This window comes from Pigmentiphaga sp. CHJ604, from assembly GCF_036972535.1.
GTDB classification, from domain to species: domain Bacteria; phylum Pseudomonadota; class Gammaproteobacteria; order Burkholderiales; family Burkholderiaceae_B; genus Pigmentiphaga; species Pigmentiphaga daeguensis.
Genome location: NZ_CP136998.1, coordinates 111,499 through 333,914 on the forward strand (window position 1 = coordinate 111,499; position 222,416 = coordinate 333,914).

Annotated in this window: 219 protein-coding genes, 1 tRNA gene and 7 pseudogenes (1 of these 227 running past the window's edge); 105 read left to right on the top strand and 122 right to left on the bottom strand. The window is 67.5% G+C overall.

Annotation, left to right across the window (positions count from 1 at the left end):
• Positions 1-2 precede the first annotated feature (2 nt).
• Positions 3-1,271 (top strand): amidase, encoded by a 1,269-nt coding sequence (locus R4823_RS00565; protein ID WP_279818791.1) that lies wholly within the window; start codon positions 3-5, stop codon positions 1,269-1,271.
• Between the two features lie 77 nt (positions 1,272-1,348).
• The gene (locus tag R4823_RS00570; RefSeq protein WP_132979681.1) at positions 1,349-2,338 is read left to right on the top strand and encodes an alpha/beta fold hydrolase; all 990 of its coding nucleotides are present in this window, start codon (positions 1,349-1,351) and stop codon (positions 2,336-2,338) included.
• Here R4823_RS00570 and R4823_RS00575 read toward each other — a convergent pair.
• Both R4823_RS00575 and R4823_RS00580 read right to left on the bottom strand, forming a co-directional pair.
• Complete coding sequence (locus R4823_RS00575) at positions 2,296-3,042, bottom strand: SDR family oxidoreductase (protein ID WP_338617041.1); 747 nt, start codon at positions 3,040-3,042, stop codon at positions 2,296-2,298. The genes R4823_RS00570 and R4823_RS00575 overlap by 43 nt on opposite strands.
• Positions 3,039-4,253, bottom strand: coding sequence for an MFS transporter (locus tag R4823_RS00580; RefSeq protein ID WP_338617042.1), 1,215 nt, complete (start codon positions 4,251-4,253; stop codon positions 3,039-3,041). Before R4823_RS00580 ends, R4823_RS00575 begins: the two co-directional genes overlap by 4 nt.
• 97 nt (positions 4,254-4,350) lie before the next feature.
• On the opposite strand from R4823_RS00580, the gene R4823_RS00585 reads away from it, so the two are divergent.
• From R4823_RS00585 to R4823_RS00605, 5 genes are read left to right on the top strand one after another with little or no spacing between them, the layout of a single operon-like run.
• The gene (locus R4823_RS00585; RefSeq protein ID WP_279818780.1) at positions 4,351-5,259 is read left to right on the top strand and encodes a LysR family transcriptional regulator; all 909 of its coding nucleotides are present in this window, start codon (positions 4,351-4,353) and stop codon (positions 5,257-5,259) included.
• A gap of 40 nt (positions 5,260-5,299) precedes the next feature.
• Positions 5,300-6,250 carry a LysR family transcriptional regulator gene (locus tag R4823_RS00590; protein ID WP_132979685.1) on the top strand — a complete coding sequence of 317 codons (951 nt, stop codon included), beginning with the start codon at positions 5,300-5,302 and terminating at the stop codon, positions 6,248-6,250.
• A 56-nt stretch (positions 6,251-6,306) separates the two neighbouring features.
• Positions 6,307-7,038: an alpha/beta hydrolase gene (locus R4823_RS00595; RefSeq protein WP_132979686.1), complete on the top strand. Its 732-nt coding sequence runs from the start codon at positions 6,307-6,309 to the stop codon at positions 7,036-7,038.
• Positions 7,039-7,078: 40 nt separating this feature from the next.
• On the top strand, positions 7,079-8,182 hold the full coding sequence (locus R4823_RS00600; RefSeq protein ID WP_338617043.1) for a cupin domain-containing protein: 1,104 nt from the start codon (positions 7,079-7,081) through the stop codon (positions 8,180-8,182).
• Positions 8,183-8,235: 53 nt separating this feature from the next.
• Complete coding sequence (locus R4823_RS00605; protein ID WP_338617044.1) at positions 8,236-9,225, top strand: tripartite tricarboxylate transporter substrate binding protein; 990 nt, start codon at positions 8,236-8,238, stop codon at positions 9,223-9,225.
• A gap of 7 nt (positions 9,226-9,232) precedes the next feature.
• Here the strand turns inward: R4823_RS00605 and R4823_RS00610 are convergent, their stop codons facing one another.
• The 4 genes from R4823_RS00610 to R4823_RS00625 are packed head-to-tail and all read right to left on the bottom strand — an operon-like array spanning position 9,233 to position 12,430.
• Complete coding sequence (locus R4823_RS00610; RefSeq protein WP_338617045.1) at positions 9,233-9,625, bottom strand: RidA family protein; 393 nt, start codon at positions 9,623-9,625, stop codon at positions 9,233-9,235.
• Positions 9,625-10,758: a DSD1 family PLP-dependent enzyme gene (locus R4823_RS00615; RefSeq protein WP_132979689.1), complete on the bottom strand. Its 1,134-nt coding sequence runs from the start codon at positions 10,756-10,758 to the stop codon at positions 9,625-9,627. Before R4823_RS00615 ends, R4823_RS00610 begins: the two co-directional genes overlap by 1 nt.
• Before the next feature lie 13 nt (positions 10,759-10,771).
• Positions 10,772-11,749 carry a tripartite tricarboxylate transporter substrate-binding protein gene (locus R4823_RS00620; RefSeq protein WP_338617046.1) on the bottom strand — a complete coding sequence of 326 codons (978 nt, stop codon included), beginning with the start codon at positions 11,747-11,749 and terminating at the stop codon, positions 10,772-10,774.
• A gap of 42 nt (positions 11,750-11,791) precedes the next feature.
• Entirely contained in the window at positions 11,792-12,430 is a 639-nt protein-coding gene (locus tag R4823_RS00625) for an HAD-IA family hydrolase (protein ID WP_087838927.1), read from the bottom strand.
• A 96-nt stretch (positions 12,431-12,526) separates the two neighbouring features.
• On the opposite strand from R4823_RS00625, the gene R4823_RS00630 reads away from it, so the two are divergent.
• From R4823_RS00630 to R4823_RS00645, 4 genes are all read left to right on the top strand, one after another.
• On the top strand, positions 12,527-13,471 hold the full coding sequence (locus tag R4823_RS00630; protein ID WP_243724502.1) for a LysR family transcriptional regulator: 945 nt from the start codon (positions 12,527-12,529) through the stop codon (positions 13,469-13,471).
• Between the two features lie 151 nt (positions 13,472-13,622).
• Entirely contained in the window at positions 13,623-13,967 is a 345-nt protein-coding gene (locus tag R4823_RS00635; protein WP_087838926.1) for a MarR family winged helix-turn-helix transcriptional regulator, read from the top strand.
• Positions 13,968-14,062: 95 nt separating this feature from the next.
• Positions 14,063-14,833, top strand: coding sequence for a hypothetical protein (locus R4823_RS00640; RefSeq protein WP_338617047.1), 771 nt, complete (start codon positions 14,063-14,065; stop codon positions 14,831-14,833).
• 80 nt (positions 14,834-14,913) lie between these two features.
• Positions 14,914-15,804 carry a tripartite tricarboxylate transporter substrate-binding protein gene (locus tag R4823_RS00645; RefSeq protein WP_338617048.1) on the top strand — a complete coding sequence of 297 codons (891 nt, stop codon included), beginning with the start codon at positions 14,914-14,916 and terminating at the stop codon, positions 15,802-15,804.
• Positions 15,805-15,822: 18 nt separating this feature from the next.
• On the opposite strand, the gene speE is transcribed toward R4823_RS00645, so the two are convergent.
• Positions 15,823-17,061 (bottom strand): polyamine aminopropyltransferase, encoded by a 1,239-nt coding sequence (speE, locus tag R4823_RS00650; RefSeq protein ID WP_132979693.1) that lies wholly within the window; start codon positions 17,059-17,061, stop codon positions 15,823-15,825.
• 184 nt (positions 17,062-17,245) lie between these two features.
• On the bottom strand, positions 17,246-18,337 hold the full coding sequence (locus tag R4823_RS00655; protein ID WP_338617049.1) for a citrate synthase/methylcitrate synthase: 1,092 nt from the start codon (positions 18,335-18,337) through the stop codon (positions 17,246-17,248).
• Between the two features lie 83 nt (positions 18,338-18,420).
• Here R4823_RS00655 and R4823_RS00660 point away from each other — a divergent pair, with 83 nt between their 5' ends.
• Entirely contained in the window at positions 18,421-19,686 is a 1,266-nt protein-coding gene (locus R4823_RS00660; RefSeq protein ID WP_338617050.1) for a citrate synthase family protein, read from the top strand.
• On the opposite strand, the gene R4823_RS00665 is transcribed toward R4823_RS00660, so the two are convergent.
• The 5 genes from R4823_RS00665 to R4823_RS00685 form a co-directional block, all read right to left on the bottom strand.
• Entirely contained in the window at positions 19,673-20,677 is a 1,005-nt protein-coding gene (locus R4823_RS00665) for a tripartite tricarboxylate transporter substrate binding protein (protein WP_087838920.1), read from the bottom strand. The genes R4823_RS00660 and R4823_RS00665 overlap by 14 nt on opposite strands.
• A 360-nt stretch (positions 20,678-21,037) precedes the next feature.
• Entirely contained in the window at positions 21,038-21,844 is an 807-nt protein-coding gene (locus R4823_RS00670; protein WP_087838919.1) for an aspartate dehydrogenase, read from the bottom strand.
• A gap of 28 nt (positions 21,845-21,872) precedes the next feature.
• Complete coding sequence (locus R4823_RS00675) at positions 21,873-22,673, bottom strand: IclR family transcriptional regulator (protein WP_087838918.1); 801 nt, start codon at positions 22,671-22,673, stop codon at positions 21,873-21,875.
• A 2-nt stretch (positions 22,674-22,675) separates the two neighbouring features.
• Positions 22,676-23,569, bottom strand: a complete 894-nt coding sequence (locus tag R4823_RS00680; RefSeq protein ID WP_338617051.1) for an alpha/beta hydrolase — start codon at positions 23,567-23,569, stop codon at positions 22,676-22,678.
• A 340-nt stretch (positions 23,570-23,909) separates the two neighbouring features.
• Positions 23,910-24,446, bottom strand: a complete 537-nt coding sequence (locus R4823_RS00685; protein ID WP_087838916.1) for a cupin domain-containing protein — start codon at positions 24,444-24,446, stop codon at positions 23,910-23,912.
• Positions 24,447-24,871: 425 nt separating this feature from the next.
• On the opposite strand from R4823_RS00685, the gene R4823_RS00690 reads away from it, so the two are divergent.
• Together R4823_RS00690 and R4823_RS00695 are read left to right on the top strand one after the other, a co-directional pair.
• Complete coding sequence (locus tag R4823_RS00690) at positions 24,872-26,305, top strand: DEAD/DEAH box helicase (RefSeq protein ID WP_165963156.1); 1,434 nt, start codon at positions 24,872-24,874, stop codon at positions 26,303-26,305.
• 213 nt (positions 26,306-26,518) lie between these two features.
• Positions 26,519-27,784: an FAD-dependent monooxygenase gene (locus R4823_RS00695; protein ID WP_165963136.1), complete on the top strand. Its 1,266-nt coding sequence runs from the start codon at positions 26,519-26,521 to the stop codon at positions 27,782-27,784.
• On the opposite strand, the gene R4823_RS00700 is transcribed toward R4823_RS00695, so the two are convergent.
• From R4823_RS00700 to R4823_RS00730, 7 genes are all read right to left on the bottom strand, one after another.
• Positions 27,747-28,274 (bottom strand): AAA family ATPase, encoded by a 528-nt coding sequence (locus R4823_RS00700; RefSeq protein ID WP_087839105.1) that lies wholly within the window; start codon positions 28,272-28,274, stop codon positions 27,747-27,749. The two genes, R4823_RS00695 and R4823_RS00700, sit on opposite strands and share 38 nt — an antisense overlap.
• Positions 28,275-28,344: 70 nt before the next feature.
• The gene (locus R4823_RS00705) at positions 28,345-29,742 is read right to left on the bottom strand and encodes an amidase (RefSeq protein WP_338617053.1); all 1,398 of its coding nucleotides are present in this window, start codon (positions 29,740-29,742) and stop codon (positions 28,345-28,347) included.
• Between the two features lie 33 nt (positions 29,743-29,775).
• A complete protein-coding gene (locus tag R4823_RS00710; protein WP_338617054.1) occupies positions 29,776-30,828 on the bottom strand; it encodes a 2,5-dihydroxypyridine 5,6-dioxygenase in 1,053 nt (350 codons plus the stop codon).
• Positions 30,819-31,454 carry an isochorismatase family protein gene (locus tag R4823_RS00715; protein WP_132979695.1) on the bottom strand — a complete coding sequence of 212 codons (636 nt, stop codon included), beginning with the start codon at positions 31,452-31,454 and terminating at the stop codon, positions 30,819-30,821. The genes R4823_RS00710 and R4823_RS00715 overlap by 10 nt, the downstream gene beginning before the upstream one ends.
• Positions 31,455-31,464: 10 nt before the next feature.
• On the bottom strand, positions 31,465-32,220 hold the full coding sequence (locus tag R4823_RS00720; protein WP_087839104.1) for an Asp/Glu racemase: 756 nt from the start codon (positions 32,218-32,220) through the stop codon (positions 31,465-31,467).
• 35 nt (positions 32,221-32,255) lie between these two features.
• Positions 32,256-32,393: a hypothetical protein gene (locus tag R4823_RS00725; RefSeq protein ID WP_279818744.1), complete on the bottom strand. Its 138-nt coding sequence runs from the start codon at positions 32,391-32,393 to the stop codon at positions 32,256-32,258.
• Between the two features lie 144 nt (positions 32,394-32,537).
• A complete protein-coding gene (locus R4823_RS00730; protein WP_279818741.1) occupies positions 32,538-33,512 on the bottom strand; it encodes a tripartite tricarboxylate transporter substrate binding protein in 975 nt (324 codons plus the stop codon).
• A 184-nt stretch (positions 33,513-33,696) separates the two neighbouring features.
• On the opposite strand from R4823_RS00730, the gene R4823_RS00735 reads away from it, so the two are divergent.
• The 6 genes from R4823_RS00735 (at position 33,697) to R4823_RS00760 (ending at position 39,784) form a co-directional block, all read left to right on the top strand.
• On the top strand, positions 33,697-34,530 hold the full coding sequence (locus tag R4823_RS00735; RefSeq protein WP_087838910.1) for an IclR family transcriptional regulator: 834 nt from the start codon (positions 33,697-33,699) through the stop codon (positions 34,528-34,530).
• A 173-nt stretch (positions 34,531-34,703) separates the two neighbouring features.
• A complete protein-coding gene (locus tag R4823_RS00740; protein WP_279818737.1) occupies positions 34,704-35,807 on the top strand; it encodes an amidohydrolase family protein in 1,104 nt (367 codons plus the stop codon).
• Positions 35,808-35,865: 58 nt separating this feature from the next.
• Positions 35,866-36,501 carry a nuclear transport factor 2 family protein gene (locus R4823_RS00745; protein WP_279818733.1) on the top strand — a complete coding sequence of 212 codons (636 nt, stop codon included), beginning with the start codon at positions 35,866-35,868 and terminating at the stop codon, positions 36,499-36,501.
• 8 nt (positions 36,502-36,509) lie between these two features.
• Positions 36,510-37,001, top strand: a complete 492-nt coding sequence (locus tag R4823_RS00750) for a RidA family protein (RefSeq protein WP_279818729.1) — start codon at positions 36,510-36,512, stop codon at positions 36,999-37,001.
• A gap of 143 nt (positions 37,002-37,144) precedes the next feature.
• A complete protein-coding gene (locus R4823_RS00755) occupies positions 37,145-38,785 on the top strand; it encodes an FAD-dependent oxidoreductase (RefSeq protein WP_279818726.1) in 1,641 nt (546 codons plus the stop codon).
• Between the two features lie 18 nt (positions 38,786-38,803).
• Positions 38,804-39,784 (top strand): tripartite tricarboxylate transporter substrate binding protein, encoded by a 981-nt coding sequence (locus tag R4823_RS00760; protein WP_279818722.1) that lies wholly within the window; start codon positions 38,804-38,806, stop codon positions 39,782-39,784.
• 74 nt (positions 39,785-39,858) lie between these two features.
• On the opposite strand, the gene R4823_RS00765 is transcribed toward R4823_RS00760, so the two are convergent.
• The 11 genes from R4823_RS00765 to R4823_RS00815 all read right to left on the bottom strand — a co-directional run bounded on the left by R4823_RS00765 (position 39,859) and on the right by R4823_RS00815 (position 49,525).
• Positions 39,859-40,368: a cupin domain-containing protein gene (locus R4823_RS00765; RefSeq protein WP_087838908.1), complete on the bottom strand. Its 510-nt coding sequence runs from the start codon at positions 40,366-40,368 to the stop codon at positions 39,859-39,861.
• A gap of 9 nt (positions 40,369-40,377) precedes the next feature.
• A complete protein-coding gene (locus R4823_RS00770; protein ID WP_132979697.1) occupies positions 40,378-40,782 on the bottom strand; it encodes a RidA family protein in 405 nt (134 codons plus the stop codon).
• Positions 40,775-42,190 (bottom strand): amidase family protein, encoded by a 1,416-nt coding sequence (locus R4823_RS00775; protein WP_279818714.1) that lies wholly within the window; start codon positions 42,188-42,190, stop codon positions 40,775-40,777. Before R4823_RS00775 ends, R4823_RS00770 begins: the two co-directional genes overlap by 8 nt.
• Before the next feature lie 11 nt (positions 42,191-42,201).
• Positions 42,202-43,362, bottom strand: coding sequence for an ABC transporter substrate-binding protein (locus R4823_RS00780; protein WP_087838905.1), 1,161 nt, complete (start codon positions 43,360-43,362; stop codon positions 42,202-42,204).
• A gap of 54 nt (positions 43,363-43,416) precedes the next feature.
• On the bottom strand, positions 43,417-44,136 hold the full coding sequence (locus tag R4823_RS00785) for an ABC transporter ATP-binding protein (RefSeq protein ID WP_087838904.1): 720 nt from the start codon (positions 44,134-44,136) through the stop codon (positions 43,417-43,419).
• Complete coding sequence (locus R4823_RS00790) at positions 44,129-44,896, bottom strand: ABC transporter ATP-binding protein (protein WP_087838903.1); 768 nt, start codon at positions 44,894-44,896, stop codon at positions 44,129-44,131. Before R4823_RS00790 ends, R4823_RS00785 begins: the two co-directional genes overlap by 8 nt.
• On the bottom strand, positions 44,893-45,858 hold the full coding sequence (locus R4823_RS00795; RefSeq protein ID WP_087838902.1) for a branched-chain amino acid ABC transporter permease: 966 nt from the start codon (positions 45,856-45,858) through the stop codon (positions 44,893-44,895). The genes R4823_RS00790 and R4823_RS00795 overlap by 4 nt, the downstream gene beginning before the upstream one ends.
• Positions 45,855-46,715 carry a branched-chain amino acid ABC transporter permease gene (locus R4823_RS00800; protein WP_087838901.1) on the bottom strand — a complete coding sequence of 287 codons (861 nt, stop codon included), beginning with the start codon at positions 46,713-46,715 and terminating at the stop codon, positions 45,855-45,857. The genes R4823_RS00795 and R4823_RS00800 overlap by 4 nt, the downstream gene beginning before the upstream one ends.
• A 269-nt stretch (positions 46,716-46,984) precedes the next feature.
• Positions 46,985-48,151, bottom strand: coding sequence for an ABC transporter substrate-binding protein (locus tag R4823_RS00805; protein ID WP_087838900.1), 1,167 nt, complete (start codon positions 48,149-48,151; stop codon positions 46,985-46,987).
• Between the two features lie 286 nt (positions 48,152-48,437).
• Positions 48,438-49,124: an RES family NAD+ phosphorylase gene (locus tag R4823_RS00810; protein ID WP_338617057.1), complete on the bottom strand. Its 687-nt coding sequence runs from the start codon at positions 49,122-49,124 to the stop codon at positions 48,438-48,440.
• Positions 49,121-49,525: an antitoxin Xre-like helix-turn-helix domain-containing protein gene (locus R4823_RS00815; RefSeq protein WP_087838898.1), complete on the bottom strand. Its 405-nt coding sequence runs from the start codon at positions 49,523-49,525 to the stop codon at positions 49,121-49,123. The genes R4823_RS00810 and R4823_RS00815 overlap by 4 nt, the downstream gene beginning before the upstream one ends.
• 183 nt (positions 49,526-49,708) lie before the next feature.
• Between R4823_RS00815 and R4823_RS00820 the strand changes: the two genes are divergently transcribed.
• Entirely contained in the window at positions 49,709-51,334 is a 1,626-nt protein-coding gene (locus tag R4823_RS00820; RefSeq protein ID WP_087838897.1) for a peptide chain release factor 3, read from the top strand.
• A 59-nt stretch (positions 51,335-51,393) separates the two neighbouring features.
• On the top strand, positions 51,394-52,017 hold the full coding sequence (locus tag R4823_RS00825) for a hypothetical protein (RefSeq protein WP_140416862.1): 624 nt from the start codon (positions 51,394-51,396) through the stop codon (positions 52,015-52,017).
• An 8-nt stretch (positions 52,018-52,025) separates the two neighbouring features.
• On the opposite strand, the gene R4823_RS00830 is transcribed toward R4823_RS00825, so the two are convergent.
• The 6 genes from R4823_RS00830 to R4823_RS00855 all read right to left on the bottom strand — a co-directional run bounded on the left by R4823_RS00830 (position 52,026) and on the right by R4823_RS00855 (position 56,149).
• Positions 52,026-52,229, bottom strand: coding sequence for a hypothetical protein (locus R4823_RS00830; RefSeq protein ID WP_087838895.1), 204 nt, complete (start codon positions 52,227-52,229; stop codon positions 52,026-52,028).
• 117 nt (positions 52,230-52,346) lie between these two features.
• Positions 52,347-52,823 carry a bacterioferritin gene (bfr, locus tag R4823_RS00835; RefSeq protein ID WP_087838894.1) on the bottom strand — a complete coding sequence of 159 codons (477 nt, stop codon included), beginning with the start codon at positions 52,821-52,823 and terminating at the stop codon, positions 52,347-52,349.
• Positions 52,824-53,218: 395 nt separating this feature from the next.
• A complete protein-coding gene (locus tag R4823_RS00840) occupies positions 53,219-53,524 on the bottom strand; it encodes a (2Fe-2S)-binding protein (RefSeq protein ID WP_338617061.1) in 306 nt (101 codons plus the stop codon).
• A gap of 127 nt (positions 53,525-53,651) precedes the next feature.
• Positions 53,652-54,626, bottom strand: coding sequence for a tripartite tricarboxylate transporter substrate binding protein (locus tag R4823_RS00845; RefSeq protein WP_087838892.1), 975 nt, complete (start codon positions 54,624-54,626; stop codon positions 53,652-53,654).
• 51 nt (positions 54,627-54,677) lie between these two features.
• Complete coding sequence (locus R4823_RS00850; RefSeq protein ID WP_087838891.1) at positions 54,678-55,463, bottom strand: cyclase family protein; 786 nt, start codon at positions 55,461-55,463, stop codon at positions 54,678-54,680.
• 20 nt (positions 55,464-55,483) lie between these two features.
• A complete protein-coding gene (locus R4823_RS00855; RefSeq protein ID WP_165963138.1) occupies positions 55,484-56,149 on the bottom strand; it encodes a TetR/AcrR family transcriptional regulator in 666 nt (221 codons plus the stop codon).
• A gap of 196 nt (positions 56,150-56,345) precedes the next feature.
• Here R4823_RS00855 and R4823_RS00860 point away from each other — a divergent pair, with 196 nt between their 5' ends.
• A complete protein-coding gene (locus R4823_RS00860) occupies positions 56,346-57,305 on the top strand; it encodes an amidohydrolase family protein (protein WP_087838889.1) in 960 nt (319 codons plus the stop codon).
• Positions 57,306-57,392: 87 nt separating this feature from the next.
• The gene (locus R4823_RS00865; protein WP_087838888.1) at positions 57,393-58,160 is read left to right on the top strand and encodes a DNA-binding transcriptional regulator; all 768 of its coding nucleotides are present in this window, start codon (positions 57,393-57,395) and stop codon (positions 58,158-58,160) included.
• On the opposite strand, the gene R4823_RS00870 is transcribed toward R4823_RS00865, so the two are convergent.
• From R4823_RS00870 to R4823_RS00900, 7 genes are all read right to left on the bottom strand, one after another.
• Positions 58,157-59,020 (bottom strand): hypothetical protein, encoded by an 864-nt coding sequence (locus tag R4823_RS00870; RefSeq protein ID WP_087838887.1) that lies wholly within the window; start codon positions 59,018-59,020, stop codon positions 58,157-58,159. The genes R4823_RS00865 and R4823_RS00870 overlap by 4 nt on opposite strands.
• A gap of 31 nt (positions 59,021-59,051) precedes the next feature.
• A complete protein-coding gene (locus tag R4823_RS00875; RefSeq protein ID WP_087838886.1) occupies positions 59,052-59,807 on the bottom strand; it encodes an aldolase/citrate lyase family protein in 756 nt (251 codons plus the stop codon).
• A gap of 131 nt (positions 59,808-59,938) precedes the next feature.
• Positions 59,939-60,559, bottom strand: a complete 621-nt coding sequence (locus tag R4823_RS00880; protein ID WP_087838885.1) for a flavin reductase family protein — start codon at positions 60,557-60,559, stop codon at positions 59,939-59,941.
• A gap of 146 nt (positions 60,560-60,705) precedes the next feature.
• Positions 60,706-61,686, bottom strand: coding sequence for a tripartite tricarboxylate transporter substrate binding protein (locus tag R4823_RS00885; protein WP_087838884.1), 981 nt, complete (start codon positions 61,684-61,686; stop codon positions 60,706-60,708).
• 39 nt (positions 61,687-61,725) lie between these two features.
• The gene (locus R4823_RS00890; protein WP_242621344.1) at positions 61,726-62,355 is read right to left on the bottom strand and encodes a fumarate hydratase C-terminal domain-containing protein; all 630 of its coding nucleotides are present in this window, start codon (positions 62,353-62,355) and stop codon (positions 61,726-61,728) included.
• A gap of 20 nt (positions 62,356-62,375) precedes the next feature.
• Positions 62,376-63,245 (bottom strand): fumarate hydratase, encoded by an 870-nt coding sequence (locus R4823_RS00895; RefSeq protein WP_338617065.1) that lies wholly within the window; start codon positions 63,243-63,245, stop codon positions 62,376-62,378.
• A gap of 126 nt (positions 63,246-63,371) precedes the next feature.
• Entirely contained in the window at positions 63,372-64,364 is a 993-nt protein-coding gene (locus R4823_RS00900; RefSeq protein WP_087838882.1) for a 2-dehydropantoate 2-reductase, read from the bottom strand.
• Positions 64,365-64,512: 148 nt separating this feature from the next.
• Here R4823_RS00900 and R4823_RS00905 point away from each other — a divergent pair, with 148 nt between their 5' ends.
• Entirely contained in the window at positions 64,513-65,361 is an 849-nt protein-coding gene (locus R4823_RS00905; RefSeq protein ID WP_087838881.1) for a DUF4743 domain-containing protein, read from the top strand.
• Here the strand turns inward: R4823_RS00905 and R4823_RS00910 are convergent.
• Complete coding sequence (locus R4823_RS00910) at positions 65,351-65,587, bottom strand: DUF3717 domain-containing protein (RefSeq protein ID WP_087839102.1); 237 nt, start codon at positions 65,585-65,587, stop codon at positions 65,351-65,353. The genes R4823_RS00905 and R4823_RS00910 overlap by 11 nt on opposite strands.
• A 148-nt stretch (positions 65,588-65,735) precedes the next feature.
• Here R4823_RS00910 and R4823_RS00915 point away from each other — a divergent pair, with 148 nt between their 5' ends.
• On the top strand, positions 65,736-66,479 hold the full coding sequence (locus R4823_RS00915; RefSeq protein ID WP_243724503.1) for a glycine zipper 2TM domain-containing protein: 744 nt from the start codon (positions 65,736-65,738) through the stop codon (positions 66,477-66,479).
• A 39-nt stretch (positions 66,480-66,518) separates the two neighbouring features.
• On the opposite strand, the gene R4823_RS00920 is transcribed toward R4823_RS00915, so the two are convergent.
• The 4 genes from R4823_RS00920 to dprA all read right to left on the bottom strand — a co-directional run bounded on the left by R4823_RS00920 (position 66,519) and on the right by dprA (position 71,639).
• Entirely contained in the window at positions 66,519-67,079 is a 561-nt protein-coding gene (locus R4823_RS00920; RefSeq protein WP_132979704.1) for an SET domain-containing protein-lysine N-methyltransferase, read from the bottom strand.
• A 13-nt stretch (positions 67,080-67,092) separates the two neighbouring features.
• A complete protein-coding gene (locus R4823_RS00925; RefSeq protein WP_338617067.1) occupies positions 67,093-69,744 on the bottom strand; it encodes a DNA topoisomerase III in 2,652 nt (883 codons plus the stop codon).
• 222 nt (positions 69,745-69,966) lie between these two features.
• Positions 69,967-70,425 (bottom strand): DUF494 domain-containing protein, encoded by a 459-nt coding sequence (locus R4823_RS00930; RefSeq protein ID WP_087838878.1) that lies wholly within the window; start codon positions 70,423-70,425, stop codon positions 69,967-69,969.
• A 104-nt stretch (positions 70,426-70,529) separates the two neighbouring features.
• The gene (gene dprA / locus R4823_RS00935; protein ID WP_087838877.1) at positions 70,530-71,639 is read right to left on the bottom strand and encodes a DNA-processing protein DprA; all 1,110 of its coding nucleotides are present in this window, start codon (positions 71,637-71,639) and stop codon (positions 70,530-70,532) included.
• A 273-nt stretch (positions 71,640-71,912) separates the two neighbouring features.
• Here dprA and def point away from each other — a divergent pair, with 273 nt between their 5' ends.
• The 11 genes from def to R4823_RS00990 all read left to right on the top strand — a co-directional run bounded on the left by def (position 71,913) and on the right by R4823_RS00990 (position 85,987).
• Positions 71,913-72,413 (top strand): peptide deformylase, encoded by a 501-nt coding sequence (gene def, locus R4823_RS00940; protein WP_087838876.1) that lies wholly within the window; start codon positions 71,913-71,915, stop codon positions 72,411-72,413.
• 483 nt (positions 72,414-72,896) lie between these two features.
• Entirely contained in the window at positions 72,897-73,844 is a 948-nt protein-coding gene (gene fmt / locus R4823_RS00945) for a methionyl-tRNA formyltransferase (protein ID WP_087838875.1), read from the top strand.
• Complete coding sequence (gene rsmB / locus R4823_RS00950; protein WP_087838874.1) at positions 73,844-75,163, top strand: 16S rRNA (cytosine(967)-C(5))-methyltransferase RsmB; 1,320 nt, start codon at positions 73,844-73,846, stop codon at positions 75,161-75,163. Before fmt ends, rsmB begins: the two co-directional genes overlap by 1 nt.
• The gene (locus R4823_RS00955; RefSeq protein ID WP_303395832.1) at positions 75,160-76,026 is read left to right on the top strand and encodes a DUF4390 domain-containing protein; all 867 of its coding nucleotides are present in this window, start codon (positions 75,160-75,162) and stop codon (positions 76,024-76,026) included. Before rsmB ends, R4823_RS00955 begins: the two co-directional genes overlap by 4 nt.
• 23 nt (positions 76,027-76,049) lie before the next feature.
• Positions 76,050-78,506, top strand: a complete 2,457-nt coding sequence (locus R4823_RS00960; RefSeq protein ID WP_338619240.1) for an ATP-binding protein — start codon at positions 76,050-76,052, stop codon at positions 78,504-78,506.
• Positions 78,507-78,523: 17 nt separating this feature from the next.
• Positions 78,524-79,258, top strand: coding sequence for a response regulator (locus R4823_RS00965; protein WP_087838873.1), 735 nt, complete (start codon positions 78,524-78,526; stop codon positions 79,256-79,258).
• The gene (trkA, locus tag R4823_RS00970) at positions 79,255-80,631 is read left to right on the top strand and encodes a Trk system potassium transporter TrkA (protein ID WP_087838872.1); all 1,377 of its coding nucleotides are present in this window, start codon (positions 79,255-79,257) and stop codon (positions 80,629-80,631) included. The genes R4823_RS00965 and trkA overlap by 4 nt, the downstream gene beginning before the upstream one ends.
• A gap of 18 nt (positions 80,632-80,649) precedes the next feature.
• Entirely contained in the window at positions 80,650-82,119 is a 1,470-nt protein-coding gene (locus R4823_RS00975; RefSeq protein WP_087838871.1) for a potassium transporter TrkG, read from the top strand.
• Between the two features lie 480 nt (positions 82,120-82,599).
• Entirely contained in the window at positions 82,600-82,848 is a 249-nt protein-coding gene (locus tag R4823_RS00980; protein WP_087838870.1) for a DUF3567 domain-containing protein, read from the top strand.
• 416 nt (positions 82,849-83,264) lie between these two features.
• Complete coding sequence (locus tag R4823_RS00985) at positions 83,265-84,509, top strand: YbdK family carboxylate-amine ligase (protein WP_087838869.1); 1,245 nt, start codon at positions 83,265-83,267, stop codon at positions 84,507-84,509.
• Between the two features lie 80 nt (positions 84,510-84,589).
• Positions 84,590-85,987: an MmgE/PrpD family protein gene (locus R4823_RS00990; RefSeq protein ID WP_338617069.1), complete on the top strand. Its 1,398-nt coding sequence runs from the start codon at positions 84,590-84,592 to the stop codon at positions 85,985-85,987.
• Positions 85,988-86,020: 33 nt separating this feature from the next.
• On the opposite strand, the gene R4823_RS00995 is transcribed toward R4823_RS00990, so the two are convergent.
• The gene (locus R4823_RS00995; protein ID WP_087838867.1) at positions 86,021-86,746 is read right to left on the bottom strand and encodes an IclR family transcriptional regulator; all 726 of its coding nucleotides are present in this window, start codon (positions 86,744-86,746) and stop codon (positions 86,021-86,023) included.
• A 139-nt stretch (positions 86,747-86,885) separates the two neighbouring features.
• On the opposite strand from R4823_RS00995, the gene R4823_RS01000 reads away from it, so the two are divergent.
• The 6 genes from R4823_RS01000 to metH all read left to right on the top strand — a co-directional run bounded on the left by R4823_RS01000 (position 86,886) and on the right by metH (position 97,928).
• Positions 86,886-88,328 (top strand): FAD-binding oxidoreductase, encoded by a 1,443-nt coding sequence (locus R4823_RS01000; RefSeq protein WP_087838866.1) that lies wholly within the window; start codon positions 86,886-86,888, stop codon positions 88,326-88,328.
• A gap of 16 nt (positions 88,329-88,344) precedes the next feature.
• Positions 88,345-89,709 (top strand): adenylosuccinate lyase, encoded by a 1,365-nt coding sequence (gene purB / locus R4823_RS01005; RefSeq protein ID WP_338617070.1) that lies wholly within the window; start codon positions 88,345-88,347, stop codon positions 89,707-89,709.
• Positions 89,710-89,811: 102 nt separating this feature from the next.
• The gene (locus R4823_RS01010; protein WP_087778255.1) at positions 89,812-90,810 is read left to right on the top strand and encodes a tripartite tricarboxylate transporter substrate binding protein; all 999 of its coding nucleotides are present in this window, start codon (positions 89,812-89,814) and stop codon (positions 90,808-90,810) included.
• 25 nt (positions 90,811-90,835) lie between these two features.
• Positions 90,836-91,699 carry a sulfurtransferase gene (locus R4823_RS01015; protein WP_087838864.1) on the top strand — a complete coding sequence of 288 codons (864 nt, stop codon included), beginning with the start codon at positions 90,836-90,838 and terminating at the stop codon, positions 91,697-91,699.
• An 8-nt stretch (positions 91,700-91,707) separates the two neighbouring features.
• Positions 91,708-94,032, top strand: a complete 2,325-nt coding sequence (locus R4823_RS01020) for a molybdopterin-dependent oxidoreductase (protein ID WP_338617074.1) — start codon at positions 91,708-91,710, stop codon at positions 94,030-94,032.
• A gap of 125 nt (positions 94,033-94,157) precedes the next feature.
• Positions 94,158-97,928 (top strand): methionine synthase, encoded by a 3,771-nt coding sequence (gene metH, locus R4823_RS01025; protein WP_338617075.1) that lies wholly within the window; start codon positions 94,158-94,160, stop codon positions 97,926-97,928.
• Positions 97,929-97,932: 4 nt separating this feature from the next.
• Here metH and R4823_RS01030 read toward each other — a convergent pair whose 3' ends face one another.
• Positions 97,933-98,250 (bottom strand): YnfA family protein, encoded by a 318-nt coding sequence (locus R4823_RS01030; protein ID WP_087838861.1) that lies wholly within the window; start codon positions 98,248-98,250, stop codon positions 97,933-97,935.
• A gap of 17 nt (positions 98,251-98,267) precedes the next feature.
• Positions 98,268-99,188: a LysR substrate-binding domain-containing protein gene (locus tag R4823_RS01035; protein WP_279817182.1), complete on the bottom strand. Its 921-nt coding sequence runs from the start codon at positions 99,186-99,188 to the stop codon at positions 98,268-98,270.
• Between the two features lie 134 nt (positions 99,189-99,322).
• Between R4823_RS01035 and R4823_RS01040 the strand changes: the two genes are divergently transcribed.
• Positions 99,323-99,958, top strand: coding sequence for a flavodoxin family protein (locus tag R4823_RS01040; protein WP_087839099.1), 636 nt, complete (start codon positions 99,323-99,325; stop codon positions 99,956-99,958).
• 36 nt (positions 99,959-99,994) lie between these two features.
• Here R4823_RS01040 and R4823_RS01045 read toward each other — a convergent pair whose 3' ends face one another.
• The gene (locus R4823_RS01045; RefSeq protein WP_087838859.1) at positions 99,995-100,465 is read right to left on the bottom strand and encodes an Hsp20 family protein; all 471 of its coding nucleotides are present in this window, start codon (positions 100,463-100,465) and stop codon (positions 99,995-99,997) included.
• A 103-nt stretch (positions 100,466-100,568) separates the two neighbouring features.
• Complete coding sequence (locus R4823_RS01050) at positions 100,569-101,759, bottom strand: MFS transporter (RefSeq protein WP_338617076.1); 1,191 nt, start codon at positions 101,757-101,759, stop codon at positions 100,569-100,571.
• A 94-nt stretch (positions 101,760-101,853) separates the two neighbouring features.
• On the opposite strand from R4823_RS01050, the gene R4823_RS01055 reads away from it, so the two are divergent.
• Positions 101,854-102,756, top strand: coding sequence for a LysR family transcriptional regulator (locus R4823_RS01055; protein WP_087838857.1), 903 nt, complete (start codon positions 101,854-101,856; stop codon positions 102,754-102,756).
• Here the strand turns inward: R4823_RS01055 and prpE are convergent.
• Positions 102,753-104,699: a propionate--CoA ligase gene (gene prpE, locus R4823_RS01060; RefSeq protein WP_338619241.1), complete on the bottom strand. Its 1,947-nt coding sequence runs from the start codon at positions 104,697-104,699 to the stop codon at positions 102,753-102,755. The two genes, R4823_RS01055 and prpE, sit on opposite strands and share 4 nt — an antisense overlap.
• Before the next feature lie 95 nt (positions 104,700-104,794).
• Here prpE and R4823_RS01065 point away from each other — a divergent pair, with 95 nt between their 5' ends.
• The 4 genes from R4823_RS01065 (at position 104,795) to leuA (ending at position 107,436) form a co-directional block, all read left to right on the top strand.
• A complete protein-coding gene (locus tag R4823_RS01065) occupies positions 104,795-105,013 on the top strand; it encodes an AbrB/MazE/SpoVT family DNA-binding domain-containing protein (protein WP_087838855.1) in 219 nt (72 codons plus the stop codon).
• Positions 105,010-105,429, top strand: coding sequence for a putative toxin-antitoxin system toxin component, PIN family (locus R4823_RS01070; RefSeq protein ID WP_338617078.1), 420 nt, complete (start codon positions 105,010-105,012; stop codon positions 105,427-105,429). The genes R4823_RS01065 and R4823_RS01070 overlap by 4 nt, the downstream gene beginning before the upstream one ends.
• A complete protein-coding gene (locus R4823_RS01075) occupies positions 105,422-105,649 on the top strand; it encodes a hypothetical protein (protein ID WP_132979709.1) in 228 nt (75 codons plus the stop codon). The genes R4823_RS01070 and R4823_RS01075 overlap by 8 nt, the downstream gene beginning before the upstream one ends.
• Positions 105,650-105,735: 86 nt before the next feature.
• Positions 105,736-107,436 carry a 2-isopropylmalate synthase gene (gene leuA / locus R4823_RS01080; protein WP_338619242.1) on the top strand — a complete coding sequence of 567 codons (1,701 nt, stop codon included), beginning with the start codon at positions 105,736-105,738 and terminating at the stop codon, positions 107,434-107,436.
• Between the two features lie 76 nt (positions 107,437-107,512).
• Here the strand turns inward: leuA and R4823_RS01085 are convergent, their stop codons facing one another.
• Together R4823_RS01085 and R4823_RS01090 are read right to left on the bottom strand one after the other, a co-directional pair.
• Positions 107,513-108,097 carry a DUF924 family protein gene (locus R4823_RS01085; RefSeq protein WP_087838850.1) on the bottom strand — a complete coding sequence of 195 codons (585 nt, stop codon included), beginning with the start codon at positions 108,095-108,097 and terminating at the stop codon, positions 107,513-107,515.
• Between the two features lie 11 nt (positions 108,098-108,108).
• Positions 108,109-108,432, bottom strand: a complete 324-nt coding sequence (locus tag R4823_RS01090) for a DUF1840 domain-containing protein (protein ID WP_087838849.1) — start codon at positions 108,430-108,432, stop codon at positions 108,109-108,111.
• 243 nt (positions 108,433-108,675) lie between these two features.
• On the opposite strand from R4823_RS01090, the gene argS reads away from it, so the two are divergent.
• The 3 genes from argS to R4823_RS01105 all read left to right on the top strand — a co-directional run bounded on the left by argS (position 108,676) and on the right by R4823_RS01105 (position 111,808).
• On the top strand, positions 108,676-110,361 hold the full coding sequence (argS, locus tag R4823_RS01095; protein ID WP_087838848.1) for an arginine--tRNA ligase: 1,686 nt from the start codon (positions 108,676-108,678) through the stop codon (positions 110,359-110,361).
• A 102-nt stretch (positions 110,362-110,463) separates the two neighbouring features.
• Positions 110,464-111,069 carry an SPOR domain-containing protein gene (locus R4823_RS01100; protein ID WP_243724519.1) on the top strand — a complete coding sequence of 202 codons (606 nt, stop codon included), beginning with the start codon at positions 110,464-110,466 and terminating at the stop codon, positions 111,067-111,069.
• A gap of 91 nt (positions 111,070-111,160) precedes the next feature.
• Entirely contained in the window at positions 111,161-111,808 is a 648-nt protein-coding gene (locus tag R4823_RS01105) for a thiol:disulfide interchange protein DsbA/DsbL (RefSeq protein ID WP_338617079.1), read from the top strand.
• Between the two features lie 180 nt (positions 111,809-111,988).
• Here R4823_RS01105 and R4823_RS01110 read toward each other — a convergent pair whose 3' ends face one another.
• Positions 111,989-113,428, bottom strand: coding sequence for an FAD-binding oxidoreductase (locus R4823_RS01110; RefSeq protein ID WP_338617080.1), 1,440 nt, complete (start codon positions 113,426-113,428; stop codon positions 111,989-111,991).
• A 172-nt stretch (positions 113,429-113,600) separates the two neighbouring features.
• Between R4823_RS01110 and R4823_RS01115 the strand changes: the two genes are divergently transcribed.
• Both R4823_RS01115 and R4823_RS01120 read left to right on the top strand, forming a co-directional pair.
• Positions 113,601-114,353 (top strand): SDR family oxidoreductase, encoded by a 753-nt coding sequence (locus R4823_RS01115; RefSeq protein ID WP_087838845.1) that lies wholly within the window; start codon positions 113,601-113,603, stop codon positions 114,351-114,353.
• Positions 114,354-114,381: 28 nt separating this feature from the next.
• Complete coding sequence (locus R4823_RS01120) at positions 114,382-116,070, top strand: SulP family inorganic anion transporter (RefSeq protein WP_132979711.1); 1,689 nt, start codon at positions 114,382-114,384, stop codon at positions 116,068-116,070.
• Here the strand turns inward: R4823_RS01120 and R4823_RS01125 are convergent.
• Positions 116,060-116,920, bottom strand: a complete 861-nt coding sequence (locus tag R4823_RS01125) for a LysR family transcriptional regulator (protein WP_087838843.1) — start codon at positions 116,918-116,920, stop codon at positions 116,060-116,062. The two genes, R4823_RS01120 and R4823_RS01125, sit on opposite strands and share 11 nt — an antisense overlap.
• 99 nt (positions 116,921-117,019) lie before the next feature.
• Here R4823_RS01125 and R4823_RS01130 point away from each other — a divergent pair, with 99 nt between their 5' ends.
• Complete coding sequence (locus R4823_RS01130) at positions 117,020-117,460, top strand: multidrug/biocide efflux PACE transporter (protein ID WP_087838842.1); 441 nt, start codon at positions 117,020-117,022, stop codon at positions 117,458-117,460.
• A gap of 75 nt (positions 117,461-117,535) precedes the next feature.
• The gene (locus tag R4823_RS01135; protein WP_338617081.1) at positions 117,536-118,264 is read left to right on the top strand and encodes a DUF2076 domain-containing protein; all 729 of its coding nucleotides are present in this window, start codon (positions 117,536-117,538) and stop codon (positions 118,262-118,264) included.
• Positions 118,265-118,283: 19 nt separating this feature from the next.
• On the opposite strand, the gene R4823_RS01140 is transcribed toward R4823_RS01135, so the two are convergent.
• From R4823_RS01140 to R4823_RS01155, 4 genes are read right to left on the bottom strand one after another with little or no spacing between them, the layout of a single operon-like run.
• Complete coding sequence (locus R4823_RS01140; RefSeq protein WP_243724507.1) at positions 118,284-119,543, bottom strand: muropeptide transporter; 1,260 nt, start codon at positions 119,541-119,543, stop codon at positions 118,284-118,286.
• Positions 119,540-119,869, bottom strand: a complete 330-nt coding sequence (locus R4823_RS01145; RefSeq protein WP_087838841.1) for a hypothetical protein — start codon at positions 119,867-119,869, stop codon at positions 119,540-119,542. Before R4823_RS01145 ends, R4823_RS01140 begins: the two co-directional genes overlap by 4 nt.
• A gap of 22 nt (positions 119,870-119,891) precedes the next feature.
• Entirely contained in the window at positions 119,892-120,566 is a 675-nt protein-coding gene (locus tag R4823_RS01150) for an orotate phosphoribosyltransferase (protein WP_087838840.1), read from the bottom strand.
• Positions 120,567-120,604: 38 nt separating this feature from the next.
• Complete coding sequence (locus R4823_RS01155) at positions 120,605-121,486, bottom strand: helix-turn-helix transcriptional regulator (protein WP_087838839.1); 882 nt, start codon at positions 121,484-121,486, stop codon at positions 120,605-120,607.
• 357 nt (positions 121,487-121,843) lie between these two features.
• On the opposite strand from R4823_RS01155, the gene R4823_RS01160 reads away from it, so the two are divergent.
• The 4 genes from R4823_RS01160 (at position 121,844) to R4823_RS01175 (ending at position 126,282) form a co-directional block, all read left to right on the top strand.
• On the top strand, positions 121,844-123,094 hold the full coding sequence (locus R4823_RS01160) for an MFS transporter (RefSeq protein ID WP_087838838.1): 1,251 nt from the start codon (positions 121,844-121,846) through the stop codon (positions 123,092-123,094).
• A gap of 197 nt (positions 123,095-123,291) precedes the next feature.
• Positions 123,292-124,059 carry a dihydroorotate dehydrogenase electron transfer subunit gene (locus R4823_RS01165; protein WP_207958626.1) on the top strand — a complete coding sequence of 256 codons (768 nt, stop codon included), beginning with the start codon at positions 123,292-123,294 and terminating at the stop codon, positions 124,057-124,059.
• Positions 124,059-124,994 (top strand): dihydroorotate dehydrogenase, encoded by a 936-nt coding sequence (locus R4823_RS01170; RefSeq protein ID WP_132979713.1) that lies wholly within the window; start codon positions 124,059-124,061, stop codon positions 124,992-124,994. The genes R4823_RS01165 and R4823_RS01170 overlap by 1 nt, the downstream gene beginning before the upstream one ends.
• 25 nt (positions 124,995-125,019) lie before the next feature.
• Positions 125,020-126,282 (top strand): hydantoinase/carbamoylase family amidase, encoded by a 1,263-nt coding sequence (locus R4823_RS01175; RefSeq protein ID WP_338619244.1) that lies wholly within the window; start codon positions 125,020-125,022, stop codon positions 126,280-126,282.
• Between the two features lie 5 nt (positions 126,283-126,287).
• Here the strand turns inward: R4823_RS01175 and R4823_RS01180 are convergent, their stop codons facing one another.
• Positions 126,288-127,193, bottom strand: a complete 906-nt coding sequence (locus R4823_RS01180; RefSeq protein WP_338617082.1) for a LysR family transcriptional regulator — start codon at positions 127,191-127,193, stop codon at positions 126,288-126,290.
• A 93-nt stretch (positions 127,194-127,286) separates the two neighbouring features.
• Here R4823_RS01180 and R4823_RS01185 point away from each other — a divergent pair, with 93 nt between their 5' ends.
• Together R4823_RS01185 and R4823_RS01190 are read left to right on the top strand one after the other, a co-directional pair.
• Positions 127,287-129,308, top strand: a complete 2,022-nt coding sequence (locus R4823_RS01185) for a metallophosphoesterase (RefSeq protein ID WP_338617083.1) — start codon at positions 127,287-127,289, stop codon at positions 129,306-129,308.
• Positions 129,309-129,352: 44 nt separating this feature from the next.
• On the top strand, positions 129,353-130,321 hold the full coding sequence (locus R4823_RS01190) for a tripartite tricarboxylate transporter substrate-binding protein (protein ID WP_165963141.1): 969 nt from the start codon (positions 129,353-129,355) through the stop codon (positions 130,319-130,321).
• A 3-nt stretch (positions 130,322-130,324) separates the two neighbouring features.
• On the opposite strand, the gene R4823_RS01195 is transcribed toward R4823_RS01190, so the two are convergent.
• Complete coding sequence (locus R4823_RS01195; protein WP_087838831.1) at positions 130,325-131,122, bottom strand: exodeoxyribonuclease III; 798 nt, start codon at positions 131,120-131,122, stop codon at positions 130,325-130,327.
• A 66-nt stretch (positions 131,123-131,188) separates the two neighbouring features.
• A complete protein-coding gene (locus R4823_RS01200; protein ID WP_087838830.1) occupies positions 131,189-131,725 on the bottom strand; it encodes a MarR family winged helix-turn-helix transcriptional regulator in 537 nt (178 codons plus the stop codon).
• 250 nt (positions 131,726-131,975) lie between these two features.
• On the opposite strand from R4823_RS01200, the gene R4823_RS01205 reads away from it, so the two are divergent.
• The 6 genes from R4823_RS01205 (at position 131,976) to pyrE (ending at position 138,286) form a co-directional block, all read left to right on the top strand.
• Positions 131,976-132,962 (top strand): tripartite tricarboxylate transporter substrate binding protein, encoded by a 987-nt coding sequence (locus R4823_RS01205; protein ID WP_087838829.1) that lies wholly within the window; start codon positions 131,976-131,978, stop codon positions 132,960-132,962.
• A gap of 36 nt (positions 132,963-132,998) precedes the next feature.
• Positions 132,999-135,311 (top strand): xanthine dehydrogenase family protein molybdopterin-binding subunit, encoded by a 2,313-nt coding sequence (locus R4823_RS01210; RefSeq protein WP_087838828.1) that lies wholly within the window; start codon positions 132,999-133,001, stop codon positions 135,309-135,311.
• Positions 135,304-136,170 carry a xanthine dehydrogenase family protein subunit M gene (locus tag R4823_RS01215; protein ID WP_338617087.1) on the top strand — a complete coding sequence of 289 codons (867 nt, stop codon included), beginning with the start codon at positions 135,304-135,306 and terminating at the stop codon, positions 136,168-136,170. Before R4823_RS01210 ends, R4823_RS01215 begins: the two co-directional genes overlap by 8 nt.
• Positions 136,171-136,179: 9 nt before the next feature.
• Positions 136,180-136,656 carry a (2Fe-2S)-binding protein gene (locus R4823_RS01220; RefSeq protein ID WP_087838826.1) on the top strand — a complete coding sequence of 159 codons (477 nt, stop codon included), beginning with the start codon at positions 136,180-136,182 and terminating at the stop codon, positions 136,654-136,656.
• Positions 136,646-137,464, top strand: coding sequence for an SRPBCC family protein (locus R4823_RS01225; RefSeq protein ID WP_087838825.1), 819 nt, complete (start codon positions 136,646-136,648; stop codon positions 137,462-137,464). Before R4823_RS01220 ends, R4823_RS01225 begins: the two co-directional genes overlap by 11 nt.
• Before the next feature lie 150 nt (positions 137,465-137,614).
• Entirely contained in the window at positions 137,615-138,286 is a 672-nt protein-coding gene (pyrE, locus tag R4823_RS01230; protein WP_087839095.1) for an orotate phosphoribosyltransferase, read from the top strand.
• On the opposite strand, the gene R4823_RS01235 is transcribed toward pyrE, so the two are convergent.
• The 4 genes from R4823_RS01235 to R4823_RS01250 are packed head-to-tail and all read right to left on the bottom strand — an operon-like array spanning position 138,271 to position 141,865.
• Complete coding sequence (locus R4823_RS01235) at positions 138,271-138,903, bottom strand: isochorismatase family protein (protein WP_087838824.1); 633 nt, start codon at positions 138,901-138,903, stop codon at positions 138,271-138,273. The two genes, pyrE and R4823_RS01235, sit on opposite strands and share 16 nt — an antisense overlap.
• 6 nt (positions 138,904-138,909) lie before the next feature.
• On the bottom strand, positions 138,910-139,890 hold the full coding sequence (locus tag R4823_RS01240; RefSeq protein ID WP_087838823.1) for a tripartite tricarboxylate transporter substrate binding protein: 981 nt from the start codon (positions 139,888-139,890) through the stop codon (positions 138,910-138,912).
• A gap of 23 nt (positions 139,891-139,913) precedes the next feature.
• The gene (locus R4823_RS01245) at positions 139,914-140,654 is read right to left on the bottom strand and encodes an arylmalonate decarboxylase (protein WP_087838822.1); all 741 of its coding nucleotides are present in this window, start codon (positions 140,652-140,654) and stop codon (positions 139,914-139,916) included.
• A gap of 17 nt (positions 140,655-140,671) precedes the next feature.
• Positions 140,672-141,865: an NAD(P)/FAD-dependent oxidoreductase gene (locus R4823_RS01250; protein ID WP_087838821.1), complete on the bottom strand. Its 1,194-nt coding sequence runs from the start codon at positions 141,863-141,865 to the stop codon at positions 140,672-140,674.
• 106 nt (positions 141,866-141,971) lie between these two features.
• Here R4823_RS01250 and R4823_RS01255 point away from each other — a divergent pair, with 106 nt between their 5' ends.
• Positions 141,972-142,898 carry a LysR family transcriptional regulator gene (locus tag R4823_RS01255; RefSeq protein ID WP_165404462.1) on the top strand — a complete coding sequence of 309 codons (927 nt, stop codon included), beginning with the start codon at positions 141,972-141,974 and terminating at the stop codon, positions 142,896-142,898.
• Between the two features lie 12 nt (positions 142,899-142,910).
• Here the strand turns inward: R4823_RS01255 and R4823_RS01260 are convergent, their stop codons facing one another.
• The 10 genes from R4823_RS01260 to R4823_RS01305 form a co-directional block, all read right to left on the bottom strand.
• Positions 142,911-143,585 (bottom strand): amino acid ABC transporter permease, encoded by a 675-nt coding sequence (locus R4823_RS01260; protein ID WP_130356502.1) that lies wholly within the window; start codon positions 143,583-143,585, stop codon positions 142,911-142,913.
• Entirely contained in the window at positions 143,586-144,305 is a 720-nt protein-coding gene (locus R4823_RS01265; RefSeq protein WP_132979719.1) for an amino acid ABC transporter ATP-binding protein, read from the bottom strand. It abuts the gene before it with no gap.
• 9 nt (positions 144,306-144,314) lie between these two features.
• Positions 144,315-144,968: an amino acid ABC transporter permease gene (locus tag R4823_RS01270; RefSeq protein WP_132979720.1), complete on the bottom strand. Its 654-nt coding sequence runs from the start codon at positions 144,966-144,968 to the stop codon at positions 144,315-144,317.
• A 144-nt stretch (positions 144,969-145,112) separates the two neighbouring features.
• Positions 145,113-145,853 carry a transporter substrate-binding domain-containing protein gene (locus tag R4823_RS01275; protein WP_087838816.1) on the bottom strand — a complete coding sequence of 247 codons (741 nt, stop codon included), beginning with the start codon at positions 145,851-145,853 and terminating at the stop codon, positions 145,113-145,115.
• A gap of 96 nt (positions 145,854-145,949) precedes the next feature.
• Positions 145,950-146,351, bottom strand: coding sequence for a type II toxin-antitoxin system MqsA family antitoxin (locus tag R4823_RS01280; RefSeq protein WP_087838815.1), 402 nt, complete (start codon positions 146,349-146,351; stop codon positions 145,950-145,952).
• 2 nt (positions 146,352-146,353) lie between these two features.
• A complete protein-coding gene (locus R4823_RS01285) occupies positions 146,354-146,650 on the bottom strand; it encodes a type II toxin-antitoxin system MqsR family toxin (protein WP_087838814.1) in 297 nt (98 codons plus the stop codon).
• Positions 146,651-146,898: 248 nt separating this feature from the next.
• Positions 146,899-148,221 (bottom strand): HmuY family protein, encoded by a 1,323-nt coding sequence (locus R4823_RS01290; RefSeq protein ID WP_338617093.1) that lies wholly within the window; start codon positions 148,219-148,221, stop codon positions 146,899-146,901.
• Positions 148,222-148,244: 23 nt separating this feature from the next.
• The gene (locus tag R4823_RS01295; protein WP_243724508.1) at positions 148,245-150,296 is read right to left on the bottom strand and encodes a TonB-dependent receptor; all 2,052 of its coding nucleotides are present in this window, start codon (positions 150,294-150,296) and stop codon (positions 148,245-148,247) included.
• 174 nt (positions 150,297-150,470) lie between these two features.
• Positions 150,471-151,439 (bottom strand): tripartite tricarboxylate transporter substrate binding protein, encoded by a 969-nt coding sequence (locus R4823_RS01300; protein ID WP_132979722.1) that lies wholly within the window; start codon positions 151,437-151,439, stop codon positions 150,471-150,473.
• A gap of 44 nt (positions 151,440-151,483) precedes the next feature.
• Positions 151,484-152,116 carry an RraA family protein gene (locus tag R4823_RS01305; protein ID WP_132979723.1) on the bottom strand — a complete coding sequence of 211 codons (633 nt, stop codon included), beginning with the start codon at positions 152,114-152,116 and terminating at the stop codon, positions 151,484-151,486.
• A 126-nt stretch (positions 152,117-152,242) separates the two neighbouring features.
• Between R4823_RS01305 and R4823_RS01310 the strand changes: the two genes are divergently transcribed.
• Both R4823_RS01310 and R4823_RS01315 read left to right on the top strand, forming a co-directional pair.
• Positions 152,243-152,953 carry a helix-turn-helix domain-containing protein gene (locus tag R4823_RS01310; RefSeq protein ID WP_132979724.1) on the top strand — a complete coding sequence of 237 codons (711 nt, stop codon included), beginning with the start codon at positions 152,243-152,245 and terminating at the stop codon, positions 152,951-152,953.
• A gap of 41 nt (positions 152,954-152,994) precedes the next feature.
• Positions 152,995-154,026, top strand: a complete 1,032-nt coding sequence (locus R4823_RS01315; protein WP_165963143.1) for a LysR family transcriptional regulator — start codon at positions 152,995-152,997, stop codon at positions 154,024-154,026.
• Here the strand turns inward: R4823_RS01315 and R4823_RS01320 are convergent.
• The 8 genes from R4823_RS01320 to R4823_RS01355 form a co-directional block, all read right to left on the bottom strand.
• Positions 153,965-154,876, bottom strand: a complete 912-nt coding sequence (locus R4823_RS01320; RefSeq protein WP_087838808.1) for a fumarylacetoacetate hydrolase family protein — start codon at positions 154,874-154,876, stop codon at positions 153,965-153,967. The two genes, R4823_RS01315 and R4823_RS01320, sit on opposite strands and share 62 nt — an antisense overlap.
• A 142-nt stretch (positions 154,877-155,018) precedes the next feature.
• Positions 155,019-155,981: a Bug family tripartite tricarboxylate transporter substrate binding protein gene (locus R4823_RS01325; protein WP_132979726.1), complete on the bottom strand. Its 963-nt coding sequence runs from the start codon at positions 155,979-155,981 to the stop codon at positions 155,019-155,021.
• A 32-nt stretch (positions 155,982-156,013) separates the two neighbouring features.
• Positions 156,014-156,367: a RidA family protein gene (locus R4823_RS01330; protein ID WP_087838806.1), complete on the bottom strand. Its 354-nt coding sequence runs from the start codon at positions 156,365-156,367 to the stop codon at positions 156,014-156,016.
• A gap of 104 nt (positions 156,368-156,471) precedes the next feature.
• Positions 156,472-157,380 carry a LysR family transcriptional regulator gene (locus R4823_RS01335; RefSeq protein ID WP_087838805.1) on the bottom strand — a complete coding sequence of 303 codons (909 nt, stop codon included), beginning with the start codon at positions 157,378-157,380 and terminating at the stop codon, positions 156,472-156,474.
• Positions 157,381-157,405: 25 nt separating this feature from the next.
• Positions 157,406-158,179 (bottom strand): SDR family oxidoreductase, encoded by a 774-nt coding sequence (locus R4823_RS01340; protein WP_087838804.1) that lies wholly within the window; start codon positions 158,177-158,179, stop codon positions 157,406-157,408.
• Between the two features lie 137 nt (positions 158,180-158,316).
• On the bottom strand, positions 158,317-158,706 hold the full coding sequence (locus tag R4823_RS01345) for a PIN domain-containing protein (protein WP_132979727.1): 390 nt from the start codon (positions 158,704-158,706) through the stop codon (positions 158,317-158,319).
• Positions 158,707-158,744: 38 nt separating this feature from the next.
• Positions 158,745-159,347: a histidine phosphatase family protein gene (locus R4823_RS01350; RefSeq protein WP_087838802.1), complete on the bottom strand. Its 603-nt coding sequence runs from the start codon at positions 159,345-159,347 to the stop codon at positions 158,745-158,747.
• The gene (locus R4823_RS01355) at positions 159,344-160,264 is read right to left on the bottom strand and encodes a LysR family transcriptional regulator (RefSeq protein ID WP_132979728.1); all 921 of its coding nucleotides are present in this window, start codon (positions 160,262-160,264) and stop codon (positions 159,344-159,346) included. Before R4823_RS01355 ends, R4823_RS01350 begins: the two co-directional genes overlap by 4 nt.
• Before the next feature lie 103 nt (positions 160,265-160,367).
• Here R4823_RS01355 and R4823_RS01360 point away from each other — a divergent pair, with 103 nt between their 5' ends.
• A complete protein-coding gene (locus R4823_RS01360) occupies positions 160,368-160,763 on the top strand; it encodes a 4-oxalocrotonate tautomerase family protein (protein ID WP_087838800.1) in 396 nt (131 codons plus the stop codon).
• Between the two features lie 32 nt (positions 160,764-160,795).
• Here R4823_RS01360 and R4823_RS01365 read toward each other — a convergent pair.
• From R4823_RS01365 to gatC, 4 genes are all read right to left on the bottom strand, one after another.
• Positions 160,796-161,562 (bottom strand): IS5 family transposase gene (locus R4823_RS01365; RefSeq protein ID WP_132979729.1). Its coding sequence is split into 2 segments (ribosomal slippage): positions 160,796-161,247 and positions 161,247-161,562, totalling 768 coding nucleotides; the frame shifts between segments, so codons are not numbered across the junction.
• A gap of 52 nt (positions 161,563-161,614) precedes the next feature.
• Positions 161,615-163,069 carry an Asp-tRNA(Asn)/Glu-tRNA(Gln) amidotransferase subunit GatB gene (gatB, locus tag R4823_RS01370; protein WP_087838799.1) on the bottom strand — a complete coding sequence of 485 codons (1,455 nt, stop codon included), beginning with the start codon at positions 163,067-163,069 and terminating at the stop codon, positions 161,615-161,617.
• A gap of 21 nt (positions 163,070-163,090) precedes the next feature.
• Positions 163,091-164,620: an Asp-tRNA(Asn)/Glu-tRNA(Gln) amidotransferase subunit GatA gene (gatA, locus tag R4823_RS01375; RefSeq protein ID WP_132979730.1), complete on the bottom strand. Its 1,530-nt coding sequence runs from the start codon at positions 164,618-164,620 to the stop codon at positions 163,091-163,093.
• Between the two features lie 4 nt (positions 164,621-164,624).
• Positions 164,625-164,933, bottom strand: a complete 309-nt coding sequence (gatC, locus tag R4823_RS01380; protein ID WP_132979731.1) for an Asp-tRNA(Asn)/Glu-tRNA(Gln) amidotransferase subunit GatC — start codon at positions 164,931-164,933, stop codon at positions 164,625-164,627.
• Between the two features lie 213 nt (positions 164,934-165,146).
• Here gatC and R4823_RS01385 point away from each other — a divergent pair, with 213 nt between their 5' ends.
• The 5 genes from R4823_RS01385 (at position 165,147) to rodA (ending at position 170,969) form a co-directional block, all read left to right on the top strand.
• Positions 165,147-166,190, top strand: coding sequence for a rod shape-determining protein (locus tag R4823_RS01385; RefSeq protein WP_087778192.1), 1,044 nt, complete (start codon positions 165,147-165,149; stop codon positions 166,188-166,190).
• 111 nt (positions 166,191-166,301) lie between these two features.
• Positions 166,302-167,237 carry a rod shape-determining protein MreC gene (gene mreC / locus R4823_RS01390; protein WP_087838796.1) on the top strand — a complete coding sequence of 312 codons (936 nt, stop codon included), beginning with the start codon at positions 166,302-166,304 and terminating at the stop codon, positions 167,235-167,237.
• Positions 167,238-167,304: 67 nt separating this feature from the next.
• A complete protein-coding gene (gene mreD, locus R4823_RS01395) occupies positions 167,305-167,847 on the top strand; it encodes a rod shape-determining protein MreD (RefSeq protein ID WP_338617095.1) in 543 nt (180 codons plus the stop codon).
• A gap of 61 nt (positions 167,848-167,908) precedes the next feature.
• Positions 167,909-169,810, top strand: a complete 1,902-nt coding sequence (gene mrdA, locus R4823_RS01400; protein WP_132979732.1) for a penicillin-binding protein 2 — start codon at positions 167,909-167,911, stop codon at positions 169,808-169,810.
• Positions 169,811-169,883: 73 nt separating this feature from the next.
• Complete coding sequence (gene rodA, locus R4823_RS01405; protein ID WP_132979816.1) at positions 169,884-170,969, top strand: rod shape-determining protein RodA; 1,086 nt, start codon at positions 169,884-169,886, stop codon at positions 170,967-170,969.
• Between the two features lie 10 nt (positions 170,970-170,979).
• Here rodA and R4823_RS01410 read toward each other — a convergent pair whose 3' ends face one another.
• The 3 genes from R4823_RS01410 to R4823_RS01420 all read right to left on the bottom strand — a co-directional run bounded on the left by R4823_RS01410 (position 170,980) and on the right by R4823_RS01420 (position 173,231).
• Complete coding sequence (locus tag R4823_RS01410) at positions 170,980-171,309, bottom strand: NIPSNAP family protein (RefSeq protein WP_132979733.1); 330 nt, start codon at positions 171,307-171,309, stop codon at positions 170,980-170,982.
• A 22-nt stretch (positions 171,310-171,331) separates the two neighbouring features.
• Entirely contained in the window at positions 171,332-172,279 is a 948-nt protein-coding gene (locus tag R4823_RS01415) for a tripartite tricarboxylate transporter substrate binding protein (protein ID WP_165963144.1), read from the bottom strand.
• 73 nt (positions 172,280-172,352) lie between these two features.
• Positions 172,353-173,231: an SMP-30/gluconolactonase/LRE family protein gene (locus tag R4823_RS01420; RefSeq protein ID WP_132979734.1), complete on the bottom strand. Its 879-nt coding sequence runs from the start codon at positions 173,229-173,231 to the stop codon at positions 172,353-172,355.
• Positions 173,232-173,389: 158 nt separating this feature from the next.
• Between R4823_RS01420 and R4823_RS01425 the strand changes: the two genes are divergently transcribed.
• Entirely contained in the window at positions 173,390-174,190 is an 801-nt protein-coding gene (locus R4823_RS01425) for an IclR family transcriptional regulator C-terminal domain-containing protein (protein WP_140416861.1), read from the top strand.
• 17 nt (positions 174,191-174,207) lie between these two features.
• On the opposite strand, the gene R4823_RS01430 is transcribed toward R4823_RS01425, so the two are convergent.
• From R4823_RS01430 to leuC, 3 genes are read right to left on the bottom strand one after another with little or no spacing between them, the layout of a single operon-like run.
• Entirely contained in the window at positions 174,208-175,200 is a 993-nt protein-coding gene (locus tag R4823_RS01430; RefSeq protein ID WP_338617098.1) for a tripartite tricarboxylate transporter substrate binding protein, read from the bottom strand.
• Entirely contained in the window at positions 175,197-175,838 is a 642-nt protein-coding gene (gene leuD, locus R4823_RS01435; protein ID WP_087838787.1) for a 3-isopropylmalate dehydratase small subunit, read from the bottom strand. The genes R4823_RS01430 and leuD overlap by 4 nt, the downstream gene beginning before the upstream one ends.
• Positions 175,835-177,265, bottom strand: coding sequence for a 3-isopropylmalate dehydratase large subunit (gene leuC, locus R4823_RS01440; protein ID WP_338617099.1), 1,431 nt, complete (start codon positions 177,263-177,265; stop codon positions 175,835-175,837). Before leuC ends, leuD begins: the two co-directional genes overlap by 4 nt.
• Before the next feature lie 94 nt (positions 177,266-177,359).
• On the opposite strand from leuC, the gene R4823_RS01445 reads away from it, so the two are divergent.
• Complete coding sequence (locus R4823_RS01445; protein ID WP_165963147.1) at positions 177,360-178,115, top strand: GntR family transcriptional regulator; 756 nt, start codon at positions 177,360-177,362, stop codon at positions 178,113-178,115.
• A 16-nt stretch (positions 178,116-178,131) separates the two neighbouring features.
• Here the strand turns inward: R4823_RS01445 and mutY are convergent, their stop codons facing one another.
• Together mutY and mutM are read right to left on the bottom strand one after the other, a co-directional pair.
• Positions 178,132-179,202 (bottom strand): A/G-specific adenine glycosylase, encoded by a 1,071-nt coding sequence (gene mutY / locus R4823_RS01450; protein WP_338617101.1) that lies wholly within the window; start codon positions 179,200-179,202, stop codon positions 178,132-178,134.
• A 25-nt stretch (positions 179,203-179,227) separates the two neighbouring features.
• Positions 179,228-180,049 carry a bifunctional DNA-formamidopyrimidine glycosylase/DNA-(apurinic or apyrimidinic site) lyase gene (mutM, locus tag R4823_RS01455; protein ID WP_087838784.1) on the bottom strand — a complete coding sequence of 274 codons (822 nt, stop codon included), beginning with the start codon at positions 180,047-180,049 and terminating at the stop codon, positions 179,228-179,230.
• A 168-nt stretch (positions 180,050-180,217) separates the two neighbouring features.
• Between mutM and R4823_RS01460 the strand changes: the two genes are divergently transcribed.
• From R4823_RS01460 to R4823_RS01545, 18 genes and pseudogenes are all read left to right on the top strand, one after another.
• Entirely contained in the window at positions 180,218-182,008 is a 1,791-nt protein-coding gene (locus tag R4823_RS01460) for a tetratricopeptide repeat protein (protein ID WP_165963148.1), read from the top strand.
• A 5-nt stretch (positions 182,009-182,013) separates the two neighbouring features.
• Positions 182,014-182,592 carry an outer membrane lipoprotein LolB gene (locus tag R4823_RS01465; protein ID WP_132979739.1) on the top strand — a complete coding sequence of 193 codons (579 nt, stop codon included), beginning with the start codon at positions 182,014-182,016 and terminating at the stop codon, positions 182,590-182,592.
• Positions 182,593-182,634: 42 nt separating this feature from the next.
• Complete coding sequence (gene ispE / locus R4823_RS01470; RefSeq protein ID WP_087838782.1) at positions 182,635-183,540, top strand: 4-(cytidine 5'-diphospho)-2-C-methyl-D-erythritol kinase; 906 nt, start codon at positions 182,635-182,637, stop codon at positions 183,538-183,540.
• A gap of 89 nt (positions 183,541-183,629) precedes the next feature.
• Positions 183,630-183,706, top strand: a tRNA-Gln gene (locus R4823_RS01475).
• Positions 183,707-183,824: 118 nt separating this feature from the next.
• On the top strand, positions 183,825-184,775 hold the full coding sequence (locus R4823_RS01480) for a ribose-phosphate pyrophosphokinase (RefSeq protein ID WP_165404471.1): 951 nt from the start codon (positions 183,825-183,827) through the stop codon (positions 184,773-184,775).
• Positions 184,776-184,916: 141 nt separating this feature from the next.
• Positions 184,917-185,504 (top strand): 50S ribosomal protein L25/general stress protein Ctc, encoded by a 588-nt coding sequence (locus R4823_RS01485; RefSeq protein WP_338617104.1) that lies wholly within the window; start codon positions 184,917-184,919, stop codon positions 185,502-185,504.
• A 217-nt stretch (positions 185,505-185,721) separates the two neighbouring features.
• Complete coding sequence (locus R4823_RS01490; protein ID WP_338617106.1) at positions 185,722-186,813, top strand: TauD/TfdA family dioxygenase; 1,092 nt, start codon at positions 185,722-185,724, stop codon at positions 186,811-186,813.
• Positions 186,814-186,842: 29 nt separating this feature from the next.
• A complete protein-coding gene (locus tag R4823_RS01495) occupies positions 186,843-187,850 on the top strand; it encodes a tripartite tricarboxylate transporter substrate binding protein (protein WP_132979740.1) in 1,008 nt (335 codons plus the stop codon).
• Positions 187,851-187,879: 29 nt separating this feature from the next.
• Positions 187,880-188,836: a LysR family transcriptional regulator gene (locus R4823_RS01500; RefSeq protein WP_132979741.1), complete on the top strand. Its 957-nt coding sequence runs from the start codon at positions 187,880-187,882 to the stop codon at positions 188,834-188,836.
• Positions 188,837-188,918: 82 nt separating this feature from the next.
• Positions 188,919-189,512 carry an aminoacyl-tRNA hydrolase gene (pth, locus tag R4823_RS01505; RefSeq protein WP_087839086.1) on the top strand — a complete coding sequence of 198 codons (594 nt, stop codon included), beginning with the start codon at positions 188,919-188,921 and terminating at the stop codon, positions 189,510-189,512.
• Positions 189,505-190,305 carry a CPBP family glutamic-type intramembrane protease gene (locus R4823_RS01510; RefSeq protein WP_132979742.1) on the top strand — a complete coding sequence of 267 codons (801 nt, stop codon included), beginning with the start codon at positions 189,505-189,507 and terminating at the stop codon, positions 190,303-190,305. Before pth ends, R4823_RS01510 begins: the two co-directional genes overlap by 8 nt.
• A gap of 43 nt (positions 190,306-190,348) precedes the next feature.
• On the top strand, positions 190,349-191,146 hold the full coding sequence (locus tag R4823_RS01515; RefSeq protein ID WP_132979743.1) for an SDR family oxidoreductase: 798 nt from the start codon (positions 190,349-190,351) through the stop codon (positions 191,144-191,146).
• Positions 191,147-191,269: 123 nt separating this feature from the next.
• Positions 191,270-192,163, top strand: a complete 894-nt coding sequence (locus R4823_RS01520) for an alpha/beta hydrolase (RefSeq protein WP_132979744.1) — start codon at positions 191,270-191,272, stop codon at positions 192,161-192,163.
• Positions 192,160-193,149 (top strand): tripartite tricarboxylate transporter substrate binding protein, encoded by a 990-nt coding sequence (locus R4823_RS01525; protein WP_338617110.1) that lies wholly within the window; start codon positions 192,160-192,162, stop codon positions 193,147-193,149. Before R4823_RS01520 ends, R4823_RS01525 begins: the two co-directional genes overlap by 4 nt.
• Positions 193,150-193,242: 93 nt before the next feature.
• Positions 193,243-194,334 carry a redox-regulated ATPase YchF gene (gene ychF, locus R4823_RS01530; protein ID WP_279817226.1) on the top strand — a complete coding sequence of 364 codons (1,092 nt, stop codon included), beginning with the start codon at positions 193,243-193,245 and terminating at the stop codon, positions 194,332-194,334.
• A 194-nt stretch (positions 194,335-194,528) separates the two neighbouring features.
• The gene (locus R4823_RS01535; RefSeq protein WP_338617112.1) at positions 194,529-195,740 is read left to right on the top strand and encodes an integrase arm-type DNA-binding domain-containing protein; all 1,212 of its coding nucleotides are present in this window, start codon (positions 194,529-194,531) and stop codon (positions 195,738-195,740) included.
• A gap of 345 nt (positions 195,741-196,085) precedes the next feature.
• Complete coding sequence (locus R4823_RS01540; RefSeq protein ID WP_338617114.1) at positions 196,086-197,132, top strand: Fic family protein; 1,047 nt, start codon at positions 196,086-196,088, stop codon at positions 197,130-197,132.
• Positions 197,133-197,267: 135 nt separating this feature from the next.
• Positions 197,268-198,002: pseudogene (locus tag R4823_RS01545) on the top strand (IS256 family transposase); the annotation flags it as partial.
• 48 nt (positions 198,003-198,050) lie between these two features.
• Here R4823_RS01545 and R4823_RS01550 read toward each other — a convergent pair.
• From R4823_RS01550 to R4823_RS01575, 6 genes and pseudogenes are all read right to left on the bottom strand, one after another.
• Positions 198,051-198,419 (bottom strand): annotated as a pseudogene (locus R4823_RS01550) (transposase); the annotation flags it as partial.
• A gap of 38 nt (positions 198,420-198,457) precedes the next feature.
• Positions 198,458-199,611, bottom strand: a protein-coding gene (locus tag R4823_RS01555) for an IS3 family transposase (RefSeq protein WP_243724652.1) whose coding sequence is annotated in 2 segments (ribosomal slippage) — positions 198,458-199,344 and positions 199,344-199,611 — 1,155 coding nt in all. Because the reading frame shifts where the segments join, the coding sequence is not laid out codon by codon here.
• Positions 199,538-200,368, bottom strand: a complete 831-nt coding sequence (gene istB, locus R4823_RS01560) for an IS21-like element helper ATPase IstB (RefSeq protein ID WP_338617115.1) — start codon at positions 200,366-200,368, stop codon at positions 199,538-199,540. The genes R4823_RS01555 and istB overlap by 74 nt, the downstream gene beginning before the upstream one ends.
• A complete protein-coding gene (gene istA, locus R4823_RS01565; RefSeq protein WP_338617117.1) occupies positions 200,365-201,387 on the bottom strand; it encodes an IS21 family transposase in 1,023 nt (340 codons plus the stop codon). Before istA ends, istB begins: the two co-directional genes overlap by 4 nt.
• 102 nt (positions 201,388-201,489) lie before the next feature.
• Positions 201,490-201,822: an IS66 family insertion sequence element accessory protein TnpB gene (gene tnpB, locus R4823_RS01570; RefSeq protein WP_338617118.1), complete on the bottom strand. Its 333-nt coding sequence runs from the start codon at positions 201,820-201,822 to the stop codon at positions 201,490-201,492.
• Positions 201,819-202,184: a transposase gene (locus tag R4823_RS01575; protein WP_338617120.1), complete on the bottom strand. Its 366-nt coding sequence runs from the start codon at positions 202,182-202,184 to the stop codon at positions 201,819-201,821. Before R4823_RS01575 ends, tnpB begins: the two co-directional genes overlap by 4 nt.
• Here R4823_RS01575 and R4823_RS01580 point away from each other — a divergent pair.
• Complete coding sequence (locus R4823_RS01580) at positions 202,162-202,566, top strand: LysR substrate-binding domain-containing protein (RefSeq protein ID WP_338617122.1); 405 nt, start codon at positions 202,162-202,164, stop codon at positions 202,564-202,566. The two genes, R4823_RS01575 and R4823_RS01580, sit on opposite strands and share 23 nt — an antisense overlap.
• A 164-nt stretch (positions 202,567-202,730) precedes the next feature.
• Here the strand turns inward: R4823_RS01580 and R4823_RS01585 are convergent, their stop codons facing one another.
• The 6 genes from R4823_RS01585 to R4823_RS01610 all read right to left on the bottom strand — a co-directional run bounded on the left by R4823_RS01585 (position 202,731) and on the right by R4823_RS01610 (position 208,652).
• Positions 202,731-203,705 (bottom strand): tripartite tricarboxylate transporter substrate-binding protein, encoded by a 975-nt coding sequence (locus tag R4823_RS01585; RefSeq protein WP_338617123.1) that lies wholly within the window; start codon positions 203,703-203,705, stop codon positions 202,731-202,733.
• A 25-nt stretch (positions 203,706-203,730) separates the two neighbouring features.
• Positions 203,731-204,708: a tripartite tricarboxylate transporter substrate binding protein gene (locus R4823_RS01590; protein WP_338617124.1), complete on the bottom strand. Its 978-nt coding sequence runs from the start codon at positions 204,706-204,708 to the stop codon at positions 203,731-203,733.
• A 26-nt stretch (positions 204,709-204,734) separates the two neighbouring features.
• Positions 204,735-205,628: a fumarylacetoacetate hydrolase family protein gene (locus R4823_RS01595; protein WP_338617125.1), complete on the bottom strand. Its 894-nt coding sequence runs from the start codon at positions 205,626-205,628 to the stop codon at positions 204,735-204,737.
• 69 nt (positions 205,629-205,697) lie between these two features.
• Positions 205,698-206,464 (bottom strand): IS5 family transposase gene (locus tag R4823_RS01600; RefSeq protein ID WP_132979729.1). Its coding sequence is split into 2 segments (ribosomal slippage): positions 205,698-206,149 and positions 206,149-206,464, totalling 768 coding nucleotides; the frame shifts between segments, so codons are not numbered across the junction.
• A gap of 52 nt (positions 206,465-206,516) precedes the next feature.
• A complete protein-coding gene (locus R4823_RS01605) occupies positions 206,517-207,527 on the bottom strand; it encodes a cupin domain-containing protein (RefSeq protein WP_338617126.1) in 1,011 nt (336 codons plus the stop codon).
• Between the two features lie 231 nt (positions 207,528-207,758).
• Entirely contained in the window at positions 207,759-208,652 is an 894-nt protein-coding gene (locus tag R4823_RS01610) for a LysR family transcriptional regulator (RefSeq protein WP_338617127.1), read from the bottom strand.
• 152 nt (positions 208,653-208,804) lie between these two features.
• Here R4823_RS01610 and R4823_RS01615 point away from each other — a divergent pair, with 152 nt between their 5' ends.
• The 4 genes from R4823_RS01615 to R4823_RS01630 all read left to right on the top strand — a co-directional run bounded on the left by R4823_RS01615 (position 208,805) and on the right by R4823_RS01630 (position 213,335).
• A complete protein-coding gene (locus tag R4823_RS01615; protein ID WP_338617128.1) occupies positions 208,805-209,722 on the top strand; it encodes an SDR family oxidoreductase in 918 nt (305 codons plus the stop codon).
• Positions 209,723-209,750: 28 nt separating this feature from the next.
• Positions 209,751-210,944, top strand: a complete 1,194-nt coding sequence (locus R4823_RS01620) for a Rieske 2Fe-2S domain-containing protein (RefSeq protein WP_338617129.1) — start codon at positions 209,751-209,753, stop codon at positions 210,942-210,944.
• A gap of 63 nt (positions 210,945-211,007) precedes the next feature.
• Complete coding sequence (locus tag R4823_RS01625; RefSeq protein WP_338617131.1) at positions 211,008-212,180, top strand: acyl-CoA dehydrogenase family protein; 1,173 nt, start codon at positions 211,008-211,010, stop codon at positions 212,178-212,180.
• A 15-nt stretch (positions 212,181-212,195) separates the two neighbouring features.
• Entirely contained in the window at positions 212,196-213,335 is a 1,140-nt protein-coding gene (locus R4823_RS01630) for a CoA transferase (RefSeq protein WP_338617133.1), read from the top strand.
• A gap of 21 nt (positions 213,336-213,356) precedes the next feature.
• On the opposite strand, the gene R4823_RS01635 is transcribed toward R4823_RS01630, so the two are convergent.
• On the bottom strand, positions 213,357-213,806 hold the full coding sequence (locus R4823_RS01635; protein WP_338617134.1) for a hypothetical protein: 450 nt from the start codon (positions 213,804-213,806) through the stop codon (positions 213,357-213,359).
• Between the two features lie 6 nt (positions 213,807-213,812).
• The gene (locus R4823_RS01640; RefSeq protein ID WP_338617135.1) at positions 213,813-214,241 is read right to left on the bottom strand and encodes a DNA polymerase III subunit chi; all 429 of its coding nucleotides are present in this window, start codon (positions 214,239-214,241) and stop codon (positions 213,813-213,815) included.
• 105 nt (positions 214,242-214,346) lie between these two features.
• Between R4823_RS01640 and R4823_RS01645 the strand changes: the two are divergent.
• Positions 214,347-214,640 (top strand): annotated as a pseudogene (locus R4823_RS01645) (ferritin-like domain-containing protein); the annotation flags it as partial.
• Between the two features lie 43 nt (positions 214,641-214,683).
• Here R4823_RS01645 and R4823_RS01650 read toward each other — a convergent pair.
• The 7 genes and pseudogenes from R4823_RS01650 to R4823_RS01680 form a co-directional block, all read right to left on the bottom strand.
• Positions 214,684-215,955, bottom strand: coding sequence for an IS256 family transposase (locus tag R4823_RS01650; protein WP_338619245.1), 1,272 nt, complete (start codon positions 215,953-215,955; stop codon positions 214,684-214,686).
• A gap of 55 nt (positions 215,956-216,010) precedes the next feature.
• A pseudogene (locus R4823_RS01655) lies at positions 216,011-216,684 on the bottom strand (transposase); the annotation flags it as partial.
• A gap of 61 nt (positions 216,685-216,745) precedes the next feature.
• A pseudogene (locus R4823_RS01660) lies at positions 216,746-216,955 on the bottom strand (phage integrase N-terminal domain-containing protein); the annotation flags it as partial.
• A 600-nt stretch (positions 216,956-217,555) separates the two neighbouring features.
• Complete coding sequence (locus R4823_RS01665; RefSeq protein ID WP_338617136.1) at positions 217,556-218,698, bottom strand: STY4528 family pathogenicity island replication protein; 1,143 nt, start codon at positions 218,696-218,698, stop codon at positions 217,556-217,558.
• A 436-nt stretch (positions 218,699-219,134) separates the two neighbouring features.
• Positions 219,135-219,368 (bottom strand): annotated as a pseudogene (locus R4823_RS01670) (SRPBCC domain-containing protein); the annotation flags it as partial.
• A gap of 5 nt (positions 219,369-219,373) precedes the next feature.
• Positions 219,374-220,536, bottom strand: a pseudogene (locus R4823_RS01675) (MFS transporter).
• 9 nt (positions 220,537-220,545) lie between these two features.
• Complete coding sequence (locus R4823_RS01680) at positions 220,546-221,286, bottom strand: 3-oxoacyl-ACP reductase family protein (RefSeq protein WP_338617137.1); 741 nt, start codon at positions 221,284-221,286, stop codon at positions 220,546-220,548.
• A 99-nt stretch (positions 221,287-221,385) separates the two neighbouring features.
• Here R4823_RS01680 and R4823_RS01685 point away from each other — a divergent pair, with 99 nt between their 5' ends.
• A complete protein-coding gene (locus tag R4823_RS01685; protein WP_087838473.1) occupies positions 221,386-221,979 on the top strand; it encodes a TetR/AcrR family transcriptional regulator in 594 nt (197 codons plus the stop codon).
• Between the two features lie 35 nt (positions 221,980-222,014).
• Here the strand turns inward: R4823_RS01685 and R4823_RS01690 are convergent, their stop codons facing one another.
• Entirely contained in the window at positions 222,015-222,197 is a 183-nt protein-coding gene (locus tag R4823_RS01690) for a hypothetical protein (protein ID WP_165963131.1), read from the bottom strand.
• A 55-nt stretch (positions 222,198-222,252) separates the two neighbouring features.
• Between R4823_RS01690 and R4823_RS01695 the strand changes: the two genes are divergently transcribed.
• Positions 222,253-222,416, top strand: partial view of a hypothetical protein gene (locus R4823_RS01695; RefSeq protein WP_243724512.1) — the 5' portion only. 10 nt of this gene lie beyond the right edge of the window; the window shows 164 of its 174 coding nt (coding positions 1-164); its start codon is at positions 222,253-222,255; its stop codon lies beyond the right edge, outside the window.

The following is a 222,416-nucleotide window of genomic DNA, read 5'->3' on the forward strand; positions in this document are numbered from 1 at the left end:
GCATGAAGACCCCAGCCCCCAATTTTCTTAGCGCGCTGTCCGCCCTGCGGGCAATCGAGGAAGGCAGTCTCACCAGCGAGGCCCTGGTGCGGGCCTGCCTGGACCGCATCGACGAGCGGGAGGCCACGGTGCGCGCGTTCGCGCACATCGACCGGGAGCGGGCGATCGCCCACGCCCGGCAGGCCGATCGTGGCGCCGCGGCCGGGCCCCTGCGCGGCTTGCCGTTCGCCGCCAAAGATATCCTGGATTCCGCCGATCTACCAACCGCCTACGGTTCGCCCATCTATGCCGGCCATCGTCCGGCGGCCGATGCCGCCTGCATCGCGGCGGCCCGCCAGGCGGGCGGCATCCTGCTCGGCAAGACCGAGACCTGCGAGTTCGCCACGCTGACACCGTGCGCCACGCGCCATCCGCTGGATCCGTCGCGCACCCCGGGCGGCTCGTCCAGCGGTTCGGCCGCCGCCGTGGCAGACGGCATGGTGCCGCTGGCATTCGGGACCCAGACCAGCGCGTCGATCATCCGCCCCGCGGCCTACTGCGGCGTCGTCGGCTACAAGCCGTCCTACGGCTTGATCAACACGTCCGGCCTCAAGCACGCGAGCCCCAGCCTGGACACGATAGGCGTGTTGGCGAGGACGGTGGCCGATGCGCGACATGCCGTATTCGGCCCCGCGCCTGCGCGCGAGCCCGGGCTGCCCCGGGTCGCAATATGCGCATCGAGCCTGTGGGCGGCCGCCCGGCCCGAAACCGTCGAGGCGCTGCTGGCTTTCGCCCGTCGGCTCGAGCGTGGGGGCGCCCGGCTGCGGACCGTGCATCTGCCGCCGGGACTGGAAGCCGCCGTCGCGCTCCAGGCACGGTTGTCGGCGTTCGAGTTGCGGCATTCGCTGGCGCACGAACGCCGGTGGCACCACGATCGGCTCAGCCCGCGCCTGCAACAGCGGGTCGAGGCCGAGGCGGACCTGTCCATGGCCGGGTATGCCGGACTGCGGGAGTCGATGCGCGCCGCGCAGCAGGAGGCCGCCAGCCTGTTCGACGACGCCGACGTCCTGCTGTATCCGGCGGCCGACGGCGAAGCCGAGGTCGGCACGGAGACCGGCTCGCCGCGCTACGGCGGGCTGTGGACCTTCCTTCACCTGCCCGCCTTGTCCCTACCGATGGGGCGTGGGCCGGCGGGTCTGCCGCTGGGGGCGCAACTGATAGGCGCGCCTGGCCGCGATCTCGAGCTGCTGGCCGCGGCGGCGTTCGCCGAAGGATGCGCCGCCGCGGATTGAGCGGACCGCACGCCTTGCGGGCTGGTGCGGTCCGGGCGAGCGGGGTATCGTAGGGCGTTGTTCGATTCAAAGCCACCATGAGCGCCCTGCCCAAGCCCCCGCCCGCCGGCTTCGACCGGCCCGCCGCCGCGCTGCCCGTCGTCATTCATGCCGCCGACGGCTATCCGTTGGGCGGCTTTGTCTGGCGCGGGATCGACGTGGGCGCGGTGACGAGGCCGGTGGTGATCATCAACGCGGCCACCTCGGTCAAGTGCCGCTATTACTTCCGCTTCGCCCAGTACCTGCATGACAACGGCATGGACGTCGTCGCCTATGACTACCGCGGCATAGGCGAGTCGCGTCCGGACCGCCTGCGCGGTTTCCAGGCAAGCTGGACCGACTGGGGCGCGAAGGACTGCGAGGCCGTGCTGGGCTATGCCGCGGCCATGTGGCCGGGCCGCGATATCCATCTCGTGGGGCACAGCTTCGGCGGCTGGGCCCCCGCGCTGGCCGCGTCCTGTTCGCGGATCGGCAGGATGGTTACCGTGGGCGCCCAGTTCGCGTACTGGCGGGACTATGATGCCTCGGTACGCTGGCGCATGGTGGCCAAGTGGCATCTGGCCATGCCGCTGCTGGCCCGGGCATGTGGCTATTTCCCCGGCCGCAGGCTGGGCTGGCTGGAAGATACGCCCACAGGTGTCGCGCTGGACTGGAGCACGCCTACGCCACGCTACGAAGACCGGCCCAGCGCCCGCCGGGCCTTCGGCGGCGCCGCGCTGCCTGCCGCCTCCGCGCGGGCCGGCATCCTGGCGATCAGCCTGACCGACGATCCCTTCGGCACGGTGGCGGCCATCGAGCGCACCCTGGATTATTTCACGCGCAGCGAACGCACGCACCTGCGCATCGCGCCCGAGGACGTGGGCAGCAAGGCGATCGGGCATTTCGCGTTCTTCCACAGCGACTACCAGGACCTGTTGTGGCCGCTGGCCCTGGAGTGGCTGCGCGCCGGCGGCGATCACGCAGCACGGCCTGTGCCCGTCGGTGTCTACAGGCCGCCGGCCACCTTGAGGATCTCGCCGGAGACGTAGCCGGCCTTTTCAGACAGCAGCCAGACGACCGCCTCGGCGATTTCCTCCGGCCGCGCCACCCTTCCCATGGGCACCCGGGCGGCGATGCGCGAAGGCCGGTCCGGTTCGCCCGCGGCCGCATGGATGTCCGTCAGCGTGGTACCCGGGGACACGGCGTTGACCCGTATGCCCAGGCCTGCCGTCTCGCGCGCGAGCCCGGCCGTGAAGCCCTCCACCGCCGCCTTCGACGCGGCATAGTGGACGTATTCGTGAGGCGCGCCCAGCGTGGCCGCGACGGAGGAAATGTTGACGATGCTTCCGCCCATGCTCCTGCCCGCCCAGTACCGCACGGCCTGTCGGCTGAACAGCATGGTGCCAAGGACGTTGACGTCGAGTACGCGCCGCAACACCGACGTCTCGACGGCGGAAAACGCTCCGATGGGGCCGGTCGTGCCGGCGTTGTTCACGAGAGCGGTCACCGGATGGGGCAGCGCGGCCGCCGCGTCGAAGGCCAGTCCGGGCGCCGCCTCGTCCCCGACATCGGCCTGGACGCAGCACGCCTGCCGCCCCATGGCCCGGATGTCCTGGACCAGAGCGCGGGCCGCGTCGGCCTGTTCGCGGTAGGTCAAGCAGACGTCGTAGCCCGAGGCCGCGGCGAGCCGCACGACGGCCGCGCCGATGCCTCGGCTGCCGCCGGTGACGATGAGGGTGCCGGGATGAGTCATGATGGGGAATCCTGGTGGCGGTGACGAAGGAGGAGGGCTGCCGCGAGCTGCGCCGCGGCCATGGACAGCGCCGCGGCCAGCAGCCCGGCGTGGCCGACATGCCCGATGACGAGGGCGAAGCATACCGGCGCGGCGGCGCTCAGCATGAACGCGGGGCGCAGCACGCCCCCCACGATACGTCCATAATTGCGCGCGTCGAACAGGGCGAGCGGAATGGCGCCGCGCATGATGGTGGCCATGCCGTTGCCGGCGCCATACAGCAGCGTGAAGGCCAGTGCGCCCGGCAGCGTCGCGCCCGCCGCCAGGGCGGCGGCGAAGCACAGGCACAACAACAGGCATGGCAGCAGGTTGACCGTCAGCGTCCGGGCGCGGCGTCCCATCGCGGCGATGCCCACCCGGCCCGCGACCTGGCCGATGCCGAACAGCGCGGACAGCGAGACCGCCATGCCGGGCGTCCAGCCCAGCCCGCGCAGGATGCCGGGCAGGTGCGCCGACATGCCGGTCTGGATGAACAGGGCCAGGGTGGCGATGCAGCCGTACAACAGCACGTCCGCGCGGACCGCCGGCCGATCCGGTGCGTCCCGGCCCGGTGCGGTGCCGGCGGTATCCGGCCCGTGGCCGCGCGGCAGGGCCAGGTACAACAGCGACGAGGCCAGCAGCAGCAAGGCGTAGACGGCCAGCGCGCTGCGCCAGCCCCATTCCTGTCCCAGCCACTGGCCCAATGGCCAGAAGATGGTGGAAGACAGTCCGCCGAACAGCGTGACCTGGGACATGGCCTGGCGCGACGCCGGGCCGCCCAGGTGGGCGAGCGCGGCAAAGGCGGCGTCGTACAGGGCGAGCCGCATGCCGAGCCCCAGCAGCACCCAGCCCATGTAGTAGACGGCGCCATGGTGGGCGGCGGCCAGCGTGACGCAGCCGGCGGCGCCTAGCGCGCAGCCGGCCATCATCGGGGCGCGGCCGCCATGTCTGTCGATCCTGCGGCCTACCCAGACCGAGGACAGGCCCATGACGGCCAGCGCGCACGAGAAGCCGCCGTGGACGAAACCGGCGCTCCAGCCCAGTTCCGCCTGTATCGCCGGCCCGAACACGGACACCAGGTAATGCATGGTTCCCCAGGAAACGATCTGTGCGCATCCCAGGCACACGACCAGGGTGGCCGTGATGCCGCCGGTGGCGGACGGGCGAAGGGGCCTGGCGGCGGGATCGGACATCGTGGCGGAGGAAATGAGGCAGGTCGTTGCCGAACTCTAGCGTCAGGCGTTACATAAATGAATCGACATCCCTTTATGCAATGCATAAACGACTTTTATGAAATCGCTGAATCCCGCCTATCTGCTGACTTTCAGCAGCGCGATGGAACTGGGCAGCTTCACCGCCGCCGCCGAACGGGCGGGCATGACCCAACCCGCCGTCAGCCACCAGATCCGCGAACTGGAACGACGCCTGCAATTGCGACTGGTCGAGCGGGTGGGACGCCGGGTGGCGCCGACGCAGGCCGGCGCACTGCTGCTGGAGCATGCGGCGCGCATCAAGCTGGCGCTGGACGATGCCGAGGCGGCCATGCAGCGCCATGCCAGCACGCCGGGCGGGCTGGTGCGCGTGGGTACCGGCGCCACGGCGTGCATCCATCTGCTTCCGCCAGTGCTGCGCCAGCTCAAGCGCAGGATGCCGGCCATCGATATCGTGGTCAGTACCGGGAACACGCCCGAGATCCTGAGGCGGGTGGAGGACAATGCGCTGGATGCCGCGCTGGTGACCTTGCCCGCCACCGGACGCAGCCTGGACATCACGCCGGTCGTCCAGGACGCCTTCGTTGCCATCGCCCCGAAGGGCGAGGCGCCGGTACGGCGAATCTCGCCCCAGGCGCTGGCGCGTCGGCCGCTGGTGCTGTTCGAGACGGGCGCCAACACCCGGCGGCTGATCGATGAGTGGTTCGCGCGCGCGGGCTGCCGCGTGAAGCCGGTCATGGAACTGGGCAGCGTCGAGGCGATCAAGGAAATGGTCGCCGCCGGCCTGGGATGGTCCATCCTGCCCGGGCTTGCGGTGGCGCCGCCCGGCCGACGCGGCGGACTGGACGTGATCCGCCTCGCGCCCGGCCTGGAACGCACGCTGGCCTGGGTGATGCGGCGCGACAAGCCGCTCAACCGCGCCCTGGGCTTGGTCAGCGAAGCGGTCCTGGGATTGCGCGGCCGCAAGGAGGCCCGATGGCTACAATGACAGGCATCGCCGGTTCCCGGATCCGGAACACCCCAGCCGCATGTCCGACCACAAGCGAATCAACCTCCAGCTGCTGACCTATCTCGACGCCCTGATGCGCGAGCGGCACGTGACGCGCGCGGCCGAGCGGGTGGGCATCGGCCAGTCGGCCATGTCGAGCGCGCTGGCCCGGCTGCGCGAGATCTTCCACGACCCGCTGCTGGTCAAGACCTCGTCGGGCATGGAGCCCACCGCGCGAGGCATGGAGCTCGCGCGCAAGGTGCACGAGGCGCTGGAGCTGATCGATGCGGCCACGCGCGGCACCGACGAGTTCGTGCCCGCGGTGGCCGAGGGGCATTTCCGCATCCTGGCGTCCGAGGGCGTGGCGCGCCAGTTCCTGCCGGGCCTGATGGCCCGCGCCCGGCGCGAGGCGCCGCGGCTGCGCTTCACCTCGCGGCCGGTGGACATCCGCCGTACCCACGAGTACCTGCGCGACGCCGAAGGCGATCTCGTCATCGGCTATGTCCGCCAGGTGCCGCAGGACCTGCACCAGACCGTACTGTATCCGCAGAGCATCGTCTGCATCGCCGCGGCCGGCCACGCCGGCATCCGGGGCTCGCTCACGCTCGAGCAGTTCCTGGCCTATCCGCACGTGGTGTGGGGGACGGGGCCGGTGCCCTATCCGACCATCGAGGTCATGGTGGACGACATCCTGGAGCGGCGCGGCCTGGCCCGCGACGTGGGACTGCGGGTGCCCAACGTGCTGCTGTCGGCCGATGTCGTGGCGGTGACCGACATGCTGGCCATCGTGCCCCAGCGCATCGCCTGCGACGCGGCGCGCACCCTGCCGCTGCAGATACTGCCCCTGCCCTTCGACACCGATCGCGCCGACCTGAGCATGCTGTGGCACGAGCGCGTGCACCGCGAGCCCGCGCATATCTGGCTGCGAGGCGTGATGCGCGACGTGGCCGCGCAGCTGCGGCAGGACGCGGCGATCGACGGTCCTCAATAGCGGTATCGGCGGCGCGCGATTGTGCCGCGCGGGGCCGGCTTGCTGTAATCGCCGGCATGCAAGATCACCTGATTTCTCCTGTGGACCGTCCGTGGCGGGAAGAGCGGCTGCGGCTTGCCGTCCAGGGCCGCGCCGTGCCGGGCATCGCCTGGCTGCCCGAAGCCGGTTGCGCCGGGCTGGTCCTGGCCTGTCATGGCGGCAGTGGCCACAAGGAATCGGCGGCCGTGCTCGCCATTCGCGACCGCCTGTTGCCCGAGGGCTATGCGGTCGCCGCCATCGACGGCCCGGTGCATGGCGAGCGCCGCGCCGACGGCTCGCGCGATCCGGGCAAGGCGAAGGCCGATTTCCGCGCCGCGTGGCGCGAGGGTTTCGCGCGCGACGGCATGACGGCCGACTGGCGCGCCTTCCTGGATGCCCTGCTGGCGTGGCCGGCGCTGGCGGGCCGGCCCGTGGGCTACATCGGCGTTTCCATGGGCACGGCCTACGGATTGCCCTACCTGGCCGCGGACGGACGGGTGCGCGCTGCCGTGCTGGGGTTGTGGGGCGCTTCGTATCCCGCCAGCGAGCACCTGGCACCCGCCGCGCGGCGACTGCGCATCCCGGTCTGGTTCACCCAGCAGTGGGACGACGAGGTCTTCGACCGCGCGGGCGTGGCCGAATTGTTCGACGCGCTGGGCAGCCAGGACAAGCGGCTGGTGGCCTACCCGGGCCCCCACCTGGAACTTTCCGGAGAGAGGCTGGACGATGCCGCCGCCTTTCTCGTCTCGCGGCTGCGCGCCGCCTGTTAGCCGGCCGTGGCCGGCCCTATTCCCTTTCGATGGAGCCTGGATGAAAACCCTGGATGTCTCGTACGAAGCCATGGGCGCCCGCACGGCGCGGTTCGACGACTATGCCGGCGCGGAGCGCGAAGGCGCGCGTGCCGACGCCGTGCGGGCGCTGTGGGGCGGGCAGCTGGTGGCCTTGATGGGGGCCCGCAACACGCACGGCCGCTTCGCCGAGCCCCGCGTGCCCAGCCCCGCCCGAGCCTGCACAGGCTATGCGGCGTGGGAGGCGGGCCGCGGCTCGCTGCCCTATCGCAACCCCGACGCCATGGAGAACATCCTGTGCCTGGCGGGCACGCTGCGCGTGCGCTTCGGCCCCGACCTGACGCACGAGATCCGCCTAGGACGCTTCGACATGCTGTCGATACCCGCCGACGTGCTGCACGAGGTTTCCTGCCATGGCGCGGACGGCGCCAAAGCGCTGCTGCTGCTCAACGGCGAACCCGATTGCGCCTATCCCGCGGTATTCCCCGGGCCGTTGCCCACGGCGGTCGATGCGCGGGAACTGGCCGCGCTGAATGCGCGCGTCGAGCCGGGGCGGGGACGAGAGGTCGATCCGGACATGATGGCGCAGCGCGTGACGCGCTTCGCCACGCTGGTGCCGTACAAGCGCGCCCTGAACGCGCGCAGCGCCATCCCCGCCGAGGCCACCGAATGGCTGACCGCCAGTTCGGTGTTCCCGCTGCTGGTGCCGGAGGGACACGTCGGCCGCTCGCAGGATGCGCCGCTCAAGGGCGGCCCCGGCCTGTACGTGGCGATCGCCGAATGCGTACCGGACGACGGGCCGTTGCCGCATGCGCATTTCGACACGCAGGAATCGTTCTTCGTGCTGGACGGCGAATGGGACATCACCTGGGGATTCGAGGACGAGTATCGCCTGCCGGTGCGCGCTTTCGACCTGGTCGGCGTGCCCACCGGCGCGATGCGGTCCTTTCGCAACACGGGCAAGGAGACCGCGCGGCTGTTCGTCATCATCCAGGGGCAGGAGCGGATGAGCGATACCGTCGTCTATTCCCCCGAGGTGGGGAAGGAGTTGAGCCGGCGCTTCGGCCCCGAGGTGGTCGAGGCCTTCCGCAAGGTCAACATCACGTTCGACGCCGAACGCGCCTGAACCATGATCCGCCAGCCTCCGCAGAGAGGCCGCGCGGCAAAGGAGGAGTGGAGATGAAGCAAGGACTTGTCGTGCCGGGACGCAGGCGGCACCTGGCCGCGTTGTTCGCGGCGGGCCTGGCGCTGGCCGCCGGACGGGCGGATGCCCAGCCGTATCCGGCCAAGCCCATCAAGCTGATCGTGCCCTATGCACCGGGCGGCGTGACCGACGTTTCCGCGCGGCTGGTCGCGCAGAAGCTGGGCGAGCTGCTGGGCCAGACGGTGTACGTGGAGAACAAGGGCGGCGGCGGCACGCGCATCGGGGCGTCGGAAGCGGCGCGCGCCGCGCCCGACGGCTATACCCTGCTGTACGCCAATTCCATCACGCATGGCACCCTGCCGGCCACGGCCGCCTCGCTGCCGTTCGATCCGGTCAAGGACTTCACGCCCATCGCCAAGCTGTTCTGGTATGCCAGCACCATCGTCTGCCACCCTTCGGTGCCGGCCAATACCGTGGCCGAGCTCGTGGCCTACGCCAAGGACCATCCGGGCAAGCTGAGCTATGCCAGCGCCGGTCCGGGCACGGGCAACCATTTCTCCAGCGAGCTGTTCAACGTGATGGCCGGCGTGAAGATCGTGCACGTGCCCTATCGCGGCAGCGGCCCGGCGCTGCAGGACGTGATCGCCGGGCAGGTCAGCTGTACCCACGACGGCGCGGCCAAGCCCTACGTCGATGCGGGCAAGGTCAAGGCCATCGCCACCACCGGGATCGCGCGCGATCCGCGCCTGCCCGGCGTGCCCACGGTGGACGAGGCGGGCCTGAAGGGTTACGACATGACCTGGTGGCAAGGTTTGATGGCGCCGGCCGGCACGCCGCCCGCCGTGGTGGAGCGGCTGGCGCGCGCCACGCAGGCCTTGGCCAGGGACGAGGCCTTCCGCGCCAAGGCCTACGACATCGGGCTGAACGTGCAGTATGAACCGGCCGATGTCCTGGCCAGGCAGGTCGTGCAGGACATCGCGAAGTTCCGCCGGATCGCGGCCGAGGCCAATATCGTGCTGGATTGAAGGACGGCTATGGCGCGGGCCGCAGCGCCACGGCCTCGACCTCCACCAGCACGCCATAGTGCAGCGCCGGCACGGGAACGACCGCCCGCGCCGGCCGCGCATCGCCCAGCACCTGGCGATAGGCCTGGTCGAAGGCCGGCCAATGTTCCACCCCGGCCAGGTAGACGGTGACCTTCATCACGTCGCGCCAGCCGCAGCCCGCCGCGGCCAGCGCGGCTTCGACGTTGCGCAGGGTCAGGGCGGCCTGCTCGCCCAGCGGCAGGTCGGCGCGCGGTTCGCCCGAGGCGTCCAGCGGCAGTTGTCCCGATACGAAGGCCAGGCCACCGCCCGTGGCCACGTGCGAGTAATGGCCGCGCGGCGCGGCAAGACCCGCCACGGCCGGAGACGCGACCTCGCCCATCACCATCCTCCGAAGCGCGGCCAGCGGGCCTCGACGCGGGTGTCTCCCGCCACCACGGCATAGGCGCCGTGCTGGGCGGCGGTGGCGCAGGCGTGGTTGGGCAGGATGCGCAGCAGGGTGCCCACCGGCAGCATGGGCGTGGCGGCGGGGTCGGCGCGGTGACGGACGATGCCGTGTTCCTGGTTCGCATCGATCATGATCAGGTCCTGCAGCGGCTTGCCATCCAGGTCGCACACCAGGCCATAGCCCTGGTCCACCGGTTGCCGGGCCGTGCCGCGGTCGCGCGACATGGCCATCCAGCCCGCGTCGGTGATCAGCCAGCCCTTTTCCTCTTGATGGCCGATCACGGTGCACAGCACGGACAGGGCGATGTCGTCGGTCCGGCAGACGCCCAGGCCGTTCATGACCAGGTCGAAGAACACGAACACGCCGGCCCGCACTTCGGTGATGCCGTCCAGCGAGCGCGCGAAATGCGCGGTGGGGGTGCTGCCCACGCTGACCACCGGCGCCGCGTGGCCGGCCTCGCGCAGGCGCTGCGCGGCCCGGACCGCCCCCGCGCGCTCCTGCTCGGCCATGGCGACGATGGCGTCGGTGGAGCGGCAGTTGTAGGAATCGCCGGCATGGGCCAGCACGCCCGCGACCCAGGCCCCTTCGCCTTCGCGTCCGGACAGGCGGGCGGCGATCTCCAGCAGCGCCGGGTCCTCGGGTTTGACGCCGGACCGGTGTCCGTCGGTATCGATCTCGACCAGCACGGGCAGTTCCAGCCCGTGGTCGCGCGCGTAGGCGCTGGTGGCCACCGCCGCCTCGGCGTTGTCCAGGATGAGCGTCAGCCTGGCTCCCCGCCGCGCCAGGCGCTCCACGTGGGGCAGCTTGGAAGGGGCTATGCCGACGGCATAGAGGATGTCGGTCCAGCCGTGGTCCAGGAAGTACTCGGCTTCCTTCAGCGTGGAGACGGTGATGGGTGTGCCGGGCGGACCCAGGCGCCGAGCGACGTCGGCGGACTTGTTGGTCTTGACGTGCGGCCGCAGCGCGACTCCGAAGGGAGCCAGCCGCTCGCGCAGCCGCGCGATGTTGCGGTCCATCCTGTTCCGGTCCAGCACCAGGACCGGGGTTTCGAGCTCGTTCAGTTGCATGATGTGCCTGGGTTCAATCGATATAGACGTTCTTGGCCTCGAGTATGGGGCGCAGGCGGGCGATCTCGCTGTCCACCAGCCGGGCGAGGTGGCCGGGCGTATTGTCGGCGCGGGCGGGGAATTCCACGCCCACGTCGCGCATCTGCCTGACCAGCGCGGGGTCGGCCAGGGCGTCGTTGATGGCGGCGTTGAGCTTGTCCACGATGGCGGGTGGCGTGCCGCGGGGCGCGAACAGCGCGTTCCACGAGCGGAAGTCGATGGTGGTCCTGCCGCTGCTTTGCGCCGTGGCGACCTTGGGCAGGCCGGGGAAGGGTTCGCGCGTCAGCACGGCCACGGCGCGCACGCGTCCGCTGGCCGCTTGAGCCAGCGAGGTGGTGGTCTGGTCGCACATGAAGTCGGTCTCGCCACCCATCAGTCCGGTCATGGCGGGCGCCACGCCCTTGTAGGGCACGTGCATGACTTCGGCCTTCATGTCGCTCAGCAGCAGCAGGCAGGCCAGGTGCGCGATCGAGCCTACGCCCGCGCTGCCGTACGACATCGTGGTCTTGTGGGCCTGGAGGTAGTCGGCGAACTGCGGGAAGTCGTTGACCGGCAGGCTCTGCTTGACCAGCAGCAACAGCGGGGCCGACCCGACCTGGCCCAGGGGTTCGAAATCCTTGCGTGCGTCGTACAGCGGCTTGCGATACATGATCATGTTGGCCGCATGCGTGCCTATGGTGCCGAAGCCTATGGTATAGCCGTCGGCGGCGGCGCGCGCCAGCTTCTGCATGCCGATCGAGCCGCCTGCGCCGCCGACGTTCTCGACCACGACCGAGACGCCCAGCCGAGGCCCCAGCTTGGCCGCCACGGCCCGCCCCAGCGCGTCGCTGGGACCGCCCGCGGGGAAGGGCATGATCAGGGTGATGGGTTTCTCGGGCCAGGCCTGGGCGCGGGCGGAAGAGGTGGCGGCGAGCGCGAACAGCGCCCCCGCGGCGATGGCGGCGATTCTCATGGGGACTCCTGGAAGGGGAAAGGTCCGGCGGCGTTGGGGTTGTCAGCCGCGCCGGGGGCTGTTGGCGAGTTCCAGCACCGGCAGGATGCCGTGCGCTTCCTGGCGCGCGGCCGGCGCGCCGTCGGGCAGCGCCAGGCCCACGCGGTTGTGCCAGAAGGTGTCCATGCCGACAGCCGAGGTGCCGAAGAGGTCGTAGCCCGACCCGGCCACGAATAGCGTGTTGCCGGGCCGGGCGCCCAGTTCCTGCAACGCCATGCGGTAGGGGCGGGGATCGGGCTTGTAGTAGCCGGCCCGTTCCGAGGTCACGACCACGTCCATGGGAACGTTCAGGAGGCCGGCGGCCAGGTGGCCCAGCCGTTCCGAGCAATTGGTCACCACGCCCAGGCGGTGCGTGCCGCGCAGGCTTTCCAGCACCGTCGCCACGCCGTCCCAGGGGGCGAGTTCGGACCAGCGTTCCTCCAGCGCGTCGGCGACGGCCAGCGGCAGGCCGGTCTCGGCCGCGGCTTCCCGCACCAGGGTTTCGTAGGGACGGTAGGCGCCGCAGGCATAGGTTCGCTTCAGGTAGGCGGCGCGCCAGGCGCGGCCCGCTTCCTCGCCGCCGGCGGCGCTGTTCCACAGCGTCCAGGAGTCCAGCAGCGCGGTCAGTAGGTCGAACAGGACGAAGTCGTATTGGCGGGTCATGGCAGTCAGGCAAGGTCGGTGAGTGATGGCCAGTGTAGGAGCCCCAAGGTCATCTGTGGTTAATGGAATAGAATTTCTTCATTCACCAAAAGGTTAATGATGAAGTTGGACATCGACGACCTGCGCTTCGTCCTGGCGCTGGACCGGGTAGGCAGCTTGGCCGCCCTGGCGCGCGAGGAGAACGTCACTCCGCCCGCGGTCACCAAGCGCCTCGGCCAGCTCGAGGCGCGGCTGGGCGTGCGGCTGGCAATGCGCACCACGCGCCGCCTGCAGCTGACGCACGAGGGACACCTGCTGGCCCAGCATGCCACCGGAGTCATCGAACGCATGCAGGCCATCGAGGAAGCCTTGCAGCAGCGCAGCCAGGTGGTGGCGGGCAAGCTGAAGGTGCATGGGCCGTTCGGTTTCGGCCGCCGGCATCTCGCGCCGCTGCTGGATGCGTTTCGAGCCAGCCATCCGCAGGTCGAGGTCCAGCTCTTTCTGTCCGACAACCTCATGCTGCCCAGCCAGCCCGTGCACGGACGCGATGCCTTCGATGTGCTGGTCAGCATCGGCGAGATGCCCGATTCGCGCTGGGTGGCGCACCGCCTCGCGCCCAACCGGCGCATCCTGTGCGCCGCGCCGGCCTATCTGCGCGGCGCGCCCCCCATCGACAGTCCTGCCGACCTGGCGCGCCACGCCTGCCTGGTGCTGCGCGAGAACGACGAGGACGTGACGTTGTGGCGCTTCACCCAGCGCGAAGGCAGGGGCGAACCCCGCCTGCACACGGTGCGCGTGCATCCGGCCATGGAAAGCAACGACGGCGAAGTCATCCGCCAGTGGTGCCTGGCCGGGCGGGGCATCATGGTGCGCTCGGAATGGGACGTCGCCTCCGCGGTGGCCGACGGATCGCTGGTGGCGTTGCTGCCGCGTCATCGGCTGCCCGACGCCGACGTGACGGCGCTGGTGCCGCAGTCGCGCATCGCCTCGGCACGGGCCCGCTTGTTCGTCGACATGCTGAAGAAGGCCTTCCGGCCCCGGCCGCCATGGCGCGCGGCATGACGGCGCGAACGCCCGGACCCGTCCTCTACAATGCCTGCGCATTGCCACCCGGAGGCCCGCCCTGAAATCCCCCAAGCATTTCGACCTGCGCCGCCATCTCCCCCATCTGCTGCGCCGCGCCCATTTCGAGGCCGAGGCGCTGTTCGCCAGCATGTCCGACGAGGGCGCGACGTCACGCCAGATGGCGCTGCTGGTGGCCGTCCACCAGATGCCCGGCGCCTCGCAAAGCCAGGTCGCGCAGGCCATCGGGCTGGACTTGAACACGTGCAGCGATCTCGTGGCGCGCACCGCCGCCAAGGGCTACCTGGTCCGCCGCCGCTCGGAAACCGACCGGCGAACCTTCTGCCTGGACCTGACGGAAACCGGCCGCGAGGTCATGGCGGCCTCGGTCGCGGTCGCACCCCGCTACCAGGCCCGGCTGGCCCAGCGGCTGGACAAGGACGAACGCGAACAGCTTACCGCCCTGCTGCGCAAGATGTTGGGTTTCGACGACTAGCAGCCGCCGGCGTTTCCGGGATTTTCCTGATCGCAAGAAACTACGTATTCGTATTAAATGCGGCATCGCATGTCTTCGACGAAGGGCTCGCATCCATGGCGGAACTCATTGCATTCGCTCCCGGCAACTACCGCTACCTGCCAGGGGGATTCCAGTACAGCGCCGCCGTCATCGCCGACGCGGGCCATGTCATCGAGCGCGCGCGCTTTGCCCGGCCGGTGCCGCTGGCCGAGGGCTTCGCCCGCATCCGCGACCACCTGGCCGCCGTGGGCCGGCCGCCTGCCGCGCTCTGCGCCTGCGAACTGCGCTCGCCCGCGCCCATGAGCGAGCCCGAGTTCATCGCCTTCAATCGCCGCTACGTGCAGCCGCTGGCCGAATGGGGGCTTTTCAAGGACGAGGCCAATCCCGTCGCGCGCTGCAACCTGATACCGGAGGTCGACGCGCCCGCCGAACCGGGTTTCTACGCGTTCAGCTATACCGTGTCCGCGCAAACGGAGGGTCCGCCCGACTTCGTGACCTCGGGCGCGGCCGAATGCCCGGACCGGCCCAACTACCGCGCAAGCATCGTGCGGCTGGGGGAAACCTCGCCCGACGCGTTGCTCGACAAGCTGCGCTTCGCGCTGGGCGACCTGCAATCGCGATTCGACGCGCTGGGGGTGTCGGCGCACGATGTCACGGGCATGAACCTGTACACCGTCCATGACCTGTATCCGGCCATCGCGTCGGAGTTCGCGCGCCGCGGCCTGCTGGCGGGCGGGCTGGAATGGCACTGGGTACGGCCGCCGGTGCGCGACATCGAGATAGAAGTCGATGCCCGGCGTGTGTCGCGCCAGGTGCTGCTGTCATCCACCCGGAGTGCCTCATGAAATCGCTGCGCGCATTGCGTCACCTGCTTGCCACGACCCTGCTGGCGGTGCCTTGAGCCGTCGCGGCCGCCGGCCCCGAGGTGCCGGGGCCGGTCAGGATACTGGTCGGCTTTCCCGCCGGTGGCACCATAGACGTGGTCGCGCGGCTGGTGGCCGAGCAGATGCAGGGCGACCTGGGAGTGCCCGTGGTGGTCGAGACCCTGGCCGGCGCCGGCGGACAACTGGCGGCCCAGGCGCTCAAGCGTGCCGCGCCGGATGGCCGCACGCTGATGGTCGCGCCCGACCACACCGCCGTCATCGTGCCACTGACCGTGGCCAGGCCCGGCTTCGACAGCCGGACGGATTTCGCGCCGGTCGGCATGGTGGCCGACTACGCGGGCGCGCTGGCCGTCAGCCAGGCTAGCGGCATCAAGGACTTGCCCGGCCTGATGCGCTACGTGCAGGCCCATCCGGCGTCGGGCGGCGTGGGCGTGTCCGCGCCTGGCAGCAAGCCGCAATTCCAGCTGGACGCGCTGGCGAGGTCGCAGAAACTGCCGCTGTCCGCGGTGCCCTATCGCGGTTCGGTGCCCATGGTCCAGGACCTGGCCGGCGGGCACATCGCGGCGGGCATCACGGCGCTGGGCGATTTCCTGGAGTTCCATCGCGCCGGCAAGCTGCGCGTGATCGCCGTGACGGGCGAGCGCCGCTCCGGGCTGCTGTCCGAGATCCCCACGGCCGCCGAGTCGGGCTATCCGCTGCGGCTGGATTTCTGGGTCGGCCTGTTCGCGCCGGCCGGAACGCCGCAACCGCTGATCGCCCGGTACAACGCCGCGTTGAACAAGGCTCTGGACGTGCCCAAGGTGCGCGAGCGCATGGCGGCGGTGGTGTTCGATCCCCGGCCGGGCTCGCCGTCGGCCTTGCGGCAGCGCATTGCGGCGGAGCTGGAGCAATGGGAGCCCATCATTGCCGCCTCGGGGTGGGTCAAGCAATGACGGGCGCCAGCGCGCGGCTCAGTTCGCGGTAAGCCGGCGGTAGAAGTTCGGCAGCGCGAACAGCGCGCCGTGCACCCGCGCGTTGTAGTACTCCAGGTCGCCGATCCGGCGTTCCTCCAGGCGGGCGTGGATCGTCTCGCCCGGCACCGTGTCCGGGTCCAGCGCATCCGACGCCACCGCCAGGCCCCAGTACGTGCCGTACAACGGGATGTGCACGCCGTAGGGCCGCACGTGCGCGAACTGGCCGCGCAGCGTGCCGCAAAGCTCGCGAACCTGCTCCGGCTGGTGGAAGGGCGAGCCCATGTGCAGCACCAGCGCCCCCCCGGGCGCGAGGGCGTGCTTGCAGCGGCGGAAGAATCCGGGCGTGTAGAGCGGGCCGGCCGGCGTGTCCGGATCGGTCAGGTCCAGCAGGATCAGGTCGTAGCGGTCGGACGTGCGTGCGAGAAAGGCAACGCCGTCCTCGACCAGCACCGTGGCGCGTGGATCGTCCAGGGCGCCCCGATGGATCTTCTCGAGGTAGCGGCGTGCCGCGTCGATGACCTCGCCGTCCAGGTCGACCAGCGTGACGCGTTCGATGCCGCGGTGCTTGAGCAATTCCTCCAGCGCGCCGCCGTCGCCTCCGCCTATGATCAGGGCGTTCCGGGGCGCGGGATGCGCCGTGGCGGCCGGATGCACCAGGGCTTCGTGATAGAAGAATTCCTCGGCCTCGGACGTCATGTAGCGTCCGTCCAGTCGCAGCGTGCGGCCCAGCGTTGCCGACTCCAGCAGTTCCAGTCTTTGGTACGCGGTCTGACGGTTGAGGATGCGGCGCTCGAACCGGAAGCCGAAATACGCCTGGCCGGCCACGTCCTCGAGCACCAGTTCGCCCGCGTCCGCGGGCCCGTCGACGTCGCCGCGGTTCAGATGCTGGCGCTGCATGTCGCTCGGCCGGAAGGCTTCCACGATGGCCTTCATGAGGGCCTCGGCCTTGCGCGAATTGTCTTCCTGGAAGTTGCAGACATAGACGTCCAGCGTCACGCCGTTTCGTTCCGGCCAGGTATGGACGGCCAGGTGCGATTCGGCCAGCAGCAGCATGCCCGTCACGCCGCCGGGCTGGCCCTGGAAGTCGGGGAAGGTGTGCCACTTTTCGTCGACCAGCGTAAGGCCGGCTTCGAGCGTGTGGCGGCGGCAAAGGCGCGCCAGCGTGTCGGCGTCCGTCATCAGGGCGGACTCGCAGGCGCAGTGATAAAGATCTGCGGTAAGGTGCAGGCCTTGCATGGTGTCGATGCTCCTTGGAAAAGAGTCTTGCGACCAAGGGGATGGGCACAACGAAAGCCCGGAAGACCAATGGCCTCCGATTCGAGTGACAACGGCCCGTTCCTTGCGGAACGGCTGGGCAAAATGGCCGAGTCTACCCCAACCCACCAGGATGCGCGAGACGAGGAGCCGCGAGGTCCATGCGTCAGCGTTCTTGCGCCTCGCCTACCGGCGGGCCCACGTAGCGGGACTGCGGGCGGATCAAGCGTCCCGTCGAGGCCTGCTCGCGCGCATGCGCGATCCATCCGGCGACGCGTCCCATCGCGAAGACGCAGGTGAAGGTGTCGCGTTGGAATCCCAGCGCATCCAGGAGCAGCGCGGTGTAGAACTCCACGTTCGTCTCCAGGGTCCGGCCTGGCTTGCGCCGGCGCAGCGTATCCAGGGCCGCCGCTTCGATCGCCTGCGCGAGCGCGGCGCGTTCGCGGTCGGCGCGGCCGTCCTGGAGCAGCGGGCCCAAGGCGGACTTGAGCGCGTCGGCGCGCGGATCGCGGACCCGATAGACCCGGTGTCCGAAGCCCATCAGCCTGTCCCCGCGGTCCAGCGCGGCCTCCAGCCATGCGCGCGCATGGTCCGCTCGTTCGATGGCATCGAGCATGTCCAGCACGGGTCCGGGCGCGCCGCCGTGCAAGGGGCCCTTCAGGGCGCTGATGGCCGCCAGCACCGACGACACCAGCCCGGCGCGGGTGGATGCGACGACCCGGCTCGCGAACGTGGATGCGTTCAGGCCATGATCGGCCACGGTGACCAGGTACGTGTCCAGCGCGCGGGCCTGCAGAGGCTCCGCGGGAAGTCCGGCCATGCGCAGGATGTCGGCGGCGTGGCCGAGGCTGGCATCCGGAGGAATGGGACGCAGGCCCTTGCGCAGCCGGACCAGGCCGGCCGTGAACACCGCCGGCGCCGCCACCAGCCGCAGCGCGGTCGCGGGTCCGTCGCCATCGGCGATCCTGGCGGTCAGGGCGCGCATCGCGTCGATGGGCTCCTGAGCGACCAACGCCGGATCGGCGAAGGACAGATGTTCGAACACTTCCCGGCGCGCCGCGCCCAGCGCCGCCTGCCACGAGGCCGGGGCGCGCTCGAAGAATCCGTCGAACAGCAGCGCCATCACCGCCTCATAGCCGGCGTGCCCGGCAAGGTCGTCCAGCGAGCGGCCCCGCATGACCAGCCTGCCCTGTAGGCCGTCCACGTCCGACAGCACCGTTTCCGCCGCAATCACATCATCCAGACCAATCGTCATCATGCTCTCCTTGTTGCTGGCTGGATGTTGGTATGCAATAGTATTGACGTCAATCTTGATTTATTTTGTCAATATAAAGGCAAGCCATGGCCTGGATGACGGCGCAGGAAGCGATCGAACTGACCGGGGTGCGCGCGCAGACGCTGTATGCCTATGTCAGCCGGGGCAAGGTCCGCTGCAAGCGCGACGGCAAGGACCCGCGCCGCAGCCTCTATCATCGCGACGACGTGGTGCGCATGGCGGGCCGGCCGCGTGGCCAGCGCAATGCGCAAGCCATCGCGGGCGAGACGCTGGAATGGGGAGCGCCGGTGCTGCCCTCCGCCGTTTCCACCGTCCAGGATGGCCGGTTGTGGTATCGCGGCCTGGACGCCGTCGAGCTTGCGCGGGGCAGCCAGCTCGAAGACGTGGCCAGGTTGCTGTGGGACGCCGATGCGGCGCCTGGCATGGCCGGAACGCGTGCGCGCGCGGCGCCGGCACGGGACGAAGCCGGCGCCGTGCACCTGGGGCTGGTTGCCATGGCCACGCGCGCCGCCGCCGACCTGCCTACGCATGGCCGGGCGGCCGCGGCCTTGAAGGACGAGGCGCGGGCCGTGCTGGCAACGCTGGCCGGAGCGATGTTCGGCGCGCGGGTACTGCGCGCGGGCGGCACCATCAGCGAGCAGGTGGCCGCCGCGTGGGAGCGGCCGCGCGCCGAGCCCGCCATCCGCCAGGCGCTGTGCCTGATGGCGGACCATGAACTCAATGCTTCCACCTTCGCCGCGCGCGTCGCGATCTCGACCGGCGCGAGCCTGGCGGCGGGCGTGCTGTCTGGACTGGCCACCCTGACCGGCCCCTTGCATGGCCGCGCGCCCATGGCCCTGAAGGCGTGGATGGATGCGGCGGCCGGCGGCGACATGGAGACCGAGGTGCGCGAGCGACTGCGGCTGGGACAGGGATTCCCGGCCTTCGGGCATCCGCTGTATCCCGAAGGCGATCCCCGCGCGGCCGCGCTGCTTGATAGCCTGGCCGTGCCGGCCGCCTACAGGCATCTTGCGCGCCAGGTCGAGCGGCTGGTGGGCGAATCGCCCAATATCGATTTCGCGCTGGCGGTGCTGGCCGACGTGCACGACCTGCCGCCGCACGCGCCCCTGGCGCTGTTCGCCATGGGACGTTGCGTGGGATGGCTGGCCCACGCGCTGGAGCAGGCCGGGTCCGGCCACCTGATCCGGCCGCGGGCCCGCTATGTCGGACCCCCGCCCGAAGCGGGCCACGCCGGGCCGCGGCGCAAAAACAAAACCCCTCGCCGGGGCGAGGGGTCGTCGGTGATGCATGTGCGGGGCGCAAGCCCCGAAGCGCTCGTCAGCCGGCGGTGATGCCTTGCGACTTGATCACCTTTTCCCAGGTCTTGGTCTCGTCGGCCTGGAACTTGCGGAAGGCTTCCAGGCGCAGCGGCGACAGCTCCAGGCCCTGGGCCTTCAACGTCTCCAGCGTGGCGGGTTCGTTCAGGATCTTGGTCACGTCGCGCGCGAGCTGGCCCGAGATGTTGGCCGGCGTCGAGCTGGGCACGTACAGGCCATACCACGACACCACGTTCACGCCCTTCACGCCGGTCTCGGCCAGGGTGGGGATCTCGGGCATGATGGGCGAACGCTCGGAGCCGGTCAGGGCCAGCGCGCGCAGCTTGCCGGACTTGATCTGGGGCATCAGGGTCGGCAGCGCGCCGAAGATGACCTGGATCTGGCCGCCCAGCGCGTCATTCAGCGCCTGGGTCGTGCCCTTGTACGGAACGTGCAGCAGGTCGGCGCCGGTGGCTTCCTTGAACAGTTCGCCGGCCAGGTGCAGGCCGCTGCCCACGCCGGGCGAGCCGTAGGCCATGGTGCCGGGCTTGGACTTGGTCAGCGCGATCAGTTCCTGGATGTTCTTGGCGGGAACCGAGGGGAACACGGCGACCACGTTGGGCGCCTTGGCCATCATCGCAACCGCGGTGAAGTCCTTGTCCACGTTGTAAGGCAGGTTGGCCATCAGCGTCGGGTTGATGGTCATGTTGCCGGCCGGCACGACCAGCAGCGTGTGGCCGTCGCCGGCGGCGCGCTTGACGGCGTCGATGCCGATGTTGCCGTTGGCGCCGGGACGGTTGTCCACGACGGCGCTCTGGCCGTATTCATTCTGCAGGCCGGTGCCCAGCAGGCGGGCCAGCACGTCGACGGGGCCGCCCGGCGGGAACGGGGCGATGATGCGGAACTGGCCGTGCTTGAGCGAGGCCTTGGCGGCGGCGTCGTCGGCCGCGGGAGCCTGGGCGAAAGAAGCGGTGGCGACCGCCGCGAACAGCGCGCCGGCAGCCAGGCGAGTGCTAGTCTTAAACATAATGAACTACTACTCCATGACAATAAGTGCCCACCCCCTACGCCCTGACGGGCGCCCCCTCAAGGGGGCGGCGCTGGCGGACCGGCAAAGCCGGATCCGCGGCGCCCAGGGGTAAAACCAGGCTGGCGGAAAATGGCGTTTTTCCCGCCTTGAATAACCTGACCGAGCTCAGTCTTACGCCGAGTAATGAGCTTCAGACAGGGCGAGATGGATCTGCTCCTCCGACCCTCTCGCATATAGGCCTCGACAAGAAGAACACTGTTCTCCGTCTGCCTATTGTTACCCCAGGATGCGGTGGATCCGGCTTTGCCGGTCCACCCGCATCGCCCCCTGGGGGGCGCGCGTCAGCGCGTAGGGGGGTTATATGGCCACTGCATGCGCCTGATTGCCGATGGCGCGCACGACGCTATAGACAGTCAGGGCGGAAGTCTTGGGGTTGGCCGCGAGCGGCTTGCCCCGCATGGTGATCTCGAAGCTGCCGAAGGCGCCGCTGGCTTCCACGTGGTGCACGTTTTCCTTGCTGGAGGGGTCGGCGATCAGGCGCACCTGGGTGCGGTCCAGGCCGAGGCCGGCCAGCGACAGCGTGGCGGCGACGTTGGCGTTCTTCGGGAAGAGCCGGGCGGCTTCGCCGGCGGGGCCTTCGAAGATCACCGTGGGCTCGGTCAGCGCCTCGAGCTTGAACTGGCCGTCGGCCGGCGTGTCCTTCCAGGCCAGGGCCGGCTTGCGGCCGGTGTACACCACCGAGTCCAGGCCACCGATCTTGGCCGCCGCCAGCGCGTCGATGCCGCCGATGGCGCCCGACAGCAGTTGCACCTGGGTCTTGCCGCGCTTGGCGGCATCTTCCAGCTGGCGCGCCAGTTCGACATCCGACAGCGCGCCGATGGACACCACCACGCAGGGGATGCCTTGTTCGAGCGCGGGCAGCACGTGGGCACGCAGCGCGCCGTGGCCGGCGCATTCGACCAGCAGGTCGGGGCGCTGGGCGACCTCGGCCAGGCCGGTCACGACCTGGGCCTTGGGAGCGATCGCGGCGACCTGCTCGCGGGCCTGGTCCAGCGTGTCAGGGGCGACGATGACGCTGTCGATCGACACGTCGGAATCGTTCTTCAGCAGCGACAGGACGGAGAGGCCGATGGCCCCCGACCCTATCATCGTGATTCGTAGCATGTTGGCTCCTGGGCGATGCGTTGCCCGGTCAATGGGACGGTGAATAGTTGAGCAGGCGCGACAGCTCGTCGGCGGTGCCGCGCACGCGGCCGATCAGCTCGGATACGCGCGCTTGCTCGACGCGCGACGATGGCAGGGCGGCGCCCAGCGCCGCGACCACGCGGCCGGTGTGGTCGCGCACCGGCGTGGCGATGCTGGTGATGCTGGGTTCGTAGAAGCCGGCGCCCATGGCGTAGCCGTTGGCCCGGTCCTGCGCCAGCAGGCCCTGCAGCGCGGTCAGGGTGGACGGGGTGCTGGGCGAATAGACTTCCAGTTCCTCGTCGGGATAGAGCTCGCTCATTTCCCGATGGTCCAGGTCGGTCAGCATCACGCGGCCGAGCACGGTGGCGTGCGCGGGCAGGCGCGTGCCCAGGTTGACCGCGCTGGGGAACAGCGTGGGCGCCGAGACCTTCGCCACGTAGACGATGGAACGGCCGTCGCGCACCACCAGGTTGCACGAATAGCCGATCTCGTCGCGCAGGCGCTGCAGCAGCGGCGATCCCAGTTCGGTCAGCTCCAGCGAGGCCAGGTATTCGAAGCCCAGGCTCAGCACGGCCATGCCCAGGCGGTAGTTGCGTCCACCCTCGGTGCGCTCGATGAAGCCCAGCGCTTCCAGCGTGGTCAGCAGCCGGAACACGGTGGAGCGTGGAAGCCCCATCTTTCGAGCGAACTCGGGCGCCGACAGTGTCCGGTTCTGGCGGCTGAAGTGGCTGAGCAGCCGCAGGCCTCGCTCCAGGCCCGGGACGATGTAGCGCTCGGGAATGTCTTCGCTGATGGCGGCGTCGTTCATGGTCAGCGGGGCGTGGCGCCGGCGATGGCCGCGGCGTGCGCGCCTTCCAGTATGGCCGCGACGGCCTCCGGCCGCTCGATGTGGCAGGCGTGGCCGGCCACGGCGATGGAGCCGTAGGGCGCGCCGAACATCTCGGCGATGGCGCGGCAGTTGGCCGGGATCGTGACGGTGTCCTGGTCGCCGGAATGGACCTCGACCGGCATCGCGGCCGGCGCGTAGGCGGCCATGTCGGCATTGCACAGCATCTCGATCGCCTGGCGGTAGCCGGCGGTATCCAGGCGCTCCATGTTCCAGCGGACCCAGGCCAGGGCCTCGGCGCTGGGTTCGGACGACAGCATCTTGGCCGGGCGCGTGCGCGCCATGCCGGCGATGCCGACCTGTTCCAGCGTGCGCAGCCGCTCGGCGCGCACCGCTTCCTGGCGCTCGGCCAGCGCGGGATTGCCGTAGCCGCGCGTGGGGCTCAGCAGCACCAGGCGCGCGACCCGCTGCTTGCCCAGGTCATGCGCATAGGCGGTGGCCATGAGCGTGCCGAGCGAATGGCCGACCAGCACGCAGCGATCGATGCCCAGCGCATCGAGCATCTGGTCCAGTTGACCCGCATAGTCTTCCGCGCCCGGCGAGGCCGGCGCCAGCCGCGCCGAATTGCCGTAGCCCGGAGCGTCCCAGGCGACCACGCGCGCGCGTTCGGCCAACTTCAGCGCCGCATGCAGCCACGAGCCCGCGCCCGAGCCGATGCCATGCAACAGCACGATGGCCATGCCGTCCGCGCCCGGCGTGCCCGCCTCGCGATAACACTGCACGCCCCCGGCCGTTTGCACCGATTTTTCGGCGAAACGGCTATTGAGCAACTCCAGCGTTTCCGGCGACGGTTCCGGCGCCAACGTATCGGTCTGCATCGTCCTAAATCCAGAAAAAATCCACCCCGTACCCGCTTACGCGGGCCCCCTCAAGGGGGCGGCGCTGGCGGACCGGAGGGAAAGCCCACCCCACGCGGCCTATGGCCGCTCCCCTCGAGGGGCGGCGCCGGCGGACCGGCAAAGCCGGATCCGCGGCGCCCTGGGTTTAGTACCTGTTTCTTGGTACGCCACATCGTTGCTACCGCTGGCAGCCAGCGATAGCAACGGTGCCACAACCCAAGAGAGCGGCACTAGACCCAGGATGCGGTGGATCCGGCTCCGCCGGTCCACCCGCATCGCCCCCTTGGGGGGCGCGCGTAAGCGCGTAGGGGGGGACCTATTACCGTTTGATCTTCGCCAGCGGGTGCTCGGGCGGGTAGGTCGGGGTGATGGGCTTCTTGGCGCCCAGCATCACACACATCAGAGCGTCTTCGTCGCCGATGTTGATTTCCTCGCGGTACACGCCCGGGGGAACCGACACCAGGTCGCGGTCGGTCAGGATGGTTTCGAAGCGCTCGCCGTCCTTCTCCAGGATCACCTTGAGCTTGCCACGGATGACGAAGAAGATTTCCTCGACGTCGGTGTGCAGGTGCGGGGGGCCTTCGTGGCCGGCCGGGATCACCATGGTCGAGAACGTGAAGTGCTCGGAAGGCACGGTGTTCGAATCGGCGGCGACGCCGGTGCCGCCCGTGCCGACATAGCGCATTTGCGCACGGCGGTACTTGGGATCGAAGTCGGCCTGGAACTTCAGGGCATCCCAGTCGTACTTACGGGTCGAGAACCGCGCGACGCGCGAGTTCATCCAGGTCTCGAAGTCAGCGCCTTCGGGGCGGTCCCAACTGCGGGCGACTTGCTGTTGTTCGGACATATCCGTCATGGTGTACTCCTGCATGGGCGGCTAGGCGCCGCGAGAGCGGGTGGAGGCGGGTCCGGGAGGGCCCGCCGCGGTGTGTTCGCTGTCACTGCCACGCGTTTTATATTTAAAACGCGGATTTAATAGTGAAACAAGGGTAAATATACGCCCTCTTGGTGAAATCGTCACTAGGGTAAACACTAGGTCGCCATTACCGGGTACAATCGCGGCTCGCGCCTGGCTCCAATCCAGGCGTGCATCCGGCCAGGCGCCGCGCGCCATGTCTTCCGGGCTCCACCCGGACAGCCGTTTTCCGGCCGGCCTATCCCCAGTTAATACGTACGTCAGCCTCGATTGGAGTCACTCAGCTTGAGCGACGGGCCGTCGCTGGAGTTGTCTTGATTACTTCCGATATTTCGTTTGCCGACCTCGGCCTGGCCGAGCCGCTGATGCGCGCCATCGCCGATGCCGGCTATACCCATCCCACCCCCATCCAGGCCCAGGCCATTCCCCAGGTGCTCAAGGGCGGCGACCTGCTGGCCGCCGCGCAGACCGGCACCGGCAAGACCGCGGGCTTCACCCTGCCCCTGCTGCACCTGCTGTCGTCGAACCGGCCCGCGCAGATGCGCCCGGGCCGGCCGCGCTGCCTGATCCTGACGCCCACGCGCGAACTGACCGCGCAGGTCGAGGAATCCGTCCAGATCTACGGCAAGTACCTGCCGCTTAAATCCATGGTGATGTTCGGCGGCGTGAACATCAATCCGCAGATCAGCGCGCTGAAGAAGCCGGTGGACATCCTGGTCGCCACCCCCGGCCGCCTGCTGGACCACGTGGGCCAGAAGACGCTGGACCTGTCCGGCGTCGAGATCCTGGTGCTGGACGAAGCCGACCGCATGCTGGACATGGGCTTCATCCGCGACATCCGCAAGATCCTCGCGCTGCTGCCGGCCAAGCGCCAGAACCTGTTGTTCTCGGCCACCTTCTCCGATGACATCCGCGCGCTCGCCAAGGGCGTGCTGAACGATCCGGGCGAGGTCTCGGTCGCGCGGCGCAACACCGCGTCCGAGCTGGTGCGTCAGTCGGTGCTGCTGGTGCAGAAGGAACAGAAGCGCGACCTGCTCAGCCACCTGGTGCGTAGCAACGGCTGGAAGCAGGTGCTGGTGTTCACGCGCACCAAGCACGGCGCCAATCGCCTGGCCGAGAAACTGGTCAAGGACGGCGTTCCCGCCGCCGCCATCCATGGCAACAAGAGCCAGTCCGCCCGCACCAAGGCGCTGGCCGGATTCAAGGACGGCTCGGTGGAAGTGCTGGTGGCGACCGACATCGCGGCGCGCGGCCTGGACATCGACCAACTGCCGCAGGTGGTGAATTTCGAACTGCCCAACGTGCCCGAGGACTACGTGCACCGCATCGGCCGCACCGGCCGCGCGGGTGCGACGGGCGCGGCGGTGTCCCTGGTCGACGGCGAGGAAGGCAAGCTGCTGGCCGACATCGAGAAGCTGATCAAGCGCAAGATCGATCGAGAGCCCCTGCCCGCCTTCACCGTGTCGGCGCCCGATCGCGACGAGCGCGCCGAACGCCCGCCGCGCTCGCATGCGCCGCGCCAAGGCCAGGGACGCCAGGGCGCGCCGCGTGACGGCGGTCGTGGACAGTCAGCACATGGTTCAGGCGGCCGCCAGCCGTCCGGGAGTGGCCGTGGACAGGGCGCCGCGCGCGGGCAAGGCCCGGCCAGCCGGCCGGCCGCGTCCCAACCCAGCCAGGCCCGGCCAGCCCAGCCGCGCCATGCCGCGCCGGCTTCCCAGGGCGCGGCGCGCCCCGCCGGCGAAGCCCGCAACGGCGGCGCCCGCCGCCCCGCCCTCTTCACGCCCAAGCCCCAGGGCTGAGTCTCCCCGCGCCGCCGGACTGCCTGCGCGGTTCGGCGGCGCGTGCCATCGTTTTCTTCTCTCCGCTTTCATTTCGTCCGCGTTCCGTATCGGGCTCTTCCCGCGTTGACGCCGCTTGGCTACGCTCGTACACTATTTGCGAAACTTAGTTTCGCAATGCGAACATATCGTATCCGGTCATCACCCCATGTCCTACAGCGAGAAACAGCACGCATGAAAGCCTCATACGACCAACCGCGCATCCTGATCGCCGGCGCGGGCATAGGAGGGCTGACGACGGCCCTGGCTCTCAGGAAACTGGGCTTTCGCCACGTCGAGGTGCTGGAACAGACAGCGGTACTGAAGGAGGTCGGCGCGGGCATCCAACTCGGCCCCAATGCCGTCAAGGTCCTGCACGACCTGGGCATCGCCCCGGCGCTGGAAGCCGTGGCGGTGGCGCCGCTTGCCACCCGGTCGCGCGACTGGGCCAGCGGCCGCACCATCCGCGATTTCCCGCTGGGGCCGGAGTGCGCGCAGCGCTACGGCGCGCCCTACTACCATGTGCACCGCGCCGATCTGCACAATGCCTTGATCGATGCGTACGGGCGCGAGAACGTGCGGCTGGCGCAGCGCGTCAAGACGTATGCGCAGGACGCGGCGGGTGTGCGCGTGGTGCTGGAGTCGGGCGAGACCGTGGAAGGCGACGTGCTGGTCGGGGCCGACGGCGTGCACTCGGTCGTGCGCGGCCAGTTGCTGGAAGGGCAGGATCCGCGCTTCACCGGGCTGCTTGCCTGGCGGGGCATGGCGGATGCGGACCGCGCCCGCCACCTGGGCATCGAGAAGAACGTCAACGCCTGGTGGGGGCCGCACCGGCACTTCGTGAACTACTACGTGTCGGCGGGCCGGCGCATCAATTGGATAGGTATCGTGCCGGCGGGGGAATGGCGGCTCGAATCGTGGTCGGCGCGCGGCGACAAGGCCGAGGTGCTGAAGGAGTTCGAAGGCTGGCACCCCATCGTGCGTGGCCTGATAGAGGCGACCGACGAGGTGTTCAAGTGGGCGCTGTACGACCGCGATCCCTGGCCGGTGTGGACCCGGGGCCGGGTGACGCTGCTGGGCGACGCGGCCCATCCCATGGTGCCTTTCCTGTCGCAGGGCGGTTCGCAAAGTATCGAGGACGGCCTTGTGCTGGCGCTGTGCCTGGCCGGGCTGCCGCACGATCCGGCCGCCGCGCTCAAGGCCTACGAGGAGCTGCGCACCGCGCGCACGGCGCGCGTGCAACTGGGCTCGCGCGAGGCGGGTCGCATGTTCCACCAGACCGATCCGCTGAAGAAGTTCATGCGCAACCTGAAGTTCCGCTGGGCCGCTCTGACCAACAGCCAGGAGAAATGGCGCCGGGTCGACTGGCTGTACAGCTACGATTGTCGGGAGGCCGTGGCCGCGAAGCTGGGCACCGTGTCCGCTAGCGTGCCAGCTCCCACCGCCGATAGCATCGCCTGATCGCCGCCGCCGACGGCAGCATCACCGTGGGCAGGTCGAGCCCTTCGATCATCTCGACATAGCGTCGGCGGTTGCGCGGCGTGACCACGGCGATATGGTGGATCATCGCCCACTTGACGCTGTCGCGGCCGCCGTCCAGGGCGCCGCGACGGTCGCGCTCGAACCAGGTCCGGCGCAGGTAGCGCAGCAGGCTCAGCGGCGTGGAGATGTCCAGCAGGATCACGCCGGTGGCGCGCCGCAGGCGCTGCGGCATGCAGCTGGAATAGTTGCCGTCCATGACCCAGCGCTCGCCTGCGATGGCCGCGTCGTGCAGGGCGGTGAATTCCTGCGTGGGGCGGGGTTCCCAGTCAGTGTGGGGCAGGTGGTAGAGCCGGTCGAGGTGGACCGGCTCCAGGGCGCATTTGCGGGCGATCGCCTCGGCCAGCGTGGACTTCCCGCTGTTGGAGGGCCCGACGATGCAGATGCGCGGCCCCAGGCTCGCAAGCTTCATGAAAAAGGTGTCCTTCACATCCAGGCACCTTTTTATTCGATGGCGTGCGCACTGGCCAGTCCGGCGGAGATCAGATCGGCGGGCGTGCCTCGAATCCCAACACCGCCTCCAGCGCGTGCGCCGCTTGCAATACCTGGGCATCGTGGCCCCGCGGCGCGGCGATGTGCAGGCCCATGGGCAGGCCGGCGGCGGTCAGCCCCATCGGGATGCTGATGGCGGGTTGCTGGGTCAGGTTGAACAGCGAGGTGTAGGGCGTCCAGGCACGCCGGTTGGGGAACTCTTCGAATTCCTTCGGATAGCTCAGGTTCGCGTCGAAGGCGGGGGCCGCGACGGTGGGCGTCAGCAGCAGGTCGAAGCGCTGGTGAAAGGCGTGCAGACGCCGTGCCAGGTCCTGGCAGCGCGCTTGCGCGCCCATGTAGTCCTCCAGCGCCAGGCCGGCGCCGTCCTCCAGGATGCCCGCCATGACGGGCGACAGCAGCGCGCGCCGCTCCGCCGGCATGTGCTGCAGCGCGTACCGGTATCCCGCCTGCAGCAGGACCAGGTAGTCGTCGATAGGGTTGTCGATGTCAGGATCGGCTTCCTCGACGATGGCGCCCAGCGCCGCCAGGCGTTGCCCCGCCTGCCGGAAGGCCTCGGCGATCTCGGGATCGACCCGGGGAGCGTAGCCCAGGGTCAGGCTGAGGGCGACGCGCTTGCCGCGCACGCCCTGTTCGAGATTTCCGCCCAGGCTGTCGGGCCGCCAGGGCAGCGCCATGGCGTCCCGCGCGTCGGGCCGGGCGATGATGTCCAGCACCGTGGCGGTGTCCCGCACGTTGCGGGCCAGCGGGCCGACGCAGGACAGGCCGCCGGCCACGTTGGGCGGATACATGGGTACCAGGCCGCCAGTGGCCTTGAAGCCCACCACGCCGGTCAGGGCCGCGGGGATGCGCAGCGATCCGCCCGCATCGGAACCCAGCGCGAAGGGGCAGAAGCCGGCCGACACCGAGGCCGCGCCGCCGCCCGAGGAGCCGCCGGCCTGCTTGCTCGTGTCCCAGGGGTTGGTGGTGGCGCCGGTGAGCGGACTGATGGTGACGGGGCCCGCGCCCAGTTCCGGCATGGTGGTCAGGCCCAGCAGCACCGCGCCGCCTTCCTGGCAGCGCAGTACCGCGGGCGCGGTGTCCGGTACGGGATCGGCGGGCATCGCGCGCGAGCCGCGCCGATGGGGCAGTCCGGCCACCATCAGGTTGTCCTTGGCGGTGAAGGGTGCTCCGTCCAGCGGCCCGAGCGGCGCCCCGCGCAGCCATCGCGCCTCGCTGGCGCGTGCCGCCGCGCGGGCGCGGTCTTCATCCAGGATCGTGAACGCGTTGATGCGTTCGTTCAGCGCGGCGATGCGGTCGAGTTGCGCCTCGAGCGCCTCGACCGGGGATATTTCCTTGCGTTCGAAGGAGCGGGCAAGTTGCGCTAGGGATAGGAACGGCAGGTCTGGCATGCTGTGGGGAATCCTGGGTTGGTCGATGGCACGCTACTGCGGCCGCGCGCCGTCGACGCGCTGGTCGGGGGCCACGACGTCGCCGTCCACGACCATGGGTTGGCCATCGACGTGGAACGAGCATTTGCGCATGGGAATGTCCAGGTGCGCCTTGGTGCGGCGGCTGCCGCCGGGGCCGGTGGAAAACAGGAAGTTGCCGTAGAACGACCGGGCTTCCATGCCGATGGTGGCCGCCTTGTCGTACAGCCCGAGCGAGGTCCAGCGGGCCTTGGGCTGCAGGCCCCAGCCCAGGTGCGATACGGCGTAGGCGTCGGGATCGTCGAAGCCGCGCAGGTAGGTGTCCAGGAATTCGGCATCCAGCCCGCCCGAGATGCGCACGATGGTTCCGCGCTCGATCTCGAGGGTGATGGGTGACTGCACGTAGTTCTTGAACGGCAGGATGATGTCGCCGGGCGCCAGCACGACCACGCCCTCGGCCGTGCCGTCGTCGGGCAGGCGGGCGACGAAGCCGCTGGGCCAGTGGTCCCAGCGGCCGGGGCTATCCACGTAGCCGTACTCCGCCGTGATCGGATAGACGCCGATGGACGCCGTCAGCCGCGTGCCCGCCGCGGAGGTGACGGTGATCCGGCGTCCCCGCGCATAGGCGTCGCGCGCGGCCAGCACGCGGCGCCGGTCGTCCGGCGACGGCATCACGCGCGCGAGGACTTCCGGGGGTTCGTAGGCCAGCAGCATGCGGGTGCCGGACTCCAGCACCGCGCGCTGGCCCGGCGTGAATAGCAGGAATACGGTGTCGATGACCAGGTCGGCCGCCTTCATCGCGGCCAGCGCCATGGGGTCGTCGTCGATGGGCGAGGCGCCGCTGACCACGGTGGGATCGGCGCCCACTTCGCAGGTATCCCAGTTGGGCGCGATGTCCAGCTTGACCACCCGCGCCTGCAGCGCGGCGGCCGCCCGGGCGGCGGCATCGACCACGCGCGGGTCGGAGTTCTGCGAGGTCAGGATCAGCACGTTCTCGCCGGGGGCCAGTTTCGAGAGCTCCAGGACTTCCGTCCAGCAGCGGGTCAGTTGCGAAGGACTCAGTGGCATGGGGCCTCCAGGGTGTCGAGCGTGGCCAGCACCTCGGCCAGGGATTGCACCTCGCCGTACTTCTGGCCGATGTCGAAGAGACTGGCGTCGTGCGGGGCCAGCGCGCGGTCGCCGACGCAGTCGGCCACCACCACGGGGCGGAAGTTGAAGCTCATCGCATCCACCACGGTGGCGCGCACGCAGCCGCTGGTGGTGCTGCCGGCCACCAGCACGGTGTCCACGCCGCGCCGGATCAGCCATCCCGCCAGGTCGGTGCCGAAGAAGGCCGACGGCTGGGTCTTGCGGATGACGGCATCCTCGGGCCGGACTGCCAGCTGCGGGACGACGTGGCTTTGCGGGTTCTCCTCGTGCAGCGAGGCCAGGGCCGGTATCTTCATGCAGAAGACGCTGTCGGCGCCCGGGGCGTAGACGATGCGGGTGAATGCCACGGGCAGCTTCGCGCGCCGGGCGGCGGCCAGCAGCGTGACCGTGGCCGCGATGGCGTCCGGGATATTGCCGCCGCCCAGCACGTCGGGATCGTTGAAACCGTTGACGAAATCGACCACGACCAGGGCCGGCTTCCGGCCCCAGCCGCTGCGGGCGCCCAAGCCCTGTTTGCGATAGACCGCCGCGGCGGTGTCGTTCATCGTTCTCGCCCTAATAGGAGCCGTTGAGCAGCGCGCCGGCCCGCGGGACATGTCGGGGCAGGTCCAGGCGCTGCAGCATGGTGTAGGTCGTGGCCACCGCGGCCGACAGGACCGGCAGGCCGCGGCGAGCCTCGACCTCCGGGATCGCGGCCAGCGACGGCATCTGCACGCAAGCCGACAGTACGATGGCATCGGCGCCCCGGACATCGAGCCTGTCGGCGATTTCCACCAGGGCCAGCGGGTCGCGGTTGCCGACGGCGCGGTTGTCGTCGATCTCCAGCGAGATCGCGTCCAGCACCTCGATGCCTTCGGATTCGATGTAGTCCACCACGAGCTGGGTCAGCGGCTTCATGTAGGGCGTGACGACGGACACCTTGCGGGCACCGATCGCCCGGATGCCGTTGAGCAGCGCGCCGGCGCTGGTCACGACCCGCGTATCGGGATGGCCCGCCGCGGCGATGCGCGTCAGCTTTTCTTCGGAAACCCGATGGTAGCCCTTGCCCATGGACATGATGGCGACCAGGCAGGCATAGCCGATGACGTCGACGGCGGCGTCGCTGAGCTCGGCCGCACAGCGGTCGGCCTGCGCGTCCATGGCGGCCAGTTCCTCCTTGTTGACCTTCATCATTCTCATCCGGCTGGAATGGAAGGTGAAGCGTTCCGGGGCCACGGTCTCGCGCGCGCGGAACATGGCCGGCACCTCGGTCTCCATGGTGGTGTTGGAACTGGGGACGATCTGTCCGATGCGGTACACCGGCTTGCTCATGTCGATGAAGTTTCCATGGTGGGCTTGGGACGCGGTCATGGCCGCCGTCCGTAGCGGTTGAACGAATCGTGTTCCAGGCGGAAGGCATCGCCCAGCCGGCAGTATTCGCGGCCGGCCAGCCGCCCCACGCCGCGCAATGCGGCCATGCCGATGCGGCCTTCCGGGGCGACCACGCCGGGATCCACGTGGATGGCGACGGCCTCGCCCAGGACCAGGGTGTAGCTGCGGCGCGATGGGCCGGGGCACGACCAGGCCGGCCACCAGCTTGTACAGGCGCGCCGGATCGGTCTGCTCGGGAAGGTAGCGGATCTTGGCGGTCACTCGGGGCGGATGTTGGCTTCGCGGATGACGGTCTTGAAGGTGGCCAGTTCATCGTGGATGAGCTTGGCCGATTCAGCCGGCGACGCATAGCGCGTGATGATGGACTGGGCCAGCAGCGGTTCCTGCACCGCCTTGTCGGAGAAGACCTGCTTGAAGGCGCGGTCGAGCTTGTCGATGACGGATGCGGGCGTGCCGGCGGGCGCCAGCGCGAACAGCTTGGCGCTGACGTCGTAGCCCTTGAGGCCGGCCTCGGCGGCGGTCGGCACGTCGGGCAGGAGACTGATGCGCTCGGGCGAGGCGACAGCCAGCGCGCGCAGCTTCTGGTTGCGGATGTGGGGCAGCGTGGCCGCCAGGCTTTCGATGCTCATGTTCACCTGGCCGCCCACCAGGTCGAGCAGCGACGGCGAGATGCCCTTGTACGGGACATGCAGCAGGTCCACGCCCGCCGCGCGCTTGAACATTTCCCCGGCCAGATGCTGCACCGAGCCATTGCCGCTGGAGGCGAAGGTCAGCGCGCCCGGCCTGGCCTTGGCCAGCGCGACGAGTTCCTGGACGGAGTTCGCCTTGACGCCGGGATTGACCACGATCACGAACGGAATGCTGCCGAACACCGAGACCGGCGTGAAGCTTTTCTCCAGGTCGAAGGGCGTGGAGCGTTCGTACAGCGAGGCGTAGATCGCATGGCTGGTCAGGGAGCTCCACAGCAAGGTGTAGCCGTCGGGCTCGGCCTTGGCGACGGACTCCGCGCCTATGCTGCCGGTGGCGCCGGGCCGGTTGACCACGACGACCTGCTGGCCGAGCTGCTTGGCCAGCATGGGACCGGCCACGCGCGCGGCCGCATCCACGCCGCCGCCCGGCGGCCACGGCACGACCAGGGTGATGGGGCGTTCCGGCCATTCGGCGTGGGCGCCCAGGCTGGTTGCCAGCGCGATGGCCCCGATGGCGGCCTTCAAGACAGCTTTGACATTCATGCTCGACCCTTCATTGTCGTGACGAAGCCCGCGGCTCCCCTGCCCGCGGGACGGTTGTGCATTCCAGGCCGTGGGCGGCCTAGTCTCCTTTGAGGTTCGCAATGCGAAACTAAGTTTCGCAAACTTTTGGGGTATCCTACCCAACAACTTTTGCGCGTGTCAACGAAGTTTGCGAGCAGCTCGGATGAGAGGAACTTCCCAATCGAGGGCGATCAGCCCGGTGCCATTTGCCGAGCCGGATGCCGACGAGGATCCGGGCAGGCAATTCGTGACCGCGCTGGCCCGGGGGCTGAGCATCCTCAAGGCCTTCACCCAGGGCGATACGTCGCTGGGCAACCAGGAGCTGGCCGAGCGCACGGGCCTGACCAAGCCCACGGTGTCGCGCCTGACCTATACCCTGACCCGCCTGGGCTACCTGGCCTGTTCGCCGCAGACCGGCCGCTACGAACTGGGCACGTCGGCGTTGGCGCTCGGGTATTGGGCGATGGCCGGATCCTACATCCGGCAGGTCGCCAAGCCGTTGATGGAGCGGGTGTCCGAAGAATTGAACCTGTGCTGCGCCCTGGGCTACCGGGACGAGGCCGACGCGGTGTACCTGGAACATACGCGCGGTTCCGGCGCGCTGATCATGAGCGTGCAATCGGGATCGCGTACTCCCCTGGTGACGACCGCCATGGGCCGCGCTTTGATCGCGGTCATGGACCGCGGCGAGCGCGACAAGCTGTTCGCCGCCGAGAAGGTCCGTTACGGCGCGCAGTGGCCCAGGATCCTGAAGGGCATCCAGGAAGGGCTGAAGGATTACCAGGCGCGTGGTTTCACGCTGTCCCTGGGCGACTGGGAAAAGGAAATCAACGCCGTGGGCGTGCCGCTGGAACTGAACGACGGCAACCCGCCCATGGCCCTGATCCTGGGCGGTTCTTCCTATGTGGTCGATCGCCAGCGCCTGGTGGAACACGTCGGCCCCCGGCTGGCCGAACTGGCCGCGCAGATTCGCCAGGGCCTGAAGTTCCGCGGCTGATTCCCCCCTTGTCGCCACGCGTCGCCGTCGTTCGTCCGCGACGCCCGGACGCGCTCGCGCCCGCGTTTTTCCGCCCCCGTTTTTGCTCATAGATCCATGATTATTTGCAATGCGACACGCGTGGAGCCGCGGCATAAGATGCGCCCGTCGATGACCGAACGAGGAACCGGGCAATGCCGACCGACCACCATGCAGTCGCCGCGCCGACGCTTGCGCAGCCGGGCCGCCGGCGCGCGCTGAAGGGACTGGCGGGCTACGCCTCGCTGTGCGCCGGATGCCTGGCGTTGTCGGGCCGCGCCGGTGCGCAGGGCGCCGCCCCTCATCGCATCGATACGCACCATCACATCTTTCCGCCCGCCTACCTGGCGGCCGCGCGCGACGGCGTGGTCGATTCGTCGCCCGGCGCGCCCACGGACATGTTCGACAAGTGGTCGCCGCGCAAGTCGCTGGACGACATGGACAGGCAGGGCGTGGCCACGGCCATCGTGTCGATTTCCACGCCGGGCGTGTTCTTCGGCGACGTGGCGCAGGGCCGGCGCCTGGCGCGCGAGTGCAACGAATACGGCGCGAAGATGATCGCCGATCATCCCGGCCGGTTCGGCATGTTCGCGGCCGTGCCGCTGCCCGACGTGGAGGGCAGCCTGCGCGAGATCGCCCATGCGCTGGACGAGCTCAAGCTCAACGGCGTGGGCCTGCTGACCAGCTACGGCGACCGCTGGGCCGGCGATCCGGCGTTCTTCCCGGTGTTCGAGGAATTGAACCGGCGCAAGGCCACGGTCTACTTCCACCCCACGGCCGCCAATTGCTGCGGCAACCTGGTGCCCGAGACCAAGGTGTCGCTGGAGTACCCGACCGACACGACACGCTGTGCCGCCAGCCTCTACATCAACGGTGTGCTGTCGCGCTGCCCGGACATCCGCTTCATCCTGTCGCACGGCGGCGGGTCGCTGCCCAGCTTCGCCAGCCGCATCGACGCGCTGTTCGCGGGCTCGCCCACCGCGCCGCGCTGGCCGACCCGCGCCATGGACGAATTCCGGCGCCTGCACTACGACACGGCCGCCATCCTGAATCCGCCCGCGATGGCGGCGCTGCGCCAGCTGGTGCCGGCCTCGCAGATCCTGATGGGCAGCGATTTCCCCTACCGGTCGGCGGGACGCGCGGTCAAGGAGATCCGCGACCTCGGCATGTTCACCGAGGCCGAACTCGAGGCCGTCGAACGCGGCAACGCGCTGCGCATCGTGCCCGGTCTGGCGACCGCCGGCAGGCCCGCGGGCTGAGGCTTCCCCGTTCCCGGCCGGGGCCGGGGACACCCTTCCCATCTGTCAGGAGAGACTCATGCAGCAAGCACCGAACGCGCCGCTGCGGCGCCAGCTTCTTACCGCCGGAGCGGGCCTGGCTGCCGTGGTCGGCGCCGCCATGGGCAGCGCGCCGGCTCGCGCCGCGACGCCGCCTTCGCAGTCCGAGGCCCTGGAGCAACTGCTCAGCAAGCAGGCCATTGCCGAGGTGCTGTATCGCTACCCGCGCGGTCTGGACCTGCTGGACCGCGACATCCTGCTGTCGCTGGGGCACGCCAACGGCACGGTGCAGTTCGGCAAGATGCGCTTCGATTCCTGGGCCGCGTTCGTCGATTGGTTGCTCGATGCGCATAAATCCATGCTGTCCAACAACCACCGCATGACCAACATGCTGATCGAGGTGCGGGGCGACAAGGCGGTCAGCGAAACCACCGGCACCGCGACCCTGGTGGTCGCCGTCGAGAAAGACCAGATCGAGGAGCGCTGGATGCATTCGCGTTATCTGGATCGCTGGTCGCGCCGCAACGGCAGATGGGCCATCGACTCCCGCCAGTCGGTCACGGACTTTCGGCGTATCGAGGTCTTCCCCGCGTCCGAGCTGAAGACCCGCTATAGCACGCTGGGGGATCGCCTGGGCAAGGACGATCCGTCATACAAGTTGTTCAACTTCCAATGAGCGCATCCATGAATGCCGTATCGAAGCTGGGGGCGGCATGCGCGTTGTCGCTGTTGGCCTGGGGGGCCGCGCAGGCGGCCGACCACATGCCGCAGGGCGAACGCACGCAGGGCCGCTCGTATTCCCCCGCGGTCGTGACCGAGGGCGGGCGCATCGTCTGGCTGGCGGGCGAAACGGCCACCACCGACCTGCAGGGCCGAGACATCAAGGGCGACTTCGAGGCGCAGGCGCGCACGGTGTTCGCGCTGATCGACCAGACCTTGAAGCGCGCGGGCGGGAGCCTGAAGGACATCGTCACCATGACGGTGTACATGACCGACGTGCGCAATGGCGCCACCTTCGCCAAGGTGCGCAGCGAGATGTTTCCTGATCGACGCTTCCCGGCCAGCGCGCAGATCACGGTCTCGGCCCTGGCGGTGCCGGGCATGCAGATCGAGATCCAGGCCGTGGCGGTGCTGGACGACAAATGCTCGCCGGCCTCGCCCTGCCTGCCGAAGTAGCTGGCCGGGACGGACGCCAAGTCGTTTCCATCAGGCAGAAATCCCGGCTGCGGACCGGGGCCCCAGGCATATAGTCCCCCACATATCGCTTCTTCCATTCTCCGGAACGAAGCGGCCGACCACCATAGAGGGGACATCTGGAGATGACACAGGCGGACGACATTCCGGTGCTGATCGTCGGCGCCGGCCCGGTCGGGCTGGGACTGGCGCTGGATCTATCCTGGCGCGGCATTCCGTGCACGCTGCTGGAACAGCGCGACGGCTCCATCAGCACGCCCAAGCTGGGCGCCGTGGGCGTCAGGACCATGGAGTTCTGCCGCCGCTGGGGCATCGCGCAGCGCGTGCGCGAGACGCCGTTCAATCCCGACTACCGGCTGGACATGGTGTTCTGCACCAGCATGACGGGCCACTTCCTGGCCCGCCACGAGTATCCCAGCCTGCGCGACGACGCGCCGCCCGGCGAGAGCCCCGAGAAGAAGTGGCGCTGTCCGCAGCTGTGGTTCGACCCGCTGCTGACCCGCTGCGCGACCGAGTATCCGTCGCTGGACCTGCGCTACTGGCACCGGCTGGAAGGTTTCGAGCAGGACGCCGACGGCGTCCGGGCCGAGGTGACGGACCTGAAGACCGGGCAGCGCACGACGCTGCGCGCGCGCTACCTGGTGGCGTGCGACGGCGCGGGCAGCAGCGTGCGCCGCGCGCTGGGCATAGAAATGGCGGGCACGCGGGCGCTGGATCATTCGGCGGCGCTGTTCTTCCGTTCGCCGGCCCTGACCCGCAGCCATGACAAGGGCGAGGCCGAACGCTATCTGTTCTTCGGCGCCGAGGGCTTCTGGGGCAACATCAGCGCCATGGACGGCCGCGAGCTGTGGCGCATGACGGTGGTCAGCAACGAGGCGCAGGTCGAGCAGGTCTGCCGCGATGCCCAGGCCTGGGTGCGCCGCGGCATCGGCCGCGACGACGTGCCGTTCGAGGTGATCTCGGCCCTGCCGTGGCGCCGCAGCCAGTTGACCGCGACGCGCTACGGCGACCGCCGCGTGCTGATCGCCGGCGATGCCGCGCACACCATGTCGCCCACGGGCGGCTTCGGCATGAACACCGGCATGGGCGACGTCGTGGACCTGGGCTGGAAGCTGGAGGCCATGCTGCGCGGCTGGGGCGGGGGCAGCCTGCTGGACAGCTACGAGGTCGAGCGCCTGCCGGTGGGCGAGCGCAACGTCAACGCGTCCGCGCACAATTACTTCGCGCTGAAGTCGGTCGAGGACGCTTCGGAGCTGCTGGAAGACTCCGCGCGCGGCGAGGCGCAGCGCGCGCAGGTCGGCGCCGCCATCGCCGAGGCCACGCACACCGAATGGGAGACGCTGGGCATCCATCTGGGCTACCGCTACGAGGATTCGCCCATCTGCGTGTCGGACGGCACGTCTGCGCCGCCTGACCATCCCCGCTACTACACGCCGACCACCCGGCCGGGGCATCGCGCGCCGCATGCCTGGCTGGACGATGGCCGTTCCACGCTCGATCTGTTCGGCCGGGGCTTCGTGCTGGTGCGCCTGGGGGCGGAGCCGCCCGACCCCGCGCCGCTGGTCGAGGCGGCCCGCCGGCGCGGGGTGCCGCTGGAAGTCGTGGACATTGCCTTGCCCCGGGTGGCCGAACTGTACGAGCGCCGGCTGGTGCTGGTGCGGCCCGATGGCCACTGCGCCTGGCGCGGCGATGCCGCGCCGGCTGATGCGGATGCCGTGATCGATGTCGTGCGCGGCGCCGCCCCGCGTGCCGATGCGTCCCGATAAGCGCGGAAGGAGACATTCATGAGTCCAAAGCCGATCCGGCGCCTTGCGCCGTGGATGCTTGCCGCCGCCGGGGTGCTGGCGGGCGCGCAGGCGTGGGCCGTCTATCCCGATCGCCCTGTCCGGCTGATCGTGCCGTTCCCGCCCGGGGGCGCCAGCGACCAGGTGGGGCGGGTGGTGGCCCAGTATCTGGGGCAGAAATTGGGGCAGACCGTGGTGGTGGAAAACCGCGGCGGGGCCGGGGGCGCGATAGGCGTGGCCGCCGCGGCGCAGGCCGCGCCGGACGGCTACACCCTGCTGCTGGGGACGGCCGAGTCCTTCGGCATCGCCGAGAACCTGACGCCGGGCCAGAGCACGCCCGCGGTCCGCGATTTCACCCCCATCGCGCTGGTCACGCGGATTCCCTCGGTGTTCGTGGTCAACCCCCAGGTGCAGGCCAGGACCCTGATGGAGTTCGTGAAGCTGGCGAAGTCCCAGCCCGGGCGCTACCACTTCGGTTCGCCCGGCACGGGCACCAACGTCCACCTGATCGGCGAGATGCTCAAGGCCCGGTTCGGCCTGGACATCGTGCACGTGCCCTACAAGGGCGGCAGTCCGGCGGTGACCGATCTCCTGGGCGGGCAGATCGAGATGATGCCCTCGGCCGTGGCGGCGGTCGCGCCGCGGATCAAGGACGGATCCCTGCGCGCGCTGGCGGTGACCAGCGCCGAGCGCTCGCCCATGCTGCCCGAAGTGCCGACCATGGCCGAGGCCGGCGTGCCCGATTTCGTCGCCGGCGGCTGGTTCGGCGTGCTGGCCCGCGCCGGCACACCGCCGGAGGCGGTGGCCAGGCTGGAGCGCGAGCTGGAAGCGGTGACCCGGATGCCCGAGTTCAAGGAGCGCATGGCCGGGATAGGCGGCGAAGGCAAGGCCCTGACCGGGCGCGCGTTCGGCGATTTCATCGCCGCCGAGACCGCGCGCTGGCGCGACATCATCAAGGCGGCGGGGGTCAAGCCCGACTGACGGTGGAAAAAGCCACCACGCTTGCCGCATCGCGGCGGCGCTGCACCCCAGGGGGGCAATAAAAAAGGTCCGGCTCAGGGCTTGGGCATCACCGTCCCGCAGGACTTGCAGGTGCGGAATTCCTCGCTGTCGAAGAAGCGCTGGTAGGCCTTGGACACGGGGTCGGCCTTGTAGTCCGCGACGTGGCAGGATTCCTCGTGCAGCAGCGTGTCGCAACTGGGGCAGAACCACTGGAAGCGGTCGATCTCCTCCGGCTTGCGCTTGCGTTCCTGCACCAGCAGGTAGGCGTCGGGCGGGAAGCGCGGCGAGTGCGGGATGCCCGCCGGCGTGTAGATGACCGATCCCTGCGGCAGCACGGCGATCTCTTCCTTGCCGTCGGGCGTGCGGTAGTGCAGGTTCATCTGCCCCTTGACCATGTACATCATCTCGTCGCTGGGGTTGATGTGGAACTCGCTGCGGTACTCGCGTCCGCGGGCCAGGAACACGAGGGACTCGGGTTCCTGCCAGAGCACGGCCACCCGCTTGCCGCTGGCGGCCAGCTCGTCGCCCTGCTTCATCAGGTCGACGATGGGCATCTTGAACATAGGACCTCCTCAGCCGAAGTAGGCGACGCAGTCGATCTCGACGCGTACGCCCGGGCGGTGCGGCGTGCCGCCTATGCAGGTGCGGGTGACCTTCTCGCCGCCCATGAACGCGCGGAATTCCTCGTTGAACGCGGGGAAATCCGCCACGTCGCGCAGGCATACCCGCATGTTGACGATGTTGGCCGCGGTGGCGCCGCCTGCCTCCAGCACCGCCATCAGGTTCTGCAAGGTGCGCCGCGTCTGCTCGCGGATGTCGTCGGACACGACTTCCTTGGTAACCGGGTCCAGCGGGCCCTGGCCCGAGACGTAGAGGAAGTCGCCCGCCCGGATGCCCTGGGCCAGCGGCGAGGGGGTGCTCTTGTCGGTGAACCCGGTGACGGGGGCCTGCGCGGACTGCACGATTATCTTAGGCATGTTCGGACTCCTGGAAAAGATGAGTGGACTCCAGCATTTGCGCGAAGTCGAGCACATCGTCGTCGCGATACTTGCGGCCGACGATCTGCAAGCCGACGGGCAGGCCGCCGGCGTCGGTGGTCAGCGGCATGGACAGGGCCGGCTGCTGGCTCAGGTTGAACGGGAAGGTATAGGGGTTCGCCAGTTGCCAGTTGAAGGTCTGGCGGATGTGGTCGCGCAGCGGATGATCGTCGGCGCACAGCGCGCCCACCCGCGGCGCGCCGGCCGGGCTGGCGGGGGTCAGCAGCAGGTCGACGTCGGCGAAGGCCAGCGTGAGCTGGGTTGCCACGTCGCGCAACTGCGTCCGCGCCCGGGCCAGGCGTTCGGCGCCGTGCGCGGCGCCGCGTTCGCACAGCTGTTGCAGGCGCGGGTCGAGCTGGGCGCGCTGGCCAGGGGCGGCATCGACGAAGGACTCGTAGAGGCGGTTCTCCCACAGGGCCCAGGCGTTCTCGGCCAGCGACATCCAGTCCATGCGCAGGCGCACGACGGAATGGCCCCTGCGGCCCAGCCGCTGCGCCAGTTCCTCGACGGCTGATTCGACCCGGGGATCCAGCCCCGTATCGGGGCCGGCGTCGGTCAGGTAGCCGATGGCGGGCCGGCGCGGCGGCAGCTCTTGCGCGCGCGCATACAGCGAATGGGGGTCCAGCGGGTGCGGCCGGCCCATGACCTGCAGCGCCAGCCGGCAATCGGCCACCGTGCGGGCGATGGGGCCCAGGTGCGCGTACTCGGCGAAGGCGCTCAGGCGCGGCCCCGACGGAATGGCGCCGAAGGTGGGCTTGAGCCCGACCAGTCCGCAGTACGAGGCGGGGATGCGGATCGAGCCCCCGGCGTCGCTGCCCAGCGCCAGCGGCCCCCAGCCCTTGGCCACGTGCGCCGCCGCGCCCATGCTCGAGCCGCCGGCGCTGCGGTCCGGCGCCAGCGGGTTGCGCGTGATGCCCGTATAGGGCGACTCGGAGTCGGCCAGCCAGCCGAACTCGGTGGTGGTGGTCTTGCCGAACAGCACCGCTCCGCCCTGGCGCAGCAGCGCCACGCTGGGCGCGTCCGCGGCGGCGGGCGGCGCGCCGGCCGTGATGGCCGAACCGCGCCGCGTGGGCCAGCCGGCCACGTCGACCAGGTCCTTGATCGACACGGGCACGCCGTCCAGCGGGCCGATGGGCGTGCCGCTACGCCAGCGCCGGGCGGAGGCCTCGGCGGCTTGCAGCGCGGCGTCGCGGTCCAGTAGGCAGAAGGCGTTCAGCTCCCGCGCATCGTCGGCCACCGCGTCCATCAGCGCCGTGGCCAGGTCGAGCGGCGACAGCGCGCGGGCGCGATAGGCCTCGTGCAGTTCGGCCGCCGTCTTCGACAGCCAGGCGGAGTCCGCTGCGGACATGGGCGAGCCTCCTATCGGGGTTCGATGGTCTCGAATTCGACGTTGGCCAGCCGGCCGTCGACCCTTTGCACCTTGCGCATGTAGACGCGCTGCTTGATGTCGCGCGTGGCCGCGTCGATCTCGATCGGGCCGCGCGGGCTTTCCAGCTTCACGCCCTTCATCGCGGCGATCAGCGCGTCGCCGTCGGTCTTGCCCTGGGTCTTGCGCAGGGCCTCGTAGATCAGCGCCATGCCGTCGTAGCCGGCCACCGCCATGATGTTGGGGCGGGCCTGCTGCCCGCGCGCGGCCTTGAAGGCCTGCACGAACTTCTTGTTCAGCGGCGAGTCGTGGTCCATGGAATACGGATAGCCGGTGACCACGCCCAGCGGCGTGTCGCCCATCGAATCGATGGTGGGTTCGTCGGTGATGTCGCCCGTGCCTACCATGGCGATGCCGCCCTCGGCCAGGTTGCGGGCGCGGTACTCGCGCATGAAGGATTGCGCCACGTCGGCCCCGTTCACGAAGGCGAAGACCGCGGACGGCTTCAGGTCCTTGATCTTCTGCATGTAGGCCGAGAAGTCCATGGTGCTGAGCGGCGTGCGCACCGAACCCACCACCGTGCCGCCGGCCTTCTTGTACGAATCCATGAAGGCCGCCTCGACCTCGTGCCCGGGCGAGTAGTCGGCCACCATCGAGTACGTCGTCTTGTAGCCCTGCTTGATCATCCATTGCGAGATGGGAGGCACGATGGCGGGCAGCGAGAACGAGGTGCGCACGATGTAGGGCGAGGTGGACGGCAGGCTGCCCGAGGCGGCGTTCATGATGACCATGGGTTTCTTGGCCTCGGTGGCCAGCGGCGCCACCGCCAGCGCGTTGGGCGAGAACGCGAAGCCGGCGATGAAGTCCACCTTGTCGCGCACCACCAGTTCCTGCGCGTGGCGCTTGGCCAGCTCGGGGTTGGGGCCGCCCACGTCCTTGACGATGACCACGACCTTCTTGCCGGCCACGGTGTCGCCATGCTCTTTCAGGTAGAGCTGCACGCCCGTTTCCATCTGCTTTCCGAACTCGGCGAACGGACCCGACATTTCGCCGATGAAGCCCACCTTCACGACGCCCTGCGCCTGCGCGCAGGCGGCCGCCATCAACGCGCCCGCGGCCAGCCCGCAGCGCAATCCCGCTTGTCTACCTTTCATGATCAGACGACTCCTTGCCGTGAGAGCCGGCACCGACTGCGCCGGAGATTCGAATCAGGAAACCGCGGCGCGCTTGCCGACACCCAGCAGTTGGTCCAGCAGTTGCGTGTCGGCGGCCAGCTCGGCGCTGCCGCCGGCATAGGCCACCACCCCGCGCTCGAGCACGATGGCGTGCTGCGACATGGACAGCGCAAGGACCGGATGCTGCTCGACGATGATGGCGGTCAGGCCTTCGTCGGCGCACATGCGGCGCACCGCCTCGGACAGCTCCTCGACGATGATGGGAGCCAGGCCCTCCATGGGCTCGTCCAGCAGCAGCAACTGCGGGTTGGTCATCAGCGCGCGGCCGATGGCCAGCATTTGCTGTTCGCCGCCCGAGAGCTGCCCGCCGTAGTTGCCGGCGCGCTCGCGCAGGCGCGGAAAGAGCCCGTACACGCGCTCGAGCGTCCAGTGCGTGCCGCGCGCGATGACTTCCAGGTTCTCGCGCACGGTCAGCGACGGGAACACCTCGCGCTCCTGCGGCACCCAGCCTATGCCCCGGCGCGCGCGGTCGGCCGGGCGCAGGCGGGTGATGTCCTCGCCCAGCCACCGTATGCGGCCGCGCTTGACCGTGGTGTTGCCCATCAGCGTCTCGAGCAGCGTGGTCTTGCCCACGCCGTTGCGCCCGAGGATGGCCAGGCTCTGGCCGCGTTCGATCGCGACCGACAGGTCGCTGAGCACGACCGCGTCGTTGTAGCCGGCCGTGAGGTTTTCGATTTGCAGGAAATCAGACACGCGAATTCCCCAGGTAGGCCGCCCGCACCTGCGGGTCGGCGGCGATTTCCGCGGGCGTGCCTTCCACCAGGACGGCGCCCGCCACCAGCACCGAGATGCGCTGGGCGAAGCGGAACACCAGGTCCATGTCGTGCTCGATGAAGAGCACCGTCATTTCCCTGGGCAGCCCGGCGATCACCTCGAACAACTCGCCGCTTTCGTCCTCGGGCACGCCGGCGGCCGGCTCGTCCAGCAGCAGGATGCGAGGCTGGGCGGCCAGCGCCAGCACGATCTCCAGCAGGCGCTGCTTGCCGTAGGGCAGCTCGGCGGTGTCGACGTGGGCGTACTGGGCCAGGTTGAACTGCTTGAGCAGCGCGTGCGCTTCGTCGGCCACCCACGAGCAGCTGCGCAGCGTGCGCCACCAGACCTTGCCCAGCGCCTCGCGCTCGGAGATGGCCAGCGAGGCCGCCTGCAGCGGCGTCAGGCGCGGGAACAGCGTGTTGATCTGGAAGGTGCGCACCAGCCCGCGGTGCACACGCTTGTCCGCCGGCAGGTGGGTGATGTCGTCATCGTCCAGGCTGATGCGCCCTTCGGTCGGGCGCAGGATGCCGGTCAACAGGTTGATCAGCGTGGTCTTGCCGGCGCCGTTCGGGCCGATCAGCGCCTGGCGCGAGCCGGGCGCGATGTCCAGCGTCACGCCGTTGACGGCGGTGAAGCCGCCGAAGCGCTTGGTCAGGTTCCGGGTGCGCAGCGCGGGCGTCGCGAGGGTCGCGGTCGTCATGGGCGTTGCTCCCTTACCTTGAAGGCCTTGGACAGCACGCCCAGCACGCCGCCACGGCCGATCATGACCACTAGGATCAGGAAGATGCCCAGCCAGAACATCCAGAACTTCGGATCGAAGTCGGAGAAGAAATCATGCACGGTCATGTACAGCAGGGCGCCGATCAGGCCGCCGTACAGACGCCCGGTGCCGCCCAGGATGAGGATGATGAGGATTTCGGCCGAGCGGTTGAAGCTGAGCATCTCCAGCCCGACGAACTGCGTGGTCTGCGCCAGCAGCGCGCCGGCCACGCCGGCGATGGCGGCCGAGAAGCAATAGGCCAGGCGCAGGCGCGAATCCACCGGCGAGCCGATGGCCAGCATGCGCCGCCGGTTGTCGTGGATGCCCCGCAGCACCAGCCCGAAGGGCGATTTGAGCATCAGGCGCACCGCCAGGAACATCAGCAGCACGATGCAGAAGGTGTAGATGAAGGCCGTCTTGCCCCAGAGGTCGAAGCGGAACTGGCCCAGCACCGGCCACATGTCCACGCCCTGCAGGCCGTCGGCGCCGCCGGTGATGGGGGTCAGGCGGTTGGCCAGCTCGAAGAACAGCACGCACACGCCTATGGTGATCATCAGCCGCGTCAGGTCGCTGCCGCGCACGATCAGGTAGCTGAGCAGATAGCCCAGCACCGCGCACACCGCCAGCGCCAGCAGCAGCCCGGAGAACGGTTCGCCCCAGCCGTACTTGGCCAGCAGGCCCGCCAGGTACGCGCCGATGCCGAAGAACGCCGCATGGCCCACCGTCAGGATGCCGGCGTAGCCCAGGGCGATGTCCAGCGCGATCGCGAACAGGCCGGTGATCATGATCTGCGTGATCAGGACCAGCTTCTCGGGCAAGAGAAAGTAGGTCGAGGCCAGCGCCAGCCAGAACACCACTTCCAGCGCCACGATCTGGCGCGGATTCAGATTGAGTTTGGTCATACGAGCCCCTTCTTGGGGATCAGGCCGTGGGGGCGTACGAGTAATACGACCACCATGAACACGTAGATCAGGAAGGCGCCGAGTTCGGGCATGTAGTATTTGCCGCCCACGTCGACGATGCCCACCAGCACGGCTGCGACGAAGGGACCGACGATGGTGCCGGCCCCGCCCACGCAGACCACGATCAGGAAATAGATCATGTATTTCAGCGGGAAGGACGGATCCAGCCCCAGCATGCCCAGGCCCAGCGCGCCGCCCAGCCCCGCCAGGCCGCAGCCGAACGAGAAAGTCAGGAAGAACAGCCGGTCCACCCGCACGCCCAGGCCCGCGGCCACGCGCTGGTTGTCCACCGCCGCGCGCACCATGGCGCCGTAGCGCGTCTTGTTGATGAGCAGCAGCAGCGCCGCCAGCACGGCAAAACCCACGACGATCAGGAACAGCCGGTAGGCGCCCACGTCCATGCCCAGCAGCGAGATCTGGCCGCGCAGCCATTCGGGCGCGGTGAAGGGCTGCATGGTGGGACCGAACAGGTAGGTGCCGCCCGCCACGAACACGAACACGATGCCGATGGACAGCAGCACGTGGTCCAGCGGATGCGCGCGGTACAGCCGGCGGAAGAAGACGAACTCCAGCAGCGCGCCCACCACGGCCGCGCTGATGAAGGCCAGTGCCAGGCTGGCGACGAACGGTACCTGCAGGCGGCTCATGGCCAGCGCGGCCACGTAGCCGCCCACCATGGCGAAGGCGCCATGGGCGAGGTTGACGAAGTTCATCAACCCCATGGTGATCGACAGGCCGACTCCGATCAGGAACAGCAACATGCCGTAGGCCAGGCCGTCGAAGATTACGATGCCCATGTGTGCTTCCAGGTGACGTGCGGGGGGAAGATGGCGGCCCGGACGAAGGCGGGCCGCGGAATGCGGTTAGGACAGTCCATGATCTCCTGCAGATCGCTCCGCCGCAGGGACCATGGCAGACCGGCAAGACGGCTTCATGCAGGGTCCTTCTGGGCGGTGTTGCTATTGTCCGCGCCCGGCCGCGGCCGATCCAGCCGCGTATGCTTTTTCACCGGTCTAAAAAACTTATGCCGGCCCGCCGAAGCGGGCGGACCGGGCGCGTGCTGCGTTTACTTGGCCTTGCCGGGGTCCTTGACCGCGTCGAGATGCGAGAACTCGACGTTGTACAGGTGGTTGCCGCGGCGTTCGACCTTGCGGATGTAGATGTTCTGCACGATGTCGCGCGTTTCCGGATCGATCATGACGGGCCCGCGCGGGCTTTCCCACTTGGCCCCCTTCATGGCCTCGACCGCCTTCGTGCCGTCGATCTTGCCGTTCAGCTTCTTGATGGTCTCGTAGATCAGCGCCATGCCGTCATAGCCGCCCACCGCCATGAAGTTGGGGCGGATCGAGGTGCCGAACTGCGATTCGTAGCCCTTGATGAAGGCCTTGTTCTTGGCCGAGTCGTGGGCGGCGGAATAGTGGAACGAGGTGGTCAGGCCCAGCGCCACGTCGCCCATGCTGTCCAGGAACATGTCGTCGGTGCCGTCGCCGGTGCCCAGCGCCTTGATCCCGGCCTGCTCCAGGCCGCGCTCGCGGTAGGCGCGCAGCATCAGCACCGACAGCTCGCCCGAGGGGAACCACAGGAAGGCGGCATCGGGCTTGGCATCCTTGATGCGCTGCATGTAGGGGCCGAACTCCGGATTCTTCAGCGGCACCGCCACCTCGGCCACGATCTTGCCGCCGCCGCCCGTGAAGGTCTTGCGGAACTGGGCGTTGGCGTCCTGGCCCGGACCGTAGTCGGCGTATAGTGAGTACACCGTCTTGATGTTGTTCTTCAGCGCCCAGTCGGCGATGGCGTAGGCGTTCTGCGGCAGCGTCATCGAGGTGCGCACCACGTAGGGCGAGCGCTCGGTGATGGACGAGGTGGCCGCGTTCATGACCACCATCGGAATCTTGGCCTCGGTGGCCAGCGGCGCCACCGCCAGCGCGTTGGGCGTGAAGCCGAAGCCGGCCAGGAATTCCACCTTGTCGCGCGTGATCAGTTCCTGCGCCACGCGCTTGGCCACCTCGGGGTTCGGGCCCCCGACGTCCTTGATGATGAGCTGGATCTTGCGCCCGGCCACCACGTCGCCGTGCTCCTGCAGGAACAGCTTGGCGCCGTTGCTCATCTGCAGTCCGTATTCGGCCTGCTGACCCGACATCTCGCCCACGAAACCGATCTTCAACGGGGTCTGCGCCGCGGCCGTGCCGCTCAGCGCCATGCCCAGTACACAACCCCACAAACGTATTTTCATTGTCGTGTTCCTCCGGATAAGGAATGAGGTCTTGCGCGCCAGGGCACGGTGCCCTAGCGCGGATATCCGTACTGCGTTGCGGCCGCACGCCGCGATCTGCTGCGCTTGATACCAATTGTGACGATATCAGCGCCCCGCGTTCGACGTAACCATATTCGAAAATCGAAATTGCGCCAATAATCGATTCCCATCAGTGGACCGGCGGCAGCAGCCAGGAAACCCGCGAGCCACAAGGCCGGGCACGGGGCAGGCAGCCCGGGCGGCCGGTGGAACGAGGCTTGAAAAATCAGACCGACCGCAATGCCGACTTGGAATACCACCCGCTCATGCGGTGGCCGTCCCAGACGAACGCAATGTGCTGGGACTGGCGGCAGCGGGACAGGGCGCGCGGCCGGAACACCGCCGCGCATTGGCCGCCGGGGCGGCGGACGCTGTCGTAGGCCACGCCCCAGCTGCCCGCCAGCCGGAGCTGGCGGGCCAGCGCCTGGCTGGCCGTGTAGTCGTCCGGATCGTAAATGGCGGGCAAGGCCGGCCGCAGGCCGCGCAGGTCGTGCAGCGGCGCGGCCAGGTCGGCCAGGTAGTGGCGCATGTCGATCTCGATGGCGGCCTCGTGCGTCGCGGCCAGGAAACGGGCGCGGTGGTGCATGGTCTCGGCCACGGCGGTTTCCAGGCTTTCCCCGGCGTAGTACACCCCCCAGGTGCCGTCCGTGAAGCGGCTGCCGGCCGGATTCAGATGGGTGAAGGCCGCCATGATGGGGGTGGTGCCCGGACCGGAAATGCGGTCTTCCGGCGGGACCAGGCGCAGGTTCCCGGCTTCGTCGCGCACGCGCGGATTGGTCAGGTTCTCGATGGCGAACACCACGCCCAGGTCGGCCGGATCGGCCACCCGGTCGTACAGGCCGGCGGGCGGAAAGCGGCTGGGGACGAGCCGGTGGCAGGGCGTCCATTGCACCTCGGCAACGGCAGGCGTCATGTCCAGCCCCCCCGCTGGGCATCGAGATAGGTGCGCACCACGTACAGGTCGCTGGTCATGCCGGTGAGCATGCGTTCCAGGGCCGGCCGGCCGCCGAACAGGGGCGCGTCGTTGGGGCGGCGCAGCCAGGCGTCGGCGCGTTCGGGGACGGGCAACAGGACCTGCAGCGCCTTGTAGATGCCGAAGACCAGCGACAGGCGTTCGAGCGTGTCGCGCGGCAGCGGCGCGGGCGCGCGGCCGGTCTTCCAGCGGAACATGGTCGAGCGCGGGACGCCCAGCAGGGTGGCCGACTCTTCGGCATTGAGCTGCCAAGCCTGGGCGATCCGGAAAAAGGTGCGCAGGGCCGCGTCGGTGGCGGCCTGGCTGGTCAGTTCAGGGGTCTTGGAAGCAGGAATGGCCATGATGCTTTCCTGTGTCGTGCATGCAGCCCAGATTAATACCATTTGAGACTAAAATCAAGTTGGAGTATTGAATAGGACTAAATGCGCGGTGGGCGGAGCCGAGCCGCCGCGGCACGGCGCTTGCTGCCGTGGCGGCCGGACGGATCAAGCGCCCGATCCCGTCTCCGGTTAAAATTCCGCGCGATGACCATATCTTCCGAAGTCGCCCGGCGACGCACCTTCGCCATCATTTCCCACCCCGACGCGGGCAAGACCACGCTGACCGAAAAGCTGTTGCTGTTCGCCGGCGCGATCCAGATCGCCGGTAGCGTCAAGGCACGCAAGGCCTCGCGGCACGCCTCGTCCGACTGGATGGAGATCGAGAAGCAGCGCGGCATTTCGGTGGCGTCCTCGGTCATGCAGGTCGAATACCGCGATACCGTCATCAACCTGCTCGACACCCCGGGCCACCAGGACTTCTCGGAAGATACCTACCGCGTGCTGACGGCCGTGGATGCGGCGCTGATGGTGATCGACGCGGCCAACGGCGTCGAGCCGCAGACCATCCGGCTGTTGCAGGTGTGCCGGGCACGCAATACGCCCATCATCACCTTCGTCAACAAGATGGACCGCGAGGTGCGCGAGCCGCTGGAGCTGCTGTCCGAGATCGAGTCCCACCTGGGCATGGATGCCGTGCCCTTCGCGTGGCCGGTCGGCATGGGCAAGTCCTTCGGCGGCGTGTTCGACATCCGGCGCGACCGGATGCGGGTCTTCAAGGCCGGCAGCGACAGGCTGAGCGAGCAGCACGACGAAATCATCGACGGGCTGGACAACCCCGAGATCGCGCGCCGCTTCGGCGCGGCGTTCGAGCAGGCGCGCGGCGAGATCGACCTGATCGAAGGCGCCGCGCCGCCGTTCGACCAGGCCGAGTTCCTGGCCGGCAAGCAGACGCCCGTGTTCTTCGGCTCGGCCATCAACAACTTCGGCGTGCAGGAAGTGCTGGACGCGCTGGTCGAGCAGGCGCCCGCGCCCGGTCCGCGCCATGCGCTGCAGCGCGAGGTCCAGCCCGATGAACCGAAATTCACCGGCGTGGTCTTCAAGGTGCAGGCCAACATGGATCCGGCCCATCGCGACCGCGTGGCTTTCGTGCGCGTCTGCTCGGGCCGTTTCGAGCGCGGCATGCGGCTGAAGGTCTGCCGCACCGGCAAGGAAACGCGGCCCAACAACGTGGTCTCGTTCCTGTCGCAGCGGCGCGAGCTGCTGGACGAGGCCTATGCCGGCGACGTCATCGGCATTCCGAACCACGGCGTGCTGCAACTGGGCGACGTGCTGACCGAAGGCGAGGCGCTGCAGTTCACCGGACTGCCCTTCTTCGCGCCCGAATTGTTCCAGGCGGTGGAGGTGGCCGATCCGCTGCGCACCAAGCAGTTGCGCACGGGCCTGACCCAGCTGGGCGAGGAAGGCGCCATCCAGGTGTTCAGGCCGGTGGCCGGAGGCCCGTTGCTGCTGGGGGCCGTCGGCCAGCTGCAGTTCGAGGTCGTGGCGCATCGGCTCAAGACCGAATACGGCGTGGCCGCGCGCATGCTGCCGGCGCGCTATTCGATGGCGCGCTGGATCACGGCCGAGAACCCCAAGGACCTGAAGAAGTTCATGGACGCCAACATGCAGCACATCGCCTACGATGTAGTCGAGGCGCCCGCTTTCCTGATCGGATCGTCGGCGCAGCTGCGGGTGGCGCAGGAGCTCTATCCCAACGTGCAGTTCCATGCCCTGCGCGAGCACGGGGGACAGGTGTTCCAGACCAGGGTGGGCGATTCCGCTTTCGCCTGACGGCCCACCCGGGCATGGGGACCGGCGGGGCCGCCGGTCCACAGTGAAGAGGTGTACACATGCGTAACCGCATTTTGATGGGCCTGGCCTTCGTGGCGATGGTCGTGGTGGTGGGAGTGCTGTTCGGGCTCTGGTTGTCCTGGAATGCTCCCGTCGACCGCGCGGCCGAGGCGCCCGTGCCCGTGGCCCAGGGGCGCCCGGGCGAAGCGCCGGTGGCGGCGGTGGACCAGGAAACCTACCTGCCCGAACCCCCGCAACCCAGGGTGGACGGCTCGCGCGGCGTCCCATCGCGCCCGGTGCAGCCGAGCGCGCCCATTCCCCTGGTATCCGCGGCCGATCAACCGCAGCCCGATACCCTGCTTTCGACCATCGCGCCCGACATGCAGACGGTGAACCCGGGCAGCCCCCTGCCCGCCCACCTGGCCGAGCCCCCGGCGGCCGCCCAGTCTCCGCGCATCATCGTCGAGCCGCCTTCGCAGCAGGTCGCCACCGTGGTGGCCGGAGCCGACGCGGCCGGCGGCCAGGAGCCCTGGATCCAGTCGCTGCGAGCCGAACTGGCGCGCTGCGCTTCCCAGGGCGTCGTCGGCCGGGTCATCTGCAACGAGAAAGCCCGGTGGAAATACTGCAACACCGATAATCGCTGGGGCCGCATCGCCGAATGCCCCGCGACGGGCAATAACTGACGCCGCGCTCAGTCCGGCCCGCCGCCTGAACGGGGCGGGCCGCCGCGTTCCGCTTCCTCCAGCTCATCCACGTTCAACTCGTCGCCGCCGCCGGCGGCCGGCTTGTCCTTGTCTTCGCGCGGCAGTTCCGCCGCCGGCATCCTGCGGTTCTCGTCCTTGAGGACGTCGTCGGTATGTTTGGAAAGCGGGTTGCTGCCCTGAACGGTGGCCATGGCGGTCTCCTGTCGAAGTAAGCCAACCGGGCAGCAAGACGCGTTCCGTGAAGCCGGGAACGCGCATAAAGCAAAAAGCCCCGCGTGGCGGGGCTTTGCTTCGGGCGGGGTGGGGAATCAGCCCTGCTCGTCCATCTGCGATTGCAGGTAGTTCTGGATGCCGACCTGGTCCACCAGGCCGATCTGGGTCTCCAGGTGGTCGATGTGTTCTTCGGTGTCGTCCAGGATGTCTTGCAGCAGATCGCGCGACACGTAGTCGCGCACGCTTTCACAGTGGGCGATGGCTTCCTTGAGCACGACCTGCGAGGACAGCTCCAGCTTCAGGTCGCATTCCAGGATTTCCGGGACGTTCTCGCCGATCAGCAGCTTGTGCAGGTCCTGCAGGTTGGGCAGGCCGTCCAGCATGAAGATGCGCTGGATCAGGCGATCGGCATGCTTCATTTCCTCGATGGACTCGTCGTACTCGTGCTTGCCCATCTTGCCCAGGCCCCAGTGCTTGAGCATGCGCGCATGCAGGAAGTACTGGTTGATGGCGGTCAGCTCGTTGGTGAGCTGCTTGTTGAGGTATTGGATGACGGTCTTGTCGCCTTTCATGTTCTTTCCCCTGCAGAATTCATGGATCCGGCAAGGTTAGCATTGTTGACGCCAGGCAAGCAGGCCGTACGTCCGCCCGTAATGGCCTAGGAAAGTGACAATGAGAATGATCCCCCCTACGCGCTGCCGCGCGCAAGGAAAGCCCACCCCCTACCCGCTGACGCGGGCCCCCTCAAGGGGGCGATGCGGGTGGACCGGCGGAGCCGGATCCACCGCATCCTGGGTCTATTACCGCTGTCTTGGCGCGTAGCATTGTTGCTATCGCTGGCTGCCAGCGGTAGCAACAGTGTGACGTGCCAAGAAACAGGTACTAGACCCAGGAAACCGCGGATCTGGCTTTGCCAGTCCGCCGGTTTCGCCCCCTGGGGGGCGCCCGAAGGGCGTAGGGGGGACCCCTACGCCGCCTTGGCGGCGCCGGCGCCAGCGCCGACGACCTGGATGGGGAAGCGGCGCGTCGTGGCGCGGGGCGGGGGGAGTTCGGTGGCTTCGGTGCGGCCGTTGGCGGCCGAGATGGACGCTTCGTAGGCGTGCTCGCAGGCGCTGGCGCCGGCCGGCAGGTACTGGCAGGCGGTGTCGGCGCAGGAGCCGCAGCAGGTCGCCACGCCCAGGTCGAACTGGAGGTCGGCCAGGGTAGTCGCGCCAGCTTCCACGCTGCTGCGGATCTGGCGTTCGGTGATGGCGTTGCAGACACAAACGTACATGGCGGAACTCGTTGCGGCGCGGTTGGGCGCCGCAGTGGACGTCGTAATGAGATTAATTATTGATAATATTCTCAAAACTTGCAAGCCGCCCGCGTGGGTCTTGCGCCACGCGGGTTTCCCGGCCGTCTCATTCCACCCGGATGTCCTGTTTTTTGATGATTTCGCCCCACTTTTTGGTCTCGTTCCGCAGGAATGCGCCGAATTGCTCGGGCGACCCGCTGCCGGGCTGGATGGCCTGGGCGTCGAAGAACGTCCGCATCTCGGGCGTCTGCAAGGCGCGGTAGACCTCGGCGTTCAGGCGCGAGACGGTGGCGGGGGGCGTGCCGGCCGGAGCCAGCAGGCCTATCCACGAGCGGGCCTCGAAATCGGGGTAGAACTGGCTGATGGACGGCACGTCGGGCAGGGCCGGGATGCGTTCCCGGGTGGTGACGGCCAGGGCCCGCATCTTGCCGGCCTTGATATGGGCCAGTACCGAGCTGGCGCTGACGAACATGACCTGCACCCGGCCGCCCAGCACGTCGGTGATGGCGGGTGCGCCGCCCTTGTAGGGCACGTGGTTCATCTCGACACCGGCGGTGGCCTTGAACAGTTCCGCGGTCAGCTGGTTGGAGCTGCCGGCGCCGGTGGAGGCGTAGTTCAGCGCGTCGGGCTTGGCCTTGGCCAGCGCGACCAGCTCAGGCACGGTCCGGGCGGGCACCGAGGGATGGACGACCAGGATGAGCGGCGAGGTGCCGATCAAGGCGACCGGCGCCAGGTCCTTGTCGGAGTCGAAGCTGAGCTTGTATAGCAGCGGGTTGACGGCGTGGGTGTCGAAGGCGGCCAGCAGGGTGTAGCCGTCGGGCGCGGCCTTGGCGACGTGGGCGGCGCCGATCGAGCCGCCGGCTCCGGCCTTGTTCTCCACGATGAAGGTCTGGCCCAGCGCGGCCGACAGGCGCGCGCCCAGGTTGCGGGTGACGTTGTCGACGATGCCGCCCGGCGGGAACGGCACGACGACGTGGACGGGCCGGTCGGGGTACGAGGCAGGCGCCTGCGCGGCGGCGGGTACTGCGCAGGCGGCCAGCGCGAGGGCGGCGCCCAGGCGGGCGCAGGAAAGGAAGGTCATGGGGAGTCTCCGGGATCGTTGTCTTGGACGAGGCGTCGCGCGCCTCGCGGGTCAATCGAGAATGGCGACGGTGCGGCACCAGCCGGCCGATCCGTGCTTGATCTTGATGGGGAAGCAACTGATGGTGAAGCCATGGGACGGCAACTGGTCCAGGTTGGTCAGCTTCTCCATCTGGAAGTAGCCGATGTCGCGCCCCGCCTTGTGGCCTTCCCAGATGATGGAAGGGTCGCGGTCGCGCTCGTAGCGCTCGACCACGAACTTGAAGGCGGGGTCCCAGCTGTAGGAGTCGGTGCCGACCACCCGTACCCCCTGCTCCAGCAGCCACAGCGTGGCGGCGCGGCCGAAGCCGCAGGCGCTTTCCCAATAGTCCTCCTGGCCGTAGCGCGCACCGGCGCGGGTGTTGGCCACGACGATGTCCAGCGGCTGGAGGGTATGGCCGATGCGCTTCAGCTCGGCCTGGATGTCGGCGGGCGTGACCACGTAGCCCGCTTCCATGTGGCGGAAGTCGAGCTTGACGCCGGGCTTCAGGCACCAGTCCAGCGGGACTTCGTCGATGCCGGGCGCGGGCCGGCCGCCTTCCTGCAGCGCATGGTCGGTCGTGGGGTGGTAGTGCCACGGCGCGTCCATGTGGGTGCCGGCGTGGGTCGACAGCGAAACCCGCTCCACCGCCCAGGCCTTGCCCTCGGGCAGGTCGTCGGGGCCGATGCCGGGAAAGAGCTTGGAGAAGAGTTCCCAGGACTGGTCGTGGTCGACGTAGCTGATCTGGGGGCGGTGGTGTGCCGGCGAAGTGGGCTTGTCTTCGAGGGCGACCGACAGGTCGATGATGCGGCGGGTCATGTCGTGTATCCGGAGGGAAGTCACAGCGGTGTGCCGGCCGGGGCGGCTGCCCGCATGCCGGCGGCGATGAAGGCGACGAGCTGGGCGACGATGCGTTCGGGGTCGTCGGTGTCGCACAGCCCGCCGGAGATGCGATGCAGGCGGTGATAGGTCTCGTCGGCGTCGCTGACGATGTACATCATGGCGCCGATGGCGAAGGCGTAGCGCCAGTAGGCTTCCTCGCGGCCCAGCGACGGCTGGGCGGCCATCAGGGCGTCGACGAAGTCGGCCGCCAGCGCGTCGTACTGCTCGAAGATCGCGGCGTTCGTGCTGGCGCGGGGCACCGCGCGGGCCTGGATCAGCAACCGGATCAGCAGCCGCCATTCGCCGGTGGCGTCGAAGCTCAGCCGCACGGGCGGTGCGATCAGCGCTTCCACGACTTCTTCCATCGTCGGTTCGCGGTGCGCCGGCACCCGGGCCAGGGCCTCGCGCCGCATGCGGTTGATGGGCTCGGACACCACGCGCAGCACTTCCTGCACCAGCGCGTCCTTGGAGCCGAAGTGGTAGTGGATGGCGGCGATGTTCACCTGAGCGGCGGACGTGATCTCGCGCAGCGAGGCGGCCTCGAATCCCCGGGTGGCGAAGACGCGCAGGGCGGCCAGCACGATGCGGGAGCGGGTGGAGGTGTCGTCGTCGAGCAGGTTCACGATGGAGGATCCAGTAGTCCGGCGTAGTATCGGCGATTCAAACAGAAATTTGAATCGCTTTTTTTAAATTTTTGTTTGAATGGGCCCGATTCCTGTTCGGCCACAAGTTTTCGGACACCGAAAAGTTCGAGAATATCGGGTGCGGAGGGGGCAGGCTGGCGATAAAGTCCCGCTGTAAACACGTAGAGTTTTCGATATGACCCAAGACAAGCAAGCCCCGTCGGCCGCCGGCACTCGCCCGCTGCTGTTCGATTCGCACGCCCACTTGGTGGCGGATGACCAGGTGCGCTATCCGCGCAATCCCATGAAGCGCGCCGCCGACGCGCCGCCGCGCGCCCCGGGCGTGATCGGCAAGCCGGGCGGCAAGCACGGCCCCAATCCGATCAACGAAGTGCCCGACGTGGCGCGCATGCTGGTCTGGATGAAGGAAGAAAACGTCGACGGCGCGGTGGCCGTGCAGAAGCGCATGATCTACCGCTACGACAACAGCTACATCCTGGATTCGTCCGACGCCCATCCCGACATCTTCTCGGCGGTGGTCATCCTGGACGCCGAGGATGCCGGCACGCCGGGCCTGGTGCGCAGCTACATCGAGAAGAACGGCCTGGCGGGCGTGCGCCTGTTCGGCGGCCGCCAGCCCGATGGCAGCATGCCGTGGCTGAATTCGCCGCAGGCGCTCAAGACCTGGGACGTGGCCGAGGAGTTCGGCCTGGTGATCGACCTGGAAGTGCTGGCGGTGGGCGGCGGCGGTCCGTCGGTGCCGACCATCATCGAACTGGCGCGCCGCTATCCGAACGTGCGCATCGTGCTGGACCACCTGCTGGAGCCCGAGGCCACCGAGGAACACTTCGGCCTGGACGAGCGCTTCGAGAAGCTGGCGCACGAGCACAACATCTTCTTCAAGTTCACCTCGATCAACCTGGACGAGTACCGCGAGGCCGACGTGCCGGCCGAGCAGGTGCTGCGCCGCGCGGTCGACCTGTTCGGCGCCGACCGCATCATGTGGGGCTCGGACATCGGCACCTCGTCGGGCACCTACAAGGAAATGGTCCAGCGCATGATCGACGCCTCGGTCCTGCTGACCGAAGAGGAAAAGCGCGCGGTCTGGCATGACACCGGCAAGCGCGTGTTCGTGAAGGGCGGCGCCCGCCGCTGATTTTCACCAGGACGGCCGTACGGAGGTTGGAACGCATCCGGCAATGCGATAATCGCCGGCCGGCGTCCTTTCCGTACGGAGGTCCGCGTGCCTTCCTTTCCGCCCGTCCAAGCCGTTGTCCGTGCCATCGAGCTGCTGCAGGCCCTGAACCGCCAGCCGGTATCGACCCTGGACGTACTGTACAAGCAGACGGGCATCCCCAAGCCATCGCTGATACGTCTTCTTGAGTCGCTCGCGTCCAAGGGACTGGTGCGCCATGCGCCGCAGTACGGGGCGTACTACCTGACGTCGCTGGTCAATACGCTGTCGTCGGGCTATCACAGCGAGCCGCGCATCGTCGAAGCGGCCCGGCCGCGCCTGGACGCGCTGACCGAGGCCATCAAGTGGCCGCTGGCCATCGCCGTGTTCGATACCGATGCCATGGTGGTGCGCTACAGCACCATTCCCCATTCGCCGCTGTCGCTGCTGCATTCGACCATCAACATGCGCCTGAGCCTGGTCAGCCGCGCCATCGGCCGGGCCTACCTGGCCTTCTGCGAAGAGGATGAGCGCGAGACCATACTCGCGCTGCTGCGCCAATCGAAGAACCCCGAGGACGAGCCGGCGCAGGACCGGGAGGCGGTCAGGCGGATGATAGAGATCACGCGCGCGCAGGGCTACGCGCTGCGCGATCCCGCCGTGCGCCCGGTATCCGGCACCCTGGCCGTGCCGGTGTTCGACGGCAAGCATGTGGTGGCCTCGTTCGGCATGACGTGGTTCGCCTCCACGCTCACCAACGAACAGGTCGTCGAGCGCTATCTGGAACAGTTGCAGGAGGTCTCCCGCGGCATCTCGGAGGACCTCGCCAGGCTCTAGGCCGCGGCGGCCGTGGCGGGCGCGGGCATGGGGTACTCGTCCGCGTTGCAGACCAGTCCCGGCTTGCTGGAGAAGTCCATGCGCGGCGGGCCGAAGATGTCGATCAGCCAGCAATCGCCCTGGCTGACGTTGCGGCTGGTATGCAGCACCTTCGCGGGAATGACCGTGACGGACGGGCTGCCGATCTCGACGTGCTCGTCCTCTTTCCACATGTCCATGTCCGGCGTCCACGGCCAGCGCAGGTGGTGCGCGTAAGTGCCCTGGATCGCCAGCGAGGCCTGTTCGAAGTCGGCGTGGGTGTGCGGGCTGAGCTTGTGCACGTCGCGCGGCACCAGGCGCTTGGCCAGGAAATTGACCATCAGGTTGGTGCTGCGGAAGATGCGCATGTTGCTGTCGGGCCGCACGTGCTCGGCCAGCACGTAGTGGCGCAGCTTGAAGCCGGCGGGGGGATCGGGCCATGGCACCAGCGGCGCGACTTCGGGCGCGCCGTCGGCGTAGATCTCCTGGTTGACCGAAGCCTGCGCCAGGTCCGAGGCGCGGTTGGAGAACACGCGCACGATGGTGCCCGCGGCGGTGGCCTCGACGCGGCTCGCACCCGGCGGAACGATGGTCACGGTCTCGGGAGCGGCGTCGACCTGCTCGGAACCCGCCTGGATGCGCGCGCCGCCGGTGTGCACGAAGACGAAGTATTCGTCGGGGTTGGCCTCGCGCGCCAGCACGGCTCCCGCCTCGACCTGCGAGACGGCGACGACGAAGTTGGCGCCCCGGGTCAGCCAGGTGCGCGCGCCGGCCTGCTGTTGCTGCGGAGCGGTGTCGTAGTGCGCGGCATAGGTCGCGGGCCGCGGTTGTTGGACAGTCATGGACTTCACCTTTGCTTGAGAGGGAGCCGCGTCAGCCGTGCGACCGGTCGCCTGCCACGGCAACCGATTGCGCGCCTTGGCGCAGCAGGGATTGGTCGGATCCGATCACGAACCAGGTCACGCCTTGCGCGGCGAACTCGTCGCGCTCGGCGGCGTTGGCCACGAACATCGCGGCGATCTTGCCGGCGGCCAGCGCCGCGCGGACGATGCGGGCGGTGGCTTCCAGCACCGCCGGGCTGCGCGAGCCTTCCTGGCCCATGGACAGGGCCAGGTCCGCGCGTCCCACGAACAGTCCGCCCACGCCGGGAACGGCGGCGATGCTTTCCACGTTGGCCAGGCCCTCGACGCTTTCGATCTGGCACATCACCAGCGTCTGGTCGCCCGCTTCCTGGGCCTGCTTGTAGGTCATGGTCCCGTAGCCGGCCGCCCGGGGCGAGCTGGAAAAGCCCCGCACGCCGTCCTTGTAGCGGGCGCGCGAGACGATCAGTTCCGCCTGCTCGGCGCTGTCGACGTGCGGCACCACGATGCCCGCCGCGCCCAGGTCCAGCGTCGACAGGATGGTCGCGGCCTCGTAGTCGGCCACCCGCACGAAAAGCGGCAGGCGCGCGGCCCGTCCGGCCATCATCATCAAGTCCAGCGCCGCCCGGTCGAACGGCGCATGCTCGGCATCCAGCACCCCGAAATCCAGCGCCGTCGTCCCCAGTATCTCCACCACGTGCGGCGACACCGTCTTGATGAACGTCCCGGCCTGCACCGACCGGCTGAAATCCCCAGATGAACCCGTCATCAGTATGTCCTTGTCACAAAATTAAGAACCCCCAACTTCGCCAGCCCGTTGGTCTCCAGGGCACAGCGGATCCGGCTCCGCCGGTCCGCCAGTGCCGCCCCCTGGGGGGCGCGCGAAGCGCGTAGGGGGGATCAGATCGGCGGCGCCTGCAGCATCGGCCGATGGAAGATCTCGCCCAGCCCCGCGTAGTACGGTCCGCCCAGCCGGGCGATGGGCCGCATCGCCACGGCATCGATGTGCCGGCCGTTGAATATGGCCTCGGACAGATGGAAGGCCACCACTTCGCCGATGTAGAGCGTGTTCAGGCCCCGTCCCAGCGGCAGCACGTGCTCGAGCCGGCATTCCATCTGGATCGGCGTGGCGGGAATGCGCGGCGGCCGCACCACCGTGCTGGGCGCCAGCTCGATGCCCAGCGCCTCGGGCTCGCCGATCTCGGGCGGGTAGTCCGCGCCCGACGCATGCATCAGCTCCAGCGTCGCTTCCGTGGCCACGTTGACCACGAACTCGCGCGTCTCGACGATGTTGCGTGCCGTGTCCTTCAACTCGCCCTTGCGCGAGCCGATGTTCACCGCCAGCATCGGCGGGCTGTGCGCCACGTAGTTGTACGAACTGAACGGCGCGGCATTGACCCGTCCCGATTCATCCTGCGTGGTGATCCACGCCACCGGCCGGGGCGCCACGCAGCCCACGATCAGCCGATAGGCCTCCTCGGTGCTCATGCCCTCGGTCTTCAACGTAACGAAACCGCTCATTCAACACTCCATGGGGCGGAAACCACCCCGAAAACCCGTGCCCCAATCCAAGAAGAACTCACAAGACCCAGGGCACAGCGGATCCGGCTTTGCCGGTCCGCCAGTGCCGCCCCCCTGTGGGGGGGCGCGCGAAGCGCGTAGGGGGGCTAATCCAGCTTGATATTGGCGTCCTCGATGATCCGCTTCCACTTCGCGCTTTCGACCTTCATCAGCGAATCCAGCTGCTCGGGCGAACCGCCGCCCACGACCGCGCCGAACTGCTCGAGCTTGGCCCGGCCCTCGGGCGAGTTCAGCACGAGGTTGATCTCGCGGTTGAGTTTGTCGACGATGGGACGCGGCATGCCGGCGGGGCCCGCGACGGCGAACCAGACCGAGGCCTCGACGTCGAAGCCCTGCTCGACCGCGGTGGGCACGTCGGGCGTGCCGGGGAAACGCTTCTTGGAGGTCACCGCCAGGCCGTTCATCTTGCCGCTCTGGATCTGCGGGATGAAGGCCGTGATGGGCGCGACGATGGCCTGGATGGAGCCGCCCAGCAGGTCCGTCATGGCCGGCGTGTCGCCCTTGTACGGCACGCCCAGGAAGTCGGTCCGGGTATTGTGCCGCAGCAGTTCATAGGCCAGGTGCCCGATGGTGCCGTTGCCCGGATTGCCGATGGAATACTTGCCCGGCGCGGCCTTGGCCAGCGCGATGAATTCCTTCAGGTTCTTGGCCGGGGTCTTGTCGGTGGACACGACCACCAGCGGGATCTCGCCCACCAGCACGATGGGAGTCAGGTCCTTGGCCGGGTCGTACGGCATGGACTTGTACAGGTACTTGTTGTTGGCCAGCGGCCCGGAGGTCGTCAGCGTGAGCGTGTAGCCGTCGGGCGAGGCCTTGGCGACCTGGTCGGTGCCGATGTTGCCGGCCGCGCCCGGACGGTTGTCCACGACGAACTGCTGGCCGAGCTTCTGGCCCAGCCGCTCGGCGATCAGGCGCGCGACCACGTCGGTGCTGCCGCCGGCCGGGAACGGCACGATCAGCCGCACCGGCCGGGTAGGCCATGACGCGGCGTCGTCCTTGGCGTGGGCGGCGGTGGCGCCCAGGGCCAGGATGGCGGTGGCGCAGGCGAGAAGTCGATGATTCTTCATGGGGTCTCCGATCTGTCGTAATGAAGAAGATTGCCGCACTCAGTGCGTGGAATCCGCGCGGTGCCGGTCGAGTTCTTCGAGAATGCCAGGCAGCCGCTGCTGCACGTTCTCGCGCAGCTGTCGGTAGAGGCTGTTGCCGTGGGCGTCGATGCCCACCGTGGCGGGGCCCAGGTCCTTGACGCGCAAGGTCACCAGGCGGAATTGCGAGATGTAGTCTTCCCAGTGCACGGACACCACTTCCTGGATCGCGCGGGCCAGCAGCGTGCAGCCGCCGCCCAGGAAGGACAGGTAGATGCAGCCCGTCTCGCGCATGGCCTGCACGCTTTCCTCGCCCAGTCCGCCCTTGCCGCCCACGATGCGCAGGCCGTAGGCCCGGATCAGCGGCGGCATGAGCGCGTCGTAGCGCGTGCTGGTGGTGGGGTTCATGTACAGGGCCTCGTAGCCCGAGGGCGTGTCGCTCTCGCGGTTGTACGAGCTCAGGTGCAGGAAGGCGCCGCCGTGCACGTCCACCGGCAGCGGCTTGCCCTCGCGGGCGTAGTCGATCATGCGCTGGTGCGTAGGCAGGCCGATGGTGACGACGATGTCGCCGGTCAGGTAGACCAGGTCGCCGGCCTGGATACGGGCGATGTCGTCCGCGCTTGCCGGCAAGGTCAGGCGATGGGTATTCACGATGCTCGTCTCCGTTGCCGCTATTCCAGGCGTTCGACCGTGCCGTCCTGGTAGATGCGGGCACAGGTGCGCCGGTTGATCCAGCAGTTGAAGGCCACGGCCACGGGCATGAAGCCGTGGCTGGCCGAATAGTCGATGTGCACCGCCATGGCGGTGGTGTCGCCGCCCGTGCCCATGGGCCCGAAGCCGGTGTCGTTGATGGCCTTGAGCAGGCGCTGTTCCATGGCCGCCAGGACGGGCTCGGGATTGGTCTGGGCGAAGGGGCGCAGGACGCACTCCTTGGCCATCTTGGCCGCGTAGTCGAAGGTGCCGCCTATGCCCACGCCCACGACGATGGGCGGACAGGGCTGCGAGCCGGCCTTGAGCACGGTATCGAGCACGTATTTCTCGATGGTCTCCAGCGACGGGTAGACGAAGGTCTCGATGGCTTCCCAGCGGCCCGTGCCCATGGCCTTGGGCGCGCAGACGATCTCCATGTAGTCCGCGCCGTCGACCATGTCGAAGGTGACCAGGGGCATGTTCTTGCCCTCGTAGCTGCGTTGCAGGGTCAGCGGATTGGTCACCATCTTCAGGATGGGCGGGTCCGCGCGCGCGACCAGGTCGGCGAAGCCGTCGACGATGGCCTGGCGCACGTTGCCTTCGAAACTCACGCCCGTGCCCACGCGGATCATGTAGGTGGGCACGCCCACGTCCGAACAGACCAGGTGGCTTTCGGACTCGGCGGCCTCGGCGCTTTCGAGCATGATGCGCAGCGTCTGCCTGCCGAGCTGGACCGTCTCGCGCTGCTGCGCCTGGGCCAGCACCCGCTTGGTGTCGTCCGGGACTTTCTTCAGCGACCACTCGTACAAGGACGAGGTGACCGACCTGATGGTTTCGCTGGAAATGGACATCGCATGCCGCCGTGCGCCGGCTCTCCGTGCTTACTCTATCTAGGGTGGCAGGATGCGGCGCGGGCGGCTGGGGTTCAAGCGATGTTTTGGTATTTTTCGCCTATAGAAAAGTTGGGCAAGGGCCGGCTACGCCGGATACAGCCCCAGGGCCGCGGCGCGCATGCGCGCCAGCGCGTAGACGGTATCCAGGGTCGGCGTGGAGAATCGGGCCGCCGCGGCGGTCTCGACCAGCGCGCCCAGGATGCTGTCGATCTCCACCGGCCGGCCCGCCTCCACGTCCTGCAGCATCGACGTCTTGATGTGGCCCAGCCCTCGGGTGAAGGCGATGCGGTCGCGCGACTCGACCTGGGCCGGCAGCCCGAGCCGGGTGCCCAGCGCCAGCGCCTCGTCCATCATGGCCACGAACATGGCGTGCAGGCGGGGATCGTCGATCATGTCGTCGGTATAGGCGCCCGTCAGCAGGCTGGCGGGGTTGAAGCAGGCATTGCCCAGCAGCTTGGTCCAGATGTCGGCGCGCACGTTCTCGCTGGCGGGGGCATCGAAGCCCGCCCGCGTGAACAGCCCGGCCACGGCGCGGGCGCGTTCGCTCGACCCGCCCTTCGGCTCGCCCAGCACGATGCGGTTGCCCGAGGCGTGCAGGGTCAGGCCGGGCTCGGGGGTCGAGGCCGACGCGAAGACCACGGCGCCCAGCACCTGGTCCGCCGGCAGGCTGGCCTCGATGCCGCCGTCCGGATCGACGCTGCGCAGGCGCGTGCCGCCCAGGGGCAGGCCGGCGTCCAGGAAGAACCACCAGGGGATGCCGTTCAAGGCCGGGATCACGACCGTGTCGGCGCCGACCAGCGGACGGATGGCCCGTGCGATCTCCGGCAGGGCCGGTGCCTTGACGGTGATGACGACGACGTCCTGCGGGCCCAGCGCCCGGGCGTCGTCGCTGGCCCGGACCGGCGAGGCGACGAGCTTGCCCGCCGAGTCGAGCCGTTGGCCGTGCCGGCGCAGCGCTTCCAGCGTGCGGCCGCGGGCCAGCAGCGAAACGTCGTTGCCGGCCTGGGCCAGGCGTCCGGCGACGAGGCCGCCTATCGCTCCGGCGCCGACGATGCAGATACGGGGGTGATCGGTCATGGTCTTCCTCTTCCTTGGGGGCGGTGCGAGCGCCGGCATCTTACCCGAGGCAACCGGGTTCACCTTCGCTTACGTCGGGGTGCCGGGCGTCCCATCCGGACTTCCGGCACAATGGGGGCTTGCTGTGTTGCATATTCACGATATCTGGATGAACGTATTCGACTCCATATCGGCTCGTGCTCAGGTCGATCCCCCGCCGGACTCCCTGCGACTGCGCATTGCCGGCCATGATTGCGGCTGGGTGGCGCACGACGTGCCGCGCTGGCTGGCCGCCTTTCCGGGCGAAATACTGCTGGAACCCGGCGTGGTGCACCTGCTGCCCGAGCTGGCGGGCACGCCGGCCTCGGCCGGGCGCGCCCAGGCCGTCAGCGAGCTGCTGGCGCGTGTCGCCACGGCGCTTTCCGAAGCCGGCCGGCTCAACGGCTGGCGCAACGAACTGCTGGACGTGGTGGCCGAGGACGGCACCGTCCTGGGCGTGATCGAGCGGGCATCCGTGCGGCCCCTGGGCATCGCCACCCATGCCGTCCACCTGAACGCCTGGACCGACAGCGGGCAGTTGTGGATCGCCCAGCGGTCGTTCACCAAGACCACCGATCCCGGCATGTGGGATACCCTCGTGGGAGGGCTGGTCAGCGCCGCGGAAACCCCCGAATCGGCCCTGCTCAGGGAAAGCTGGGAAGAGGCCGGCCTGTTGCCCCATCACCTGAAGGACGGCCGGCGCAGCGGCCAGTTCACCGTGCGCCGGGTTCTGCCCGAGGGCTACCAGGTCGAGCACGTGACCGTGGTCGATACCGTCCTGGGGCCCGAGGTCGTGCCCGAGAACCAGGACGGCGAAGTGGTCGCCTTGCGTACGGTATCGCCGGAAGAGGTGCTGGAACTGGTGGCCGACGGTGCGTTCACGCTGGAGGCCGCGCTGTCCATGAAGGTCAGCCTGGGCGCGTTCGCGCCCGTATCCCTGGTCGCTTCCCCGGCCGAAGCCGCCCGCGTCAGCCTTTGACCCGGGCCACGGCCTGGCGCGCCTGCCGCCAGGCCGCGAGGGCCGCCCGCGCTGGTTCGGGCATGGCCGCCTCGTCCAGCGCGGGAAGGTGATGCATGATCATGGCGGCATAGGGGCCCGCCAGCGCCGCGGCCTCGGCGCACAGCACGCACGCTTCGCTCGTCGAAGGCTTGCGCGTGCGCCAGAAATTGATTGCGTCCTCGAGTTCGGTCAGGGTGATTTCCATGCGGACCATTCTGGCAGACTTTGCCAGCCGGGGGCGGAAACATTCGGTCAATTCCGATACAGAAAGCGCGAGATCCCGCCACGCCCCGAAACAACATGGAAGGCCGCTTGGAGGTAACTTACGTGAACCTTACGAGCGGAGTGACGCCATGTTTTCCGGTACTTCTTCCGGTTCCCGAATCCCCATCGACGCCGCCTTCGCGCGCGCGCATCGCAGCATGCGGGGAGCCGTCGCGCTGCATCCGCTGGTGGCCGCCGCAGCCATCAGCATCATCGTCCTGGCCGCCGTCGGCGTGGGCGTCCTGACCGGACTGCTGCCCTCGCCGCTGGCCAAGTCGGCCCCCACGCAAGAGCTGACCGAAGCGTCCGCCCCGGCCGGTGGCCGGGATTTCGGCAAGGCCTCGGCCCATGCGCCGGCTCCGGCGAAGCAGGCCGCGGCCGAGCGTGCCGCGCCGACGCGCGCCGCCAGCCGCCCTGCCCCGGTCTATCGCGAACCGGCGCGGCCGGTGGCGGCCACCTGCGGCAACTGCGGAACGGTCGAGAGCGTGCGCGCCGTGCAGGTCCAGGGCCAGGGAACGGGCCTGGGCGCGGTCGGCGGCGGTGTCGTGGGCGGCGTGGTCGGCAACCAGTTCGGTGGCGGCAGCGGCCGTACCGCGCTGACGGTGCTGGGTGCCCTGGGCGGCGCCTACGCGGGCAACGAGGTCGAGAAGCGTGTGCGCAGCTCGACGCAGTACGAGATGACCGTCAGGATGGACGACGGCAGCGTGCGCACTTTCCATAGCGCCTCGGCCTATCCGTGGCGCAGCGGCGATCCGGTGCGCGTCGTGAACGGCTCGGTAGTGTCCCGCAACGGCGGCGACTCCCAGGCGATGCGGGTCGGCGACTACAACTGACCGGCCGGACCGGGCGGCGCCGCCGCCCGGTTCCCGCCCTCAGGCTTTCTTCTTGCGCCGCTTCAACGCCAGCATCGTGCCCCGGCACGAGTCGGCGCCGCACAAGCACTGATAGTTCTTCTTCAACGTCGGCGTGATGCGCTCGTCGATGACCAGGCCGTAGTCATAATTGAGCTCTTCGCCGCGTTCGATGGGATGCTGCGAGACGATGAAGACGCGGCCATCGTCCGTTTCCTCCGCTTCGCAGTTGGGCTCGCAGGCGTGGTTGATCCAGCGCGCATCGTTGCCCTGGCTGCCGCCGTCGATCACCTTGCCGCTTTCCAGCGCGAAGAAGAAGGTGTGGTACGGATCCTCGGGATTGACCGGGTGGCGGCGGTCGGCTTCGGCCGCGCTGATGCGTTCGCCCGCGTACTCGATGACACGGGTGCCGGCGGGGATCTTGCGGGCCGCGAACACACCGGTTCCATGCACCCGCGAGCGGCGCACGACATACCAGGGCTTGCCGCCGGGGCCGGGATCGACGTCCACGCGATCCTCGGCGGGCTGCTCGGCAACAGGAGACTTGCGCGCCCGTGAGGGCGTTTTCTTCTTGACGGTCATTGGGCTCTACGGCTCAGCTGGAGGTCTTCGCGGCCGCCTTCCTGGCGGTTTTCTTCGCGGGGGCTTTCTTGGCGGCGGCCTTGCGCGGCGCGGCCTTCTTGGCCGCCGCCTTCTTGGCGGGGGCCTTCTTCGCCGGCGCCGCGACGGCTTCGTCCTGGCCGGCGGCTTTCTTTGCCGCCGTCTTCCGGGCCGCCGGCGCATCCTCGCCCGCCTTGCCGCCCTTGGCGGGGCGCGGCTCGAACTCGAAGCCTATCTTGCCATCGGGCTGCCGGACCAGAAAGGCCTTGAACTTGCGATTGGTGCGGCTGGAGACGAAGTTCTGCAGCAGGTCGGTGCGTCCTTCGGTCAGCAGCTTGGCCATCTGCTCGGCCGTGATTTCCTGCTGGAGGATGACCTTGCCCGAGCGGAAGTCGCACGAACGTTGCGGCCCGACCGACTTCTCGCACACGAAGCTCATGCCGTGTTCGAACACGTTCGAGCCGCATTTCGGGCACGGGCCCACCGGCGTCTGGCCGGAGAAGTCCACGGCTTCGGAGGATTCCTCGTCGGCCTGGCCGAAGTCGAACTCCAGCTTGTAGTCGTCGGTGATGCGCAGGATGGCCGAGAAGGGTCGGCCCATCTTGCTGATGAAGCCGTTCAGGGGGCCGATCTCGCGCTTGGCCAGCAATTCCTCGACTTCCTGCAGTTCGAAGGTGCGCCCGCCCGGGTGCTTGCTGATCGAGAAATCGCAGGCGGTGCAGGCGTAGCGCCGGTAGTTCTCCTTGACCACGGCGCCGCATTTCGGACACGGCGTGGTCAGGGTGGCATAGTCGCCAGGCACGGTGTCGCGGTCGTATTCCTTCGCGCGCTTGACGATGACCTGGGTCATCTGCGCGATCTCGCGCATGAAGGCCTCGCGCGCCAACTGGCCGCGTTCGATCTGCGACAGCTTGTGCTCCCACTCGCCGGTCAGCTCGGGCGAGGTCAGCTCGTCCACGTCCAGGCCCGACAGCAGCGTCATCAACTGGCGCGCCTTGGCGGTGGGCACCAGCTCGCGGCCTTCGCGGCGCAGGTAGAGTTCGTTGATCAGCCCTTCGATGATGCCCGCGCGCGTGGCCGGCGTACCCAGGCCGCGCGCGGACATGGCCTCGCGCAGCTCTTCGTCGTCGACCAGCTTGCCCGCGCCTTCCATGGCCGACAGCAGCGTCGCTTCCGTGTAGCGGGCGGGCGGCTTGGTCACCAGGCCCACGGCCTCGACTTCCTCGGTACGCACCTGCTCGCCAGGGGCGACCGGCACCAGGTTGGCGTCCTCGCCCTGCGCGTCGCGGCCGTAGACGGCCATCCAGCCCGGATTGACCAGGACCTTGCCCTCGGTCTTGAAATGGTGGCCCGCGACCTCGGTGATCCGGGTCGTCACCAGGAATTCGGCCGCCGGGAAGAACACCGCCAGGAAGCGCTTGACCACCAGGTCGTACAGCTTGGCCTCGGCCTCGCTCAACTCGCGCGGTGCCTGCAGCGTCGGGATGATGGCGAAGTGGTCCGACACCTTCTTGTTGTCGAACACGCGGCGATTGGGCTTGACCCAGCCGCTGTCCAGGATCTTCGAGGCGAACGGCGCATAGCCGGGCCGGCTGGCGGCCAGCGTCTGCATGGTCTGGCGCACCGTGCCCAGGTAGTCCTCGGGCAGGTAGCGCGAGTCGGTACGCGGGTAGGTCAGCGCCTTGTGGCGTTCGTACAGGGTCTGGGCCAGCGCCAGCGTGGTCTTGGCCGAGAAGCCGAAGCGCGAGTTGGCCTCGCGTTGCAGCGTGGTCAGGTCGTACAGCAGTCCGGACAACTGGGTGGACGGCTTGGATTCTTCCGTGACCGAACCCGTGCGCTCGCGGCAGGCCGCCACGACCGACTCGGCGGCGGCCTTGCTCCACAGGCGCGATTCGCGCTTCTCGGGGTCCTGCGGATCCTTGACGTGCTTGGGGTCGAACCAGCGGCCCTCGTACAGGCCGGCGGCGGCGACGAACTGCGCGCGCACTTCCCAGTAGTCGCGCGGCACGAACTGGCGGATGCGCTCCTCGCGCTCGGACACGATGGCCAGCGTGGGCGTCTGCACCCGGCCCACCGTGGTCTTGAAGAAGCCGCCGTCCTTGCTGTTGAAGGCCGTCATCGCCCGCGTGCCGTTGATGCCCACCAGCCAGTCGGCCTCGGCGCGCGAGCGCGCCGCGGCTTCCAGTGGCTGCAGCGCGGCGTCCGAGCGCAGGTCGGCGAAGGCGTCGCGGATGGCCTGCTGCGTCATCGATTGCAGCCACAGCCGCTTGATGGGCTTGTTGGTCTTTGCGTACTGGGCGATGTAGCGGAAGATCAACTCGCCTTCGCGTCCCGCGTCGCAGGCGTTGATCAGGGCGTCCACGTCCTTGCGCTTGATCAGCCGCACCAGCAGGCGCAGGCGCTCTTCCGAGCGCTTGTCGGCCGGCCCCAGCTCGAACTCGGGAGGAATCACCGGCAGATGGGTGAAGCTCCACTTGCCCTTGACCGGATCGTTGGGCGCCACGAGGGTGAGCAGGTGCCCGACGCTGGACGAAAGCACGTAGTCGTCGCTTTCGAAATAATCGCCTTCGCGCTTGAACCCGCCCAGCGCGCGGGAAATGTCCAGCGCGACCGAAGGTTTCTCGGCGATGATCAGAGTTTTGCCCATTGACTTCCAGTTGACGGAGCCGACGCGAACAAATAGTGCGTCAAAGCGCCGGATGATACGGGGGGATTTTTAAGCAGCGCAAGTCGGGCCTATGCCCACCAAGCCAAAAAACGCCGGCTCCGCCTTTCGAAGCGCCCCGGATTAAGACTTGTTTCCATCGAAAACAACCCCCGGCCCCCTTGGGGGCTCACCATACTGGGCACGCGTCAGCGCGTAGGGGGGCTAATGCAGCTGCCGGGCGCTGCCGTCTTCCAGCAGTTCTTCCAGGATCAGGTTGTCGATCTCGGTTTCCTGGCTCCACAGCACCATCAGGACGATGATCTTCAGCTTGTCCAGGGGCACGGGGGCCTCGCCCAGCGCGAAGGCGCGGTCGATCACAATCTCGCGCAGGGGGGACGACAGCACGCCCGCCGACTCCAGGAAGGCGATGAAGCCGATCGCTTCCGATCCGAGCTGGCGATACTCGGCCTCGGCGTAGATACGACAGCCGCTACTGGGAACAAGGGCGAGATCGACACAACGATGAGTGGATTCGGCAAGCCCGGACAGCCAGGTCAGGGCGTCGTCGATTTCATCGTCTTCGAAGCCGGCGGCGGCAAGCTTGCGCGCCAGCGTTTCCGGGTCCGGGCACGCTTCCGGCGTGTAGTAGTTCTCGAAGAGGTAGACGAGAATTTCGAACATAAGTCAGCGTGTAAGGCTGGATCCACTGTACGCTGAATTGCATCCCTAGGCAAATTGCCCGGCATTTGCTGCTCATGCGTTGTGTGCGCGGCACACAAGGGGATTCAGCGCATGGGCGTGGCCTGGTAGCGGCCGCCGTCGAGCCGGGCGATCAGCCCCCGCAGCTCCAGCTCGAGCAGCCTGGCCTGCAATTGCGGGACCGCCAGGCCCGTGCGCGCCGCCAGCGCGTCGACGTGGACGGGGCCGTAGCCCATGCCCGCCAGCACCGGATCCCGCGGCAGCGCCGGTTCCGGCGGCGGCGCTGCGGATCCGGAACCGGCGCCCAGCTCGTCCAGGATGTCCTGCGCCGATTCCACCAGCTTGGCGCCCTGCCGGATCAGGGCGTGGCACCCTCGCGACAGCGGCGAATGGATGGATCCCGGGATGGCGAAGACCTCGCGGCCGGCGTCGGCCGCCAGCCGGGCGGTGATCAGCGAGCCGCTGCGTGCGGCCGCCTCGGCCACCAGCGTGCCTTGCGTCAGTCCGGCCACCAGCCGGTTGCGCCGGGGGAACTGGTGCGGCAGCGCGGGCAGGCCCAGCGGGAACTCGGACACGATGGCTCCTTGCGCGGCGATGCGCTCGGCCAGGCCTCGGTTGCGGGGCGGATAGACCACGTCGACCCCCGTGCCCACCACCGCGACCGTGCCGCCGCCGGCGGCGCCGGCCTCGAGCGCGCCTTCGTGGGCGGCGGTGTCTATGCCCAGCGCCAGGCCGCTGACGATGCACCAGCCCCGCTGCGCCAGGTGGCGGGCATAGGCGCGCGCGTTCGCCATGCCGTCGGGCGTGGCGTGGCGGGCCCCGACGATGGCGATGGCCTGCGGCGACAGCCGGGACGGATCGCCCGCCAGGTAGAGCAGCGGCGGCGGGTCGTGGATGGCCAGCAGCGCCCGGGGATAGCCGGCGTCGGCCAGCGTCAGGAGGTGGTGGCCGGGGTGTTCGGCCCAGCGCAGGGTGCGTTCCAGGGTGGCGGCGTGCTGGGGCGACGGCGAACGGGCCAGCTGCGCGGCCAGCGGTGGCGGCAACAGGGCCGCCAGTTCGTCGCGGGACAGGCTGTAAAGGCGCTGCGGCAATCCGACCGCTTGCAACAGTTCGCGCGCGGTGGCCGGTCCGATGCCGGGTTCGAGGGTAAGCCGCAGCCAGGCGGACAGTTCTTCCGGAGTGTGGGCGAGAGGCATGCCGCTATCTAAACATGGCAGGCGCCGCAGGGTAGCCCCGGGCAGGACATCGATGTCCCGCCTCGCCGCTGAACGGATCGCGCGCCGGCGCGTCCAATGGCCAGGGACGGCGCTCGCCTCCCGCTATATAAATAGCGGGGATCCCCGCGATCCCGCCTCGCGCGGGCGGCCGGACTCGCCGGGAAGCTGTGGTATCTTGCCCCTTGGATCCCGGCCAACCGGCCCCATTTATTCTGAAATGGCCCCTGTCCGAGGGGCAACGGCAACACGATCATGGCATTGCTACCCATTCTTCACTATCCCGACGCAAGGCTGCACAAGAAAGCCAAGCCGGTGGCGGTGGTCGACGACCGCATCCGCCGCATCGTCCGCGACATGGCCGAGACCATGTACGCCGCGCCGGGTATCGGGCTGGCCGCCACCCAGGTCGATATCCACGAGCGCATCGTGGTCATCGACGTGTCCGAGAACAACGACGACCTGCTCGTCCTGATCAACCCGGTCATCACCTGGAAGAGCGAGGAAACCCAGGTCTACGAGGAAGGCTGCCTGTCGGTGCCCGGCATCTACGACGAGGTCAAGCGCGCCGCCCGCATCAAGGTCGAGGCCACCAACGAACAGGGCGAACGCTACGAATTCGACGCCGAAGGCATCCTGGCCGTCTGCGTCCAGCACGAACTCGACCACCTGGAAGGCAAGGTCTTCGTCGAATACCTCTCCCCCCTCAAGCAAAGCCGCATCAAGACCAAGCTGCGCAAGCTGGAAAAGGTCTAGGGAAGCCCACCCCCAAGCGGCCTTCGGCCGCTCCCCCTCAAGGGGGCGGCGCTAGCGGACCGGCAAAGCCGGATCCGCGGCGCCTAAGATCAAAGCAAGCATGCGGTGCTTCGCACCGAGATACCCCACGAAGACCCAGGATGCGGTGGATCCGGCTTTGCCGGTCCACCCGCATCGCCCCCTGGGGGGCGCGCGCAAGCGCGTAGGGGGGGGGACCATGTATCAAGCGCGTAGGGGGGGACCATGTATCATTCCCCCTCCGACAATCAATAATCCCATCCCGCCCGCGCAGGAAGCGGCGTGCAAGGCCGCGCGCCAAGCAGGGAGTCCAGATCCAGGGTGCCGCGGATCCGGCTTTGCCGGTCCGCCAGCGCCGCCCCCTTGAGGGGGAGCGGCCGAAGGCCGCTTGGGGGTGGACTTCCCTTCCGGTCCACTCGCATCGTCCCCTGGGGGGCGCGCGAAGCGCGTAGGGGGGTACTCTAGATGCATCTGGTCTTCGCCGGTACGCCGGAATTCGCAAAAGTCGCCCTGCAGGCCCTGATCGGGGCCGGGCATACGATCGGCCTGGTCCTGACCCAGCCGGACCGGCCGGCCGGGCGCGGGCTCAAGCTGACGCCCAGTCCGGTCAAGACGGCGGCGCTGGAGGCGGGCGTGCCGGTGCTGCAGCCGCGCAGCCTGCGGCTGGACGGCAAGTATCCCGACGAGGCCGCCCAGGCCCACGAGGCCCTGCGCGCGGCGCGGGCCGACGCGATGATCGTGGCCGCCTACGGCCTGATCCTGCCCCAGGCGGTGCTGGACATTCCGCGCCTGGGCTGCCTGAACATCCATGCCAGCCTGCTGCCGCGCTGGCGCGGCGCCGCGCCCATCCAGCGCGCCATCGAGGCGGGCGACGCGCGGACCGGGATCACCATCATGCAGATGGATGCCGGCCTGGATACCGGCGACATGCTGCTCGAAGGTTCCCTGCCCATCGAGGCGGGCCAGACCGCCGGCGAATTGCACGACCGCCTGGCCGTGCTGGGCGGCGAACTGATCGTGCGGGCGCTGGCGCGCCTGGAGGAAGGCGGCCTGCCGGCCACGCCGCAGCCCGCCCGGGGCGTGACCTACGCCGCCAAGCTGGACAAGGCCGAGGCGGCGCTCGATTGCTCGCGTCCGGCCGCCGAGCTGGCGCGTCGCATCCTGGCCTTCAATCCGGTGCCGGGGGCGACGGTGCGGCTGCCCGGCCTGGCCGATCCGGTCAAGGTATGGCGGGCCGAGGCGCTGGACGAGGCGTCGCCGGCCAGCCCGGGCAGCGTCGTGCGCGCCGGCGCCGCCGGCGTGGACCTGGCCACCGGCCAGGGCATCCTGCGCCTGACCGAATTGCAGAAGGCCGGCGGCAAGCGCCAGCCGGTCGACGTCTTCGTGCGGGGCTGGAGCCCCGATCTTTCCTGATGGCGCCGCCTGCCTCCGGGCCCATGTCGGCGCCCTTGTCGGACGTGCTGCTGGCCGCCGCGCGCGCTGTCCAGGGCGTGCTGGCGGGCGTCTCGCTGACCGATGCGCTGTCGCGCGTTGCCGCGCCGCTGCGGCCGGCCGCCCAGGCGGTGTCTTTCCACGCCATGCGCCAACTGGGCCTGGCCCGCGCGGTCAAGCAGGCGCTGATTCCCCGCAAGCCGGCCGATCCGCTGCTCGACGCCCTGCTGCTGACGGCGTTCGCGCTGCTGGTGGCGGACGAGCGCGAAGCCGCCGCGGCTGGCGTCAGTTATGCGCCCCACACGGTAGTGGACCAGGCCGTGCGCGCCGCCGCGGGCCAGCGTTCGCTCGCGCCGTTCAAGGGACTGGTCAACGGCAGCCTGCGGCGTTTCCTGCGCGAGCGCGACAGCCTGATGGAGACCGCCGCCCGCCGCCCCGAAGCCGTCTGGAACCATCCCGACTGGTGGGTGCGGCGCCTGCGCATCGAATATCCTGACCATTGGCAGTCGCTGCTGCGCGCCGCCAACCGGCCGCCGGCGATGGTCCTGCGCGTCAACCGCCGCCGCACCAGCCGCGAGGCGCTGATCGAGGCCTTCCGCGCCGCCGGGGTAGAGGCCCTGCCGGTGGGCGAGGCGGGCGTCGCGCTGTCCCAGCCCCGGCCCGTGCAGCAGTTGCCGGGCTTCGCCGAGGGTTGGTGGTCGGTCCAGGATGCCGCTGCGCAACTGGCGGCGCCGCTGCTCCAGGTGAAGGACGGCATGCGTGTGCTGGACGCCTGCGCCGCGCCGGGCGGCAAGACGGCGCATCTGCTGGAACTGGCGGATCTCGACCTGCTGGCGCTGGACATCGACGCCGGCAGGCTGGAGCGGGTGGATGCCAACCTGGCGCGGCTGGGCCTGTCTGCGCGCACGCAGGCCGCCGACGTGGCCGACCTGGAGACCTGGTGGGACGGGCGGCCCTTCGACGCGGTGCTGGCCGACGTGCCGTGCACGGCGTCGGGCATCGTCCGGCGCCATCCGGACATCCGCTGGCTGCGGCGCGAGGGGGATGTCGCCAATACCGCCGCGCTCCAGGCGCGGATTGCCGATGCCTTGTGGCAGGTGGTGGCGCCCGGTGGTAAATTGCTCTATGCAACCTGCTCGATTTTTCCCGCGGAGGGGGCCAGGCAAGCCGAGGCTTTCCAGCTCAGGCACCCCGATGCGGCGCGGCTGCCTGCGCCGGGGCAATTGCTCACGCAGGCGGAGCCTGATCGGCCGGCCGAGCAGCACGATGGTTTTTTCTACGCGTTGTTTGCCAAGGTTTGATCATTCTCCGACTCCGCCGCGTCCTGATCCTGCCGGTCGTCGCCCTGATGTTGCTGTGGGGCGGCCAAGCCCCGGCATCCGAGCCCGCCGTCCAGTCCGTGACGGTGACCGAACGCGGCCGCGACCTGCTCCTGAGCGCCGATGTCCTGCTTGACCTGAACAACCAGCTCGAGGATGCCGTCGCGCGCGGATTGCCGCTCTACTTTTCGGTCGAGGTCGAGATCCGCCGCCCCCGCTGGTACTGGTTCGACGAGGTCGTGCTGTCCTCGAACCAGACCTGGCGCATCGTCTACAACCCGCTGACGCGCCAGTGGCGCGTGCATTCGGGCAACCTCGCGCTGCCCGTGGGATCCCTGGTCGAGGCCTTGTCGGTCGTGCGCCATGTACGCAACTGGCGCATCGGCGACCGCGACGCGCTGAATCCCGACACCCGCTACGAAGGCCGGCTGCGCGTGCGTTTCGACATCTCCCAGTTGTCCAAGCCGTTCCAGGTCAATGCCCTGAACAGCAGCGACTGGTCGCTCGCGACGCCCTGGACGGAATTCAACGTGCGCCTGGGCAAGGAGCCCGCGCCGCCGCCCAGCTCCGGTGCCGCGCCGCCCCCCGCCGCCCAGCCCGGCCTGCCGCCGCCGCCCTTGCCGCCGCCTTATGCCGTGCAGCCTCCCGCCGGTTCCGGCCCCGGTGCCGCGCCGTCCGCCCCCATGCAATCCGTTCCCGCCCAGTCGGCGCCCCCGTCGCCGTCCGCGCCCATCGTCCCCGCCAACGGCGCCTCCGCCGGCGGCAACGGCCTGGTCCCGCCAGGCGGATCGCCCCACGCGCATCCGGGGGGACTGGGCCTGACTCCTCCCACGGAGTCCCAATGATGCGAACCCGCCGCGTGCGTATCCTGAACCGCTTCCTGCGCGTCCTCCTGGGCATGGGCGGCGTGAGCGCCCTCTTGCTGCTGTTCCTGCTGGCCTGGTCCACCGGCAACTCCTCCCGCCTCGAGCAACAGTACGGCCTGCTGCTGGGGCTCAATGCCATCATCGCCCTGGCGCTGTTCGCCTGGGTGGTCGTGCTGACCGTCAGGCTGATGGGGCAACTGCGGCGTGGACAGTTCGGCGCCCGGCTCACCTCCCGTTTCGCGCTGGCGTTCGCGCTGGTGGGGGTGGTGCCCGGCGTCCTGATCTACATGCTGTCGGTGCAGTTCCTGTCGCGCTCCATCGAGTCGTGGTTCAACGTGCGGGTGGACACCGCGCTCGAGTCCGGCCTGAATCTCGGCCGGGCGGCGCTGGACTCGCAGCTCCAGGAGATGAATGCCAAGGCGCGCACCATGTCGATCGAACTGGGCGACAACCAGGAATCGAACGTGGGGCTGTCGCTGACGCGGCTGCGCGAGCAGGTCGGGGTGCAGGACGCGATGGTGTTCACCTCCAGCGGGCGGGTCATCGCCTGGTCCACCAATTCCTACGGCTCGCTGGTGCCGGAGACGCCCACGCCGCAGGTGCTGCGGCAACTGAAGATCGCGCGTTCCTATGCCGCCGCCGAGGCCAACAGCACCGCCAGCCCGACCACCGTGGAGGGCGTGCAGGGGCCGCTGGGCACGACCCGCGACACGTCCAATGGCGGCGCCCTGCGCCTGCGCGTGATCGTGCCCATCGCGCCCGTCGGCGGCTTCGAGCTGCCCGGGGTGCTGCCCGCCGAGTCGCGCTACCTGCAATTGTTGCAGGGCGTGCCCGAACAGATCGCCAGCAACGCCGAGGAAGTCCAGAGCGGCTACCGCGACTACCAGGAGCTGTCGCTGTCGCGGGTGGGCCTGCGCAAGCTGTACGGCATCACGCTGACCCTGGCGCTGCTGCTGGCGGTGTTCGCGGCGATCGCGGCGGCCTTTTCGCTGTCGTCGCGGATGGTGCGGCCGCTGCTGCGCCTGGCCGAGGGCACGCAGGCGGTGGGCGTGGGCGACTACCGGCCCATTCCCGAACCGCCCCAGAGCGACGAACTGGGCCAGCTGACCCGCTCGTTCAACGCCATGACCCGCCAGCTGGACGAGGCGCGCCGGATGGTCGAGAGCAACCGGCGCCAGCTCGAACGCAGCAACGTCTATCTGGAAAGCATCCTGTCGAACCTGTCGTCGGGAGTGCTGGTGTTCGACGAGGCCTTCCGCGTGGCCACCGTGAACCGCGGCGCCCAGCAGATCCTGCGGGTGGACCTGCGCGCGGTCACCGGGCGGCCGCTGGAGACCATAGACGGGCTGACCGCCTTCGCGCAGACTATACGCACGGCGTTCGCCGAGCACGCGGCGGCGGGCACCGGGCGCCAATACTGGCAGCAGCAGTTCGAGATCGTCCGGCCGCAGCCGGCCGCCGAGGCGGACGGCGCGCGCGAAGGTAACAATTCCGATCCCACCGGCGACGACAATACGATTACCCTGCTCGCGCGAGGATCACACCTGCCGGTGGCGGGAGCGAGTGGGGGCTACGTGGTGGTGTTCGACGACATTACCGAGGTCATCTCTGCCAACCGCGCGGTCGCGTGGGGCGAGGTCGCGCGGCGGTTGGCGCACGAGATCAAGAACCCGCTGACGCCCATCCAGCTCTCGGCCGAGCGGATCGCCATCAAGCTGGCCGACAAGCTCGCGCAGCCCGACGCCGACATGCTCAAGCGCTCGACCACCACCATCATCAACCAGGTCAGTTCCATGCAGCGCATGGTGGATGATTTCCGCGAATACGCCAGGACGCCGCCGGCCCAGCACCAGCTGCTGGACCTGAACGAGCTGGTGGCCGAGGTCCTGACCCTGTACGGATGGGACACGGCGGGCGGCGTGCTGAAGGCCGGCACGGGCAACATCGCGCTGTCGGTGGACCTGGAATCGGTGCTGCCGCGCGTGCGCGGCGATGCCACCCAGCTGCGCCAGGTCATCCACAACCTGATCGCCAACGCCCGCGACTCCATCGAAGAGAAGGCCAAGGAGGCGGCCCGCCAGGCGGGGGAAGGTGCGCCGGCCGGACCCACGTCCAGCGACCGCATCTCGGTCAGCACGCGCCTGATCCAGACGCGGCTGCCCGACGGCCGCGAGCACGCGTCCATCAAATTCATGGTGACCGATACGGGTACCGGCTTCGCCGCCCGCATCCTGCAGCGCGCCTTCGAGCCCTACATCACGACCAAGGCGCGGGGGACGGGGCTGGGGCTGGCCATCGTCAAGAAGATCGTCGAGGAGCACGGAGGCAGAATTGATCTTGCCAACCGGCCCGAAGGAGGGGCAATGGTCTCTATACTATTCACTCGGCTTGCCGGGGGTACGGACGTTGCACACGATGCGTCGCGTTTTTCCGAGACTGCGGGGGCGCAGTCCGCGTAACAGAGGTTTCTAAAGATATGGCCAGAATTTTGGTGGTTGACGACGAGGTCGGCATCCGCGAACTCCTGTCGGAAATTCTTTACGACGAAGGGCATACGGTCGATCTGGCCGAGAATGCCGCGGCCGCGCGCGCGCTGCGCGCCGCCAATCGTCCCGACGTGGTCCTGCTCGATATCTGGATGCCCGACACCGATGGCGTGACGCTGCTCAAGGAATGGGCGGCCCAGGACCTGCTCGACATGCCCGTCATCATGATGAGCGGCCACGCGACCATCGATACGGCGGTCGAGGCGACCCGCATCGGCGCGATCGATTTTCTCGAGAAGCCGATCACGATGACGCGCCTGCTCAAGACCATCGCCGGCGCGCTGGAACGGGGCCGGGCCGGCGCCAAGCCGGCCGCGCCGCAAGCCCCCGCGCGGCCCGCCATGCCGGGTTACGCGCCCGCGCCGCCCACGACCGGCGACGGCATGCGCGCGCCCGCCCCCGGGCTCGCGCCGGCCGTCGACCGCTCGGCGGGCGCGGTGGCCATGCACGACAACCAGCCGCGCTCGCCCCTGCTGAGCCTGTCGCTCGACCTGCCGCTGCGCGAGGCGCGCGACGCGTTCGAGCGGGTCTATTTCGAGCACCACCTGGCGCGCGAGGGCGGCAGCATGACCCGCGTGGCCGACAAGACCGGACTGGAGCGCACCCACCTGTACCGCAAGCTCAAGCAACTGGGAATCGAACTCTCGCGTAAACGAGGCGTATGAAAATCCTGATACTCGGCGCTGGCCAGGTGGGGACCAGCGTGGCCGAGAACCTGGTATCCGAGCACAACGACATTACCGTCATCGACACCGACGGCGCCCGTCTGTCCGTGCTGCAGGATCGCCTGGACCTGCGGGGGTTGATGGGCAACGGCACCCACGTGTCCACCCTGCAAGAGGCCGGGGCGGCCGACGCCGATCTCTTCATTTCCTGCGTGACGGCCGACGAAAGCAACCTGGTCGCCTGCAAGATCGCCAAGAAGGTGTTCAACGTGCCGCGCTGCATCGCGCGCGTGCGCTCGTCCGAGTTCCTCGACCACGAGGAGTTGATGGCCGAGGACGGTTTCGACGTCGATCACCTGATCTGTCCCGAGCGCAGCGTGACCAGCTACATCGAGAAGCTGGTCGACATTCCCGAGGCGCTGCAGGTGGTGGACTTCGCCGGCGGCCGCGTCTGCGCCGTGACGGTGCGCGCCGCCGCCGGCAGCCCGCTGGCGGACCAGCCCATCCAGACCCTGCGCGAGCGCCTGCCGGGCGCCGATGTCCGCATCATCGCGATATTCCGCAACAACCGGCTGGTGCCGCCCGAGGGCGACACGCGCATCGAGCCGGGCGACGAGGTGCTGTTCCTGGCCAACACCCGGCACGTGCGCCAGATCATCCGCGAGCTGCGCGAGAGCGACAAGCGCGTCAAGCGGGTCATGATCGCCGGCGGCGGCAACATCGGCCTGCGGCTGGCCCGCGGCATCAGCGACCACTGCGACGTCAAGGTCATCGAGCGCAACCGCAAGCGCTGCGAATTCCTGGCCACCCAGCTTCCCAGCCGGTCCCTGATCCTGAACGGCGACGCCACCGACGAGAACCTGCTGGAGGACGAGAACGTCGCCGAGATGGACCTGTTCCTGGCGCTGACCAGCGACGACGAGGACAACATCATGTCGTCGCTGCTGGCCAAGCGCATGGGCGCCCGGCGGGTGATCGCGCTGATCGGGCGCAAGAGCTATGGCGAGCTGATGGAGGGGGGGCGCATCGACATCGCCATCTCGCCGTCCGAGGCCACCATCGGCGAATTGCTGCGCTACGTGCGGCGCGGCGACGTGGTGTCCGTCCATCGCTTGCGGCACGGCGTGACCGAGGCCCTGGAGGCCATCGCCCACGGCGACGCCAAATCCTCGAAGGTCGTGGGCCGCCGGATCGAGGACATCGACCTGCCGCAGGGCGCCACCATCGGCGCCGTGGTGCGCCAGGATGAAGTGCTGATGGCGCACCACGACACCGTCATCGAATCGGACGACCATGTCATCGTCTTCGTGGCGCACCAGCGGCTGATCGCGCAAGTGGAAAAGCTGTTCCAGGTCTCGGCGACTTTCTTCTGATCCTTCCGGACCCGCCGCATGCGCAAATTGATTCCGGTCCTGCACGTCCTCGGACTCGTCATCGCCCTGTTCTCGATGACGATGGCGATACCGCTGGCGACGTCCTTCATTTTTTCCGATGGGGCGCGGGACGCGTTCATCCGCGCCATGGTCGTCGGCCTGATCGCCGGATTGCTGCTGAGCCTGGCGACGCGCAGCCAGCGGCGCGAGCTGACCCCGCGCGACGGCTTCCTGCTGGTGTCCCTGGTCTGGAGCGTGCTGGCGCTGATCGCCACCCTGCCGCTGCTGTTCTACTACCACCAGATCGGCGCGCCGCTGTCGATGACCGACGCCTATTTCGAGGCCATGTCCGGCATCACGACCACCGGTGCCACGGTGCTTTCCGGGCTGGACAACCTGCCGCCGTCGATCAACGTCTGGCGCTGCACCCTGGTCTGGATAGGCGGCATGGGCATCCTGGTGCTGGCGGTGGCCATCCTGCCCATGCTGGGCGCGGGCGGCAGCCAATTGTTCCGGGCCGAGACGCCGGGCCCGATGAAGGACGAGAAGCTCACGCCGCGCATCACCGGCACGGCCAAGGGCCTGTATGCCATCTACATGCTGATCTCGGTCCTGTGCCTGCTGGCCTACCGGATGGCGGGCATGAACTGGTACGAGGCCTATTGCCACATGGCCTCGACCATCGGCCTGGGCGGATTCTCGACCCGCGACGCGAGCTTCGCCGCCTTCGACTCGCCGGCCATCGAACTGGTGGCCGTGGTGTTCATGACCATCGCCGGCATCAGTTTCACCCTGCACTTCCAGGCCTTCCGGCGCCGCAGCCTGGGGCCCTACTGGCGCAGCACCGAGGCCAAGGCCTACCTGGCCGTCCTGGCGATCTCGGTGGCGGCCATCACCGCGCTGCTGCTCGAGCGCGGCAACTATGACTCGGTCTGGACGGCCCTGCGCTTCGCGCTGTTCAACACGGTGTCGGTGGCGACCACCACCGGCTTCGTCAGCGCCGACTATTCGACCTGGCCCATCTTCGCCCCGGTCTGGATGCTGGTGCTGTCCTGCTTCGCCACTTGCGCCGGTTCCACCGGCGGCGGCATCAAGATGATCCGCGTGGTGATCCTGGTCAAGCAGGCGCGCCGGGAACTCATCCACATCCTGCACCCGCGCGCCATCAACCCGGTGCACATCGGTGGCCTGCCGGTGCCCAACCGGGTCGTGTTCTCGGTGATGGCCTTCATGCTGTTGTACTGGGCCTCGCTGATGGCGCTGACCATGGCCATGCTGTACACGGGGCTGGATCCGGTCACCGCCTTCACGGCCGTCCTGGCCAGCCTCAGCAACACCGGCCCGGGCCTGGCGGATGTCGGTCCGGCAGGCACGTTCGCCGTGCTGAGCGACGCCCAGACCTGGATCTGCACCTTCGCCATGCTGATCGGCCGCTTGGAATTGTTTGCTGTACTGGTCCTCTTCACCCGGGCATTCTGGCGGAAATGAAGCCGGTCCCAGTCGTGATATTAGTTGGTGCTTACTTACGTGAGGCGCGCAGTCTGGCACTGGAAGAGGCGCGGGCTCATGTAAGCGAAGGGTTACAGGCGGTGATTGTGGAGGGCGGGCCGGGAACTTTGTCCGCCCCACCGGGGGTCGAACTGGTACAGCTGGCGCCCGGGTGCGTTTGTTGCGTAGGGCAGCTGCCGCTGCGGGTGACCGTGGCGAGGCTGCTCCGGCAATCCCGGCCGGCCCGGCTGTGGATAGAGGTCAGCGCGGCCCAGCACGTCGCCGAGCTGCGCAGGCAATTGAATGGACCAGGTTTTGCAGGAGCGGTGAAGCTGTACGAGGGTTAGGGCCCTAAGCCGGTATCGAGCATGGTGTGGCCGATAGGCGGTATCAATCCGGTTGGCCCTCTTGATTTCCAAACGCAGGCACCAACTTAATGAACAGGTGGTCGGTCAGACCCCTGTCTCCAGGAGCCAGACCATGGAAATGATCTATAACAGTCCCAACTATGTCGTAGTGGAGTTCGCCCAGCTCGATGGCGCCTCCGCGGGGGGATTCGAAATCGTCGACAAGCAGGCGCGCCGCGAGATCTACATCGCGGGCGAATCGGCCGAGCAATTCCGCTCCCAGGTGCGGGAATTGATCGCCACCGAACCTTCGATGGAAGACGTGGACGAATTCCTGAGCCAGTTCGACGTCTACATGCACCATCCCGTAACCCTGCACTGATCCCGCCGGGCCGGCGCTCCGCGCCGGCCGGACGGTAAGCACATACTCTTCCTCCAGGGGCTATAATGGCCCCTGTCATCGCGCCGGCAGGCGCGGCATACGCACGAATACCTTCCAATCCGCCTGCCTCGCTCTTGCGCCCATCCCTTGGCCGGCTGGGCGTCTCCGGCGGGTTTCTCCCGCACTCCCGCGTTTTTGCTGATTTGTCAGTGGATGCTTACTCCTGGGCCCCGGTTTTTCGGGTGTCAGCCTAGGGGAAACACTTAAGATCGGTCAATTTTACGGAATCTGTCATCAACCAGCGGCTAAACTCGCCCAACGATTCCTTCACGTGATGCTGCCCCGACGCTCCGCGCGTCCGGCGTCGCCCCCCGGGTAGATGACTCACCCCGGCCACCTTTCCAAAGGAGACCCCGATGCAGTCCATCGCATTCACGGCATCCGCGCCCAACACCCTGGGCATCGAGCTAGAACTGCAGATCGTCGATCCGCAGACCTTCGACCTGCGGGGCGCGGCCGAAGAGCTGCTTGCCCAGATCGCCAACCACCCCTATGCGGACCGGGTCAAACCCGAGATCACCCGGTCCATGATCGAACTGAACTCGTCGGTGCACACCGATCCCGCCCGCCTGCTGGAAGAAATGCGCGAGATGCGCGACCTGCTGGTCGAGGCCGCGGACGCCGTCGGCGTGCGCGTGGCCGGCGGCGGCACGCATCCGTTCATGCGCTGGCATGACCGGACCATCTACGATTCGCCCCGCTTCCAGTACCTGTCCGAGATGTACGGCTACCTGGCCCGCCAGTTCACCGTGTTCGGCCAGCACATCCACCTGGGCGTGCCCAGCGGCGATGCCGCGATCGCCATGACCCAGAAGCTGTCGCCCTACGTGCCGCACTTCATCGCGATGTCGGCCTCGTCGCCCTACTTCGAGGGCGTCGACACGCAGTTCGCGTGCAGCCGCCTGAACGCGCTGAACGCGTTCCCCATGTGCGGGCACCTGCCCCCCGAGGTGGTGGACTGGCACGGCTTCGAGGCCTATTTCGCCCAGTTGCAGACCTCGGGCCTGATCGAGAGCATCAAGGACCTGTACTGGGACGTGCGGCCCAAGCCCGAGTTCGGCACCGTCGAGATCCGCGTCTGCGACACCCCGCTTACCGTCGAGAAGGCCTGCCAGCTGGCGGCCTTCGCGCAGGCGCTGGGCATCGTCCTGGCCGACGAACCCGCGCCCGGCGCCGAGGCCTGGATGGCCTACCGGACCAACCGCTTCCAGGCCACCCGCTTCGGGCTGCACGGCAACTACGTCGATCCCGTCCACGGCCGCATCCGCCTGAGCGAGCACCTGCGCATGACCTTCGACCGGCTGATGCCGGTGGCGCGCCGCCTGGGCACGGCGGACCTGCTGGAAGCCCTGCGCGAGGAAATCTTCACCCACGGCGGCGACTGCAAGTGGCTGCGTGCCCAATACAACCGCGGCCAGGAAATCGCTGAGGTGGTCGAGGCGGCAGTGGGCGCCTGGCGCGGCGAAGCCCCGGCCGACGTCGAGCAGCGCTTGCCCGAACTGCCGGCGCGCCGGCGGGTGCGGGCCAGTTCCGAGCCCATCCTGAACCTGGACGGCATGAAACCGTTCGCGTTCAAGCGGCTGGGCGGCCGGCTGCACTAAGGCGGGGCGCATCCTGGAATGGATGCCGGGCCGCTTCTCGTCTAGAATGAAATCTATTTCATCCAATAAAATGACGAAACATGCCCGTCTTGCCCGAGTCCCGGCTGGCCCGCCGCGTGTCCAGCCTACGCGAAGCCCCGCTGGACGTGCCCACCCGCGAGCGGCTGGCCCAGGCATTGCTCGACTGGTTCACCGCGGGCTGGTCGGCGGCGCCGATGCCGCTGGCCGGATGCTTCAGGACACTGGCGGCGGATTGCTACCCCGGTAGGGGCGAAACCCCCGTCTTCGGAGGCGCCATGCTGCCGCTTCCGGCAGCCGCCTTTGCCAATGCCGCCATCGCCCATATCCGCGAGATCGATGATGCCCACCGGGCTGCCATGCTGCATCCTGGGGTGGTAGCCGTGTCGCCGGTGATGGCGTTTGCTTCGGGCGGCCAGCTCACGCGCCGCCGCATGGCCGACGCCATCCTTGCCGGTTACGAGGTGGCCCTGCGTGTCGGGGAAGCCTTGGGCACGCGCCACGCCGCGAACTTTCACGCCACGGCCACGGCCGGCACGCTCGGGGCCGCCGCGGCCTCGTCCATGGCGCTGGGCTTGCCGGAGGCCGTGCTGCACCACGCCCTGGGCCTGGGAGCGACACAGGCCCAGGGACTCTGGCAACTGATGGAAGACGATGCCCAGGAGTCCAAATCCCTGCATCCGGCATTTGCCGTGCGCAACGGCATGACGGCCGCCCTGGCGGCGCGCGCGGGCTTGCCGGGGGCCCGGTCTTTCGTCACGGGCAAACGGGCGCTGTACGCCAATTTGGCCGGCGACGGGCCGCTGGACGCGCTGGATGCGGGGCTCGACGGCCCGTTGCGCCTGCACACCGCTACCATCAAGGCGTGGCCATGCTGCGCGCAATTGTTCACGCCCTTGGATGCGGCGCAGGAACTGCTGGCGGCGCATCGTCCCGACATCGGCGCGATCCGCGAAATCGAGGTCGCAATCTTTCCCCACGCGCTGAAGATTGCCGGGGTCGATTGGCCCGCCCGGCCGGCCGAGACCTGCTTCAGCCTGCGCTATGTGCTCGCGGTATTGCTGCTCAGGGGCCGGCTGACCATCGAGGACATGGAGGCTCCCCGGTTGGACGATCCGGCGTTGCGCGACCTGGCCGGCCGCATCCGCATCAGGACGGACGAAGCCTTCCAGCGCGAATTCCCCCATCGACGTCCCAGTACGGTGACGCTGGTCATGGCCGACGGTAATCGGTTATACGCCCGGCGCGACCTGCGCCGCGGCGATCCCGAGGATCCGTTCGACTGGAACCAGATGTTGGCCCGCATGCGGGCGTTCGCGCCCGCGATGAGCGACGAGGCGGCCAGCTCGATCGCCGCCTGGTGCGAAGCGTTTGTCGATCCCGCGTGCGATGGCGAGCCGGCGCTGCCGCCACCGTGTTTGTTCGGCACCGCGGAATTGCGCGCAGGAGTGGCCGCCTAGCGCCTGCGGCGCGATGCCGGCTCCAGCGCGGCGTCAGTCGCCGGGAGGCTGCCACCCTTCCGGAGGGCGACAGGCGAATTCCTGCAGGGCCAGCTCGCGCCTGACCGCCTCCACCGCCGCAGCCTGCGCCTTGGGGTTGAACCGCGAGGCCAGGCCCAGGACGACGACGGCGCCGATAAAGCTGCTGTCCGCGTCGAAAACGGGCAGCGCCACCGAGGTCATCTCGGGGACGCGTTCGGCCCGGGTCATGGCATAGCCCCGGGCGCGGATTTCCTCCGCCAGCGGCGTCGTCCCGCCGGTATAGGCGCGCAGGACATGCGAGGACGACCCCCCCTGGTCCAGGGGCAGCCGGGTGCCGACTTCGACATGGTGGCGCACCTCCCGCGATGAATTTTCGCGGTACAGGCAGATACGGTCGTCGCCGACGCGCACGTAGAGGGCGACTGTCTCGCCGGTTTCCTGCATGACGTTGCGCAGCACGGGCTGGATGCGCGCCCCCAGGTCGAAGGTGCTGCGATAGAGCATGCCCATGTGCAGCAGGGCCGGGCCGAGCGCGTAGTCGCCGTTGTCGAACCGGTGCAGCAGGCGGGATTTGGTCAGGACGCCCGCCAGCCGGAGCAGCGTGGCCTTGTCCAGTCCCGTGTGTTCGGCCAGCTCGCGCAGCGACAGCCGCAGCCGGTCGGCGTCGAAGCTTTCCAGGATGGTGATGCCGCGTTCCAGGACGCCGGCGGGGGGAGTAGGGGAAGACTGGCTTGACACGTGCTTCGAAGCCTCTTAGAGTTTTGCTCAATAAAATTTATTTTATTCAATAAAACGAAAGACGGCTCGACTCATTCCTCTCCGTCCATCCGGACGTCCCGTCTTCGTGGTTTCGGACCTTGATCCTTTGGCAGCTTTCATGTCCCTGCATTCCGATTCCTTGGCCGCCGCGCTCGCGGCCATTGTAGGCGAGCCCTATGTGCTGACCGCCGCCGGGGACGTCGCCCGCTATTGCGGCGACTGGCGGGGCCGGTACCCTGGCGCCGCGCGCGCCGTCGTGCGGCCGGCCGATACCCGGGAAGTCGCACGGGTAGTGGCCGCCTGCGCCGCGCACGGCGCGGCAGTGGTGCCCCAGGGCGGAAACACCGGCTTGGTGGGGGGATCGACGCCCGACGACTCGGGAACCGAGGTCGTGCTCAGCCTCGACCGCATGAACCGGGTGCGCCGGGTCGACCCGCTGGACAACAGCATGACGCTGGAGGCCGGTTGCACGGTACGGGCCGCCCAGGAAGCCGCCGCCGCCCAGGGAAGGCTGTTCCCGCTGGCGCTGGCCTCGCAGGGAACGGCCACTATCGGCGGCGTGGTGTCGACCAACGCGGGTGGGGAGCAGGTCGTGCGCTACGGCAATACGCGCGATCTCACCCTTGGCCTGGAAGTCGTGCTGGCGGACGGTTCCGTGCTGGACCTGCTGACGCCCCTGCGCAAGGACAATACCGGCTACGACCTCAAGCAGTTGTTCATCGGCGCAGAGGGCACGCTGGGTATCGTCACGGCGGCCACGTTCAAGCTCTTTTCCCCGCCGCGCAAGGTGGTCACCGCATGGGCCAGCGTGCCGGATCCCCAGGCGGCCGTCGGCCTGCTGGCGAGCCTGACCGGCGCGGTCGGGGAACGCGTGACCGCGTTTGAATTGATCAACCGCGAGGCGTTGGACCAGGTGCTGGCCCACCCGCTGGATGGGATGCGGGATCCGTTGGCGGGCGGGTATCCATGGGCGGTCCTGATGGAAATCTCGGAGACGTCCAGCGCCATGGATCCGACTTCCGCGGTCGAGGCGGCCCTGGAGGCGGCGATGGAAGGCGGTCTCGTGACCGACGCCGTCCTGGCGGCATCCGGCCGGCAGGCAGAGGAGCTGTGGGCGCTGCGGGACCACGTGCCGGAAGCGCAGCGCCTGCAGGGGTACTCGATCAAGCACGACATCTCGGTATCCGTCTCCCGCATTCCCGACTTCATCGCCCGGGCCGACGCGGCGCTCGCCGCGGCGGTGCCGGGCATACGCCTCGTGTGCTTCGGGCACGTGGGGGACGGCAACCTGCACTACAACCAGAGCCGGCCGGCCGGCATGAGCGACGAGGCTTTCCGCGCCGTCGAGGAAGAAGTGCACGCCCGTGTGCATGCCATCGTCGCAAAGCTGCAGGGTTCGATCTCCGCCGAGCACGGCATAGGGCGGCTCAAGCAGGCCGCCTTCCTGCAATACAAACCGGCCTTGGCCGTGTCGCTGATGCAGCGTATCAAGCATGCGCTGGATCCGGCTTCCCTCTTCAATCCAGGGCGCCTCCTGCCGCGCTCCACCTCTTCCAACTGACGCCAGGACAACAGCAATGCCGTCATCCGTATTCGATATTCAATCGCTCCAGCACCTGTGGAGCACCGATGAAATGCGCGAGATCTTCTCGGAAGAGAATCGCGTGCAGAAATGGCTGGATTTCGAGGTTGCCCTGGCCCGGTCGCAGGCCGAACTGGGCATTATTCCCGCCGCGGCCGCCGAGGAGATTGCCCGCCATGCCCATGTGTCGGGCCTGGACCTGCCGGCCATGTCCGCGGAGATCCGCCGCATCAAGCATTCGCTGGTCCCGGCGCTCAAGCAGGTCCAGGCGCGCTGCAAGGAGCACGGGGAATGGCTGCACTATGGCGCCACCACGCAGGACGTGCTGGACACCGGCATGGCGCTGCAGGTCAAGCAGGCTCACGCCGTGATCCTGCGCGACGTGCTGGCCGTGATCGGCGAGTTGAAACGCCTGGCTGTCGAGCACAGGGACACCATCATGGTCGCGCGCACCCATGGAGTGCAGGCGTTGCCCATCACCTTCGGCCACAAATGCGCGATCTGGCTGGACGAGATGACGCGCCATTTCGAGCGCCTCAAGGCGTGCGAGCCGCGCGTGATGGTCGGCATGCTGGCCGGCGCGGTGGGCAGTCAGGCGTCGCTCGGGGAGCAGGCGCCCGAACTGGAGCGCCGTGTGCTGGACCAGCTCGGGCTGGGCGCGCCCGCGATCAGCTGGGCCCCGGCACGCGATCGCTTCGCCGAATACGCCTGCCTGCTCGCCATGATCGGCGCCACGCTGTCGAAGATCGGCAACGAGTTGTTCAACATGCAGCGCAACGAATTTGCCGAAGTGGAGGAGGCATTCTCCGACGGCAAGCTCGGGTCCTCGACCATGCCCCACAAGCGCAACCCCACTTCGGCCGAGAACCTGGCGGGACTGGCGCGGCCGCTGCGCTACAACGCCGCGCTCATGATCGAGGGGATGGTCAGCGAGGGCGAACGCGACGGTATCGCCTGGAAGGTCGAGTGGAAGGCGCTTCCCGAGTGTTTCCTGATCGCGGGCGCGATGCTGTTGCAAGGCAAGAACCTTCTGGCCGGGCTGCGCGTGGACGCCGATGGCATGGCGCGCAACCTCGACATGATGCGCGGCTATCTGCTGTCCGAACGCGTGATGCTGGCGCTGAGCGAACGGGTAGGCAAGGCGACGGCGCACGAATGGATCTATGAAGCGTCCATGCACGGCATCACGCACAAGCTCGACTTCGCGCAGGCGCTGCGCCAGCACGCGGGCCTGGCGGGGCTGCTCGGCGACGAGGAGATCGCCAGATTGACCGACCCCGCCGGCTACCTGGGCCAATGCGCCGCCTCCGTGGATCGCGTGGTGGAGCAGTCCGATCGGGCGATCGGCCGGCTGTCCTGATGGCGGCCGGATAGGGGCGGCACGCGCGAGACGGCGCGGACCGGCCGGAGGAGGAAGAGCCGCCCGCGCTATTACATACAAAAGAACCAAAGGAGATCATCGATGGCGTTCACCAAGACTGTTTCGCGCCGCGCCGCCTTGGCGGCGGGCGCCTTCGCATGCGCCTGCGCCGCGCTTGCCATGCCGCAGGCGGCGCAGGCCGCCTATCCCGAACGGCCGATCACGCTGCTGGTCGGATTTCCCCCTGGCGGCGGGGGCGACCTGTATGGCCGGTTGATCGCTTCGGCCCTGAGCAAGACGCTGGGCCAGACCGTGGTGGTGGAAAACCGTCCCGGCGCCGGCGGCAACATTGCCGCCGAGCAGGTGGCGCGCGCCAATCCCGACGGATACACCCTGATCCTGGCCATGAGCGGCAACTTCGCGGCGTCGCCGGCCTTCAAGCCGCAACAACTGCGTTACAAGGTCCCGGACGACTTCGCCATGATCGGCCTCATCCTGGAAGCGCCGCATGGCATGTTCGTGTCCCACAACTCGTCATACAAGAGCGCGGCCGAGGTGCTGAAGACCGCCAGGCAGAAGGAGCTGACCTTCGCGTCCACCGGTACCGGCGGCGCGGCCCACATCGGCATGGAACGCATCAAGTCGCTGGCCGGGCTCAATCTGCTGCACGTGCCGTACAAGGGCTCGGGGCCCGCCATCGCCGATCTCATCGGCGGGCAGGTGGACCTGTTCTTCGCGACGGCTTCGCCCCTGATCGGCCAGGTGAGGCAGGGGCAACTGCGCGTGCTGGCCCTGACCGGCGAAGAACGCAGCCCGGCGCTGCCCGACGTGCCCACCTTCAAGGAGCTGGGCGTGAACATGACGATGACGCAATGGTACGGACTGGCGGCGCCTGCCGGCACGCCCAAGGCCGTGGTGGAAAAGCTGTCGCATCATCTCGGCATGGCCTTGAAGGATCCCGCCGTGCGGGAGGCCATCCGGAAGGATGCGGCAGTCGAAAAGGACGTGCCCATGGACAAGTTCCGCGAGTACGTGCTCCGTGACATCGAGCAATACCGCGAAGCGGTCACGCCCGAGCTGATGAAGATGATGGGGTTGTGATCCCCGTCCGACTAAGGAAGCAAGCATGCAGTACGAAACCCTGGTAGGTGTCGACGAACTGGCGCAGGCACTGTCCGCGGATCGCTCCAAGGTGCTGGTGGTCGATTGCAGTTTCGACCTTGCCGACCGTCGGGCCGGCCGGCGCCTCTACGAGGGCGGCCACATTCCCGGCGCCCGCCATGCCGACCTGGAAGAGGTGCTGAGCGGCGCCAAGACCGGCACCAATGGCCGCCATCCGCTGCCCGAGCGGGACTCTTTCGCCCGGGCCATGCGCGCGCTCGGCGCCCACGACGACACCCAGGTCGTGGCGTATGACAACGCCGGCGGCATGTTCGCGGCTCGCTTGTGGTGGCTGCTGCGCTGGGCGGGCCATCGCGCGGCGGCCGTGCTCGACGGCGGCATGGCCGCCTGGCGCGCCGCCGGCCTTCCCGTCGAGACCGATGAACCGGCGCGCGCGGCCAGCGGCACGTTCTCGCTGCGCGATGCGCTGACCCGCACCGTCTCCCTCGATACCTTGCGGGCCAGCCTGGGAAGCGGTGAATACCTGATCATGGATGCCCGTGCCGCCGACCGCTTCCGGGGCGAGAACGAGACCCTGGATCCGATAGGCGGCCACATCCCCGGCGCGCGCAATCGCTTCTTCCGCGACAACCTCACCGACGCCGGCCTGTTCCGTTCCGCGGAGGAACTTCGCCGCGACTTCGAAGCGCTGGCGGGCGGCGTGCCGGTGCGGCAGTGGGTCAACCAATGCGGCTCCGGCGTCACGGCCTGCCACAACCTGCTGGCCCAGGCGGTGGCGGGCCTCCCCGGCGCGGCGCTGTATCCCGGTTCATGGAGCGAATGGTCGGCGCAGCCCGACGCCCCCGTGGCCACCGGCCCGCAGGACTGAGGCGCGCCATGGCCGACATCGACACCGCGTTTCCGTCACCGGGCATGCTGCCGCACAGCGCGCACTGGGGCGTCTTCCAGGCGCGGCTCGACCGGAGCGGGCTGATCGTGCAGCCGCATCCGGACGATCCCGATCCGAATCCCATCATCGAGAATTTCCCCGGGGCATTGGACCATCCCGCGCGCGTCACGCAGCCCATGGTGCGCCGGGGCTGGCTGGAAAACGGACCGGGGCCCGACGCCAGGCGCGGCCGCGACGAATTCGTGGCCATGTCCTGGGACGAGGTGCTCGACCGCCTGGCCGCGGAGCTTTCCCGCGTCAAGCAAAGCCATGGTCCCGAGGCAATATTCGGCGGCTCGTACGGCTGGTCCAGCGCCGGGCGTTTCCACCATGCCCAGAGCCAGGTCCACCGTTTCCTGAATACCTCGCTGGGCGGCTACGTCCGCTCGGTCAACAGCTACAGCGCGGGCGCCTCGGGCGTCATCCTGCCCCACATCCTGGGCAGCATGGACGAAGTCGCCCGGCGCAACGTCACCTGGGAACAGATCGTCGCCCATACCGACGTGGTGCTGGCTTTCGGCGGCATGGCGCTGAAGAACTCGCGCGTGGCCAGCGGCGGCATCAGCCGCCACGTCGAGCGCGGCGCCATGCACGATGCGGCGCGCCGCGGTTGCCGGTTCTTCTGCATCAGTCCCCTGCGCAGCGATATGCCGGCAGAGGCGGATGCCCGCTGGCTGGCGATCCGGCCGGGCGCCGATACGGCGCTCATGCTCGGCCTGATGCATACGCTGGTGGCCGAGGGCATGCACGACCGCGCCTTCCTCGACCGGTATTGCGACGGCTGGGACCGCTTCGAGGACTACCTGATGGGGCGGAGCGACGGGCAGCCCAAGTCCGCGGCCTGGGCCGCGCCGAAATGCGACCTCGCGGCCGCCGAAATCGCCGAGCTGGCACGCAGCCTGCCCGGCAAGCGGGTATTGGTGACGGTGTCGCATTCGCTCCAGCGCGCCGAGCATGGGGAACAGCCGGTATGGGCCGGCGCGGTGCTGGGCGCGGTGCTCGGCCAGCTCGGCCTGCCTGGCGGAGGCTATGCCTATGCACTGGGGACGCTGGCGCACTACGGCAAGCGCAGCAACGCCGTGCCGGTGGCCGCGCTGCCCCAGGGCACCAATGGCGTGAAGGATTTCATCCCCGTGGCGCGCGTCGCGGACATGCTGCTGCATCCGGGGCAGTCCTATGCCTACAACGGCCAGACCCGCACTTACCCCCGCATCCGCCTGGCGTACTGGGCGGGCGGCAACCCCTTCCACCATCACCAGGACCTGGCCCGGCTGGCGAGGGCTTTCCGCCAGCTCGATACCTTCGTCGTGCATGAGATCGCCTGGACCGCCACGGCTCGCCATGCCGACATCGTTCTGCCCAGCACCATGACCCTGGAGCGCGAAGACATCGGCGCCACGCCCACCGATCCGCTGGTCGTCGCCATGCACCGCATTGCGCCCCCCAACGGGCAGGCGCGCGACGACTACGACATCTTCGCCGCGCTGGCCGGGCGGCTGGGCACGCACGAGGCGTTCACCGAGGGACGCACCAGCCGCCAGTGGCTGGAACATCTGTACGAGCGGACCCGTGCCGCCCTGCGCGAACTCGGCGGCGAGGCCCCGGACTTCGAGACATTCTGGCGGCAGGGAAGCCTGGTACTGCCACAGCGCGAAGACGATGGCGGCATCCTGCGCGCGTTCCGCAAGGATCCCGCCGGCGCGCCGCTGCCCACTCCCAGCGGCAAGGTGCAAGTGAGTTCACCCGTGGTGGCAGGCTTCGGCTATGCCGATTGCCCCGGGCACCCCGCCTGGCTGGCGCCGCAGGACGCGCCTACCGACGCTCATCCGCTGTATCTCGTCGCCAACCAGCCGGCGACCAAGCTGCACAGCCAGCTGGACTTCGGCCGCCACAGCGCGGGAGCCAAGCGAGATGGCCGGGAGGTATGCACCATGCATCCGGACGACGCAGCGGCGCGCGGCATTCGCGAGGGCGACATCGTGCGCCTGTCCAACGGCCGCGGGGCCTGCCTGGCAAGCGCTGCCTTGAGCACCGACATTCGGCCTGGCGTGGTGCAATTGCCTACCGGGGCCTGGTATGACCCCGCGGACAGGCAGGACGACGGCCCGCCCCTGTGCGTACACGGCAATCCCAACGTGCTGACGCGCGACGCGGGCACGTCCTCGCTGGCCCAGGGTTGCACGGGACAGCTCACCGCGGTCCAGGCCGAACGCTACGATGGCCCGCTTCCGGCCATCCGCGCTTTCGAGCCGCCGGTTCCCGGTGCCCGCTGAATTCGACGCCAGTATGGGGCACCTTCGTTGCCCTTGGTAAAATAGCGGGTTAGCCAGTCCACCCCCTGGCTGGCCGTGCCTCCCAGGGGCCTGTGCCAGGGATCCTGCGAGGCCCCGTGTCGTCCATGTCTTTCCCCGCCCTTCCCTATCCCCCTTCGTCCTACACGCGCGGCGCCGAGTTCGCGCGCCTCCTGACCGAGCGCATCCTGATCCTGGACGGCGCGATGGGCACCATGATCCAGCGCTACAAGCTGGACGAGGCGGCGTTCCGGGGCGAGCGCTTCGCCGGCCACGGCAAGGACGTGAAGGGCAACAACGAGCTGCTCAGCCTGACCCGGCCCGAGGTCATCCTGGAAATCCACCGCGGCTATCTGGCCGCGGGCGCGGACATCATCGAGACCAATACCTTCGGCGCTACCTCCATCGCCCAGGGCGACTACGAGCTGCCCGAACTGGCCTACGAGCTGAACCTGGCCTCGGCCAGGCTGGCGCGCCAGGCCTGCGACGAGTTCGGCACGCCGGAGCGGCCCCGTTTCGTGGCGGGCGCGCTGGGGCCCCAGCCCAAGACCGCGTCCATCTCGCCCGACGTGAACGATCCGGCGGCGCGCAACGTCACCTTCGACGAGCTGCGCGCGGCCTATACCGAGCAGTTGAACGGACTGCTCGACGGCGGCATCGACCTCGTCCTGATCGAGACCATCTTTGACACGCTGAACGCCAAGGCGGCCATCTTCGCCGTCGAGGAAGTGTTCGAGGCGCGCGGCGAGCGCCTGCCCGTCATGGTCTCGGGCACGGTCACCGACGCCTCCGGGCGCATCCTGTCGGGGCAGACGGTCGAAGCCTTCTGGAACTCGGTACGCCACGCCCGCCCCATCACCATCGGCCTGAACTGCGCGCTGGGCGCGGCGCTGATGCGGCCCTACATCGCCGAGCTGTCGAAGATCAGCGACACCTTCGTCTGTGTCTATCCGAACGCCGGCCTGCCCAATCCGCTCAGCGACACGGGCTTCGACGAAACGCCGGAAGACACCTCGCGCCTGCTGGAAGAGTTCGCCCGCGCCGGCTTCGTCAACGTCGTGGGCGGCTGCTGCGGCACCACGCCTGACCACATACGCGCCATCGCCGACAAGGTGGCGGGGCTGCCGCTGCGCCAGCCCCCGGTGATCGAGGCGAAGATGCGCCTGTCCGGCCTGGAGGCGCTGAACATCGACGAAGAGACCCTGTTCGTCAACGTGGGCGAGCGCACGAACGTCACCGGCAGCAAGATGTTCGCCCGCCTGATCCGCGAGGAGAAATTCGACGAGGCGCTGGCCGTGGCCCGCCAGCAGGTCGAGAACGGCGCGCAGATCATCGACATCAACATGGACGAGGCCATGCTGGATTCGCAGGCCAGCATGACGCGCTTTCTGAACCTGATCGCCTCCGAACCCGACATCTCGCGCGTGCCGGTCATGATCGACAGCTCCAAGTGGAGCGTGATCGAGGCCGGCCTGAAGTGCGTGCAGGGCAAGTCCGTCGTCAATTCGATCTCGATGAAGGAAGGCATCGAGCCCTTCCTTCACCAGGCCCGGCTGTGCCGGCGCTACGGCGCGGCGGTGGTGGTCATGGCCTTCGACGAGCAGGGCCAGGCCGATACGCTCCAGCGCCGCATCGACATCTGCGGACGCGCCTACAAGCTGCTGGTGGAAGAAGTGGGCTTCCCGCCCGAGGACATCATCTTCGACCCGAACGTGTTCGCCATCGCCACCGGCATCGACGAGCACAACCACTACGCCGTGGACTTCATCGAGGGCACGCGCTGGATCCGGCAGAACCTGCCGCACGCCAAGGTGTCGGGCGGCATCTCCAACGTCAGCTTCTCGTTCCGCGGCAACGAGCCGATGCGGGAGGCCATCCACACGGTCTTCCTGTACCACGCCATCCGCGAAGGGCTGACGATGGGCATCGTGAACGCCGGCCAGCTGGGCGTGTACGCCGACCTGGACCCGGTGCTGCGCGACCTGGTGGAAGACGTGGTGCTGGACCGCGCCGAACCGCTCGGCCGCAAGGACCCGGGCGACGAACGCACGTCCACCGAGCGGCTGGTGCAGTTCGCCGACACGATCAAGGGTTCGGGCGCCAAAAAGGAAGAAGACCTGGCCTGGCGCAGCCTGCCCTACGGCGAGCGGCTGACGCACTCGCTGGTGCACGGCATCAACACCTACATCGTCGAGGACACCGAGGAAGCCCGCCAGGCCGTGGACGCACGCGGCGGCCGCCCCATCGAGGTGATCGAGGGGCCGCTGATGGACGGCATGAACGTCGTGGGCGACCTGTTCGGCTCGGGCAAGATGTTCCTGCCGCAGGTGGTGAAGTCCGCGCGCGTGATGAAGCAGGCCGTGGCCCACCTCATTCCCTTCATCGAGGAAGAAAAGCGCCAGATCGAGGCCGCCGGCGGCGACGTCCGCTCCAAGGGCAAGATCGTCATCGCCACGGTCAAGGGCGACGTGCACGACATCGGCAAGAACATCGTCAGCGTCGTGCTCCAGTGCAACAACTTCGAAGTCGTCAACATGGGCGTCATGGTGCCGGCCGCGGAAATCCTGGCCAAGGCCAAGGAAGAAAAGGCCGACATCGTCGGCCTCTCGGGCCTGATCACGCCCAGCCTGGAGGAAATGGCCTACGTCGCCGCCGAGATGCAGCGCGACGACTACTTCCGCGAACGCAACCTGCCGCTCTTGATCGGCGGCGCCACCACCAGCCGCGTGCACACGGCCGTGAAGATCGCGCCGCACTACGAAGGCCCGGTCATCTACGTGACCGACGCCAGCCGCTCGGTGGGCGTGGCGCAGAACCTGGTGTCGGACCAGGCCGCGCAGTACATCGCCGAGATCAAGACCGAATACGAGCGCGTGCGCGAGCAATACGCCAACCGCAAGGCCACGCCGCTGATCCCGCTGGCCGAGGCGCGCGCCAACAAGCCGCCCATCGCGTGGGACGGCTACCAGCCGCCGCGGCCCAAGTTCATCGGCCGTCGCACGTTCAAGAACTTCGACCTGGCCGAGATCGCGCGCTATATCGACTGGCAGCCCTTCTTCCAGACCTGGGACCTGCACGGCGCCTTCCCCGCCATCCTGGACGACGCGGTCGTGGGCGACTCGGCCCGCAAGGTCCATGCCGATGGCCTGGCGCTGCTCAAGCGCGTGATCGAAGGCCGCTGGCTGACCGCCAACGGCGTCGTGGCCTTCTACCCCGCCAACAGCGTCAACGACGACGACATCGAGATCTACGCCGACGAGTCGCGCCAGAAGGTCCTGTTCACCTGGCGCAACCTGCGCCAGCAGACCGCCAAGCGCGAAGGCGTGGACAACAAATGCCTGGCCGACTTCATCGCGCCCAAGTCCAGCGGGATTGCCGACTACATCGGCATGTTCGCCGTCACCGGCGGCCTGGGCATCGAGAAGTGGGAAGCCGAGTTCCAGAAACAGCTCGACGACTACTCCAGCATCATGCTCAAGGCCATCGCCGACCGGCTGGCCGAGGCCTTCGCCGAAGCCATGCACGAGCGCGTGCGCAAGGACCTGTGGGGCTACGCGCCGGATGAGGCCCTGGACAACGAGGCGCTGATCAAGGAGGCCTATCGCGGCATCCGTCCCGCGCCCGGCTACCCGGCCTGCCCCGAGCACACGGTCAAGCGCGACATGTTCGAGGTCATGGCCTGCCAGGACATCGGCATGGAACTGACCGACAGCCTGGCCATGTACCCCGCCGCGGCCGTATCCGGCTTCTACTTCAGCCATCCCGAGTCGCAGTATTTCAACGTCGGGAAGATCGGCGAGGACCAGCTGGCGGATTACGCGTCGCGCAGCGGACGCAGCGAGAACGAACTGCGGCGGGCGTTGATGAGCAGTTTGTGACCTCCTAGCGCGGCTGGAAAATGATGATCCCCATGCCGGCCAGCGCCACCGCCGCGCCCGCCACGTCCCACGAGGTGGGCCGTATGCCGTCCACGGCCCACAGCCACACGATGGCGGCGCCGATGTAGACGCCGCCGTAGGCGGCATAGACCCGGCCGGCGGCGGTGGGGTGCAGGGTCAGCAGCCAGGCGAACAACGCCAGGCTGGCCGCCGCGGGAACCAGCAGCCAAACCGAGCGCCCTTCCCGCAGCCATAAGTAGGGAAGGTAGCAGCCGACGATCTCCGCCAAGGCGGTGGCGACGTAGAGAAGAAAGGTGCGCATGCCGGTATTTTGGCACTTCACCGAGTCGGCCGGCCGACCGGCTGGCCGTCGCGCGCGCCGGCGAACTCCCTTTCGATCCAGGCCAGGAAGGCGCGCGCGGGAGGGTGGCGTTCGCGGCCGGGAGCGCACAACACGGTATAGCGGTCGCCCGGCACGCGTATTCGCGGTTTGAACGGCTTCAGCAGCCCGGCGCCGACGGCATCCGAGACCATGACCGAGCTCGCCAGCACCAGCCCCTGGCCCGCGATCGCGGCCTGCAAGGCGTAGTGCTCTTCCTCGTAATGCCGCATGGACGGCCGTCCGTCCAGCCAGCGCAGGCCCGCCGCCGCGCACCACTGCCGCCAGCCCTGCTCGTACAGGGTGGAGTCGCGCCATTGCACCGAGATCAGTGTCGGCCTGGCCTTGGCGGCCGCGCGGACGGCCGCCGGCGTGCCATAGACGCCGAAGGACTCGGCCAGCGCCGCCGGTGCCAGCAGGCCCGGCGGCTCGTTCCCGCCGTAGCGGATGGCCACGTCCACGCTGGCGTCCTGCAACAGGTCGACCACGCGCTCGGTGGCGTCCAGCCGCACTTCGCAACCGGGATGTTCCTGGTAGAAGCGGCCCAGCCGGGGCACGAGCCATAGGGCGGCGAAGGAATGCGTGGTGGTGACGGTGACCACGCCCGTGCCGGGCCGCGGCCGCAGGGCGTCCATGGCCTGGCCGATGTCCAGGAGCGCGCCGTGCACGGTTTCCAGTAGCCGTACCCCCGGCGCGGTCAGCGTCACGCCGCGCGCCTCGCGCTGAAACAGGGCCACCCCCAGGTGGTGCTCCAGCGTCCGGATCTGGTGGGACACCGCGGTGGGCGTGACGTGCAGTTCCTGCGCGGCCAGCTTGAAGCTGCGCAGCCGCGCGGCGGCTTCGAACGTGCGCAGGGCGCTCAGAGGCAGTCGGGCGAACACTGGATTAGTGGCCTGGAGATGAATTCAATTCATCTTATTGGAAAGAAGCTCATTCGCCAATAACCGCGGCATGCCCCTACATTCTTTCCATCCCCGGCGAGTCCGGGAAACTTCTTTCTACGGGAATGCATGACATGGACTCATCTTCTTCGATACTCATCCTGATCGGCAGCCCCCGCCGGGACGGCAACAGTGCACTGCTGGCCCGCGCGGTCGAGACCGGCGCGCAGGAGGCGGGACTTGCCCCACGCCTGCGTTTCCTGGACGACTACATCAGCGGATTCCTGGGCGACCGTACGCCTGCGTCCGGGCTGCCGGCCGATCGCTACGGCGAACTCTTCCTGGAAGAGTTCCTGCCCGCCGCCGGCGTGGTGTTCTGCACGCCCATCTACTGGTACGGAATGTCGGCGCAGACCAAGGCTTTCTTCGACCGGTCGTTCGCCTATTACTCGGCCGCCTACCCGCATCATGCCGAGGTGATGACGCGCATGCAGGGCAAGCGGCTGGCGCTGACGCTGGCCTCGGAAGAAAGCTATCCCGGAGCGGGATTGGGCATCGTGCACCAGGTGCAGGAATTCGCCCGGTACAGCCATTCGGCCTTCGTCGGCTATGTGCACGGTTCGGGCAATCGCCGGGGCGAAGTCGCGCGCGACCCCCGCGACCCGGTCGGCGCGGCCAGGCGGCTGGGAGCCGAGCTGCTGCAGCGGCCCTATACGGACTATCGCATCGATACGCCGCGCAGCCACGACGTGTGGGATGCAGCGGCGTAAGGAAGAAGGGCGGAGCGTTGCCGCTCCGCCGTGCCGTCAGGCGGCGTTGGCCAGCGCGGGTTGCTCGCGCGGCGCGGGGGCGGCGCTGCCGATCTCGATGCGCCGGGGCTTGGCCGCCTCGGGCACTTCCCGGACCAGGTCGATGTTCAACAGGCCGTTCTCGAGATGCGCTCCGCGCACTTCGATATGGTCGGCCAAGCGGAACGACAGCTTGAACGCGCGTTGCGCGATGCCCTGGTGCAGGTAGGTGACGGCCTCTTCGCTTTTTTCACGGCGGCCGCCGGTCACGGTCAGCACGCCGCTCTCGACCTGCAGGTCCAGGTCTTCGTTGCGTAGCCCGGCCGCCGCGATCACGATGCGGTAGTCGTCGTCGCCGCGCTTCTCGACGTTGTAGGGCGGATAGGTGCTGCCCGTGTCGTTGCGCAAGACGGACTCGAAAAGGTCATTGAAGCGGTCGAATCCGACCGATTGGCGGAACAAGGGCGCCAGCGAAAAAGTAGCGTTCATGGCTCGAATCTCCTGATAGTCAGCAAGTTTCACCGGGGACCCGATTGTGGCATCCCCTGAACCCAATCTCTGGACGATCGCGCGCATTTCAAGTCCCTGCCATTCATCTTCCGGACTGTCGCAGTCCCAGGGCCACGGCCAGCGCCAGCACGCCCGCCACGCCGGCGATGCCCGCCGCGGCGGGCCAGCCGTATGACTGGATCAGGCCGCCGACCGCGGCCGGACCCACGACCTGGCCCAGGTTGTTGCCTTGCATCATCAGCCCGACCACCAGCGGCACCCGGGCCGGACTGGGCGCCGCGCGCGGAGCCGTCGCCAGCAGCGTGGCGGGGATCAGTCCGCCGGCGGCCGAGAAAAGCATGCACAGCGCGAAGCTGCCGGCGTCGGGCAGCACGGACAGGAAGACCCCGCTTCCCGCCAGGCCCATGACGACGCTGCCGCAGGCCACCAGCGCCCATCTGGCCACCCCGCGCTCCATCAGGATGCCGGCGCAGAGATTGCCGGCGATGTTGGCCGCCGTGGCCGCGGCGGCCAGGAGCCCGGCGGTCTGTAGCGGCATCCTCATCCGTTCGGTCAGCAGGATGGGCAGGAAATTGAACAGCGCGAAGAACTGCAGGCTGTACAGTCCGAATCCCGCGGCCAGCAGCAAGGGGTCCCGGCCACGCAGCGTCGCCAGCGCGTCGCGGCCCGTGTCGCGCCATCCCCGCCAAGCGCCGCGCGCCGAAGGAGGAAGCAGCAGGACGGAGGCCGCAGCGGCCAACGATAGCGCCGCGCTGCTCCACCACAAGATCCGCCAGGACGAGAACAGGGGACCGAGCAACATCGCCAGCGCGATGCCGGTGGGCATGAAGCAGCTCCACAGCGCGAAGGCCAGATCGCGCTGTGCGGCGGCGACCACGCGTTGCAGCAGCGCCGGCCCGGCGACGACCACCAGCAGGAACCCCAGGCCTTCGAGCAGACGGGAAGCCAGCAGCCAGGCATAGCCGGGCGCGCCCGCGCCCAGTGCCGCGCCCAGCGCGCTGGTGCCCAGGCCGGCAAGAAAGACGTGGCGGTCGCCACGGGCCGCCACCAGCGATCCGGCGGGCATGCCGCCCAGCATGCCGAGCACGGCGATGACGGCCGTGAGCCAGCCGATGGCGGCCAGGTCCAGTCCCATGTCGGCGCGCAGCAGCGGCGCGGCGATCGAGGCCTTGCCGACCTGCAGCGCCAGCACCACGCCGCCGCCGACGATGACCGCGACACTCGCCCAGCTGTTCTTTTCCCGTACCGCGATGTCTTGATGGCTTGCCCGCATCGTGCATTCCTGTTCGTCAGGCTGCCAGCATAGGGTTGGCCGTCGATCGACAAAAGTGACATTATTTAGATGTTTTCTATCCAAATAATTGATCATGATCGACGCCCTGACCCTGGACCAGATGCGTGTGTTCGCCGCCGTGGCGGAAACGGGAAGCTTCCGGGCGGGGGCCGGCCGGCTGCGGCGCGCGCAGTCGGCCGTCAGCCATGCCATCGCCAGGATGGAAGGAGAACTGGGCGTCGCGCTGTTCGATCGCGGCGGACATCGCCCTGTCCTGACTCACGAGGGGCAGGCCCTATTGTCCAACGTACGGGATATTCTGCTGCGCGTGGACGCCATGCGTGCGCGGGCCCGAGGCATGGGCGAAGGTGTCGAACTCGAGCTTGCGCTGGTGGTCGATACGCTGTTCCCCATCGCCTGGGTCGCGCAGGCCCTGAACGTCATGCGGTCCCGCTACCCGGCCGTGGCGGTGCGGCTGGCGGTCGAGCCGCTGGGCGGGCCGCTGTCGGGCCTGCTCGATCGGCGCTATGGCGTGGGCATCACGGTGGGCGAGCACTTTCGCAGTCCGAAGATCGCCATGCAAGCCCTGGCGGCGGTCGAGGTGGTGGCGGTGGCCGGCGCATCCCACCCGCTGGCGGCAATGGCCCTGCCCTTGCAGATGGCGGACCTGGCCGGCCATCTGCAGATCGTGCTGGCCGATCCTTCCTCGTTGACGCCGGGACAGGACTTCGGCGTGCTTTCGCCGCAGACCTGCCGCGTCAACACGCAGGACACCAAGCACCAGCTCATCCTTGCGGGCGTGGGCTGGGGGCGCCTGCCGGCATGGCAGGTGGAGCGGGACCTGGCCGAGGGCCGGCTGGTGCGGTTGGCCGTGTCGGCGCTGGGCCGCGACAGCTCGCTGGCGTCGGAGGCCTATCTGGCGCATCGGGTGGACGCGCCGCCGGGGCCCGCGGCGCGGGCCTTCTGCCAGGCGCTGGCCGCGGCCGCCAAGCGCTAGGCCGGCGGAAACATCGCCTCTTTCAACTGCTGCAACGCGCCGGCGTCCTCGATGGTGGTGAGGTCGCCGGGGTCGCGCCCTTCGGCAATGGCCTGGATGGCCCGCCGCAGCAGCTTGCCCGAGCGTGTCTTGGGCAGCGCGTTCACGAAGAACACCCGCGCCGGGCGGGCCACCGCGCCCAGCCGGCGCTCGACCGTCTGCATGACCTCGCCTTCCAGCCGCATGCGACCTTCGGGTGTCGCGGCACGCTCGACGCTGCGCGCGATGGCGAAGGCCATCGCCACCTGGCCCTTCAGCGCGTCCTGCACGCCCACCACGGCGACCTCGGCGATGTCCGGATGGCTGGAGACGCTTTCCTCGATTTCGCGCGTGCCCAGCCGATGTCCCGCGACGTTGATGACGTCGTCGGTGCGGCCCAGGATGGTGACGTAGCCGTCCTCGTCCTGGATGCCCCAGTCGAAGCTGGAATACAGCAGCTTGCCGGGAAAGCCCGACCAGTAGGTGGAGACGTAGCGTTCGTCATCGCCCCAGACCGTGGTCATGCAGCCCGGCGGCAGCGGCGCCTCCAGCGCCACCACGCCCTTGCGCCCGGGCGGGCACGGCTCGCCCGTCTGTTCGTCCACGATCTTCAGCCGATAGCCGTACACCGGCAGGCCGGGCGAGCCGAACTTGGTGGGCAGATCCTCCACTCCGCGCGGCAGCGCCAGCATGGGCCAGCCGGTCTCGGTCTGCCAGTAGTTGTCGACCACCGGCTTGCCGATGGCCTCGTGTATCCAGCGCGCGGTGGGCTCGTCCAGCGGCTCGCCGGCCAGGAACAAGGTGCGCAGCGTGGAAAGATCATGGCGGCGCAGGGTTTCCGGATCCTGCTTCTTCAGCACCCGTATCGCGGTGGGCGCGCTGAACATGTGGGTGACGCGGTACTGCTCCACCAGCTTCCACCAGATCGCGCCATCGGGGCGCACCGGCGTGCCTTCGTACATCAGCGTCGTCATGCCTGCGATCAGCGGCCCGTAGACGATGTAGCTGTGGCCCACCACCCAGCCGACGTCGGAGGTGGTGAACATCACGTCGCCCGCTTGCGCGCAGAAGATGTGGCGCATCGACGCGGCCAGCGCCACGGCGTAGCCGCCGGTGTCGCGCTGTACGCCCTTGGGCTTGCCCGTGGTGCCGGAGGTGTAGAGGATGTAGGAGGGCTCGTTCGACTCCAGCCAGACGCAGGGAATGCGGGCATGCGCATGCCGCTCGCGCAGCGCCGTGTAGTCGTGGTCCCGCCCTTCCTGCAAGGACATGGGCGCCAGGCCCCGGTCCACCAGCAGCACGCTGGCCGGCGCATGCGAGGCCAGGCGCAGCGCCTCGTCCAGCAGGGGCTTGTAGGGGATCACCTTGCCCGCGCGCGATCCGGCATCGGCCGACACCACCAGCGTCGGCCGGGCATCGTCGATGCGCGTGGCCAGGCTGGCCGAGGCGAAGCCGCCGAACACCACCGAGTGGATGGCGCCGATCCGCACGCAGGCCAGCATCGCGAACGCGGCCTCGGGGATCATGGGCATGTAGATCAGCACCCGGTCGCCGCGCCGCACGCCCAGGGCCTGCATCGCCGCGGCCATCCGGTTCACTTCGTCGTGCAACTGCGCGTAGGAGTAGGCGGACTCGGTGCCGGTTTCGGTCGAGACGTGGATCAGCGCGGGCTGGCCGCCGCGTTCGGCCAGGTGCCGGTCGACCGCGTTATGGCAGAGATTGGTCAGTCCGCCGACGAACCAGCGCGAGAAGGGAGGATGCGACAGGTCCAGGGGCTGGGCGGCCGGCGCGTGCCAGTCGACGAGCCGGGCCTGCTCGCTCCAGAATGGCCCGGGTTGGTCCACCGAGCGGGCATGGAAGGCCTGGTAGCTTGCCACGGCAGTCTCCTTCTGGTTATCGGATGATGGTGAACCGGCGTTGGGCAGGGGGGTATCCCGGGTTTACCCCGGACTTAGATAGAGCGTGATTCCTTGATATGATCAAGTAAGGAAGTAAGAATTATTGGTTTGTGGAGTTTCCTATGCTTGCCAAGTTGACATCGAAAAACCAGATCACCTTGCCCAAGGCCGCGGTCTCCAGCGTGGACGAGACGGACTATTTCGACGTAACGGTCGAGAACGGACGCATCGTATTGACCCCGGTCAGGGTCCATCAGGCTCAAGCCGTCCGTGACAAGCTGGAGCAACTGGGCATCACCGAGCAGGATATCGAAGAGGCCCTTGCTTGGGCACGGCGATGACGCGTCGCGTCGTGCTCGACACCAACATCGTGCTGTCGGCGCTGATGTTCACCTCAGGCCGGCTGGCTTGGATGCGTCGGGCCTGGCAGGATGGCAGGCTTGCGCCTCTGGTCTGCCGGGCTACCGCCAATGAATTGCTGCGTGTCCTGGCTTATCCCAAGTTCCGGTTGTCAGCGAGTGACCAGAACGACCTGCTCGCGGATTTTCTTCCGTATGCCGAGGTTGTCACGTTGCCCGCCGTCTGGCCGATCCTGCCCGAATGCCGTGATAAGAAGGACCAGGTCTTCGTCGTGCTCGCCCATGTCGCCGGGGCCGAGGCCCTGGTGACTGGCGCTGCGGACCTGCTGGCCTTGCGGGCGCAGGCTCCGTTCCCCATATGGACGGCCGACCATCTCGCCGACATCGCCGGTGCCTGATGGCGTCGTAGTTTTTGCCCAGGCGGCTTGCCAGCAATCCGAATTTGTGGTTGACTATCACATCTATCCGCATTTTTCCCCAAGCACGATCGCAACCATGGCCACATCCGCCATCCGCTCCGCCGCCTCCCTGCGCCAAGCCGCGCCGGGTGCCGACGTGCGCGCGATCGTCGCCCTCATCGCCTCCTCGCTACTACTACCGATCGGTTGCCGGGCCTAGCGTCCCCGTGGCAGTTCGGCAGCCCCCTCTCGGCCACTCACACGGTCCATCCGTCCATTCCGAGTCCGCAGTAGCAGGAGCAGTCCATCATGTTGAAGAATCCCGAGGCGAAATACCGCCCCTTTCCCGCCTACGACTTTTCCGAGCGTAGCTGGCCCAACCGCCGCATGACCAAGGCGCCGATCTGGATGAGCACCGATCTGCGCGACGGCAACCAGGCCCTGATCGAGCCCATGAACGGCGAGCGCAAGACGCGCATGTTCGAGAAGCTGGTCGAGATCGGTTTCAAGGAAATCGAGGTCGGCTTTCCCTCGGCCTCGCAGACGGATTTCGACTTCATCCGCGGCCTGATCGACCAGAACCGGGTGCCCGAGGACGTCACCATCGAGGTGCTGACGCAATCGCGCGAAGAACTGATCCGCCGCACCATCGAGTCGGTCGAGGGCGGCCGCCGGGTGATCGTGCACATGTACAACGCCATTGCGCCGGCCTTCCGCCGCATCGTGTTCGGCATGTCGCGCGAAGAAGTCAAGCAGATCGCGCTGGAAGGCACCCGTCTCATCAAGGAGTTGACCGACGCGCGTCCTGACACCGAATGGGTCTACCAGTATTCGCCCGAGGTGTTCAGTTCGTCCGAGCTCGATTTCGCCAAGGAAGTGTGCGATGCGGTGGTCGAGGCCTGGGGCGCGACGCCCAACCGCAAGATCATCCTGAACCTGCCCGCCACGGTCGAGTGCGCGATGCCCAACATCTACGCCGACCAGATCGAGTGGATGCACCGCAACCTGGCCAATCGCGACAGCATCATCCTCAGCGTCCACCCGCACAACGACCGCGGCACCGCGGTCGCGGCGGCCGAGATGGCCGTGCTGGCCGGCGCCGAGCGCATCGAGGGCTGCCTGTTCGGCCACGGCGAACGCACCGGCAACGTCGACCTGGTCACCCTGGCCTTGAACTGCTACAGCCAGGGCATCTCGCCCGGGCTCGACTTCTCCGACATCGACGACGTGCGCCGCTGCGTCGAATACTGCACCCAGTTGCCGGTGCACCCGCGCCATCCCTACGTGGGCGACCTCGTCTTCACCGCGTTCTCGGGTTCGCACCAGGATGCGATCAAGAAGGGGTTCGCGCAGCGCCAGCCGGATGCCGTCTGGGACGTTCCCTACCTGCCCATCGACCCGGCCGACCTGGGCCGCAGCTATGACGCGGTCATTCGCGTGAACAGCCAGTCCGGCAAGGGCGGGGTGTCCTACCTGTTGCAGCAGGAATATGGTTTCGACTTGCCGCGCCGCCTGCAGATCGAGTTCAGCCGCGCCATCCAGCGCGTGACCGACGAAACCGGCAAGGAGGTCGTCGCCGCCGATGTCTACTCCATCTTCAGCAGTGAATACCTGGAGCAGCACGAGCCTTATCGCTTCGTCCGCCATCGCATGGCCAGCATCGACGGCGGCGTGCGGGTCGAGGTGGACGTGCAGGTCGCCGGCGAGGCGCGCACCCTGGTGGGCACCGGCAACGGCCCGATCGACGCCTTCGTGCAGGCGCTGGACATGCCGATGCGGATGATGGACTACCACGAGCACTCGATAGGCGTGGGCGCCGACGCGACCGCCGCCTGCTATGTGGAAGTGCGGGTGGGCGATGCCCCGACCGGCTTCGGCGTGGGCGTGGACAGTGACATCGTCACCGCTTCGTTCAAGGCCGTGCTGAGCGCGGTCAACCGGCATGTGCGCGACAGCGGGCAGCCGGCGGCCACCGCGGGCACCAGGCTCGCCGAAGTGAGCGTGTGATCGCTCCCGCCCGGTGACGGGCGCCGCACGGGGCGATGCGGGTGGACCGGCAAAACCGGATCCACCCGCCTGGGGTTCAGAACCCTGATCCCGGCTGTTTCAGGAACTCCAGTTCCTGCCCCGTGCTGGCCCGCCCCAGGATGGCGTTGCGGTGGGGAAAGCGGCCGAAGCGCTCCACGATGTCGCGGTGGCGGATGGCGAAGTCCAGCGAGTTCTGGGAGGCGGGATGTTCCTGTGCCAGCGTCGTGTACAGGGCCACGCATCGTTCCTGGATGCCGGGGTTCTCGCTGTGCATCAGCGGCAGGTAGACGAATTCCCGTTGCACCGGCGGCAGTTGCAGGTAGCGGCCCGAGTCGATCAGTTCCAGCGCGTCGGCCAGCGCCTGCGGGTCGCCGGCGAAGGCGCGCGGCGTGCCGCGCCAGACGTTGCGGGGAAACTGGTCCAGCAGCACGATGCGCGCGAGCGCCCCGCCCAGTTCGCGCTTCCACTCGCGCAAACCTCCGGCCACCGCCTGCTCGATCCGCGGCAGGAAGCGCCGTTCGATCTCGGCATCGAAGTCGGGGTTTTTCTGGAACCAGACGTGGCGGGGCTTCAGGTAGCCGGGATCGTCGGGAGGCAGGAACCAGAAGTCCAGGACGTCCTGCCAGGGTGGTCGGGTCATGCGGCGGCTCCTCAGCTTTCCCAGGTCACGTTGACGTCCTGCGCCTGCGCCTTGCGCAGCATGTCCAGCAGCGGGAAGGCGCGCTGTCTCAGGCCGACGTGGCTGGCGGCCTTTTCTTTTTCCTCGGGGTTGTCCTCGTCGTAGCGAGGCTCCTTCTCGACGCCTATCGCGGCCTCGATGCGGCGGATGGCCTCGGGCAATTGTTCGGGCGTGAAGACGCCGCGCGTGCCCGCGGCGATCTCGGGCATCTTGCCGGCCAGTTCCAGCAGCGGTCTGGCGTGCTCGCCCAGCATGATGACTTCGCCGGCGGCCTTGGATCTGAAGGTGACGATCATGGCGTTGCTTTTCCCGTGTCGTTGACCGGTATCCATTATGGCGGAAGTCCGCGCGGGCAACCCGATGGCCGCCACCTCTCTCCATCCGACCGGAGCCATTCGGTATCCATAAGCATCATATGTCACCTCCGATGACAGAGCGGCATCAGTAGAGAACGCCGGGGTCCGTGGCTTTTCCCCTCTCCGGCCCGCGGCTGTTAACATTCCGCTCTTGGTTTTTCATTCAGCGCGATCATTCCAGCCATGCTCCCCGAGCAACAGGAACAACTTCTGGGCCTCCTGGGCGCCGCCGTCAAGGCCGTCGCCCCCGAAGCCACGCCCACCTTGCTGCTCGAGCGGCCCAAGGTGGCCTCTCACGGCGACGCCGCCACCAACGTGGCGATGCAGATCGCCAAGCCCCTCAAGCGCAATCCCCGCGAGCTGGCGCAGGCCATCGTCGATGCGCTGCTGGCGCTGCCGGGCGCGGACGCGCTCGTCCAGAGTGCCGAGATCGCCGGCCCCGGTTTCATCAACCTGCGCATCGCGCCCGCCGCCAAGCAGGCGGTGATCGACGCCATCCGCGTGCGTGGCGCCGAGTTCGGCCGCGCGCCGGCCAACGGCCGCAAGGTGATGGTCGAATTCGTGTCGGCCAACCCCACCGGGCCGCTGCACGTCGGCCATGCCCGCCAGGCCGCGCTGGGCGATGCTATTTGCCGGCTGTTCGACGCCAGCGGCTGGAACGTCACGCGCGAGTTCTATTACAACGACGCCGGCAACCAGATCCAGAACCTGGCCATCAGCGTCCAGGCGCGCGCGCGCGGCTTCGGCCCCGAGCATCCGGATTTCCCGGCCGACGGCTATCGCGGTGAATACATCTCGGAAATCGCGACGGACTTCCTGGCTCGCAAGACGGTGCAGGCGGCCGATGCCGAGCCGGTCACCGCCTCGGGCGATCCCGAGAACCTCGACGATATCCGCAAGTTCGCCGTGGCCTACCTGCGCCGCGAGCAGGACCTGGACCTGCAGGCCTTCGACCTGAAGTTCGACAACTATTACCTGGAAAGCTCCCTGTACACGTCGGGCCGGGTCGAGCAGACCGTGCAGCGCCTGATCGCCAGCGGCCATACCTACGAGCAGGACGGCGCGCTGTGGCTGCGCACGACCGAACTGGGCGAAGGCGACGACAAGGACCGCGTCATGCGCAAGTCCGAGGGCGGCTATACGTACTTCGTGCCGGACGTGGCCTATCACGTCACCAAGTGGGAGCGCGGCTACACCAAGGCCATCAACATCCAGGGCTCGGACCATCACGGCACCGTGGCGCGCGTGCGCTCGGGCCTGCAGGCGCTGGACGTCGGTATCCCCAAGGGCTATCCCGACTACGTGCTGCACAAGATGGTCAAGGTCATGCGCGGCGGCGAAGAGGTCAAGATCTCCAAGCGCGCCGGCAGCTACGTGACCATGCGCGACCTGATCGACTGGGTGGGCCGCGATGCGGTGCGGTATTTCCTGATCCAGCGCCGCGCCGATACCGAGTTCGTGTTCGACGTCGATCTCGCCCTCAAGCAGACCGACGAGAATCCCGTCTACTACATCCAGTACGCCCACGCGCGCATCTGTTCCGTGCTGGCGCAATGGGGTGGCGACGAGGCCGATCTGGCGCGCGCCGACACGTCGTTGCTGACGGCTGAACGGGAGTTCCTGCTGCTGCAGCGGCTGGCCGAGTTTCCGTCCATGGTGGGGCTCGCGGCCAACGATCTGTCGCCGCATCATGTCGCTTTCTGGCTCAAGGACTGCGCCGCCGATTTCCACGCCTACTACAATGCCGAGCGCGTGCTGGTGGACGACGAGGCGCTGAAGGTGGCGCGCCTGGCGCTGCTGGCGGCGACCCGGCAGGTGCTGGCCAACGGACTGGCGTTGCTGGGCGTTTCCGCTCCGCAACGGATGTAACGATTCATGGCCTCCACAGCGAAGACGAAGTCCGCCCGCGGCGGCAAACCGGCCGGCACGGCCCAGCGCCAGGCCGCGCCCAAGCGCGCGGTGGGCGGCACCATGTTCGGCCTGATGGCCGGATTGCTGGTCGGCCTGCTGGTGGCCGTGCTGGTGGCGTTCTACATCACCAAGGCGCCGGTGCCCTTCGTCAGCAAGGGAACCCGGCCGCCGGCCTCGCCCGCGCAGCCGCCCGATCCGGCCAACGCTCCCGATCCGAACCGCAGCCTTTACGGCAAGGATGGTCCCGCCGGCGCGCCGTCGGCCTCGGGCCCCTCGGCCACGCAGCCGGCGCCCGCGCCGGTGCCGCAGGCCACCCGCGATCCGCTGGGCGATTTCCTGGCCAGCCAGAACGTCGACAAGAGCAAGAAGGGCGCGCAACCTTCCGCGCCGCAGGCGGCCGCGCCTTCCCAGCCACCCGCCCCGGCGGCGGGGGCGTCGGGCACCTATTTCCTCCAGGTCGGTGCCTATCGCGTGATCGAGGACGCCGAGGCGCTCAAGGCCAAGCTGGCTTTCATGGGGTTCGAGGCGCGCCTGGAGACGGCCGACGTGGCCGCCGGCACGGTGCACCGCGTACGCGTGGGGCCGTTCACCCGGCTCGACGACATGAACCGCACGCGCGCGCGCCTGGCCGAGAACGGCATCGAGGCCGCCGTCGTGAAGAAATGACCCCGGTGGAACTTCGCGCGGCCTGCCGCGGTCCGAGTTTCCACCGCGTCCGGCCGGCCTGCCGCCCGGGCCACGTTACCAAAGGAATTCTATGATCGGTCGCTACGCTTTCCGCCACATGTTCGCCGGCCTGGCCCTGGCCGCCGGTTTCGTCGCCGCCCTGCCGGGCACCGCCCAGGCGCAGCAGCCTCGCGAAGGCACGGAATACATCCGCCTGCAGCAGCCCCAGGCCACCGATTCGCCGGGCAAGGTCGAGGTCACCGAGTTCTTCTGGTATAGCTGCCCGCACTGCAACGCGCTGGAGCCCAGCCTGGAAGCCTGGATCAAGAAGCTGCCGCCCGAGGTCGTGGTACGCCGCGTGCCGGTGCGCTTCAATGCCGGCATGGAGCCGCAGCAGCGCCTGTACTACACCCTGGAAGCCCTGGGCAAGGTCGACCAGCTGCATCGCATGGTCTTCACCGCCATCCATGAACAGCGCCAGCCGCTGAACACGGCCAACCGCATCTTCGACTGGGCCGAGAAGCAGGGCCTGGACCGTGCCCAGTTCACGGCCGCCTACAACTCCTTCGGCGTCCAGAGCAAGGTGCAGCGCGCCACCAAGCTGGCCGAGGCCTACAAGATCGACGGCGTGCCCACCCTGGCCATCAACGGCCGCTACCTGACCTCGCCGTCGCTGACCGGCAGCAATCTCGGCGCGCTCCAGGTCGCGGACTTCCTGATCGGGAAGGAAAGGAAGTAGGTCCCCCCCTACGCGCTTACGCGCGCCCCCCAGGGGGTGATGCGGGTGGACCGGCAAAGCCGGATCCACCGCATCCTGGGGTAACACCAGGCTGGTGAGGAACGGCGTTTTGCCTTGCACACCAGAAACAAAACGGCCTTGCATCGTGAATGCAAGGCCGTTTTTGCTTGCTGGAGAAAGTCAGGGTTTGGGAGATGGGCCGAAATGGACTTGGCCCAGCGCATGCCGGGGGTCGATCGCATGCTGGATCTTGCCCGACAGCGCCTGCGCCTCGGGCGAGGCATAGCGGTGGTAGAAGCGTTCGTTGTAGGGGCCGACGCCGTGTTCGGCGCTGAAGCTGCCGCCGAACTGGCGGACGACCAGGTCGTAGATCGCCAGCCGGAGTTTTTCGACGGTGTCCGTGTCGTAGGCGGGCGTGGCGTCATGGGGCCAGACGATGTTGAAGTGGGTGCCGCCGTCGGCCCAGTGGCCGAAGTCGAACAGGCGCAGCCAGGGGAAGTCGGCTTCCAGCATCCGCCGCGCGGTGGTCTGGAAGTCGACCATGGAGGAACGCGGCACGGCGATGTCGAAGGCGATCAGCTTGCCCTGGTGACGGATGGATTCGCTGATGGAGTGGCGGATCTTCCAGAGGTCGGGGCCGCCATCCAGCACGGCGTTGGCCACGAGTACGTCGAATTGCCGTTCCAGGAAGTCGTTCAGCGCCGATTGCAGGTCCACGCCCAGCACTTCGCGCGACGAGGTGGCGGCCAGTTCCACCAGCAGGCAGTAGTCCGGGATGGGTTCGGGCGCGAAGGGGTTGGCGACGCCGGGCACGTGGTCGATGACCGACTGCACGGTGGAGCTGGACATGCCTTCGTAGGCGGTCAGGAAATCGCCGAACTCGCTTTCCAGCGCGATCAGCAGTTCCAGCACGGCTTCCTGGCTGGTGGGCACGATCAGCGCGGTGGCGGTCTGGCGCGGCAGGGGATGGACCTGCACGACGGCGCGGGTGATGATGCCGCCCGCGCCGCTCACGCCGACGAAGAGCTGCTTGAGGTCGTAGCCGGTATTGTTCTTGCGCAGTCCGCTCATCAGGTCGAGCACCTGCCCGGGCGGATCGGCCAGCACCACTTCGATGCCCAGCAGGTTGTGGCGCACGTCGCCGTAGCGGATCAGCCGCGAGCCGCCGGTGTTGGTGGCGATCATGCCGCCCAGCGAGGGGTTGGCGCCCAGGTCGATGGGAAAGCACAGGCCATGTTCGGCCAGCTTGTCGTTCAGTTCCTGCAGCGTGACGCCGGCGCCCACGGTGGCGGTGCGGTTGGCGCGGTCGATCACGATCTCGCCGCGCAGCCGCTCCAGGCTCAGCACGACCTGGGTGCCGCTGGCGTCAGGCGTGCTGGCGGCCACCAGGCCGGTGTTGGCGCCCTGCGCGATCAGCGGCGTGCCGGTGTCCACGCAGTAGCGCACCACCGCGGCCACCTCGGTGGCCAAACCCGGCCGCACCACCAGGGCGGCCTTGCCGTCGCCGTAGCGGGCGCCGGTTTCGTAGCGGGCCTTGTCCGCGGGGTCGGCATAGACATTCGCCTGGCCGACCAGTCCGGCCAGCGCGGCTTGCACATCGGAAACGGGAAGTGACGTCATCTTGCTCTCTGTTGCCGCGGACGCGGTTCTTTTCGCAGTATCGCAGATTCGTCCACGGCTGGCCGGAGCTGTCCCGCCGCGACAATGGAGCGGCGCGATGACGGTTTCTTAATGATTTTTGGTAAGAACTACATGATTAAAGGAGATAATGATGACGTTACGAGAGGGGAGCATGAACGTCTTCATCACCGGCGCGAGCAGCGGCATCGGGCAGGCGCTGGCACGCCGCTATGCGGCCCTGGGCGCCACGCTGGGCCTGGTGGGCCGGCGGCAGGAGGCCTTGCAGGCGCTGGCCGCGTCGCTGCCGGGCAAGCACCGCTGCTATGCGCTGGACGTGCGTGACCGCGATGCCCTGCATGCGGCGGCCCGGGATTTTCAGGCCTTGGGCGATACCGGCCTGGTGATCGCCAATGCCGGTATCAGCACCGGCACGTTGACCGAGGAAATGGGGGATTTCGACGCTTTCCGCGCCGTGATCGACACCAACCTGATCGCCATGGTGGCGACGTTCGAGCCCTTCATTCCCGCCATGAAGCAGGCCGGCCGGGGCCACCTGGCGGGCATCGCCAGCGTGGCCGGCATACGCGGGCTGCCCGGCGCGGGAGCGTACAGCGCTTCTAAGGCGGCGGTCATCGCCTACTGCGAAAGCCTGCGCAACGAATTGTCGCCGCAGGGCATACGGGTCACGACCATCGCGCCGGGCTACATCCGCACGCCCATGACCGCGCGCAACCCCTATTCGATGCCGTTCCTGATGGATGCCGACGTGTTCGCCGCGAAAGCCTCCCGTGCCCTGGACCGCGGCGTCCGCTACACCGTCATTCCCTGGCAGATGGGCATCGTCGCCAAGCTGATGCGCCTCCTGCCCGATGCCGTCTACGACCATTTCGCCGTGCGCGCGCCGCGCAAGCCGCGCCACCTCTGACCCGCCGATCCCGATCCGGCGCATTTCCATGTCCGCTCTGCTCGCCCGCTATCTTCCCTTCCTGAACTGGCCTCGGCCCAACGCCGCCGACCTGGCCGCCGATGCTCGGGCCGGTTTCACGCTCGGCCTGATCCTGGTGCCGCAGGCCGTGGCCTACGCCATGCTGGCCGGCATGCCGCCCATCACCGGCCTGTACGCGGCGCTGATCCCGCCGGTGATCAGCGTACTGTGGGGATCGTGCCAATTGCTGGGCGCGGGACCCGTCGCGCTGACCAGCATGCTGGTGGCGGGATCGCTGTCGGGCATGGCCGCGGCCGAGTCGGCGCGCTGGGTCGAGCTGGCCATCTGGCTGGCGCTGATGGCCGGCGCGATACAGATGCTGATCGGCGCGACCCGGCTGGGCATGGTGGTGAATTTCCTGCCGGGGTCCGTCGTGGGCGCGTTCACCCAGGCCGCCGCGCTGCTGATCATGCTGTCGCAACTGCCCGCCATGCTGGGGCTGGACTGGAGCCAGGCGCGGGGCGCGCTGGCCGCGGCCGATCCGCGCGGCCTGCTGGGCAGCGTGGACTGGACCGCGTTCGCCTTTGGCGTGGGTACGCTGGTCTTCCTGTCCGCGCTGAAGAAGCACAGCAAGCGCCTGCCCATCGTGCTGGCTGCCGCGCTGGTGACGGGCCTGGCCAGTTGGGCCATCGGCTACGGCGCGCGGGGCGGCGCCGTGGTCGGGACGCTGCCGGCGGGCCTGCCGCAGTTCACCGTGCCCAAGCTGCTGGACTGGGAGGACTACCGCAGCCTGCTGCCTGCGGCGGCGGTGATCGCGCTGGTCAGCTTCGTCGAAGCGCTCTCCAGTGCCAAGACCATCTCGCGCAGCACGCGCCGGCGCTGGGACGAGGACCAGGAGTTCATCGGCCAGGGGCTGGCCAAGATCGCCAGCGGCCTGAGCGGCGCCTTTCCGGTCAGCGCCTCGTTCTCGCGCTCGGCGCTGAACCTGTTCGTGGGCGCGCGCTCGGGCTGGTCCGCGCTGTTCGCCTTCGTCTGCGTGCTGGCGAGCCTGCTGTTCCTGACCCCGGCCATCGCCCACCTGCCGCGGGCCTTCCTGGCGGCCGTCATCATCGTGCCGGTCTCCAACCTGATCACCCCGCGCTTCTTTGTCCGGCTATGGGCCACGTCGCGCGCCGAGGCCGTCATCGCCGCGTCCACGGCCGTGGCCACCCTGATCGCCGCGCCGCAGTTGCAATGGGGCATCCTGGCGGGCTTCATCCTGTCCCTGGGCTACTTCCTGTACCAGCGCTCGCACCCCCGCATCGTCGAGGTCGCGGTCCATGCCGACGGTACCCTGCGGGACCGCCAGCGCTTCGGCCTGCCGCCGCTGGCGCCGGACCTGCTGGCGGTGCGCATGGACGCGGGGCTGAGCTTCGTCACGGCCAACCCGCTGGAGCATTTCGTGATCGAGCGCTGCCGGGCCGATCCCGGCATCAAACGGGTGCTGATCTACGCGGGGCCGATCAACAGCATCGACGTGACCGGGGTCGACACGCTCATCTACCTGATCGGTACGCTGCGCGACCAGGGCGTGGACCTGTACCTGGCGGGCGTGAAGAAGCAGGTGGAAGACGTGTTCGACACCTCCGGCGTCACGGCCATGCTGCCGCCCCATCACGTGTTCCGCACCGAGCGCGAGGCCATCGCCGAATTGACCGCGCATCCGGTCAGGCCTTGAGCAGTTCCTCCAGCATCCAGGCACCGACGGGGCCCAGCGGCCGCTGGTTGGACCAGACCACGTCCACGGGCAGCAGGCGTTCCTGGCCGGGCACCTGCAATTCCACCAGCCTGCCGGCGGCGAAATGGGTCACCAGCCAGCGCGGCATCCTGGCCCAGCCGAAGTTCATCACCGCCATCTCCAGCAGCATCAGGTAATAGGGGGCCGACCAGGTGCGGCCTCGCGCGATGCGGCGGCCGTCGTCCTCGTAGGGCGCGATGCGCAGCTCCCGAGCCGCGCGCAGGTCGGCCTCGGTGACCGCGCCCAGCCTGGCCAGCGGATGGTCCTTGCCGGTGACCACCACCATCTCCGACAGGTCGGGTAGCGTGCGGTGCTCCACGTCGGGCGGATATTGCTCCTGCGCGCGCACCAGCCCCAGGTTGGCGCGGCCGCGCTGCACGGTGGCCACCGTGTCCCAGTCCTCGGACATCATGCATTCGAACTCGATGTCGGGATACGTGCGATCGAGCGCGGCCAAGATGGCTTCGAAGCGCTCGGACTGGTAGGTATCGGACAGCGCCAGGGTCAGCCGCGACTCGTGCCCCTGGGCATAACGGCCGGCGGCGCGGCCCAGTTGCTCGGCGCTGGCCAGGACCTGGGCCGCCTCCACCAGCAGCGCCCGGCCCGCCGGTGTCAGCGTGGGCTGGCGGGTGGAGCGGTCGAACAACTGCACGCCCAGGTCGATTTCCAGGTTGGCGATGCTTTCGCTGATGCTCGATTGCCGCTTGCCCAGCTTGCGCGCGGCGGCCGAGAACGAACCCAGCGCGGCTGCCTGGGTGAAGGCCGCCAGCGCTTCCAGGGAATAGGCCATGGCTGGCTTCCTATCGGAAAAACCGATGGTAATTACTTTTTATTTAACGGAAGTATGGCAGAAAATGCCGATACGACATCAACGGAACGAGGTTGAAACGTGTTGCAGAACAAGAAATCGCTCCGTGAACGCCTGGCGCACGCCCTGTGCTTCGAGATCATCGCGGTGGCGCTGTGCGCGCCCGCGCTGGCCTGGATCATGGGCAAGCCGCTGCTGCACATGGGCGCGCTGACGGCGGTGATCTCGCTCATCGCCATGCTGTGGAACATGGTCTACAACGCCGGGTTCGAGCGCGTGGAGCGCCGCCTGGGCTGGGTACGCGACACCCGGGTGCGGATGGTCCACGCGGTGGGGTTCGAGTCCGGCCTGATCCTGATCGTGGTCCCGCTGGCGGCGTGGTGGCTGAGCATCTCGCTGTGGGAAGCACTGGTGCTGGATATCGGGTTGCTGCTGTTCTTCCTGCCGTATACCTACGTGTATAACCTGGCGTATGACCGGCTGCGTGTGTATTGGGCAGGGGAAACGTGTCCCGGCGCTTAAGCCAGGATTAAGCCCCGGCTGTCATCCTCCGCAGCAATGCGCCGGCCTTCGGCCGGCATACCGGGAGAACCGCTCATGACTCCGCAAGAACGCGCCCTGCTCGACAATTTCCTGGACCGCCTGGCTGGCGTCCGGGGCATGGACAAGGACCCCGAGGCCGATGCCTTGATCCGGCACCGCGCCGCCGGCCAGCCGGATGCGCTCTACCTGAGCATCCAGCGTGCGCTGTTGCTGGAACATGCGCTGGAGGGCGCGCAGGCGCGCATCGCCGCCCTGGAGCAGCAGGTGGGTGAACTCCAGGCCGCCTCGCGGCAGCAGCAGGAAGCCCGGCCCGCGCGCAGTTTTCTGGGCGGGCTGCTGGGCGGCGATGGATGGGGCAAGGCGCCGGCGCGCCCGGCACCCGCCGGCGGTTCCATGATCGGCAGCGATATCGGCCAGCGCCCCGAATACCGGCCCGCGGCGCCCGCGGCTCCCTATGCCGGCGCACCGGCCGCTGGCGGTGCCATGGGCAGCTTCCTGGGCAATGCCGCGGCCACGGCGGCCGGCGTGGCGGGCGGGATGTTCCTGTTCAATGGCATCGAGCACTTGTTGGGCGGCGGCGCGGGCCAGGCGGCGCATCTGGCCGGCAACGCCCCGGCTTCGGAGACGATCACGCAGAACGTCACCAACAACTACTACGGCAGCGGGAACGACGACCGCCCGGATACGGACGGCGGCGCGCAGGCCTATGACACGTCGGCCGACGATTCCTTCACCGACGATACGTTCTCGGACGATACGTTCTCGGACGACGACTTCGTCTGACGCCGCCCGCCAGGGCGCCTCAGGCCTGGTCCAGCGCGCGCACGTCGGCCCGCCGCCACCACAGCAGGGCCATGCCGGGCAGGGCGATGGCCACGGTGACCAGGAAGAAGGTGGCCCAGCCGTAGTTTTCCACCATGGGCGGGGCCAGCGGCCCGGCCAGGTAGGTGCGCCCCACGGCCGACAGGGCGGACAGCAGCGCGAACTGGGTGGCCGAGAAGCGGTGGTCGCACAGGCCCATGAGCAGGGCCACGAAGGCCGCCGTGCCCATGCCGCCGCACAGGTTTTCGATGCCGACGGCGGCGGCCATCAGCAGGATGCTCTTGGGGCTGACGGCGAGCAGCCAGAATCCCAGGTTGGAGACGGCCTGCAGCAGGCCAAACAGCATCAGCGACCGGAACAATCCCAGCTTCGCCAGCAGCGAACCGCCCGCCAGCGCGCCGATGATGGTGGCGCCCAGGCCGAGCACCTTGTTGATGGTGCCGACCTCGGTGGCGGAGAAGCCCGCGCCGCGGATCAGGAAGGCGGTGGACAGGCTGCCGGCGAAGGCATCGCCCAGCTTGTAGAGCACGATCAGCACCAGCAGCACGATGGCGCCGGGGCGGCGGAAGAATTCGACCAGCGGCCCGGTCACGGCCTCGGCCAGCGTGCGGGGCGCGGCCGCGGGCGTTTCGGGTTCGGGTGCCCACAGCGTGGCCAGGACGGCCAGCCCCATCAAGCCGCCCATCAGCACGTACATGTTGCCCCAGCCCAGCCAGCTGTCGGCGATGACGAGGGCGAGGCCGCCCGACACCAGCATGGCCAGCCGGTAGCCCAGCACCGACACCGCGGCGCCGGCGCCGCGTTCTTCCTTGCGCAGCACGTCGGTCCGGTAGGCGTCGAAGGCGATGTCCTGCGAGGACGAGCAGAAGGCGACGAACACGGCGATCAGCGCCAGCGGCAGCAGGGCTTCGCTGGGCGAGAGCAGGCCCATGGCCATGATGGCGAGCGCCAGCAGCAATTGCGTGACCACCATCCAGCCGCGCCGGCGGCCCAGCAGCGGCGGCGTATAGCGGTCCATCAGCGGCGCCCACAGGAATTTCAGCGTGTAGGCCGAGCCGACCAGGGTCAGGAAGCCGATGGCCTGCAGCGACACGCCATCCACGGTGGCCCAGGCTTGCAGCGTGCCGCTGGTCAGGGCCAGGGGCAGGCCGCTGGCGAACCCCAGGGCCAGCAGCGGCGCGACGCGCCGGTTCGTGTACAGCGACGAGGCGGCCGCGGGCGCCTCCGGGCGGGCGCTCAAAATATCTTTCCGCTGCGGCCGTAGTCCAGAACGATCCAGTTCAGGGCGGCGACGAGATCCTGCGCCGTGCCGGACCTGAACGCTTCGTCGAGCCGGTTCATGTAGGAAAGGAGCTGGGTCTTCGCGGTTTCGGCGAAGGCGGGCGCGATGCCCTGGTCTTCATACAGCAGCACGTAGGAGCGGGCGAAACCGTAGATCAGGAAGTAGGCGGCGGCGTGTTCGGAATCGCTGGAGACCAGCGCCAGCGAACCTTCCTTGACCTTGAGGAAACTGTCGGTACCGGGGGCCTGGGCGGCGAAACGTTGGATCAGATCGGTGAAGTTCATAACACGAGGTTAGCGATAAAAGTCACGGAAGGCGGGAGATGCCGCCGTGGGCCTTGGACCATTCGGAAGTATGGAGCAGGAATCCTTCTACTTTTTCGATGTCGGCGGCGGTCAGGACCGTGCCCGTCCTGGCCTGCGCGATGATGTCCTGCCAGGTGGCCAGCGCATGCATCGTGACACCGATTTCTTCCATGGTACGCCGGCTTTCGACAAACGTATCGTAATAGAAGATGCTCAGGACGTGGGCCAGCTCCAGGCCCGAATCGCGCACCGCCTTGCAGAAGTTGCGCTTGCTCTGGCCGTCGGTGGTCAGGTCATCCACCAGCAGTACCCGCGCGCCGGCCTGCGCCATGCCCTCGATCTGCGCGTTGCGGCCGAAGCCCAGCGGCTTCTTGCGCACGATCAGCAGCGGCAGCGACAGCCGGTCGGCCAGCCATGCGGCATACGGCACGCCGGCCGTTTCGGCGCCGGCGATGGCATCGATGTCCTGCACGCCAATGCGGTGCCGTACCACCGCCTGCGCCGCGTCCACCAGCACCTTGCGTCCGGCCACCGACGAGATCAGCCGCCGCACGTCCACGTACACCGGACTGGCCCAGCCCGAGCGCAGGATGAACGGCTTGCCCGAGCTGACGTGCACCGCCCCCGATTCCAGCAGCAACTGCGCCACCGTCGAGCCGATAGAGGTTTCTTCCATTTCACTGTTCCATTTAGGGGGGAGCAAACGACCCGGCGTCAGACCACCTTCAACATGCTACTGAGAAGTTCCGCCGCCTGTTGCCCTTTGTAGGCCCTCTCCCAGAGGTTTTCCACCATTTTCGTATAAAGCTCGACGGCCTCGGGCGCGGAGGTGACCTGCGCGATGCCGGTCGCGACGTTGGGCAGTTCGCCGAAGCGGAACGGGCTGACCGCCACGAACGAGGCGCTGGGCCTCTCGAACACCTGGAAGGTGGCGTTGGGCATGCTGTCGTCGACGATGCCGATCTGCATGTCCATGGGATGGGCGCGCAGGAGGCCGATGATCCGCTCGACCTCGCGCCGCGCCGCCAGCGAGCGCTCCATGCGCACCGAGGGCGGAAGGTCGATGCGCCCCACCAGCCCGAAGTGGACGAAGCGTTCGATCTCGCGCAGCCCGATCAGGCTGATGATGGGGGGGCGGCGCCGGGCGTAGGCCCGTTTGCGCTCGCCCAGGATCTTCATCAGGGCCTGCATGCGCTCGGATTCGATGCCGGGATGGGCCTCGTGCAGCATCTGTTCCAGGTAGCCGCCGTATTCGTCGGAGGTCAGCAGGAAGGAGATGGGCTCGAAATGGGCCATGATGCGCGTGGCGTCGGTCTCGAGCTGGCGCATGCGTTCGATGTACGCCACCGGGGAGGTGTAGTACTCCGCCCCCACGCCCAGCAGCGACGCCAGCGACGTGTCCAGGATGTGGGCCAGCCGCTCCAGCGTCTCGATCTTGACGATCTCGCCCTTCTCCATGCGGTACACCGCCGCCCGCGACACCCCCAGCTGGGCCGCGATGTCCTCGGCCCGCAGGGAGGCGCCTATCCGGTAGGCGCGCAGCCTTTCCCCGATGGCGTGGAAATCGACGGCGCGCGTTCTGGAAGTAGTGTTCATCGAAGCAAGTCTAAAAAATGAGAATCCTGAATGTCGAACCACGCTTGAGCTCCGCCCCGAAATCGAGCGGTACACCCTCCGATGCCCAGTATCAGTGCGGGTTTGCACTAATATCGTGCGCGCCGGGCAACATCGGGATTTACCTTATCAGCTTAGTGAAATTTCGCTTGAAAGGTAAGAAAAAGTGTCTTAGTCTAAAAAAAAAGACTTTCGGCGTAAATGGTTTTTGCCTGCTCCATGCCACAAGCATGTCCGACACGGGCCGTCTCCTCCAGGGGGCGGCGTCGGCGGGAGGCAGCGTCGCCGCCTGGCAGCACTTTTTGATCGATTGATACCTCTTCCTTTCGGAGATAGGAAATGGCAGACAAATACGCCGCGAGCCCCGGGGATATCCCCGCAGGCAAGGCGAACGAGGGCGAAGACTACGCCCGCAAGGCCGTCATCGCGTCGACGGTGGGCTATGCCCTCGACGGATTCGACCTTCTCATCCTGGGCTTCATCCTGGCGGCGATCTCGTCCGACCTGGGGCTGACCAGCACCCAGGCGGGGTCCCTGGTGACCTGGACGCTGGTGGGTGCCGTGGTCGGCGGCATCGTGTTCGGCTGGCTCAGCGACAAGTACGGCCGCGTGCGCGTGCTGAACTGGACCATCCTGCTGTTCGCGGTCTTCACCGGCCTGTGCGCGCTGGCCCAGGGCTACTGGGACCTGCTGGCGTACCGCACCATCGCCGGCCTGGGCCTGGGCGGTGAATTCGGCATCGGCATGGCGCTGGCCGCCGAGGCCTGCCGTCCCGAGCAGCGCGCCCGCATGAGCTCCTACGTCGGCCTGGGCTGGCAGGCGGGCGTGCTGGCCGCGGCGCTGGTCACGCCCATCCTGCTGCCCCTCGTCGGCTGGCGCGGCATGTTCGCCATCGGCGTGCTGCCGGCGGTCGTGGCCTTCGTCATCCGCCACTTCATCGGCGAACCGAAGATCTTCATCGAGAGCCAGAAATCCACGGCGCCGAAGGAGAACTCGTTCAAGCTGCTCGTGGCGGATGCCAAGACCACGCGGGCCAGCCTGGGCGTGGTCATCCTGACCTCGGTGCAGAACTTCGGGTACTACGGCGTGATGATCTGGATGCCGTCGTACCTCAGCAAGCAGTTCGGCTACTCGCTGACCAAGTCGGCGGGCTGGACGGCCATCACCATCATCGGCATGGCCTTCGGCATCTGGCTGTTCGGCCAGCTTGCCGACCGCATCGGCCGCCGCCCCATCTTCCTGCTCTACCAGGTGGGCGCGGTCTTGTCGGTACTGGCCTATTCGCAGCTCGAGTCGCAGTATGCCCTGCTAATCGGCGGCGCCATCATGGGCATGTTCGTCAATGGCATGCTGGGTGGCTACGGCGCCCTGATCTCGGAGCTGTATCCGACGCAGGCGCGGGCGACGGCACAGAACGTGCTGTTCAACATCGGCCGTGCGGTGGGCGGCTTCGGGCCGCTGGCCGTGGGCGCGGTGGCCGCGAAGTACTCGTTCAGCCATGCGATCGCGCTGTTGGCGTCGATCTATGTGCTGGACATCATCGCCACGCTGTTCCTGATCCCGGAACGCAAGGGCGCTGCACTGGAGTAAAGCCCCCCCCTACGCGCTTACGCGCGCCCCCCAGGGGGCGGCACTGGCGGACCGGCGGAGCCGGATCCGCGGTGCCCAAGGTTGGTAGTTATCGAGCGCTGGGGAGTTTGCAGCGCAGAGGAATCAGAATGGAAGTTTTGTCGTCCGAATCGCATGTCGGGTGTTGCGCCGGACCTGCCGCGCCGGATACGCAGGGCGTGGTGATCAGCAATGCATGGATCAACCGGGACTACAAACACCTGGTGCTGGATGCCGGGTTGCCGGCGGCCGGGGCGAAGGCGGGGCAGTTCTTTCATCTGCTGTGTCCTTCCACCGAGCAGGATTCGCCGTTCTTTCGCCGGCCCATGAGCACCTACCGGGCCGATCCGGCCACGGGGCGGGTGGAGTTCCTGTACAAGGTCACCGGCGCGGGCACGCGCGGGCTGGCCACGCTCGAGGCGGGCGACAAGCTGCCGATGCTGGGGCCGCTGGGCGTGGGGTTCACGCTGCCCGAGGGCGCCCGCAGCATCGTCGTGCTGGGCCGCGGCGTCGGGCTCGCGACACTGGCGCCCCTGGCCGAGCTGGCGGCTGTCGCGGGCGTGGGCGTGACGGCCATCCTCAGTGCGCGCGATGCGGCCAGCCTGATGTCGCAGGACCGCTTCGCGGCCATCGGGGCGACCATCGTCGAAGTCACCGACGAAGCCGGCACCAGCTCGGTCGAGAACGTCGAGCGCCTGCTGCGCGAGCTGCATGCCGCCGGCCGCGCCGATGCGTTCTATACCTGTGGTTCGTCGCGCCTGACCCTGCTGATGCAGCGCCTGGGCGCCGAGTTGTCCGTGCCGGGCGAAGTGGCGATGGAGCAGCAGATGGCCTGCGGCATCGGCATGTGCTATTGCTGCGTGCGCGCCTTCCGCGAAGGCGACAAGCTGGTCAGCAAGCGCGTCTGCTGGGACGGTCCCGTGTTTCCCCTGGCGGAGGTGGCGTGATGATAGACCTGTCCGTGGATGTAGGCGGACTGCGCCTCTCCAATCCCGTGATGCCGGCCTCGGGCACGTTCGCCGATGGCCTGGCCAACACCATCGATTTCAACCGCCTGGGCGCGTTCGTCACCAAGACCATCACGCACGAGAAGCGTACCGGCAATCCGGTCCCGCGCGTGGCGGAGGTGCACAGCGGCATGCTCAATGCCATCGGCATCCCCAGCAAGGGTTCCGACTATTTCATCCGCGAAAGCATCCCGTTCTACCGGAAGTTCTCGCCGCCGCTGGTGGTCAGCATCTCGGCGCCGTCGAACGACGGCTTCGCGCGGCTGGCGGCCGAACTGTCGCAGGTCGAGGGCGTGGCCGCCATCGAGGCCAACATCTCGTGTCCCAACATCGAAGAGGACGGCAAGGCTTTCGCGATGCATGCCCGCTCCACCGCCGCGGTGGTGAAGGCCCTGCGCGCCTCGACCTCGCTGCCGCTGTGGGTCAAGCTCACCCCCAATACCGGCGAGATCGCCAACGTGGCCCGGGCGGCGCAGGAAGAGGGCGCCGACGCCATCGTGGCGGCCAATACCATCCTGGGCATGGCGATCGACATCGACACGCGCCGGCCCAAGCTGGGCAACGTCATGGGCGGCATGTCGGGTCCGGCGATCAAGCCCATCGTCGTCCGCATGGTGTACCAGTGCCACCGCGCGGTCTCGATTCCCATCATCGGCTGCGGCGGCATCTCCACGGCCGAGGACGCGATCGAATACATGCTGGCCGGCGCGAAGGCCGTGCAGGTGGGAACCGCCACCTTCATCCATCCCACGGCCATGATCGACGTGATCGACGGCCTGGTGCAGTACTGCCGGCGCAAGGGCCTGCCCAGCCTGCAAGGACTGGTGGGGGCGGTGGAGGACACCGGCTTCGTGCCTTTCGAGGCGATGGCTTGAGGGCGACATGACAGCAGCAACCACGATGGCCGGTGCCAAGGCCGTTCCCGGGCGGCAGGACGCGATCGATCTGTTCGAGCGGATCCGCCTGCTCAGCTTCGATGGCGTCGGCGTCTCGCGCGAGAGCTACGGCCCCACCGAGACGGCCGCGCTGGACGCGCTGGTCGAGTGGGCGGGCAGGCATGGCATCGCCGCGCGGACCGATCCCGCAGCCAACGTGGTGTTCTCGCTGGCGCAGGCGGGCGACCAGGCGCCCATCGTGTGCGGGTCGCACGTGGATTCGGTGCCCCAGGGCGGCAACTATGACGGCCTGGCCGGCGTCATCGCCGGCCTGCTGTGCCTGAAGCGGCTCAAGGACGAGGGCGTGCGGCTCGCGCATCCCTTGTGGGTCGCCGGCATGCGGGGCGAGGAAAGCGCGTGGTTCGGCAAGGCCTACATGGGGTCCGGCGCCATCCTGGGCAAGCTCAAGGCGGACGACCTGGCGCTGCGCAACAAGCGCAGCGGCCGCACGCTGGCCGAGGCCATGGCCAGCGTTGGCGCCGACGTGGACAGCATCGCCGCCGGCAAGCCGGTGCCCTGGGTGTCGGGCGTGCGCGCCTATCTGGAACTGCACATCGAGCAGGGGCCGCTGATGGTGGCCCGCAAATGGCCCACGGCCATCGTCTCGGGCATACGCGGCAACATCCGCCACAACCTGGTGCGATGCATAGGCGAGCCGGGGCACTCCGGCGCCGTGCCGCGCTGGCTGCGCAACGACGCGGTGTTCGCGGTGTCCGATCTGCTGATGCGGCTGGACGAGCACTGGCGCGTGCTGCTCGAACGCGGCAACGACCTGGTCGTGACCTCGGGCGTGATGGGCACCGACCCCGCCGAGCACGCCGTGTCGCGCATTCCCGGCCGGGTCGACTTCAGCTTCGAGGTGCGCAGCGAAAGCACCGAGACGCTGGAGGAGTTCTACCGCGTGATGCGCGCCGAATGCGACGAGGTAGCGCGCCAGCGCGGCGTGCGCTTCGAGTTCGACCGCCGCATCGAGTCGGCCCCGGCGACCATGGATGCGCAACTGGTGCAGCTGCTGCTGGATACCTCGGCCGAACTGGACTTGCCGGCCGAGAAGATACCCAGCGGCGCGGGACACGACGCGGCCCTGTTCGCCAACGCCGGCATACCCTCGGGCATGATCTTCATCCGCAACGAGAACGGCTCGCACAACCCGGCCGAGGCCATGGAGATCGACGACTTCATGGCGGGCGTGGACGTGCTGTACCGGTCGCTGCCCAAAGTGACCTGAGTCCCCTAGCGCGAACCCAGGGCTTCGATGACGGCCTCCCGCAGGGCCTCCGAGGCCGCCGTCGTCGCCGCCGCGGCGCGCATCATCCAGTGCACCTCCCAGCGCGTGTCGCCATGCTCGATGCCGCGCACGTCGTAGTGCGCCGCGTCCAGGTGACGGGCGGCGAACGCGGGCAGCAGCGTCATGCCCAGGCCGCACCGGACCATTTCCAGCGCCGTCGAATACAGCCTGACTTCCTGCACCCCGTTCAGCGCCACGCCGGCCCGCGACAACTGTAGAAAGACCTCGCGCCATTGGCCGCTGACCCGGTCCGTCAGGATTACCTCGGCGTGCTGCAAGGCCTGCCATTTCATCCTGCGTCCGCCCGCCGGGGCTGGCGGCGCCTTGCCGCGCGCATACACCGCGTGCATGCGGTCGCGCACCAGCGGTTCGGTGCGCAGCACGGTGGCCAGGGCCGGGCTGGCGCCGGGCGAGCCGATGGCGACGTCCACTTCGTCGGCCGCCAGCCGTTGCGAGGCCTGTTCCACCGGCACGTCCAGCACGTCGACCGCCACCAGCGGATGCCGCGCGCGGAACAGTGCCAGCGCGCGCGGGAAGAAAGTGGCCGCGGTCAGCGGCCCCACCGCGACGCGGATGCGGCCACCTTGCAGTTCCCCAACGCTGCGCAGCCCGGCCACCGTGCGATGAATGTCGGCCAGCACGCGGTTGGCGGTTTCGCACAAGGTCTTGCCCGCCGCCGTTAGGCGTACCGTGCGCCCCCGCTCCACCAGCTCCACGCCCACCTGTTGTTCGAGTTCCTTGATCGTCACGCTGACGGCGGACTGCGTCAGCGCCAGCGCATCGGCCGTCGCGGTGAAGCTGCCGGTGTTGGCCAGGGTCGCGAGCGCGTGGAGCTGACGGAGCGTGACCATGATTTTCATGAATCCATGGATGAGAAAAATGAATTTTATTAATTCCAAAGCTTGCTGGATACTGGCCTTTCGCTTTCATGGCCGACCCGCAACATGGCTTCTTCCCCTCTCTTTCGCTTCGCCGTCATCGCCGACAGCCACGTCAATCCTTCGGAACAGGACAACATCTCGCCGTTCGAGTCGCATCGGCTGACCAATGAGCGGCTGCGGCATACCGTGGCCATGCTCAACGCGCTGGCGCCGGCCTTCGTCGTGCACGTGGGGGACATGATCCATCCGGTGCCCGAGGCCGTCTCCTATCCGCAGGCCGTGCGGCAGTTCCGCGCCACCATGGCGGCGCTGGCCTGTCCGGTCCATCTGGTGCCCGGCAACCACGACGTGGGCGACAAGCAGGCCGACTACGTGCCGGCGGGCGCCATCCGTCCCGAGTACGTGGAGCTGTACAGCCGGCATTTCGGGGAACATTTCTACGGCTTCGACCGGCAGGGCTGCCACTTCGCCGTCATCAACACCTCGCTCATCAACTCGGGGCTGCCGCAGGAGCGCGAGCAGGCGGCGTGGCTGGAGGCAGACCTGGCGGCGCACGCGGGGCAGCGCATCTTTCTGTTCATGCACTATCCGCCCTTCGTCGCCACCCGCGACGAGAATGGGCATTACGACAACATCGACGAACCGGGACGAAGCTGGCTGCTGGACGTCGTCGAGCGCCACAAGGTGGCGGCGGCGTTCACGGGCCACGTCCACAACTTCTTCCTGAACCGCCACGCGGACACGAATTTCTACCTGATGCCGTCCACCGCCTTCGTGCGCGCCGATTATTCGGAAACGCTGCACGTGGGCCAGCCGCCCGAGAACGAGAACGGCCGTAACGACGTCGCCAAGCTGGGGGTCATGGTGGTCGACGTCCATGAAGAGCGGATCGTGACGCAGTTTCTCCGCAGCTTCGGCGGCGGATCGGATCGGTCGGCCGCGCAGCGCGACTGGCCGCGCCTGCCTCCCTCGGCCGGCGAACTGCCCGCGCCGGGCGTGGAACTGCGCCATGGCTGGACCGTGCTGTACGACATTCCGTACAGCAGCATGCTGGACGAGTTCCGGCGCAAGCGGGCGCGCAACGACTACCCCATCCTGGCGCTGTGGGAGATGGGCGTGCGCCGGCTGCGCGTGCCGCTGGACGATTTGCTCGACGCGGGCTCGCGCGCACGCGTGGAAGCGGTGGCCGAGCAGGGCTGCCGCTTCGCGGTGTTCCATTTCGGCTGGCCGGACGAGGCCGCGCTGGACGTCGTGAGCCGGCATCGCCACCTGTTGGACGGGCTGGAGCTGGTCCTGAGATGGCCGCCCGCGCCCGACCTGGAGGCGCGGCTTGCGGCGGCACGGGAGCGCGCGGGCGTGCCGCTCGTCCTGTCGCGCTTCTGGAACGCTTCGGGCGAGTCGCGCGACGGCAAGCAGATCAAGCTGCTGGTGGACCATGGCTTCACGGTCGACGACGACCTGCCCGCCACCGCGCAGGTGGACGGCCTGGTCTTTCGCATCGCCCGCGATACCTGCGCGCGCGAGGGCATCGCGCGCGCGGCCGCCGCGGCCGAGGGCAGCGGCCTGCGCGCCCAGGTGCACGTGCGGCTGGCCGACGACAGCCCCGCGCAAGCGCAGTACGACGAATGGCGCAATACCTGCCGCGTGCTGGAGACGGCGCTATGCAGCCACTTCCACCGCGACCATCGCGTTTTTCTGGACACCCTGGGTGACGTGGACCGCGGCTACTTTCCAAGGGCCGGACTGATCGACCGCCGGGGCAATCCGCGCCTGCCCGGCCGGACGCTGCGCAACCTGAACGGCGCCTTGTCGGAGCTGCCGCCGCTGCGGGTGCTGGACTGGCACGAGACCGCCGATGGCCTGCTGGGCGAGGCCCGCGCGGGCGACGCGGTATTGCTGCTGCCCCTGCCGGAAACGTCCGACCGGGCCTGGCAGGGACCGATGCCGAGCCTGCCGGACCACTACCGGGGCTATCGCGTGGACCTTGGCACCGGCGCTCAGACCGCGGTGGAAGGGGACACCGGCCGTCCCATCCGTTGCGAGGCCGGCGAGCCGGCCTTGTGGGTCCTGCACCCGGCGCCCTGAACGCATCGCCACCCAGAATGTCTCGATTCACGAGGGAGAATGCCATGATGTTCCGATTGTCCTGTCTGACCGCCATCGCCCTGCTGTCTGCCCTTCAGCCGGCGGCGGCCCAGTCCTATCCCGCGCGGCCCCTGAAGGCCGTGGTCCCCTTTCCCGCGGGCGGTGCCATCGACGTGGCCGCGCGGCTGGTGCTGGAAGGCATGGCTGCCTCGCTGGGCCAGCCCGTCGTGGTCGAGAACAAGCCCGGCGCCTCGGGCAACATCGGCACGCAGCAGGTCGCCCGCGCGCCGGCCGACGGCTACACCCTGCTGCTGGGCGCGGCGGTGAACACCGCCGTCAGCCCCGTCATGTATACGAAGCTCGACTACAGCGTGGACAAGGACCTGGCGCCGCTGGCCCAGTTCGGCAACGCCGCCAACCTGATCTATGTCCACCCTTCCTTCCCGGCCAGGACGCTGCCCGGCGTGCTGGAAGAACTCAAGCGCCATCCCGGCAAGTACGCCTACGCATCGCCCGGCAGCGGCACGACCGTCCACCTCACGATGGAGCTGCTCAGGGCGCGCCAGAACCTGGCCGTGCAGCACGTGCCGTTCAAGGGCAGCCCGGCGGCGATATCCGCGGTCGCGGGCGACCAGCTGAAACTGGGCATAGACGCCGCGGGCCCCACGCTGCCTTTCGTACAGGGCGAGCGCGTCGTCCCCGTGGCGGTGACGGCCTCGAAACGGCTGGCGGCCCTGCCCGATGTACCTACCTTCGCGGAAGCCGGCGTGAACGTCGCCCTGCCGTCGTCCTACCTGGGCTTCTACCTGCCCGCCGGCGTACCCGCGGGCATCGCCGAGCGCCTGGCGGCGGAGGCCGAGAAGGCCCTGGCGCGGCCCGAGGTTGCCGGCAAGCTGCGGCAACTGGGCGTCGAGCCCGAGTTCCTGGGCCCCCAGGCCTTCGCCGCCAAGGTCAAGCAGGAGCGGGCGATGTGGGCCGAGGCGGTCAAGTTGTCCGGGGCGACCATAGACTGAGGCTCAGGCCAGCTTCCAGTCGTAGTCGACCGTCAGCGGCGCGTGGTCGGAGAACCGCTCTTCCTTGTAGATGGCCGCCGCCTTCGCCGTGCCGGCGATGCCCGGCGTGGCGATCTGGTAGTCGATGCGCCACCCCACGTTCTTGGCCCAGGCCTGGCCCCGGTTGCTCCACCAGGTATAGGCCTCGCCGGTGGTCTCCGGATGCAGCCGGCGGTACACGTCCACCCAGCCGATCTCGTCGAACACCTTGGTCAGCCAGGCGCGTTCCTCGGGCAGGAAACCGCTGTTCTTCTGGTTGCTTTTCCAGTTCTTCAGGTCGATTTCCTGGTGCGCGATGTTCCAGTCGCCGCAGATGACGAACTCGCGGCCGGTGTCGCGGTGTTCGGCCATCAGGCCCGAGAGCCAGGGCGCGAAGCGGTCCAGGAAGCGGTATTTGGCCTGCTGGCGCTCGTCGCCGCTGCTGCCCGAGGGCAGGTAGGCGCTGACCACGGACAGGCCGGGCCAGTCGATGCGCAGGATGCGGCCTTCGGCGTCGAATTCTTCCTTGTCGAAGCCGCTGATGACCGATTCGCAGGCGCGTTTCACGTAGGCGCCCACGCCGCTGTAGCCCTTTTTCTGGGCCGGGAAGAAATGCCCTTCGTAGCCCGGCGGGTGGCGCATGTCGTCGGTCAGGTCGGCGTCCTGGGCCTTCAGTTCCTGCAGGCAGACGACGTCGGCGCCGGTTGCGCCGAGCCAGGGGAAGAAGCCCTTGCGGGAAGCCGAACGGATACCGTTGAGGTTGATGGAAACGATGCGCAGCAAGACCGGCTCCTGGAAAAAACGGATGACCGGCCGAATTCTACGCGGTGTGTCCGGGCGCCGCCGGGGTCAGTCCTGGTCGGGCGGGCCTTCCTCGTCATGGCAGGCGCGCCGCAGCTTGTGCAGCGTCCGGTACAGCACCTGCCGTTCTTCGTTGTCGAGCACGCGGATCATGGCGGCCTGGGCGCGCTGGGCGACCGGCATGGCGCGGTTGTACAGCGCCTGGCCATCGGCCGAAAGCCGGCAGGTCAGCCCCCGGCGCGGCGAGCCGGCCACCGGTTCGAGGATGACGAGGCCGCGCGTCTCCAGCAGGCGCATGGCGCGGCTGACCAGCGATTTGTCGGTTTCCGACCGTGTGACCAGTTCCGAGAAGGGCAGGCATTGCGCCTCGGCCACCACCGACAGCATGCGCCATTCGGCCATGGTCAATCCGAACTGGTCGGAATAGGGCAGGGTCACGACCCGGCGCAGCGAGTTGCCGGTGCGGACCACCAGCGTGGTGATGAAGTCGTCCACGGACAGGCCGGTGCCCTGTTCGTCGATGTCCGTCCAGGGGTCGCCGCCGGTGGACGGGGTACGCGGGGGGGACTTTTTTTTCGGGGGCATGGATGAGCTGGTTGGCGAGAGGGGGGCCGGCGTGGGACGGAGGATTATTTCATAGTGCCCTGGACGTTATGTCTGAATGAATATTTCGAAATCCAAGGGAATTTTGTTCCGGCTTGTCAATCGGTACAATCTTAGTGTTGATGCATCAACAAGAAAAGTGGATGATCACGTTTCCTGGGTGAACAGATGTTTCACTAGTGAATCGGTGTTTGTATCTATCCGTACCCGATCGTCCCTTTCGGAGCCAGTGATGAATCTCTATCGCCGCCAGATGCTTGCCGCCGCCATGGCGATCACCACCTGCTGTGCCGGCCTGGGCGTCGCCCAGGCGGCCGGCTATCCCGCCAAGCCGATCACCGTCATCGTGTCGTATCCGCCGGGCGGCGACACCGACGCCATCGCGCGCCTGTTCGCCGAAAAGCTGGGCGAGCGCCTGAAGCAGTCGGTCATCGTCGAGAACAAGGGCGGCGCCGGCGGCACGGTGGGCAACGGCTATGTCGGACGTGCCGCGCCCGACGGCTACACGCTGCTGTTCACGCCCAATCCGTTCACCACCGCGCCCATGGTGCTGGGCCTGTCGCCCGCCCAGAGCTACGACGTGCTGAACGGCTTCGAGCCCATCAACCAGACCGCCGTGCAGCCGCTGGTGCTGGTGGCCAATCCCAAGACCGGCTTCAAGACGGTGAAGGACATGATCGATGCCGCGAAATCCGGCAAGACGGTGTCCTACGCCACCCCGGGCGCGGGCTCGCCCATGCACGTGATCGCCGAATGGCTCAACCGCGAGGCCAAGGTATCCATCCAGCACGTGCCGTACCGCGGCGTGGGACCGTCGGTGACCGACGTCGTCGCCGGCCATGTCGATACCGCCTGGGTCACGCTGGGCCCGGTCTCGCAGTACTTCGCCACCGGCCGCCTGGTGCCGCTGGCCATCGGCGATGCCAAGCGGTCGCCGCTCGCGCCCAATATCCCGACCCTGGTCGAGTCCGGCTACAAGGACATCGTGGTGGGATCGTGGAACGGTTTCTTCGCGCCCAAGGGCACGCCCGCCGATGCCGTCAAGCTGCTGAACGGCCACCTGAACGAGATCCTGAAGCAGCAGGACGTGATCCAGAAGCTGGCCACCTACGGCGCATTTCCGCACGGCGGCGAACCCGCCGAACTCGGCCGCACCAATGCACGCGAGTATGAAGTGGTGGGCGGCATCATCAAGTCCCTGGGCATCAAGGCGCAGTAAGCCCGCCATGCAGGGACCGAGCAACAGGAGTTCAGGATGAACGCATCCACGCTGGGCAAGGCCATTCCCCAGGTCAATGCGCGTTCCAAGGTGTTGGGGCGCGCGCAATATGCCGGCGATGTGAAGGTCGCCGGGATGCTGCATGGCAAGGTGCTGCGCAGTCCCTATCCGCATGCGCGCATCGTTCGCATCGACACTTCGGCGGCGCTTGCGCTGCCGGGCGTCAAGGCGGTGCTGACGGGCGCGGATGCGCCGCGCGCCATGTGGGGGGTGCATCACAAGGAGCGGCGCATCCTGGCCGAGGGCGTCGTGCGCTTCGCCGGGGAAGAAGTGGCCGCGGTCGCGGCCACGACCGAGGAGATCGCGCGCGATGCCCTTGACCTGATCTTGGTCGAGTACGAGGAACTGCCGGCCATCCTGACGCCCGAGGAGGCGTTGGATGAAGAAGCGCCCGGCGTGCATCCCGGCCGCAACAATGTTTCGCACGAGATCAAGTTTCATCTTGGCGACGTGGATGCGGGGTTCGCCAAGGCGGATCTCGTCTACGAGGCGACATACGACTGCCATGCCCAGTACCCCGGGTATCTCGAACCCATGGCGACGGTGGCGACCATCGATCCGGATGGACGCCTCCAGGTATGGACCTCCACGCAATCCATATTCCAGGCGCGGATGCGCCTGGCGGCGGCGCTCGAGATGCCCGTCTCGGACATCCGTGTCATGCAGGCCACGACCGGGGGCGGCTTCGGCGGGAAGATGGTTGAGGATGCCAACAATCTGATCGCCGGCCTGCTGGCGGTCAAGACCGGCCGGCCCGTGCGGGTGGTGAATAACCGCCTGGAGGACTTCCTGGCCTGCTGTTCCAGCGTGCCCGAGCGCATCACGTTGAAGCTGGGCATGGCCAGGGACGGCCGCATCGTCGCCAAGGACGTGCGCATCGTTGCCGAATGCGGCGCATACAGCGGCCTGTCGGCCGAGGTGATGCACGTGACGGCCATGCGAAGCGACAATATGCATCGCCTGGAGAACGTGCGATCGCATGCGACGCTGGTCTATACCAACAACCCGCCGCATGGCGCGTTCCGAGGCTTCGGCGGCGCGCAGATGCAGTTCGCGCTCAACAGCCACATCCATATGATGGCTGAGCAACTGGGACTGGATCCGGTGGAGATCCACAAGCTCAACGCGCACGAGGCGGGGGACACCTCGATACATGGCTGGAAGATAGGCAGCACTGGTTTGCGAGAATGCATAGACCAGTGCATCGACGCCATCCAGTGGAAGGCCAAGCGCGCCGGCAAGGGTAATCAGGCCAGGGGCTCCAGGCCTCGCGGCGTCGGCATGGCCGCCGCGATGCACGTCAGCGGAAACCGCACCATCGGCAACTGGGACGGCTCGACGGTGATCGTCAAGATCAACGAGGACGGCCGCGCGGTGATCCACAGCGGCGAATGCGACATGGGGCAGGGCGCCATGACCATGCTGAGCCAGGTCGTCGCCCATGAGTTGAACATCCCCCTGGACCACGTGCACGTGGTCGCGCCGGATACCGACATTTCGCCGTACGCCATCGGCTCGCTGGCCTCGCGCGTGACGATCGCGGCGGGCAATGCGGCCATTCTGGCCGCACGCAAGGCACGCGAGGCGCTGATCGGGCTTGCCGCCACGAAGCTGGAGGTCCCGGCCGACGACCTGGAGATCGCGGACGGCTTCATCCTTTCCCGGAACGCGCCCGGCAAGCGCGCCTCCATCGCCGAAATCGCCAGGCTGCACATCTGGCGCCACGACGGCGAAGGCCTGCAGGTCAGCGCCACCTGGGATGCCAAGACCGTCATGCACGGCGACGTCCACGGCAACATCGCGCCGGCGCATTCGTACGCGGCGCAGGCCGTCGAGGTTGAGGTCGACACCGAGACCGGCCGGGTCACGGTGCTGGATTCCTATGTGTCGGACGACTGCGGCAAGGCCTTCAACCCGCTGGCCGTCCACGGCCAGAGCAACGGCGCGGCGGCGCAGGCCATGGGCTGGGCGCTGTACGAGCAATTGCAGCTGGAGAACGGCCGGCTGGCCAACGGCAATTTCGCCGACTACAACATGCCCACCGCCGATTCCATCCCGCTGCTGCGCTCGGGCATCGTGGAGTCCAACGATCCCAACGGACCCTACGGGGCCAAGGGCGCGAGCGAGACGGCCATCCTGCCGGGCGCGCCGGCCATCGCCAACGCGGTCTACGACGCCATCGGCGTGCGCATCACGGACCTGCCGATCACGCCCGAGAAGGTGCTGGCGGGCCTGCGCGCCCTGCGCCAGGCGCGCGAACAGGAACAAGGAGGCTCCCGCCATGCGTGATTTCGATTTCCTCGAGCCGGCATCGGTGGCCGAGGCCAGCCGCATGCTGGCGGACCTGGGCGAGGACTGCCGGGTCATGGCCGGGGGCACGGCGCTGATGCTGGCCATGCGCCAGCGCATGCTGGTGCCCTCGCACATCGTCTCGGTCGCGCGCATCGAGGCCTTGCGCGGGATCCGCTTCGATCCCGTGGATGGCCTGCGCATAGGCGCGCTGGTGCGCCACACGGACGTGGCCGATTCGGCCGTCGTGAAGCAGCACTATCCCATGCTGGCGGCCATGGCGGCCCAGGTCGCCAATCCCCAGGTGCGCAACCAGGGCACGCTGGGCGGCAACCTCTGCTATGCCGATCCGTCCACCGATCCGCCCACCTGCCTGATGTCGCTGGGTGCGCGCGTTGTCCTGGGCAGCGCGCGCGGCCAGCGGGAGCTGTCCATCGAGGAATTCCTGGTGGACTACTACGTGACCGCCATCGAACCCGACGAGATCGTGGTCGAGATCCGCGTGCCGGCGCCGCCGGCCGACTTCTCCGGCCGGTACACCCGCTTCCTGCGCACCGCCGCCGAGCACCGGCCGCTGATCGGCCTGTCGCTGGCCACGCGCCGCAGCGGCGGCACCTGCCGCGAGGCCGTCCTGACGGTGGGCGCGTCCACGCCCATCCCCTGCCGCGTGCCGCGCGCCGAGCATTTCCTGGCCGGCAAGACCATCACGTCCGAAGTGGCCGCCGAAGCCGCGGACATCGTCGCGGCCGACATCCAGCCCGTTTCCGACGCGCGGGGTTCGGACGAATTCCGCCGCGACATGGTGCGGGTGGTCGCCAGGCGCACCATCGCCGCGCTGTATGGGCTGGCCACGGACTGAGGAAGAATCATGAGCAAGCACCTGATCGAAGTCACCGTCAACGGTGAAAAGCACAGTGCCGAAGTCCCCGCGCGCCGCATGCTGTCGGATTTCCTGCGGGACGACCTGAACCTGACCGGCACCAAGCGCGGCTGCGAGACCGGCATCTGCGGCGCCTGCTCGGTGCTGGTGGACGGCGAGGTGGTCAAGTCCTGCCTGTCGCTGGCGGTCCAGGCCAACGGGCGCAGCATCACGACGGTGGAGGGCCTGGCCAAGGGCGGCGAACTGCATCCCCTGCAGCAGAGCTTCATGGAATGCGGCGGCCTGCAATGCGGCTACTGCACGCCGGGCATGCTGATGACGGCCTGCCATCTGCTCGAGCGCAACCCCCGGCCCACGGCCGACGAGGTCCGCGAAGGACTGAACGGCAACCTGTGCCGCTGCACGGGCTATGCCCAGATCGTCGAGTCCATCCTCGACGCTTCGGAGAAAATGCGTGGAAATTGAAAAAGTCTTAACGGTGGCGGCCCCGGCCGCCAAGGTCTGGGACATGCTCCTGGATCCCACGGTGATGGCCAGCTGCGTGCCCGGGATGAAGTCCATCGAGGTGGTCAGCGACGTCGAGTACAACGCCGTCATCCACGTCAAGATCAGCTTCATCAGCGCCAAGTTCAAGCTCAGGACGCGCATCGTCGAGCAGCGCGCCCCCGAATACCTGCGCGCCGAAGGCACCGGCGAGGACTCCTCGGTGGCCAGTTCGCTGAAACAGCAGAGCGAGATCTTCCTGACGGCGCTGCCCGACGGACAGACCGAGCTGCGCACCAAGGTCACGGTCGACGTCGTGGGCCGGCTGGGCACCTTCGGCCTGAGCGTCATGAAGACCAAGGCCGACCGGATGTGGGAAGAATTCAGCCAGAACCTGGCGGCCCGCCTGGCCGGCGGCGAGATTTCCGGCGCGGACCAGGTAACCATTACGCGCAAGGAGCCCCAGGCGCCGGGAGGCCCGGCTGAGGCGGCCGCGCAGGCGGCGCCCGCCCGCGCCCCCGTCCGTGCGGCCGCCGCGGCCAGTCCGGCCGCCCCCGTGGCCGCCCCGGAGCCGGCCTTTGCCGCCCCGGCCGCACGGGTCAACGGCCAGGAAGCCAGCCGCGCCTCGGTCTCCGATGGCGGCTGGTGGTCGCGCCTGCTGGGGGGCCGCGGCGGCTCCGGGCGCAGTATCCACATCGAGCTGCGCCGTGGCGATACCGCCCTGACCGTGGACTGGCCGGTGGAGGAGGCGGGCAAGTGCGCCGCCTGGCTGCGGGACGTTTTGAAGTAGATTCGCCCGGGGGCCCCGAGCCGTTTTACAATCACGCTGGCCCATCGCGCCGCCGGGGGAAGGCCTTCCCCCGTGCCGTTGTGACTTCGTACCGTGACCGCCGTGCCCCAGACCGCTACCGCCCCCCGTCCCGCCGACACCGAGCCCTCGATCGACGAGAGCCGTTTCCGTACCGATTTCGTCCGCTTCGCCACCGAGCTGGGCGTGCTGCGATTCGGCGCGTTCACCACCAAGGCGGGCCGGCTGAGTCCCTACTTCTTCAACGCCGGGCTGTTCAACAGCGGCGCGGCCGTGGGACGGCTGGCCGAGTTCTACGCCCAGGCGCTGCTGGCCTCGGACGTCGAGTTCGACATGCTGTACGGCCCGGCCTACAAGGGCATCCCGCTGGTCACCGCCACCGCGGTCGCGCTGGCCGCCCGCGGCCGCGACGTGCCCTTCGCGTTCAACCGCAAGGAAGCCAAGGACCACGGCGAAGGCGGCTCGCTGGTGGGTGCGCCGCTGGAAGGCCGCGTGGTCATCATCGACGACGTGATCTCGGCCGGCACCTCGGTGCGCGAATCGGTGCGCCTGATCCAGGCCGCCAAGGCCAAGCCGGCCGCCGTGCTGATCGCGCTGGACCGCATGGAGCGGGTCGGTCCCGACGACGCCCTGTCCGAGCACTCGGCGGTGCAGGACGTGGTGCGCACCAACGGCTGCCCGGTGGTCAGCATCGCCTCGCTGGACGACATCCTGGACATGATCCAGCAGGGCGGCGGGGGCGGGGAATTCGAACAGCACCGCGAGGCGGTGCTGGCGTACCGAGCGCGCTACGGGGTGATCTGAACCTGATCCACCGCTGGCGCGGTCATCAGCTCGGCTAGAGACATGACTTCGGCGTATTTCTGCCGCAGGTCGAACAGGCTTGCCTGATGAGGCCCCCAGGCGCGGTCTCCGACACAATCCGAAACGACAACCGGGACGAAACCCGCGCACATGGCGTCGAGGGCGCTGGCGCGGACGCAGCCGCTTGTCGTCGCTCCGGTCACGAGCAACGTCCGGACGCCACGCTGCGCCAGCCAGGGCGCCAGGTTCGTGGAGTGGAAAGCGGATGGCGTCGTCTTGCGCAGCACCAGTTCTCCCGCGATGGGGGCCAGTGCGTCGACCACGGCGCTTTCGGGCGCGTGTTCGGTCAGCCGCAGCAGCCCCGGAACCTTCTGGCTGAACAGGTTGGCATCCGCGCCGTCGTTCGCGTACACGACGCGGCTGTAGGCGACCGGCCACCGCCTGATTCGAGCTTCGCGTAGCAGCAGGACAGCGCGTGCTATCGCCTGTTGGATAGCGAGGCTGCCGAACAGGGCTGGATCGGCGAAGGCGTTGACGAAGTCGACCACCAGCAGCCCGATGGGGGGCTGGACGTCGAGGGTCGCGCCGAAACCCTGCCGGGTGTAGATGTCGTCCATGCCGGCCTACTGACTGTTCGCCGCGCCGGCGAACTCGATTAATTGTTTCGCGATTCGCGTTTCCCGTTCGAGGCGGTCCGCCAATTGCTGGCGGCTGCCCCCCAGCGGCTCGGCGCCTGCCTGACGGATGGACGAGGATACCGCCGCGTCGTCGAGCGCCTTTTGCGCGGCATCGTGCAGACGTTCAACGATGGCTTCCGGCGTACCCGTCGGAGCGAACAGCCCGAACCATCCGAGCGATTCGTAGTCCGGCAGCTGCAATGCCTCGGCCACGGTGGGAACGTCCGGCAGCATCTTAGACCGTTTCGACGATGTCACCGCCAGCGCGCGTATGCGCTGGTCCTTGATGAAAGGCAGGGCCACCGGAAGATTGACGAATCCGACTTGCAGGATGCCCGCGATATGGTCGGTCGCCGCCTGGGCATTGCCGCGATAGGTGACATGGGTGAGGCGGATGCCGGTTTTCTGTCCAAGCAGTTCGGCGGCAAGATGCCCCGAACTGCCCAGCCCGGTCGTACCGTAGTTGAAGTCGCCCGGCCGCGATCTGACCAGTTCGATGAGTTCGGGCAGCGATTTCGCCGGCACCTGCGGGTGGACGGTGATCACGTTCGCGATTTCTCCGACTTCGATGACGGGAGCCAGATCCGATGTCGGCTTGAACGGGAATTTCTTGAACAGCCAGGGATTGGCCGCCAGCGGCGCCCCGTTGATCAGCAGCGTATAGCCATCCGGTGGGGCCTTGGCGACATGATCGCTGCCGATGTTGGTGGCGGCCCCGGGGCGATTCTCGACGATGACGGGGCGCCCCAGCGTCTGAGGCAGGTGCTTGCCCAGAGCACGTGCCAGCATATCTATGCTGCCGGCGGCGGCGGTCGGAACGATGATGTGTATCGGCCTGGAGGGATAGTCGTCGCTGGATTGCGCGAAGGCGGGGGTGGCCAGCAAGGTGAGTCCGGCGACAAGTCGGCGGAATTTGTATGGGGTCATGACATTTCCTTGAGTGTCGGAACTCAGTGCTCCATCAACAAACTGCCGAAGCCGGCGACCTTGTCCTGGATACCGGCCGCTCGAAGCGCATGCCAGTAGGTCGCGGTATTGATGGCGATGACGGGCTTGCCGAGAAAGATCTCGGCGGCGCCGGCCAGTTTCACCATGGACAGGTTCGTGCCGACCTGGACGATTGCATCGACGTCGTCTCCGTCGAGTTCCTGGATGGCTTGGCGGCATTGCGCATCGGTGGTGTGGGCGATCCGTACCGGGCCGGGGCAGCGCAGGCAGATGTCGCGCACGACCTGGAAGCCGCAGTCATGGTAGAAACGACGCACGTGCTCATTGGCAACGGGGAAGTACGGTGACAGGAACGCGATTCTCCTGGCGCCGTATCGGTTGAGCGCGGCTTCGGTGGCGAAGGAGCCGCAGGAGACACCCACGCCGGCATGCGCCGTCATCCGGGAAAGATAGTCGGCGGCGGCCGATCGGCCGCCCCAGAATGTGGCGACCGACATCCCCATGGCGAGGTATTGCATGTCGCAGCTCTTCAGGGCGTCGATGGCGTCCAGCGTTCCTTGTTCGATGTTGCGGACCATGGCGACGAAATCGTCGTCGCTGGCGACGGGGTCGTTGGGAATGCGTATCCTGCTGTAATGGTTGGTGACGCCCGCAGGGCGCATGCCGTCGAAGTCGGGCTGCACGATGGTGTTGGTCGACGGCCCTATCGAGCCCATCTTCAGGCGATAGCCGAGGTGGTCCATGTCTCCCCTCCTTGTATTCAGTGGATTTCCGCCGCCTGCCGCAAAGCGTCGAGCATGGAGCTCTGCCGCAGATAGGTCCGGGCCAGGCCGGGATCCGCGGCGGTCCTGCGCAATTGGTCCAGATGCTGCCGGCGTGCGGCGGGGTCGCGCTCTTCCAGGTGTTTCTTGTTCTGCGCCGTGCCGGCATTGATGTATTCGATGGCAATGGAGCGGCGCTGGCGCTCGTAGCGGTCGAGCAGGGCTGGATCGCCGCCGCGCAGAACCTCGATGAGCTTGTCGCTCAGGTTGAACGCGTCGTGCAAGCCACCGTTCATCCCCATTCCGCCGAGCGGATTGTTGATGTGCGCGGCATCTCCCGCCAGCAGTATCCGGCCGTGCCGGAACCGTGCGGCCACCCGTTGATGGACGCGATAGATGGTCCGGTGGATCGTCCGGTAGGGCGCGGGCCTTGTCGCCAGCCGCTGCAGATGGCTTTCTATCGAGTCGTCGGCCAGCAGCGCCTTGTCGTCGATGTCGGTTGCGACGGGGAACAGTACCCGCCACATGCTGGGAACACGCAGCAGGACGCACCATTCGTCGGGGTCGGAAAAGTAATTGACATACGAGATGCCCGTGAACCGCTCCGCATATTCGAAGTCGGTGGAGATGAACAGAAACCGTTCGGGATAGGTGTATCCCTCGAAGGCGATACCGGCGCTTTGACGTACGGTGCTCCATGCGCCGTCGGCGCCCACGACATAGCTGCCGCGGTGGGAAACGGTTTCGCCGCCGCAGCGGCCACGCAGCGTGACGCCGTCCTCGTCCTGGTCGACATCGGTGACTTCCGTCCCGAGGCTGATCGTGGCCAGAGGATGTCCCGACAGTCTCTGCGCAAGCATGTCGGTCAGTTTCCACTGCTCGCACTGAAGGCGAAAGGGGTGGCGCGTTTCGCCGGCGAGCAGCGAGAGATCGAAGTCGGCGATCAAACCCTCTTGCCTGTCCCACTGCTGAGTGTGGGCCGCCACCAGACCGGCGCCGACCAACTCCTCGGTCACGCCCAGGCGGGTCAGCATGTCGAGCGTCGGCGGATGAAAGGTTGACGCCCTCATGTCCCTGGGTTGTTCCGGACTGCGTTCCAGAACATGGACCGGGATGCCTGCGTCGGCGAGCAGTAGGGCGCTGGCAAGTCCGACCGGGCCTGCTCCGACAATGAATACCGTGGACGCGGCCATGATTCTCCTTCTCGATGATGTGGCGGGTATTGATGGGGCGAGTATGTTGTCCGCGTGATATGCCGGTCAAATGAGAAAAAATGCGATTTCGCATAACATGGATGTTATGAAAAACACCAAGATCAGCCTTCAGTCGCTACGGGTCTTCTCGGAAGTGGCGGAATGCCTGAGCTTCACGCAGGCCGCCAATCGGCTATTCAGGACCCAGCCCGCGGTATCGCGGCAGGTCGCCGACATGGAGCTGGAGCTCGGGGTGGCCCTGTTTTTCCGCAAGGGCCGCAGCCTTGCGTTGACACCGGCAGGGCACGATCTGTTCGCCCGGGCGCGTGCCATCCTCGGCGACGTCGAGGCGTTCAGCGAGCGGGCGCGCGACATGGCCCACGGCGCGGTGGGGCTGCTGAGGGTGGGCGCCACGCCTATGTTGTTCGACACGATGATGCCCAACCTGTTGCGCGAATACTCGCAACGCTGGCCGCAGGTTCGGCTGAAGATCTTCGAGGTCGATTCGGCAAGCGTGATCGCGCAGGTGGAGACGCGCGAACTGGACGTGGGCTTGACCCGCTATGCCACCACCGACAGCGTGCAGGGAGAGCGGCTGTTTCCCATGCACCTGATCGCCATCGTCGATCGCCGCCATCCTTTGGCGCGCCGCCGTTCGCTGGAGCTGGCCGAGCTGCAGGACAAGCCTCTGTTGCTGATGATCAGAGGAATCGGAAGCCGGGTGTTGATCGATCAGGCATGCCGCCGGGGGGGCTACCGCTTGACCGATGTCCGGTTCGAAAGCGGCTCGTACAGCAGTCTGGTGGAGATGGCCATCGCGGGGCACGGAATCGCCCTGGTGTCGTCCGTGGTGACCCTGCGTCGGAGCGATGCCAGGATCATCCCCGTCCACTACAAGAGGGAGCGCCTTCAGTCCTGGGCCGCGGTCCACTGGCATGGCGAGGCCGAACAGACCGAATACATGCGGGCGTTCGTGGACCTCGCCCGCGATATGGGACAGAAGGACTATCCGGGCAAGCAATACGGCCTGTGATAGTCCGGAGGGTCAGCGCCGCGTCCCCGGCAGGATCAGCCGCCGCTCCAACTGGCGCGCGGCCAGCACGATCACCGATACCAGCGCCAGGTAGACCAGTCCGGCCAGCACATAGGCCTTGAAGAACTGGAAGTTGCGGATCGCCATGTCCTGGATCTGGGCGAAGAACTCGGTGTACTGGATCAGGAAGGCCACCGAGCTGTCCTTCAGGTTCAGGATCACCTGGTTGGACAGCGCGGGAATCGACAGCCGCAGCACCTGCGGCAACGTGATCAGGCGGAAGATCTGCGGCGCCGAGAATCCCTGCGCCCGCGCCGCTTCCAGTTCGTCCCGGTCCAGCCCGCGATACGCCGTGGCCAGATAGCGCGCGTTGTAGGCCGCCACGTTCATCGTGAAGCCGATGATCGCCACGGTTAGCGGCGAGGGGCGCAGCCCCCATTGCGGCAGGCCGTAGTACATCAGGAAGAGCAGGGCGATCAGCGGCGTGCCGATGAAGAACGAGATGTAGCCCTCGGTCAGGCGGCGGCACAGGCGGCTGGGGCTCAGCGTCAGGTAGAACACCAGGATGCCGCCGAGCAGACCTGTCACCGTGATGACACCGGCCAGCAGCAGCGTGTGTTCCAGGCCGAGCAGGATCTGCGGCCCGAATTCCGCGACTTGCCCGAGGAAGGTCAGCAGGCCGTCCATTCAGTTGAAGAACGCGCGGATGCGCGGGTCGGCGTGGTCGCCGAACAGTTCCGACGCTTCGCCCTCGGCCAGGATCTGGCCCTGGTCCAGGAACAGCACGCGTCCCTGGACCGCACGCGCCAGCGCCAGGTCATGGGTCACGCACAGCATCGATACCTTGTCCCGGCGCAACTGGTTGATGACGTTGATGATCTCGCGCGACATGACCGGATCCAGCGCCGAAGTGGGCTCGTCGAAGAACAGCACCGCCGGGTCCATCGCCAGCGCCCGCGCGATGGCCACCCGCTGTTTCTGTCCGCCCGAGAGCTGCGACGGATACTTCTGCGCGTGCTCGGCCAGGTTCATGCGGCCCAGTTCGTGCATGGCCCGTTCGTTGGCGGCGGCGGTCGCCATGCCGCGCAGCTTGCGCAGGCCCAGCGTCACGTTCTCGAGCGCGGTCAGGTGGCGGTACAGGGCGAAGTTCTGGAACACGAAGCCGATGCGCTGGCGCAGGGCCCGCACGTCGGTATCCGGCCGCGTGACGTCCTCGCCCCGGAAGATGATCTGTCCGGAAGTGGGCGTGACCAGCCGGTTCAGGCAGCGCAGCAGGGTCGACTTGCCGCAGCCCGAGGGGCCCATCACCACCTTGAGTTCGCCCTCCTCCAGGTCCAGGTCGATGCCGTTGAGCACCGTCCGGCCGTCGTAGGCCATCTTCAGATCACGGACTGTCAGTAGCGCCATGGCCGTTTCTCAATGCTCCGTCAGGCCCGGCACGCGGCAGCGCTTCTCCAGCGCCCAGATCGCCGTCACCAGTATCTTGTAGATCGCGAAGTACACCAGGCCCACGGCGAAATAGATCTCCACGCCGCGCAGCGTGGCGGCCGACAGCGCCATGGCCTGCTTCATGACTTCGGGGATGCCCACCGTGTAGCCGAAGGGCGAGTACTTCAGCACGGTGGTGAATTCGTTGACCATGCCCGGCACCGAGAAACGCAGCATCTGCGGCAGCTCGATGTAGGCGAAGATCTGCACCCGGCTCATGCCCATCGCCTCGGCCGCCAGCACCTCGCTGGCCTCGACCGAATCCAGCGCGCCGCGGAACACCTCGCCCAGATAGGCGCCGGTGATCAGCCCCAGGCTCAGCATCATCGACACCAGCGGCGGCACGCCGACGCCGATGGTGGGCAGCCCGAAGAACACGATGAACAGCAGCACCAGCACCGGAATGCCGCGGAAGACGTAGGTGAATACCCCAAGCAGGACATCCACCCACCGCCACCCCAGCCTACCCAGGATCGCGATCGCCAGCCCGACGATCACGCCGGTGGCGCTGCAAGCCAGCGTCACCAGGACCGTATATCCAACCCCCGTCCCCAGCAGTCCGAATATCCGCGCGATATCCATCGCGCTATACCGTACCTATGGGGCAACGCTCCACCGCACCAACCCAAGACAGCGGCACTAGACCCAGGATGCGGTGGATCCGGCTCCGCCGGTCCACCCGCATCGCCCCCTGGGGGGCGCCCGAAGGGCGTACGGGGGGGACGACTACTGCATCCATTTGTTGATGATGGCCTGCACGCCTTCGGGCTTCAGTTCGTTCGCCATGTAGTTGTCGAAGTCCTCGCGCAGCTTGGAGCCTTTGGGGAAGGCGAAGCCGAAGCGGTCGAAGCCGGTGAAGACGTAGCTGTCCTGGATGGGCAGCTTCTTGCGGTAGACCGAGGCCACGGTGCCGTCCAGGAAGGCGAGGTCCAGGTTGCCGTTCTGCAGGTCGGACAGCACCTCGTTATAGGACGGGTACATCTTGACCTTGTCGAGCGTGTAGACCCCCTTGGGCGTCAGGTCGTTCTTGATGAAGTCGCTGTAGGCCATGCCGCGCGGATAGCCGACGCTGTACTTCTTCATCTCGGCCAGGTCGTCGAACTTGATGTTGCGGCTCTTCAGGCTGACCAGGTTCCAGGTGTTCTCCATGTAGGGCTTGGAGAAATCCATGACCTCTTCGCGCTGCTTGGTGATGGAGATGCCGGAGAACGCCACGTCGGCCTGCTTGCTGACCACCGCGCCCAGCATGCCCTGCCAGTCGTAGGCCGTGATCTTGAGCTTGCAGCCCCGAGCCTTGCAGTAGCTTTCGAAGATATCCAGGTCCAGGCCCTTGGTGGTGCCGTTTTCCTCGAACAGGTTGGGCGGGGAGGCAGGCGATACCGCCACCTTGATTTCCTTGTCGCCGCTTTTTTCGGAACATGCAGCCAACAGCAGGACGAGGCTCAACAGGCCGATGAGCTTACGCATGAGGGTTTCTCCGGTGGGTGGGAGGGTGGGGAGAGGCTTGCGACGGCGCGGGAAATATTATCAGACGGGCGGTCGGCTGGGGGGCTATTCGGCTTCCTAAACGGCCCTGACCTCGTCCAGCAACTCGGGATGGCGGTTCAGTACCTTGAGCAGTTTGATCAGCGCCAGCGGAGGTTTGGTCTTGCCGGTCTCGTAGCGCGAGAAAGCGTTGACGCCGCCGCCGAAAATCTCGGCTGCTTCGCGTTGGTCAAGCGCCAGCTTCTTGCGCACGTTGGCTATGAAATCGGGATCAACCCACTTTGCATTGACCTGGCGATTGAACGTCAGCATGGCTGCGCTCACGCGTTCCGATTCGACGGTATCAAGCACGCTCTCCCCGCAGGCTGGACAATAGTCGCCACTTACAGCCGGGATGGAAGTGGTTTCTCCCTTGTAGCTGTATGAAAGGTCGCGGGTGTCATGTACCAGCTTGGCCGCTGCGCAAATGGGGCATCGCATGATCACAGTTCCTTGAAGGACACAATGAGAACGTCCTGAATGATCGTCAATTTCAGGTAGACCTGACCAACCGCCGTCTTGGGCCGGTAAACGTCTTGCCAGATGCGATGGTTGGCATGTGTAGTCATGCTTTTATGGAAATCCTGGGGCGTCAGTGCCGTGATTACGTTGATCATTCCATCGAAGTCCAGGCCCAGCGAGGCACCCCCCGCGAGTGCCGAGGCTGTTGCCCGAACCTGTCCTGCTTGGATTAGCGCTCTGACCCAAGACAGCTTGCAATGAGGGGTTCTCTTTTCCACAAGGATTTTAACCTAAAAGGTTATCGATGGAGGCCGGGGTGAGCGCCGGGCTTTGCCGCTTCGAGGCGCTGGCGTGGCTCGATAGGCTTTGCGGTCTCTACGGAAAAGAGAAAGGTATCTTGACGGCTGGACTCGTTCTTCCTATGCCAAGAATGTCATGTTGAATTTCACGTGCATGGCGCTTTCGCGACGAAAAAAAACCGCTGCTCCGAAGAGCAGCGGTGAAGGTACAACCGCTCCAAAATTAATCAGTCGGCGGCTGGCTGGAGATCGTAGGCGAAGGTCCACGTCTGGGCGCTGTTGGCGTCCTGGGGATTGGCGTATGTGATGCCGGTCAGGTGCAGGCGCGTGTAGCTGCTGCCTTCGCCGTTGCGGATCAAGGTGCCGTTGGCCGGGTTGGCGCTGATGATGTGGGCGACTTCCGGCAGCCCGGCGTTCTTGGCGGCGGCCGCGGTGGGGTAGTAGGTGTACCAGCCATAGCTCAGCGGATTGGGGTAGGAGCCTTGCACGGCGGGGTTCAGCGCCGAGGCGTTGCTGTCCTTGACCCACGCGGAGGTCCGGGCCGGGGTGGCCAGGTCGGCGGCGGTCAGTTCGGCTTCGGTGTCCGAGATGCTGGTCGTGCTGGTGAACTTGGCGGCAATGGGCTTGCCGGTGGAGTCGTAGAAGCCGGCCGGGGTCTTGCCAAGGAAACCGGCGACGGTGCCGGTGCCCGAGGATCCGCCGTTCAGCTTGACGTTGTAGCGGTTGAAGGCGATGTGCCATGTGCCGCTCTGGTCCACGGTGCGCTTGTTGACCAGGTCGTAGTAGACCCAGCCGCTGGTGGCGTCGACCGTGGCGGTCTGGATGACGGGAGCGGTCGTCCGGGTAACCCAGCGGAACGAGATGTGGCCGGAGGTCGTGCCGCCCGGGCCGCCGTAGTAGCCGGTGATCTGCAGGGCGAACACGCCGTCGCCGGTGGTGACCGGCGTGGTGGTCGATCCGACCACCGCTGCGCTGTTGGCGGTGATCAGGAAGACGCGGAAGTTGGGGTAGAGGCTGTGGTCGGTGGTGCTGCCCGTCACGCCATACTCGAACGCGGCGGCGCGGATGTCGTTGGTGCCGGTGAACACGCTGGCCGCGGCATCGGCGGCGTAGACGGTGGCGGGGAGGGCCGCGCCGCTGGTCGGATCCGTCGTGGCGTTCTGGTAGGTCTTCAGTTCGGTCCAGGTGTGCTCGAACGGACCGCCGAAGGCACCGCCCGATCCGGTTCCGCTGGTGCCGCTGTTGGTCCACAGCGTACCGGTCAGGCCGCTGCTGGTCAGCTTCAGGTCCCAGGTATTGCCGGAGCAGTTAGCCACGGCCGCCTTGGTATCGAAGTCATAGCAGATCGAGGCACCGGCCGCAGGCAGGGTGAATGTCCATTCGCCGCTTTGCGTGAACTTGTTGGTGGGCGTAGGCGTCGTGCCGCCGCCGTTCCCGCCGCCATTGTTGCCGCCTCCGCTGCTGCCGCCCCCATCGCCGCCACCGCCGCAGCCCGCGAGCGCCAGGGCGGCGCACAGGGCGCCGAGCGTGAACAAGGATCTGGATTGCATGATGGGTTCCCCCCTAGGAAAGGTCATTGGGTCGAGCCGAAGGCGTAGCGCGCCCCGACGTAGACGAAGCGGCCTCGGAGCGGGCCGAAATCGGTTGGATTGGAGAAGTCGCGCTGGCGGTCGAACAGGTTGTTGATGCCGGCGAACACCGTGAGCTGGCGGCCGATCTTCTGGTTCACCATCAGGTCCAGCGTGGTCCAGCCCGGCGAGCGGCCGCCGCCGCCCGAGCCGCCGTTGGACTGGGCGACGTCGTCGGACGAGATCAGCTCGCTGCTCTGGATGCGGGTGCGCACGGATACCGTGGTGTCGGGCAGGGCGCGCCAGTCGGCGCCGATGCGGCCGATGTGGCGCGGCCGCCGGGTCAGTTCGCCGCCGGTGTCCAGGTTCTTGGCGTCGGTGAAGGTGTAGCCGACGTTCAGCGCGAGGGCCGGCGTGGCCTGCCAGCGCAGGCCGGTCTCGATGCCCTGGGTGCGGGCGCGCGCGATGTTGCGGTAGGTGTAGGCCGTGACGCCATCGATGATGGTGGTATTGCTCATGTCCGTCTGGATCAGGTCCTTCACCCGGTTCATGAAGGCATTGATCTCGAACGTGACGTCCTGGCGGAAGGTCAGGGTGCCGCCCAGCTGGAAGCTGTTGGAGGCCTCGGGCTTCAGGTCGGGATTGCCCAGCACCATGTAGCCCAGGGCGCGGTGGTCGAACAGGTAGTAGCGTTCCTTTAGGTTGGGCACGCGGTAGCCCTGGCCGAAGCTTGCCCGCAGCACGCCGTTCCAGTCCTGGGTGTTGAGCAGCTTGCCGCGCAGGCTGGCCTTGGGCGCGAAGTGGCCGCCGAAGTCGGAGTCGTCCTGGTAGCGGGCGCCCAGCAGCAGTTCCCAGGTGTCGTTGAAGATGATGTCGTTCTGGGCGAAGACTTCCTTGCTGGAACGATCGACCGAACCGCTGCGCACGAATTCGGAGACGCCGTTGTTGTCCTGCTTCAGGTCTTCGTAGTGGTAGTCGGCGCCGAATTGCCACAGCTGGTTGCGCCAGGCCGGCAGGTCCACCTGCGCGGTCAGGTGCCCCATTTCCTGCTTGGCATTGCGGCGCGTGGTCGGGAAGTCGTTGGAGTAGGCCTGGGAGGTGCTGTCGTAGCGCTCGCCCACGCCCTTCAGTTGCAGCCTGGCGCCGTTGCCGAGTTCCCACTGGCCGCCGCCGGTGATGCGCTTGCGCTCGATGGTCTCGGTCTTGCGCTGCGGCAGCAGGTTGGGCGGCACGAAGGTGGTGTAGCGCTGGGTATCGTCCTCGCGGTAGATGCTGCCGTCCACGAAGTAGCGCTGGCGGGCGCCGGGCAGCCAGTCCACGCGTGCCGAATACTGCTGGCGGCGGATCTCGTCGCCCTGGCGGCTCCAGGCATCGGGGTTGACGCCGAAGCCGTCGTCGTCCAGCACGTCGGCCGCGATGCGGCCGCGCAGTTGTTCGTTGCCGCCCTGGATGGAGAACTGGCCGTGCCGGTTGGCCGGCCGCCACGAACCGCCCTTGCTGTTCTGGCTGCCGTAGCTGCCGGCATCCAGGGTGGCCGTGCCCGACAGTCCCGGCTGCGCGGGGCGGGTGATGACGTTGATGACGCCGCCCATGGCCGAGCTGCCGTATTGCGCCGAGGTGGCGCCCTTGACCACTTCGATGTGGTCGACGTCCGTCAGCAGGTACTGGCTCAGGTCCACCGTGGAGCCGGTGCTGGCCGAGATCGGCAGGCCGTCGATCAGCACCAGCACCTGGTCGCTGCTCAGGCCCTGCAGGGACAGCTCATAGCCCGACTTGCCGTGGATTTCCCGCAGCTGCAGGCCGGGGATGTTCTCCAGCGCCTGGGTCAGGGTGCGGGCATGGGTGCGCTCGATTTCCTCGCGGGTGACGACTTCGGTGCGGATGGGGGTGTCGTCCAGTGCCTTCTCGGTGCGGGTGCCCGTGACGACGACGGGCGCGAGCGTGTGGGTCTCCTGCGCCATGGCCACGGCGGCGGTGGCCAGGGGCGCGCTCAGGGCGACATGGAGCGCCCGGCGCAGGGGGGATGGCGTGGAGAGGAAGGAGGACGGACGGGACATGGAACCAACCGGGCCGCGAGGCATGGACGAACGAAGCCGAGATTCTTGAGCAAATACGGATTTTAATCAAGATTAATTCTCACTATCATTTATATTTTGATTATTGAAAAGAGCCAAAAAACGCCCGCGACCGGGCAAACCGGTCGCGGGCGTCGGGTGGAGCCGGGGAAGCGGTCAGTCGATCTTCAGGTTCTCTTCCTTGATCAAGCGGCCCCATTTCTCGGTGTCCTGCTTCGTGCGGGCATCCAGTTCGGCGGGTGTACTGGCGATCAGGTCCACGCTTTGCTCGCGCATGCGGGCGACCAGCGCCGGGTCGGTCAGCGTCTTGCGCAGCTCGGCGTTGAGCTTGTCGATGACGGGCCGCGGCGTGCCTGTGGGCGCGTACAGGCCGTACCAGGTGGTGTATTCCATGCCGGGCAGCGTGGCCGAGATCAGCGGCAGGCTGGCGGTGTCCGACGCCTTGCTGGGAGCCGTCAGCCCCAGCGCCCGGATCGAGCCCTTGTCGATCAGGGCCTTCAGCGACGGCATGCTGCTGAACAGGGCCTGGACCTCGCCCGAGGCCAGGTCCACCATGACCTGCGAGGTGCCCTTGTAGGGGATGTGCTCGATCTGGGTGCGGCTCAGGGCCTTGAACAGTTCCATGCCCAGGTGCGCCACGCCGCCGGTGCCGGCCGAGCCGAAGTTCACCTTGCCCGGGTGCTGGCGGGCGTAGTCGATCAGCTCTTGCACGCTGGTGACGGGAATCTTCGTCGTCGCCACCAGCACGTGGGGACTGCTGGACACCATGCCGACCGGCACCAGGCGCTTCATCGCCTCGGCGCTGCTGCGCATGGTCAGCGGCTGGATGGTGACGTTGCCCGACGCCGCCATCAGCAGCGTGTAGCCGTCGGGAGCCGCGCGGCCCACGGCGTTCATGGCCGGGACGCCGTGGCCGCCGCCCATGTTTTCCACCACGATGGTCTGGCCCAGTTGCTGGCCCAGCCGGGTGGCGACCTCGCGCGCCACCACGTCGGCCGGGCCGCCCGCGGCGAACGGCACGACGAAGCGCAGGGGCTTGGCGGGATAGGATTGGGCGCCGGCGGTGGGCGCTGCGCACAAGGCCAGGCTCGCCAGGGCGCCGGCCAGGAAGGGGCGTCGATACATGAGTCGTCTCCGGTTCGTTATGGGATAGGCGCGCGGCATGCGCGCTAACGGGGGCCCACCGCGATGGCGGCGCGGGCCAGGTCCGCGTCCAGCCAGGCGGGCTTGAGATCGCCGCGGGCGATGGCGGCCATGCGTTCCTGCTCGCGCAGGTACTTCGCGTGCGCGGCGGCCAGCAGTTCGTCCTTGCGTTCCAGCGGCACGACCACGACGCCGTCGCAGTCGCCGTGGATCCAGTCGCCGGCGCGCACGGGGGCGCCGGCGCAGACGATGGGGTGCAGCACGCTGCCGTCGCCCTTCTTCGAGGGGCCCGCCGGGTGCGTTCCCGCCGCGAAGACGGGCAGGCCCAGTCCGGCCAGTTCCAGGCTGTCGCGGATGGCGCCGTCGATGACGACGCCGGCCAGGCCGGCGGCCTTGGACTGGGTGGTCATGATGCCGCCCATGACGGCGCGTTCCAGATAGGCCTGGGCATCGATTATCAGCACCTCGCCGGCCCGGCAGAGGGTCAGCGCATGGTGGATGGCAAGGTTGTCGCCGGGAGGGACGGACACCGGCAGGGCCGGACCCCAGAGCCGCCAGGCCGGATCCAGCGGCTTGATGCGCGCGGACAGCGCGTAGGCGCCGACGTCGGCCAGCAGGGAGGAGGCCAGCCAGTCGGGATGGTCGAAGGCGGATGTCATGCGAACTCCTGGGAAGAACTGCGGCACGGGCCGGGCCGCTCGATGGGACTTTAATCCATACAATTTCGTTGTACGCTATACAACGATTGGTCGGTACGATGCCGGACCTGCATCAAGGAAAGCCGCATGAGCAACGAAGGCGTGACCGCCGTGGAGCGGGCCATGGCCGTCCTGGACTGTTTCCGGCTGGACGCCGACCGTCTCAGCCTGGCCGATTTCGCCGCGCGCCTGCCGCTGCACAAGACCACCATCTATCGTCTGCTGAATTCGCTGGTGCGCACGCGCTACGTGGTGCGCCATGCCGACGGCCGCTATTCGCTGGGCCCGCGGGTGCTGTACCTGGGCAGGGTGTGCGAGCGCAGTTTCCGCCTGGCCGACGTCGTCGTGCCGCAGTTGCGCGAGTTGTCGCGGGCAAGCGGGGAAACCGCGTCCTACTACGTGGCCAGCGAAGGCCAGCGCCTGTGCCTGTTCCGCATCCAGCCGAACGAGGGCATGCATGACCAGCTCACGGCCGGCAGCCTGCTGCCTTTCGACGACAGCGCGACCGGCCAGGTCTTCCATGTCTGGGTCGTGGGCGACCGGCGGATCGCGCTGCCCGACGACCTGCCCACGCATTCGAGCGGCCTCTACCACCAGTTCGTCACGTCATGGTCGGTGCCGGTGTTCGGCGACCAGGACGCGTTCGCGGGGGCGCTGACGCTGTCCGGCCTGGCGCAGCGGGTGGAACCGGAGGGCGCGGGGCATCGGGACCTGCTGATGGTCCATGGCCGCAGGCTGTCGGCGGCGCTGGGCGCATCGGCGTCCTGGTGCGACACCGTGTACGGGGAAGAGCCATGAACGCGCCCGCCGGGCCGCGCACGAGGGACGGGGGGAGCAACATGGACATCCGGCTGGACAACCGCGTGCGGGGCCGGTTGCGGCTGCGGCACCTGGAGCTCCTGGACGTGCTGGACAACACGGGCAGCATCCACAAGGCCGCGGCGCGGCTCAGCATGACCCAGCCCGCCGCCAGCAAGCTGCTGCGCGATGCCGAGGACATCTACGGCACGCAGTTGTTCACCCGTTCGTCCAGCGGGTTGCGGCCCACGCCGGGTGGCGACGCGGCCATACGGTGGGCCCGCAGCATCCTGCGCAGCGTGGGCGATTCCTTGACCGAGGTCCAGCTGATACGCGAAGGCGCGCATGGCCGCGTGCGGGTGGGCGTGTTTCCGGCGGCGGTGTCGGTGCTGCTGGGCACGGCGCTGGACCGGCTGCACGAGCGCTGGCCGGACGTAGTGGTGCTGGCCACCGAAGGCAGCAACGAAGTGCTGCTGCCGGCGCTGGCGCGCCAGGAACTGGACGTGGTGCTGGGCCGCCTGACCGCGGCCACCCAGGATCCGGCGTTCCGAAGCGAGCTGTTGTATGACGAGCCCGTTTGCGTGGTCGTGCGCAGCGGCCATCCCTGGGCGCGCCGGCGGCGCCTGGACCTGCCCGAGCTGGCCGCGTCGCAGTGGATACTGCCCACCGAGTTCGCGCCCATGCGGCCCCAGTTCGAGCAGATGTTCGTGAAGGCCGGTGTGCCCGTGCCCCGGCCGCGCGTGGAGACCGCGTCGCTGCTGCTCAGCCAGGCCGTGATCCAGAAGTCGGACATGCTGGCCGTCGTGCCGGGGCGCGTGGCGGCCCACTACCGCGACCAGGGGCTGTTCGCCATCCTGCCCTTCGCGCTGCCGTTGACGATTCCGCCCGTGGGCGTCATCACCCATGCCCATCGTCCGGTCTCGCCGGCGGTCGGCCATTTCCTGGACGTGGTGCACGAGATCGCGGGGCTGGAGGCGCGGGCGCGGGAAGCCGCGGCCCGCCAGCGTCCCGTCAGGCAGGCGGTGGCTGGATCTCTACCCGCAGGGCGCCGAGGGACTCGATCCGGGCGCTGACCACGTCGCCCGCGGCAAGAAAGCTGCGGCGCGCGGCGCCCACGCCCGCCGGGGTGCCGGTCAGCACCACGTCGCCGGGTTCCAGCGTCATGATGCGCGACAGCGTCGCCAGTTGCTCGCCGATGTCGAAGATCATGCCCGAGGTGCGCGCATCCTGCCGGACGTCGCCGTTGACGTCCAGGCGCATGGCCAGGTCGTGCGGGTCGGCAACGAAGGCGGCCGGCACCAGCGGGCCGAGCGGGCAACTGGTGTCGTGCGCCTTGCCCGCGACCCAGTCGAATTTGTAGAAGGTCTCGGGCGCGCGGTTCAGGTCGCGGGCGGAAAAATCGATCGCCACGCAATAGGCCGCGACGTGCTCGCGCCAGTCCCCGGCGGCGATCGCGCGGGCCTCGCGGCCGATCACCAGCGCCAGTTCGATCTCCCAGTCGAAGGACCGGCAGCCGCGCGGAATGCGCACGGTGGCGCCGGGACCCACCACCGCCTGCCGCGCCGGCTTGAAGAAAAAGAACAGCCGCTGCGCGGATTTGTCGTGCGCGTCGGGTACCTTCATCTCGGCCAGGTGGTCGTAGTAGTTGGCGCCGGCGCACAGGACCTTGCCGGGATATTGCAGCGGCGCCAGCTCGGGGGCGTCGGCCGGCACGGCCAGCGCGCGCAGCTCGCCTTCGGCGCCTGCGATGCGCGCCAGCCCCGGCTGATGGGCGGCCCAGTCGCGGAACAGGCCGATGATGCTGTCCGGCATCGCGTCCATCCCAAGCGCCCGGGCCGATGCCGCGATCGGATAGCAGCCCCGGGCGGTCTGCAAACAGCCGGTCGGCGCGCCATGCACCAAGCGGGTAGTCAAAGAAAACATCGTTGCTTCCTCATTCCATCCATCCATGAGCGATCCGTCGCATGCGGCAGACGCTACTCAACCCAGGATGCGGTGGATCCGGCTCCGCCGGTCCACCCGCATCGCCCCCTGGGGGGCGCGCGACGCGCGTAGGGGGGAACCTCTAATCAGCACTGAAGCCCGAGGCCTGGACTGCCTGGCGCCATTGTTCGAGCTCGCGGCGGCCTTGTTCGTCCAGTTGGCGGGGCGTGCTGTCCACCGGGGTCATGCCCATCTGGGCCAGCTTCGCGCGCACGTCGGGCTCTTTCAAGGCGCGGACGATGGCCGCGTTGAGCCGGGCGATGCGGGCATCCGGCGTGCGCGCCGGCGCATAGATGCCGCCCCAGCCCTGGGCCGTATCCATCCGCAGGCCCAGTTCCGCCGCGGTGGGCACGTCTGGCAGCTCGGCCGCCCGCTGCGAGCCGAAGGTGGCCAGGATGCGGACCTTGCCGGCCTGCTGCAGGTTCAGCATCTCGCCGATGTTCAGGATCGCCGCCGGGATCTGCGCGCCGACCAGCGCGGTGATGACCTCGGCGGCGCCCTTGTATCCGATGTGTTCCATCCGCACGCCGGTGGTCTGCGACAGCGAGACGCCCAGGAAATGCTGGATGCTGCCGGCCGACGGCGTGCCGTAGAAGGCCGCCGTGGGATGGGCCTTGGCCCAGGCCAGGAAGTCCTGCAGGCTGCGCACCGGGGACGAGGCCGGCACGGCCAGCCCCAGTTCCCAGGTCGGCAGCTTGGCCACCGGCGCGAGGTCGGTGAACGGGTCATAGCCCAGCTGCTTGAACACGTGCGGATACAGGTAGATGGTCGCGCCCGGCGCCACCACCAGCGTGTTGCCGTCGGGAGCGGCCGCCTTGACATGCTGGATGGCCAGCCGCGCCTGGGCGCCCGGCCGGTTCTCGACGATGGCCGGCTGGTTGAGCGAGACGCGCAGCTTGTCCGCCAGCAGGCGCGCGATGATGTCGAAGTTGCCGCCGGCGGGCAGGCCCACCACCAGCTTCAGGGGCTCCTGGGCCTGGGCCGCCGTAGCCGCCACCGCGAACAGAAGAGCGAGCCAGGCTCGCCGGATAAGGGTCGGGATCATGATGCGCCTCGTGTGCCCGGATGGGCGTTGGCCTACGGCTTGCGCGCCGCGGTCACGGCGATCTCGACCTCGTATTCGGGAAAGGCCAGCTTGGCCTCGACGCAGGAGCGCACCGGCTTGTGGCCGGGAATCACCCACTGGTCCCAGATCTCGTTGAGCCTGGGCCATTTCTTGTAGTCGTCGATCCAGACCATGGCGCTCAGGATGTGCTTGCGGTCCAGGCCTATGCCTTCGAGCTGGGCGTCGAGCTTGGCCAGGATCTGGCGCAACTGGCCGTCGAAGTCCTGCGAGGGATCGTCCGCGACCTGCCCCGACATGTAGACGAGGTTGTCGTGGATCACGATCTTGCTCATGTGGGCGTTTTCGTTCAGGCGTTCGATGGTCATGCGCGGCTCCTTGGTGTGTGCCGGCACATTGTGGGCGCGATGCGCGCCGCCGCCATAATGAAAGAAACTTATCTCCCGAGAACCGGGAAGAATCTCCGGCGGCCTCAGGCGTCCAGGTGCGGCCGCATCAGGGCCTCGAACCATTCCACGAACATGGCCAGCCGGCGCGACCGCTGCCGGCGGTGGGGATACAGCAGGGAGACCGGCATGGGCGCGGGGCGCAGGCCGGGCATGACCTCGACCAGTTCGCCGGCATCGAGCAGATGCCGCACGTCGAAACGCGGGATCTGGATCAGCCCCAGGCCCATCCGGCAGCAGGCGATGTAGTTCTCGGCATTGTTCACCACCACCTGGCTGGGCACGTCCCGGCTCCGCGGTTCGCCGGCGGCGTCCAGGTATTCCCACGCCGTTTCGCGGCCCGTGGTGGCCGAGGCATAGCCCACGGCCCAATGGCCATCGGCCAGTTCGTCGGGATGGCGGGGTTCGCCGTGCTGGCGCAGGTATGCGGGGCTGGCGCAATTGATCAGCGCGATGTCGCCCAGCGGACGAACGACCAGGCTGCTGTCGTGCAGGGCGCCGATGCGCACTGCGCAGTCCACGCCTTCGCGCACGAGGTCGATGGCGCGGTCGCCCGAGCGCAGCAGCAGTTGCAGGCGGGGATGGCGCTGCAGCAGGCCGGGCAGCGCGGGCACGACCAGGCGGCGCGCGATGCGGCTGGGCACGTCCACGGTCAGCCGCCCGGCCACCTGTTTTTCGCGCGCGTGGAACAACTGGTCGATGTCCTCGACCTCGGCCAGCAGCGGCCGTATGCGTTCGATCAACTGCTGGCCGTCGGCGGTCAGCGACACGCGCCGGGTCGTGCGATGGAGCAGGCGCGCGCCGACCTGTGCCTCCAATTGCTGGACGGCCGCCGACACCGAGGCGCGCGGCAGCTCCAGCGCGTGGGCCGCCTTGATGAAGCTGCCCATCTCCGCTACCTGGACGAAAACGCGATACTGGTCGAAGCGATCCATGCCCCAAGCATAGAGCAGGATGCCGCTATTTGGTGGTGTAGCCGCCGTTGATGAGGATGGTCTGGCCCGTGATCCACCAGCCGTCGCTGACAAGGTGGCGGATGAACGGGACCACGTCCTGGATGTCGGTCAGCCCGGTCTTCGAGAATGGCGACAGGGCCGCCGCGGTCTTGTGGTAGGCCACCGCCTCGGCCTGCTCGGCGGGATAGAAGAAGGGCGTGTCCATCGGGCCCGGGCCGACCGCGGTCACCGAGATGCCGCGCTGGCCGAACTCCTTGGCCGCCGCGCGGGTGAAGTGCTCCACCGGCGCCTTGGTGCCTTCGTAGGCCGCGTAGAACGGCGTGAACGCGCCCAGCAGCGAGGTCACCAGCGTCACGATCTTGCCGTTGTCGTTCACATGGCGGCCAGCTTCCTTCAGGAAGAAGAACGCCGACTTGGCGTTGACCGCCGACATCTCGTCGTATTCCGCTTCGCTGATGTCGACGATGGGCTTCTTCAGCACCTTGCCCACGGTGTTGATGGCGATGTCCGGCCGTCCGGCCACGGCGATGGCATCGGCGAACAGTTTTTCCACCGCACCGGCCGTCGTCAGGTCGGCCTGCAGGGCCGCCGACTCGGCGCCCGCGGCGCGGACCGCGGCCACGGTGGCGTCCGCGTCCGCCTTGGACGCCGGGCTGTTGTAGTGGACGATGACGGCCTTGGCGCCCTGCGCGGCCAGGTCGCGCGCGATCAGTCCGCCGAGATTCTTCGCGCCGCCGGCGATCAGCGCGACCTTGCCGCGTATCGAATGGTCTGCCATGGAAAACTCCTGTGCGATGGAAACGAGGGTTCCAGCTTAGGAGCGTGGGCCGATCCGATCAGCCCCCGGGGACTGGATGGACTATCCAGGAAATCCGGCCAATCGCGGTACACCCGATCTCGGCCGCCATGGTGGCGCTACTTCCAAGGATTGATGACGGTCAGTCCCGCGGCTTCTAAGGGACTGGTGTCGCGGGTGGTGACCGCGAAGCCCCGCGCGAGAGCCGAAGCAGCGATGTAGCCATCCGCCTTGCCGATGGCCTTGCCGGCCTTTCGCGCCCCGGTCATCAGGTCGGAGTACGCGCGAGATGCATCCAGGTCAAAGGGCAGAATGCGGCCCGAGAATGCTGGCAGGACCTCGTGCTCCTGACGATCGAGATAGATGGTGCGCCGTTTGCCTTCGGGCCTGGCGGCTTGCTCCAGAATGCCGCGGACTTCGGCTGCTGTGCTGTGGCCATGCATCGCTGCGCGAACCCGAATGGCGCGATGAACCTCCTCGGGAATATTTCGGACAGTGATGGAACGCATTTTCAAATCCTCAAAATGATGGATTTGAAATCATTTCATCATTTTGATATCAATCTGGCGAGGTCCACCCGCACGACCTGCCCATTCTCGATGGGCGACGCCAGGTCCGTCTCGCGGAAGCGCCGCATCCAGGGCGGCGTGGTTTCCAGCCCCAGCGCGAGCGCGAGCTGGTAGGCGTGGAAGAACTGGCCGTGGCCGACCGCGACGACGAAGCCGCGCAGCGTGCGCACGCGCTCGTCGAAGGCGCGCAGGCGGCCTGCGAACTCGGAAAACGATTCGGCGTCGTCGCCGTCGCGGTAGTCGGGGTCGGCGCGCCGCCAGTAGGCGTCGGCCAGGGGCCGGCGCTCGTGCACGTTCAGCCCCGCGCACTTGAGGGCCGACAGGTAGGTGAATTCCTGGATGGGCCAGATCTCCATCGGGGTGGCGGGCCATTTTTCCAGGATGGGCGCGGCGGTTTCCTGCGCCCGCAGGAAGGGCGAGACGATCAGCAGATCGGGGCGCCGGTCGACCTGGCGGGCGGCAAGCAGGGCCTGTTCGCGGCCCAGCGCCGTCAGCGGGCTGGAGCCTACCTCGGAAGTGGCCGCCCCGGCGTTGGCCGTGCTTTGTCCGTGGCGGATCAGCCAGAGTTCGCGCAATGTCATGGAGCGGCAAGCGGGAAGGAAAGGGTCTTGTTGTACACCGGTTGCGAGAATTGCGCGCCCAGGGCCTCGCGAGCCTGGGCGACGAAGGCGCTCTCGCCCTGGCGTGGAGGCAGCAGGTGGAAGGTGGCGTCGGGCAGCGCGGGCAACCGCCGGCCGGGAGCCAGCCGCGCCATGCCGGGCCCCAGCGACGAGGCGTTCAGGCAGGCGATGCCCAGTCCCGCCGCCACGGCCTGCTGCATGCCGGCCACGCCCGATGCCACGTGCGCGAGCAGGTAGGGTACCTTGGCGCGATCCAGCAGGCCGACGGTGTATTGGTGCAGGGCGCAGGTGTCCGGCAGGGCCACCAGCGGCAGCGGGGCGGTACGGCTGAACGCCGGCGGTGCGCCGTCGGCCGCCGTCCAGCACAGCGGTTCGCGCCGCAGGCGCAGCCCGGCGGGCGGGCGGCGGCCACCTGCGCCCCGGGATTCGATGCGCATCGAGATCGCCACGTCGAACTCGCCGCGCGCATAGGCCTGTTCGATGACGCCGCTTTTCAGGATGGCCACGTGCAGGCGCACCCCGGGATGGTTCTGGCCCAGCCGGCGCAGCAGGGGCGCGATGTCTCCCGGGCGGAAGTAATCGGTGACGGCCAGGCGCAGTTCGCCCAGCAGGGGTACGCCGCGCAGGTCGCGGTAGGCTTCTTCGTTCAAGGCCAGCAGGCGCCGGGCATGGGCCAACAGGCGGTCGCCGGCGGGGGTCAGGGTGACGCCGCGCTTGGCGCGCACCAGCAGGCGCTGGCCGGCCTTGTCCTCGAGCTTGCGAATCTGTTCGCTGACGGCCGATTGCGACAGGAAGAGGCGCGGCGCGGCTGCCGTCAGGCTGCGGGCGTCGGCCACGGCGGCCAGGGTGCGCAATTGGTCGAACTCGAAGCCGTCCATGCCTATCCATCGGAAAGTTTGATGGATAAGATCCTAAAATCCCGTTTTTCAAATGTCAAAGGCCGCCCTAGACTGGCCTCGTCCATTGCACGAGGAGCCTGTCATGCCACACATCGTCATCCATCTTTCCGGCCAGCCCGAGGCGGCCCTGACCCGGGAAGCCGTCCAGGCGGCCACCCGGCTGACCCAATCCATCCTGGGCAAGGAAGAGCGGGTCATCGCCGTCGCGGTCCAGTACGTCCCGAAGGACCAGTGGTTCATCGGCGGCCGATCGCTGGAGGAGCAAGGGGCCAATGCCTTTCACCTGGACATCAGCGTGACCGACGAGACCAATACCAAGGCCGAGAAGGCGCGCTTCATCCGCGAGGTCTACGCGGCATTCAAGGAGCTGTTGGGAGGCGTGCACGAATGCTCGTACGTACACGTGATCGATGCGCGCGCCGCCGCCTACGGCTACGGCGGCGCGACGCAGGAGTACCGGCACCAGCGCGCCGGGTGACGCGCCGGGCGGAGGACGGGTCCTAGGGCCTGTTAACACAAACCTCGTAGGCCATCGGCGACGAGGACGAAGTTAAGGAAAGCCAGGAACATCGCATCGAGCTTCTCGAATCGGGAGAAAATTCGCCGAAATCCCTTCAAGCGGCGGAACAGTCGCTCGACTTCGTTACGCCGTTTGTACATTGCGCGATCGTATTCCCATGGGTTCAGCCGCTGCGGATTGGGCGGAACCACTGGAATAAATCCGAGATCAAGAGCCAATTGAATAGTCTCATCCCCTTGGTAGGCCATATCCATGAGCAAGTGCACAGGTCGACTCGTGCGGCCCAGGCTCTCGAGCAAGCGCCGACCTTGCGGCCCATCGCCAGCTTGGCCAGGCGATAAACAGAACGTCACGGCCGTTCGAGCATCCGCGGCAACCATATGAATCTTGGTGTTCCATCCGCCTCTAGACTTCCCGATGGACTGCGGACCGTTTTTTTTAACGCACCGGTTCCATCGGGATGCACCTTGACACTTGTGCTGTCCAACGAGACGGCTTCAATCTTGATGCGCACCACTTGCAAGCACTGCAATTCTTCGAACATTCGATCCAGAACTCCGGATTTGGACCAGCGGCGCATGCGTGTGTAGACGGTGTGCCAGTTTCCGAAGCGCTTGGGCAAGCCTCGCCACTTACAGCCATGCTCGGCCACGTAGAGCATCGCGTTGACTACCTGCAGGTTGGTCATGCTCACATTGCCTCGCTGTCTCGGCAGACAATGCTCTACGAGCGCAAATTGTTCAGATGTAATCTCCATGGACCACATAGTCCATCAACTTGGCCTGTGACGCAATTAGTGTTAACAGGCCCTAGGCCAGCTTCTGTTTCAGCAGTTCGTTGACCTGCTGCGGGTTGGCCTTGCCCTTGGCGGCCTTCATCACCTGGCCGACCAGCGAGTTGAAGGCCTTTTCCTTGCCGGCGCGGTATTCGGCCACGATCGCGGGGTTGGCGGCCAGCACGTCGTCGATCATCTTGCCGATGGCGCCGGTATCGCTGATCTGCTTGAGGCCGCGCGCTTCGATGATGGCATCGGCGTCGCCGCCGTTCTCGCCCTGCCAGATGGCGGCGAACACGTCGCGGGCGATCTTGTTCGAGATCGTGCCGTCGGCGATGCGCGCCAGCAGCTTGCCCAGCTGGGCGCTGGAGACGGGGCTCCGGGCGATGTCCATTTCCTCGCGGTTCAGGGCGGCGGCCAGCTCGCCCATGATCCAGTTGGCGGCCAGCTTGGCCTGGCCGGCGGGCAGCGCCTTGGCGGTGGCCTCGAAGAAGTCGGCGGTATCGCGGCTGCCGGTGAGCTGGGCGGCGTCGTAGGCGGGCAGGCCGTAGTCGGCTTCGAAGCGGGCGCGCTTGGCGGCGGGCAGCTCGGGCATGTCGGCGCGCACGCGCTCGATCCAGTCCGGCGCGATGACCAGCGGCGGCAGGTCGGGATCCGGGAAATAGCGGTAGTCGTGCGCGTCTTCCTTGGACCGCATGCTGCGGGTCTCGTCGCGGTCGGGGTCGTACAGGCGGGTTTCCTGCACCACCTTGCCACCGTCCTCGATCAGTTCGATCTGGCGCCGCACTTCGTATTGGATGGCGCGTTCGAGGAAGCGGAACGAGTTGACGTTCTTGGTCTCGGTGCGGGTGCCGAATTCCTTCTGGCCCACGGGGCGCACGGACACGTTGGCGTCGATGCGGAACGAGCCTTCCTGCATGTTGCCGTCGCAGATGCCCAGCCAGACCACCAGCGCGTGCAGCGCCTTGGCGTAGGCCACGGCTTCCTCGGCAGAACGCATCTCGGGCTCGGACACGACTTCCAACAGCGGGGTGCCGGCGCGGTTCAGGTCGATGCCGGTGGACTTTTCGCCGTGGGGGCCGGCGAAGTCGTCGTGCAGCGACTTGCCCGCGTCTTCTTCCAGGTGGGCCCGGGTCAGGTTGATGGTCATTTCCCGCTCGCCCACGAAGAAGGTGAGCGAGCCGCCCTGCACCACCGGGATCTCGTACTGGCTGATCTGGTAGTTCTTGGGCAGGTCGGGATAGAAGTAGTTCTTGCGCGCGAAGATCGAGCGCGGCGCGATGTGCGAGCCCAGCGCCAGGCCCAGCTTGATGGCGCGTTCGACCGCGCCCCGGTTCATGACCGGCAGCGTGCCCGGCAGCGCCAGGTCCACGGCATTGGCCTGCATGTTGGCCGGGGCCCCGAAGCGGGTGCTGCTGCCCGAGAAGATCTTGGACGCCGTGGACAGTTGCACGTGCGTTTCCAGACCGATGACGACTTCCCAGTTCATACGTTCATTCCGCTTGAAGGATCACAGGCTGCCCGGGCGGCGATCATGCCAATCGGTGGCTTGTTGGAAGATGTCGGCGATGCCGAGCAACCGGCCCTCGTCGAAATAATTGCCGATGATCTGCAGGCCGACGGGGCGCTGGCCGTGCACCGGACCCAGGCCGAAGCCGCAGGGGATGGACACCCCGGGCAGGCCCGCCAGGTTCAGGCTGAGCGTGTAGATGTCGGCCAGGTACATGGCCACCGGATCGTCGGTCTTCTCGCCCAGGTTCCAGGCCACGGTGGGGGACACGGGGCCGACGATCACGTCGCACTGGTCCCGCAGCGCCTTCTGGAAATCGTCGGCCACCAGCCGGCGCACCTTCTGCGCCTGCAGGTAGTAGGCGTCGTAGTAGCCGTGCGACAGCACGTAGGTACCCGTCAGGATACGGCGCTGCACTTCCAGGCCGAAGCCCTCGGCGCGCGAGCGGCTGGTCATGTCGGCCAGGTCGCGGTATTGGGCCGCGCGGTGGCCGTAGCGCACGCCGTCGTAGCGCGAGAGGTTGCTCGAGGCCTCGGCCGGGGCGATGACGTAGTAGGCCGGGATGGACAGTTCCGTGCGCGGCAGCGAGATGTCCACCCGCCGGGCGCCCAGCGCCTCGAATTGCTGCAGCGCGGTCTCGATGGCCATGCGCACGTCGTCGGCCAGCCCGGCGCCGAAGAATTCGCGCGGGATGCCGATGCGCAGGCCGGCCAGCGGCTTGTCGCCCTGGGCCCGCGCCGCGAACGCGTCGAACGCCGCGCGCACGCGGCCGGGGGCGTTGGGCTCGGCGCCGCAGCGTTCCAGGCTGGTGGAGTCCCGTTCGTCGAAGCCGGTGATGGGGTCCAGCAGTTCCAGCAGGTCGCGCGCGTGGCGGGCGATGGGGCCGCCCTGGTCCAGGCTGGAGCCGTAGGCGATCATGCCGTAGCGGGACACGGTGCCGTAGGTGGGCTTGATGCCGCTGACGCCGCACAGCGAGGCCGGCTGCCGGATCGACCCGCCGGTGTCGGTGGCCGTGGCGCCCACGGCCAGGCCCGCGGCGACCGCGGCGGCCGAGCCGCCGGACGAACCGCCGGGCACGGCCGCGGTGTCCCAGGGGTTGAGGACCGGGCCGTAGGCCGAGTTCTCGTTGGACGAACCCATCGCGAACTCGTCGCAATTGAGCTTGCCCAGGGTGACCGCGCCCGCCGCGGCCAGTCGTTCGACCACGGTGGCGTCGAACGGGCTGACGTAGTCCTTCAGCATGGCGCTGGCCGCCGTGGTGCGCCAGCCGCGGGTGACGAAGACGTCCTTGTGGGCGATGGGGATGCCGGCCAGCGGGCCGGCCTGGCCGTTCGCCAGCGCGGCGTCGGCGGCGCGGGCCTGGGCCAGCGTCAGTTCGGGGTCGACGTGCAGGAAGGCATTGAGTTCGTGGCGGGCGGCGATGGCCTCGAGCGCGCTTTGCGCCAGCTCGACGGCCGAGACGCGGCGCTCGTCCAGGGCCTTGCGCAGCTCGGCGATGCCGGAGAATTCGGTGTGCAGGGGTTGGGGCATGGGCTTACTCGATGACCTTGGGCACCAGGAACAGGCCGTCCTGGACGGCCGGGGCGTTGGCCAGCAGGGCGTCGCGCGAGTCGGCGGTGGCCGGCTCGGTGGCGGCGTCCTCGCGCAGGCGCAGCGCCACGTCCTCGATGGCCGAGATGGGATGGGTGAGCGGTTCCACGCCCTGGGTGTCGACCGCCTGCAGTTGCTCGATCAGGCCGAAGATGCCGTTCAGGTCCTTCAGGACGCGGGCCTGGGTGTCGCCCGCAAGTTCGAGACGGGCCAGCCGCGCGATGCGCGTGACGTCGGTTTCGGTAAGCGCCATGGCAGTGTGATGGAAAGGCTGCGAAACGGCGTCGGACGGGGCTTTGGCGCGCTTCGGGGCCGGGTGGGTCGTAGCACTGCTTCGAAGACCGCAGAATCGAGAATAATGCAGAACTTTGATGCAGTTTCAGGGTATTGAAGCAGGATTATAAGTTATCATTTCGCGTTTACCGGACCCGCCCACCCCGCATCCGTTCTTCATAAAAGATTCCCGATGTTCAGTTTCCTGCGCAGTTATTTTTCCAATGATCTGGCGATCGACCTTGGCACCGCCAACACGCTGATCTACGTCCGCAGCAAGGGCATCGTGCTGAACGAACCCTCGGTGGTGGCCATCCGCCAGGAAGGCGGGCCCAGCGGCAAGAAAACGATCCAGGCGGTGGGCAAGGAAGCCAAGCAGATGCTGGGCCGCGTGCCCGGCAACATCGAAGCCATCCGCCCCATGAAGGACGGCGTGATCGCCGACTTCACCGTGACCGAGCAGATGCTCAAGCAGTTCATCCGCATGGTCCACCCCAAGGGCCTGTTCGCCCCCAGCCCCCGCATCATCATCTGCGTTCCCTGCGGCTCCACGCAGGTCGAGCGCCGGGCGATCCGGGAATCGGCGCTGGGCGCCGGCGCCAGCCAGGTGTTCCTGATCGAGGAACCCATGGCCGCGGCCATCGGCGCCGGCCTGTCGGTTTCCGACGCCAGCGGCTCGATGGTGGTGGACATCGGCGGCGGCACCACCGAGGTCGCCGTGATCTCGCTGGGCGGCATGGTCTACAAGGGCTCGGTGCGCGTGGGCGGCGACAAGTTCGACGAGGCCATCGTCAACTACATCCGCCGCAACTACGGCATGCTGATCGGCGAACCCACGGCCGAACTCATCAAGAAGGCCATCGGATCGGCGTTCCCCGGCTCCGAGGTCAAGGAAATGGAAGTCAAGGGCCGCAACCTGTCCGAAGGCATCCCCCGCAGCTTCACCGTTTCCTCCAACGAAATCCTCGAGGCGCTGACCGATCCGCTGAACCAGATCGTCTCGGCCGTGAAGATCGCGCTGGAGCAGACCCCGCCCGAGCTGGGCGCCGACATCACCGAGAAGGGCATCATGCTGACTGGCGGCGGCGCGCTGCTGCGCGACCTGGACCGCCTGCTGCAGGAAGAAACCGGCCTGCCCGTCATCGTGGCCGAGGATCCGCTGACCTGCGTGGTGCGCGGCTGCGGCCAGGCGCTCGAGCGCATGGACAAACTGGGCGCCATCTTCACGAACGAGTAATCTTTTCTCGTGGTTGTCATCGCGACGGGGCGAAGCGGCTGACAAGCGGTTCGCCCCGGTCTTTTTTCCTCGGGACCTGTCCCGGCATCGCCGGACGCTGGACATACTTCCATGCAATACAGTCCACCGTCGTTTTTCAAGCAAGGGCCGCCGGCCTTGGTCCGGCTGGCGTTCTTCGTGTTCCTGTCCCTGGTCATGCTGGTGGTCGATACCCGCATGCGGGCGCTCGATGCCTTGCGTGAAGCGGTCAGCGTCGTCCTGTATCCGTTCCAGCGCGTGATGCTGCTGCCTCGCGACGGCGTGCGCTACGTGGCCGATTTCTTCGAGGTCAACAGCAGCGTCCAGCAGGAAATCGAGTTGATGCGCCGCCAGCGCATCGAGATGGCGCAGTCCACCGCCCAGGCCGCGCAACTGGCTTCCGAGAACGCCCAGCTGCGCCGGCTGCTGGGCGCCAGCGAGCGCGTTCCGGCGCCCGCCGTCCTGGTGCAGGTGCTGTACGAGTCGCGCGACGCCTTCTCGCGCCGCCTCATCATCGACAAGGGCAGCCACTACGGCATCATCGCCGGCATGCCGGTCATCGACGACGGCGGCGTGGTGGGGCAGGTGGTGCGCACCTCGCCCATGACCTCCGAGGTCGCGCTGCTGACCGACCGGGTGCAGTCCATTCCCATCCAGGTGCTGCGCAACGGCCTGCGCGGCATCACCTCCGGCGGCGAGATCCCGGGCCGGCTGGGCCTGCGGTTCATGGCGTCCGACGCCGACATCCAGGTGGGCGACACCCTGGTCACCAGCGGGCTGGACGGCATCTATCCCGAGGGCCTGCCGGTGGCCACGGTCGAATCGGTCGAGCGCGACGCCAGTTCCGGCTTCGCGCGCATCCTGTGCAAGCCGGTGGCCGGCGTGGACCGCTACCGGCATTTCCTGGTGCTGCAGACCATCAAGCCGCAGGAGCTTCCCGGCGCGCCGGGGGACGAATCCTCCAAAAGCGAACTGTCGGACAAGTCGTCCCCATCATCCATGGCGCCCCGCGCTACCCCCAGCCGATGAAAGCACACTTCCTCATCCAGTGCCGCCCCCTGGGGGGCGCGCGTCAGCGCGCAGGGGGGGGCTTCCGTTGAAAGCACCTTCCACGCTGCCACGTTCCCGGGTTCCGACCGAACACCTGCTCTTGCCGGTCGAACCCCGCTTCATCTGGCTCACGCTGTTCCTGGCCTGGCTGCTCAACCTGCTGCCCTGGGGCCAGGTGGGCGGCATCCCCGACGCGCTGGCGATCTGCCTGGTATTCTGGAGCGTCCACGAGCCCCGGCGCGTGGGCATGTTGACCGCCTTCGTCTTCGGCATCCTGATGGACGTGCACGGGTCGGCCCGCCTGGGCGAGCACGCGCTGTCCTACACCTTGATGGTCTATCTGGCGCTGCTGATGCACCGGCGGCTGTCGTGGTTCTCGCCCTGGCTGCAGGCCTTGCACGTGCTGCCGGTTTTTTTCGTCTCCGAACTCACGGTATTCTCTATCCGCGGCTGGCTCGACGGCACCTGGCCCGGCTGGTGGTGGGCGCTGAACAGCGTGATCTCGGCCCTGTTGTGGCCGCTGGCGGGCTGGATCCTGCAAGCCCCCCAGCGCAGGCCGGTGGACCCCGACGACACGAGGCCCATCTAAGCCAGGCCAGCCGGCACCACGCAACACCGTCCGGCCCGCAGGGGCCGGGTTTCCGCAGCACATGACCGAACTCAAGAATACCGAGCGCGAACTCCAGCATTTCCGCCTGCGCCTGCTGGTGGCGGTGGGGCTCGTTCTCGTCTGCTTCGGCCTGCTCGGATCCAGGTTCTGGTACCTGCAGGTCGCCAACCACGACGCCTATGCCGCCCGCGCCGAGCAGAACCGCATCTCGGTCGTGCCCATCACGCCCCATCGGGGCATCGTCGTGGACCGCAATGGCGCGCTTCTGGCCCGCAACTACTCGGCCTATACGCTGGAAATCACCCCGTCCAAGGCGGGCAAGCTGGACGAGACCATCGAGCAATTGGGCGAGGTGGTGCACATCGACGCCCGCGATCGCCGCCGTTTCCGCCAGTTGCTGGGCGAGTCGCGGCGGTTCGAGAGCCTGCCCATCCGCAGCCGACTGACCGACGAGGAGGTCGCCCGCTTCGCCGCCCAGGCCTATCGTTTCCCGGGCGTGGAAATCCGCGCGCGGCTGCTGCGCAACTACCCCCAGGGCGAGACCGCGGCGCATGTGATCGGCTACATAGGGCGGATTTCCCAGCGCGATATCGGCCGGTTGGAAGAAGATGGCACCATTTCCAATTACCGGGGAACGGATTACATAGGCAAGGAAGGCCTGGAAAAATCCTATGAGAGCGTGCTGCACGGGAAGACCGGGGTCGAGGAGGTCGAGGTGACCGCCTCGGGCCGCGCGGTGCGGACGCTTTCGCGCACGCCGCCGGTTTCGGGCAAGAACCTGATCCTGTCCATCGACATCGAGCTGCAGAAGATCGCCGAGGCGGCGTTCGGCAACCGGCGGGGCGCGCTGGTGGCGATCGAGCCTTCCACGGGCGACATCCTGGCCTTCGTCTCGCGCCCGTCGTTCGATCCCAACCTGTTCGTCGACGGCATCGACGTGGACAACTGGAAGGCGCTGAACGAATCGCCCGATCGCCCGCTGATCAACCGGCCGCTGTACGGCACCTATCCCATCGGCTCCACCTACAAGCCCTTCATGGCGCTGGCCGGGCTGGAACTGGGTAAGCGGACCTTCACCGGCACCATGTACGACCCCGGCTATTTCGAGTTCGGCGACCGCCGCTACCGCAACTCCGGGGAGCGGGCCTACGGCACGATAGACATGCGCCGCGCGCTGGAAGTCTCGTCCGACACCTACTTCTATTCGCTGGCCGCCGACCTGGGCGTGGATGCCATCCACGATTTCATGAAGCCCTTCGGCTTCGGCCAGATCACCGGCATCGACCTGGGTGGCGAAAAGACCGGCATCCTGCCGTCCACCGCCTGGAAGCGGCGGGCCTATTCCAAGCCCGAGCAGCAGCGCTGGTACGCGGGCGAGACCATTTCCATCGGCGTGGGCCAGGGCTACAACGCCTTCACGCTGCTGCAGCTGGCCCAGGCCACTTCGGTGCTGGCCAACGACGGCGTCTACATGAAGCCCCACCTGGTCAAGTCCTTGCAGGACAGCGCCACCGGCGAACAGACCCTGACCGTTCCGCACGAAAGCTACCGCATTCCGCTCAAGCCCGAGAACATCAAGATGATCAAGCAGGCCATGGCCTCGGTCACGCGCAGCGGCACGGCGGCACGGGCCTTCGCCGGCGCGCCCTACGTCGCGGCGGGCAAGACCGGCACGGCGCAGGTCTACAGCCTGCGTTCGGGGGAACGCTACAACGCCAGCCGCATCGACGAGCGGCTGCGCGACCACGCCCTGTTCATGGCCTTCGCGCCGCTGGACCATCCGCGCATCGCGGTGGCCCTGATCGTCGAGAACGCCGGCTGGGGCGCCACCGTGGCCGCGCCCGTGGCGCGCCAGGTATTCGACTTCTGGCTGCTGGGCAAGCGCCCGGGCGGGCCCGTGCCCGACACGCCACCCCAACCTGCGGAGGCTGCCGGTGATTGACGGACCGGGCTTGTTCAACCGCCTGACCTGGCGCACTGTCCTGCTGCGCACGGTCGCGGTGTTCGACATTCCCATGTTGCTGATCCTGATGGCCCTGGCGGGTATCGGGCTGATGTCCATGTACTCGGCCGGAGGCGGTTTCGACGGCCGCTTCGCCGACCAATTGCGCAACTACGGCATCGCGCTGCTGGCGATGTGGCTGCTGGCGCAACTCTCGCCCCAGACGCTGATGCGGCTGGCGGTGCCGGTCTACCTGGTCGGGCTGGTGCTGCTGTTCGGCGTGGAGTTCGTCGGCGAGACCAGCAAGGGCGCGACACGATGGCTGAACCTGGGCTTCACCCGCATCCAGCCTTCCGAGGTGATGAAGATCGCCGTGCCGATGATGCTGGCCTGGTACTTCCACAAGCACCAGGGCACCTTGCGGATACGCGACTTCATCGTGGCCGCGGTGCTGATGCTGACGCCGTTCTCGCTGATCGTGCTGCAGCCCGACCTCGGCACCGCGCTGCTGGTATTCGGCGCCGGGTTCTTCGTGCTGTTCTTCGCCGGCCTGTCGTTCCGCCTGCTGGTGCCCATCACGCTGGTAAGCGTGATCGCGCTGGGGACCCTGGTCTCGCTGGAAGACACCCTGTGCACGGACGGCGTGGACTGGGTCGTGCTGCACGACTACCAGAAGCACCGTGTCTGCACCTTGCTGAATCCCGCCTCCGATCCCCTGGGCAAGGGCTTCCACACCATACAGTCGGCCATCGCGGTCGGTTCGGGCGGCATGCTGGGCAAGGGCTACATGCAGGGCACGCAGACCCACCTCGACTTCATTCCCGAGCGCACCACCGACTTCATCTTCGCGGTATTCGCCGAAGAATTCGGCTTCGTCGGCAACCTGCTGCTGCTGTTCCTGTACCTGCTGCTGCTGATCCGCGGGCTGACCATCGCCGCGAATGCCCCGTCGGTCTTCTCGCGCCTGCTGGCGGGGGCGCTGACCATGGTGTTCTTCGTCTATGCCTTCGTGAACATGGGCATGGTCAGCGGCATCCTGCCCGTGGTGGGCGTGCCGCTGCCTTTCATGAGCTACGGCGGCACGGCGCTGCTGACGCTGGGGTGCGCCGCGGGCATCCTGATGGGGATACAGCGGCACCGGGCGCTGGTGCAGAGCTAGCGGCGCACCCCTAGTCCTCCGGCAACGCCGGCTGCGGCGAGAACGGCGCCACGTTCATGATCTTCACCTCCTGGGCGACGAACGACCCCCGGTTCATCTGCCTGAAGGCAGCCCATTCGGGGTCCGCCTCCAACCGCTCGCGGCGCCGTTCGCGCTCGGCCAGGCTGGCGTAGGCCCAGATGTGGACGACCTGGTTCAGCGGACCGATCTCGCTTACGTAGAAGCCGACCAGCCCGCCCAGGTGCCGCATCTGCACGGGCAGGCCGTGCGTGCGGTATCGCTGCAGGTAGTCGTCCATGGTGCCGTGCTTGAGCGTGTAGGTGCGGTGCTCGACGATCATGCGGTGGGTTCCTCTGTTTCCTCTAGGGCTGGACCTGGATGCCGGTCTTCTTCAGGAAGGGGATCCAGCGGTCGAAGTCGCTGGCCAGCTTGGCCTTGAATTGCTCCGTGTCCATGGGGCCGATCAACCCCATGCTGCCCAGCTTGTCCGATACCTCGGGCGAGCGCGCGACCTTCAGGATGGCCTGCTCCAGCTGCCGGCGCGTGGCCTCCGGGGTGCCGGCCGGCGCCAGGATGCCGTAGGCGTTGCTCATCTGCAGGTCGGGATAGCCCGCCTCGACCGAGGTCGGCACGTCGGGCAATTGCTTGGAACGCTGCGTGTCGAACAGCACCAGGCCGCGTACCTTGCCTTCGCGCACGTAGGGCGCGAGGATGGTCACGTCGGCGTTCAGCGCGTCGATCTGCCCGGCCAGCAGGTCGGCGATGGCGGGGGCCGCGCCGCGATACGGGACGTGCAGCATCTGCGAACCCGTGTAGACGTTCACCATCTCGCCGCCTATGTGCATGGTGGAGCCGACGCCGGACGAACCGTAGCTGATGCGCGCCCCGGACTTGGACTTGTCCACCAGCTCGCGCAGCGTGCGCACGCCCAGGTCGGGGCGGGCGATCATCAGGGTCTGGACCTGGCCGATCAGCGCCACGGGTTCCAGGTCCTTGCGCGGGTCGTAGGGCAGTTGCGTCATCGTGCCCGCCGACATCACGTAGCCCGAGGTCGCCACCAGCAGCGTCCCGCCGTCCGCGGGCGACTTGGCGACATAGTTGGCGCCGACGACGCCGCCCGCGCCGCCGCGGTTCTCCACCACGACGGTCTTGCCCAGCGCCGCGGTGAGCCCCGGCGCGATGATGCGCGCGACCTGGTCCACCGGACCGCCGGCCGCGAAGGGCACCACCAGCTTGACGACATCGGCGGCGGGCGATGGGGCCGCGACGGCGCACGACAACAGGAACAGCAAGGCTCGAACTCGTTGCATGAAGGTCTCCTCCATGGCGCTGCGCCATGGTCGTGGTCGACGCGGGGCGGATGCCGGAGCCGGGGTGCCGCGTTCAGCCCCGGAAGCGTGGTTCGGGCAGGCCGCCCACGCCCACGTCGAGCGCGAACAGTCCGCCGGCGAGCGGTTCCCTGGCCAGCTCGGGAATGCGTTGCGAATGGCTGGTGACGTACAAGGTGTCGAGCCGGTCGCCGCCGAAGGCGGGGCAGGTCGGATTGGTGACCGGCATCTGGATGACCCGGTCCACCTTGCCTTCGGGCGTGAGCCGCACCAGCTGCCCGGTGGCCACCATCGCGTTCCACAGGCAGCCGTCCACGTCCACCGTCGATCCGTCGGGGCGCCCTGCCTGGTGGGTCCAGTCCTTGAAGACGCGGCGATTGGAGATGACGCCGTCGTCCAGGTCGTAGTCGAAGGCCCAGATGACCTGCCGGTGCGTGTCGGCGAAGTACATCGTGCGGTCGTCGGGACTCCAGGCGATGGAGTTGGGCAGCACGACGTCGTCCAGCATGGCGTGGCAGCGGTGATCGGGGTCGAAGCGGTAGAGCCTGCCTTCCGGCGTGCGGCGGGTATCGGGCATGCTGCCCACCCAGAAGCGGCCGCGGCGGTCGCACTTGCCGTCGTTCAGGCGGTTGTCGGGCAGGTCGGGTTCCGGGTTCAGCAGGGGCTGGGGAGGTTCGCCGGTATCGGGGTCGTACAGGTACAGGCCGTGGTTGGTGGCCAGCAGGAAGCCGCCCGCCTCGCGCAGCGCGATGCTGCCCACCAGCAGTTCGGGCGCCAGCCGTTGCGCGCGATGCCGGCCGGTGGCGGGTTCGTACGATTGCAGGGCGGGCCGCCGCACGTCCACCCACCACAGGCGCTGGCTGCGGTCGCACCAGAGCGGGACTTCGCCCAGGATGTCGGCCCCTTGGACGACGCATTCGATCTTGCCGGCCACCGTTGTCTCCTTCGGTCTTGTGGGCCCCGCGATGCGGAGCGTTTTTTTCAGGTTATTCCGTAATTCAGGATTCGTCAAACATCCCATTATTTAGGATTAATAAGTTGGTGTTGCCATGACCGGTATAATCCGCGTCACCATTCCGCCCCAAGCGCTCCGTGAACGCATCCGATAACGCCCGCCCGGCTTCCACGCTCGCCCGCGCTTTCGAAGTGCTGGAACTGCTGTCCGTCGAGCATCCGCTGCTGCGCGTCGAGGACGTCATGTCGAGGCTGGGCCATACCCGCTCCACGGCCTACCGGTACGTGAAGGAACTGTGCGACGCCGGCGTGCTGGCGCCGTCCTCGGGCGGCATGTATGCGCTGGGGCCCCGCATCATCGAACTCGAACGCATGCTGGTGCTGACCGATCCGCTGTACCTGGCGGGCCGCAAGGTGCTGCCGGCCGTGCGCGAGCCGGGCAGCGTGCTGCTGCTGCACAACCTGTATCGCGACAAGGTGTTGTGCATCTACAAGGAAGGGCCCGATACACTCGAATACCGTGGCGAGACCATCGCCGTGCGGCGCTCGCGGGGTACGCCGTTCCCGTTGTTCCGGGGCGCGGCCTCGCTGGCGATGCTGGCGTTCTTCACGCCGCATCGCATCCGGCAGGCCTATCTGCGCAGCGCCGACGAGATCGCTCAGGCGGGCCTGGGGCGCAGCTGGGAGGAATTCCGCGGGGCCCTGGCCGCGATCCGGCGCAGCGGCTACGCCACCAGCCGCAGCCAGATCACGCCCAACCTGGCCGGCGTGGCGGTGCCGATCTTCCTGCCGGGGGAAAGGAAGGTGATAGGCAGCCTGGCGCGCGCGTTCCCCGCCGAACTGCTCACGCCCGAGATGGAGCGGGCCTGCCTGGGCCGTTTGTCCGAGGCGGCCGCGCTGATCGCCCGGGAGTTCGTCCAGGCGGGGCACGGCGCCTAGGCGCCGCCTCCTGCCCCTCAGCCCGTCAGCTTGATCCCGGCGCTCTTGGCCACGCTGCGGGTGCTGTCGATTTCCTGGCGGATGAAGGCGTCGAACTGCGCCGGCGTGGATGCCACCACGTCGGTGCCCCAGGCATTCATCTGCTGCACGACGTCCGGCCGCTTGATGGTCGCGATCAGGTCGGCGGACAGTTTCTGCGCGACGTCGGCGGACAGGCCGGCCGGCGCCACGAAACCGAAGATGCTTTCGTACGCGTAGCCCGGCACGCTTTCCCCTATGGTCGGGAAGTCCGGGTGCGCGGAGCTGCGCTGGCCGTTGGCGATGGCCAGCAGTTTCAGCCTGCCCGACTGGATGTGGGGCAGCGCCGACTCCAGGATGACAAAGCCCAGCTTGACCCGCCCCGGCAGCAGGTCGTTGTAGGCCGGCGCGCTGCCGTTGTAGGGCACGTGGGGCATGTCCAGGCCGGCCTTCACCTTCAGCAGTTCCCCGGCGACGTGGGTGGCCGTGCCTATGCCCAGCGAAGCGTATTCCAGGCGCCCCGGTTCGGCGCGCACGAGCTTGATCAGTCCCGGCACGTCGCTGGCGGGCAGCGATGGATGGGCCACGAGCGCGATCACCGCCGATCCCAGCTGCGTGAGCGGCGTGAAGTCCTTCAGCGTGTCGTAGGGCAGCGTGCTGCGCAGCGCGGGATTGATGGTGTGCGAGCTGATGACCAGTCCGAACGTATAGCCGTCGGGAGCGGCACGCGCGATGGCCTGGGTGCCGATGATGGCGCCCGCGCCGGCGCGGTTCTCCACCACGACGCTCTGGCCCCAGCGTTCGCCCAGCTTCATCGCGATCAGCCGCGCCATGCCGTCGGTGGCGCCGCCCGGCGGCATGGGCACGATCATCCTGACGGGCTTTTGGGGATAGGTGGCCTGCGCGCGCAGCGCGGGCGACAGCGCCAGGGTGGCCGTCGCGGCCAGCCACTGGCGGCGACGGATGTCCGGCGAGCAGGACGGGGTCGTCATGTCGATTCCTTGGGCGTGGAGGGAAGGTGATGTATCCATGGCCGGCGCAACGCGTCGTGCCGCTGGAAGTCGTCGATGAGGTGTTTGCGCTTCAAGGTCTGCGCGATCGGATCGAGCCCTTCGAGCAGGGCCTCGCGGCGCAGGGCCTGGATGTCGAAACCGATGCGCGCGCCGTCGGCGCCGGCCACGAAGCATTGCCGCAGGTCCACGGTCATGGGGACGCCGGGGTGGCTGCGCGCCTGCGCCGCCAGCGACTCGACGTCGGCGCGTGGCAGACGCACGGGAAGCAGGCCGTTCTGGAAGCAGTTGCCATAGAAGATGTCGCCGAAGCTGGGCGCGATGACGCAGCGCACGCCCAGCGCCAGCAGCGCCCAGACCGCGCCTTCGCGCGAACTGCCGCAGCCGAAGTTGGCGCCGGCCAGCAGGATGCGCGCCTGCCGGGTGGCCAGCTGGTTGAAGACGAAATCGGGATCTTCCGTGCCGTCCGGGCGATAGCGCAGGGACTCGAAGCAATAGGGTCCCAGCTCGCCGCGCGGGACGCCGTTGAACAGGGGTTCGACCCGGATGATCAGGTCGGTGTCGATGTTGTCGCGCAGCAGCGGGGCGGCCACGGATTCCAGGCGGGTGAAGGGCGTCATGCCGGGGTTGCCTTGAAGTCGCGGACATCGCAGATCGCTCCGGCGACGGCCGCCGCCGCGGCCATGGCCGGGCTGGTCAGGTGGGTGCGCGCGCCCGGGCCCTGGCGGCCCACGAAGTTGCGGTTCGATGTCGAGACGACGCGCTCGCCGCGCGCCGCCAGGTCGCCGTTGGCGGCCAGGCACATGGAACAGCCGGGGTCGCGCCATTGGAAGCCGGCGGCGAGGAATATCCCGTCCAGGCCCTCGGCCTCGGCGGCCTGCTTGATGTGTTCGGATCCGGGCACGACCCAGGCCTGGACGCGCGCGGCCACCTTGCGGCCCCGGACGACGGCGGCGGCGCTGCGCAGGTCCGACAGGCGGGCGTTGGTGCAGGAGCCGATGAAGACCCGGTCGACGGGCGTGCCGGCGATCCGCTGGCCCGGGTTCAGTCCCATGTAGTCGAGCGCGGCCTGTACCGATAGCCGGCGCTGGGGGTCGTCGATGCCGGCGGGATCGGGCACGATGCCGTCGATGGCCACCACCTGCTCGGGGCTGGTGCCCCAGGTGACCTGGGGCGCGATGCCGGCCATGTCGATCAGCACCTCGCGGTCGAAGCGCGCGTCGGCATCGGAGCGCAGCGTGCGCCAGTAGGCGGCGGCCGCGTCCCAGTCTTGCCCGGCGGGCGCGTAGGGCCTGCCGCACAGATAGGCGTAGGTCTTTTCGTCGGGGGCGACCATGCCTATCTTCGCGCCCAGTTCGACCGAGAGATTGCACAGCGTCAGGCGGGCTTCCACGTCCAGCGCGGTCACGGCATCGCCCGCGTATTCGATGGCATGGCCCGTCCCGCCCGCCGTGCCGACGACGCCGGCGGCGTGCAGGATCATGTCCTTGGCCGAGACGCCCTGCGCAAGCCTGCCGACGAAGCGTATCCGCATGTTCCTCGGCTTGGCCTGGACCAGGGTCTGGGTGACGGCGATGTGCACGAATTCGCTGGCGCCGATGCCGAAGCCCAGCGCGCCCAGCCCGCCATGGGTGCAGGTATGGCTGTCGGCGCACACCACCAGGGCTCCCGGCAGCGTCAAGCCCTGTTCGGGGCCCATGACGTGGACGATACCCTGCGAGCCGCTGCCCACGTCGAACACCCGGATGCCGCGCGCTTGCGCTTCGCGGCGCAGGTCGCCCAGCAGCCGGACGCCCTGTGGGGTGGGACTGGCGCGTCCCGGCAGGGTAGAGACGGAATGGTCGGGAGAGGCGAAGGCCAGTTCCGGATTCCGCATTTCCAGGCCGCGCTGGCGCATGTCCACCAGGGCCTTGCTGCCCGCGTCCGTGATCAGGTGGCGATCGACATGCAGCAGCGCGAAACCGTCACCCAGATCGGCGACCACGTGATCGTCCCAGATCTTGTCGAAGAGCGTACGTGGAGTCGGCACTTCTCTTTTCCTCGCCATTGGGATGAAATCGTATAATCATTATGACAACATAACAAATTTCATGCAAAGCGGGACGCATGTGATGGACATGCCAAAATGGTGCTCCCACGGCATGACCTCGTGGCCCGCCCATCTCATGCAGAAACTCAGCCGAAGCCTAGGAACGCCCCTTCATCACCAGATCTCCGCCGTCATCAAGGACGGCATCGCGAACGGCCGCTACCAGCCTGGCGAGCGGCTGCCGACCGAGGACGCGCTGTGCAGGCTCTTTTCCGTCTCGCGCATCACGGTGCGCAGGGCGATGCAGGGACTGGAGGAGCAGGGGCTGATCGAGCGGCGCCAGGGGGACGGCACCTTCGTGGCCGAGTCGGCGGCGGTGGTGTCCTTGCAGACGCCGCTGTCGGGCTTCATGGCGCAGGTCGCGGAAAGTCGCGCGCTCAGCACTCCCCGGCTGCTGTCCTTCGAGGAGGTGGAGGCGCCGCTCCAGGTGCTGACCGGCTTGATGCTGCCGCCCGGAGAACGCGTGATGAAGCTCGTGCGCCTGCGCACGCGGGGCAGCCTGCCCATCCTGCACAGCACGGCCTGGCTGCCGGCGGACATCGCGGCACGCCTCCAGCCCGAGGATTTCTCCCGGCATGCATTGAGCGAGTTGATGGCGCGGGCCGGTTTCCCCTACTTCAGGATAGAGGCGGCCGCGGGGGCGGCGCTGGCCGATCCGGTCCTGGCGCGCGACCTGCAGGTGCCCATCGGATCGGCGCTGGTGGACGTGCGGCGCGTGGCGTTCGACCAGCATGGCCGGGCCATCGAATACCAGCATGTCCTCGGCCCGTCCGACCGTTATCAGATGCGCGTGACGATGCGCAGCTAGGATCTGTTCCCGGACCTCAGGCCCGGAACAGGTCGTTGTGGCCGAACAGTCCGCCCAGCAGTTTCTTCACCGGCGCGGGCAGCGCCGCGTCGGCCAGTTCCGCGGACGGCAGCCAGACTTGCGGATGGTCTCCTTCGCGCAGGTCCAGCGAGCCCGCCTGTACGTGCCAGGGCTCGATGTGCAGCTTGAAGTGGGTGAAGGTGTGCGAGAACACCGGCAGCCGTATGGTCTCGGCCGGCGCCACGCCCAGGACGCGGCAAGCTTGCGCGGGATCCCCGTCGGCGAATTCCGGCAGGCTCCACAGGCCGCCCCAGATGCCGGGCGAGGGCCGGCGCTGCAACAGGATCTCGCCCGCTTTCTCTATCACCAGCATGCCGGTATGCCGCTCGGGCACGGTCTTGCGCTCGCGCGGCGTGGGCAGTTCGTGCTGCCTGGCCTCGCGCAGCGCGACACAGGACTCGCGCACGGGGCAGCGACCACAGTCCGGGTCGCCGCGCGTGCACAGCGTGGCGCCCAGGTCCATCAGCCCCTGCGTATAGCGCCGCATTTCATCGGCCGCGTCGGGGCCGTCGGCCGGCACCTCGGCATGGGCGATGGCCCACATGCGCTGTTCCACCGCACGCTTGGTGGGATCGCCCTCGATGCCGAAGTGGCGCGCGAAGACGCGCTTGACGTTGCCGTCCAGGATAGGGCTGCGCTCGCCATAGGCGAACGCCGCGATCGCCGCCGCCGTCGAGCGGCCGATGCCGGGCAGCGTCTCGATGTCCGCCGCCGTGGGAGGGAAGCGCCCGCCCCAGTCCGATACCACCTGCCGCGCACAGGCGTGCAGGTTCCGCGCCCGCGTGTAATAGCCCAGCCCCGCCCACAAGGCCATGACCTCGCCTTCGTCGGCGGCGGCCAGGTCGGCCACCGTGGGGAACTTCGCCAGGAAGCGTTCGTAGTACGGGATCACCGTCGCGACCTGGGTCTGCTGCAGCATGATCTCCGACAGCCAGATGCGATAGGGGTCCTGCGTGTTCTGCCAGGGCAGCGTATGCCGCCCGTTCTCGCGCTGCCACTGCGCCACGCGCCGGGAAAAAGCAATCATGTCATGTGTTCCATAGGGAAGCCCGCTACCGCTGGCATTTTGGGCAGTAATAGGTTGCTCGTTGTCCTTGCACCAGCCTGCGGATCGGCGTCTCGCACACCCGGCAGGGCTGGCCCGCCCGGTCGTAGACCCGCGCGTCGATCTGGAAATAGCCCGATTCGCCGCCCGCGCCCACGTAGTCGCGCAGCGAGCTGCCGCCGGCGCGGATGGCGTCGTCCAGCGTGGCGCGCACCGCGGCGGCCAGTTTCTCGTAGCGGGCGGCCGAGATGCGCCCGGCGGCGGTGCGCGGATGGATACCGGCGCGGAACAGGCTTTCCGACGCGTAGATGTTGCCCACCCCGACGACGATGTCGCCCATCAGCAGCGCCTGCTTGATGGGCGCGCTGCGGCGGCGGGTATGGCGGAACAGCCAGCCGCCGTCGAAGCGGTCATCGAAGGGCTCGATGCCCAGGCTGGCCAGCAGGGGATGGCTTTCCACCGGCCCGGCCGCCGCGTCGTGCCACAGCACCGCGCCGAAGCGCCGGGGATCGTGCAGGCGCAGGACCGCCTGGTCGAAGACCCAGTCGACGTGGTCGTGCTTGCGCGGCTCCTCGTCCGGATGCACGTGGCGCAGCGAGCCGGACATGCCCAGGTGGACGATCAGCCAGCCATGCTCGAATTGCATCAAAAGGTATTTGCCGCGCCGGCCCGTGGCCAGGACGCGGCGCCCCTCGACCAGGGCGGCGAGACCGGCGGGTACGGGCCATCGCAGCCGGGGCTCGCGCACGATCAGGCGGCGCAGTTCGCGTCCTTCCACCGTGGGCGCGATGCCCCGGCGGGTGGTTTCTACTTCGGGAAGTTCGGGCATGGCGTTTGCTGCTTGCGCGCGATGAACTGTTGGCGCGGCCGGCAGTCCGATGAGTAAGGCATGGGGTCCAGCATATCGGGCCCCGCCGCCACCGGCCGTTGGGTGGTAAGCGCAGTGCTAACATCAACGAATATGGACGGCGTCGGCGATACGCCAAGGAATTGTGCCATGTTGTTTAACGCTCATCGTTTGAAGCTGGCGGCCGCAGGGGTCGGGCTGGCGACGGCCGTATCGGCCGTGTCCGCCCAGGACGCGCGCCCGGCATCCGACGAGTTGCTGGTTCCGGGCCTCAGCCTGTCCCCCATGGGGCGCGCCATCGGGCCCAGGGCACTCCCCAACGTCGACCTGACGGCCGAGATCCTGTTCCAGGTGCTCGCCTCGGAAGTGGCCGCCCAGCGCGGCGCCTTCGGGCCCGCCACCAGCACGACGCTGGACCTGGCCGAGAAAACACGCGATCCACGCCTGGCGCGCCGCGCGGTCGAGTTCGCGCTGGCCGGCGGCGACCTGGTGCGCGCGCTCGACGCCGCCCAGGCCTGGGCCGAACTGGACCCGGCCGACGTCGAGGCGCGGCAGACCGCGCTGTCGCTGGCTGCCGCGGCGGGACGGGTCGAAGGCATGGGCTCGGCGCTGCGGGCCCGCATCGCGGCCGCTCCCGACAAGTCCGTGGCCATCGTCGATGCCCGCCGCGTCGTCGCCCGCCTGGATGACAAGCGCAAGGCGCTGTCCATCCTGGAAGAGGCGCTGACCGACGTGCGCAACCTGCCCGAGGCGCACCTGGCCCTGTCGCGCGTCGCCGCGACGGCGGGCGACAAGGCGCGCGCGCTGCAGGAGGCGCGCGCGGCGCTCGACGCCCAGCCCGATTCCGAGGCGGCCGCCATGCTGGCCTTGCAGATGGGCGTGGAAACCGAGCCCGACCAGTCCGTGGCGCGGGCGCGAGCCTTCATCGCCACGCATGCGGAATCGCGCAACCTGCGCGTATTGCTGGCGCGTGCGCTGGCCTCGCTGAAGGACTACGACGGCGCGCGCGACGAATTGCAGGCCCTGGCGCGCGCCAATCCCGAGGACTTCGAGATCCTCTACATGCAGGGCGTGCTGGCCTACCAGTCGCAGCGCCCATCGGATGCCGACGGCTATCTCAAGCAGTACCTGGACGTGCACGAGCAGCGCACGGCCAAGGGCGCCGCGCCGCTGCCCGAGGCGGACAACGCGCTGTTCCTGCGCGTGCAGATCGCCGAGGACCAGCAACGCTACGACGACGCCTTCGACCTGCTGGCCAAGGTCGACGACCCCGACGCCGCCCTGCCGGCGCGCCTGCGCCAGGCCGTCCTGCGCGGCAAGCAGGGCCGCGTGGACGAGGCCCGCCGCATCCTGGGCCTGATCGACCCGCGCGACGTGCGCGAGGGCAGCCAGGTGGCCCTGACCGAGGCGCAGATCCTGCGCAATGCCGGCGACCGCGACGAGGCGGTCAAGGTGCTCGAGGCGGCCAACCAGCGCTATCCCGACGCGCCTGACCTGATGTACGACCTGGCCATGCTGTACGAGCAGCAGAACCGGATCGACGACATGGAAAGCCGGCTGCGCCGGATCATCGCCATCAAGCCCGACCATGCCCATGCGTACAACGCCCTGGGCTATTCGCTGGCCGACCGCAACGTCAGGCTGCCCGAGGCCAAGCGGCTGATCGAGCGGGCCATGAACCTGGCCCCCGACGATCCCTTCATCATCGATAGCATGGGCTGGGTGCACTATCGCATGGGCGACAACGCCAAGGCGCTGTCCTACCTCGAGCGCGCCTACGAGATCCGGCCCGACGCCGAGATCGCCGTGCACCTGGGCGAGGTCCTGTGGGCCTCGGGCCAGCAGGACCGCGCGCGCCGGCTGTGGCGCGAGGTCCAGTCCAAGGATCCGTCCAACGCGGCATTGCGGGGCACCCTGGTGCGCCTCGACGTGACGCTGTGACCGGCATGCGGCGCCTGTCCCGCGCGGCCGCCGCGGGCGCAATGGCCGCGATCCTGGCGGCCTGTGCCGTGCCGGTTCCCATCCCCGCGCCCCAGGGCGCGGACGAGAGCCGCTCGTTGTCGCGGGTCGGCCGGTTCGCGCTGCGGATCGAGGAAGCCGGCGGCAAGCAGAACGCGGTGCAGGGCAGCTTCGCCTGGCGCGACGACGGCAGCCGCCTGGCGCTCGATCTCGTCTCGCCGCTGGGCGCGACCCTGGCGCGCGTCGAGGCCGTGCCGGGCGAAGCGCTGCTGCGGGAATCCAGCGGCAAGGAAACGCGCGCCGCCGATCCCGACGAACTGGTGGCGGTCGTGCTGGGCAGCGACATCCCCGTGTCCGGCCTGCGCGATTGGCTGCGCGGCCGCCTGGCGGCGCGGCCGCCCGCCGAGGTGGCCGAGCGCGACGAGCAGGGCCGTCCGCTGGTGTTCGACCAGGCGGGCTGGCGCGTGACCGCCCGGCAGTACGACGCGCTGGGTCCCACGCGGCTGCAGATGGCGCGCAACGAGGGCGGGCAGGACGTGGACCTGCGCCTGGTCATCAATCCCTAGGGTCCGCAAGGCCCTTTCCAGCGTGAACAGGCCCTGGCCCCCATGACTGCCGAATTGCGCGACGTTCCCGCGCCCGCGAAGATCAATCTGTTCCTGCACGTGGTGGGGCGCCGGCCCGACGGCTATCACCTGCTGCAGACGGCCTTCCGTTTCATCGATCTGCAGGACACGCTGCATTTCCGCGCCCGTCCCGATGGCCGTATCGTCCGCGCCTACGACCTGCCCGGCGTGCCCGAGGACGCCGACCTGGTCGTGCGGGCCGCCCGCGCGCTGCGGCAGGCTACCGGCTGCGGGCAGGGCGCCGAGATCGGCCTGGAGAAGCGGATTCCCGCCGGCGGCGGCCTGGGCGGCGGATCGAGCGACGCGGCCACGGTGCTGCTGGCCCTGAACCGCCTGTGGGGCACCGGCCTGTCGCGGCATGAGCTGATGAGGCTCGCGCTGCCCCTGGGCGCGGACGTGCCCGTGTTCGTGTTCGGCCGCAACGCCTTCGCCGAGGGCGTGGGCGAGGAACTGACCGCCATCGACCTGCCGCAGCGCTGGTACGTGGTGGTGCAGCCGGACGCCAGTGTGCCGACCGCGGACGTTTTTCGCGCACCCGAATTGACAAGAGATACGCCACGCGTCAAAATAGCGGACTTTCCTCGGGGAACATTTGATCCCTACGGAAATAGCTACAGGAACGATCTGGAAAACGTCGTTTTTGCCCGCTTTTCGGAAGTGGGGCGGATTTCGGCGGTGCTTGCCCAGGCACTCGGTGGTGCGCGGGTCAGGATGTCCGGGTCGGGCGCGTGCCTATTTGTCGAGTGCGACACGAAGGCGCAGGCCGATGGCGCGGTGGATAGAATCGCCGCTACAATGCAAGTCCAGCCCAGCGGGCTGCCGGCGTTGAGAGTGAACCTGGCATGTGCCGGACTCGATGCGCATCCGCTACTGGACTGGGCCGCGTAAGCGGCCACCGAATCGAGGGCGATCCGCCGCAGCCGGACGCCAGCGCAGCAAGTTTCGATGTTCACGCAGTTCCTGCGGGGGCAACGAGTTGGGGAGTCGCCAAGTTGGTTAAGGCACCGGATTTTGATTCCGGCATGCGAGGGTTCGAGTCCTTCCTCCCCAGCCAAAGTCTTTGACCTAAAAGCTGTTGATGCCTGTCAGCGTTTCGCAGGATCAACAGCTTTGTTGTTTTGTCGATCGGCCTCGGTTACAGGTCACCGGGCCACAGCCACGGGCAATGCGTCATGGCGCAAGAAAGCTTCATGATTTTCACGGGGACTGCCAACCCCAAGCTGGCGGCGGACGTCGCGAGTCACCTCGGCATACCACTGGGCAAGATGAGCGTCGGTCGGTTCTCCGACGGCGAAGTCATGGTGGAAATCAACGAGAACGTCCGTGGTAAAGACGTCTTCGTCCTCCAGCCCACCTGTGCACCGACCAACGACAACCTGATGGAAATCATGGTCATGGTCGATGCGCTGCGCCGGGCCTCCGCCGGTCGCATCACCGCCGCGATGCCGTATTTCGGCTACGCCCGGCAGGATCGCCGCCCGCGTTCGGCGCGCGTGGCGATCTCGGCCAAGGTCGTGGCGAACATGCTGCAGGTCGTGGGCGTGGACCGCATCCTGACCATGGACCTGCACGCGGACCAGATCCAGGGGTTCTTCGACATCCCCGTGGACAACATCTACGCCGCGCCGATATTGCTCAGCGACATCTGGAAACGCAACCTGTCCAACCTGATGGTGGTCTCGCCCGACGTGGGCGGCGTGGTCCGCGCCCGCGCGCTGGCCAAGCGCCTCGAGGTCGACCTGGCCATCATCGACAAGCGCCGTCCGCGCGCCAACGTGTCCGAGGTGATGAACATCATCGGCGACGTCGAAGGCCGCACCTGCATCATCATGGACGACATGGTCGATACCGCCGGCACGCTGTGCAAGGCCGCCCAGGTCCTCAAGCAGCGCGGCGCGCTGGCCGTCTACGCCTATTGCACGCACGCCGTGCTGTCGGGCGGCGCGGTGGGCCGCATCGCCGAATCCGACCTGGACGAGCTGGTCGTCACCGACACCATCCCCGCCAGCGACGAGGTCCGGGACTGCAGCCGCATCCGCCAGTTGTCGTGCGCGGCCCTGATCGGTGAAACCATGCTGCGCATTTCGCGGGCCGACTCGGTCAGCTCGCTGTTCGTCGAATAAGTTCTGCTCCCGCCGGCCTGCATCGCGCAGGGCGGCGGGGCGAGCCGGAAGCGCTGGTCGCGGCGCTGCCGGATGGAATGCGATGGTCGCGTTCCGTGCACCGCGAGCGGGCATGTCGCCCGCCGCATTTTGGAGAAAACCATGCAATTCAACGCCACTTCGCGTAGCGTCCAGGGTTCGAGTGCGAGCCGCCGCCTGCGCCGCGCCGGCCGTGTACCCGCCATCGTCTATGGCGGCGACGCAGCGCCCCTGTCGATCGAACTCGATCACAACGAGATCTACCATGCCCTGCGCAAGGAAGAGTTCCACTCGTCCATCCTGAGCATGCAGCTCGACGGCAAGGGCTCGCAAGTCCTGCTGCGCGCCGTTCAATGGCACCCCTACAAGCAGCAAGTGCTGCACGTGGACTTCCAGCGCGTCGCCGCCGGCCAGGCCCTGCACACCAAGGTGCCGCTGCACTTCGTCAACGCCGAGTCGTCGCCCGCCGTCAAGCTCAGCGGCGCGATCATCAACCACGTGTTGACCGAAATCGAAGTGACCTGCCTGCCGAACGACCTGCCCCAGTTCATCGAAGTGGACCTGGGCAACATCATCGCCGGCGCATCCATCCACCTGTCCGACGTCAAGGCGCCCAAGGGCGTGACGTTCCCGGCTGCCAGCGACACGGTCATCGCGACCGCCATCGCCAAGCCCGGTGGTGCCGCCGCCGAGGAAACCGCTGCTGAATAGGGTCCCCCTACGCGCTGCTGTCTGAAGAAACCCCGATCGGTTACGGTCGGGGTTTTTTCATGGGCGAAGCCTGATGGGAGGCGATGAGGGCTGAGACATCGCACGTATCAGCAGTGCCATTGAAAAGAATTAGAGATATCAGGGACGATCGGGCACACTGAATCGTCCGGGGCCAGTACGCCCCGGGGCGATTCCAACTCTTCCCCGTCCGACGACCATGTCCACTGCCACTCGCCACCTCCTGCCTCCTACGGGCGCGCCCGCTTCCTGGCGCGGTCCGCAGATCGATTGGACCGAAAGCTGCCTGTTCCACCTGGACGAGGCCGATATCGACGAAATCGGCCGCGCGCTTGCGGCCCTGAATGCACGAGGCGGGGGGCGGACCCTGCCCTTGCGCCGCCAGGACTTCCCGCTGGACCGGGTGGCGCGCAAGCTGGCGGCGGTTGCCGAGCAGATCTATCGCGGCAAGGGATTCGCCATGCTGCGCGGCCTGCCGCGCACCGAGTACAGCGCCGATGAAATGGCCCAGATCTATTTCGGCCTTTCGGTGCACCTGGGCGTGCCGATCTCCCAGTCCCACCGGGGCGAGCTGCTGGGCCACGTGCTGAACCTCGAAGGCTACGGCGAAGTGGCGCGCGCCTACCAGGACGGCGGCCACATGAACATGCACACCGATTCCTGCGACATCATCGGCCTGATGTGCCTGCGCACCGCCAAGAACGGCGGCGCGAGCCGGATCTGCAGCGCGCTGGCGATCCACGATGCGCTGGCCGAGAGCCGGCCGGACCTGCTGGCCAGCCTGTACGGCGGCTACTACTTCCGGCGCGGCGACAAGGACGCCCAGCTGGGCGACGGCAGAAAGGTGAGCCTGGCGCCGGTTCCGGTGTTCGACCGGCTCGACGGCTGGCCGCAGCGGGTGGCCTGCTACTTTCTAGGCAGCTACATCCGGCGCGCGGCGCAGGAGGGGCACGGACACCTGACCGACCTCGACAGGGAAGCGATCGCCACCCTCGAGACCATGGCCGAATCGCCGGATTTCTACCTGGACATGCAGTTCCAGGACGGCGACATCCAGTTCCTCAACAATCGCGTGATCGTGCATGGCCGCACCGACTATGTCGACGAAGACGCCATCGAGAAGCGCCGCCATCTGCTCCGGGTCTGGCTCAGCGCGCCGGAGTGGCCGCCGCTGGCCGAGCGCCAGGTGATGCACTCGGACGAGGACCACCGGCTCTGGCTGGCGCGCCGGCAGCCCGAACTGGAATTTCCCGAGGCCTATCTCGAATCGCTGCGCGCAAGCGTGGCTTGAATGCATACGTGGAAGGGAGCGCGACCAACATGAAGAACATCGTCAGGAACGGCATGGGGCGTGCCCGTGCACTCGCCGCCCGCGCACTGGTGCTGGCGGCCGCCCTGTTCGGCGCGATGCCGGCGGGAGCGGCGGAGGAGTATCCCAGCCGCAATCTCGAACTCATCGTCCCGTATGCGCCGGGAGGATTGCTGGACGTGGCGGGACGCCTGGCCGCGACCTATCTCGCCAAGGAACTCGGCCAGCCCGTGGTGGTGAGGAACGTGCCGGGCGCCGGCAGCACGATCGGCATGGTGCGGCTGGCCAAGTCCAAGCCCGACGGCTACACCCTCGCGCTGGGCTCGTTCGGTATCCTGCTCAACAGCAGGCTGCGGCCCGACGTGGAATACGATCCGCTGCGCAGCTTCGCGCCCATCGGCTACCTGGGCGACCAGGGCTTCGTCCTCATGGTCGCGCCGCAGCACGTGGACGTGGCCAATGTGCGCGAGCTGGTCGAACGCATCAAGGCCAAGCCCGGCGCCTACACATACGCATCCGGCGGCGTGGGGGCGCCTTCGCACGTGCTGGCCGAGCAGTTCCGCCTGCAGCAGGGCCTGAGCATGGTGCATGCGCCGTACCAGGGCCAGAACCCCGCCATCATGGCCTTGCTCGCGGGCGACGTGCAGCTCACCCTGCAAACCGTGGCGGGCGCCGAAGACCTCATCCACAGCGGACGGATCCGCGCGCTGGCGTCCACCGGTTCCGAACGGCCGGCCGCGTTTCCGTCCGTGCCGACCTTCAAGGAACTGGGCATCGAGGGCATGGCCAACGACGGCTGGCTTGCCGTCTTCGCGCCTTCGGGCGTAAGCGCGCCGGTCAAGGAAAAACTCCGCGCGGCATGGGCGCGGGTTGCGCGCAACGACGAGTTCCGCCAAGCTCTGGCCAAGCGGGCCATCCAGACGCGCGATGTCTCGCCCACGCAGTTCGAGGCCATGATGGCCGAAGATCTCAAGTACTGGACGGAAATCCTGGACAAGACCCGCATCACCTTGAATTGAGCCGCCATGCAGCCGGACCTCCGCCTTCGATGAACACGCCGGAACGACCTCCATCGGGGCTTGCGGATCTCAGGCAGCTCAGGCAATTCATCGTGGTGGCCGAGGAGCTCAATTTCCGGCGTGCCGCCATCCGTCTCTGCATGACCCAGCCGCCCCTGAGCACGGCCATCCGGCGGCTGGAGGAGACCGTGGGGACGCCGCTCTTCCAGCGTACGCGTTCGTCGGTCTCGCTCACGCCGGCGGGCGTGGTCTTCCTGCGCGAAGCCCGCTACCTGTTGCGGCAGGCCGAAATGTCCGTCGCGGCGGCCAGGGCGGCCACCGAGGGCGCGCGCGAGATCCTCCGGATCAAGAGCATAGACAGCGCGATGCTCAACCTGCTGCCGGAATGGCTGGAGCGGTTCTGCGCGGTGGAGGCCGGCATACGCGTGTCCTTGACCACGGGGTCCAGCCAGGACGTGATCTCCGCGGTCGAAGGCGGCAGCATCGACGTGGGCGTCTGCGTGCCGGGAGGTGCGAGCCATCCCCAGCTGCGGACGTTTCCCTTCGGCCGCGAGCGGTTCTGCCTCGCGGTGCACCGGGCCCATCGTTTTGCCGGCCTTGGCCGCGTCGGTCTTCCCGACCTGGCGGGGGAACAGCTCGTCACGCATTATCCGCACGCGGCCAGCCCGGGCTATCACGCGGCCGTGAGCGTCGCCCTGCAGCAGACCGGGGCCCACGTCCACGTGCACCAGTCCGAAACGCACCTGCTGGCCACGCTGGGGCTGGTGCGCCTGGGCGTGGGCGTGGCTCTCATTCCCGATTCGACCCGCCGCATCGCGATGGACGGCGTGGTGTACGTGGAGGTGGTGTCGGGGCAGGGGGAAGCCGTGACCTATCCCGTCGTGCTGGCGGTGCACCACGGCGGGGCCAGCGCGGCCGCGATGCGCTTCTGCGAATTCGTCCGGCGGGACGGGGATCCGGGCGCCCGCCGACAGGGATCGGGCTAAGATAACAGGCCTTTCGAGCCCCGGCCGCCGCGTCGCCGCACCCGGCGGCCGTCCATCGTTTTTCTTGCGCATCGATCCCTTCATGTCCGAACCCATACGCCTCATCGCCGGGCTGGGCAATCCCGGCCCCGACTACGAACGCACCCGCCACAACGCGGGATTCTGGCTGCTGGACCAGATCGCCGACGACCTGCGCGTATCGTTCACGAACGAGAAGCCCTTCTTCGGCCACGTGGCCAAGGCCCGCTTCGAAGGGGCGGCCATCCTGCTGGTCAAGCCCATGACCTACATGAACCGTTCCGGACAGGCGGTGGGCGCGCTGGCGCGTTTCTACAAGCTGGCGCCCGAGCAGATCCTGGTGGCGCACGACGAACTCGACCTGCTGCCGGGGCAGGCCAAGCTCAAGCAGGGCGGCAGCCATGCGGGGCACAACGGCCTGAAGGACATCCAGGCGGCGCTGGGATCGCAGGCATTCTGGCGGCTGCGGCTGGGCATCGGACACCCGCGCTCGCTGGGGCTGGCGCAGCAGGTGGTGGACTTCGTGCTGCATCCGCCGCGCAAGGAGGAACAGTCTCGCATAGACGAGACCCTGGACCGGTCGCGCGCCATCATTCCCGCCGTGCTCAAGGGCGAGTTCGAGCAGGCCATACAACAGTTGCACAGCGGCAATGCCTGAGGCTCGCCTGACTTGCGCGGCGGCTGCCGCGCCGGCGCGCGGCAGGCCGGCCTTTCGCGAGGAGTTCGCGGATTTCCTCGATTTCGTCAGGCGCCCGCGGCTGGGGCCGCGCATGCCGCGCGGGGGGCGTGGCGCCGAGTCGCACTACGGATCCCAGGAATGGCTGGGCGGCCTGACCGGTCCGCATCTGCTCCACTGGGTGCTGGTGCTGTGGGGCGTCAACCTGCTGGTGCTGGGGCCCCTGGCGGCATCGGTCGCGACGGCCTCGGGTGCCGAGCGCAGGCTGGATGCGCTGCATCTGTCCTGGTTCCACGTCGTCGTCTGGGCGCCGGTGATCGAGGAAATGGTCTTCCGCTACGGGCTGAGGCGGCCCGCGCCGGCACTATGGCTGCTGCCCGTGCTGGTCAGCGCCATGCTGATGCGCCCCAGCCTGGCCGCGGGTGCCAGCGTGGCGTTGGCCTGCGGCGCGATCGCCGCCGTGCTGGCCTGGCGCGACCACCGCTGGCCCTGGAAATGGCTGCGCCGCCATGTCCGGGCCTTTCCGATCGTCTTTCATCTGGCCACGCTGGCCTTCGCCTTCCTGCACCTGGCCAACTTCCGGCTGGGCGCGGGAGGCTGGCTGCTGCTGCCGCTGCTGGTCCTGCCGCAGTGGGCCTGCGGCCTCGTGCTGGGCTGGATGCGCGTGCGCTTCGGCATAGGCGCGTCCATCGCGCTGCATGCCTGCTTCAACGCCGGGCCCATGGCCTTGCTGTGGGCCCTGCAGAACTATGCGCCCGGGCTGCTGGATGGATAATGACCCTTTCTTCAACGATCACGAACCCGCAACAGGACAGGCCATGAAGCAAGCTCCCACGCTGTCGTTCGACGGCTCCGTCGTCTTGATCACCGGCGCCAGCAAGGGCATAGGCCTGGCCTGCGCGCGCGCCTTCGCCCGGGCGGGAGCGGTGGTGGCGGGCGTGTCGCGCAGCCAGGAGAACCTGGACGCCGCGCGGCGAGCCTTGCAGGCCGAGGGCCTGGAGATGCGGGTCCATGCCGCTGACCTGTCGGATCCGGCGGCGGCGCAGGCGGCGGTGGACTGGGCCGAGCGCGAGTGCGGTCCCATCGCGGTGCTGGTGAATTCCGCGGGCGCGGCGCGCCGGTACGCGCCCGAGCAACTGGGACCCGAGGCGTTCCGGCAGACCATGGACGCCAAGTACTTCAGCTACATGCACATCCAGGATCCCGTGGCCAAGCTGATGGCGGGCAGGGGGCGGGGCAGCATCGTCAACATCGTCGGCCAGGGCGGCAAATCTCCCGGCATCTTCCACATCGGCGGCGGAGCCGCCAACGCGGCGCTCATGCTCGCCACGGTGGGCTATGCGCAGGCCTACGCAGGCCGCGGCGTGCGCGTGAACGCGATCAATCCCGGCATGACCCAGACCCATCGTGTCGAGGAAGGGCTGGCCGTGGCGGCGCAGGCCAGCGGCCGGCCGCGCGACGAGGTGCTGGCCGAGCAGGTCGCGGGCATTCCCCTGGGCCGGCTCGCGCAGCCCGAGGAAATCGCCAACGTCGCGCTGTTCCTGGCGTCCGACATGGCCAGCTACGTCACCGGCGCCGTCATTCCGATGGACGGCTGCGCCTCGCCTTCCATCTGAGCCGGGCCGCCGGGCAGGACACGCCACATTCATGAATTCCTGATATCAATCTATAGGAACAATTCAATTCTGAAAAAGAATGCCCTTTGCTACCTTGGGCAGATCCCGTATCGGAATGCATGAATGAAAGCAGTCTTTGGAGACTACGACCAGGAGGCGCTGGACTACCAGTACGACAACCAGCGCTACTGTCCCACCTTCCGCCAGACCCTGGACGAGGGCGCGCGTCTGAGCCTGGAGGCCGTTCCCTTCCGCACCGGACATGACCTGCGCTGGGGCGCCCACGAGGATGCCCGGCTGGACATCTATGCGCCGGCCGGCGCTGGTCCCCATCCCGTCGTCGTCTATGTGCACGGCGGCGCGTGGCTGGGGCAGAACAAGGAAGAAAGCGCCTTCGCCGCGCCCGCCTTCGTCCGGGATGGCTGCATGTACGTGGCGCTGGGCTTTCCCCGGGCCTCGCAGGTTCCCTTCTCCGAGATGGTCGCGGCCGTGCGCGAAGGCATCGGCTGGATCGTGCGCAACATCGCCCGGCATGGCGGCGACCCTTCGCGCATTGTGCTGATCGGGCATTCGTCGGGCAGCCACCTCGTCACCCAGTGCCTGACCCATGATTGGAAAGCGGCCGGCCTGCCGGGCAACGACTTCGCGGGCGCGGTGCTGGTCAGCGGACTGGGCCATCTCGAACCCGTGCGCCTGTCCTACCGCAACCAGCGCCTGCATCTGACGCCGGAGCAGGTGCGGGAGTTCTCGCTGCTGACCAACGAGCCCAGCGGCCGCACGCCGGTCGTGGTGGCGGTGGCCCGCGGCGATACCGACGAGTTCCGCAGGCAGAGCGGGGACGTTGCCCGCTACTGGCGCGAACGCGGCCTGCTGGCCTCCGAGCATGTCTTCGAAGGCCGCCATCACTTCGATGTGATCCTCGACCTGTGCGACCGGTCGAGCACCCTGTATCGCGCCGTCATGCAGCTGATCGAGGGGAGCGGCGCCCGCCCCGACCAACGGAGGACCCCGACATGAGCAGCCTTTCCGACATGCCCCGCCGCGCGCTTGCGGCGGCCCTGGCGCTGTGCGCCTTCGGCACCGCCACGCACGCCGCCGACAACTGGCCGTCGCGGCCCATACGCGTGGTCGTGCCCTACGCGCCAGGCAACGCCGGCGACGTGACCTTCCGCATCGTCCAGCAGGAACTCGAGGCCCGCCTGGGCGCGAATTTCTACATCGACAACAAGAGCGGGGCGTCGGGCAACATCGGCGCCGAGGACGTGGTGCGGTCCGCGCCCGACGGCTATACGCTGCTGCTGGGCGCCACCAACAACTTCGTCACCAACCAGTACCTGGCCAAGCTGCGGTACGACCCGGCCAAGAACCTCGTGCCCGTCACCGTCATCAATAACGCCCCGGCGGTGATCGTGGTCAATGCCAGCCTGCCGGCGAACAACCTGGCCGAACTGACCGCCTACGCCAAGAAGAACCCCGGCAAGCTCAACTACGGCACGCCGGGCAGCGGCACGGCGCCTCACCTGATCGGCGCGCTGTACGCGCAGTCCGCCGGCATAGAGCTGGTGCACGTGCCTTATCGCGGCTCGCCGCCCGCGGTCCAGGCGCTGCTGGCGGGCGACGTCCAGATCTTCTTCGCCTCGGCCGGCATCAGCACCGTGGCGGGCCATATTGCCAGCGGCAAGCTCAAGCCCCTGGCCGTGGCGGCGCCGCAGCGGCTGCCCGCGCTGCCCCAGGTCCAGACCACCGCCGAGCAGGGCCTGCCCGACCTCGTGGCCGGCAACTGGTGGGGATTGGCCGCCCCGGTGGGCACCGACCCCGCCATCGTCCGCAAGCTGGCCGATGCCGTGAAGGCCGCCGTGGCCAAGCCCGAGATCGCCCAGCAATTCGAGAAACTGGGCCTGACCGCGGTCGGCAACACCCCGGCCGAGTTCGGCGCCCAGATCGAGCGCGAGGCCGCCGTCTGGAAGGGGATCATCCAGAAGGCCGACATCAAGGCGGAGTAAGCGCGCCAAGGGGGCAGGGGCGGCCGGGCTGCACCCGGGGTGGGGGCGGTACAATGCCCCCAGCTCCTTTCCATGACAACATAGGTTTCCCCCATGGCCCTCCAGTGCGGCATCGTGGGCCTGCCCAACGTCGGCAAGTCCACACTTTTCAACGCCTTGACCAAAGCCGGCATCGCCGCGGAAAACTACCCCTTCTGCACGATCGAACCCAACGTCGGCGTGGTCGAGGTTCCCGACCCGCGGCTCGACGCCCTGGCCGCCATCGTCAAGCCCGAGCGCGTCGTGCCCGCCACCGTCGAATTCGTCGACATCGCGGGTCTCGTGGCCGGCGCCAGCACCGGCGAGGGCCTGGGCAACCAGTTCCTGGCCCACATCCGCGAAACCGACGCCATCGTCAACGTCGTGCGCTGCTTCGAGGATCCCAACGTGGTCCACGTCTCGGGCAAGGTCGATCCCATTGCCGACATCGAGGTCATCGAGACCGAACTGGCGCTGGCCGACCTGCAGACCGCCGAAAAGGCCGTGCAACGCCACACCAAGACCGCCCGTGCCGGCGACAAGGACGCCGCCAAGCTGGTGGCCGTGCTGGAGAAGTGCGTGGCCCAGTTGAACGAGGCCAAGCCCATCCGCGCGCTGGACCTGTCCACCGACGAGAAGGCCCTGATCAAGCCGCTGTGCTTCATCACCGCCAAGCCCGCCATGTACGTGGGCAACGTCAAGGAAGACGGCTTCACCGACAACCCCCTGCTGGACAAGCTGGTCGACTACGCCAACAAGCAGAACGCGCCCACCGTGGCCATCTGCGCCGCCATCGAGGCCGAACTGGGCGAGATGGAGGACGAGGACCGTGCGGTGTTCCTGGCCGACATGGGCATGGAAGAACCCGGCCTGAACCGCCTGATCCGCGCCGGCTTCAAGCTGCTGGGCCTGCAGACCTACTTCACCGCGGGCGTCAAGGAAGTGCGCGCCTGGACTGTGCCCATCGGCGCCACCGCGCCGCAGGCCGCGGGCGTGATCCACACCGACTTCGAACGCGGCTTCATCCGCGCGCAGACCATCGCGTTCGACGACTTCATCCAGTACAAGGGCGAGGCGGGCGCGAAGGAAGCCGGCAAGATGCGGGCGGAAGGGAAGGAGTACATCGTCAAGGATGGCGATGTGATGAACTTCCTGTTCAACGTCTGACGATTTTTTCGGATCTCAGGAGCGTTCGGTAGCGCTTGGTGGATTGAGCAGGCCTTTTTAAATCAAGGGTTTGCCCAACAATACGGTCTGCTGAGCGTTCCTATTGTTCATCGAGGTCCAGAAAATTCGGGGGTAGCGTTGGGGGTACTCGTGTTCAACCGTGGGGGTACTTTTCCCCGCAGTGGAGTCCAACGATGCCCGAAAATCTACTCACCGACCTCAAGGCCAGGTCGGCCAAATCGACTGATCGAGACTGGAAACTTTCAGACGGCGGGGGCTTGTTCCTGCTGGTCAAGCCCACCGGCGGCAAGCTCTGGCGGTGGAAGTACCGCTTGCAAGGCAAGGAGAACCTCTTTGCCATTGGCGGCTTTCCTCAAGTAAGCCTTGCTGAGGCGCGTGCGGCCCGCGAGAAGGCGCGTGCCTTGGTCAAGCAAGGAATCCACCCTGCCCATGAACGGCAGCAGGTCAAGCAGCGCAACCTCGAAGCGCTGGAGGAACGCAAGCGCGCTCGTGAAAGCTCGTTTGCCAAGGTGGCACAGGCGTATCTGGCCGAGATCAAGCCTGTCTTTGCGCTCAGTTCCTACCGCACGAAAGAGTCCCGCATCAGGAAGTACCTGTCACCCAAGTTCGATGGGATGCCGATGAGCGACATTGGCGTGAAGCAGATTCGCCCGTTGCTGGAGGAATGCAAGGCCCATGGTGCGTGGGCGGCCATCCATGTCAAAGGTGATCTTTCGGCGATCTTTGAGTTCGCGGTGGTGCGGGGGCTGGTCGAGGCAAATCCAATTCCCAGCCTGCGCGGGCTGCTACGCGTGCCGTTCAGCGAGAGCAAGGCGGCGATGACGCGAGAGCAAATCCAGAAGTTCTATCAGGAGTTGCGCGGCTATCGGGGCTATCCGGAAACCTCTTTGTGTCTGCGGTTGATTGCTCTGACGGCTTGCCGTCCTGGGGAAGCGGCGGATGCCGAGTGGGGCGAGTTCGACTTTGAGGATGCTCTGTGGCGTCGGCCTGCGGCGAAGATGAAAGCGCGGCGCGACCATGTCAGCCCTCTATCCACGCAGGCCATAGCGGTGCTGAAAGATTTGCAGCACATCACAGGTGGCGGGCGCTATCTGTTTCCGCACCGAAGCGGAAAGGGCTTCACTACGCCCAACCGGCTCACCTACGCGATGCGCGACATGTACCTGGGCCGGGGCACGACGCCGCATTGCTGGCGGACGACCTTTTCAACCTGGGCCAATGAGAACGGATACCGGCCTGATGCGATTGAGCGGCAGCTTGCCCACGTGGAAAGCAACAAGGTGCGGGCGACATACAACAAGGCGCTGCTGCTGGATCAGAGAAGGACGCTGTTGCAGGACTGGGCGGACTATCTGAGTGCGGCGGAGCGCTGCGGCACAGCATAGAGACGGTTTGGCCGGGTATCGCAGCAGCGAGCGGGCAGAACGGCCTTTTCCTTTTCTGGATAGGGCCGTTGTCCCTTGAGGGCCGTTCCCTTGCCGTTTGCCTTTGCCCTAGGTTGAACCTGGAAATGGGGTAAACAATAGGACAAATGGGGTAATTTGTAATTTATTACCCTTTTATTGCTCGTGTTATCTATTTCCTTCCCAGTCAGCCATGCCGGCCCCTCACGACCGCTGTTGTGCTCAGGAAATGGGGTAGTCAAACACCGTTAATGAGGTATTTTTAGAGCCAATGCCCCATTTAACGGCTATGATTACCCCATTTAGACAGCCTGAGTTTACATTTCCATGCATTCGCTCACACCCGAGTACCTCGCCGCGCTTCGCTTCGATGGCACCCAGGCCGCCACGTTGCGCACACTGGGCGAGTACCAGGGTAAGCAGCAACTCTACGCCGCGCAGTCGCCCGAAGCCCTCAAAGGGCTACGCCAGATCGCGGTAGTCGAATCCACCGAGTCATCCAACCGCCTGGAAGGCGTTGTCGTCGCACCTTCGCGGCTGAAGTCTCTGGTCATCCGCAATGCAACGCCAAAGAGCCGTTCCGAACAGGAGATCGCCGGCTACCGTGACGCCCTGGCGCTGATCCACGAATCGGCCGCGCACATGCCCTTCAGCGAAGGCGTAGTGCTGCAACTGCACACCCTGCTATACCGCTACATGCCGCAGGCGGGCGGGCACTGGAAGGCTACCAATAACGACATCATCGAACGTCACCCGGATGGCCCTTCGCGTCTGCGCTTCCAGCCGGTGGCTTCGCATCTAACCCCGATGGCCATGGCTGATCTGACAGGGCGCTACGCCACCGCGCTGGACCAGCACCTGGCCGACCCGTTGATACTGGTGCCGTTGGCGATGCTCGACTTCCTGTGCATCCACCCCTTCCCGGACGGCAACGGTCGCATGTCCCGCTTGTTGACCCTGCTGCTGCTCTACCACTTCGACTATGTCGTGGGTCGCTACATCAGCTTGGAACGCATCTTCGAGGACACGAAGGAAGGTTATTACGAGACGCTGGAAGCCAGTTCGCAGGGATGGCACCAGGGGCAGCACGACGTTAAACCCTGGCTCGACTACTTCTGGGGTGCCTTGCTGCGGGCCTACCGTGAGTTCGAGGAGCGTGTCGGGACCATCGAGCGAGGCCGTGGCAGCAAGGGCGACCGGGTACGCGCAGACGTCTTGGGTCGCAGTCTGCCGTTTTCGATTTCCGAGGTTGAAGAAGCCTGCCCAGGCGTGAGCCGGGATATGGTGCGGTTGGTGCTGCGGGCGATGAAGTCAGAGGGATTGATCGAATCGACTGGCAAGGGGCGAGGCGCGAAATGGATCAAGCGAGCGTAAGGGGAGCACGATGGAACTGATCGACAACATCAGCCGCTTGCTGGGCGACGATCTCAAGCAGACCCTCAGGACCGGCGCGGAGCCTATCCGGAATTTTGTGGGCGAGGCATATCATGAGGATTAAAGACCATGGATATGCCGATGAAGAAGAAGCGTACCGTTGCCGCGCAGGCGGCCGCTCGAGGGCCACTGCCTGAGCTTCCCAAGGAACTGCTCGACGAGCTGGTCAAGGGGCCGATGACCCCCAGCGAAGTCCAGGACCTGATGCTGGCCTTCAACAAGGCCATCATCGAGCGGGCCATGGGCGCCGAGATGAACCTGCACCTGGGCTACCGGCCCGGCGAGGCCAAGCCGCCCGAGCAGGCCAACGAACGCAATGGAGCAAGCGGCAAGACCCTCCTTACCGATCGCGGCCCCGTGCGCGTGGATCTGCCACGCGATCGCGAAGGCAGCTTCGAGCCGATCCTGATCCCGAAGCACGAGCGGCGCTTCACCGGGTTCGACGAGCGCATCATCGCGATGTACGCGCGCGGCATGAGCGTGCGCGAGATCCAGGCCTTTCTGGCCGAGAGCTACGGCACCGAGGTCTCGCCCGACTTCATCAGTTCCGTCACTGACGAGGTGATGGCCGAGACCATCGCCTGGCAGAGCCGCCCGCTCGAGGCAATGTACCCGGTGGTGTTCTTCGATGCCTTGCGCGTCAAGATCCGCAGCGACGGCGTGGTCAGCAACAAGGCGGTGTATCTTGCGCTGGGCATCCAGGCCGACGGCCAGCGCGACGTGCTGGGCCTGTGGATCGAGCAGACCGAGGGCGCCAAGTTCTGGCTCAAGGTGTTCAATGAACTGAAGTCGCGCGGCTGCCAGGACATTCGTATGCGTCCGGTAATTTCGTATTGACACGCGTCTACTAGATCGCGCTCAGATCAGGGGCTGCCAGTTTTGCGGTAGTAGCTCCGCAATTTGATGGTTCTTTTGCGTAGGCAAACGCGTGAGCACGTCCTTCAGATAGGCGTAGGGGTCGTGGCCGTTCAAGTGCGCTGACTGGATTAGACTCATGACAGCCGCTGCCCGTTTTCCCGCGCGCAAGGAGCCGGCAAACAGCCAGTTCGAACGGCCAAGGGCGACCGGCCGGATGCGGTTTTCAATCCAGTTGTTATCGATAGGTGCGTCGCCATCGCCTAGGTAGCGGGTTAAAGCTTGCCACCGTTTAAGGCTGTAATCTATCGCCTTTGCCGTACCCGACCCATCAGGTACACGTTGTCGTTGCGCCAGCAGCCAGCGATACAGGGTGGGCTTGCCCCGCCTCTCCGGACAGGTTGTTTAACCTAACAAACCGCCGCCTCGAACTGCATGGGGCTGACGTATCCCAGCGTTGAGTGCTGGCGCCTTGTGTTGTAGAACCGCTCGATGTAGTCGAACACCTCGGCCCTGCACTCATCGCGGGACCGGTAAATCCGTCGGCTCAGCCGTTCGGTTTTCAGCGTGGAGAAGAAGCTCTCCATGGCGGCATTATCCCAGCAGTCCCCGCGCTTGCTCATGCTGCACACGATCCCAGCATCGGCCAGCAGCATCTGGAACTGCTCGCTGGTGTACTGGCTGCCCTGGTCGGAGTGGTGCAGGACTTCGCGCGGGCGGCCTCGCCGATGCAACGCCATCATCAGGGCGTCGGTCACCAATTGCGACGTCATGCTGGCCTGCATGGACCAGCCGACGATACGTCGTGAGTACAAGTCCATGACGGCCGCCACGTAGAGCCAGCCCTCTGCTGTCCAGACATAGGTGAAGTCGGCCACCCATTTCTGGTTGGGCGCGCGGGCCGTAAAGTCTCGATCCAGCACGTTGGCGGCAATGGCATGAGCCGATCTTGGCCCCGCATCCGACGGGTGACGACGGCGCTTGGTTCGTGCCACGAGGTTTGCCCGGCGCATCAGACGCGCCACACGATGCCTGCCGCAGTGCTCGCCCCAGGCGCGCAGATCCCGCCATACCCGAGGGCTGCCATACGTCCGATCGCTGGACTGGAAGCTCTCTCGGATACGGCCGATCAATCGCTCGTTGGCCTGTTCCCGAGCGCTGGGCGAGCGGCCATGCCATTCATAAAAGCCGCTGCGCGACACGCCCAAGGTTCGGCATAGCTCGCTGACCGACCAGACGGCCCGATGCCGGGCGATGAACGGATACTTCATGTCTGGTCCTTGGCAAAGTATCCGACCGCTTTTTTTAATATGTCTCGTTCGGTCTTGACCTTGGCCAGCTCCCGCCGTAGTTGCTCGATTTCCTGCTGCTGGGCACTCTTGAGCGCCTTGCCGGGCGTCGGCTCCCATGTGCCGCCGCGCATCTGCCCGACCCAACGCCGTAGAACGCTGGGATCCAAACCCAGGTCCTGAGCCACGCCCGATACGTTGCTATCGGGCTGTTCCGCCAGCCTCACCGCCTCGCGCTTGAACTCGTCCGTGAAATGTCTTCTGTTTCGTGCCATCGCTTCGCTCTCCAGGCATGATCATGCCATCTGATCTGTCCGGAGTAACGGGGCAAGCCCAGTGAGCGTGATGCAGAAGGCGGTCGAGCATGGCTGCCGTGAGCGTCTGGTCGTCGGCGAAGGCGCTGGCCCATTGAGGGAAGGACAGGTTGCTGGTCAAGATGATGCTGCCTCGCTCGTAGCGCTTGGCTACCACCTGGAAGAACAGATTTGCTTCGTCGCGCCCGAAGGGCAGGTAGCCGATCTCGTCGATGACGAGCAGACGTGGGCCGAGCACGGCACGATTGAAGTACTGCTTGAGCTGTCCTTGGCGATGTGCCGCGTTTAGCTGCAGGATGAGGTCGGCGGCACTGATGAAGCGGGTCTTCACCCCGGCCAAGGTGGCGCGATATGCCAGGGCAATGGCCACGTGGCTCTTGCCCACGCCGGAGGGTCCGAGCAAGACGATGTTCTCGGCACGGTCGATGAATGCCAGGTTGGCCAGCTCCTGAATCTGCGCACGGGGTGCGCCGCTGGCGAAGGCAAAGTCGTACTGCTCCAGCGTTTTGACTGCCGGCAACGTTGCCATCTTCAGTAAGGTCGAGCGGCTGCGCTCCAGTTTTGCCTGGTGCTCGCCGCTCAGGATCTTCTCCAGGAAGTCGGCGAAGCTCGCCTGTCCGTCGGCGCTTTGCTGGGCAAGGTGGGCCCAGTCGGCCGCGATGCGCTCGAGCTTGAGCTGGATGCAGAGCTCGGCGATGCGTGCGTGCTGCAGGTTCATGCGGCATGCTCCAGCAAGGCGCCGTACACCGACAGCGGATGCTGCAGGCTCTCGTGCGGAATCACCGTACCTGCAATTTTTACGGCAATGGCCGGGGGCGTAGCGATCGCCCTGGGCAGGCTCATCAAACTATGTCGCTCGTGAGCAAGGCGCACTTCGGGCTTCTCACCCGTCGTGCCGTGGATGCGTTGCTGCGCCACCTCTGCCAACCAGCGGCCGATATGGGCATTGGCCGTATCGACATCGAGGAGCAGGCCGGCCGTCTTCAGCGTCGCAGCCAACGGGGTGACGAAGCTGCTCTTCAGATAGCCGTTGAACCGTTCGACCTTGCCCTTGGTTCTGGCTCGATAGGGTCGACACAGCCTGGGACGAAAGCCAAACTCATCGGCCAACGAGGCAAGTGCTGGGTGCCAGCGATGTTGACCCTGGCCGTATGCATCCCGTTCGGTGACTACCGTACTGGCGTTGTCAAAAAGAACCTCTTCCGCAACGCCGCCAAAATACACGAACGCCTCGCGTAGACCTCGCAGCCAAGCCGGACTGTCCTCTCGCTCGGAGAACAGCACGAAGGTCGCGCGGCTGTAGCCCAGCGTGGCGACGAAGGCCTTCAGCGGATGGCGGCCTCGCCGTATCGTCGTGAAGTCGGCCTGCATCTGCTTGCCGGGTGGGGTCTCGAACCGCACCACGGGCTCGGCGGGATGAACCTTCAACGGCGCCAGAAACGCCTTCAGCTGACTAATGCCGCCCATGTAACCGTGTTCCCGGATCTCGCGCAGAAGAACCGTCGCCGGAATCCAGTGCGGATGGGCCGCCTCGATGCGATGTCGCAGGTACTGCGTGTACGGGTCCAGCTTGCGTGGCCGCGCAGCCCTCGGGCCGTAGCTGGGAGGCGTCGCCTCACCGCGCAAGTATCGCCTGACTGTGTTGCGCGACATGCCCAATTCTCGCGCGATCGCCTTGATGCCGTGGCCCTGACGGGCCAGTACTCGAATCTCCAATGATTGCTCCTGGGTCAACATCTTGGCGGCCAAAAGCCGCCATCATCGCCCAGGGGGTCAGTTTTACCTCGGCGCCAGGGGTCAGTATTACTTCGGCGCTGACAACTTACCGGATTGCGCAACTCATAAAACCGAGATCGCTCCACTTGAGCCGACGCGTTGCCATGGCAAACCGAGGATCAACGCTTCCCACTGTTCCAGATCCAAGGCGACGTTATCTTGGAAGCTTGATGCCCAGACGAACTTGCCGCGGTTCAACCGCCGAGCCCACAACCACACGCCAATGCCGTCATGAATCAATACCTTCATGCGATCAGCTCGGCGGTTAGCAAAGCAGTACGCGTGGTGCGGCTTAGCCGCACCAAATACCGCCACGACACGAGCCAACGCCGTGTTGGGCCCGGCCCGCATGTCGAGAGGTTCGGTCGCCATCCAAATGGCATCGACGCGAATCACCGCAACCACTCTCTCAACAAAGGCAGGAATGCATCGGCAGCGGCAACAGGCCAATGAATCGTGGCCTGCACATCACCTCGGCGAACCTGTAGTTCGATGCATTGGTCCGAACTTGATAACGACTGACTCAGTGCGACGGGAACGAAGGACGGCGTGACCTCGCTGCTGTGCGAGCGCGCGGCGCGGATCCACTTGTGCAGTAGATTCGCGTTTACGCCATGCGCCAGAGCGACGCCAGCAATGGAGGCGCCCGCTTGCCGGCTCTCCGCAATGAGTTGTGCCTTAAAGGCCTTGGAGTAGGAGCGTCGGGGCGGCCGACGGGGAGTCAAAGACTCTTGGATGGCTAAATCGGTAGGAGTCATAGGTGTCCGCTTAAAAATAGTGGACGCTACTCAATTAGCCTTAGTCTCGCCTAGATGGGATCACCGGCCGCTTACGGAAGGGCGAAGCCAGGAAGTGGTTGAAAGGGCGATGGATGAACTGCGTATCGAGCGTCGAACGGTACTCACCGTCCCGCATTACCTGAGCCTATTGACTCTTATTCCCAACACGGAATTGTTCGCGGTGATTCCGACCGACCTGGTTGAAGCCTTTCGGGTTCAGTCCGACATTGGCGTTTACCCGCTGCCGTTTTCCAGCCCCAGGGTCGAGATCAAGCAGATCTGGCACGAGCGGCTACACCACGACGCAGCGAACAAATGGCTGCGCGAAGTGGTCAGGGAAGCGCTGAAGAATGACGATTGACGGTTGTTTTGATCAGCGACCCGGGACGCGGTCCACCCGGTTCCCGGCGTTGCGGTGTATGCCGATAACCGCCGAGGACCGCACTCACTCGCTGACTATCCCGTGAAGGGCCAGCAACGGTCCGCTAGCGCGCCCTATCCAACGCATAGCACGCGCCCTCAGAATCAATCCAGCTTGATCCCCGTCGCCTTAACCACCTTCGCCACGCGTTCCGCGTCGGCGGCCATCAGGGCGCCGAACTCGGCTGGCGACTGCGTGGCCATCGTGATGCCTTGTTCCTTCAGTTTGGCCACGATGGCGGGGTCATTCGCGGCCTTGACGAAGAGCTGGTTGAGTTCATCGATGACCGCGTCGGGCGTGCCCGCCGGGGCAACCCGGCCAAACCAGTTGTCGAGCTCCACGCCGGAATAGCCGGCTTCGGCCAGGGTGGGCACTTCGGGCGCGACGTCCGACCGCTTCGACGAAGCAATGGCCAGGAACCTGACCTTGCCCGATTCGCGGTGCGGGTTCATCGAGGCATAGGTGCTGAAGACCATGTCCAGGCGGCCGGCAACCAGGTCGATGTTCATCGGGCCGCCGCCGGCGGCATAGGGAATGTGCACCAGGTTCGCGCCGGCTTCGTGCTGCAGCATGGCGCCGAGCAGGTGCGGGGTGGAACCAATGCCTTGCGAGCCAAAGCTGAGCCCGTCGGGTTTGGCCTTAGCCAGTGCGATCAGCTCGCTCACCGACTTCACGGGCAGGCGTTCGGGCACGATCAGGTAGGTGGGGAAATAGAACAATTCGGTGATGGGCCGAAAGTCCTTGACCGGGTCGTAGGGCAGGCTTTGAATCGACTGCAGGACGGCGTGTGTGGCGATGTTGGCGGCGAACAGGGTATGGCCGTCGGGCTCTGCGCGCTTTGCCGCCACGGCGCCCACCGTCCCGCCCCCGCCTGGGCGATTGTCGATGAAGAACGAGGGCCCGCCGTTGTCGGTGACCTGCTGGGCAATCATCCGGGTGACGACGTCCGAGTTGGCGCCGGCGGCGAAAGGCACGATGATGCGTATCGGCTTGTCCGACAAGCCGTCAGCGGCCAGGGCGTTGCCGCCCATGGTCATACAGGCAAACAGTGCGGCGAGGAAGTTGCGTCTGGATTTCATGTTGCTTTTGTAGGGACGTTTGGGGTCAATTGACCTTGAGTCCGGTTTGCTTGACCAGGCGGCTGAACAAATCCTGGTCGTGTTTGATCTGCTGCGAGAACTCTTCCGACGTGTTGGCCACCACGCGAACGCCCAGCTTTTCGATCTTCTCGGTCACGTCGGGCGACTTCAGGGCTTTCACCATCTCTTCGTTCAGGCGCTGAACGACGTCGGGCGGCGTTCCGGCACGGACGGCGAAACCCATGTTGGAGGCGACTTTGACTCCGGGCAGCCCCGATTCCGAGACCGTGGGAATGTCGGGCGTGAGCGGCGAGCGTTCCGTTGACCCGACCGCCAGCAGCCGCAGCTTGCCGGCCTGTACGTGCGGAGCAACCGAACTCAGCGAGACGAACATCACTGACACGTCTCCCGAGAGCAGGCCCGGGGTGGACTGCGCCACGCCCTTGTAGGGAATGTGGACCATTTCGATGCCCGACATGAGGGCGATTTGTTCCATCCCGAGGTGATGGATGGTGGCGTTGCCCGGCGAGCCATAATTGATGGCCTTCGGCTTGGCTTTGGCCTGGGAAATGAGGCTTTGCACCGAGTCGATGTTCGCCCCGGTGTTGGCCACGAGGTACATCGGGCCTTCGATGGCTTGCGTCACCGGAGTGAAGTCGACCGCCGGTTTGTACGGAAGGTCGGGGTAGACAGCCGGGTTGATCGCGTAGGTGTTGTCATCGATCAGGAAGACGGTATTGCCATCGGCCGCTGCGCGGCCCATGAAGTACTGGGCGCCGATGATGCCGCTGGCACCGGCCTTGTTCTCGACAATGACGGGGCGCCCGGTGTTCTCGGTGATCTTCTGGCCCATGATACGGGCCAGGCTGTCGGGCAGTCCGCTGGGGCCGTATGGCACCACGATCAAGAGCGGCTGGGCGTTGCCCGACTGCGCATGTAGTGGGGCCTGAGCGGCGAGCAGGGCGGCGGCGACGCCGCCAATGATGAATGTTCTACGAAGCATTGCTTGTCTCCTGAAAAGCGTTGTGTTCAGTTGGTTTCAACAACCGGCCCACGTGGTTCAGCGGTTGCCGCATGTATTGGCACATCCATGGTGCCCACGCCCTGGATCGAGCAGTGCACCACGTCGCCGGGCACGACCGGTCCAACGCCGGCGCAGGTGCCGGTCATGATGATGTCGCCCGGGTAAAGCGTGTAAAAGCTGGAGGCCCACGCGATCTGGCGCCTGATGCGCATGATCATTTGCGCAGTGTTCGACTGCTGGCGCAGTTCTCCATTCACCGTCAGCAGGATGTCCAGCGCCTGCGGGTCGGCGATTTCGTCTGCCGTGACCAGCCAGGGCCCGAGCACCGAGTAGCTGTCGACAGACTTGCGCATGGAACGGTCTTCAGGCCCGCGCACCGTCATGTCCAGGGCAATGGCGTAGCCGGCCACGTGGTTCAGGGCGTCGTCTTCACCAACGTTTGCCGCCAGCGAGCCGATGACGACGGCAAGTTCCAGTTCGTGGTGGGTCAGGCGTTCCGGGAAGCGAACGTGGACGCCCTCGGCCGGTCCCACCAGAGAGCTGGTGGCCTTGAGGAAAAGGCCCTGCTGTTCGATGCTGCCTTGGAACCGGTCGGTGAAGGTTGCCTTGTCGGCGTTGGCTTCGGCCACGTGGTCGTCGTAATTGACCGGCACGCCGATGATCTTGTTCGGGTTGGCAACAGGGCTTAGAAAGCGGGCCTGGTCCAACGGCTTGCTCGTCGCGCCGGGCAACAGGCGTTGCGCTTCTGCCCGGAGCCGATCAAGGTGGGCGACCAGAAGGTCGCCAGGGGCGGCAGGATAGCGCGCGGGAGGCAGGGCGGCGAGCGCAGCGGTAACGTCGTGGACGCGGCCGTTGTCTACGACGCCGAGGCGTTGGTCATCGTACCAGCAGATTTTCATGGGTGATCTTCAATAACGGATGGGGGCAGACCCGGGGCCAGCACGGCGCGCTGAATCCTTTAGGGCCTGTTAACACAAACCTCGTAGGCCATCGGCGACGAGGACGAAGTTAAGGAAAGCCAGGAACATCGCATCGAGCTTCTCGAATCGGGAGAAAATTCGCCGAAATCCCTTCAAGCGGCGGAACAGTCGCTCGACTTCGTTACGCCGTTTGTACATTGCGCGATCGTATTCCCATGGGTTCAGCCGCTGCGGATTGGGCGGAACCACTGGAATAAATCCGAGATCAAGAGCCAATTGAATAGTCTCATCCCCTTGGTAGGCCATATCCATGAGCAAGTGCACAGGTCGACTCGTGCGGCCCAGGCTCTCGAGCAAGCGCCGACCTTGCGGCCCATCGCCAGCTTGGCCAGGCGATAAACAGAACGTCACGGCCGTTCGAGCATCCGCGGCAACCATATGAATCTTGGTGTTCCATCCGCCTCTAGACTTCCCGATGGACTGCGGACCGTTTTTTTTAACGCACCGGTTCCATCGGGATGCACCTTGACACTTGTGCTGTCCAACGAGACGGCTTCAATCTTGATGCGCACCACTTGCAAGCACTGCAATTCTTCGAACATTCGATCCAGAACTCCGGATTTGGACCAGCGGCGCATGCGTGTGTAGACGGTGTGCCAGTTTCCGAAGCGCTTGGGCAAGCCTCGCCACTTACAGCCATGCTCGGCCACGTAGAGCATCGCGTTGACTACCTGCAGGTTGGTCATGCTCACATTGCCTCGCTGTCTCGGCAGACAATGCTCTACGAGCGCAAATTGTTCAGATGTAATCTCCATGGACCACATAGTCCATCAACTTGGCCTGTGACGCAATTAGTGTTAACAGGCCCTAGGCCGGGGCTTGCACGTCTTCGGACAAAATGCCCAGGCGCCGTAGAACGTCGGCATCGGACACGACGAACAGCCGGGCGTCTGTGCCAAGGCTCAGGTGCGATGCCCAGTTGTTCTGCGGGATGGTGAATACGTCGCGAGGTTGCCAGGTAATGGTGGTGTCGCCGATGCGGCTTTCGCCATGCCCTTCGACGACGGTGCAGACCAGGTTGGCGTTGGTGCGCGCGGCCGGCGTGGGACTGCCGGAAGGCACCTCGATCATCGTGCTTTCCAGCAAGGGCATCGCGCCTTCGCCATTCACTGGGTTGACGTAGCGGACGCGTCGTACGCCGTCGCGCGCCAGTGGCGCGTGCGACAGGGCGCGAACGGCGTCGGCGTAGGGATAACGGAACACAGGTGAATGGCTGCCGCTTGCGGCGACGCTGTCCGGCACGATGTTGGGCGACGCGAACGCCCGGTCGTCCACGGTCGCCGGGGGCGCGGGAATCGGGCCAGGCTCGAAAATCACTGTTCCCAGGTAGTGATGCAGCGGGACGTCGAGCACATCGAGCCAGACCACCGGCTCGGTGCCATCGTGCCGGTGCTCGTGCCAGCACATGCCGGGCGTCAGCACCAGGTCGCCGAATTCCATGGCGCAGGCCTTGCCGTCGACCAGCGTTACCGCGCCGGATCCCTCGAGCATGAAACGCAAGGCGTTCATGGTGTGGCGATGTGGTCTGGCCGTTTCGCCAGGCAGCAGGCATTGCAGGGCGGCCAGTACGTTGCCGCACGTGAACTCGTCGGCCACCGAGCGCGAATGCGGGCTCAGCATTTGCAGTACGCGTCGTTGTACGGCGCTGGGCGAGGTTTCTTCGAATGCCAGCTGGACCAGGGGACGGGTTTCGGCCCATCGCCAGATGTGGGGCGCGGCGGGGCCGGGAGGCGGCTTGTGCGCATTGGGACTTTCCCAGAGCGGCGCAAGATGCGCGGAGCGCCACAGCGCGGAAGGCTGGCCGGTGGACTGGCTCATGGTTGGTCGGCCCTCGCGGTTAAAGGTTTGACAGGTAGCCGGTATTCTTCGGGATCGTCGACGCCGGAGCAATATGAAAAGTCTCAATACAGCTATGCGAGACCTGCATCGCGGCCAGGACGCGTTTCCGTTTCGCATGCGGACGGGAATCTGGCCCGGCGGGCGGGCTGGTGGCAACGCGGCTTCGGTCGGCCTCGCAGGCTTGGCCCGCGGACAGGTCTACGCCCGCGTTCAGCGTGCGAGGATTTCGATCAGGGTGCTGCGCACGAGCTCGGCGGCGTCGGCATGCAGGGGGTTGCGCGCCGGCTGCGACGGCAGCACCATGCAAGTGGCGTTTTCCAGGACCGGGTCGGTGATCTTCTGCCACGACAGTGACGGCAGGCGAGCCGCCTTTTCGAGCATTCCCGGCATGATGGAGTAGCCCAAGCCTTTGGCCACCAGTTCAATGCTGGGATAGAACGCGTCGACCTGAAGGGCGATGTTGGCGGTCACGCCCTGGCGCGCCGCGGCAGTTTCAACGGCGACACGCACTGCGTGATTGCCATGAGGAAGTATCAGGGGTACGTGCGCGAGTTCCGCCAGCCTTACGCGGTCTGGGTCGGGGCCGGCGGGGCGGGGGCCGATCAGGTAGAGCTCGTCGGACGCCACCGGCAGAATCCGGATGTTGGGGGACGCCGTCGGGTTGTGCACGAAGGCGAAGTCGATGTGTCCCAGCAGAACGCCCTGGTATAGCGCGCTCGACATGCTTTCTATGACGCTGATGGATGCTCTCGGGAAGCGCTCCATCAGGCGGGGAACGACGGTCGACAGACAGATCCGGCCCACGCTATTGGGCATGCCCAGCACCAGCTGGCCGGAGTAGGACGCCTCTGAGTCGCGCACCGCAATGACGGCGGAGTCGATGGTGTGCAGGGTTGCGCGCGCGTATTCCAGGAACTTCTTGCCTGCTTCGGTGGGCAACACGCCGCGGCCGTGCCGGTAGAACAGGCTTGCGCGAAGTTCCACTTCCAGTGCCCGCACCTGGCGGCTGAGCGTGGACTGCGCCACGTTGAGAAGATCTGCAGCCTTGATGTAGCTGCCGGTTTCCGCCACGCGCACGAAGTGCCGTATCTGGGTAATGTCCATACTTGCTCGGGGGGGAATCACGCCTTATTCATGCCGTTTCTGCATACTAGCATTGACGGTTTCAGTCTTGTAGTTGGAGGTGGCGTGGCTAACAATGCTTCCCGTGAAAGTCAGCTGGCGTCATGTGACGGCGCCTGAAGCACGGGGAAATCATGGACCGACTAAAAGACAAAGTTGCAATCGTATTCGGCGCGGGGCCGAATATCGGCGGAACCATCGCACACTTCCTGGCCCGGGAAGGCGCCAGGGTTTGCGTCACGGACGTCAAGGAAGAAGCGGCGCGCGAGGCAGCCGATTTCATTACCGCCCGCGGCGGCCAGGCGTTCGGGATGGTGGGCGACGCGCGCAACAACGAGGACGTCGAGCGCATTGTCGCGCAAACGGTCGAACGGTACGGCCGCCTGGATATCGCCGTGAACATGGCGGGGCGCGTGCACTGGAGCGACGTGCTGAGCATGAAGCTGGACGACTGGCACGATGCGGTCGGCAGCTTTGCCACTGCAGGATTGCTGACCACCCAGCACAGCGCCAAAGCCATGCTTGCCTGTGGCGCCAGCGGCAGCATCATTCATCTGCTGTCCACCGCCGCACACTTCGGCGAGGCCGACGGCGCCGCCTACTGCGCCGCCAAGGCCGCCCTGCTGAACTTTGCCCGCTCTGCGGCAATGGACCTGGCGCACCGCGGCATCCGCGTGAATACGGTCACGCCTTGCTCAATGGAGCATCAACTCTGGACCACCATGCGCGACGAGATGTTCGACCGCGACTGGAAGCAGCCCGAGCGGCACGGGTTTTATTCACGCCAGGAATATCTGGACCAGCTCCCGCTGCGCCGTTTCCCGCGCGCGTCCGACCTGGCCTGGGCCACGGTTTTCCTGGCGTCGGACGAGTCGGCCTGCATGACGGGCGTGGACATCCCCGTGGACGCCGGGCTGCGGTTCAAGTACCCAACGTGGACGCCTGGCAAGCACGCGCCGGTGGACATCCGCGAGTACGCGCGCAACACGAAGGTGACGCGCTACGGTGAAGCGCAGGAAAACCTCACCGATCTGCTTGGCGATCCCAATTGACCGCAACCCTGACCAAACGGAGTCGACTATGAGCACTACCCTGGACCAGCGCCGCGAAGAGCGCGCGCGACAGTTTCGCCAGCTGACCGAATGCGGCAAGAATACGGGCATGGGCCGCTTGCTGCGCAAGTTCTGGCAGCCGATTGCCCTTGCCGAGAGTGTGGCGGTCAACGCGGCCATCCCTTTGCTGATCATGGGTGAAGAGCTGACCTTGTACCGGGGTGAAAGTGGTGCGCTGCACCTCGTGGGCGGCCGCTGTGCGCACCGGCGTACCCTGTTGCACACCGGCTGGGTGATGGGCGAAGAGATCCGCTGCATTTACCATGGATGGCAATACAACGCCATGGGCGAGTGCGTGAGCCGCCCGGCGGAAGAAAACACCGGCATGCCGCGCACCAAAATCCCCGGTTATCCGGTGAAGGAGTACATGGGGCTGGTCTTTGCCTATCTTGGGGAAGGGCAGCCGCCCGAGTTCGACCTGCCCCGCAAGCCGGTGCTCGAGCGCGAGGGAACCCTGATCGCCAATGGCCGCGAGCGCTGGGACAACAACTGGTTCCAGCAGGTGGAGAATTCCATGGACGCCGTACACGTCAGCTTCGTGCACCAGGCGCTGACGGTGGGGCCTTTCGGCCAGGCGGTCACCGGCGCCGTGCCGGAGTTGTCATACCAGGAAACCTCGGCGGGGATTCGCCAGACCGCCCGTCGCTCTTCCGGCAACGTGCGCGTAAGCGACTGGACTTATCCCAACAACAATCACATCACTGTCCCCGGCCTGACGCCGGAAGATCCGTGGATCGACGTATTCGTCTGGATGGTGCCAAACGATGACTTGAACACCACGCGGTTCATGATTTATGGCCAGCCCCCCGGCGCCAGCGAAGCGTCGAAAATGCGCTTCAAGCAGTACTTTGCGAAGTACGGCAAGTACGACCCGGCCGAGCACCATGACGAATTGTTCAGCTCTCGGGTGTGGCACAACGCCGAGGATATCTTCGTCGGTCTGACGGCCGCCCAGGACTACCTGTCAATTCGCGGCCAGGATCGCATCACGGCGCGCGAGGATGAATTTCTCGGCCGCTCCGATCTCGGCATCGTCACCCTGCGCAAGCTGTTCTGGCGCGAACTGGGCTTGCAGGAAAAGGGCGAACCCACCAAGGAGTGGCGCTCGCTTGACGAGATCGTGCATCTGCCCACCCAGCCGGGGCAAACGGCCGCGGCGTAGGCGCCAGGGCCGGGGACGGCACTGCCATCCCCGGCCCATATACTTCATGTACCCATATTTCGCATGCTCGACCTGATACCGTACCAGTCGCTTTCCGAAGAGTTGCTGCAGTTTCGCGACTCGATCCGCCGCTTCGTCGAACGCGAACTGATCCCGCACGAGTCCGCGCTCGGACCCAACGGCCTGCTGCCCCCCGAGCAGGCTGCAGCCCTGCGTGAGCGCGCGCGCAACGCCGGCTTCTGGCTGCTTGACGTCCCGGAGGAGTTCGGCGGACAAGGCCTGCCGCTTCTTGCCCTGGCCGTGTTCTGGGAGGAGGTGGGGCGCAGCACGGTCGGATCGTGGGTGCGCGACCACGGGTTGTTCGGCCCGATGGTCGGCCCCATTCTGCTTGGCTTGAACGAGCGCCAGCGCGACGACTACCTATACCCGGTCATCGAGGGACGCAAGCGGTTCTGTTTCGCGCAGACCGAGCCGGACGCAGGATCCGACCCCTCGGCCATGCGCACCAGGGCCGTGCGCACTGCCACCGGCTACCGCATCAACGGCGTCAAGCGCTTCATCACCCGGGCGGCGGCGGCCGATTTCGCTCTGGTGATGGCGGTGACCGACCCGGAGAAAGGTGTGCGCGGCGGCGTGTCGTGTTTCGTCGTGGACATGAACGCGCCCGGGGTCACCCTGGCGACCTCCGAGAGAACCCTGATGGGGGATTCGCCGTGTGAAATGACCTTCGAGGACGTCGAGGTCACCCATGAGAACCTGGTGGGCGAAGAGGGTGGGGGCTTTTCACTGGCCCAGGGCTATATCAATCACGGCCGCGTGCGGCAGGGCGCGCATGTTTGCGGGGCGGCCGAGCGCTGCCTCGGGCTGACGGCGTCCTATGTCAGCCAGCGCAAGACCTTTGGCGAGCCTATCGCCAGTCGCCAGGGTGTCCAGTGGATGATTGCCGACGCCTTCACCGACATTTACGCAACCCGGCTGCTGGTGTATGACGCCGCAGGGAAGACTGACGACGGCCGCGAGGCCCGGATGGAAACCTTCATGATCAAGACATTCGGCGTCGAGGCTGGGTTCCGGGTGGTCGATACCTGCATGCAGCTGCACGGCGGCACGGGACTGACCGAAGACACACCGATCGAGCGCTTCTGGCGCGACCTGCGCAGCTACCGCATCACGGAAGGCCCGACGGAGGTATTGCGCACCACCCTGGCGCGACAGATTCTGAAGCACTACACCTGACCAGGACGCTGAACCATGAAGGACGCTTTGGATGGAATCCTGGTCATTGAACTGGGCACGGTGCTGACTGCGCCGCTGGCGGGGATGATGCTTGCGGACCTGGGCGCGCGCGTGATCAAGGTAGAGCATCCGGATGGCGGAGACCCCTTCCGCGGCCGCTCGGCCCAGCCGTACAGCCCGCATTTTGCCGCCTACAATCGCAACAAGGAAAGCATTCAGCTGGACTTGCGCAGCGAAGCCGACATGGCCGTCCTGCAGCAACTGTTGCGGCGCGCCGATGTCCTGCTCGACAACTATCGTCCCGGCGTGCTGGACCGCCTGGGTTTGCATCAGGAGGCGCTGAAGTCCCTGAACCGCCGGCTGGTGCACTGTTCGATCACGGGCTTCGGCGCAACCGGCCCGTACCGCGATCATCCCTGCTACGACGCCGTGGCGTTGGGCTTCAGCGGGCTGGCCAGCCAGATGCTGGACGCGGACGAGCCGGCGATGTCCGGCCCTTCGACTTCCGACAATATCACCGGCATGTATGCGTGCTACGGCGTGCTCGGCGCACTGATGAAGCGCGTACGAAGCGGAGAGGGCGCACGTGTCGAAGTCAACATGCTGGAAGCCTCGATCGCTTTCTCGCCCGAGGGTTTCGAGCAGTTCAACCGTCTGGGCGCCACGCCTCGGCCTGACACGCGCGTCGCCGTTTCGCAGTCCTTCGCCTTCCTGTGCGGCGATCAGAGGCAGGTGACGGTGCACCTTTCGTCAGTCGAAAAGCTATGGCTGGCCTTCGTGCACGTGCTGGAAAGAACCGATCTTCTGGCCGATGAACGGTTTACGTCGGCGTCCCTGCGCACTGCCAACTATGCCGAATTGAAGGCGGAAGTGGCGCCGACCTTCAAGACTCGGAGCCGCGACGAATGGTGGGCCAGGCTTGCCCAGGCCGGTGTGCCTGTCGCCCCGGTGTACGCGGTTCCCGAGGTGATGCACGACCTTCAGGTGCGCCACCTGCAAAGCTTTTACCAGCTCGCCCATCCCGTGCATGGCAGCGTGACGGGCGTGCACCGTCCGGTTCTGATCGACGGCCAGCGCGGCCCCATCCATCGGCCGGCGCCCGTTCTGGGCGAAGACGGAGACGCCATCCGCGGCGAGCTCGGCCAGGCAGAGTAGGTCAGCCGGCCTTCTCGCGCGTCAACGTTGCGGGCGCGTGGAAACCGCTTCGTGCACTGCCTCGGCCACGATCTCGGGCAGCAGGGGCGCCAGCTTGTCCATCACTCGTAACGAGATGTCGTTGATCAATTCTGCGTCGAAGCCGGGCTCTGGGGCCTGGGGAGCAGTCGACTTTTCTTCAAGGGACGCAACCGCTTCCCCCAGCGCGGGCGTGGCGACGATTTGCGTGAGAACGGGTACGGCGTCGTCGATGACATGGACGGCCGGTTCGCGCGCGATGGTCGGTTCCGGCCGCGTGGGCGCCGCCTGCCCCGGCGGCGAGGATAGCGGCCGCGGTGGCAATACGGGGGGCGCAACCGCGGGGTCGGGGGCAGAAGGCGTGATGGGCGATGGGCGCAACACCGGTTCTGTACGCGGTGCGTTCAGGACCGGTTCCGTGCGGCGTTTGCGAAATGGCGGAAGATTGGACATTGGGCTTCAGGGTAGCTGGTTCTGGGCAAGGTCGTGCTGCACGATGCTGTGGCCGGCCCGCTGGTATTCGCGCCAGCGCGCGCGGCCCCGCTGACGCTCGTCGTCGGCACGCGAGACCACTTCGACGATATTCGCAAACCGATCAGGGCCGGGCACGCAGCCATCGTCCAGATTCAGTATCCACGCCGAGCCATTGGCTGGGGGCTTCCGGTGCAACACGATGGGCGTGGCATGGGCTAGGGCGTCGTCTGCAAAGACATGGGGAACGAAAGCAGCGGGTTCGTACTCCCATAGCAGCACGTCGAATGCCTCGAGGCGCTGGACGTCGCTGCAGTACACCAGCAATGGGTCGCCGGCGCGGTAACGCCGCTCGGCGATCAGGCAGGCTGCGCGTAGCCTGTCGGCTGCGTTGAACGAGAAATGAATGGCGGCCATGGCGTGAGGAAGGTGGCATCGTGGGGCGTGCGGCCGATTTTCCGGTTACACCTGCCTGCGGCCCACCGACTACAATAGCCGGTTGGCCATATTTACGGCAAAGTGATGATCTACCCCGAACTTTTCAAATCGATGGAAGCGGTGCGCTGGAACATGGGCACCGACATTCCGTGGGACGAATTCGACGGCAGCAAGCTGTCGGACGAGCAGGCCAATACTATCAAGATGAACGCTATCACGGAATGGGCGGCTTTGCCGGCCACCGAGATGTTCTTGCGTGACAACCGGCACGACAGCGACTTCAGTGCGTTCATGTCGGTATGGTTCTTCGAAGAACAAAAGCATTCGCTGGTGTTGATGGAGTACCTGCGGCGTTTTCGCCCGGAACTCGTGCCGACCGGGGAGTATCCGTATTTTTGTGGGCAAGGCGGTTGAGCAATCCTTACCCCCTGGCCTGCGTGAATCGATCGCCGAACATGATGGCGAACTGGTTCATGGCGGATTTCCAATCGAAGGCGGCGCGCACTGACTTGGCCAGCACATTGCGTAGCGCCAGCCAGAGCAGCTTGATGGCGGCCTCATCATTGGGGAAATGGCCTCGGGTCTTGATGATTTTACGTAATTGCATGTTCAGGCTCTCGATGGCATTGGTGGTGTAGATCACGCGTCGAATCTCGGGCGCGAACACGAAGAACGGAATCACGTACTCCCAGGCGCGTTGCCAGGCCTGTACGATCGTCGGGTACTTCGCGCCCCAGGGGCCATCGGCGAAGTCCTGCAGGGCCTGCTGCGCGGCCTGCTCGTTGGCCGCGGCATAGATCGGGCGCAGCGCGGCGGCAACCGCCTTGCGATCCTTCCAGCCGGCGTAGTCCAGGCTGTTGCGGATCAGATGCACGATGCAGGTCTGCACCGTTGTTTTGGGATACGCCGTGTTGATGGCCTCGGCCAGGCCTTTCAAGCCATCGACGACCGCGATCAGAATGTCCTGGCAGCCGCGCGACTTCAGTTCATTGAACACCTTGAGCCAGAACTTGGCGCCCTCGGTCTGCTCGATCCACAGGCCCAGCACGTCGCGCTGGCCGTCGGCCTGGATGCCCAGCGCAAGATACACCGCCTTGTTGCTGACCACGCCGTCGCTGCGGATCTTGACGCGCAAGGCATCGAAGAACACCACCGGGTACATTGCCTCGAGCGGGCGGCTCTGCCAGGCGATGGTCTCGGCCATCACCTCGTCAGTGACGGAACTGATGAAGTCGGGCGAGACCTCGGTGCCGTAGCTCTCGGCCAGAAAGGCCTGGATCTCGCGCACGCTCATGCCGCGCGCGTACATCGCGATGATGCGCTCGTCGAACCCGGTGAAGCGCCGCTCGTGCTTCGGGATCAGGATCGGCTCGAAGCTGCCTTCGCGATCGCGTGGCAGATCCACGCGCACGGGGCCGCGATCGGTAAGGAGGGTCTTGCCGCTTGCTCCATTGCGTTCGTTGGCCTGCTCGGGCGGCTTGGCCTCGCCGGGCCGGTAGCCCAGGTGCAGGTTCATCTCGGCGCCCATGGCCCGCTCGATGATGGCCTTGTTGAAGGCCAGCATCAGGTCCTGGACTTCGCTGGGGGTCATCGGCCCCTTGACCAGCTCGTCGAGCAGTTCCTTGGGAAGCTCAGGCAGTGGCCCTCGAGCGGCCGCCTGCGCGGCAACGGTACGCTTCTTCTTCATCGGCATATCCATGGTCTTTAATCCTCATGATATGCCTCGCCCACAAAATTCCGGATAGGCTCCGAATACTACGCCCGTCTGCGAGCTGGTCATGCATGAAGTCCATCGACCACACCTCATTGCTGGCGGCAGGAACGGTGAGTGGCTCAGGCGCCTGCCGAACCAGCCGTCTGCGCGGCTTGATTCGCAGGTTCAGCTCGAGTTCGCGGTAGATCCGATAAACCCGCTTGTGGTTCCAGGCGAAGCCTCTGACGTTGCGCAGGTACAGGAAGCACAGCCCGAAACCCCAGTTGCGATGGTTGTCCGTCAGCCGCAGCAGCCAGTCGGCTATCTGCTCATTCTCGGCATCGGCCTTCGCAACGTAGCGATAGCAGGTCTGGCTCACGCTGAACGCCTCGCAGGCCAGTCGAATCGATACACCGCGCGTCTGCACGGCATGTTGGGCCATCTCGCGCCGGCGAGATGGCCTCACCACTTTTTTTCGAGCGCCTCCGTCACGATCTCGGCCTTGAGCTTCTCTTCGACATACATCTTGCGCAGCCGCGCGTTCTCGGCCTCCAGCTCCTTCATACGGGCCATCATCGAGACGTCCATGCCGCCGTACTTCGCACGCCACTTGTAGAACGTCGCCGAGCTGATGCCCAGCTCGCGGCACAAATCCGGCACCGCCAGCCCGGCCTCGGCCCGCTTGAGCGCGTCCATGATCTGGCTGTCCGTGAATCTCGACCTCTTCATGCTGTAGAACTCCTCAATGAGAAAATTCTACTTCTGACCGCGCCGGTTTTGTGGGGGGATTACCAGACGACAAACCTTCGCCTTGCCAACGGCCCAGCAACGTCTGGACGTGCTTGCCCTTGAGCGACGAAGCCTTCATCTGCCGGAAACCGGCCTCGCGCAGTTGCCGCGCAGCCAGCGCTAGAGAACGCATCCGGTCAGCCTGTGTGTTGTGGCTGCCGTCACGGTTGCGCTGGCAAAGCTGCCGCAGGGTGTAGGTCAAGTCGTCCATCTTCTGGCCTCCAAGCAAAGCGCCGTACTACGTTGTCCTGAAATTCAGTGGTTAGTGTTGGTGCCAACTCGCCAAGGCGAGATCCCGTGAGGGCAAGGGCATGGTGTTCAGGAGACACCGGAGCCTCGAATGAGGCGTCCGTCTTGATCCCTGCTGGGAGCCCGGACGGAGGTACTACAAGACGAAAGTGATGCGAACGTGGACGAGTCCTCCTATGAAGTGAGTGGATGAGAAATGCAGCGGGAGCCCTGTGCGTCGCGCACAGGCAACTGCTGCAAAGGACAGTGCGCCAGGCGGCGCGATGGGAATGAGTTCAAACAGACGAAGAAGGCTCCGCCCTGGGTAGGGCCGGTATGCGGTCGGAGCCTGGGCATACCTGGGGTGGCTCCACCCTGTCGGGCCAGCGCTTGCAGGAACCTGCGCTGATGGGGGGGCCGATGTACGAAGCCCATCGGTCTTGGCAACTGCCCGATCAATGTAGGGCGGCCATCATCATGTAGGCCGCACGCAATAGGAACTGGCTTTTGCCCGCATTGTTGGTGGTGTGGCGCGGGTCGTCACTGCGGAGTGCAGTGACGACCCGTTTCGCGTCAGCATTTGCTACGCAGGATGGGGCTGCCATCCCCTGACCTGCATTACCTGTGCTGCGATGTCCCCAGCGTTCGTCGGGACGTTCAGCATCTTGCGGATGTTGGCGATGTGCGCCAGGGCGGTTTCACGCGATGCCGGTGGCACAGTCGGTTCCGGGCGGGCTTCGATGCGCGGCGGAGTTGTAGGCCGGTTCGCGGCAGACGCCTCCTTGCGTCCTGCCCACAGACGGAACTCGCCCGCAAAAACGCGCTTCACCAAGGCGAAGAAGTAGGCCACGACATTGCGCACGGTGCCGCTCTGGCTGCGTGCCTGCAACTCGTCGAGTACTTCTTGGCGATGCTGCGGCGGCAGCCGCCGCAAGGCGGCCTGCACGTCTTTTTGCTGATCTGCCTGGGCATTACTCAGGCAAGGCGGCAAGCTCACCGATTGCGATGCCGAATCGCCGTCGCTTTCGCGCGCGCGGTACGTACGTTCTTTTTTATACATATACGTCTTATACGTACCACCCTGCTTAGCCGTCATGTGGCGAGCGTGTCCAGTCTGTTGCGGAACAAGCGTGCTGCCAGCGGAATCGCCAGACAATGGCAGTGGGTCGGCTGCCTCGCTCGCCTGCGACGGCGGCGTAGGGGGCAAATCATCGTCATCGTGGTGCTGATCGTGGGTCGCAATGGAAGCGGCTTCAGGTGCCTGTGCCAGCGTTGTCTGAATGTGGACGGCCACCCGATCCACCTGGTTGTTTTCGTGGCCGATGGAGGCTTGTAGAAGCGCGGGCAGACTGGCATCGAGCGTGCAGGCCTGCTGGAAGTGCAGGGCGCTTTCTTGAACCTGATACAACTCGCTGAGCACATGGCCGGTCAGAGGATCGCGGTGCTGGCCCACCAGGCTGATCCATCCCGTCAGCCGAAGCACAACGAGAACGCGCCGGGCCGTCTCGTATCCGGCCCGCTGCCCCAGCGGTGTAGAGGTGAGATAGCGGCGCAACTGCCCCAGGTTCGCCAGCGGGCTGACGCCTTCCGCAGAGCGCAGCATGCGCAGAACCTGCCAACCATTGCGCTCCAGCGGCGTGAGGCGGGCATCGAGCATGAGCGAGGCCGGCGTAGTGAACAGGGCATCTTGCCCCAGCGGATTGTGGCTGGTGTGATGGTTTGCCATGAGAGCTCTCCGAGGTATGGGCCACAGCGGCCCGTTCCCCTGCATCTCATCGCGTACCGTTCCAGGCGTCAGCCAACAATGCGGTCTGCGCCATAACCGTTTTATCCGGCAGGCACAGCGCTGGCACCGGCATCCAGACTGATCTATCATCCCGATACCCCCTTGGGGGTACAACTGGGGGTACTTCCAGCAATTCCCGCAAAGGCCGTGGCCCGGTTTCCCCGTGAAACCTAGCATTCACGGCCCTTTGCCGACCGATCAACGTTTGAACGTGTGATCAACGTCTGAGCGTACGGCAGGATCCCGGCACGGTCATCCGCAGCTACGACCGCCAGAATTTCCAGGCCGGCGAGGCCGTGGGCGGTTGACCGGCTTGCTCGGCGTCTTCCTCGACCGCTTCGGTGGGCGTTTCTTGCGAGGCCGGTTAGAGAGCGGTCTTGAAGCGCGAGAAGAACTCGTCGGCCAGTTTCCTGGCCACGCCGTCGATCAGGCGAGCGCCCACCTGGGCGATTTTTCCGCCGACCTGCGCCTGTGCGGTATAGCTGAGTTGCGTCGCGCCCTCGGGCGGCCCGGAAAGGACTACCGAGGCCTGTCCCTTGCCGAAGCCCGCAACGCCGCCGGAGCCGTCGAAGGTAAGGGTGTAGGACGTCAGCGGGACGACGTCCGACAGCGGTTTCAACAGCAAGGTGTACGCGGTCGGCATTCTTCACCGCTTCTGAGGCAGGGGCGCGGGATGGAGCCGGGGCTGGGCAGCAGCCGGTTCCCTCTCCCGCCGCGCCCGGATTCACGCGCCGTGGGTGGTGCACGCATCGGCTCGGACCCCTTTGCCTGCCGTGGCGGGCCTGAGCAGCAGCCAGGCAGCCAGCGCCGCGGCTACGGTAAGCGCCGCCAGCGCCAGCAGCAAGGCACGGAAGGCATCGGCATACACCGCCACCAGCATCGCCTTCCCTCCGTCGCCCAGGTGGGTGGCGGCCTGCCCCAATGCGCCGGCCGCCATGTCGTTGGCGATGGCGGGAATGTCCGCCATGGCGCGAGCATCGGGTAGCGCCTGCGCGAGGCCCGACTGCATCAGCGCCAGCAGCAACGCCGCCGCTGCCGCCAGCGCCACCGCTTCGCCGGCCAGCCGCATGGTCGAGAAGATGCCGGTCGCCATGCCGGCGCGTTCCTTGGGCACGACGCTGACCGAGAGGTCATCCATCAAGCCCATGGCAAGCCCGTGCCGATACCTATCAGCAGCATCGGCCAGATGATGGCCATCGATTGCTGTCCCACCGGCATCGTGGCCAGCCAGGCCAGGCCCGCCGCGGCTATCACCAGGCCTCCGGCCGAGAGGGCGCCGGCGGGATACCTGCGCGCCAGCAGCCCGACCAGATGGGGCCGAAGGCCAGGCCGACGCCGAACGTGGTGCCGAGCAGGCTGAAGGCCCGCGTGCGGGCGGGGCCCTCGAACTCTTGCGCCAGCGAGGCGGCGCCGCCGGCCATCACCATGGCGGCCGCGATGCCCTGGGCGCCGCGCAGCAGGTCCAGCGCGACCAGGCCGGGCGCGAAGGTGGAGATGGCCGACAGGATGGTAAAGCCCAGCACGCCAAGGCGGAAGATGCGCTTGCGTCCGTACTGGTCGGCCAGCGTGCCGGCCGCCAGCACGAAGCTGCCGAACGCGAGCACGAAGGCGTTCACCACCCACGCCAGCGCGACCGGGCTGCCGCCCAGGTCGCGCGCGATGGCGGGCGTCGCCACCGCGGGGCCCGTGAAGCTCAGGGGCATCATGAGTCCGGCCAGGCACACCGCGGCCAGCACGATGGTCTTGCCGGTATGCGCGGCCTTCATGTTCGCGTCCATGCCCTTGCCTCAGATGTTGTAGCCGCCGTCGATCGTGAGCGCGGTGCCGGTGACGAATCGGCTTTCCGCGCTCGCCAGGTAGGCCACCAGTCTGGCCACGTCCTCGCCCTCGCCGTAGTGCCCCAGCGCCATCAGCGCGCGCAGGCTGTCCGCGCGTTCGCCGTCGGCCGGATTCATGTCGGTGTCGATCGGGCCGGGCTGTACCAGGTTCACCGTGATGCCGCGCGGACCCAGGTCGCGCGCCATGCCCTTGGTCAGGCCGATCAGCGCGGACTTGCTCATGGCGTAAAGCGTCGAGCCCGGGGCCGGCACGCGATCGGCATTGCAACTGCCGATCGTGATGATGCGGCCGCCTTGCCCCATGCGCGCCGCCGCGGCCTGGGCGCCCGTGAAGGCCGCGCGCACGTTCACCGCCATCACGCGGTCGAATTCCTCGATGGTGAAATCCTCCAGCGCCTTCCAGTAGCCGATGCCGGCGTTGCTGACCAGGATGTCGAGCCGGCCGAATTCCTCCACCACGCGCGCCACCGCCTGCGCGGGGGCATGGGGTTCGGCGCTGTCGGCACGCAGGGCCACGGCGCGGCGGCCGGTCTCGCGCAGCGCGCCGGCCACCGTCTCGGCCTTGTCCGGCGAACTGGCGTAGGTGATCGCCACGTCCGCGCCCTCGCGCGCCAGGCGCAGCGCGATGGCCGCGCCTATGCCACGGCTCGCGCCGGTTACCAGGGCCACTTTTCCTGTCAATCGGGACATGCTGTGCTCCATTTCCGTAATGATCGTTATAAAATAATCCACGACCTCTTCGCGGAGCGTCAAGAATTTTTATATCGATCGTTACAAAAAAGGTGAGATATGGCTGAACGGGGACGCCCGCGCGGCTTCGACCGCGACGCGGCCTTGCAGCGGGCCATGGAGGTTTTTTGGGAGCGTGGCTATGAGGGCACGTCGCTGTCGGACCTGACGACGGCGATGGGCATCAACGCGCCCAGCCTGTACGGGGCCTTCGGCGGCAAGGAAGCGCTGTTCCGCGAGGCCGTGGAACGCTACCGCCACACCGACGGCGGGATGACCGACGTGGCGCTGCGCGAGGGCAGGACCGCGCGCGAGGCGGTCGAAGGCATGTTGATGGCCGCGGCGAAGGCGTTGACGCTGCCGGGCAGGCCCAAGGGGTGTTTCGTGGTGCTGGGGGCGACCAATTGCACGCCCGCCAACCAAGGCATGGCGGCCTTCCTGCGAACCCACCGGCTGGCCTCGATCCAGCGTGTGCGCGAGCGCCTGGAGCAGGGGGTGGCCGACGGGGAACTGTCGCCGGCGGCCGACCTGGATACCCTTGCCCGGTATTTCACGACGGTCGTGCAGGGGATGTCGCTGCAGGCCAGGGACGGCGCCAAGCGTGCGGAACTGGAGCGGGTGGCCAGCGCGGCGATGGCGATCTGGCCCAGCTAGGAGGTGGGCTTCCCCGGAAAGGGAAGCCTGGTCCCCTACGCCAGCTCGTACCCGTGCCGCGACAGCGGCAACGAGCGGAGGCGTTCCCCCGTCGCGGCGAACAGCGCGTTGGCCAGCGCCGGCGCCAGGCGCTCGGCGATCTCGCCGCAGACCTGGGTGAGGCCCCAGAGCTCGGCCTTGCCGCCGCGCACGTCGGCCGTGGCATTCATGGGCTCCATCGTGGCGTGCGCCAGGCCTGCATCAGCGTGTCGCCGTCGGGCGGCGGGACGGCTGGTGCGTCCGCTGGCTGCGTGTTTTCCGGCCAGCGTCAATTGCTACATCGTCTGGCGCGGGGACAATCCCAAGCAGGAACTGATACGCCGCTTCGCCCGGTGGCTGCGCAACGCGGCGCTTCCTCCCGGCGCGCCGCTCCCGTCCGATCGCGGCGTGTTCCCGGA

What these genes read in the sequence shown, in the direction of transcription:
- R4823_RS01180 (WP_338617082.1), bottom strand. Translation starts at nt 127,193, where the DNA reads ATGGTCACGCTCCGTCAGCTCCACGCGCTCGCGACCCTGGCCAACACC.
- R4823_RS00700 (WP_087839105.1), bottom strand. Translation starts at nt 28,274, where the DNA reads ATGAAGCTTGCGAGCCTGGGGCCGCGCATCTGCATCGTCGGGCCCTCC.
- R4823_RS00675 (WP_087838918.1), bottom strand. Translation starts at nt 22,673, where the DNA reads ATGAACGACGCCGCCATCAGCGAAGACATTCCCGAGCGCTACATCGTC.
- bfr (WP_087838894.1), bottom strand. Translation starts at nt 52,823, where the DNA reads ATGAAAGGCGACAAGACCGTCATCCAATACCTCAACAAGCAGCTCACC.
- mutY (WP_338617101.1), bottom strand. Translation starts at nt 179,202, where the DNA reads ATGATTGCTTTTTCCCGGCGCGTGGCGCAGTGGCAGCGCGAGAACGGG.
- R4823_RS01525 (WP_338617110.1), top strand. Translation starts at nt 192,160, where the DNA reads ATGAGCAGCCTTTCCGACATGCCCCGCCGCGCGCTTGCGGCGGCCCTG.
- pth (WP_087839086.1), top strand. Translation starts at nt 188,919, where the DNA reads ATGTCCGAACCCATACGCCTCATCGCCGGGCTGGGCAATCCCGGCCCC.
- R4823_RS01480 (WP_165404471.1), top strand. Translation starts at nt 183,825, where the DNA reads ATGGCGCAAGAAAGCTTCATGATTTTCACGGGGACTGCCAACCCCAAG.
- R4823_RS00585 (WP_279818780.1), top strand. Translation starts at nt 4,351, where the DNA reads ATGAAATCGCTGAATCCCGCCTATCTGCTGACTTTCAGCAGCGCGATG.
- R4823_RS00625 (WP_087838927.1), bottom strand. Translation starts at nt 12,430, where the DNA reads ATGACCCGCCAATACGACTTCGTCCTGTTCGACCTACTGACCGCGCTG.
- R4823_RS01305 (WP_132979723.1), bottom strand. Translation starts at nt 152,116, where the DNA reads ATGACATCCGCCTTCGACCATCCCGACTGGCTGGCCTCCTCCCTGCTG.
- R4823_RS01465 (WP_132979739.1), top strand. Translation starts at nt 182,014, where the DNA reads ATGCGGCGCCTGTCCCGCGCGGCCGCCGCGGGCGCAATGGCCGCGATC.
- R4823_RS00780 (WP_087838905.1), bottom strand. Translation starts at nt 43,362, where the DNA reads ATGAAAGGTAGACAAGCGGGATTGCGCTGCGGGCTGGCCGCGGGCGCG.
- R4823_RS01575 (WP_338617120.1), bottom strand. Translation starts at nt 202,184, where the DNA reads ATGACTCCTACCGATTTAGCCATCCAAGAGTCTTTGACTCCCCGTCGG.
- mreC (WP_087838796.1), top strand. Translation starts at nt 166,302, where the DNA reads ATGCAATACAGTCCACCGTCGTTTTTCAAGCAAGGGCCGCCGGCCTTG.
- R4823_RS00900 (WP_087838882.1), bottom strand. Translation starts at nt 64,364, where the DNA reads ATGACCGATCACCCCCGTATCTGCATCGTCGGCGCCGGAGCGATAGGC.
- R4823_RS01335 (WP_087838805.1), bottom strand. Translation starts at nt 157,380, where the DNA reads ATGGATCGCTTCGACCAGTATCGCGTTTTCGTCCAGGTAGCGGAGATG.
- R4823_RS00895 (WP_338617065.1), bottom strand. Translation starts at nt 63,245, where the DNA reads ATGTCCATTTCCAGCGAAACCATCAGGTCGGTCACCTCGTCCTTGTAC.
- R4823_RS01155 (WP_087838839.1), bottom strand. Translation starts at nt 121,486, where the DNA reads ATGAACACTACTTCCAGAACGCGCGCCGTCGATTTCCACGCCATCGGG.
- R4823_RS01340 (WP_087838804.1), bottom strand. Translation starts at nt 158,179, where the DNA reads ATGGCAGACCATTCGATACGCGGCAAGGTCGCGCTGATCGCCGGCGGC.
- R4823_RS01665 (WP_338617136.1), bottom strand. Translation starts at nt 218,698, where the DNA reads ATGGCAAACCATCACACCAGCCACAATCCGCTGGGGCAAGATGCCCTG.
- istB (WP_338617115.1), bottom strand. Translation starts at nt 200,368, where the DNA reads ATGAACCTGCAGCACGCACGCATCGCCGAGCTCTGCATCCAGCTCAAG.
- R4823_RS00660 (WP_338617050.1), top strand. Translation starts at nt 18,421, where the DNA reads ATGGCCTGGATGACGGCGCAGGAAGCGATCGAACTGACCGGGGTGCGC.
- R4823_RS01410 (WP_132979733.1), bottom strand. Translation starts at nt 171,309, where the DNA reads ATGATCGTCGAGCACCGCACCTACACGCTCAAGCACGGCACCATGGAC.
- R4823_RS01125 (WP_087838843.1), bottom strand. Translation starts at nt 116,920, where the DNA reads ATGGCCTATTCCCTGGAAGCGCTGGCGGCCTTCACCCAGGCAGCCGCG.
- R4823_RS00765 (WP_087838908.1), bottom strand. Translation starts at nt 40,368, where the DNA reads ATGTTCAAGATGCCCATCGTCGACCTGATGAAGCAGGGCGACGAGCTG.
- R4823_RS01345 (WP_132979727.1), bottom strand. Translation starts at nt 158,706, where the DNA reads ATGCGTTCCATCACTGTCCGAAATATTCCCGAGGAGGTTCATCGCGCC.
- speE (WP_132979693.1), bottom strand. Translation starts at nt 17,061, where the DNA reads ATGCAAGGCCTGCACCTTACCGCAGATCTTTATCACTGCGCCTGCGAG.
- R4823_RS01680 (WP_338617137.1), bottom strand. Translation starts at nt 221,286, where the DNA reads ATGTCCCGATTGACAGGAAAAGTGGCCCTGGTAACCGGCGCGAGCCGT.
- R4823_RS01190 (WP_165963141.1), top strand. Translation starts at nt 129,353, where the DNA reads ATGATGTTCCGATTGTCCTGTCTGACCGCCATCGCCCTGCTGTCTGCC.
- mutM (WP_087838784.1), bottom strand. Translation starts at nt 180,049, where the DNA reads ATGCCCGAACTTCCCGAAGTAGAAACCACCCGCCGGGGCATCGCGCCC.
- R4823_RS00990 (WP_338617069.1), top strand. Translation starts at nt 84,590, where the DNA reads ATGCCCGTCTTGCCCGAGTCCCGGCTGGCCCGCCGCGTGTCCAGCCTA.
- R4823_RS00605 (WP_338617044.1), top strand. Translation starts at nt 8,236, where the DNA reads ATGAAGCAAGGACTTGTCGTGCCGGGACGCAGGCGGCACCTGGCCGCG.
- R4823_RS01150 (WP_087838840.1), bottom strand. Translation starts at nt 120,566, where the DNA reads ATGGAAGAAACCTCTATCGGCTCGACGGTGGCGCAGTTGCTGCTGGAA.
- R4823_RS00965 (WP_087838873.1), top strand. Translation starts at nt 78,524, where the DNA reads ATGGCCAGAATTTTGGTGGTTGACGACGAGGTCGGCATCCGCGAACTC.
- R4823_RS00930 (WP_087838878.1), bottom strand. Translation starts at nt 70,425, where the DNA reads ATGTTCGAAATTCTCGTCTACCTCTTCGAGAACTACTACACGCCGGAA.
- R4823_RS00720 (WP_087839104.1), bottom strand. Translation starts at nt 32,220, where the DNA reads ATGAGCAAGCCGGTGTACCGCATCGGACAGATCGTCCCCAGTTCCAAC.
- R4823_RS00710 (WP_338617054.1), bottom strand. Translation starts at nt 30,828, where the DNA reads ATGCCACTGAGTCCTTCGCAACTGACCCGCTGCTGGACGGAAGTCCTG.
- R4823_RS00740 (WP_279818737.1), top strand. Translation starts at nt 34,704, where the DNA reads ATGCCGACCGACCACCATGCAGTCGCCGCGCCGACGCTTGCGCAGCCG.
- R4823_RS00565 (WP_279818791.1), top strand. Translation starts at nt 3, where the DNA reads ATGAAGACCCCAGCCCCCAATTTTCTTAGCGCGCTGTCCGCCCTGCGG.
- R4823_RS00640 (WP_338617047.1), top strand. Translation starts at nt 14,063, where the DNA reads ATGGCGGAACTCATTGCATTCGCTCCCGGCAACTACCGCTACCTGCCA.
- R4823_RS00760 (WP_279818722.1), top strand. Translation starts at nt 38,804, where the DNA reads ATGAGTCCAAAGCCGATCCGGCGCCTTGCGCCGTGGATGCTTGCCGCC.
- R4823_RS00870 (WP_087838887.1), bottom strand. Translation starts at nt 59,020, where the DNA reads ATGACTGTCCAACAACCGCGGCCCGCGACCTATGCCGCGCACTACGAC.
- R4823_RS01245 (WP_087838822.1), bottom strand. Translation starts at nt 140,654, where the DNA reads ATGGACCACCTCGGCTATCGCCTGAAGATGGGCTCGATAGGGCCGTCG.
- R4823_RS00750 (WP_279818729.1), top strand. Translation starts at nt 36,510, where the DNA reads ATGAATGCCGTATCGAAGCTGGGGGCGGCATGCGCGTTGTCGCTGTTG.
- R4823_RS01310 (WP_132979724.1), top strand. Translation starts at nt 152,243, where the DNA reads ATGAGCAACGAAGGCGTGACCGCCGTGGAGCGGGCCATGGCCGTCCTG.
- R4823_RS01640 (WP_338617135.1), bottom strand. Translation starts at nt 214,241, where the DNA reads ATGGCCGCCATTCATTTCTCGTTCAACGCAGCCGACAGGCTACGCGCA.
- R4823_RS01515 (WP_132979743.1), top strand. Translation starts at nt 190,349, where the DNA reads ATGAAGCAAGCTCCCACGCTGTCGTTCGACGGCTCCGTCGTCTTGATC.
- R4823_RS00615 (WP_132979689.1), bottom strand. Translation starts at nt 10,758, where the DNA reads ATGCAACTGAACGAGCTCGAAACCCCGGTCCTGGTGCTGGACCGGAAC.
- R4823_RS00600 (WP_338617043.1), top strand. Translation starts at nt 7,079, where the DNA reads ATGAAAACCCTGGATGTCTCGTACGAAGCCATGGGCGCCCGCACGGCG.
- ychF (WP_279817226.1), top strand. Translation starts at nt 193,243, where the DNA reads ATGGCCCTCCAGTGCGGCATCGTGGGCCTGCCCAACGTCGGCAAGTCC.
- R4823_RS01690 (WP_165963131.1), bottom strand. Translation starts at nt 222,197, where the DNA reads ATGGAGCCCATGAATGCCACGGCCGACGTGCGCGGCGGCAAGGCCGAG.
- R4823_RS01635 (WP_338617134.1), bottom strand. Translation starts at nt 213,806, where the DNA reads ATGTCCAATCTTCCGCCATTTCGCAAACGCCGCACGGAACCGGTCCTG.
- R4823_RS00850 (WP_087838891.1), bottom strand. Translation starts at nt 55,463, where the DNA reads ATGACCCGCCGCATCATCGACCTGTCGGTCGCCCTCGAAGACAAGCCC.
- R4823_RS00715 (WP_132979695.1), bottom strand. Translation starts at nt 31,454, where the DNA reads ATGAACGACACCGCCGCGGCGGTCTATCGCAAACAGGGCTTGGGCGCC.
- R4823_RS01175 (WP_338619244.1), top strand. Translation starts at nt 125,020, where the DNA reads ATGGCCGGTGCCAAGGCCGTTCCCGGGCGGCAGGACGCGATCGATCTG.
- gatA (WP_132979730.1), bottom strand. Translation starts at nt 164,620, where the DNA reads ATGCCCCAACCCCTGCACACCGAATTCTCCGGCATCGCCGAGCTGCGC.
- R4823_RS00985 (WP_087838869.1), top strand. Translation starts at nt 83,265, where the DNA reads ATGCAGTCCATCGCATTCACGGCATCCGCGCCCAACACCCTGGGCATC.
- R4823_RS01540 (WP_338617114.1), top strand. Translation starts at nt 196,086, where the DNA reads ATGCATTCGCTCACACCCGAGTACCTCGCCGCGCTTCGCTTCGATGGC.
- R4823_RS00885 (WP_087838884.1), bottom strand. Translation starts at nt 61,686, where the DNA reads ATGAAGAATCATCGACTTCTCGCCTGCGCCACCGCCATCCTGGCCCTG.
- gatB (WP_087838799.1), bottom strand. Translation starts at nt 163,069, where the DNA reads ATGAACTGGGAAGTCGTCATCGGTCTGGAAACGCACGTGCAACTGTCC.
- R4823_RS01010 (WP_087778255.1), top strand. Translation starts at nt 89,812, where the DNA reads ATGGCGTTCACCAAGACTGTTTCGCGCCGCGCCGCCTTGGCGGCGGGC.
- R4823_RS00915 (WP_243724503.1), top strand. Translation starts at nt 65,736, where the DNA reads ATGTTTTCCGGTACTTCTTCCGGTTCCCGAATCCCCATCGACGCCGCC.
- R4823_RS01610 (WP_338617127.1), bottom strand. Translation starts at nt 208,652, where the DNA reads ATGGACATTACCCAGATACGGCACTTCGTGCGCGTGGCGGAAACCGGC.
- R4823_RS01065 (WP_087838855.1), top strand. Translation starts at nt 104,795, where the DNA reads ATGCTTGCCAAGTTGACATCGAAAAACCAGATCACCTTGCCCAAGGCC.
- R4823_RS01055 (WP_087838857.1), top strand. Translation starts at nt 101,854, where the DNA reads ATGATCGACGCCCTGACCCTGGACCAGATGCGTGTGTTCGCCGCCGTG.
- R4823_RS01650 (WP_338619245.1), bottom strand. Translation starts at nt 215,955, where the DNA reads ATGCCGATGAAGAAGAAGCGTACCGTTGCCGCGCAGGCGGCCGCTCGA.
- leuD (WP_087838787.1), bottom strand. Translation starts at nt 175,838, where the DNA reads ATGACGCCCTTCACCCGCCTGGAATCCGTGGCCGCCCCGCTGCTGCGC.
- rsmB (WP_087838874.1), top strand. Translation starts at nt 73,844, where the DNA reads ATGGCGCCGCCTGCCTCCGGGCCCATGTCGGCGCCCTTGTCGGACGTG.
- R4823_RS00575 (WP_338617041.1), bottom strand. Translation starts at nt 3,042, where the DNA reads ATGACTCATCCCGGCACCCTCATCGTCACCGGCGGCAGCCGAGGCATC.
- R4823_RS01520 (WP_132979744.1), top strand. Translation starts at nt 191,270, where the DNA reads ATGAAAGCAGTCTTTGGAGACTACGACCAGGAGGCGCTGGACTACCAG.
- R4823_RS01070 (WP_338617078.1), top strand. Translation starts at nt 105,010, where the DNA reads ATGACGCGTCGCGTCGTGCTCGACACCAACATCGTGCTGTCGGCGCTG.
- R4823_RS01385 (WP_087778192.1), top strand. Translation starts at nt 165,147, where the DNA reads ATGTTCAGTTTCCTGCGCAGTTATTTTTCCAATGATCTGGCGATCGAC.
- R4823_RS01210 (WP_087838828.1), top strand. Translation starts at nt 132,999, where the DNA reads ATGAACGCATCCACGCTGGGCAAGGCCATTCCCCAGGTCAATGCGCGT.
- R4823_RS01265 (WP_132979719.1), bottom strand. Translation starts at nt 144,305, where the DNA reads ATGGCGCTACTGACAGTCCGTGATCTGAAGATGGCCTACGACGGCCGG.
- argS (WP_087838848.1), top strand. Translation starts at nt 108,676, where the DNA reads ATGCTCCCCGAGCAACAGGAACAACTTCTGGGCCTCCTGGGCGCCGCC.
- R4823_RS00840 (WP_338617061.1), bottom strand. Translation starts at nt 53,524, where the DNA reads ATGTACGTTTGTGTCTGCAACGCCATCACCGAACGCCAGATCCGCAGC.
- R4823_RS00905 (WP_087838881.1), top strand. Translation starts at nt 64,513, where the DNA reads ATGAACGTATTCGACTCCATATCGGCTCGTGCTCAGGTCGATCCCCCG.
- def (WP_087838876.1), top strand. Translation starts at nt 71,913, where the DNA reads ATGGCATTGCTACCCATTCTTCACTATCCCGACGCAAGGCTGCACAAG.
- R4823_RS00880 (WP_087838885.1), bottom strand. Translation starts at nt 60,559, where the DNA reads ATGAGCGGTTTCGTTACGTTGAAGACCGAGGGCATGAGCACCGAGGAG.
- R4823_RS01015 (WP_087838864.1), top strand. Translation starts at nt 90,836, where the DNA reads ATGCAGTACGAAACCCTGGTAGGTGTCGACGAACTGGCGCAGGCACTG.
- R4823_RS01000 (WP_087838866.1), top strand. Translation starts at nt 86,886, where the DNA reads ATGTCCCTGCATTCCGATTCCTTGGCCGCCGCGCTCGCGGCCATTGTA.
- R4823_RS01585 (WP_338617123.1), bottom strand. Translation starts at nt 203,705, where the DNA reads ATGAAATCCAGACGCAACTTCCTCGCCGCACTGTTTGCCTGTATGACC.
- dprA (WP_087838877.1), bottom strand. Translation starts at nt 71,639, where the DNA reads ATGCCTCTCGCCCACACTCCGGAAGAACTGTCCGCCTGGCTGCGGCTT.
- R4823_RS01040 (WP_087839099.1), top strand. Translation starts at nt 99,323, where the DNA reads ATGGACTCATCTTCTTCGATACTCATCCTGATCGGCAGCCCCCGCCGG.
- R4823_RS01240 (WP_087838823.1), bottom strand. Translation starts at nt 139,890, where the DNA reads ATGACCCCATACAAATTCCGCCGACTTGTCGCCGGACTCACCTTGCTG.
- R4823_RS00730 (WP_279818741.1), bottom strand. Translation starts at nt 33,512, where the DNA reads ATGAATGTCAAAGCTGTCTTGAAGGCCGCCATCGGGGCCATCGCGCTG.
- R4823_RS01605 (WP_338617126.1), bottom strand. Translation starts at nt 207,527, where the DNA reads ATGAGCCAGTCCACCGGCCAGCCTTCCGCGCTGTGGCGCTCCGCGCAT.
- ispE (WP_087838782.1), top strand. Translation starts at nt 182,635, where the DNA reads ATGACTGCCGAATTGCGCGACGTTCCCGCGCCCGCGAAGATCAATCTG.
- R4823_RS00745 (WP_279818733.1), top strand. Translation starts at nt 35,866, where the DNA reads ATGCAGCAAGCACCGAACGCGCCGCTGCGGCGCCAGCTTCTTACCGCC.
- R4823_RS00845 (WP_087838892.1), bottom strand. Translation starts at nt 54,626, where the DNA reads ATGACCTTCCTTTCCTGCGCCCGCCTGGGCGCCGCCCTCGCGCTGGCC.
- R4823_RS01685 (WP_087838473.1), top strand. Translation starts at nt 221,386, where the DNA reads ATGGCTGAACGGGGACGCCCGCGCGGCTTCGACCGCGACGCGGCCTTG.
- R4823_RS00810 (WP_338617057.1), bottom strand. Translation starts at nt 49,124, where the DNA reads ATGACGCCTGCCGTTGCCGAGGTGCAATGGACGCCCTGCCACCGGCTC.
- R4823_RS00630 (WP_243724502.1), top strand. Translation starts at nt 12,527, where the DNA reads ATGATGAAGTTGGACATCGACGACCTGCGCTTCGTCCTGGCGCTGGAC.
- R4823_RS01350 (WP_087838802.1), bottom strand. Translation starts at nt 159,347, where the DNA reads ATGACATTGCGCGAACTCTGGCTGATCCGCCACGGACAAAGCACGGCC.
- R4823_RS00920 (WP_132979704.1), bottom strand. Translation starts at nt 67,079, where the DNA reads ATGACCGTCAAGAAGAAAACGCCCTCACGGGCGCGCAAGTCTCCTGTT.
- R4823_RS00975 (WP_087838871.1), top strand. Translation starts at nt 80,650, where the DNA reads ATGCGCAAATTGATTCCGGTCCTGCACGTCCTCGGACTCGTCATCGCC.
- R4823_RS01295 (WP_243724508.1), bottom strand. Translation starts at nt 150,296, where the DNA reads ATGTCCCGTCCGTCCTCCTTCCTCTCCACGCCATCCCCCCTGCGCCGG.
- R4823_RS00735 (WP_087838910.1), top strand. Translation starts at nt 33,697, where the DNA reads ATGAGAGGAACTTCCCAATCGAGGGCGATCAGCCCGGTGCCATTTGCC.
- R4823_RS00830 (WP_087838895.1), bottom strand. Translation starts at nt 52,229, where the DNA reads ATGGCCACCGTTCAGGGCAGCAACCCGCTTTCCAAACATACCGACGAC.
- trkA (WP_087838872.1), top strand. Translation starts at nt 79,255, where the DNA reads ATGAAAATCCTGATACTCGGCGCTGGCCAGGTGGGGACCAGCGTGGCC.
- R4823_RS01270 (WP_132979720.1), bottom strand. Translation starts at nt 144,968, where the DNA reads ATGGATATCGCGCGGATATTCGGACTGCTGGGGACGGGGGTTGGATAT.
- R4823_RS01595 (WP_338617125.1), bottom strand. Translation starts at nt 205,628, where the DNA reads ATGAAAATCTGCTGGTACGATGACCAACGCCTCGGCGTCGTAGACAAC.
- R4823_RS01415 (WP_165963144.1), bottom strand. Translation starts at nt 172,279, where the DNA reads ATGCAACGAGTTCGAGCCTTGCTGTTCCTGTTGTCGTGCGCCGTCGCG.
- R4823_RS01235 (WP_087838824.1), bottom strand. Translation starts at nt 138,903, where the DNA reads ATGGACGACATCTACACCCGGCAGGGTTTCGGCGCGACCCTCGACGTC.
- fmt (WP_087838875.1), top strand. Translation starts at nt 72,897, where the DNA reads ATGCATCTGGTCTTCGCCGGTACGCCGGAATTCGCAAAAGTCGCCCTG.
- R4823_RS00790 (WP_087838903.1), bottom strand. Translation starts at nt 44,896, where the DNA reads ATGACGACCGCGACCCTCGCGACGCCCGCGCTGCGCACCCGGAACCTG.
- R4823_RS01315 (WP_165963143.1), top strand. Translation starts at nt 152,995, where the DNA reads ATGGACATCCGGCTGGACAACCGCGTGCGGGGCCGGTTGCGGCTGCGG.
- R4823_RS00610 (WP_338617045.1), bottom strand. Translation starts at nt 9,625, where the DNA reads ATGGGCGAGGTCGCGTCTCCGGCCGTGGCGGGTCTTGCCGCGCCGCGC.
- R4823_RS01625 (WP_338617131.1), top strand. Translation starts at nt 211,008, where the DNA reads ATGCTCGACCTGATACCGTACCAGTCGCTTTCCGAAGAGTTGCTGCAG.
- R4823_RS00825 (WP_140416862.1), top strand. Translation starts at nt 51,394, where the DNA reads ATGCGTAACCGCATTTTGATGGGCCTGGCCTTCGTGGCGATGGTCGTG.
- R4823_RS01135 (WP_338617081.1), top strand. Translation starts at nt 117,536, where the DNA reads ATGACTCCGCAAGAACGCGCCCTGCTCGACAATTTCCTGGACCGCCTG.
- R4823_RS01200 (WP_087838830.1), bottom strand. Translation starts at nt 131,725, where the DNA reads ATGCCCCCGAAAAAAAAGTCCCCCCCGCGTACCCCGTCCACCGGCGGC.
- R4823_RS01495 (WP_132979740.1), top strand. Translation starts at nt 186,843, where the DNA reads ATGAAGAACATCGTCAGGAACGGCATGGGGCGTGCCCGTGCACTCGCC.
- R4823_RS01170 (WP_132979713.1), top strand. Translation starts at nt 124,059, where the DNA reads ATGATAGACCTGTCCGTGGATGTAGGCGGACTGCGCCTCTCCAATCCC.
- R4823_RS01275 (WP_087838816.1), bottom strand. Translation starts at nt 145,853, where the DNA reads ATGCGTAAGCTCATCGGCCTGTTGAGCCTCGTCCTGCTGTTGGCTGCA.
- R4823_RS01205 (WP_087838829.1), top strand. Translation starts at nt 131,976, where the DNA reads ATGAATCTCTATCGCCGCCAGATGCTTGCCGCCGCCATGGCGATCACC.
- R4823_RS01260 (WP_130356502.1), bottom strand. Translation starts at nt 143,585, where the DNA reads ATGGACGGCCTGCTGACCTTCCTCGGGCAAGTCGCGGAATTCGGGCCG.
- R4823_RS01220 (WP_087838826.1), top strand. Translation starts at nt 136,180, where the DNA reads ATGAGCAAGCACCTGATCGAAGTCACCGTCAACGGTGAAAAGCACAGT.
- R4823_RS01280 (WP_087838815.1), bottom strand. Translation starts at nt 146,351, where the DNA reads ATGCGATGCCCCATTTGCGCAGCGGCCAAGCTGGTACATGACACCCGC.
- R4823_RS01050 (WP_338617076.1), bottom strand. Translation starts at nt 101,759, where the DNA reads ATGCGGGCAAGCCATCAAGACATCGCGGTACGGGAAAAGAACAGCTGG.
- R4823_RS01580 (WP_338617122.1), top strand. Translation starts at nt 202,162, where the DNA reads ATGGCTAAATCGGTAGGAGTCATAGGTGTCCGCTTAAAAATAGTGGAC.
- R4823_RS01160 (WP_087838838.1), top strand. Translation starts at nt 121,844, where the DNA reads ATGGCAGACAAATACGCCGCGAGCCCCGGGGATATCCCCGCAGGCAAG.
- R4823_RS01485 (WP_338617104.1), top strand. Translation starts at nt 184,917, where the DNA reads ATGCAATTCAACGCCACTTCGCGTAGCGTCCAGGGTTCGAGTGCGAGC.
- R4823_RS01300 (WP_132979722.1), bottom strand. Translation starts at nt 151,439, where the DNA reads ATGTATCGACGCCCCTTCCTGGCCGGCGCCCTGGCGAGCCTGGCCTTG.
- R4823_RS01030 (WP_087838861.1), bottom strand. Translation starts at nt 98,250, where the DNA reads ATGCGCACCTTTCTTCTCTACGTCGCCACCGCCTTGGCGGAGATCGTC.
- istA (WP_338617117.1), bottom strand. Translation starts at nt 201,387, where the DNA reads ATGTTGACCCAGGAGCAATCATTGGAGATTCGAGTACTGGCCCGTCAG.
- R4823_RS01355 (WP_132979728.1), bottom strand. Translation starts at nt 160,264, where the DNA reads ATGGACGGCTTCGAGTTCGACCAATTGCGCACCCTGGCCGCCGTGGCC.
- mrdA (WP_132979732.1), top strand. Translation starts at nt 167,909, where the DNA reads ATGACCGAACTCAAGAATACCGAGCGCGAACTCCAGCATTTCCGCCTG.
- R4823_RS01085 (WP_087838850.1), bottom strand. Translation starts at nt 108,097, where the DNA reads ATGACCCGACCACCCTGGCAGGACGTCCTGGACTTCTGGTTCCTGCCT.
- R4823_RS00655 (WP_338617049.1), bottom strand. Translation starts at nt 18,337, where the DNA reads ATGATGACGATTGGTCTGGATGATGTGATTGCGGCGGAAACGGTGCTG.
- R4823_RS01620 (WP_338617129.1), top strand. Translation starts at nt 209,751, where the DNA reads ATGAGCACTACCCTGGACCAGCGCCGCGAAGAGCGCGCGCGACAGTTT.
- R4823_RS01120 (WP_132979711.1), top strand. Translation starts at nt 114,382, where the DNA reads ATGTCCGCTCTGCTCGCCCGCTATCTTCCCTTCCTGAACTGGCCTCGG.
- R4823_RS00925 (WP_338617067.1), bottom strand. Translation starts at nt 69,744, where the DNA reads ATGGGCAAAACTCTGATCATCGCCGAGAAACCTTCGGTCGCGCTGGAC.
- R4823_RS01255 (WP_165404462.1), top strand. Translation starts at nt 141,972, where the DNA reads ATGAAAAACACCAAGATCAGCCTTCAGTCGCTACGGGTCTTCTCGGAA.
- gatC (WP_132979731.1), bottom strand. Translation starts at nt 164,933, where the DNA reads ATGGCGCTTACCGAAACCGACGTCACGCGCATCGCGCGGCTGGCCCGT.
- R4823_RS01290 (WP_338617093.1), bottom strand. Translation starts at nt 148,221, where the DNA reads ATGCAATCCAGATCCTTGTTCACGCTCGGCGCCCTGTGCGCCGCCCTG.
- R4823_RS01460 (WP_165963148.1), top strand. Translation starts at nt 180,218, where the DNA reads ATGTTGTTTAACGCTCATCGTTTGAAGCTGGCGGCCGCAGGGGTCGGG.
- R4823_RS01090 (WP_087838849.1), bottom strand. Translation starts at nt 108,432, where the DNA reads ATGATCGTCACCTTCAGATCCAAGGCCGCCGGCGAAGTCATCATGCTG.
- R4823_RS00590 (WP_132979685.1), top strand. Translation starts at nt 5,300, where the DNA reads ATGTCCGACCACAAGCGAATCAACCTCCAGCTGCTGACCTATCTCGAC.
- R4823_RS00910 (WP_087839102.1), bottom strand. Translation starts at nt 65,587, where the DNA reads ATGGAAATCACCCTGACCGAACTCGAGGACGCAATCAATTTCTGGCGC.
- R4823_RS01115 (WP_087838845.1), top strand. Translation starts at nt 113,601, where the DNA reads ATGAACGTCTTCATCACCGGCGCGAGCAGCGGCATCGGGCAGGCGCTG.
- R4823_RS01490 (WP_338617106.1), top strand. Translation starts at nt 185,722, where the DNA reads ATGTCCACTGCCACTCGCCACCTCCTGCCTCCTACGGGCGCGCCCGCT.
- R4823_RS00595 (WP_132979686.1), top strand. Translation starts at nt 6,307, where the DNA reads ATGCAAGATCACCTGATTTCTCCTGTGGACCGTCCGTGGCGGGAAGAG.
- R4823_RS00805 (WP_087838900.1), bottom strand. Translation starts at nt 48,151, where the DNA reads ATGAAAATACGTTTGTGGGGTTGTGTACTGGGCATGGCGCTGAGCGGC.
- R4823_RS01535 (WP_338617112.1), top strand. Translation starts at nt 194,529, where the DNA reads ATGCCCGAAAATCTACTCACCGACCTCAAGGCCAGGTCGGCCAAATCG.
- R4823_RS00795 (WP_087838902.1), bottom strand. Translation starts at nt 45,858, where the DNA reads ATGACCAAACTCAATCTGAATCCGCGCCAGATCGTGGCGCTGGAAGTG.
- R4823_RS01325 (WP_132979726.1), bottom strand. Translation starts at nt 155,981, where the DNA reads ATGATCCCGACCCTTATCCGGCGAGCCTGGCTCGCTCTTCTGTTCGCG.
- leuC (WP_338617099.1), bottom strand. Translation starts at nt 177,265, where the DNA reads ATGGCGAGGAAAAGAGAAGTGCCGACTCCACGTACGCTCTTCGACAAG.
- R4823_RS00815 (WP_087838898.1), bottom strand. Translation starts at nt 49,525, where the DNA reads ATGGCCATTCCTGCTTCCAAGACCCCTGAACTGACCAGCCAGGCCGCC.
- R4823_RS01445 (WP_165963147.1), top strand. Translation starts at nt 177,360, where the DNA reads ATGACCTCGTGGCCCGCCCATCTCATGCAGAAACTCAGCCGAAGCCTA.
- R4823_RS01360 (WP_087838800.1), top strand. Translation starts at nt 160,368, where the DNA reads ATGCCACACATCGTCATCCATCTTTCCGGCCAGCCCGAGGCGGCCCTG.
- R4823_RS01590 (WP_338617124.1), bottom strand. Translation starts at nt 204,708, where the DNA reads ATGCTTCGTAGAACATTCATCATTGGCGGCGTCGCCGCCGCCCTGCTC.
- R4823_RS00620 (WP_338617046.1), bottom strand. Translation starts at nt 11,749, where the DNA reads ATGAGAATCGCCGCCATCGCCGCGGGGGCGCTGTTCGCGCTCGCCGCC.
- R4823_RS00695 (WP_165963136.1), top strand. Translation starts at nt 26,519, where the DNA reads ATGAAAGCCTCATACGACCAACCGCGCATCCTGATCGCCGGCGCGGGC.
- R4823_RS00570 (WP_132979681.1), top strand. Translation starts at nt 1,349, where the DNA reads ATGAGCGCCCTGCCCAAGCCCCCGCCCGCCGGCTTCGACCGGCCCGCC.
- R4823_RS00685 (WP_087838916.1), bottom strand. Translation starts at nt 24,446, where the DNA reads ATGACGGATATGTCCGAACAACAGCAAGTCGCCCGCAGTTGGGACCGC.
- R4823_RS00670 (WP_087838919.1), bottom strand. Translation starts at nt 21,844, where the DNA reads ATGCTACGAATCACGATGATAGGGTCGGGGGCCATCGGCCTCTCCGTC.
- R4823_RS01430 (WP_338617098.1), bottom strand. Translation starts at nt 175,200, where the DNA reads ATGACGACCCCGTCCTGCTCGCCGGACATCCGTCGCCGCCAGTGGCTG.
- R4823_RS00820 (WP_087838897.1), top strand. Translation starts at nt 49,709, where the DNA reads ATGACCATATCTTCCGAAGTCGCCCGGCGACGCACCTTCGCCATCATT.
- R4823_RS01330 (WP_087838806.1), bottom strand. Translation starts at nt 156,367, where the DNA reads ATGACCATCGAACGCCTGAACGAAAACGCCCACATGAGCAAGATCGTG.
- R4823_RS01110 (WP_338617080.1), bottom strand. Translation starts at nt 113,428, where the DNA reads ATGACGTCACTTCCCGTTTCCGATGTGCAAGCCGCGCTGGCCGGACTG.
- R4823_RS00770 (WP_132979697.1), bottom strand. Translation starts at nt 40,782, where the DNA reads ATGCCTAAGATAATCGTGCAGTCCGCGCAGGCCCCCGTCACCGGGTTC.
- R4823_RS00755 (WP_279818726.1), top strand. Translation starts at nt 37,145, where the DNA reads ATGACACAGGCGGACGACATTCCGGTGCTGATCGTCGGCGCCGGCCCG.
- R4823_RS00665 (WP_087838920.1), bottom strand. Translation starts at nt 20,677, where the DNA reads ATGTTTAAGACTAGCACTCGCCTGGCTGCCGGCGCGCTGTTCGCGGCG.
- R4823_RS00690 (WP_165963156.1), top strand. Translation starts at nt 24,872, where the DNA reads ATGCGCGCCATCGCCGATGCCGGCTATACCCATCCCACCCCCATCCAG.
- R4823_RS01500 (WP_132979741.1), top strand. Translation starts at nt 187,880, where the DNA reads ATGAACACGCCGGAACGACCTCCATCGGGGCTTGCGGATCTCAGGCAG.
- R4823_RS01185 (WP_338617083.1), top strand. Translation starts at nt 127,287, where the DNA reads ATGGCTTCTTCCCCTCTCTTTCGCTTCGCCGTCATCGCCGACAGCCAC.
- R4823_RS01630 (WP_338617133.1), top strand. Translation starts at nt 212,196, where the DNA reads ATGAAGGACGCTTTGGATGGAATCCTGGTCATTGAACTGGGCACGGTG.
- R4823_RS01020 (WP_338617074.1), top strand. Translation starts at nt 91,708, where the DNA reads ATGGCCGACATCGACACCGCGTTTCCGTCACCGGGCATGCTGCCGCAC.
- purB (WP_338617070.1), top strand. Translation starts at nt 88,345, where the DNA reads ATGCCGTCATCCGTATTCGATATTCAATCGCTCCAGCACCTGTGGAGC.
- R4823_RS01105 (WP_338617079.1), top strand. Translation starts at nt 111,161, where the DNA reads ATGATCGGTCGCTACGCTTTCCGCCACATGTTCGCCGGCCTGGCCCTG.
- R4823_RS01320 (WP_087838808.1), bottom strand. Translation starts at nt 154,876, where the DNA reads ATGTTTTCTTTGACTACCCGCTTGGTGCATGGCGCGCCGACCGGCTGT.
- R4823_RS00800 (WP_087838901.1), bottom strand. Translation starts at nt 46,715, where the DNA reads ATGGGCATCGTAATCTTCGACGGCCTGGCCTACGGCATGTTGCTGTTC.
- R4823_RS00775 (WP_279818714.1), bottom strand. Translation starts at nt 42,190, where the DNA reads ATGTCCGCAGCGGACTCCGCCTGGCTGTCGAAGACGGCGGCCGAACTG.
- metH (WP_338617075.1), top strand. Translation starts at nt 94,158, where the DNA reads ATGTCTTTCCCCGCCCTTCCCTATCCCCCTTCGTCCTACACGCGCGGC.
- R4823_RS00875 (WP_087838886.1), bottom strand. Translation starts at nt 59,807, where the DNA reads ATGACGGGTTCATCTGGGGATTTCAGCCGGTCGGTGCAGGCCGGGACG.
- R4823_RS00680 (WP_338617051.1), bottom strand. Translation starts at nt 23,569, where the DNA reads ATGCAGACCGATACGTTGGCGCCGGAACCGTCGCCGGAAACGCTGGAG.
- R4823_RS00705 (WP_338617053.1), bottom strand. Translation starts at nt 29,742, where the DNA reads ATGCCAGACCTGCCGTTCCTATCCCTAGCGCAACTTGCCCGCTCCTTC.
- R4823_RS00860 (WP_087838889.1), top strand. Translation starts at nt 56,346, where the DNA reads ATGACCCAAGACAAGCAAGCCCCGTCGGCCGCCGGCACTCGCCCGCTG.
- R4823_RS01510 (WP_132979742.1), top strand. Translation starts at nt 189,505, where the DNA reads ATGCCTGAGGCTCGCCTGACTTGCGCGGCGGCTGCCGCGCCGGCGCGC.
- rodA (WP_132979816.1), top strand. Translation starts at nt 169,884, where the DNA reads ATGTTGCTGATCCTGATGGCCCTGGCGGGTATCGGGCTGATGTCCATG.
- R4823_RS00635 (WP_087838926.1), top strand. Translation starts at nt 13,623, where the DNA reads ATGTCCGACGAGGGCGCGACGTCACGCCAGATGGCGCTGCTGGTGGCC.
- R4823_RS01145 (WP_087838841.1), bottom strand. Translation starts at nt 119,869, where the DNA reads ATGAACTTCACCGATCTGATCCAACGTTTCGCCGCCCAGGCCCCCGGT.
- R4823_RS01615 (WP_338617128.1), top strand. Translation starts at nt 208,805, where the DNA reads ATGGACCGACTAAAAGACAAAGTTGCAATCGTATTCGGCGCGGGGCCG.
- R4823_RS00580 (WP_338617042.1), bottom strand. Translation starts at nt 4,253, where the DNA reads ATGTCCGATCCCGCCGCCAGGCCCCTTCGCCCGTCCGCCACCGGCGGC.
- R4823_RS00980 (WP_087838870.1), top strand. Translation starts at nt 82,600, where the DNA reads ATGGAAATGATCTATAACAGTCCCAACTATGTCGTAGTGGAGTTCGCC.
- R4823_RS01100 (WP_243724519.1), top strand. Translation starts at nt 110,464, where the DNA reads ATGTTCGGCCTGATGGCCGGATTGCTGGTCGGCCTGCTGGTGGCCGTG.
- R4823_RS01045 (WP_087838859.1), bottom strand. Translation starts at nt 100,465, where the DNA reads ATGAACGCTACTTTTTCGCTGGCGCCCTTGTTCCGCCAATCGGTCGGA.
- R4823_RS01215 (WP_338617087.1), top strand. Translation starts at nt 135,304, where the DNA reads ATGCGTGATTTCGATTTCCTCGAGCCGGCATCGGTGGCCGAGGCCAGC.
- R4823_RS01250 (WP_087838821.1), bottom strand. Translation starts at nt 141,865, where the DNA reads ATGGCCGCGTCCACGGTATTCATTGTCGGAGCAGGCCCGGTCGGACTT.